239 protein-coding genes, 9 pseudogenes and 4 other annotated features (1 of these 252 only partly in view) are annotated in these 230,686 nt (G+C 45.1%); of the genes and pseudogenes, 177 read left to right on the forward strand and 71 right to left on the reverse strand.

Translation table 11 applies throughout. From position 1 onward, the window contains the following. Positions 1 to 100 precede the first annotated feature (100 nt). The 4 genes from licB to licH are packed head-to-tail and all read left to right on the forward strand — an operon-like array spanning position 101 to position 3,458. Complete coding sequence (licB, locus tag M1D69_RS01510) at positions 101 to 409, forward strand: PTS lichenan transporter subunit IIB (RefSeq protein WP_024123336.1); 309 nt, start codon at positions 101 to 103, stop codon at positions 407 to 409. 15 nt (positions 410 to 424) lie between these two features. Beyond that, entirely contained in the window at positions 425 to 1,783 is a 1,359-nt protein-coding gene (gene licC / locus M1D69_RS01515; RefSeq protein WP_458104797.1) for a PTS lichenan transporter subunit IIC, read from the forward strand. A 17-nt stretch (positions 1,784 to 1,800) separates the two neighbouring features. Next, a complete protein-coding gene (licA, locus tag M1D69_RS01520) occupies positions 1,801 to 2,133 on the forward strand; it encodes a PTS lichenan transporter subunit IIA (protein ID WP_458104796.1) in 333 nt (110 codons plus the stop codon). After that, a complete protein-coding gene (gene licH / locus M1D69_RS01525; RefSeq protein WP_044159985.1) occupies positions 2,130 to 3,458 on the forward strand; it encodes a 6-phospho-beta-glucosidase LicH in 1,329 nt (442 codons plus the stop codon). The genes licA and licH overlap by 4 nt, the downstream gene beginning before the upstream one ends. 29 nt (positions 3,459 to 3,487) lie before the next feature. Here the strand turns inward: licH and M1D69_RS01530 are convergent, their stop codons facing one another. The 7 genes from M1D69_RS01530 to M1D69_RS01560 all read right to left on the reverse strand — a co-directional run bounded on the left by M1D69_RS01530 (position 3,488) and on the right by M1D69_RS01560 (position 9,857). Beyond that, a complete protein-coding gene (locus M1D69_RS01530; protein ID WP_024123332.1) occupies positions 3,488 to 4,579 on the reverse strand; it encodes a branched-chain amino acid aminotransferase in 1,092 nt (363 codons plus the stop codon). Between the two features lie 140 nt (positions 4,580 to 4,719). Further along, complete coding sequence (locus tag M1D69_RS01535) at positions 4,720 to 5,478, reverse strand: SDR family oxidoreductase (protein WP_458104795.1); 759 nt, start codon at positions 5,476 to 5,478, stop codon at positions 4,720 to 4,722. An 88-nt stretch (positions 5,479 to 5,566) separates the two neighbouring features. After that, on the reverse strand, positions 5,567 to 6,745 hold the full coding sequence (dltD, locus tag M1D69_RS01540; RefSeq protein WP_458104794.1) for a D-alanyl-lipoteichoic acid biosynthesis protein DltD: 1,179 nt from the start codon (positions 6,743 to 6,745) through the stop codon (positions 5,567 to 5,569). Further along, a complete protein-coding gene (dltC, locus tag M1D69_RS01545) occupies positions 6,745 to 6,981 on the reverse strand; it encodes a D-alanine--poly(phosphoribitol) ligase subunit DltC (protein WP_458104793.1) in 237 nt (78 codons plus the stop codon). The genes dltD and dltC overlap by 1 nt, the downstream gene beginning before the upstream one ends. A 16-nt stretch (positions 6,982 to 6,997) precedes the next feature. Beyond that, on the reverse strand, positions 6,998 to 8,185 hold the full coding sequence (dltB, locus tag M1D69_RS01550; RefSeq protein WP_458104792.1) for a D-alanyl-lipoteichoic acid biosynthesis protein DltB: 1,188 nt from the start codon (positions 8,183 to 8,185) through the stop codon (positions 6,998 to 7,000). Next, positions 8,182 to 9,690, reverse strand: a complete 1,509-nt coding sequence (dltA, locus tag M1D69_RS01555) for a D-alanine--poly(phosphoribitol) ligase subunit DltA (protein WP_458104791.1) — start codon at positions 9,688 to 9,690, stop codon at positions 8,182 to 8,184. Before dltA ends, dltB begins: the two co-directional genes overlap by 4 nt. 17 nt (positions 9,691 to 9,707) lie before the next feature. Then, positions 9,708 to 9,857: a teichoic acid D-Ala incorporation-associated protein DltX gene (locus M1D69_RS01560; protein WP_010332387.1), complete on the reverse strand. Its 150-nt coding sequence runs from the start codon at positions 9,855 to 9,857 to the stop codon at positions 9,708 to 9,710. A 445-nt stretch (positions 9,858 to 10,302) separates the two neighbouring features. Here M1D69_RS01560 and M1D69_RS01565 point away from each other — a divergent pair, with 445 nt between their 5' ends. The 5 genes from M1D69_RS01565 (at position 10,303) to M1D69_RS01585 (ending at position 14,643) form a co-directional block, all read left to right on the forward strand. Then, positions 10,303 to 11,238 carry a 1,4-dihydroxy-2-naphthoate polyprenyltransferase gene (locus tag M1D69_RS01565; protein WP_458104790.1) on the forward strand — a complete coding sequence of 312 codons (936 nt, stop codon included), beginning with the start codon at positions 10,303 to 10,305 and terminating at the stop codon, positions 11,236 to 11,238. 141 nt (positions 11,239 to 11,379) lie between these two features. Further along, positions 11,380 to 12,012: a GTP pyrophosphokinase YwaC gene (gene ywaC, locus M1D69_RS01570; RefSeq protein WP_458104789.1), complete on the forward strand. Its 633-nt coding sequence runs from the start codon at positions 11,380 to 11,382 to the stop codon at positions 12,010 to 12,012. A gap of 138 nt (positions 12,013 to 12,150) precedes the next feature. Then, positions 12,151 to 13,365 (forward strand): MFS transporter, encoded by a 1,215-nt coding sequence (locus tag M1D69_RS01575; protein ID WP_458104788.1) that lies wholly within the window; start codon positions 12,151 to 12,153, stop codon positions 13,363 to 13,365. Then, complete coding sequence (locus tag M1D69_RS01580) at positions 13,352 to 13,735, forward strand: carboxymuconolactone decarboxylase family protein (protein ID WP_458104787.1); 384 nt, start codon at positions 13,352 to 13,354, stop codon at positions 13,733 to 13,735. The genes M1D69_RS01575 and M1D69_RS01580 overlap by 14 nt, the downstream gene beginning before the upstream one ends. Positions 13,736 to 13,803: 68 nt before the next feature. Then, on the forward strand, positions 13,804 to 14,643 hold the full coding sequence (locus tag M1D69_RS01585) for a helix-turn-helix transcriptional regulator (RefSeq protein ID WP_458104786.1): 840 nt from the start codon (positions 13,804 to 13,806) through the stop codon (positions 14,641 to 14,643). A gap of 45 nt (positions 14,644 to 14,688) precedes the next feature. On the opposite strand, the gene ywaD is transcribed toward M1D69_RS01585, so the two are convergent. The 3 genes from ywaD to M1D69_RS01600 all read right to left on the reverse strand — a co-directional run bounded on the left by ywaD (position 14,689) and on the right by M1D69_RS01600 (position 18,217). Further along, a complete protein-coding gene (ywaD, locus tag M1D69_RS01590; protein WP_458104785.1) occupies positions 14,689 to 16,056 on the reverse strand; it encodes an aminopeptidase YwaD in 1,368 nt (455 codons plus the stop codon). 155 nt (positions 16,057 to 16,211) lie between these two features. Next, positions 16,212 to 17,453, reverse strand: a complete 1,242-nt coding sequence (gene tyrS / locus M1D69_RS01595; protein ID WP_458104784.1) for a tyrosine--tRNA ligase — start codon at positions 17,451 to 17,453, stop codon at positions 16,212 to 16,214. Between the two features lie 41 nt (positions 17,454 to 17,494). After that, positions 17,495 to 17,707 (reverse strand) — a binding site (T-box leader). Further along, complete coding sequence (locus M1D69_RS01600) at positions 17,702 to 18,217, reverse strand: MarR family transcriptional regulator (RefSeq protein ID WP_458104783.1); 516 nt, start codon at positions 18,215 to 18,217, stop codon at positions 17,702 to 17,704. It overlaps the preceding feature by 6 nt. Positions 18,218 to 18,366: 149 nt before the next feature. On the opposite strand from M1D69_RS01600, the gene M1D69_RS01605 reads away from it, so the two are divergent. Together M1D69_RS01605 and M1D69_RS01610 are read left to right on the forward strand one after the other, a co-directional pair. Further along, entirely contained in the window at positions 18,367 to 19,080 is a 714-nt protein-coding gene (locus tag M1D69_RS01605; protein WP_458104782.1) for a YwaF family protein, read from the forward strand. Between the two features lie 110 nt (positions 19,081 to 19,190). Next, positions 19,191 to 20,051, forward strand: coding sequence for a glycosyltransferase family 8 protein (locus tag M1D69_RS01610; RefSeq protein WP_458104781.1), 861 nt, complete (start codon positions 19,191 to 19,193; stop codon positions 20,049 to 20,051). Positions 20,052 to 20,102: 51 nt separating this feature from the next. Here M1D69_RS01610 and M1D69_RS01615 read toward each other — a convergent pair whose 3' ends face one another. The 3 genes from M1D69_RS01615 to M1D69_RS01625 form a co-directional block, all read right to left on the reverse strand. Continuing rightward, positions 20,103 to 20,945: a PRD domain-containing protein gene (locus M1D69_RS01615; RefSeq protein WP_458104780.1), complete on the reverse strand. Its 843-nt coding sequence runs from the start codon at positions 20,943 to 20,945 to the stop codon at positions 20,103 to 20,105. A gap of 52 nt (positions 20,946 to 20,997) precedes the next feature. Next, positions 20,998 to 22,377 carry a sucrose-specific PTS transporter subunit IIBC gene (locus M1D69_RS01620; RefSeq protein WP_458104779.1) on the reverse strand — a complete coding sequence of 460 codons (1,380 nt, stop codon included), beginning with the start codon at positions 22,375 to 22,377 and terminating at the stop codon, positions 20,998 to 21,000. A gap of 443 nt (positions 22,378 to 22,820) precedes the next feature. Next, entirely contained in the window at positions 22,821 to 24,758 is a 1,938-nt protein-coding gene (locus M1D69_RS01625) for a S8 family serine peptidase (RefSeq protein WP_458104778.1), read from the reverse strand. Between the two features lie 225 nt (positions 24,759 to 24,983). On the opposite strand from M1D69_RS01625, the gene celB reads away from it, so the two are divergent. Next, positions 24,984 to 26,318: a PTS cellobiose transporter subunit IIC gene (celB, locus tag M1D69_RS01630; RefSeq protein WP_059292260.1), complete on the forward strand. Its 1,335-nt coding sequence runs from the start codon at positions 24,984 to 24,986 to the stop codon at positions 26,316 to 26,318. Positions 26,319 to 26,407: 89 nt separating this feature from the next. Continuing rightward, on the forward strand, positions 26,408 to 27,085 hold the full coding sequence (locus tag M1D69_RS01635) for a DUF2711 family protein (protein WP_458104777.1): 678 nt from the start codon (positions 26,408 to 26,410) through the stop codon (positions 27,083 to 27,085). Between the two features lie 40 nt (positions 27,086 to 27,125). Here the strand turns inward: M1D69_RS01635 and glxA are convergent, their stop codons facing one another. Further along, on the reverse strand, positions 27,126 to 27,506 hold the full coding sequence (gene glxA / locus M1D69_RS01640; RefSeq protein WP_458104776.1) for a glyoxalase GlxA: 381 nt from the start codon (positions 27,504 to 27,506) through the stop codon (positions 27,126 to 27,128). A gap of 121 nt (positions 27,507 to 27,627) precedes the next feature. Between glxA and M1D69_RS01645 the strand changes: the two genes are divergently transcribed. After that, the gene (locus tag M1D69_RS01645; RefSeq protein WP_458104775.1) at positions 27,628 to 28,815 is read left to right on the forward strand and encodes a class I SAM-dependent rRNA methyltransferase; all 1,188 of its coding nucleotides are present in this window, start codon (positions 27,628 to 27,630) and stop codon (positions 28,813 to 28,815) included. Positions 28,816 to 28,849: 34 nt separating this feature from the next. On the opposite strand, the gene M1D69_RS01650 is transcribed toward M1D69_RS01645, so the two are convergent. The 4 genes from M1D69_RS01650 to M1D69_RS01665 form a co-directional block, all read right to left on the reverse strand. Next, a complete protein-coding gene (locus M1D69_RS01650; protein ID WP_010332373.1) occupies positions 28,850 to 29,047 on the reverse strand; it encodes a YwbE family protein in 198 nt (65 codons plus the stop codon). A 34-nt stretch (positions 29,048 to 29,081) separates the two neighbouring features. Next, entirely contained in the window at positions 29,082 to 30,284 is a 1,203-nt protein-coding gene (locus M1D69_RS01655; protein ID WP_458104774.1) for an MFS transporter, read from the reverse strand. Between the two features lie 106 nt (positions 30,285 to 30,390). Next, entirely contained in the window at positions 30,391 to 31,068 is a 678-nt protein-coding gene (locus M1D69_RS01660) for a CidB/LrgB family autolysis modulator (RefSeq protein ID WP_445817043.1), read from the reverse strand. Continuing rightward, entirely contained in the window at positions 31,050 to 31,436 is a 387-nt protein-coding gene (locus M1D69_RS01665; RefSeq protein ID WP_003222205.1) for a CidA/LrgA family holin-like protein, read from the reverse strand. Before M1D69_RS01665 ends, M1D69_RS01660 begins: the two co-directional genes overlap by 19 nt. 105 nt (positions 31,437 to 31,541) lie before the next feature. Here M1D69_RS01665 and cidR point away from each other — a divergent pair, with 105 nt between their 5' ends. The 6 genes and pseudogenes from cidR (at position 31,542) to M1D69_RS01695 (ending at position 35,354) form a co-directional block, all read left to right on the forward strand. After that, complete coding sequence (cidR, locus tag M1D69_RS01670; protein WP_010332370.1) at positions 31,542 to 32,450, forward strand: cidABC operon transcriptional activator CidR; 909 nt, start codon at positions 31,542 to 31,544, stop codon at positions 32,448 to 32,450. Positions 32,451 to 32,457: 7 nt separating this feature from the next. Beyond that, positions 32,458 to 33,276 (forward strand): hydroxyethylthiazole kinase, encoded by an 819-nt coding sequence (gene thiM / locus M1D69_RS01675; protein WP_458104773.1) that lies wholly within the window; start codon positions 32,458 to 32,460, stop codon positions 33,274 to 33,276. Further along, complete coding sequence (gene thiE, locus M1D69_RS01680; protein ID WP_458104772.1) at positions 33,273 to 33,941, forward strand: thiamine phosphate synthase; 669 nt, start codon at positions 33,273 to 33,275, stop codon at positions 33,939 to 33,941. Before thiM ends, thiE begins: the two co-directional genes overlap by 4 nt. Before the next feature lie 55 nt (positions 33,942 to 33,996). Then, a pseudogene (locus M1D69_RS01685) lies at positions 33,997 to 34,339 on the forward strand (iron transporter); the annotation flags it as partial. After that, positions 34,300 to 34,664, forward strand: a pseudogene (locus tag M1D69_RS01690) (Dyp-type peroxidase); the annotation flags it as partial. The pseudogenes M1D69_RS01685 and M1D69_RS01690, both read left to right, overlap by 40 nt. Positions 34,665 to 34,751: 87 nt before the next feature. Then, positions 34,752 to 35,354 (forward strand): DsbA family oxidoreductase, encoded by a 603-nt coding sequence (locus M1D69_RS01695; RefSeq protein ID WP_044159935.1) that lies wholly within the window; start codon positions 34,752 to 34,754, stop codon positions 35,352 to 35,354. A gap of 44 nt (positions 35,355 to 35,398) precedes the next feature. Here M1D69_RS01695 and M1D69_RS01700 read toward each other — a convergent pair whose 3' ends face one another. The 3 genes from M1D69_RS01700 to slrA form a co-directional block, all read right to left on the reverse strand. After that, positions 35,399 to 36,940 carry a solute symporter family protein gene (locus tag M1D69_RS01700; protein ID WP_105954457.1) on the reverse strand — a complete coding sequence of 514 codons (1,542 nt, stop codon included), beginning with the start codon at positions 36,938 to 36,940 and terminating at the stop codon, positions 35,399 to 35,401. Continuing rightward, positions 36,937 to 37,251, reverse strand: a complete 315-nt coding sequence (locus M1D69_RS01705; protein ID WP_024123298.1) for a DUF485 domain-containing protein — start codon at positions 37,249 to 37,251, stop codon at positions 36,937 to 36,939. The genes M1D69_RS01700 and M1D69_RS01705 overlap by 4 nt, the downstream gene beginning before the upstream one ends. Positions 37,252 to 37,686: 435 nt before the next feature. Continuing rightward, positions 37,687 to 37,845, reverse strand: a complete 159-nt coding sequence (gene slrA, locus M1D69_RS01710) for a transcriptional regulator SlrA (RefSeq protein ID WP_458104771.1) — start codon at positions 37,843 to 37,845, stop codon at positions 37,687 to 37,689. 353 nt (positions 37,846 to 38,198) lie between these two features. On the opposite strand from slrA, the gene M1D69_RS01715 reads away from it, so the two are divergent. The 4 genes from M1D69_RS01715 (at position 38,199) to galT (ending at position 42,071) form a co-directional block, all read left to right on the forward strand. After that, positions 38,199 to 38,870, forward strand: coding sequence for a TetR/AcrR family transcriptional regulator (locus tag M1D69_RS01715; RefSeq protein ID WP_458104770.1), 672 nt, complete (start codon positions 38,199 to 38,201; stop codon positions 38,868 to 38,870). Positions 38,871 to 38,887: 17 nt separating this feature from the next. Next, complete coding sequence (locus M1D69_RS01720; protein ID WP_044159928.1) at positions 38,888 to 39,271, forward strand: GtrA family protein; 384 nt, start codon at positions 38,888 to 38,890, stop codon at positions 39,269 to 39,271. A gap of 82 nt (positions 39,272 to 39,353) precedes the next feature. Further along, positions 39,354 to 40,526 (forward strand): galactokinase, encoded by a 1,173-nt coding sequence (locus tag M1D69_RS01725; RefSeq protein ID WP_458104769.1) that lies wholly within the window; start codon positions 39,354 to 39,356, stop codon positions 40,524 to 40,526. A 3-nt stretch (positions 40,527 to 40,529) separates the two neighbouring features. Next, on the forward strand, positions 40,530 to 42,071 hold the full coding sequence (gene galT, locus M1D69_RS01730) for a UDP-glucose--hexose-1-phosphate uridylyltransferase (RefSeq protein ID WP_458104768.1): 1,542 nt from the start codon (positions 40,530 to 40,532) through the stop codon (positions 42,069 to 42,071). Positions 42,072 to 42,133: 62 nt separating this feature from the next. On the opposite strand, the gene M1D69_RS01735 is transcribed toward galT, so the two are convergent. Next, on the reverse strand, positions 42,134 to 42,379 hold the full coding sequence (locus M1D69_RS01735) for a GlsB/YeaQ/YmgE family stress response membrane protein (protein WP_010332356.1): 246 nt from the start codon (positions 42,377 to 42,379) through the stop codon (positions 42,134 to 42,136). Positions 42,380 to 42,896: 517 nt separating this feature from the next. Here M1D69_RS01735 and qoxA point away from each other — a divergent pair. Genes qoxA through qoxD form a run of 4 tightly spaced genes read left to right on the forward strand, consistent with a single transcriptional unit; the run spans position 42,897 to position 46,843 of the window. Continuing rightward, positions 42,897 to 43,862 (forward strand): cytochrome aa3 quinol oxidase subunit II, encoded by a 966-nt coding sequence (gene qoxA / locus M1D69_RS01740; RefSeq protein ID WP_458106224.1) that lies wholly within the window; start codon positions 42,897 to 42,899, stop codon positions 43,860 to 43,862. A gap of 27 nt (positions 43,863 to 43,889) precedes the next feature. Continuing rightward, positions 43,890 to 45,839, forward strand: a complete 1,950-nt coding sequence (gene qoxB, locus M1D69_RS01745) for a cytochrome aa3 quinol oxidase subunit I (RefSeq protein WP_010332354.1) — start codon at positions 43,890 to 43,892, stop codon at positions 45,837 to 45,839. A 13-nt stretch (positions 45,840 to 45,852) separates the two neighbouring features. Continuing rightward, positions 45,853 to 46,467 (forward strand): cytochrome aa3 quinol oxidase subunit III, encoded by a 615-nt coding sequence (qoxC, locus tag M1D69_RS01750; RefSeq protein ID WP_003236031.1) that lies wholly within the window; start codon positions 45,853 to 45,855, stop codon positions 46,465 to 46,467. Between the two features lies 1 nt (position 46,468). Further along, a complete protein-coding gene (qoxD, locus tag M1D69_RS01755; protein ID WP_003222169.1) occupies positions 46,469 to 46,843 on the forward strand; it encodes a cytochrome aa3 quinol oxidase subunit IV in 375 nt (124 codons plus the stop codon). A gap of 40 nt (positions 46,844 to 46,883) precedes the next feature. On the opposite strand, the gene ywcE is transcribed toward qoxD, so the two are convergent. Further along, the gene (gene ywcE / locus M1D69_RS01760; protein ID WP_081638379.1) at positions 46,884 to 47,150 is read right to left on the reverse strand and encodes a spore morphogenesis/germination protein YwcE; all 267 of its coding nucleotides are present in this window, start codon (positions 47,148 to 47,150) and stop codon (positions 46,884 to 46,886) included. A gap of 230 nt (positions 47,151 to 47,380) precedes the next feature. Here ywcE and M1D69_RS01765 point away from each other — a divergent pair, with 230 nt between their 5' ends. The 4 genes from M1D69_RS01765 (at position 47,381) to M1D69_RS01780 (ending at position 51,958) form a co-directional block, all read left to right on the forward strand. Further along, a complete protein-coding gene (locus tag M1D69_RS01765; protein WP_458104767.1) occupies positions 47,381 to 48,526 on the forward strand; it encodes a GNAT family N-acetyltransferase in 1,146 nt (381 codons plus the stop codon). 212 nt (positions 48,527 to 48,738) lie between these two features. Continuing rightward, positions 48,739 to 49,923, forward strand: coding sequence for an FtsW/RodA/SpoVE family cell cycle protein (locus M1D69_RS01770; protein WP_059292274.1), 1,185 nt, complete (start codon positions 48,739 to 48,741; stop codon positions 49,921 to 49,923). Positions 49,924 to 50,028: 105 nt separating this feature from the next. Further along, positions 50,029 to 50,778: an oxygen-insensitive NADPH nitroreductase gene (gene nfsA, locus M1D69_RS01775; protein ID WP_458104766.1), complete on the forward strand. Its 750-nt coding sequence runs from the start codon at positions 50,029 to 50,031 to the stop codon at positions 50,776 to 50,778. A 178-nt stretch (positions 50,779 to 50,956) separates the two neighbouring features. Next, positions 50,957 to 51,958: an LLM class flavin-dependent oxidoreductase gene (locus tag M1D69_RS01780; RefSeq protein WP_458104765.1), complete on the forward strand. Its 1,002-nt coding sequence runs from the start codon at positions 50,957 to 50,959 to the stop codon at positions 51,956 to 51,958. A 41-nt stretch (positions 51,959 to 51,999) separates the two neighbouring features. Here the strand turns inward: M1D69_RS01780 and M1D69_RS01785 are convergent, their stop codons facing one another. Continuing rightward, the gene (locus tag M1D69_RS01785) at positions 52,000 to 54,420 is read right to left on the reverse strand and encodes a S8 family peptidase (RefSeq protein ID WP_458104764.1); all 2,421 of its coding nucleotides are present in this window, start codon (positions 54,418 to 54,420) and stop codon (positions 52,000 to 52,002) included. 529 nt (positions 54,421 to 54,949) lie between these two features. On the opposite strand from M1D69_RS01785, the gene M1D69_RS01790 reads away from it, so the two are divergent. Further along, positions 54,950 to 55,252 carry a hypothetical protein gene (locus M1D69_RS01790; RefSeq protein WP_458104763.1) on the forward strand — a complete coding sequence of 101 codons (303 nt, stop codon included), beginning with the start codon at positions 54,950 to 54,952 and terminating at the stop codon, positions 55,250 to 55,252. Positions 55,253 to 55,293: 41 nt separating this feature from the next. Continuing rightward, the gene (gene sacT / locus M1D69_RS01795; protein ID WP_458104762.1) at positions 55,294 to 56,124 is read left to right on the forward strand and encodes a sac operon transcriptional antiterminator SacT; all 831 of its coding nucleotides are present in this window, start codon (positions 55,294 to 55,296) and stop codon (positions 56,122 to 56,124) included. A 38-nt stretch (positions 56,125 to 56,162) separates the two neighbouring features. Here sacT and M1D69_RS01800 read toward each other — a convergent pair whose 3' ends face one another. Continuing rightward, complete coding sequence (locus M1D69_RS01800) at positions 56,163 to 56,930, reverse strand: formate/nitrite transporter family protein (protein WP_458104761.1); 768 nt, start codon at positions 56,928 to 56,930, stop codon at positions 56,163 to 56,165. Between the two features lie 300 nt (positions 56,931 to 57,230). Between M1D69_RS01800 and scrA the strand changes: the two genes are divergently transcribed. The 3 genes from scrA (at position 57,231) to M1D69_RS01815 (ending at position 60,403) form a co-directional block, all read left to right on the forward strand. Beyond that, complete coding sequence (gene scrA / locus M1D69_RS01805; RefSeq protein ID WP_215510027.1) at positions 57,231 to 58,616, forward strand: PTS system sucrose transporter subunit IIBC; 1,386 nt, start codon at positions 57,231 to 57,233, stop codon at positions 58,614 to 58,616. Next, complete coding sequence (sacA, locus tag M1D69_RS01810; protein ID WP_458104760.1) at positions 58,613 to 60,061, forward strand: sucrose-6-phosphate hydrolase; 1,449 nt, start codon at positions 58,613 to 58,615, stop codon at positions 60,059 to 60,061. Before scrA ends, sacA begins: the two co-directional genes overlap by 4 nt. Before the next feature lie 93 nt (positions 60,062 to 60,154). Further along, entirely contained in the window at positions 60,155 to 60,403 is a 249-nt protein-coding gene (locus M1D69_RS01815) for a hypothetical protein (protein WP_044159914.1), read from the forward strand. A 214-nt stretch (positions 60,404 to 60,617) separates the two neighbouring features. On the opposite strand, the gene M1D69_RS01820 is transcribed toward M1D69_RS01815, so the two are convergent. Beyond that, positions 60,618 to 61,433, reverse strand: coding sequence for a bifunctional hydroxymethylpyrimidine kinase/phosphomethylpyrimidine kinase (locus M1D69_RS01820; RefSeq protein WP_458104759.1), 816 nt, complete (start codon positions 61,431 to 61,433; stop codon positions 60,618 to 60,620). 144 nt (positions 61,434 to 61,577) lie between these two features. Between M1D69_RS01820 and M1D69_RS01825 the strand changes: the two genes are divergently transcribed. The 5 genes from M1D69_RS01825 to M1D69_RS01845 are packed head-to-tail and all read left to right on the forward strand — an operon-like array spanning position 61,578 to position 64,713. Next, the gene (locus M1D69_RS01825; protein ID WP_458104758.1) at positions 61,578 to 61,916 is read left to right on the forward strand and encodes a PadR family transcriptional regulator; all 339 of its coding nucleotides are present in this window, start codon (positions 61,578 to 61,580) and stop codon (positions 61,914 to 61,916) included. Beyond that, positions 61,909 to 62,544, forward strand: coding sequence for a permease prefix domain 1-containing protein (locus tag M1D69_RS01830; protein ID WP_458104757.1), 636 nt, complete (start codon positions 61,909 to 61,911; stop codon positions 62,542 to 62,544). Before M1D69_RS01825 ends, M1D69_RS01830 begins: the two co-directional genes overlap by 8 nt. 48 nt (positions 62,545 to 62,592) lie before the next feature. Further along, positions 62,593 to 63,156, forward strand: coding sequence for a hypothetical protein (locus M1D69_RS01835; RefSeq protein WP_458104756.1), 564 nt, complete (start codon positions 62,593 to 62,595; stop codon positions 63,154 to 63,156). Between the two features lie 59 nt (positions 63,157 to 63,215). Continuing rightward, complete coding sequence (locus tag M1D69_RS01840; RefSeq protein WP_458104755.1) at positions 63,216 to 64,022, forward strand: glycosyltransferase family 2 protein; 807 nt, start codon at positions 63,216 to 63,218, stop codon at positions 64,020 to 64,022. Between the two features lie 13 nt (positions 64,023 to 64,035). After that, complete coding sequence (locus M1D69_RS01845) at positions 64,036 to 64,713, forward strand: uracil-DNA glycosylase (protein ID WP_458104754.1); 678 nt, start codon at positions 64,036 to 64,038, stop codon at positions 64,711 to 64,713. 24 nt (positions 64,714 to 64,737) lie between these two features. On the opposite strand, the gene M1D69_RS01850 is transcribed toward M1D69_RS01845, so the two are convergent. Next, positions 64,738 to 66,108, reverse strand: a complete 1,371-nt coding sequence (locus M1D69_RS01850) for an aldehyde dehydrogenase (RefSeq protein WP_458104753.1) — start codon at positions 66,106 to 66,108, stop codon at positions 64,738 to 64,740. A 166-nt stretch (positions 66,109 to 66,274) separates the two neighbouring features. Between M1D69_RS01850 and M1D69_RS01855 the strand changes: the two genes are divergently transcribed. The 3 genes from M1D69_RS01855 (at position 66,275) to M1D69_RS01865 (ending at position 68,370) form a co-directional block, all read left to right on the forward strand. After that, positions 66,275 to 66,592 carry a YwdI family protein gene (locus tag M1D69_RS01855; RefSeq protein WP_458104752.1) on the forward strand — a complete coding sequence of 106 codons (318 nt, stop codon included), beginning with the start codon at positions 66,275 to 66,277 and terminating at the stop codon, positions 66,590 to 66,592. Positions 66,593 to 66,611: 19 nt separating this feature from the next. Then, positions 66,612 to 67,934, forward strand: coding sequence for a purine/pyrimidine permease (locus tag M1D69_RS01860; RefSeq protein WP_458104751.1), 1,323 nt, complete (start codon positions 66,612 to 66,614; stop codon positions 67,932 to 67,934). 64 nt (positions 67,935 to 67,998) lie between these two features. Next, positions 67,999 to 68,370, forward strand: a complete 372-nt coding sequence (locus tag M1D69_RS01865) for a DUF423 domain-containing protein (protein ID WP_458104750.1) — start codon at positions 67,999 to 68,001, stop codon at positions 68,368 to 68,370. Positions 68,371 to 68,416: 46 nt separating this feature from the next. Here the strand turns inward: M1D69_RS01865 and gerQ are convergent, their stop codons facing one another. Then, the gene (gene gerQ / locus M1D69_RS01870) at positions 68,417 to 68,962 is read right to left on the reverse strand and encodes a spore coat protein GerQ (RefSeq protein WP_458104749.1); all 546 of its coding nucleotides are present in this window, start codon (positions 68,960 to 68,962) and stop codon (positions 68,417 to 68,419) included. Between the two features lie 320 nt (positions 68,963 to 69,282). On the opposite strand from gerQ, the gene spsA reads away from it, so the two are divergent. From spsA to M1D69_RS01950, 16 genes are all read left to right on the forward strand, one after another. Continuing rightward, positions 69,283 to 70,053: a spore coat dTDP-glycosyltransferase SpsA gene (gene spsA, locus M1D69_RS01875; protein WP_458104748.1), complete on the forward strand. Its 771-nt coding sequence runs from the start codon at positions 69,283 to 69,285 to the stop codon at positions 70,051 to 70,053. A 4-nt stretch (positions 70,054 to 70,057) separates the two neighbouring features. Then, positions 70,058 to 71,482, forward strand: coding sequence for a CDP-glycerol glycerophosphotransferase family protein (locus tag M1D69_RS01880; RefSeq protein WP_458104747.1), 1,425 nt, complete (start codon positions 70,058 to 70,060; stop codon positions 71,480 to 71,482). 20 nt (positions 71,483 to 71,502) lie between these two features. Further along, complete coding sequence (locus M1D69_RS01885; protein ID WP_458104746.1) at positions 71,503 to 72,672, forward strand: DegT/DnrJ/EryC1/StrS family aminotransferase; 1,170 nt, start codon at positions 71,503 to 71,505, stop codon at positions 72,670 to 72,672. Next, positions 72,673 to 73,542: a GNAT family N-acetyltransferase gene (locus M1D69_RS01890; RefSeq protein ID WP_458104745.1), complete on the forward strand. Its 870-nt coding sequence runs from the start codon at positions 72,673 to 72,675 to the stop codon at positions 73,540 to 73,542. Next, complete coding sequence (locus M1D69_RS01895; protein ID WP_458104744.1) at positions 73,542 to 74,663, forward strand: N-acetylneuraminate synthase family protein; 1,122 nt, start codon at positions 73,542 to 73,544, stop codon at positions 74,661 to 74,663. The genes M1D69_RS01890 and M1D69_RS01895 overlap by 1 nt, the downstream gene beginning before the upstream one ends. Then, entirely contained in the window at positions 74,656 to 75,396 is a 741-nt protein-coding gene (locus M1D69_RS01900; RefSeq protein WP_193659878.1) for a cytidylyltransferase domain-containing protein, read from the forward strand. The genes M1D69_RS01895 and M1D69_RS01900 overlap by 8 nt, the downstream gene beginning before the upstream one ends. Position 75,397: 1 nt before the next feature. Beyond that, positions 75,398 to 76,417 carry a PseG/SpsG family protein gene (locus M1D69_RS01905; protein WP_458104743.1) on the forward strand — a complete coding sequence of 340 codons (1,020 nt, stop codon included), beginning with the start codon at positions 75,398 to 75,400 and terminating at the stop codon, positions 76,415 to 76,417. A 24-nt stretch (positions 76,418 to 76,441) separates the two neighbouring features. After that, positions 76,442 to 77,179: a sugar phosphate nucleotidyltransferase gene (locus M1D69_RS01910; RefSeq protein WP_458104742.1), complete on the forward strand. Its 738-nt coding sequence runs from the start codon at positions 76,442 to 76,444 to the stop codon at positions 77,177 to 77,179. Between the two features lie 2 nt (positions 77,180 to 77,181). Then, a complete protein-coding gene (gene rfbB, locus M1D69_RS01915; protein WP_458104741.1) occupies positions 77,182 to 78,129 on the forward strand; it encodes a dTDP-glucose 4,6-dehydratase in 948 nt (315 codons plus the stop codon). 13 nt (positions 78,130 to 78,142) lie between these two features. Further along, positions 78,143 to 78,994: a dTDP-4-dehydrorhamnose reductase gene (gene rfbD, locus M1D69_RS01920; RefSeq protein WP_199397828.1), complete on the forward strand. Its 852-nt coding sequence runs from the start codon at positions 78,143 to 78,145 to the stop codon at positions 78,992 to 78,994. After that, on the forward strand, positions 78,987 to 79,442 hold the full coding sequence (locus tag M1D69_RS01925; RefSeq protein WP_010332322.1) for a dTDP-4-dehydrorhamnose 3,5-epimerase family protein: 456 nt from the start codon (positions 78,987 to 78,989) through the stop codon (positions 79,440 to 79,442). The genes rfbD and M1D69_RS01925 overlap by 8 nt, the downstream gene beginning before the upstream one ends. 327 nt (positions 79,443 to 79,769) lie before the next feature. Beyond that, on the forward strand, positions 79,770 to 80,234 hold the full coding sequence (gene bslB / locus M1D69_RS01930; protein ID WP_458104740.1) for a biofilm surface layer hydrophobin BslB: 465 nt from the start codon (positions 79,770 to 79,772) through the stop codon (positions 80,232 to 80,234). A gap of 182 nt (positions 80,235 to 80,416) precedes the next feature. After that, the gene (rocG, locus tag M1D69_RS01935; RefSeq protein ID WP_458104739.1) at positions 80,417 to 81,691 is read left to right on the forward strand and encodes a glutamate dehydrogenase; all 1,275 of its coding nucleotides are present in this window, start codon (positions 80,417 to 80,419) and stop codon (positions 81,689 to 81,691) included. A 229-nt stretch (positions 81,692 to 81,920) separates the two neighbouring features. Continuing rightward, a complete protein-coding gene (pruA, locus tag M1D69_RS01940; RefSeq protein WP_458104738.1) occupies positions 81,921 to 83,468 on the forward strand; it encodes an L-glutamate gamma-semialdehyde dehydrogenase in 1,548 nt (515 codons plus the stop codon). A gap of 71 nt (positions 83,469 to 83,539) precedes the next feature. Beyond that, positions 83,540 to 85,240, forward strand: coding sequence for a M20 family metallopeptidase (locus M1D69_RS01945; RefSeq protein ID WP_458104737.1), 1,701 nt, complete (start codon positions 83,540 to 83,542; stop codon positions 85,238 to 85,240). Next, positions 85,240 to 86,652 (forward strand): amino acid permease, encoded by a 1,413-nt coding sequence (locus M1D69_RS01950; RefSeq protein WP_458106223.1) that lies wholly within the window; start codon positions 85,240 to 85,242, stop codon positions 86,650 to 86,652. The genes M1D69_RS01945 and M1D69_RS01950 overlap by 1 nt, the downstream gene beginning before the upstream one ends. 80 nt (positions 86,653 to 86,732) lie before the next feature. Here the strand turns inward: M1D69_RS01950 and M1D69_RS01955 are convergent, their stop codons facing one another. Then, entirely contained in the window at positions 86,733 to 86,927 is a 195-nt protein-coding gene (locus M1D69_RS01955; RefSeq protein ID WP_458104736.1) for a hypothetical protein, read from the reverse strand. 372 nt (positions 86,928 to 87,299) lie between these two features. Here M1D69_RS01955 and M1D69_RS01960 point away from each other — a divergent pair, with 372 nt between their 5' ends. From M1D69_RS01960 to M1D69_RS01990, 7 genes are all read left to right on the forward strand, one after another. Next, on the forward strand, positions 87,300 to 88,538 hold the full coding sequence (locus M1D69_RS01960) for an MFS transporter (RefSeq protein ID WP_458104735.1): 1,239 nt from the start codon (positions 87,300 to 87,302) through the stop codon (positions 88,536 to 88,538). Positions 88,539 to 88,688: 150 nt separating this feature from the next. Then, a complete protein-coding gene (locus M1D69_RS01965; RefSeq protein ID WP_458104734.1) occupies positions 88,689 to 89,303 on the forward strand; it encodes a bacilysin biosynthesis protein BacA in 615 nt (204 codons plus the stop codon). After that, entirely contained in the window at positions 89,293 to 90,006 is a 714-nt protein-coding gene (locus M1D69_RS01970; RefSeq protein WP_458104733.1) for a cupin domain-containing protein, read from the forward strand. The genes M1D69_RS01965 and M1D69_RS01970 overlap by 11 nt, the downstream gene beginning before the upstream one ends. Then, positions 90,003 to 90,764 (forward strand): dihydroanticapsin 7-dehydrogenase, encoded by a 762-nt coding sequence (bacC, locus tag M1D69_RS01975; protein WP_458104732.1) that lies wholly within the window; start codon positions 90,003 to 90,005, stop codon positions 90,762 to 90,764. The genes M1D69_RS01970 and bacC overlap by 4 nt, the downstream gene beginning before the upstream one ends. A 20-nt stretch (positions 90,765 to 90,784) precedes the next feature. After that, the gene (locus M1D69_RS01980) at positions 90,785 to 92,203 is read left to right on the forward strand and encodes an ATP-grasp domain-containing protein (protein ID WP_458104731.1); all 1,419 of its coding nucleotides are present in this window, start codon (positions 90,785 to 90,787) and stop codon (positions 92,201 to 92,203) included. Then, a complete protein-coding gene (gene bacE, locus M1D69_RS01985) occupies positions 92,200 to 93,381 on the forward strand; it encodes a bacilysin exporter BacE (protein WP_458104730.1) in 1,182 nt (393 codons plus the stop codon). Before M1D69_RS01980 ends, bacE begins: the two co-directional genes overlap by 4 nt. A 12-nt stretch (positions 93,382 to 93,393) precedes the next feature. Beyond that, positions 93,394 to 94,593, forward strand: coding sequence for an aminotransferase class I/II-fold pyridoxal phosphate-dependent enzyme (locus tag M1D69_RS01990; protein ID WP_458104729.1), 1,200 nt, complete (start codon positions 93,394 to 93,396; stop codon positions 94,591 to 94,593). 14 nt (positions 94,594 to 94,607) lie between these two features. Here M1D69_RS01990 and M1D69_RS01995 read toward each other — a convergent pair whose 3' ends face one another. After that, a complete protein-coding gene (locus M1D69_RS01995) occupies positions 94,608 to 95,387 on the reverse strand; it encodes an SDR family oxidoreductase (RefSeq protein WP_458104728.1) in 780 nt (259 codons plus the stop codon). Between the two features lie 132 nt (positions 95,388 to 95,519). Beyond that, on the reverse strand, positions 95,520 to 96,284 hold the full coding sequence (gene hemQ, locus M1D69_RS02000) for a hydrogen peroxide-dependent heme synthase (protein WP_059292304.1): 765 nt from the start codon (positions 96,282 to 96,284) through the stop codon (positions 95,520 to 95,522). Between the two features lie 269 nt (positions 96,285 to 96,553). Between hemQ and pta the strand changes: the two genes are divergently transcribed. From pta to M1D69_RS02020, 4 genes are all read left to right on the forward strand, one after another. Continuing rightward, positions 96,554 to 97,525, forward strand: a complete 972-nt coding sequence (gene pta, locus M1D69_RS02005; protein WP_458104727.1) for a phosphate acetyltransferase — start codon at positions 96,554 to 96,556, stop codon at positions 97,523 to 97,525. A gap of 130 nt (positions 97,526 to 97,655) precedes the next feature. Continuing rightward, a complete protein-coding gene (cysL, locus tag M1D69_RS02010) occupies positions 97,656 to 98,555 on the forward strand; it encodes a cysJI operon transcriptional regulator CysL (RefSeq protein WP_458104726.1) in 900 nt (299 codons plus the stop codon). Between the two features lie 47 nt (positions 98,556 to 98,602). Further along, positions 98,603 to 99,448, forward strand: a complete 846-nt coding sequence (locus tag M1D69_RS02015; protein WP_458104725.1) for a lipoate--protein ligase family protein — start codon at positions 98,603 to 98,605, stop codon at positions 99,446 to 99,448. A gap of 150 nt (positions 99,449 to 99,598) precedes the next feature. Then, a complete protein-coding gene (locus tag M1D69_RS02020) occupies positions 99,599 to 100,489 on the forward strand; it encodes a carboxylate/amino acid/amine transporter (RefSeq protein ID WP_215510045.1) in 891 nt (296 codons plus the stop codon). A gap of 140 nt (positions 100,490 to 100,629) precedes the next feature. On the opposite strand, the gene zapB is transcribed toward M1D69_RS02020, so the two are convergent. Further along, positions 100,630 to 101,406 (reverse strand): cell division protein ZapB, encoded by a 777-nt coding sequence (gene zapB / locus M1D69_RS02025; protein WP_458104724.1) that lies wholly within the window; start codon positions 101,404 to 101,406, stop codon positions 100,630 to 100,632. Between the two features lie 215 nt (positions 101,407 to 101,621). On the opposite strand from zapB, the gene M1D69_RS02030 reads away from it, so the two are divergent. The 7 genes from M1D69_RS02030 to M1D69_RS02060 all read left to right on the forward strand — a co-directional run bounded on the left by M1D69_RS02030 (position 101,622) and on the right by M1D69_RS02060 (position 109,124). Continuing rightward, positions 101,622 to 101,846: a YuzB family protein gene (locus M1D69_RS02030; protein ID WP_024123235.1), complete on the forward strand. Its 225-nt coding sequence runs from the start codon at positions 101,622 to 101,624 to the stop codon at positions 101,844 to 101,846. Between the two features lie 161 nt (positions 101,847 to 102,007). Further along, on the forward strand, positions 102,008 to 103,309 hold the full coding sequence (locus tag M1D69_RS02035) for an HD domain-containing protein (RefSeq protein WP_458104723.1): 1,302 nt from the start codon (positions 102,008 to 102,010) through the stop codon (positions 103,307 to 103,309). A gap of 36 nt (positions 103,310 to 103,345) precedes the next feature. Further along, positions 103,346 to 103,846 (forward strand): YwgA family protein, encoded by a 501-nt coding sequence (locus M1D69_RS02040; RefSeq protein WP_024123233.1) that lies wholly within the window; start codon positions 103,346 to 103,348, stop codon positions 103,844 to 103,846. Between the two features lie 111 nt (positions 103,847 to 103,957). Then, positions 103,958 to 104,431, forward strand: coding sequence for an Rrf2 family transcriptional regulator (locus tag M1D69_RS02045; protein WP_215510046.1), 474 nt, complete (start codon positions 103,958 to 103,960; stop codon positions 104,429 to 104,431). Next, complete coding sequence (locus M1D69_RS02050) at positions 104,428 to 105,825, forward strand: MFS transporter (protein ID WP_458104722.1); 1,398 nt, start codon at positions 104,428 to 104,430, stop codon at positions 105,823 to 105,825. Before M1D69_RS02045 ends, M1D69_RS02050 begins: the two co-directional genes overlap by 4 nt. A gap of 52 nt (positions 105,826 to 105,877) precedes the next feature. After that, positions 105,878 to 106,102 (forward strand) — a binding site (T-box leader). A 31-nt stretch (positions 106,103 to 106,133) separates the two neighbouring features. Beyond that, positions 106,134 to 106,360, forward strand: a binding site (T-box leader). A 32-nt stretch (positions 106,361 to 106,392) separates the two neighbouring features. Then, positions 106,393 to 106,617: a binding site (T-box leader), on the forward strand. Between the two features lie 52 nt (positions 106,618 to 106,669). After that, positions 106,670 to 108,586, forward strand: coding sequence for a threonine--tRNA ligase (thrS, locus tag M1D69_RS02055; RefSeq protein WP_458104721.1), 1,917 nt, complete (start codon positions 106,670 to 106,672; stop codon positions 108,584 to 108,586). A gap of 118 nt (positions 108,587 to 108,704) precedes the next feature. After that, a complete protein-coding gene (locus M1D69_RS02060) occupies positions 108,705 to 109,124 on the forward strand; it encodes a MarR family transcriptional regulator (protein WP_060399745.1) in 420 nt (139 codons plus the stop codon). Between the two features lie 42 nt (positions 109,125 to 109,166). Here M1D69_RS02060 and M1D69_RS02065 read toward each other — a convergent pair whose 3' ends face one another. Beyond that, positions 109,167 to 109,355, reverse strand: a complete 189-nt coding sequence (locus tag M1D69_RS02065; protein WP_003222038.1) for a 2-hydroxymuconate tautomerase — start codon at positions 109,353 to 109,355, stop codon at positions 109,167 to 109,169. Positions 109,356 to 109,462: 107 nt separating this feature from the next. Between M1D69_RS02065 and M1D69_RS02070 the strand changes: the two genes are divergently transcribed. From M1D69_RS02070 to M1D69_RS02080, 3 genes are all read left to right on the forward strand, one after another. After that, complete coding sequence (locus tag M1D69_RS02070; RefSeq protein ID WP_458104720.1) at positions 109,463 to 110,122, forward strand: site-2 protease family protein; 660 nt, start codon at positions 109,463 to 109,465, stop codon at positions 110,120 to 110,122. Between the two features lie 12 nt (positions 110,123 to 110,134). Further along, positions 110,135 to 110,653 (forward strand): YwhD family protein, encoded by a 519-nt coding sequence (locus tag M1D69_RS02075; RefSeq protein WP_069486774.1) that lies wholly within the window; start codon positions 110,135 to 110,137, stop codon positions 110,651 to 110,653. A gap of 139 nt (positions 110,654 to 110,792) precedes the next feature. Next, positions 110,793 to 111,038 (forward strand): hypothetical protein, encoded by a 246-nt coding sequence (locus tag M1D69_RS02080; protein WP_458104719.1) that lies wholly within the window; start codon positions 110,793 to 110,795, stop codon positions 111,036 to 111,038. Here M1D69_RS02080 and M1D69_RS02085 read toward each other — a convergent pair. Then, a pseudogene (locus tag M1D69_RS02085) lies at positions 110,968 to 111,174 on the reverse strand (serine hydrolase). The gene M1D69_RS02080 and the pseudogene M1D69_RS02085 sit on opposite strands and share 71 nt — an antisense overlap. Before the next feature lie 220 nt (positions 111,175 to 111,394). Beyond that, positions 111,395 to 111,613 (reverse strand): hypothetical protein, encoded by a 219-nt coding sequence (locus M1D69_RS02090; RefSeq protein WP_458104718.1) that lies wholly within the window; start codon positions 111,611 to 111,613, stop codon positions 111,395 to 111,397. 246 nt (positions 111,614 to 111,859) lie between these two features. Between M1D69_RS02090 and bla the strand changes: the two genes are divergently transcribed. Beyond that, on the forward strand, positions 111,860 to 112,789 hold the full coding sequence (gene bla / locus M1D69_RS02095; protein ID WP_458104717.1) for a class A beta-lactamase: 930 nt from the start codon (positions 111,860 to 111,862) through the stop codon (positions 112,787 to 112,789). A 161-nt stretch (positions 112,790 to 112,950) separates the two neighbouring features. Here the strand turns inward: bla and M1D69_RS02100 are convergent. After that, positions 112,951 to 113,145, reverse strand: a pseudogene (locus M1D69_RS02100) (serine hydrolase); the annotation flags it as partial. A gap of 216 nt (positions 113,146 to 113,361) precedes the next feature. Between M1D69_RS02100 and M1D69_RS02105 the strand changes: the two are divergent. Both M1D69_RS02105 and M1D69_RS02110 read left to right on the forward strand, forming a co-directional pair. Further along, positions 113,362 to 113,952 (forward strand): sensor domain-containing protein, encoded by a 591-nt coding sequence (locus M1D69_RS02105; protein ID WP_095432274.1) that lies wholly within the window; start codon positions 113,362 to 113,364, stop codon positions 113,950 to 113,952. Between the two features lie 4 nt (positions 113,953 to 113,956). Further along, entirely contained in the window at positions 113,957 to 115,747 is a 1,791-nt protein-coding gene (locus M1D69_RS02110) for a response regulator (RefSeq protein ID WP_458104716.1), read from the forward strand. A gap of 178 nt (positions 115,748 to 115,925) precedes the next feature. On the opposite strand, the pseudogene M1D69_RS02115 reads toward M1D69_RS02110, so the two are convergent. Further along, a pseudogene (locus tag M1D69_RS02115) lies at positions 115,926 to 116,577 on the reverse strand (serine hydrolase domain-containing protein); the annotation flags it as partial. Between the two features lie 365 nt (positions 116,578 to 116,942). On the opposite strand from M1D69_RS02115, the gene M1D69_RS02120 reads away from it, so the two are divergent. Beyond that, the gene (locus M1D69_RS02120) at positions 116,943 to 118,973 is read left to right on the forward strand and encodes a serine hydrolase (RefSeq protein ID WP_458104715.1); all 2,031 of its coding nucleotides are present in this window, start codon (positions 116,943 to 116,945) and stop codon (positions 118,971 to 118,973) included. Between the two features lie 224 nt (positions 118,974 to 119,197). Here the strand turns inward: M1D69_RS02120 and M1D69_RS02125 are convergent. Further along, a pseudogene (locus M1D69_RS02125) lies at positions 119,198 to 119,476 on the reverse strand (DDE-type integrase/transposase/recombinase); the annotation flags it as partial. Between the two features lie 69 nt (positions 119,477 to 119,545). Here M1D69_RS02125 and M1D69_RS02130 point away from each other — a divergent pair. The 3 genes and pseudogenes from M1D69_RS02130 to M1D69_RS02140 all read left to right on the forward strand — a co-directional run bounded on the left by M1D69_RS02130 (position 119,546) and on the right by M1D69_RS02140 (position 121,396). Next, a pseudogene (locus M1D69_RS02130) lies at positions 119,546 to 120,493 on the forward strand (condensation domain-containing protein). Next, positions 120,490 to 120,978 carry an AMP-binding protein gene (locus M1D69_RS02135; RefSeq protein WP_458110421.1) on the forward strand — a complete coding sequence of 163 codons (489 nt, stop codon included), beginning with the start codon at positions 120,490 to 120,492 and terminating at the stop codon, positions 120,976 to 120,978. Before M1D69_RS02130 ends, M1D69_RS02135 begins: the two are co-directional and overlap by 4 nt. After that, positions 120,923 to 121,396, forward strand: a complete 474-nt coding sequence (locus M1D69_RS02140) for an AMP-binding protein (protein ID WP_458110422.1) — start codon at positions 120,923 to 120,925, stop codon at positions 121,394 to 121,396. Before M1D69_RS02135 ends, M1D69_RS02140 begins: the two co-directional genes overlap by 56 nt. A gap of 27 nt (positions 121,397 to 121,423) precedes the next feature. Here the strand turns inward: M1D69_RS02140 and M1D69_RS02145 are convergent, their stop codons facing one another. Then, positions 121,424 to 123,502 (reverse strand): transglycosylase domain-containing protein, encoded by a 2,079-nt coding sequence (locus M1D69_RS02145; RefSeq protein ID WP_458104714.1) that lies wholly within the window; start codon positions 123,500 to 123,502, stop codon positions 121,424 to 121,426. 200 nt (positions 123,503 to 123,702) lie between these two features. Here M1D69_RS02145 and speE point away from each other — a divergent pair, with 200 nt between their 5' ends. After that, positions 123,703 to 124,533, forward strand: coding sequence for a spermidine synthase (gene speE, locus M1D69_RS02150; protein WP_059335162.1), 831 nt, complete (start codon positions 123,703 to 123,705; stop codon positions 124,531 to 124,533). 60 nt (positions 124,534 to 124,593) lie between these two features. Then, positions 124,594 to 125,466: an agmatinase gene (gene speB / locus M1D69_RS02155; RefSeq protein WP_458104713.1), complete on the forward strand. Its 873-nt coding sequence runs from the start codon at positions 124,594 to 124,596 to the stop codon at positions 125,464 to 125,466. 106 nt (positions 125,467 to 125,572) lie between these two features. Here speB and M1D69_RS02160 read toward each other — a convergent pair whose 3' ends face one another. Both M1D69_RS02160 and M1D69_RS02165 read right to left on the reverse strand, forming a co-directional pair. Beyond that, positions 125,573 to 125,692 carry a PhrC/PhrF family phosphatase-inhibitory pheromone gene (locus tag M1D69_RS02160; protein WP_024123223.1) on the reverse strand — a complete coding sequence of 40 codons (120 nt, stop codon included), beginning with the start codon at positions 125,690 to 125,692 and terminating at the stop codon, positions 125,573 to 125,575. Then, the gene (locus M1D69_RS02165) at positions 125,676 to 126,821 is read right to left on the reverse strand and encodes a response regulator aspartate phosphatase (protein ID WP_458104712.1); all 1,146 of its coding nucleotides are present in this window, start codon (positions 126,819 to 126,821) and stop codon (positions 125,676 to 125,678) included. Before M1D69_RS02165 ends, M1D69_RS02160 begins: the two co-directional genes overlap by 17 nt. A 229-nt stretch (positions 126,822 to 127,050) precedes the next feature. Between M1D69_RS02165 and M1D69_RS02170 the strand changes: the two genes are divergently transcribed. The 3 genes and pseudogenes from M1D69_RS02170 to M1D69_RS02180 all read left to right on the forward strand — a co-directional run. Beyond that, the gene (locus M1D69_RS02170; RefSeq protein ID WP_458104710.1) at positions 127,051 to 128,409 is read left to right on the forward strand and encodes a YncE family protein; all 1,359 of its coding nucleotides are present in this window, start codon (positions 127,051 to 127,053) and stop codon (positions 128,407 to 128,409) included. Between the two features lie 30 nt (positions 128,410 to 128,439). Beyond that, positions 128,440 to 128,601: pseudogene (locus M1D69_RS02175) on the forward strand (YncE family protein); the annotation flags it as partial. After that, positions 128,602 to 128,949 (forward strand): annotated as a pseudogene (locus M1D69_RS02180) (YncE family protein); the annotation flags it as partial. Positions 128,950 to 128,955: 6 nt separating this feature from the next. Here the strand turns inward: M1D69_RS02180 and M1D69_RS02185 are convergent. The 9 genes from M1D69_RS02185 to sboA are packed head-to-tail and all read right to left on the reverse strand — an operon-like array spanning position 128,956 to position 135,897. Further along, the gene (locus M1D69_RS02185; protein ID WP_458104709.1) at positions 128,956 to 129,657 is read right to left on the reverse strand and encodes a bacteriocin biosynthesis protein AlbG; all 702 of its coding nucleotides are present in this window, start codon (positions 129,655 to 129,657) and stop codon (positions 128,956 to 128,958) included. Next, positions 129,654 to 130,931 (reverse strand): M16 family metallopeptidase, encoded by a 1,278-nt coding sequence (locus M1D69_RS02190; protein WP_458104708.1) that lies wholly within the window; start codon positions 130,929 to 130,931, stop codon positions 129,654 to 129,656. Before M1D69_RS02190 ends, M1D69_RS02185 begins: the two co-directional genes overlap by 4 nt. Positions 130,932 to 130,936: 5 nt before the next feature. Continuing rightward, positions 130,937 to 132,100, reverse strand: a complete 1,164-nt coding sequence (locus tag M1D69_RS02195) for an insulinase family protein (RefSeq protein WP_458106222.1) — start codon at positions 132,098 to 132,100, stop codon at positions 130,937 to 130,939. Beyond that, positions 132,090 to 133,403 carry a bacteriocin biosynthesis protein AlbD gene (locus M1D69_RS02200; protein ID WP_458104707.1) on the reverse strand — a complete coding sequence of 438 codons (1,314 nt, stop codon included), beginning with the start codon at positions 133,401 to 133,403 and terminating at the stop codon, positions 132,090 to 132,092. The genes M1D69_RS02195 and M1D69_RS02200 overlap by 11 nt, the downstream gene beginning before the upstream one ends. Next, positions 133,396 to 134,115, reverse strand: a complete 720-nt coding sequence (locus tag M1D69_RS02205) for an ATP-binding cassette domain-containing protein (RefSeq protein ID WP_024123214.1) — start codon at positions 134,113 to 134,115, stop codon at positions 133,396 to 133,398. Before M1D69_RS02205 ends, M1D69_RS02200 begins: the two co-directional genes overlap by 8 nt. After that, complete coding sequence (gene albB / locus M1D69_RS02210; RefSeq protein WP_458104706.1) at positions 134,112 to 134,273, reverse strand: antilisterial bacteriocin subtilosin biosynthesis protein AlbB; 162 nt, start codon at positions 134,271 to 134,273, stop codon at positions 134,112 to 134,114. The genes M1D69_RS02205 and albB overlap by 4 nt, the downstream gene beginning before the upstream one ends. A 12-nt stretch (positions 134,274 to 134,285) precedes the next feature. Beyond that, positions 134,286 to 135,632, reverse strand: coding sequence for a subtilosin maturase AlbA (gene albA / locus M1D69_RS02215; RefSeq protein ID WP_105954404.1), 1,347 nt, complete (start codon positions 135,630 to 135,632; stop codon positions 134,286 to 134,288). Between the two features lie 24 nt (positions 135,633 to 135,656). Then, complete coding sequence (gene sboX, locus M1D69_RS02220; RefSeq protein WP_010886632.1) at positions 135,657 to 135,809, reverse strand: bacteriocin-like protein SboX; 153 nt, start codon at positions 135,807 to 135,809, stop codon at positions 135,657 to 135,659. Further along, positions 135,766 to 135,897 (reverse strand): subtilosin A, encoded by a 132-nt coding sequence (gene sboA, locus M1D69_RS02225; protein ID WP_003222002.1) that lies wholly within the window; start codon positions 135,895 to 135,897, stop codon positions 135,766 to 135,768. Before sboA ends, sboX begins: the two co-directional genes overlap by 44 nt. A 311-nt stretch (positions 135,898 to 136,208) precedes the next feature. Between sboA and M1D69_RS02230 the strand changes: the two genes are divergently transcribed. From M1D69_RS02230 to M1D69_RS02245, 4 genes are all read left to right on the forward strand, one after another. Beyond that, a complete protein-coding gene (locus tag M1D69_RS02230) occupies positions 136,209 to 136,637 on the forward strand; it encodes a DUF1934 domain-containing protein (RefSeq protein WP_458104705.1) in 429 nt (142 codons plus the stop codon). Then, the gene (gene argS, locus M1D69_RS02235) at positions 136,634 to 138,304 is read left to right on the forward strand and encodes an arginine--tRNA ligase (RefSeq protein WP_059353713.1); all 1,671 of its coding nucleotides are present in this window, start codon (positions 136,634 to 136,636) and stop codon (positions 138,302 to 138,304) included. Before M1D69_RS02230 ends, argS begins: the two co-directional genes overlap by 4 nt. Before the next feature lie 136 nt (positions 138,305 to 138,440). Next, positions 138,441 to 139,628: a nitrate/nitrite transporter gene (locus M1D69_RS02240; RefSeq protein WP_069486785.1), complete on the forward strand. Its 1,188-nt coding sequence runs from the start codon at positions 138,441 to 138,443 to the stop codon at positions 139,626 to 139,628. A gap of 109 nt (positions 139,629 to 139,737) precedes the next feature. After that, positions 139,738 to 140,454 carry a Crp/Fnr family transcriptional regulator gene (locus M1D69_RS02245; RefSeq protein WP_458104704.1) on the forward strand — a complete coding sequence of 239 codons (717 nt, stop codon included), beginning with the start codon at positions 139,738 to 139,740 and terminating at the stop codon, positions 140,452 to 140,454. 32 nt (positions 140,455 to 140,486) lie between these two features. On the opposite strand, the gene M1D69_RS02250 is transcribed toward M1D69_RS02245, so the two are convergent. Further along, the gene (locus M1D69_RS02250; RefSeq protein ID WP_458104703.1) at positions 140,487 to 141,206 is read right to left on the reverse strand and encodes a YwiC-like family protein; all 720 of its coding nucleotides are present in this window, start codon (positions 141,204 to 141,206) and stop codon (positions 140,487 to 140,489) included. 143 nt (positions 141,207 to 141,349) lie between these two features. Here M1D69_RS02250 and M1D69_RS02255 point away from each other — a divergent pair, with 143 nt between their 5' ends. The 8 genes from M1D69_RS02255 to M1D69_RS02290 all read left to right on the forward strand — a co-directional run bounded on the left by M1D69_RS02255 (position 141,350) and on the right by M1D69_RS02290 (position 152,612). Next, positions 141,350 to 141,826: a Crp/Fnr family transcriptional regulator gene (locus tag M1D69_RS02255; RefSeq protein ID WP_458104702.1), complete on the forward strand. Its 477-nt coding sequence runs from the start codon at positions 141,350 to 141,352 to the stop codon at positions 141,824 to 141,826. 155 nt (positions 141,827 to 141,981) lie between these two features. Beyond that, entirely contained in the window at positions 141,982 to 145,668 is a 3,687-nt protein-coding gene (locus M1D69_RS02260) for a nitrate reductase subunit alpha (protein WP_458104701.1), read from the forward strand. Then, on the forward strand, positions 145,658 to 147,121 hold the full coding sequence (narH, locus tag M1D69_RS02265) for a nitrate reductase subunit beta (RefSeq protein WP_458104700.1): 1,464 nt from the start codon (positions 145,658 to 145,660) through the stop codon (positions 147,119 to 147,121). Before M1D69_RS02260 ends, narH begins: the two co-directional genes overlap by 11 nt. 25 nt (positions 147,122 to 147,146) lie before the next feature. Then, positions 147,147 to 147,701 (forward strand): nitrate reductase molybdenum cofactor assembly chaperone, encoded by a 555-nt coding sequence (gene narJ / locus M1D69_RS02270; RefSeq protein WP_095712798.1) that lies wholly within the window; start codon positions 147,147 to 147,149, stop codon positions 147,699 to 147,701. Beyond that, complete coding sequence (gene narI, locus M1D69_RS02275) at positions 147,698 to 148,390, forward strand: respiratory nitrate reductase subunit gamma (protein ID WP_059292339.1); 693 nt, start codon at positions 147,698 to 147,700, stop codon at positions 148,388 to 148,390. The genes narJ and narI overlap by 4 nt, the downstream gene beginning before the upstream one ends. Positions 148,391 to 148,556: 166 nt before the next feature. Continuing rightward, positions 148,557 to 149,147: a YitT family protein gene (locus M1D69_RS02280; RefSeq protein WP_458104699.1), complete on the forward strand. Its 591-nt coding sequence runs from the start codon at positions 148,557 to 148,559 to the stop codon at positions 149,145 to 149,147. 143 nt (positions 149,148 to 149,290) lie between these two features. Beyond that, positions 149,291 to 150,793 (forward strand): cardiolipin synthase, encoded by a 1,503-nt coding sequence (gene cls / locus M1D69_RS02285; protein ID WP_458104698.1) that lies wholly within the window; start codon positions 149,291 to 149,293, stop codon positions 150,791 to 150,793. Between the two features lie 88 nt (positions 150,794 to 150,881). Continuing rightward, complete coding sequence (locus tag M1D69_RS02290; RefSeq protein WP_458104697.1) at positions 150,882 to 152,612, forward strand: ABC transporter ATP-binding protein; 1,731 nt, start codon at positions 150,882 to 150,884, stop codon at positions 152,610 to 152,612. A gap of 50 nt (positions 152,613 to 152,662) precedes the next feature. Here the strand turns inward: M1D69_RS02290 and M1D69_RS02295 are convergent, their stop codons facing one another. The 5 genes from M1D69_RS02295 to cls (M1D69_RS02315) form a co-directional block, all read right to left on the reverse strand. Continuing rightward, positions 152,663 to 153,049: a DUF3796 domain-containing protein gene (locus M1D69_RS02295; protein ID WP_044159779.1), complete on the reverse strand. Its 387-nt coding sequence runs from the start codon at positions 153,047 to 153,049 to the stop codon at positions 152,663 to 152,665. A gap of 3 nt (positions 153,050 to 153,052) precedes the next feature. Then, positions 153,053 to 153,259 carry a helix-turn-helix transcriptional regulator gene (locus tag M1D69_RS02300; RefSeq protein WP_044159778.1) on the reverse strand — a complete coding sequence of 69 codons (207 nt, stop codon included), beginning with the start codon at positions 153,257 to 153,259 and terminating at the stop codon, positions 153,053 to 153,055. Between the two features lie 144 nt (positions 153,260 to 153,403). Then, on the reverse strand, positions 153,404 to 153,676 hold the full coding sequence (locus M1D69_RS02305) for a hypothetical protein (RefSeq protein ID WP_010332264.1): 273 nt from the start codon (positions 153,674 to 153,676) through the stop codon (positions 153,404 to 153,406). A gap of 80 nt (positions 153,677 to 153,756) precedes the next feature. Further along, entirely contained in the window at positions 153,757 to 154,719 is a 963-nt protein-coding gene (uvsE, locus tag M1D69_RS02310) for a UV DNA damage repair endonuclease UvsE (RefSeq protein WP_458104696.1), read from the reverse strand. 12 nt (positions 154,720 to 154,731) lie between these two features. Further along, the gene (gene cls / locus M1D69_RS02315; protein WP_458104695.1) at positions 154,732 to 155,931 is read right to left on the reverse strand and encodes a cardiolipin synthase; all 1,200 of its coding nucleotides are present in this window, start codon (positions 155,929 to 155,931) and stop codon (positions 154,732 to 154,734) included. A gap of 155 nt (positions 155,932 to 156,086) precedes the next feature. Between cls (M1D69_RS02315) and M1D69_RS02320 the strand changes: the two genes are divergently transcribed. The 4 genes from M1D69_RS02320 to pyrG all read left to right on the forward strand — a co-directional run bounded on the left by M1D69_RS02320 (position 156,087) and on the right by pyrG (position 161,904). Next, positions 156,087 to 158,204: a heterodisulfide reductase-related iron-sulfur binding cluster gene (locus tag M1D69_RS02320; protein ID WP_458104694.1), complete on the forward strand. Its 2,118-nt coding sequence runs from the start codon at positions 156,087 to 156,089 to the stop codon at positions 158,202 to 158,204. Continuing rightward, on the forward strand, positions 158,201 to 159,340 hold the full coding sequence (gene acdA / locus M1D69_RS02325; protein ID WP_059292344.1) for an acyl-CoA dehydrogenase AcdA: 1,140 nt from the start codon (positions 158,201 to 158,203) through the stop codon (positions 159,338 to 159,340). Before M1D69_RS02320 ends, acdA begins: the two co-directional genes overlap by 4 nt. A 182-nt stretch (positions 159,341 to 159,522) precedes the next feature. Continuing rightward, entirely contained in the window at positions 159,523 to 160,053 is a 531-nt protein-coding gene (rpoE, locus tag M1D69_RS02330; RefSeq protein ID WP_458104693.1) for a DNA-directed RNA polymerase subunit delta, read from the forward strand. A 243-nt stretch (positions 160,054 to 160,296) separates the two neighbouring features. Next, a complete protein-coding gene (gene pyrG, locus M1D69_RS02335; RefSeq protein ID WP_095712807.1) occupies positions 160,297 to 161,904 on the forward strand; it encodes a glutamine hydrolyzing CTP synthase in 1,608 nt (535 codons plus the stop codon). A gap of 82 nt (positions 161,905 to 161,986) precedes the next feature. On the opposite strand, the gene M1D69_RS02340 is transcribed toward pyrG, so the two are convergent. Next, complete coding sequence (locus M1D69_RS02340; RefSeq protein ID WP_341062443.1) at positions 161,987 to 162,508, reverse strand: DUF2529 domain-containing protein; 522 nt, start codon at positions 162,506 to 162,508, stop codon at positions 161,987 to 161,989. A gap of 165 nt (positions 162,509 to 162,673) precedes the next feature. Here M1D69_RS02340 and spo0F point away from each other — a divergent pair, with 165 nt between their 5' ends. From spo0F to M1D69_RS02395, 11 genes are all read left to right on the forward strand, one after another. Then, complete coding sequence (gene spo0F / locus M1D69_RS02345; protein ID WP_003227621.1) at positions 162,674 to 163,048, forward strand: sporulation initiation phosphotransferase Spo0F; 375 nt, start codon at positions 162,674 to 162,676, stop codon at positions 163,046 to 163,048. A gap of 180 nt (positions 163,049 to 163,228) precedes the next feature. After that, entirely contained in the window at positions 163,229 to 164,086 is an 858-nt protein-coding gene (locus tag M1D69_RS02350) for a class II fructose-bisphosphate aldolase (RefSeq protein ID WP_024123189.1), read from the forward strand. Positions 164,087 to 164,203: 117 nt separating this feature from the next. After that, on the forward strand, positions 164,204 to 164,842 hold the full coding sequence (fsa, locus tag M1D69_RS02355) for a fructose-6-phosphate aldolase (RefSeq protein ID WP_024123188.1): 639 nt from the start codon (positions 164,204 to 164,206) through the stop codon (positions 164,840 to 164,842). A gap of 376 nt (positions 164,843 to 165,218) precedes the next feature. Next, positions 165,219 to 166,508: a UDP-N-acetylglucosamine 1-carboxyvinyltransferase gene (locus M1D69_RS02360; protein ID WP_024123187.1), complete on the forward strand. Its 1,290-nt coding sequence runs from the start codon at positions 165,219 to 165,221 to the stop codon at positions 166,506 to 166,508. Positions 166,509 to 166,539: 31 nt separating this feature from the next. Continuing rightward, on the forward strand, positions 166,540 to 167,505 hold the full coding sequence (glpX, locus tag M1D69_RS02365; RefSeq protein WP_044159762.1) for a class II fructose-bisphosphatase: 966 nt from the start codon (positions 166,540 to 166,542) through the stop codon (positions 167,503 to 167,505). Positions 167,506 to 167,719: 214 nt separating this feature from the next. Then, positions 167,720 to 167,881 carry a hypothetical protein gene (locus M1D69_RS02370; RefSeq protein ID WP_032731180.1) on the forward strand — a complete coding sequence of 54 codons (162 nt, stop codon included), beginning with the start codon at positions 167,720 to 167,722 and terminating at the stop codon, positions 167,879 to 167,881. Between the two features lie 31 nt (positions 167,882 to 167,912). After that, positions 167,913 to 169,196, forward strand: a complete 1,284-nt coding sequence (gene rho / locus M1D69_RS02375) for a transcription termination factor Rho (protein WP_010332253.1) — start codon at positions 167,913 to 167,915, stop codon at positions 169,194 to 169,196. Positions 169,197 to 169,314: 118 nt separating this feature from the next. After that, positions 169,315 to 169,515, forward strand: a complete 201-nt coding sequence (rpmE, locus tag M1D69_RS02380; RefSeq protein WP_003151132.1) for a 50S ribosomal protein L31 — start codon at positions 169,315 to 169,317, stop codon at positions 169,513 to 169,515. 89 nt (positions 169,516 to 169,604) lie between these two features. Beyond that, positions 169,605 to 170,192 (forward strand): thymidine kinase, encoded by a 588-nt coding sequence (locus M1D69_RS02385; RefSeq protein ID WP_024123184.1) that lies wholly within the window; start codon positions 169,605 to 169,607, stop codon positions 170,190 to 170,192. A gap of 288 nt (positions 170,193 to 170,480) precedes the next feature. After that, positions 170,481 to 172,178, forward strand: coding sequence for an oxaloacetate-decarboxylating malate dehydrogenase (gene malS / locus M1D69_RS02390; protein WP_024123183.1), 1,698 nt, complete (start codon positions 170,481 to 170,483; stop codon positions 172,176 to 172,178). A gap of 81 nt (positions 172,179 to 172,259) precedes the next feature. Next, on the forward strand, positions 172,260 to 173,219 hold the full coding sequence (locus M1D69_RS02395; protein WP_458104692.1) for an AEC family transporter: 960 nt from the start codon (positions 172,260 to 172,262) through the stop codon (positions 173,217 to 173,219). A gap of 35 nt (positions 173,220 to 173,254) precedes the next feature. Here the strand turns inward: M1D69_RS02395 and racA are convergent, their stop codons facing one another. Together racA and gloA2 are read right to left on the reverse strand one after the other, a co-directional pair. After that, the gene (racA, locus tag M1D69_RS02400; RefSeq protein ID WP_458104691.1) at positions 173,255 to 173,809 is read right to left on the reverse strand and encodes a chromosome-anchoring protein RacA; all 555 of its coding nucleotides are present in this window, start codon (positions 173,807 to 173,809) and stop codon (positions 173,255 to 173,257) included. A gap of 121 nt (positions 173,810 to 173,930) precedes the next feature. After that, positions 173,931 to 174,320 carry an SMU1112c/YaeR family gloxylase I-like metalloprotein gene (gloA2, locus tag M1D69_RS02405; RefSeq protein ID WP_458106221.1) on the reverse strand — a complete coding sequence of 130 codons (390 nt, stop codon included), beginning with the start codon at positions 174,318 to 174,320 and terminating at the stop codon, positions 173,931 to 173,933. A 121-nt stretch (positions 174,321 to 174,441) separates the two neighbouring features. Here gloA2 and prfA point away from each other — a divergent pair, with 121 nt between their 5' ends. The 3 genes from prfA (at position 174,442) to M1D69_RS02420 (ending at position 176,741) form a co-directional block, all read left to right on the forward strand. Then, positions 174,442 to 175,512 (forward strand): peptide chain release factor 1, encoded by a 1,071-nt coding sequence (gene prfA, locus M1D69_RS02410; RefSeq protein ID WP_458106220.1) that lies wholly within the window; start codon positions 174,442 to 174,444, stop codon positions 175,510 to 175,512. Position 175,513: 1 nt separating this feature from the next. Beyond that, complete coding sequence (gene prmC / locus M1D69_RS02415; protein WP_458104690.1) at positions 175,514 to 176,380, forward strand: peptide chain release factor N(5)-glutamine methyltransferase; 867 nt, start codon at positions 175,514 to 175,516, stop codon at positions 176,378 to 176,380. 73 nt (positions 176,381 to 176,453) lie between these two features. Beyond that, entirely contained in the window at positions 176,454 to 176,741 is a 288-nt protein-coding gene (locus M1D69_RS02420; RefSeq protein ID WP_024123177.1) for a DUF5316 family protein, read from the forward strand. Positions 176,742 to 176,756: 15 nt separating this feature from the next. Here M1D69_RS02420 and M1D69_RS02425 read toward each other — a convergent pair whose 3' ends face one another. Then, positions 176,757 to 177,122, reverse strand: a complete 366-nt coding sequence (locus M1D69_RS02425) for a UPF0715 family protein (RefSeq protein WP_044159746.1) — start codon at positions 177,120 to 177,122, stop codon at positions 176,757 to 176,759. Positions 177,123 to 177,262: 140 nt separating this feature from the next. Between M1D69_RS02425 and spoIIR the strand changes: the two genes are divergently transcribed. The 18 genes from spoIIR to M1D69_RS02515 all read left to right on the forward strand — a co-directional run bounded on the left by spoIIR (position 177,263) and on the right by M1D69_RS02515 (position 191,541). Next, a complete protein-coding gene (gene spoIIR, locus M1D69_RS02430) occupies positions 177,263 to 177,937 on the forward strand; it encodes a stage II sporulation protein R (RefSeq protein WP_458104689.1) in 675 nt (224 codons plus the stop codon). A 67-nt stretch (positions 177,938 to 178,004) separates the two neighbouring features. Then, entirely contained in the window at positions 178,005 to 178,448 is a 444-nt protein-coding gene (locus M1D69_RS02435; RefSeq protein WP_458104688.1) for a GNAT family N-acetyltransferase, read from the forward strand. Positions 178,449 to 178,604: 156 nt separating this feature from the next. After that, entirely contained in the window at positions 178,605 to 179,645 is a 1,041-nt protein-coding gene (locus M1D69_RS02440; RefSeq protein WP_458104687.1) for an L-threonylcarbamoyladenylate synthase, read from the forward strand. Between the two features lie 77 nt (positions 179,646 to 179,722). Further along, positions 179,723 to 180,280 (forward strand): manganese efflux pump MntP, encoded by a 558-nt coding sequence (locus tag M1D69_RS02445; RefSeq protein WP_458106219.1) that lies wholly within the window; start codon positions 179,723 to 179,725, stop codon positions 180,278 to 180,280. A 74-nt stretch (positions 180,281 to 180,354) separates the two neighbouring features. Further along, positions 180,355 to 180,807 (forward strand): low molecular weight protein arginine phosphatase, encoded by a 453-nt coding sequence (locus M1D69_RS02450; RefSeq protein ID WP_458104686.1) that lies wholly within the window; start codon positions 180,355 to 180,357, stop codon positions 180,805 to 180,807. 157 nt (positions 180,808 to 180,964) lie between these two features. Beyond that, complete coding sequence (rpiB, locus tag M1D69_RS02455; protein WP_199397848.1) at positions 180,965 to 181,414, forward strand: ribose 5-phosphate isomerase B; 450 nt, start codon at positions 180,965 to 180,967, stop codon at positions 181,412 to 181,414. Positions 181,415 to 181,426: 12 nt separating this feature from the next. After that, positions 181,427 to 181,969, forward strand: a complete 543-nt coding sequence (locus M1D69_RS02460; protein ID WP_217827441.1) for a TIGR01440 family protein — start codon at positions 181,427 to 181,429, stop codon at positions 181,967 to 181,969. Between the two features lie 209 nt (positions 181,970 to 182,178). Next, positions 182,179 to 183,426 (forward strand): serine hydroxymethyltransferase, encoded by a 1,248-nt coding sequence (gene glyA, locus M1D69_RS02465; RefSeq protein ID WP_105954104.1) that lies wholly within the window; start codon positions 182,179 to 182,181, stop codon positions 183,424 to 183,426. 134 nt (positions 183,427 to 183,560) lie between these two features. Beyond that, the gene (gene upp, locus M1D69_RS02470) at positions 183,561 to 184,190 is read left to right on the forward strand and encodes a uracil phosphoribosyltransferase (RefSeq protein WP_003235778.1); all 630 of its coding nucleotides are present in this window, start codon (positions 183,561 to 183,563) and stop codon (positions 184,188 to 184,190) included. A gap of 419 nt (positions 184,191 to 184,609) precedes the next feature. Further along, positions 184,610 to 184,993, forward strand: a complete 384-nt coding sequence (atpI, locus tag M1D69_RS02475; protein ID WP_010332235.1) for an ATP synthase subunit I — start codon at positions 184,610 to 184,612, stop codon at positions 184,991 to 184,993. Between the two features lie 7 nt (positions 184,994 to 185,000). Then, the gene (atpB, locus tag M1D69_RS02480) at positions 185,001 to 185,735 is read left to right on the forward strand and encodes a F0F1 ATP synthase subunit A (RefSeq protein WP_024123167.1); all 735 of its coding nucleotides are present in this window, start codon (positions 185,001 to 185,003) and stop codon (positions 185,733 to 185,735) included. Positions 185,736 to 185,780: 45 nt separating this feature from the next. Next, complete coding sequence (gene atpE, locus M1D69_RS02485) at positions 185,781 to 185,993, forward strand: F0F1 ATP synthase subunit C (protein ID WP_044159733.1); 213 nt, start codon at positions 185,781 to 185,783, stop codon at positions 185,991 to 185,993. A 162-nt stretch (positions 185,994 to 186,155) separates the two neighbouring features. Next, entirely contained in the window at positions 186,156 to 186,668 is a 513-nt protein-coding gene (gene atpF, locus M1D69_RS02490; protein ID WP_024123166.1) for a F0F1 ATP synthase subunit B, read from the forward strand. Then, positions 186,665 to 187,210 (forward strand): F0F1 ATP synthase subunit delta, encoded by a 546-nt coding sequence (locus tag M1D69_RS02495; protein ID WP_458104685.1) that lies wholly within the window; start codon positions 186,665 to 186,667, stop codon positions 187,208 to 187,210. The genes atpF and M1D69_RS02495 overlap by 4 nt, the downstream gene beginning before the upstream one ends. Before the next feature lie 16 nt (positions 187,211 to 187,226). Then, entirely contained in the window at positions 187,227 to 188,735 is a 1,509-nt protein-coding gene (gene atpA / locus M1D69_RS02500; RefSeq protein ID WP_044159727.1) for a F0F1 ATP synthase subunit alpha, read from the forward strand. Between the two features lie 76 nt (positions 188,736 to 188,811). Continuing rightward, positions 188,812 to 189,672, forward strand: coding sequence for an ATP synthase F1 subunit gamma (gene atpG / locus M1D69_RS02505; RefSeq protein ID WP_010332230.1), 861 nt, complete (start codon positions 188,812 to 188,814; stop codon positions 189,670 to 189,672). A 25-nt stretch (positions 189,673 to 189,697) separates the two neighbouring features. Further along, positions 189,698 to 191,119 (forward strand): F0F1 ATP synthase subunit beta, encoded by a 1,422-nt coding sequence (atpD, locus tag M1D69_RS02510; RefSeq protein WP_105990811.1) that lies wholly within the window; start codon positions 189,698 to 189,700, stop codon positions 191,117 to 191,119. 23 nt (positions 191,120 to 191,142) lie between these two features. Beyond that, positions 191,143 to 191,541, forward strand: a complete 399-nt coding sequence (locus M1D69_RS02515; RefSeq protein WP_010332228.1) for a F0F1 ATP synthase subunit epsilon — start codon at positions 191,143 to 191,145, stop codon at positions 191,539 to 191,541. 34 nt (positions 191,542 to 191,575) lie between these two features. Here M1D69_RS02515 and M1D69_RS02520 read toward each other — a convergent pair whose 3' ends face one another. After that, complete coding sequence (locus tag M1D69_RS02520) at positions 191,576 to 192,049, reverse strand: hypothetical protein (RefSeq protein ID WP_044159725.1); 474 nt, start codon at positions 192,047 to 192,049, stop codon at positions 191,576 to 191,578. 177 nt (positions 192,050 to 192,226) lie between these two features. Between M1D69_RS02520 and M1D69_RS02525 the strand changes: the two genes are divergently transcribed. From M1D69_RS02525 to M1D69_RS02630, 22 genes are all read left to right on the forward strand, one after another. Continuing rightward, a complete protein-coding gene (locus tag M1D69_RS02525) occupies positions 192,227 to 192,457 on the forward strand; it encodes a DUF1146 family protein (RefSeq protein WP_458104684.1) in 231 nt (76 codons plus the stop codon). Positions 192,458 to 192,599: 142 nt separating this feature from the next. Next, positions 192,600 to 193,340, forward strand: coding sequence for a YwmB family TATA-box binding protein (locus M1D69_RS02530; protein WP_458104683.1), 741 nt, complete (start codon positions 192,600 to 192,602; stop codon positions 193,338 to 193,340). 33 nt (positions 193,341 to 193,373) lie between these two features. Next, complete coding sequence (murA, locus tag M1D69_RS02535) at positions 193,374 to 194,684, forward strand: UDP-N-acetylglucosamine 1-carboxyvinyltransferase (protein ID WP_024123156.1); 1,311 nt, start codon at positions 193,374 to 193,376, stop codon at positions 194,682 to 194,684. Between the two features lie 193 nt (positions 194,685 to 194,877). Then, positions 194,878 to 195,909, forward strand: coding sequence for a stage II sporulation protein D (spoIID, locus tag M1D69_RS02540; RefSeq protein ID WP_193659839.1), 1,032 nt, complete (start codon positions 194,878 to 194,880; stop codon positions 195,907 to 195,909). Between the two features lie 422 nt (positions 195,910 to 196,331). Further along, a complete protein-coding gene (locus M1D69_RS02545; protein WP_458104682.1) occupies positions 196,332 to 197,015 on the forward strand; it encodes a vWA domain-containing protein in 684 nt (227 codons plus the stop codon). Between the two features lie 322 nt (positions 197,016 to 197,337). Further along, a complete protein-coding gene (locus M1D69_RS02550) occupies positions 197,338 to 198,012 on the forward strand; it encodes a vWA domain-containing protein (protein WP_229044178.1) in 675 nt (224 codons plus the stop codon). Positions 198,013 to 198,102: 90 nt separating this feature from the next. Then, on the forward strand, positions 198,103 to 198,264 hold the full coding sequence (locus M1D69_RS02555; RefSeq protein ID WP_044159716.1) for a hypothetical protein: 162 nt from the start codon (positions 198,103 to 198,105) through the stop codon (positions 198,262 to 198,264). A gap of 100 nt (positions 198,265 to 198,364) precedes the next feature. Then, the gene (fdhD, locus tag M1D69_RS02560) at positions 198,365 to 199,171 is read left to right on the forward strand and encodes a formate dehydrogenase accessory sulfurtransferase FdhD (RefSeq protein WP_458104681.1); all 807 of its coding nucleotides are present in this window, start codon (positions 198,365 to 198,367) and stop codon (positions 199,169 to 199,171) included. Then, positions 199,168 to 200,193 carry a GTP 3',8-cyclase MoaA gene (moaA, locus tag M1D69_RS02565; protein WP_458104680.1) on the forward strand — a complete coding sequence of 342 codons (1,026 nt, stop codon included), beginning with the start codon at positions 199,168 to 199,170 and terminating at the stop codon, positions 200,191 to 200,193. Before fdhD ends, moaA begins: the two co-directional genes overlap by 4 nt. Before the next feature lie 202 nt (positions 200,194 to 200,395). Further along, the gene (locus M1D69_RS02570; protein ID WP_458104679.1) at positions 200,396 to 201,529 is read left to right on the forward strand and encodes a response regulator aspartate phosphatase; all 1,134 of its coding nucleotides are present in this window, start codon (positions 200,396 to 200,398) and stop codon (positions 201,527 to 201,529) included. A 197-nt stretch (positions 201,530 to 201,726) separates the two neighbouring features. Beyond that, positions 201,727 to 202,206: a hypothetical protein gene (locus tag M1D69_RS02575; protein WP_458104678.1), complete on the forward strand. Its 480-nt coding sequence runs from the start codon at positions 201,727 to 201,729 to the stop codon at positions 202,204 to 202,206. Between the two features lie 73 nt (positions 202,207 to 202,279). Continuing rightward, positions 202,280 to 202,468 carry a CsbD family protein gene (locus M1D69_RS02580; RefSeq protein WP_024123146.1) on the forward strand — a complete coding sequence of 63 codons (189 nt, stop codon included), beginning with the start codon at positions 202,280 to 202,282 and terminating at the stop codon, positions 202,466 to 202,468. Between the two features lie 198 nt (positions 202,469 to 202,666). Next, the gene (gene urtA / locus M1D69_RS02585) at positions 202,667 to 203,923 is read left to right on the forward strand and encodes an urea ABC transporter substrate-binding protein (protein ID WP_458104677.1); all 1,257 of its coding nucleotides are present in this window, start codon (positions 202,667 to 202,669) and stop codon (positions 203,921 to 203,923) included. A gap of 32 nt (positions 203,924 to 203,955) precedes the next feature. After that, positions 203,956 to 204,858 carry an urea ABC transporter permease subunit UrtB gene (gene urtB, locus M1D69_RS02590; RefSeq protein WP_024123144.1) on the forward strand — a complete coding sequence of 301 codons (903 nt, stop codon included), beginning with the start codon at positions 203,956 to 203,958 and terminating at the stop codon, positions 204,856 to 204,858. A gap of 11 nt (positions 204,859 to 204,869) precedes the next feature. Continuing rightward, on the forward strand, positions 204,870 to 205,940 hold the full coding sequence (gene urtC / locus M1D69_RS02595) for an urea ABC transporter permease subunit UrtC (RefSeq protein ID WP_458104676.1): 1,071 nt from the start codon (positions 204,870 to 204,872) through the stop codon (positions 205,938 to 205,940). After that, positions 205,915 to 206,664, forward strand: a complete 750-nt coding sequence (gene urtD / locus M1D69_RS02600; protein ID WP_458104675.1) for an urea ABC transporter ATP-binding protein UrtD — start codon at positions 205,915 to 205,917, stop codon at positions 206,662 to 206,664. Before urtC ends, urtD begins: the two co-directional genes overlap by 26 nt. After that, entirely contained in the window at positions 206,661 to 207,362 is a 702-nt protein-coding gene (urtE, locus tag M1D69_RS02605) for an urea ABC transporter ATP-binding subunit UrtE (RefSeq protein ID WP_458104674.1), read from the forward strand. Before urtD ends, urtE begins: the two co-directional genes overlap by 4 nt. Positions 207,363 to 207,461: 99 nt before the next feature. Further along, on the forward strand, positions 207,462 to 207,779 hold the full coding sequence (gene ureA / locus M1D69_RS02610) for an urease subunit gamma (RefSeq protein ID WP_024123140.1): 318 nt from the start codon (positions 207,462 to 207,464) through the stop codon (positions 207,777 to 207,779). Next, on the forward strand, positions 207,776 to 208,150 hold the full coding sequence (gene ureB, locus M1D69_RS02615) for an urease subunit beta (RefSeq protein ID WP_024123139.1): 375 nt from the start codon (positions 207,776 to 207,778) through the stop codon (positions 208,148 to 208,150). The genes ureA and ureB overlap by 4 nt, the downstream gene beginning before the upstream one ends. Continuing rightward, complete coding sequence (gene ureC, locus M1D69_RS02620) at positions 208,147 to 209,856, forward strand: urease subunit alpha (RefSeq protein ID WP_069486802.1); 1,710 nt, start codon at positions 208,147 to 208,149, stop codon at positions 209,854 to 209,856. The genes ureB and ureC overlap by 4 nt, the downstream gene beginning before the upstream one ends. Before the next feature lie 133 nt (positions 209,857 to 209,989). Then, positions 209,990 to 210,391 (forward strand): Rrf2 family transcriptional regulator, encoded by a 402-nt coding sequence (locus M1D69_RS02625; protein WP_024123137.1) that lies wholly within the window; start codon positions 209,990 to 209,992, stop codon positions 210,389 to 210,391. 67 nt (positions 210,392 to 210,458) lie between these two features. After that, positions 210,459 to 211,100, forward strand: coding sequence for an NAD(P)-dependent oxidoreductase (locus M1D69_RS02630; RefSeq protein ID WP_458104673.1), 642 nt, complete (start codon positions 210,459 to 210,461; stop codon positions 211,098 to 211,100). Positions 211,101 to 211,137: 37 nt separating this feature from the next. Here the strand turns inward: M1D69_RS02630 and M1D69_RS02635 are convergent, their stop codons facing one another. Further along, positions 211,138 to 211,527: a DUF5362 family protein gene (locus tag M1D69_RS02635; RefSeq protein ID WP_458104672.1), complete on the reverse strand. Its 390-nt coding sequence runs from the start codon at positions 211,525 to 211,527 to the stop codon at positions 211,138 to 211,140. A gap of 297 nt (positions 211,528 to 211,824) precedes the next feature. Then, positions 211,825 to 213,273, reverse strand: coding sequence for a cardiolipin synthase (gene cls / locus M1D69_RS02640; protein WP_024123134.1), 1,449 nt, complete (start codon positions 213,271 to 213,273; stop codon positions 211,825 to 211,827). A gap of 243 nt (positions 213,274 to 213,516) precedes the next feature. Here cls (M1D69_RS02640) and M1D69_RS02645 point away from each other — a divergent pair, with 243 nt between their 5' ends. Further along, complete coding sequence (locus M1D69_RS02645; RefSeq protein ID WP_024123133.1) at positions 213,517 to 213,954, forward strand: DUF5392 family protein; 438 nt, start codon at positions 213,517 to 213,519, stop codon at positions 213,952 to 213,954. A gap of 27 nt (positions 213,955 to 213,981) precedes the next feature. Here M1D69_RS02645 and M1D69_RS02650 read toward each other — a convergent pair whose 3' ends face one another. Continuing rightward, complete coding sequence (locus M1D69_RS02650; protein WP_458104671.1) at positions 213,982 to 214,500, reverse strand: DUF5362 family protein; 519 nt, start codon at positions 214,498 to 214,500, stop codon at positions 213,982 to 213,984. Further along, positions 214,497 to 214,994, reverse strand: coding sequence for an N-acetyltransferase family protein (locus tag M1D69_RS02655; RefSeq protein WP_458104670.1), 498 nt, complete (start codon positions 214,992 to 214,994; stop codon positions 214,497 to 214,499). Before M1D69_RS02655 ends, M1D69_RS02650 begins: the two co-directional genes overlap by 4 nt. Positions 214,995 to 215,130: 136 nt before the next feature. Here M1D69_RS02655 and M1D69_RS02660 point away from each other — a divergent pair, with 136 nt between their 5' ends. Both M1D69_RS02660 and M1D69_RS02665 read left to right on the forward strand, forming a co-directional pair. Then, entirely contained in the window at positions 215,131 to 216,003 is an 873-nt protein-coding gene (locus M1D69_RS02660; protein WP_458104669.1) for a peptidoglycan DD-metalloendopeptidase family protein, read from the forward strand. Between the two features lie 111 nt (positions 216,004 to 216,114). Next, the gene (locus tag M1D69_RS02665; protein WP_458104668.1) at positions 216,115 to 216,537 is read left to right on the forward strand and encodes a VanZ family protein; all 423 of its coding nucleotides are present in this window, start codon (positions 216,115 to 216,117) and stop codon (positions 216,535 to 216,537) included. Between the two features lie 36 nt (positions 216,538 to 216,573). On the opposite strand, the gene bcrC is transcribed toward M1D69_RS02665, so the two are convergent. The 3 genes from bcrC to amtB all read right to left on the reverse strand — a co-directional run bounded on the left by bcrC (position 216,574) and on the right by amtB (position 218,915). Beyond that, complete coding sequence (gene bcrC / locus M1D69_RS02670) at positions 216,574 to 217,155, reverse strand: undecaprenyl-diphosphate phosphatase BcrC (RefSeq protein WP_044159681.1); 582 nt, start codon at positions 217,153 to 217,155, stop codon at positions 216,574 to 216,576. Between the two features lie 183 nt (positions 217,156 to 217,338). Then, entirely contained in the window at positions 217,339 to 217,689 is a 351-nt protein-coding gene (locus M1D69_RS02675; protein WP_010332189.1) for a P-II family nitrogen regulator, read from the reverse strand. An 11-nt stretch (positions 217,690 to 217,700) separates the two neighbouring features. Beyond that, positions 217,701 to 218,915: an ammonium transporter AmtB gene (gene amtB / locus M1D69_RS02680; protein WP_059335124.1), complete on the reverse strand. Its 1,215-nt coding sequence runs from the start codon at positions 218,913 to 218,915 to the stop codon at positions 217,701 to 217,703. 273 nt (positions 218,916 to 219,188) lie between these two features. Between amtB and M1D69_RS02685 the strand changes: the two genes are divergently transcribed. From M1D69_RS02685 to M1D69_RS02705, 5 genes are all read left to right on the forward strand, one after another. Beyond that, positions 219,189 to 219,650, forward strand: coding sequence for a hypothetical protein (locus tag M1D69_RS02685; RefSeq protein WP_284559864.1), 462 nt, complete (start codon positions 219,189 to 219,191; stop codon positions 219,648 to 219,650). A gap of 187 nt (positions 219,651 to 219,837) precedes the next feature. Beyond that, a complete protein-coding gene (locus M1D69_RS02690; protein WP_458104667.1) occupies positions 219,838 to 220,404 on the forward strand; it encodes an isochorismatase family protein in 567 nt (188 codons plus the stop codon). After that, a complete protein-coding gene (locus M1D69_RS02695; protein WP_458104666.1) occupies positions 220,401 to 221,762 on the forward strand; it encodes an MFS transporter in 1,362 nt (453 codons plus the stop codon). Before M1D69_RS02690 ends, M1D69_RS02695 begins: the two co-directional genes overlap by 4 nt. 180 nt (positions 221,763 to 221,942) lie before the next feature. Continuing rightward, the gene (gene pucI / locus M1D69_RS02700; RefSeq protein WP_458104665.1) at positions 221,943 to 223,415 is read left to right on the forward strand and encodes an allantoin permease; all 1,473 of its coding nucleotides are present in this window, start codon (positions 221,943 to 221,945) and stop codon (positions 223,413 to 223,415) included. 95 nt (positions 223,416 to 223,510) lie between these two features. Continuing rightward, positions 223,511 to 224,920, forward strand: coding sequence for a DUF1565 domain-containing protein (locus M1D69_RS02705; RefSeq protein WP_458104664.1), 1,410 nt, complete (start codon positions 223,511 to 223,513; stop codon positions 224,918 to 224,920). A gap of 92 nt (positions 224,921 to 225,012) precedes the next feature. On the opposite strand, the gene M1D69_RS02710 is transcribed toward M1D69_RS02705, so the two are convergent. Further along, positions 225,013 to 226,209 carry an MFS transporter gene (locus M1D69_RS02710; RefSeq protein ID WP_059335120.1) on the reverse strand — a complete coding sequence of 399 codons (1,197 nt, stop codon included), beginning with the start codon at positions 226,207 to 226,209 and terminating at the stop codon, positions 225,013 to 225,015. A gap of 20 nt (positions 226,210 to 226,229) precedes the next feature. Next, a complete protein-coding gene (locus M1D69_RS02715; RefSeq protein WP_044159667.1) occupies positions 226,230 to 226,643 on the reverse strand; it encodes a MarR family winged helix-turn-helix transcriptional regulator in 414 nt (137 codons plus the stop codon). 224 nt (positions 226,644 to 226,867) lie between these two features. Between M1D69_RS02715 and M1D69_RS02720 the strand changes: the two genes are divergently transcribed. The 5 genes from M1D69_RS02720 to M1D69_RS02740 all read left to right on the forward strand — a co-directional run bounded on the left by M1D69_RS02720 (position 226,868) and on the right by M1D69_RS02740 (position 230,267). Further along, positions 226,868 to 226,978: a protein usd gene (locus M1D69_RS02720; RefSeq protein ID WP_082687840.1), complete on the forward strand. Its 111-nt coding sequence runs from the start codon at positions 226,868 to 226,870 to the stop codon at positions 226,976 to 226,978. 14 nt (positions 226,979 to 226,992) lie between these two features. Further along, the gene (gene spoIIID, locus M1D69_RS02725) at positions 226,993 to 227,274 is read left to right on the forward strand and encodes a sporulation transcriptional regulator SpoIIID (RefSeq protein WP_010332180.1); all 282 of its coding nucleotides are present in this window, start codon (positions 226,993 to 226,995) and stop codon (positions 227,272 to 227,274) included. A 177-nt stretch (positions 227,275 to 227,451) separates the two neighbouring features. Continuing rightward, entirely contained in the window at positions 227,452 to 228,453 is a 1,002-nt protein-coding gene (gene mbl / locus M1D69_RS02730) for a cell shape-determining protein Mbl (RefSeq protein ID WP_010332179.1), read from the forward strand. Between the two features lie 159 nt (positions 228,454 to 228,612). Then, positions 228,613 to 229,425, forward strand: coding sequence for a flagellar hook-basal body complex protein FlhO (gene flhO, locus M1D69_RS02735; RefSeq protein WP_024123119.1), 813 nt, complete (start codon positions 228,613 to 228,615; stop codon positions 229,423 to 229,425). Between the two features lie 32 nt (positions 229,426 to 229,457). Continuing rightward, positions 229,458 to 230,267: a flagellar hook-basal body protein gene (locus M1D69_RS02740; protein ID WP_458104663.1), complete on the forward strand. Its 810-nt coding sequence runs from the start codon at positions 229,458 to 229,460 to the stop codon at positions 230,265 to 230,267. 21 nt (positions 230,268 to 230,288) lie between these two features. Here M1D69_RS02740 and M1D69_RS02745 read toward each other — a convergent pair whose 3' ends face one another. Further along, positions 230,289 to 230,686: the final stretch of a response regulator aspartate phosphatase gene (locus M1D69_RS02745; RefSeq protein WP_458104662.1), read on the reverse strand. Its footprint extends 667 nt past the window's final position; 398 of the gene's 1,065 nt are visible here — the last part of the coding sequence; its start codon lies off the right edge, out of view — the gene reads right to left on this strand; its stop codon occupies positions 230,289 to 230,291.

Here is a 230,686-nt window from a genome sequence, read left to right on the forward strand (position 1 = left end):
CTGCGGAAAAACCTTGAGTGTTTATGAAAGCGATTTCATATTATGATGTTATCAACAGCAGGACATACAAATTCTATTAAACTCTTAGGGGGTCTTTTACATGAATATATTACTCGTTTGTGCAGCAGGCATGTCAACAAGCTTACTCGTCAGCAAGATGGAAAAAAGCGCGCAGGAACAAGGAAAAGACTATACCATTTGGGCAGTATCAGGTGATTCTGTACAAAATCATATCGATAAAGCGGATGTATTGCTCCTCGGCCCGCAAGTCCGTTACATGCTTCCTCAGCTGAAAAAACTAGGAGAATCAAAGGGTGTTCCGGTAGACGTCATTAACACAGTCCATTATGGGACGTGTAACGGAGCGGAAGTGCTGAAATCGGCTGAACAGCTTGGAAACGCGTCATAGAGAGGGGCGGGCTATGTGAATAAAGTCAATCAGTTGTTAGAAGAGAAGGTCATGCCTATAGCGGGAAGAATTGCGGGGCAGCGTCATTTGCAGGCGCTCCGTGACGGTATCATTTTAACAATGCCGCTTATTATCATCGGCTCCTTTTTCCTCATCATCGGCAACCTCCCGATTCCCGGATATGCCGATTTTATGGCAAAAACGTTCGGCAGCGCCTGGTCTGAGAAGCTCGCTTACCCGGTTGACGCCACCTTTGAAATTATGGGGCTTGTCGCCGCATTCGGCATCGCCTACAGGCTGGCGGAGAAATATGGGGTCGATGCCTTGTCGGCCGGTGCCATCTCCCTTGCGGCTTTCCTCTTAGCGACACCGTATCAAGTGCCGTTTACGCCGGATGGCTCGACGAAAGAGATGATGGTCAGCGGCGGTATTCCGCTTTCGCTGATGGGAAGTAAAGGCCTGTTTGTCGCCATGATTATCGCGATGGTGTCAACAGAGATTTACCGTCTCATTATCCAGCGCAATATGGTTTTTAAAATGCCGGATGGTGTTCCGCCGGCGGTCAGCAAGTCATTTGTCGCTTTAATCCCCGGCTTTGCCGTCATCTTCCTGATTTGGGCAGCCCGACTGATTGTTGAAGCGACGCCGTTTGAAAGCCTTCATAATATTGTAAGCGTTTTACTGGGAACGCCGCTCTCTATTCTTGGCGGAAGCCTCGGGGGCAGCCTTATCGCAGAAGCCGTCAAAATGCTTTTATGGGCCTGCGGTCTTCACGGCGCCAACATTGTCGGCGGCGTCATGGCACCGATTTGGTACGGCGCCATGGATGCCAACCGGATCGCGTTCCAAGCCGGTGAGGAGCTGCCTAAGATTTTCACCCAGCAGTTTTTCGATATCTGGGTCAATATCGGCGGAAGCGGTGCCACTCTTGCACTGGTTGTCACGATGTTCCTTCGCGCCCGAAGCAAACAAATGAAGCAGCTCGGAAAGCTTGCGGTCGGCCCGGCGGTCTTCAATATTAACGAACCAATCATTTTTGGAATGCCGATCGTCATGAACCCGATGCTCTTGATTCCGTTTATCGTCACGCCGCTTATCACACTGACACTCACATACATCGGAATGAGCACCGGACTTGTCGCCAAACCTGCGGGTATCGCAGTCCCGTGGACCATGCCGCCGATCTTTTCAGGCTACTTGGCGACAGGAGGCAAAGTATCAGGCGCAGTCATGCAAGCCATTAATATCGCCGTTTCCTTTGTTGTCTACTACCCATTCTTCAGAATGTGGGATAAACAGAAGCTGAAAGAAGAAAACGAATTAGAACTCGTTCAAACGCCTGCTGTTTCAGACGACAAAGAGGCGGCTTTGTAAAGAAAGGAGTGAGTCGCGTGAATGAGAAAATGGAGCACATTATTTTTCAAATCATTCTTCACGGAGGAAATGGAAGGAGCTCCGCAATGGAAGCGATCGCCGCCGCGAAAAACGGCGACAGCGAAGAGGCGCGGAATAAGCTTCAAGAAGCTGCGGATGAATTATCAAAAGCCCATCATTATCAGACAGAGCTGATCCAAAGTGAAGCGGGCGGAGAAAAAACAGAAATGACACTGCTGATGGTCCACGCACAGGATCATTTAATGAATGCCATGACAGTCAAGGATTTGGCGGCTGAATTCATTGATCTATATGAAAAAATCACCGTGCAAGGGGGAGCAAGCATATGACAAAAGGATTGAAAATTGTAACGATTGGCGGAGGTTCTAGCTATACACCGGAGCTTGTGGAAGGTTTAATCAAACGGTACAAAGAGCTGCCTGTACGTGAATTATGGCTCGTTGATATTCCTGAAGGCGAGGAAAAATTGAACATTGTCGGCACGCTCGCCAAGCGGATGGTTGAAAAAGCCGGTGTCCCAATCGACATTCACCTCACTTTGGACAGGAGGGAAGCGCTGAAAGATGCAGACTTTGTGACGACTCAATTCCGGGTCGGACTGCTGCAGGCGAGAGCCAAGGATGAGCGGATTCCATTAAAATATGGCGTCATCGGCCAGGAAACAAACGGCCCGGGAGGACTCTTTAAAGGATTGCGCACCATTCCGGTCATTCTAGAGATTGCGAAGGACATCGAGGAGCTTTGTCCGAACGCATGGCTCGTCAATTTCACAAATCCGGCAGGTATGGTGACGGAGGCCTTGCTTCGCTACTCCAACCTGAAGAAAGTCGTCGGTCTCTGCAATGTCCCGATCGGCATCAAAATGGGCGTAGCGAAAGCGCTCGATGTGGATGTCGACCGGGTAGAGGTTCAATTTGCCGGATTGAATCATATGGTGTTCGGAATGGACGTCTTCTTAGACGGCGTCAGCGTGAAGGATAAAGTCATTGAAGCGATGGGTGACCCGAAAAACGCAATGACAATGAAAAACATCTCCGGCGCTGAGTGGGAGCCAGAATTCTTAAAAGCACTCGATATGATCCCTTGCGGCTACCACCGCTACTATTTCAAAACAAAAGAAATGTTCGAGCACGAGCTTGAAGCATCACAAACGGAAGGCACCCGTGCTGAAGTGGTGCAAAAGGTAGAGCAAGAGCTGTTCGAGCTTTATAAAGATCCAAATTTGGCGATCAAGCCGCCGCAGCTTGAAAAACGCGGAGGTGCTTACTATAGCGATGCAGCGTGCAACCTCATCAGCTCCATTTACAATGATAAACACGACATTCAGCCGGTGAACACGGTCAATAACGGTGCGATTGCAAGCATTCCAGATGATTCCGCTGTTGAAGTAAACTGCGTGATGACGAAAAACGGCCCTAAGCCAATCGCCGTAGGCGATCTGCCAGTATCTGTCCGTGGTCTCGTCCAGCAAATCAAATCATTTGAGCGTGTCGCGGCGGAAGCGGCTGTCACAGGCGATTACCAAACAGCGTTGCTCGCCATGACGATTAACCCTCTCGTACCATCCGACACAGTGGCCAAACAGATCTTAGACGAAATGCTGGAGGCGCACAAAGCACATCTGCCGCAGTTCTTTAACAAAATTGAAGCATAAAAAACCGGCCCGTTTGGGCCGGTTTTTGTTTATTTGCTTTCAGTGAGCGTTGCGACTTCAGTCGTCCATCCAAATTCATCAGGAACTGTACCCTTTTGAATGCCTGTGATCGTGTCATACAGCTTTTTAGAGATTTCTCCCGTTTCACCGTTGTTGATCATCAGTGTTTCGTCATTCCAGATCAGTTCGCCGACTGGAGAAATAACAGCAGCCGTACCCGTTCCGAAGGCTTCTTCAAGAACGCCGTCTTTATGGGCTTGGATGACTTCATCAACGGCAATTCTTCGTTCTGATACCGGAAGCCCCCAATGCTTAAGCAAAGTAATGACGGAATTGCGTGTGATGCCTTCCAGAATGCTGCCGTTCAGCATCGGTGTCACAATTTCACCGTTGATTTTAAAGAAGATGTTCATGCTGCCGACTTCTTCGATGTATTTTTTCTCAATGCCGTCCAGCCAGAGAACCTGAGAAAACCCTTTCTCTTCTGCTACCTGCTGCGCTTTTAAGCTTGAAGCGTAGTTTCCTGCGGTTTTTGCATCTCCCGTTCCGCCTTTTACCGCACGGACAAATTCACTTTCCACAGCAATTTTGACAGGCTTAATGCCTTCTTTGTAATATGAGCCGACCGGAGAAAGGATGATAAAGAGCTTATACGTATGAGATGCCGCGACACCAAGGAAAGGTTCGGTTGCGATAATGAATGGACGGATGTAAAGGGACGTGCCCTCCGCATTCGGAATCCAGTCTTTATCAATAGCGATCAGCTGTTTTAAACCCTCAAGAACCTGTTCTTCATCAATTTGCGGAATACAGATGCGGTCATTTGATTTATTCAGGCGCTCCATATTTTTTTCCGGTCTGAAAAGCAGAACATGGTCATCCTCTGTGACGTAAGCCTTTAAGCCTTCAAACACCGTTTGGCCATAGTGATAGACCATTGCGGCCGGGTCCATTGAAACGGCTTGGTAAGGAATGATTCTCGGATCGTACCAGCCTTTATCAGATGCGTAGTCCATTACAAACATGTGGTCTGTAAACACTCTTCCGAAAGAAAGCTGATTTGGATCTGGTTTCGGTTTTTTGGCTGATGTTAATTCAACTCGAATCGTTTGTTTAGTCATGGTCAATCTCCCTGTTGTTAAATTGTTTATATTATCAAACTTATTTGAAAATATTTTATATTCTATTGTATACCTTCACCAAATAATCGCAATAGGTTTGCTCAAATTTGTAAAAAATTTATAAGAAAAAGCAGGAGAAATTAATTCTCCTGCGCATTCATTTGTTCAAATACTCTGTCGTAATCGGCACGAACCGCATTCCGCAGACCTTCGACACGTTCATTTGTAATCTCTTGTTTGCCTTCTTTTAAGCCGTCTAAGAAATATTGAACATATTCTTCAGGTGTCATACCGCGGTACGTCAGACCTTGCTTATCGCGTGATTTTTGATTTAATTCCGTGTCAACCATAGGCGGCGCCATCTCGATCACTTCAACGCTTGTATCGCGAAGCTGGTGTCTGAGCGTGAGTGAGAAGGAGTGGAGCGCCGCTTTTGTTGCACAGTACACCGGATAAACAGCTAACGGATTAAACGCGAGCCCGGACGTTACCTGAACAATTGCCGCTTCCGGCTGATTCATTAAGTGAGGCGTAAAAAGAGCTGATAAATGGACAGGCGCTTGAAAATTCAGCTCAATTTCATCCCCGTCCACAAAGAGCTCCTCAGTCCCTTTTTTAAAGTCGATTTCCTTTTGAATGCCCGCATTGTTAACGAGAACGTTCAGCTTTGGAAATTCCTTCTGGACCCATTCAAACAATGCCTCACGCTCCGTACGGTCTGCGACATCGCATTGTTTTGTATGGAGGGCTGGGAGCTGTTTTTTCGCTTCTTCAAGACGCGTTTCGCTGCGTCCGCAAATGATCACTTCATTCCCGAGCTCAAGCAGCCGTTTGGCCAGTTCAAGCCCGATGCCTGCTGAACCGCCTGTGATCAAAACCGTATTGTCTGTTATCTTCATTGATGTAACACCTCTTATCAAGCTGGCTGTGATTTCTTTACTATTTCAAATCTTAGCAGGAAATATGCAGCCGCGTCCTAATAGATGCTCACGATGAAGTAACCTTTCCGGTCTTATAGAATTCATCAATTGCCTTATCCACATATACCCAGCCTTTCCAGCCGATGTGGATGGTATCTTTCATAAAATAAGGGTCATATTCATGACCTGAAAAATCAACGACTTGGAAGCCCTTCGCTTTAATCTGTTTATTGACCTTTTCATAATAGTCAGTGCGCCCTTTTTTCGGGAAGCCTGTGTAGTCATACCATTTTCCGTTAACAGGGATGGTGACAAACATAGGCTCTGCGCCCGCGTCTTTCAGGATATTAAGCATCAGCTCAAAATCGCTGTATTCCGGTGACTTCGCATACGATCTGCCTTTGTTTTTCCCTTTCAGCTTAGGCACTTTCGGCTTCAGCTTTTTATAAACAGGATTGTCGATGTAAAAATCGTTAGACCCGGAGTGGCGTTTGCCTGATTCATCGGCCAGTTTATTTAATTCAGACCATGACTTATCCTTCACGGATTGTGAGATATAACGCTTTGGTCCCGTGGTTTCCGTCGTTGAATAATAAAGGTCTTTCTTTTCTAGCATCTTATAATATACTTTTGCCGCCGGCTTCAGCGCGTTCACTTTCCATGTCTGGCCATTCACCATCGCCTTATAAAGCTCGGAAAGTACAGCATCGTTTTGAACAGCTTTGAAGCGCAGCATACGCTTCATCATTTTCTTTTTCACATCAGGATCGATCTGTTCGTTAAAAGCCAAATCCAGCCCTTGAAGCGCGGAATAGTTCGGCGCAAAATGCTGTTCATCAGACCCGCGCTTAATAAACCATTGCGGAGACACGATGAATACGATTTTTTTGCCCTTCAGCTGATCCATATGGGCAGCGAAGTTTAAGGAATGAATCAATGACTGGGACCCGCCTTTGCCGACAAGGTATGGCGTGAACCCCTCATTGTTTACCTGAAAATAATTAGATGGGTGGAACTCGTCCAGCCGAGAAAGCTCAGAAGACCCGTAAATCGGAAGATATGCCGGATCTTTGAGCATTTGATCTTGTAAATATAGCCCTTGAAACATACTCGGGTTCAAGGCGGTTGCTGACTCTTTCACCTGCTTATCAGTGATGAAGCCTGTCAGCCATGAAGATGGAATTGCGATGGCGCCTGCGAATAGAATAAACGCCAAAATAATTGGACCGAAAAAACGCTTTTTCATTATTTCAACTCAGACAGCTGATTTACAATGTTGTTAGGCGTGTTCCAAACATCCCGATCAAACTCAGTGATCGGCACTAAAATATCAAAACGGTTTTCAATCGCAAGCAGCAATTCTACTGTTCCAAAAGAATCAAGCAAACCTTCTTCAAAAATGTCAATATCAGGGTTTTCCTTTACGATGTCATCCTGGCAAACCTCTGCTAAAACGTCTAATACCTCTTGTTTAAAATCCATAGTTTTCTAATCTCCTTTAATGATGGTGATGAAATAGCTTTCCTGAGAAAATATAAAACCCAAAGCAAACAAAATGGAACGTGATCACAATAGCGAGAATCGTTGTCCAGCGGTTGGACGGGAGCCATTTATATTTCTTATTCCACTTCTCGAAAAAGTTGTAACACGTCATCAGCACGGCGTGATAGAGGCCGTAGATGATATATTGCGGCGCAAGGCCGTGCCAAACCCCCATCAGCATAAACAGCAGGAAATACCCGATGTTTGAGACGGCCATACGGTTTTTGATCCACTTTTTCTTTGTCATCCAAAATACAAATCTCATAAATACATAGTCTCTGAACCAAAATGACAGAGACATATGCCAGCGGTTCCAGAAATCTTTAATATTTTTGCTGATAAACGGTTTATTAAAGTTTTCCGGTGATTTAATGCCCATAATATAGCTGACCCCGACGGCAAACATCGTGTAGCCGGCGAAATCAAAGAATAAATACATGCTGTAGCCGTACATGTACAGCAGGTTCCCAAGAATCTTATTGTGCGTGATCGCGGGAAGATTCATGATGAAGTACGTATTGATTGCATAGCCGATAATAAACTTGTACAGGAAACCGATAAAGATCTTATGAATCCCTGTATACAATAGGTCGGCGTATTCTTCTTTCGTCCAAGCTTTCTGTTCATCCTTGACGAATCGGCGGTATCTGTCGATCGGACCGGAGGAAATCGTCGGGAAAAACAGGATGAAATACAGCAGGCGGTGCAGCGGCAGCTGTTCTTTCAGCAGGCCGTCTCTCGCTTCCATAATCAGCTGAACGCCTTTAAAGGTTAAATACGAAATCCCTAAAAAGCTGATCAGGTTATGCGGCAGATGATGCGGCTGCGGATGAGAAAGAAACGGCCATATTTTCGACAAGAATAAAGGCAGAATAGACGCGATAACAGCTGAGCAAAAGACAAATCCGCTGTTCGCTTTCTGCCGGTACGCCAGGTAGCCGCTGATCAGGAGCACCTGCCATATGGTAAACAGACACAGGGCGATGACGCCGTGTAAGTCATGCGAGAAAATCAGAGCCAATATAAGAATGGATATAAACATGTTGTATGCCTGGAATCTTTTTCCGTTCAAGCCGAGAATGATGGTCGGCAGAAGAAGAATGCCAAGCAATATAAAGAATAAAAACGAGCTGTAAGGCGTCATACAAGAACCTCTTCGCGGATGCGTTTCCGGTCAATTTTGCCGTTAGCCGTCATTTGAATGTGATCCTGAAAAATGAACTTTCTCGGAATCATATAAGCCGGCAGGAAAGCGGCAAGCTCTTTTTTAATCGCACTCGTCAGGTGGAACTCCTTCTGGAATTCGTGCTCTTCAGGCACAATTGCAGCTATCAGATATTCAACTGTTCCGTTTGGCTGATACGGAATCACAACAGCTGAGCGCACGTACTGAGACTGTCTCACATGAAACTCAATTTCCTCCAGCTCCATCCGGTAACCGTGAAGTTTAATCTGGAAATCCAAGCGGCCTTGGCAGAAAATCTGACCATCTTGTATATAACCAGCATCGCCAGTTCGGTATGCCCATTGGCCTTCATAAGAGAAGAACGCTTTATCTGTCAGCTCAGGCTCACCGAGATAGCCGCGGCTTACACTAGGGCCTGCAATAACGATTTCGCCTTTTTCTCCATCCGGGAGCTGGTTCCCCTGTTCATCCATAATCAAAATGTTCATATCCGGTTTAGCGAAGCCGACTGGCAGAGATTCGTGCCGGCTGATGATGTCACTTGTAATTTCAACGGACGTAACAGCGACTGTCGCCTCAGTCGGACCGTATGTATTAAAGATTTTCGCTTTCGGGAAACGCTCAAACAGCGCTTCGGCTACAGAAACCGGGAGAACCTCACCGCAAAACATAAATGTGTCCGCCTCAGGAAGCAGATCTTGTGAAAATCCAGGATCCATCAGGCACATTTGCACAAAGGATGGCGTCGATGTCCATATATTCAGCCCGGACTTTTTGAGCTCTTCGAATAAGATCTTCGGCTTATTCACGGCGTCCTTCGTTACGCAGTGTAAAGTACCGCCTGACTGAAGGCACGGATAAAGATCCATGACGGATAAATCAAATGAAAACGGCGCTTGGTTTAAAAACGTTTTGCCTCCGTTGATCGGGAAGTCCGCGCAAATCCAGTCTGTGAAGCTTTGAAGGTTTGTGGCAGAAATCTGCACGCCTTTCGGATTGCCCGTGCTTCCGGAAGTGTAAATGATATAAAACGTTTCGTGTCCCGCCACCCATTGATCACGGCTGACAGTGCCTTCGTTTTCCAGCAGTTCTTCCGCTGATACTGTCTGAATCAGCCCGCTGTCAATATCAACAGGAAGCCCAGATACGTGAATCAGCAATTCGGCGCCCGAGCTTTCAATGATTTTCGCAATCCGCTCGGACGGAATGGACAAGTCAACCGGGATATAAGGATGTCCCGCCTTGACGCTTCCTAAAAAGGAGACAATCATGTGCGGTTCCATATGTCCGTACACCAGAACAGGAGAACCCTTTTCTCCAGAAACGCGTTTTTTAATCGCGGCAGCCGCACGGTCAGACAGCGCCCAAAGTTCCTGATATGTGAGCGACTGGCCTTGAGAGCGGAAGGCTTCGGTTTGCGGATAAGTTTCCGCATGTGTTTGAATAGCATCTAAAAGTTTCATTGTTATTCTCTCTCCAATTAGAAATCGTTATAAATATAAGAACCGGTATTCGCGGTGTGAAAACCATACATAAAAAACAAAACAAGCAGTATCAACAAATAAAAGCCTGTATGACATGTCCACTTGACAGCGGGTTTTTCATACAGCTGTTTCATCAATTGCAGCATATTCAAATTCCCTTCCCGTTTTTTCGACAATTACATGAGTATATGACGAGCGGATGCGCAAAAAGTTTCATATTTTCCCTAATATCCCTCAAATTTATATATCGGCTTCTGTCTTCAGAAGTGAATTTTTATCTCTGAAAGAGGATGAATGAAGTTTCTCTGACTGATTCATTATAAAGGAAAGAATAAATGTAATGAAGAGAACTTTTTAACTTTTAAAAAGCGTAAATGATTTTTAAAAAATTTTCCGCTCCTGTTTGTAAAGGCGCAGGCAGAACTCTAATGAAATCAGGGCAGAAAGCGTATAATAAGAAGGAAAACGCCCGCTTAAGGTATCTTGTGAAATGGTGGAGAAGTCATTATGATAGATAAGGAAGCAAAACGCAAGTTTCATCAAGTGGACGGCTGAAAAAAAGTAAGCCTTTTAATAGAAAGGAAGAGGAAGATGAACCAAACAAATAAGGGTGAGGGTCAGACAGCGCCGGAAAAAGAAAGTATGGGGCAGATCCTGTGGCAATTAACGCGTCCGCATACATTAACGGCGTCGTTTGTTCCTGTGCTTCTCGGAACCGTTTTGGCGATGTTTTATGTGAAGGTTGATCTGCTGCTGTTTCTGGCTATGCTGTTTTCTTGCTTATGGATCCAGATCGCGACGAACTTATTCAATGAATACTACGATTTTAAACGCGGGTTAGATACAGCTGAATCTGTCGGAATCGGCGGCGCAATTGTCAGACATGGTATGAAGCCCAAAACGATTCTGCAATTAGCGCTCGCTTCATACGGCATTGCCATTTTACTCGGTGTTTATATTTGTATGAGCAGCAGCTGGTGGCTGGCTGCCATCGGCCTCGTCGGAATGGCGATCGGCTACCTGTATACAGGCGGGCCTCTGCCGATTGCATATACACCGTTCGGTGAGTTATTCTCAGGCATTTGCATGGGTTCGGTGTTTGTGCTGATTTCATTTTTTATTCAGACAGATAAGATCAACATGCAAAGCATTTTGATTTCGATTCCGATTGCGATTCTTGTCGGCGCGATCAACCTGTCGAACAATATTCGCGATATCGAAGAGGATAAAAAAGGCGGACGCAAAACATTGGCGATCCTGATGGGGCATAAAGGAGCCGTCACTCTCTTAGCTGCATCGTTTGCTGTCGCTTATATTTGGGTTGTCGGCTTGGTTATTACCGGTGCCGCAAGCCCATGGCTGTTTGTCGTCTTTTTGAGCGTGCCTAAGCCGGTTCAGGCGGTGAAGGGCTTTGTCCAAAAAGAATTGCCGATGAATATGATTGTCGCAATGAAATCAACAGCCCAAACGAATACATTTTTCGGATTCCTGCTGTCAATTGGATTATTGATCAGCTATTTCCGGTAAGAAAGAAGACCGCTTTTTCGTGCGGTCTTTTTTTTGTTACATTCGACAGAATTTTGTAAAAAAATTCATAGAACCTAGCAGCAGGCAGGCACGTCTAGTACATGGACAGCGGATAAAGATCCGTTAAAGGAGATGACGAAAATGGATTTATCTGTAACACATATGGACGATTTAAAAACTGTCATGGAAGACTGGAAAAACGAACTGTTAGTTTATAAATTTGCGCTAGATGCACTTGATACAAAGTTTTCGATTATCAGTCAGGAATATAATTTAATTCACGGCCACAATCCGATTGAGCATACAAAATCACGTGTGAAAAGCTTTGAAAGCATCGTAAATAAACTCATGAGAAAGGGCTGTGAGATTACGACACAGGAAATGAAGGAAAATATCCACGATATTGCCGGTGTGCGTATCATTTGTTCCTTTATTTCTGATATTTATAATGTCGTGAACGTCCTGAAGCAGCATGAGGATTTGCGGATCGTAAAGGTAAAGGATTATATTCAGAATCCGAAACCGAACGGCTACCGAAGCCTGCATTTGATTATTGAAATGCCTGTGAACTTAACGAACAGGGTGGAATACGTCAAAGCTGAAATTCAAATCCGCACCATCGCCATGGATTTCTGGGCGAGCTTGGAGCATAAAATCTACTATAAACTGAACAACGACGTTCCTAAACATTTAACCGATGAGCTGAAGGAAGCGGCGGAGATTGCCCACTATTTAGATGAAAAAATGCAGGGGATTAAGAAAGAAGTGGATTGATGAACGTTATATTTTACAAAAGCGAAGCCTGACAAGGTTTCGCTTTTTTGCTTTGCTAGTACTTTCTATACCAGTATAAACTCACTTCTGTTTCTATGATTGCACCTGCTTTATCATGCATGAAGAAAGGAGGCAAACATGAAACATTCCATTTCATTATCGAGAGGTTTGATCTTTCTGATGGCGGTGACTAGCGGGTTTACTGTCGCTAATGTCTATATCAATCAAACATTGCTTGTCAGCATGGCAGGTACGTTTCGTGTGACAGCGGCACAAGCTGGGATGATTGCTACATTAGCGCAGATCGGCTATGCGGCGGGGAATCTGCTGCTTGTTCCATTGGGAGATCTATTTGAACGCCGCCGCTTCATTGTGAGCCTGCTGTTCTTAGTGGGGGTTTGCTCAGCCGCTTCAGCGTTAGCTGTAAGCTTTTCATGGCTGGTCATCACAAATTTATTGCTGGGGTTCTTCACGATTATTCCTCAAATCCTTGTGCCATTTGCGGCAGGTTTAGCAAATGACAAGAACAGAGGAAAAGTACTCGGAAACGTAGCCATCGGGTTGGTTTGCGGAATATTAGGCGCGAGAGTGGTCAGCGGGGCGATAGATGCCCAATATGGCTGGCGTGTGATGTATTGGATTGCCTGTGCAGCAGCCGTCATCATTATGCTGATCATTCGCTTCTGCTTTCCGAAAAGCAAAGGGACACATGCCGTTGGTTATGGAAAACTCATTTCTTCATTATTTCCGCTTTTGATCAAGGAGAAGGCGTTAAGAAAAGCATGTGTAAACCAAGGCTTCATGTTCGGCGCCTTTAGTTTATTTTGGACGACGTTAGTGTTTATGGTGAGTGAACCGCCATTCTCGTTAGGCAGTCAGACTGCCGGAACAATCGGTTTGGTGGGGATTGGCGGGGCTTTTGCGACACCGCTGATCGGCCGGATTATTGATCAAAAAGGAGCGGTTTTTGCCAACAAGCTTTGTATGTCTTTTACCTTATTGTCATTTGTATTGTTAATGGCGGGCCAATTCTCAATGATTGTAATTGTGCTGGGCGCTTTATTCATCACTATGGGCATCCAGGCGAACCAGGTGGCATGTCAGGCGGAGATTTTCCAATTGTCCGCTGATATGAGAAGCAGATTGAATGGCATCTTTATGGTCAGCACGTTTTTAGGCGGCGCCTTGGGGTCGTATGCAGGCGGTGCAGTTTGGATGCTGTTTCATTGGAACGGCGTTTGTATTCTGGGGATGATCATGATTGGTATTGCCTTCAGTTCAAGGATTACCAAAAATCGAGCTGCGAAACAAAGCGATATCGGAAGGGAGATCGAAGCTGGTGCAAACAAGTGAACATTATAAAAAAGGGCTAGATATTCTGAAGCAAATAGATGAGGAGAACGTCGAAGCGATCGTTGACAGTTTTAAACAATCCATCGCTCCGGACCTTGGTGTGCTCGCCGTGGCGTTTAATTACGGACAGATTTTTTCAAGACCGGGCCTTGATCTGAAATCCAGATTATTAGCAACGGTTGCCGGATTAACTGCATTGGGCAATACACAGCAGTTAAAATTCTATATTAACGGAGCCCTGAATGTCGGATGGACACAAGAAGAACTCATAGAAGTGATGATGCAGATGATCATTTACTCAGGATTCCCGAATGCGCTGAATACCATTTTGCCTGTGGCTGCGGAAGTATTTGCAGAACGAAACAAATAATATAAAAATCTTCTCCTTTTTTATGTAGAATACAAATAGGAAATTCTATGCAGGAGGAGAGTGTGTATGTGGACGGTATGGCAGAAAAACGGAAAGAACTTGGTGAGTTTTTAAAATTAAAAAGAGCGCAGCTTTCTCCGCAAGAATTTGGATTGCCTTTAGGCACCAGAAGGAAAACGACAGGCTTGAGAAGAGAGGAAATGGCCCAGCTGTCCGGTATCGGTGTCACATGGTACACATGGCTGGAGCAGGGAAGGGATATTCGGGTATCGACACAGGTACTGGAAAGCATATCAAGAGTGCTCAAATTGAATTACGAGGAAAAACGCCATGTCTTTCTGTTGGCGGGCCACCATGTTCCTTTAGATGATCAGGATGAAGAAAATAAAAGCCTTCCTCCGGCTGTGCGGCACTTTATTGATCATTTAACCAATTGCCCTGTTTATGTGACTGACGAAAAGTGGGACGTTATTGCTTGGAACACGGCGGCGTGTGCTGTGTTCGGCGATTTTGGCCAAATGGGCAGAAAGGAAAGGAACGCCATATGGCGATGTTTCACGTCGAAAGAGTACCGGAATCTGCTGGATGACTGGGAAAGCCACGCCAAAAAACTCATCGCGCAATTTCGATCGACTGCCAGCCGGTTTCTCGGGGAAGCGTGGATAAAAGAGCTGATCGGTGAGTTAACTGAAGTAAGCCCAGAATTTAAAAAATGGTGGAACCACCACGAAGTGTTAGGCACACACGCAGGAGAAAAAGTGCTTCATCACCCGGCAGCGGGCACAATGGTAATGGAGCATATGACATTACAAATATATGACTCTCCTGATTTGAAACTGACCATTTATCGGCCGTTAGAGAAAGAAAATACGGCAGATAAACTGAGAGCTTTACTTATAGACGGCTAAATAGCTGATTATTATAAAAAGACGGCTGCAATGTGCCGTCTTTTTTTATTTGATATCTTCATAAATATCAGAGGCTTTTGCCTTGATATGTGCCCTCTTGCCGGTTGGTTTTTTCTCTTTTTTCACAGCTTCATAGACAGAGGCTGTCACAAGGTCGCCAGCCTGCTGAAGGCGTTCTTTGCTGATATGTTCGATCGAGTCTTCGGGGGTATGATACCACGGCTCAACTTCTTCTGTTTCCGGGTCTCCCCAAATAAAGTTGGCGGAATCAATGCCGGCTTCGTGGAATGGCACATGATCAGATGATCCTCCCTGTGTCAGAGACAGGCTGTCAAACCCAATTTTTTCAGCAGCCGTATGGCTGGATTCCCAAACATCGTTAGATTGTCCGTCCAATGTGTTGACATACAGCTCAGACGCATTCTCCCAGCTTGTACCCACCATGTCTAAGTTGAAGTTTACTTCGCTTCGTTTCAACTCTTTTTCTGATAGATGATCTACATAATGAGAGGAGCCGAGCAGGCCGAGCTCTTCAGCGCCAAAGGCGATAAAGCGGATTTCCTTGTCAGAAGGAATGCTTTTCAAGACGCGTGCCATTTCCAGCATGACAGATGTGCCTGATCCGTTGTCATTTGCGCCGGGCGAGAAAGGAACACTGTCATAATGGGCTGTAACGTACACAATATCAGGGTTTTTGATGTTCTTTGGCTTTTTGATACCGATGATGTTCTGGGAGGTTTGGTTTGCGAATGCGTTTAGTTGTAAGGTTGCTTCTTTTTGCTGGATAAGAGTTTCACCGTCTTCTTTCTTAATTCCGACGACAGGAATGCCGGCTTTATTTCCCGACAGGTTTGGCGTCATAGGCACGAGGCTTTCTTTGTTGTTATAAATGATGACAGCTTTCGCTCCGGCGGCTTCGGCATTTTTGGCTTTCTCGTAATAAGTCAGGTCTCCTCTGGAAATTAAGGCGATTTTGCCCTTGGCGTCAGCGGTAAAGTCCTTTTGATAGCCCAAGCCTGCATTGTAAAGCGGAGCCGTTAGTCCTTGTTCCTCAGTCGGAGCCGAGCCGGACGCCGCTTGGAGAAGAATATCGCGTCCTTCTGAAGACAGCGTTCCCTCAAGGCGGTCAGGGATACTGAATCGTTGAACCTTCACATCAAGCTTTAATTTTCTCAAGGTTGAGGCGATCAATAAGGCACTCTTTTTTTCAGCGGCAGTTCCGGCTATTCTGGGGCCGATTGCTTCACTTAGCTGAGAAATGGTAGAGTACGCACGCTTTGCTTTGAATGGAAGCTCGCGCTCGCTATCTGATAGTTGTACAGCGTGCGCGGCAGGGGTGACACTCTGTGCCGGCAAGAGCAGTGTGCCGGCAGTTAAAACAGCCATCGTCATGACAGTCAAAAGCTTTTTCATCAAAAATAAACCTCCCCTAAATGTATGGTTGGGGAATATTTCGGGATGCTAAAGGAGTTTCCTGCAAGATGAAGAGCGTTTTTGAAAAGACAGTGCTTTATACCTGCAAAAAAACGCTTATGAATGAAGGGTCATAAGCGTTTCGGAATATCAAACTATTGGAGCTTTAAAAACTTGCGTTTGCCGACTTGGATGATCATATTCTCTCTTATCTCTGCTTTGGCGTGAACATCTGTTATTTTCTCTCCGTCGATGCGTACACCGCCGTTTTGAATCATGCGGCGCGCCTCGCTCTTCGAAGAGAGGAGTTTTAGCTTGACGAGCAGATCAATCATCGCTATCGTTTTTTCGCCTTTCCAGTTTACGGCTGGTATATCTTCCGGCAGGCTGTTTTCCTGAAAGACTGTTTTAAACGAGTGTTCGGCAGCTTCTGCTGCTTTCTCTCCGTGATACATTCGGACGATTGTTTTGGCTAAAAGCATTTTGGCATCACGCGGATGAACGGCGCCGGTTTCTAAGTCCTTCACGATCTGTTTTTTCTCTTCAAGCTCCAAGTCCGTTGCCAAATGAATGTATTTTTTCATCAGGCTGTCGGGCAGTGACATCGTTTTTCCGTACATGTCGTTTGGATGTTCGTTAATGCCAATGTAGTTGTGTTTCGACTTCGACATTTTCTCGACGCCATCCAAGCCTTCCAAAAGCGGCATAAGGATGACGACTTGTTTTTCTTTGTTGTATCGTTCTTGGAAATGCCGTCCCATGAGGACATTGAAATGCTGATCCGTTCCGCCTAATTCAATATCACTTTCGAGAACGACAGAATCATATCCCTGCATCAATGGGTAAAAGAATTCATGCAGTGAGATTGGTTTTTGCATGGCGATGCGTTCTTCAAAGTCGTCGCGCTCCATCAGGCGGGCTACCGTTATTTTCCCTGCTAATTCAATGACATCTTCCAGATTCAATGTTTTCAGCCATTTTGAGTTATAGTGAAGCTCGACTTTTTCTGGATCGAGCACTTTTCCGAATTGCTCAAAGTAGGTTTTGGCATTGTGCTGAACTTCTTCATCAGTCAGTTGCTTTCTGGCTGCCGATTTTCCGGTCGGATCACCAATTTTTCCTGTGAAATCCCCAATTAACAGCTGGACAATGTGGCCGTTTTCTTGAAATTGGCGAAGCTTATTTAACACAACCGTATGGCCCAAATGTACATCCGGTGCAGACGGATCTAATCCGAGCTTAATTTTAAGCGGCGTGCCCGTGGAAATTGATTTCACGAGCTTTGCCTTTAATTCCTCCGGCGGTATGACTTCGTGGGCGCCTGTCATGTATAGCTGTAGCTGTCTTTCTACCTCTTTTTGCTGTGCTGCTGTGAGCTGCTCAAATGTTCTCATCATTTTTCCTCCTTTTTTACAAACACAAAAAAGAGCCCATCCCGATAAGGGACGTGGCTCAATGCACGCGGTACCACCCTGGTTGAAGACATTGTCTTCCGCTCATTCGAATAACGGTTTCCCGTCCTTTGCTACTAACGTTCACAAAGAAAGCTCGGGGAGGTAATTCGCGTTTGCCTGTGTGCCGGCTCGCACCTTCCGCCGGCTCTCTGAAACAGGGAAACAAACCGCTACTGGATTCCCGTCAAAGCTTATGATGTATGAAGATTGTCCGCTACTTTTCTAAGCAGTCCTGTCAGGGTTTTTTGCTCCTCTTTTGTCATGCCCGTAATCAATTCCGTTTCCCCTTTGTGAAACTCGGGGTAGAGGTCTTCGATCGCTTGTTTGCCGGATGCAGTGATTGTGACAAAAACAAGTCGCCGATCTCTGGTATCGATGCTTTTGGAGCAAAAACCCTTTTTTTCGAGCGTTTTGATCACGTTGCTTGCTGTTGCTGTTGAAATGCCTGACAGCTCAGCGATTTTTTTCGTTTCGAGTTTGCCCCATACCCATAGATCGTAAAGAATGGAGAAAGCGGTCCAAGATAATTTGTAAGAAGAAAGAACCTCAGTCTCCATTTTGACACGGAGCCTTTGCGCAGACCGATACAGGTTCGTCGCGATCGAAATGGCTTCCAGGTTGAGTGACTCAACGGGCATTTGTTTAAGCTTGCTGAGTGTGTCATGCTCTTCTTTGCGAAGCTGCTGCTGTTTATCTAAACGTTCCATTTGTCGCCGCCTTAAATTATCAGAATCATTAGCTATGAAATGAATTGTAGCAAAGACGATGGTGAACTTCAAGCCTATATTTTTCGGTTGCATAAAAAAAGCCAAAAGAACACCACAATAAAGAAAAACCCGCAGACGGGGGTGCAGTTGTGCAAAAATATGTTCAAGGCGTGTATAAACACGATCCGTTTCATCTGTTTTCGACAGAGCATGCACTGACATTAAGCTTGATCGGCATGCTTGCCATTCTTTTGTTTTTGTTCCGCCGGCCAATCAGCCGGCCGGCATTCAGTACATTTCTGCGCTATTTGTTTGTGTTTCTTTTGCTTGCTTCACAAATTGGTTACCAAATATGGATGATCGCCGCGGGCAGGTGGTCGGTGCGGACTTCTCTGCCTCTTCAGCTGAGTGACTTGTCTGTGTATTTATCAGCGATCATGCTGGTGACAAAGAGCAGAAAGCTGTTTGTGTTTTTGTATTTTGTCGGCATCGGAAGCTCGCTTCAGGCGCTTCTGACCCCAGACCTTGGTATGTTCTCATTTCCGCATGTGCGGTATATACTCTTTTTTATTTCGCACGGGTCCGTGTTTCTGTCCTGTCTGCTTATGGCGGTGATTGGCACGTACAGACTCAGACAGCGCTCTTTATGGGTGACTGTTTTGATTGTCAATCTGTACGGAGGGATCATTTATCTGGTTGACCGCTGGCTGAATGCGAATTATATGTATTTAACGAAAAAGCCGGGCGGCTCTTCGCTATTGGATGTTCTCGGGCCTTGGCCATGGTATATCGCCTCAGCTGAAGCCATTACGATCGCGAGCTTTTTCATCCTTTATTGGCTTTATCGGATGTTCAAAAAATAACACCTTTTTTGTTGTATAGCACATTCTGTTTTAAAAAATATTGGAGATTGGTGTTTAATTTTCTGAAAAAGGGAATGTAACTTGTACAACACAAAGGGAGATGAATACCATTGAAGAAAGATGAAATTATGCATATCGTATCATGCGCAGATGATAATTATGCTCGTCATTTAGGTGGGATGTTCGTTTCTTTATTGACAAACATGGACCAGAACAGAAAAGTAAAGCTATATGTGATTGATGGGGGAATTGAGCCTGATAACAAAAAAAGGCTGGAAGAAACCACATTGAAGTTCGGTGTGCCGATTGAGTTTTTAGAAGTGGATACCAATATGTATGAACATGCGGTGGAGAGCAGCCATATTACAAAAGCGGCGTATTACCGCATTTCGATTCCTGACTTAATTAAGGATGAGAGCATTAAGCGGATGATTTATGTCGATTGTGATGCACTTGTCCTTGAGGATATTTCGAAACTATGGGACTTGGACATCGCTCCATACACCGTTGCTGCTGTGGAAGATGCGGGGCAGCATGAACGTTTGAAAGAAATGAATATCACTGACACGGGAAAATATTTTAACTCAGGTATTATGGTTATTGATATGGAACCTTGGAGAAAGCAAAACATCACAGAAAAAGTTCTCAACTTTATCAATGAAAACGGTTCTGAAGATTTTCTTGTGTTACATGACCAAGATGCGCTGAACGCGATCTTATATGATAAGTGGTATGAGCTTCATCCGCGCTGGAACGCTCAAACATACATCATGTTAAAACTGAAAACACCTCCGACACTGTTAGGACGGAAGCAATATAATGAAACGAGAGAAAACCCGGCAATCGTCCACTTCTGCGGCGGAGAAAAGCCTTGGAACTCCAATACAAAACATCCGTATCGCGATGAGTATTTCCATTACATGTCCTATACAAAGTGGAATACGATCGGAAACCCGGCTATCAATCAATAATCTATATATGAAAAAACGCTTTTGAGATGATCAAAAGCGTTTTTTGGTTTGTCAGCGGGCCACTGACCGATGATAGAAGCGCTGAATATGCATGGCGATATAGCACAATTCTTTTTCAGGAAACTCAAAGCCGTATTCCTTCTGCACAAATGTGCCGATGCTTTTGGCGCATAGGAAAGCATCCTTGAATCTTTCTTTAATGATGGCGATCATTTCTGAATCCAGCTCGTAAATGGTTTCACCTGCTTTGATATGCTGAATGGCAAAGCGCAAATGGGTCACGAGCCTTTCGTAAGAAATGGTATCCTCCACAATGTTGATCGACAGCTGGGTTTCAATAATGCCGATAATATCACGGATCATCGTTGTAATATCAAGTGTCTGTGTCATGTCGCCGGCGTTGTTTCTCGCTGTGTGAATGTGCATGGCGATATTGCCGATTTCATCCTCAGGAATCTCAATGCCCAGTTTCTCTTTAATCAGCGCTCTAGCCCACATGCCGATTTGGAATTCCTTCGGATAAAGAACTTTGATCTCATTCAGCAGCGGATTTTTGATGACCATTCCGTTGCTCAGGCGTTCGATCGCAAATGAGAGGTGGTCTGAAAACGCAACGTGAATCCGTTCGTTGATTTTGATGTTCAGTTCTTGTTCAGCATGGGAAATAATTTGCTCGGAGATTTGAATATGGTCTTCCGGCAATGTTTCTAAAATCTCTTCGAATTGTTTATAGTCAGGTGTATCTTTTCTGACGAATGTTTTTTCGATTTTAGACGGATCGACAATATCATTTTTTCTTTTGTCGAACGCAATTCCTGCACCCAAGAGAATCTTCTCTTCATTTTGATCCTTTACGACGATTGCATTATGATTTAAGATTCTTTTAATTTTCATAGCTTTTTGTCCTTTCATCCCCCGTTTTATGAATGAAATCGAATAAATCCAGTTATTCTGTCTCTTCTTTAAACCCAAGAAACAATGTAGCTATAAAAGCAGAGACGGCCGCGATCAAAAAACCGATCATATAATGAACAAAATTCGCAATGCCAAACGGCAGCACGATTGAAATCATCGGGATGCCGGTCAGTCCGTAGGAATTCGAAACGACGTGTGCCCCAACTACATATGCCCCGCCGAGAGCGCCTCCAATAGCGGCTCCAATAAAGGGGCGGATCAGCTTCACATTTACTCCGAAAACAATTGGCTCCACAATGCCTAAAAACGCGGTAAGGGAAGCGGGGAGCGCGATTTTCTTCAGGCTTGACTGCTTCGTTTTGAAGAAAACCGCCAGTCCCGCTCCGCCTTGCGCCACATTCGCCATTGACCATATCGGCACCAAAAAGTTCACACCCACATAAGGGTCAGCAAGCAAAGTCGCTTCAATCGCATAAAAGCTATGGTGCAAGCCTGATAGAACGATAGTGGAATAGATACCCCCGAAAAGAGCTCCGGCAGCAATGCCCGCGTGGTGATAAGTGTATTCAATCGATTGTGATATGACCTGGCCGATGATAGCTGCGGCGGGGTTCATCACAATCAGCGCGAGACACCCTGTCACCATCACAGTGATAAAGGGAATGATCACGACATCAAGTGACTTGGGCACAATCTTTTTTAAAAGCTTCTCAATTTTGCTCATGATATAAATGGAGAGAAGAATCGGTATAATGGCGCCCTGATAGCCCATCAATGGAATGTGCAGCCCCCATATGTCCAAGGAAGCGGGGGTTTTGCTGCCGAGCATGGATGGATCAAGCAAATCAGGATGAGTCAGAAGCCCTCCTATCAATGCCCCTAAAAATGGGTTGCTGCCAAATTGTCTGGCGGCACTGAAGCCAACCAAAATCGGCAGGAGAATAAAGGCGGTGCTGGACACGAGATCCAGCATTTTGATCCACGGGCTGTCGGCAGAGAACCAGTGAAAGACCTGAATCATGCCGATCAGCCCCATGAGCAAACCGTTTGCTGTTATCGCCGGAATAATCGGCATGAAAATATCGGACAGCGTTTTAGCAAATGTTGTGACGGGGTTCAGCTTGCGTCTGGTGTGTTTCTCTTGAACAGCCTCTTCAGAAGGCGCTGCCTCCCACACACAAACGACTTCTTTATAAATTTTGTTGACGATACCTGCCCCAAAAATAATCTGGAACAGGCCATATCTGAAAAAGGTGCCCTGCACACCTTGCAGATTCTCAATAGCACGTATGTCGATTCTCGTTTCATCCTTTACTTCAAAACGAAGACGAGTTGTACAGTGGCTGATGCTGATAATGTTGCTTTTTCCTCCTGCGAGGAGCAATAATTCTTTCGCAATTTCTTTTTGCAAACAATAAAAACCTCCTCTGCTGAAGAAAAGTCGGCTTGTTCATCGTATCAAATGAAAAGTTGACAATCAAAATGAAAAAAGTGAGAAAAATGTAAAGCGTGCAGAGCCGTCAAAAAATGCCCTCGTCGGGTGACGGGGCATACGGAACATATGAAGCAGAAATGTCATTGGCGCCGTTACGAGCCCAACACGAAAAGAAGAGTTAAAATGCCTTTCTTTTTCTAGGCACTAATACTCCCTTTGCATCGTTGGGTCTTGCCTGCTTGCCAGTCACAATCCCGCAATATGCAGTTGATATCTGTAATAACGTTCATTTTATGCTGTTCACAGCAGGATAGCAATAGTATGAAAAGCCTGTGAAAAAAATGGGAAAAAGGTTGCGTACACAGTTTAACAGATGAAAAAACCTTTAAGACGAGCGTTACGTCTTAAAGGTTTTTCAATTACTTCTTAGGCTTAACGGCGTTCAGCCGTTTTTGCAGCTTTGTTTTTTCATGGGATGCTTTTAATTGATTGACTGCGGACTGAGCGGCTGTTTTTGATTTTTTTGTCTTGTCTTTTTCCGCTTTTTTCACTTTGGCCTTGGCCGTTTCGACTTTTTTGGCTTCAGCTGCCGCCACTTTTTTCTTCACTTTATCTAACCGTTTTTGCAATGACGTTTTGTCTTTTCCGGACTGAAGTTCATTGACGGCCTTTTGGGCTTTCGCCGCGTTTGCGTCAGTTGATTTCTTTTCCGCTGCGGCGACGGATTGCTGCGCCTTTTTTACATTGCTGCTTTTCACTTTGTTGAGACGCTTCTGCAGGGACGTTTTTTCTGAGCCTGCCGGAAGCTTGCTGACTGCCGATTGAGCGCTGCTGACATCTGTTTTCTTTTTGCTTTTTTCCGCTTTGGCGACTTTGTCCTTCGCTTGCTTTGATGCGATATAGCGCTTGACCTGGTCTAACCGTTTTTGCAGGTTCTTTTTATCCGTGCCGTTCGGCAGTTTGTTGATCGCGGCTTGTGCTGTATCAACGGTTTGCTGGGTTTTATACTTTTCTGCCTTTGCCGCTTTGTCCTTCGCGTCTTTTACATTTCTGGATGCCTGAACGTTATCCAGTCTTTTTTGCAAAGCTTTCTTGGCGCTGGAATTCGGCAGCTTGCTGACGAGCTTTTTCGCTTTGTCGATATCGGCTTGTGTTTTTGTCTGTTCGGCTTTTTTGACCGCTTGCTCAGCCGCCGCGTACGCTTGATCTGCCTGCTGGGCTTTATACCGGATCAGGCCATAGCCGAATTGCTGATCGCGGCCCGTAATTCCGAGATCAACGATGTTTTTCCGCATGAGGGCGCGAAGCTGCACGTTCGTGTTGCCAGGATCACGCTGTTTTAATAACGCAAACATGGCAGCGGCGTGCGGTGTCGCTTGAGATGTGCCGCTTCCCGTCGCGTAATATTGATGTAAATACGTGCTCGTGATGTCTGTTCCCGGTGCTGAAAATTCAACTTGATTTCCTGTCGTTGAAAAGGCTGCGAGCCGATTGTGTTGATCTGTCGCTGACACTGCAACGACACTGCTGTATGCCGCCGGGTAATTGACTGGCTTACCGTTTCCTTCATTTCCGCTTGCGGCAACGAGCAGTACGCCTTTTTCATATGCTTTGTCCATGGCGTCATGAAGAATCTGGCTGTCTGAAGACGTGCCAAGGCTCATATTGACGATATCCATTCCATTCGCTATCGACCAGTCGATCCCTTTGAGAAGACCTTGAAGATCTCCCGAGCCGTTCTGATCAAGCGCTTTAACCGCATATATTTGTGCTTCCGGTGCGATGCCGTCAATTCCGTAGCGGTTATGCTTAGCGCCGATAATCCCGGCGACATGTGTTCCGTGGCCGTTATCGTCTTTGTAAGAAGAAGTGTAACTGACAGCTGAGTACCCGCCGGAAATCGACAGGTCGTCGTGGGGGGAGATCCCGCTGTCAATGACAGCGATTTTGACGTTTTTGCCTGTCAGCCCCTCCTTCCAAGCCTGTTTGACCTGAATCGGTTCAAGATTCCATTGTTCGAAGTTGTCAGAGGTGTCGGCGTTCTCTGACAGTACTTTGAGGTCTGTATTGTCCGCTGCGGTGAACGTGACATTGTTTTCGACATACAAAATATCAGGATCCTGTTTGAATTCTTTTACTGTCTCTGGATCTGCTGTGACAGCTACCGCCGGAAGATGCTGATAATGCTGTTCAACCTCAGCATCACTGTCCAGAACGGTTTCTTTGCCGTCTTTGTTTTTATAGACCACAATGACCTCTTTCTCGCTGCTGGTTTCTGCATGTGCAAGAGGCCCTAGGGCGAGAAAACTGAAAAACAGAGTGACTGATACAACAAGTTTGCAAAACGTGTTTTTCATGGTTCTTCTCCTTTTTCTATGATGTTTGATATATATATCGGAGGAAAATGTGATTTTGATAATAAGAGGAAAGATTTTTTCATTGAGAGGGTTGTTCAGAAGAATGCAGATTTTTTCCGCAGAAAGAGGAAAAAATCTGCATGAATTTGTAAACGTTTTCAAAATAAGATAAAGAAAACATTGCAAAGGTTGTTTACAGAGCAGTGAAAAAAGGGGGCTTTTCAGATGAGCGCATTCACTCGGGTGATGGAAGAAAAAATCATGCCTGTCGCTGGGAAAATTGCCGGGCAGCGGCATCTCAGCGCTTTGCGTGACGGCATTGTTTTGACCATGCCGCTGATTATTATCGGTTCTGTCTTTTTGATTTTAACCAGCCTGCCGATTCCCGGTTATGCTGATTTTATGGCGAGTGTGTTTGGGGAACAGTGGGCGGATAAGCTTGGCTATCCTGTCAATGCTTCATTCGATATTATGGCAATGATTGCGGCTTTCGGGATCGCCTATCGGCTGGCGGAAAGCTACGGTGTTGATGCCCTGTCTGCCGGAGCGATTTCAATTGCAGCCTTCTTATTGGCAACGCCGTTCGAGGTGCCTTTTACACCGGATGGCTCAACAGAATCAATCATGGTCGGAGGCGGAATTCCCATTACATTGCTCGGCAGCAAGGGACTGTTTGTCGCCATGATCATCGCCTTGTTTTCGACTGAAGTCTACCGGTACATCATTCAAAAAAATATTGTGTTTAACATGCCTGACGGCGTGCCGCCGGCGGTAAGCAAATCATTTGTCGCGCTGATTCCCGGCTTTATTATCGTATTTCTTATATGGCTGGCGCGTCTTCTGATTGAAATGACGCCTTTTGAAAGCCTGCACAATGTCGTCGGAGACCTGCTCGGCACGCCGCTTTCCATCCTTGGCGGCAGCCTCGGAGGGAGTCTGATCGCTGAATTCGTGCAAATGCTGCTTTGGGCGTGCGGCATTCACGGCGCTTCGATCATCGGCGGTATTATGGCGCCGATTTGGTATGGCGCGATGGATGCAAACCGTCTCGCGTTTCAAGCGGGCGAGGCGCTGCCGAGTATTTTTACGACTCAGTTTTTTCAAATTTGGATCAATGTCGGCGGAAGCGGAGCAACGCTGGCGCTTGTACTCACAATGCTTGTGCGGTCCCGGAGCAAACAGATGAAGCAGCTCGGCCGATTAGGGATTGGTCCAGCGCTATTTAACATCAACGAGCCGATCATTTTCGGCATGCCGATTGTGATGAACCCGCTCCTTATCGTTCCGTTCATCATAGCCCCGCTCCTCACCATTACCGCCACTTATATCGGCATGAGCACCGGGCTGGTGGCAAGGCCCGCCGGAATCGCCGTGCCATGGACCATGCCGCCGCTCATATCAGGGTACCTGGCGACAGGCGGAAAAGTATCGGGAGCGGTCATGCAGCTGGTGAACCTGCTCATTACATGTGCTCTCTACTACCCGTTTTTCAGAATATGGGATCATCAAAAATGGAAGGAAGAGAGTGCGGTTGAATCCGGGGATAAAAATGTGACGTGATGTAAGCTGTAATAGATCATCAGCTGTTAAAGGGCTGATGATCTTCTATCAACTATGAGTAAATGTTAGAATATGTAAAGGGGGTGCGCATGCTAGAATACATATGGTTAGATGACGAATCACCAATCTTAAAACAAATACCAGTTGAATATACATCAGCTGCTATTTTATTTTCTCCTTTTATTCAAATGCCTGAAGGGTGGGAAAAAGCTAAGAGAAAAAATGAGTATGAGCATATTTATCCAAATGATCAAGAAGTAAGGGAAAAAGGAAAAGCAGTTACATGGAAAGAGATCATGTCTTCATGCGGATTCCAAACACATGCAGAGCTGGCGCTGGCTTTGAAGACATCGATATTTGCTTTAAGGGATGAGTACGCGAGAGAGGATTTGGCTGAACTTTTACATGCGAACTTAAAAGGAGATCTCTTTTATCCTAGTGAGGACCATATTTCAAATTTTCATATTCCCGGTTTGGTAAAAGTGCTTCGTTACAAGGGCTCCAATCGGTTTTATTACTCAGAACCAATTGTGGAAAACAGCGGCTTTCTGGACACAACTGAGGCTAACTTGCGGACGGTTCTTGATGAAGCCGCCGCAGAACTCATTTTGACTGATGAGAAAATGAATTTTGTGTTTATGAGTGTATACGACTCATTCATGAATGTTTTTCTTGCGAAAGATGAAAACATTCATGACATGGTTCAGCGTATGGGCTGGGAGGCCATGTTTTGCGATGAAACTACGTATATGAATTGGTATAGGTAAGAAAAGAACGTACCCCTAAACAGAGATACGTTCTTTTTTCTTACCGCTGAAAGAACTCAATCCACTCGCCGTCAGGACCTTCGATATAAAAATACCGATACCCGTTTGGAAGTGTTGTGATCTCTTCGTCGATAAATGTCGCATTCATTCTTTCCGCTTTTGTATATTCGGCCGCGATGTCATCAGTCAGCAGGGCAATGTGATGCACTTTACCTTCGGCGGGAAGCTCGCTGCTGTAGCCTTGAATCAGTTCGATTTCTGTTTCCGAACCATCTTCAAAGCCTAGAAAAGCAAGCTCGATAATACCGTTCGTATGAGTGATGCGGTCCTTCAATTTCATGCCGAGAACCTCTTCATAAAATGAAATGGACGCGTTCATATCTCTTACCATAATGCCTGTATGGTCAATTCGTTTTGCCATGCTGTTCCTCCTAGAAACTCTTTTTGTCTATCGTAGAAAAACCTTTCCTTTCTGTCAATGAAGACATCTTGGCGTTTTGTGGTACGATAAGAAAAAGCAAACAGAAAGAGGACGAACATATATGAAGCTACTCACCCTAAAGCAAGCACATGCTGCAAAAATCAAAAAAGGCTATCCGCTTATCGAAAAGGAAGCTCTCACCGGCAGTGCGGGGCACGTCAAAGAAGGCGACCTCGTTGATGTCGTGTCTGAAAGCGGCGAGTTTCTCGCAAGGGGCTACTACGGCCTGCAAAACAAAGGGGTCGGCTGGACGCTTACCCGCAATAAAAATGAGCAAATCGACCAAGCATTTTTCCTCAGTAAATTAACAAAAGCGGTACAAACGCGTGCAAATCTTTTTGCGGCGCCTGATACAACGGCTTTCCGCCTCTTCAACGGTGAGGGCGACGGCATTGGCGGCGTCACCGTTGATTATTATGACGGGTACCTGCTGCTCCAATGGTACAGCAAAGGCATTTACACTTTTAAAGAAACGCTGATTGCCGCTCTGGATGAACTGGATATTGAATATAAAGCGATTTACGAAAAGAAACGCTTCGATACGGCTGGACAGTATGTCGAGGATGATGATTTCGTGAAGGGAGAAAGAGGCGAGTTCCCGATCATCATTCAAGAAAACGGGATACAATACGCGGTTGATTTAAACGAAGGCGCCATGACAGGCATCTTTTTAGATCAAAGACATGTGCGCAAAGCGATAAGAGACCGCTATGCCAGTGGGAAAAATGTCTTAAATACGTTTTCTTATACGGGTGCGTTCTCAGTGGCGGCAGCGTTAGGCGGAGCGGAGAAAACAACGAGCGTGGACGTGGCAAATCGAAGCCTCGCCAAAACGATCGAGCAATTCAGCGTGAACAAGCTGGATTACGAGGCGCACGATATTAAAGTGATGGATGTTTTTAAATACTTCTCATATGCGGCGAAAAAGGATCTGCGCTTTGATCTGATTGTTCTTGACCCGCCATCCTTTGCCCGCACAAAAAAACGCACCTTCAGCGCGGCCAAGGATTATAAAAATCTGCTGAAGGAAACGATCGCCATTACAGCCGACAAGGGCATCATTGTCGCCTCTACAAACAGCAGCGCCTTCGGAATGAAGAAATTCAAAGGCTTTATCGATGCCGCGTTCAAAGAAACAAATGAACGCTATACGATCATAGAGGAATTTACATTGCCGGAGGACTTTAAAACGATGTCAGCATATCCGGAAGGCAATTACTTAAAAGTTGTCTTTCTGCAGAAAAAATAAAAAGAAAAAATCTGCCCGGTTCAGGGCAGATTTTTTATGTAGAAATGATTTGCTGGACGCGTCCGATACGGCCATCTTCCAGACGGACTTTAATGCCGTGCGGGTGATAGCTTGATTTCGTCAAAATATCCTTCACTGTGCCTCGCGTCAGTTTTCCTGTTTTTTGATCCGCTTTCAAGACAATATCAACCTGTAATCCTTTAGAAATGCTGCTCCGCTCTTGCCCGTTCATAGCACACTTCCTTTCTTTTTATTCATTATAGTCGTTATGGTTTAAAAGTAACAGCCGGCTGATGAAGCGTATGTTTATTTTTTTCTGCTTTTATTAAATATAATGTCAGCCCTGCGCCCGCTATGCTGAGAATGGCGAAGAGCAGATAGACCGCGAAGATGGAAATGTAGTCAAAAATGTATCCGCCAACAAACGTACAGAACCAGTTGCCGAATCCGTTGCCGATGGCGGCGTACATGGTTAGCGCTGTTGCCTCCACATGGCTCGGGGTAATCTTTTTGACGTATTGCAGCGCCGCCGGAATAAATAAACCAATAGAAACGCCTTGGAGACATACCGTTGCATAAATGATCCATAACGAAGGCTCTGTGAAGTAAAGCGTCCATCTGAATAATGAAACCCCGCCGGACAGTATGATGACATTGAGCAATCCCATTTTATCTATGAATTTCTGCGCAAACCTCATAAACGGAATTTCTGAGATCACTCCGATAAAAAATAAAAGGCCAATGGCGGAAAGAGACGCGCCGCTTTTGTCGAGAAACAGACTGAAGTATGTATTGTTCGCTAAATTTGGTGCAAATGTCGTAAAGGTGATGATCATAAAGATGAGGAAAGTTTTGTTGCTGATCAGCTCCCGGAACCCTTTGCGGATATTGATCTTTGTTTTTGTTTTCTGCTGGCCCGGCATCTGTGAGGCCAATATGGCTGCCATGCACAGAAAGGCGCAGCCAAAAATAAAGATGACGTGAATGGGGTACAGCTGATTCGTCACCTGTCCCATGACAAACACCGCAATGCCGAAGCCGAGAGAACCAAACAGGCGGATTCCGCCGTAGTTTCCGTTTGTTTGTTGTGTGTACCTTAGTGAAATGCTGTCCGAAAGTGGAATAATCGTGCTTTGAAAGGCTGCAAAACAGGCCGCGATCAAAATAAACAGAGGAAAGCTGTCAAATGCAATATAGCCTAATCCAATGATGCCTGTGATTGATGTGCAAACCGCCAGCAGGCTTTTTGTTTTTTGCGTATAGTCGCTCAGCATGCCCCAAAACGGCTGAAAGAAAATCATCACAATCGGGCCGAGTGACATAATCAAGCCGATCTGTGATCCGCTTACATGCTGTTCTTTCGTTAAATACATACTGAGTAAGGGGATAATGCTGCCCGTGCCGAGAAAAGCAAACAAATAAAATCCTTTTAACGCGGCGTAATGCCGTCTCACCTGCAAGTTGTGCATAGGGTGCCTCCTTTGGTATCCACAAATTACATTATATTGGAATTCGCCAGCTTTTCAATAAGGGGAAGCGCATAAAAAAAACTGCCCTTGAGAGGACAGTTTTTTCTTACATAAATGAAAGTAAAAACGGCGCCGCGCAAAGCGTCATAATCGCCGCAAGAATCATTGACACACTGGAAATCGTGCCGGACACAGAGCTAAGTTCAAATGCTTTTGACGTTCCCGCTCCGTGTGCGCTTGTGCCAAGCAGCACGCCCCGCGCGATTTCATTATCAATGCGGAAATAGCGGATGACCATCGGGCCAATCACTGTGCCTAACAAAGCGGTCAAAATCACAAACACGGCTGTGACCGCAGGCATTCCGCCGATCATTTCAGATACGTTCATGGCGATCGGCGTTGTCACTGATCTTGGAACAAGGCTGTCAATCAAACCAGTTCCGAGGTGAAGCCATTTCGCAATAAGAGCTGTAGAAATAATCGCGATGCATGAGCCGAAGGCGACGTTTAAAATAATTTCCACTGCGTATTTCTTTAAAACAGGGAAATATTTATAAAGCGGGATCGCAAACGCCACGGTAGCCGGCTGAAGCATATCGGTCAGCACTTCACCGCCGAGATTATATGTCTCGTACGGGACATTCACCAGCAGCAGCAGACCGACTAACACAGCGGGCGTCACCAATAGCGGCGACGTATAGACTCGCGGAAAACGCGAATATACTTTTTTTGCTCCTAAATACACCAAAACCGTTAATAACAAACTTACAATTCCGATGAACACGTATGTTTTTTCTCCTTTCTTTTCGCAATGATTTGTGTAAGCGTTCCTGTGGACACCATCACGACAAACGTGCTGATGATGACAACAAGCAAAATGCTGACACCGAATTTTGACATAATGTCTCCGTATTCAATCACTCCGACGGCAGACGGGATAAAAAATAAAAGCAGCTCCCCAAGAAGCCACGCCGCGCCAAGCTCTATCCATTCAAGCTTGATGATTTTAAAGTGTAATAATGTGAAAAGAATCACAATCCCAATTATACTGCCGGGAATATTTATATGAAGAAGGGCTGTCACCCAATTAATCAGCCGAGCAAATATAAATAACAGAGCGATTTGAATAACGGTTAGCAACAGTTTTTTCATATTGATGCCTCCCTTATATTCATATTGTACATGAGGTTACGCTATAGGTAAAATATATATTAAGCATAATAAGTATTCCTTTTGTCTATAGAGAGGGTGAAGTACATGGATATCCGCCATTTAACATATTTTCTGGAGGTCGCCCGTCTGAAAAGTTTTACGAAGGCGTCCCAATCACTTTATGTTTCCCAGCCGACGATATCGAAAATGATCAAAAATTTAGAAGCGGAGCTTGGGATCGAGCTTTTTTACCGAAACGGCAGACAGGTGGAGTTGACGGACGCCGGCCATAGCATGTATGTGCAGGCGCAGGAAATCATTAAATCATTTCAAAACCTGACATCCGAGTTAAATGATATTATGGAGGTCAAGAAAGGGCATGTGCGAATCGGGCTGCCGCCGATGATCGGCTCAGGTTTTTTCCCGCGAGTGCTCGGCGATTTTCGGGAAAATTATCCGAATGTGACCTTTCAGCTCGTTGAGGACGGCTCTATCAAAGTCCAAGAAGGCGTTGGGGACGGTTCTCTTGACATCGGTGTTGTTGTTCTCCCCGCAAACGAAGACATTTTTCATTCATTTACGATCGTAAAAGAAACATTAATGCTTGTCGTACACCCTTCCCACCGGCTGGCGGGTGAGAAAGAGAGCCGATTACAGGATTTGAAGGAAGAGCCTTTTATTTTCTTCAGGGAGGATTTTGTTCTCCACAATCGAATTATGATGGAATGTATCAAGGCCGGATTCCGACCCCATATCATTTACGAAACCTCGCAATGGGATTTTATCAGTGAGATGGTGTCAGCCAACCTGGGGATCGGACTTTTGCCGGAACGCATATGCCGCGGCCTTGACCCGGAAAAGGTCAAAGTCATTCCGCTTGTCGATCCGGTCATCCCTTGGCATCTTGCGATTATATGGAGAAAGGACCGCTATTTGTCCTTTGCGGCAAGAGCTTGGCTTGAACATACGAAATCGTATTTATGGGATCCGAAAAAAAGAGAGAGTAAAGGATGATGCTAATATGGATGCACAATCAGCAGCAAAACGTCTAACAGCCGTCCGGAAACATAGCCCTCTGGTGCACAGTATAACAAACAATGTTGTGACAAATTTTACAGCGAACGGCCTGCTCGCCCTCGGTGCCTCACCCGTAATGGCTTATGCGAAGGAAGAGGTCGCCGACATGGCGAAAATCGCGGGTGCGCTCGTTTTAAACATCGGAACGCTAAGCAAAGAAACCGTCGAAGCTATGATCATTGCGGGTAAATCAGCGAATGAACATGGCGTACCCGTCATTCTTGATCCCGTCGGTGCTGGAGCGACACCATTTCGCACTGAATCGGCACGTGAGATGATTCGTGAGGTGCGCCTCTCTGTAATCAGGGGAAATGCCGCGGAAATTGCACATACCGTCGGTGTTTCGGATTGGATGATCAAAGGAGTCGATGCCGGTGAAGGCGGAGGCGACACCATCCGTCTGGCTCAACAGGCGGCGCAAAAACTGAACACGGTCATTGCGATTACTGGGGAAGTCGACGTAATTGCCGACGCATCTGACGTATACACTCTTCATAACGGCCACAAGCTGCTGACGAAGGTGACAGGCGCCGGATGTCTTCTGACTTCAGTTGTCGGCGCGTTTTGTGCAGTGGAAAAAAATCCGTTATACGCTGCCATCGCTGCGATTTCCTCATATGGTGTTGCGGCTCAGGTTGCAGCGCAGCAGACAGCTGACAAAGGTCCGGGGAGTTTTCAGATTGAATTGCTGAACAAGCTGTCTTCTGTCTCTGAACAGGATGTATTAGAGCTAGCGACAATAGAAAGGGTGACAGTCTCATGACACGTATTTCTCGGGAAATGATGAAAGAGCTATTATCTGTTTACTTCATTATGGGTTCAAACAATACGAAAGCCGATCCTGTGGCAGTCGTGCAAAACGCATTAAAAGGCGGTGCCACTCTGTACCAGTTTCGTGAAAAGGGCGGCGATGCGCTGACAGGAGAGGCGCGGCTTGAATTCGCTAAAAGTGTGCAGGAAGCCTGTCGTGAAGCCGGAGTCCCTTTTATTGTCAATGATGATGTGGAGCTGGCACTGAAGCTGAAGGCAGACGGTGTGCACATCGGCCAAGAGGATGCGAAAGCAAAAGAGGTCCGTGACGCCATTGGCGATATGATTCTAGGTGTGTCCGCCCATACGGTGTCTGAGGTGAAGCAAGCCGAGGAAGATGGAGCAGATTATGTCGGTCTCGGGCCGATCTATCCGACGGAAACGAAAAAGGATACAAGAGCTGTGCAGGGTGTGTCTCTGATTGAAGCGGTGAGACGTCAAGGCATCAGCATCCCCATTGTCGGCATCGGCGGCATCACAATAGAAAATGCCGCTCCCGTCATCGAAGCGGGGGCTGACGGTGTCAGTATGATCAGCGCTATCAGTCTGACGGAGGATCCGGAAGAAGCCGCACGCAAATTTTACGATGTTATTCACACATATAAGACCGGCAGATAACCCGATTTGCCTTCAAAAGGCTGTCCTGTAAAGGGCAGCCTTTTTGCTGTTCTGCCAAGGTTTTCAGACCTTCAAATCGGCGTGGAAAAAGGAAGAACCATCTATTGAGAAGGAAAACCTTTCATCCCACAGCAAAATGGACTCGAATATCGCTATGATTTCTCTTTCTTTCATTAATCAAGACGCGAAAACTCGAAACACAGCTTGAAGAGCTTTCTTCTCACTTAGAAACCTACCAGCAGGCTGTTGTACTGAAGAAGGCATCCTCGGGTCAAACAAGGACATCCTTAACAGCCTATATTCAAAGCTTAAAAGACACAAAACAATTGATAGAAAAAAACAGATGGGTGAAACGTCAGCTTTCGGCCGCAGAAAAAGCTCCGGGGCGCCTTTTGTCCAAAAAAAGGAAACAGACCCCGTCAAGCTGAATCAAATCCCGTCAAATTCGCACTCAGCCTTGCGAAATCTACGGGGAAACAAATTTTGCGAAGAGCTTTTTCTTACACGGAAGGCATTGACTCCAAAACCGGTTATATGGATGCAGGTCTCCTGTTTATCAGCTTTCAAAAAAATCCCGACAATCAGTTCATTCCCATGCTGAAGGCACTTTCGGCAAAGGATGCGTTAAATGAATATACGCAAACGATTGGTTCTGCTTTATATGCAATTCCCGGCGGGTGTAAAAAAGGAGAATATATTGCCCAGCGGTTGCTTGAATCGTAAAAGAAGCCATGCAGGCTTCTTTTAAAAAAAACAGTTGTAACTTTTATTGTTACAGTTTAAAATCAACCTATACGAAAGGAGACAATCATGACAGTACAGATAAAAGTTTATTCAGATTACGTCTGCCCATTTTGTTTCATTGGAAAAGCCGCTTTTGAAGAGGCGATAAAAGGAAAGGATGTTGAAGTCGAGTGGATGCCGTTTGAATTGCGTCCAAGTCCTTCACCGCAGCTTGATCCTGTAAACGACCCTTCCAAGAAGTATATGTGGCAAACCTCGATCAGACCGATGGCGGAGAAATTGGGAGTTGATATCAAATTTCCAAACGTCTCGCCTCACCCATATACAGACTTGGCTTTTGAAGGCTTTCACTTTGCCAAAGAATACAACAAAGGACATGAGTATAATACCCGTGTATTTGCAGCATTTTTCCAAGAGGGTCAAAACATCGGGGAGATTGATATCTTGACGAAGCTGGCGGAGGAAGTTGGCTTAGACGGAACATTATTCAAAGCTGCGCTGGAAGCAAGAACATATCAGGACGTGCAGCGGCAAGCTCTGAAGCACGCCTATGAAGAAGCTGACATTACAGCCGTACCAACCTTTGTCATCGGCGACACGGTGATTCCGGGAGCAGCCGGCAAGGAAGTATTTGAAAATGCGATATCTCAGGAACAACAGAAAACGTAACCTAAGAAAGCTCTCTAAACAAAAATCTGTTTAGAGAGCCTTTTTTAATCCTGATCCATATGAATTCCCGTATGCGCCTTCACCTGTATTTCCGCAAATGTATCTTCGTTAGCCGTTTTATCAGAAGACAGAAGCGTTCCAAGCCACGCACCGAGGAAACCGAGCGGAATCGAAATGATGCCCGGATTAGACAGCGGGATGAGCGGCTCGCCTACAAAAATAGCACCTCCGGCCGGGTCCCACACACTCGGGCTCATCGACACGAGGACAAGAGCACTGATCAGCCCAGTCAGGCTGCCCCATAATGCGCCTGAGGCATTGAATCTTTTCCAAAACACAGTAAACACAATCAGCGGAAGATTTGCGCTGGCGGCAACGGCAAATGCCAATGCGACAAGAAAGGCGACATTTAAGGATTGAGCAAAAATCGCAAGAATGATAGACAGCACTGACACGGCGACAGATGCCCATCTGGCCGCTTTCATCTGCTCTTTCTCAGTTGCTTCTCCTTTTCTGATAATCTGGCTGTAGATATCATGGGCAAACGCTGAAGCGGCAGACAGCACCAAGCCTGTCACCACTGCCAAAATCGTGGCGAAGGCGATGGCTGATACAAACGCGAACAGGAAATCTCCCCCAAGTGCTTTTGCCAGAAGCGGCGCCGCCATGTTTCCCGCTGGATCGGCCGCTGTAATCGCGTCAAAACCGACAAACGCGGCTGCGCCAAATCCGAGAAATACTGTCATAATGTAAAACACACCGATGATCCATGTTGCTGAAACGACTGATGCCCGGGCAGTTTTGGCATCCTTAACTGTATAAAAGCGAATTAAGATATGCGGAAGGCCGGCGGTCCCCAGCACAAGTGCCAAATTCAATGACAGGGTTTCAAGCGGGACCTTGTATTTGTTCCCTGGATTTAAAAAATCAGCGCCAAGCGGGGTAGCGGTTTTCATTTGCTCAAACATTGTATTAAGGTTAAAACCGAATTTAGAAAAAACGATAATGGAGATGACGAGGGTGCCGGCCATCAGCAAAACGGCTTTGATAATCTGAACCCAGCTCGTCGCGATCATTCCGCCGAACACGACATAAATGGTCATGAGCACTCCGACAATCAGAACGGCCGCGGTATAATCGAGCCCAAGCAGCAGTTTAATCAGCGCCCCTGCCCCCACGAGCTGAGCGATCATATAAAAGGTAGAGATGGCGATGGTATTGAGAGCGGCGACACCGCGGATCTTCTTTTCTTTAAAACGCGCCGCAATCATGTCCGCCATCGTATACTTTCCGAGATTCCGAAGCGGCTCCGCGACGATATAGAGGACAACCAGATAAGCGACAAGAAAACCGATGCTGTAAAAAAATCCGTCGAACCCATATAACGCAATCATTCCGGCAATGCCGAGGAACGACGCGGCAGACATGTAGTCGCCGGCAATTGCCAGTCCATTCTGAACACCGGTGAGCCCGCCGCCGGCCGTATAAAACTCACTCGTCGTTTTCGTTTGTTTCGCGGCAAAATACGTAATCACAAGCGTCAGTCCGACAATCGCTACAAATAACAGAAACGCTGTCAGGTTCATGTCTGTTCACCCTTCAGCTCTTCTTTTAAAGCGTTTACAAATTGGTCGTAACGAGCTGCCTTTCGGGAATACACCGTACAGAGTGTCCACGTCATAGCGAATTGAGCGATGGCAAACAGCCAAGCCCATGAAACAGCACCAACTGCCGGAGTATTCAAAAAGGTGAAATAAGACGTTAAAACAGGGAGTGAAAAATAAAAGACAAAAAAGAAAATCGCAGTTGGAACAATAAAGGCCCGTTTCTGCTTCAAAAAGGCTTGAAAAGATGGAGACCCAGCAATCTTTTGGTAATCAGCTTGCGATCTGTACATGGCTTTCCTCCTTTTATTCTGCTGAAAAATAAGCATAAAGGTACACCAATAGGTATGTACAGAACGTCTGATTTATTCTTCAGGATCATAAAGTGGACGAAAAAAGCAGGAAACGTGAAGATAAGACGCGGGGGTATAAAACGGGCGAAGGTTTTCCAGCTGCCGCGTATTAACAAGTTTGCTTTCAAAACCTCACCAAATGCAGCCTATGCAAAGCTGCCCTTTTTCTAAAGTCCGGTTCCATGTTCGCATCACCTCTTTATGGCAATGCATGTGCCAAGAGGTGACCGCATCACCAGCTGTCTGTCATATTTTAGGCTGAAACACCGTTTGTCCTCAAAATCGGCGCAGTAAATAAGCTATCGAATAGAGGAAATGGTGAAAACTCAGATCAGATGATAGAAAAGCCAGAGGTAAAAGATCCGCCTGTCCGGATTAGTCTTGGCGGACGGTTTTTTTGTGATTGGGTTTTCTCATCGCTGTTTCAGATTCTAAAAACTGCCTCACATCATGAATGCCTAACCCAATGGATCTAGCTTCTTGAATCAACATATGCCAATCTTTGTCCAAATCTTTTTTAACTTGAGTTTTCATAGTAACCTCCAATTGTATAAAATGTTTTCCTGCAACATCCTGGCAATAAAAGACAAGCCGGTGCGATGATGAGGCGAGTACAACAAATTTCACACATAGTTGCTCGGTGTTCACAAACTGAAGGAAAAATCACCTACCTATTCCCTAAAAAAATGACTAATATAACCAATGGACCTTATTTATAATAATAAACAATTAAATACTGACTGGATAGTATGTAAATAAAAATAAATCCTATTGCCTATTAAATATGACCCCTTAACAACCGAATAGCATACCTCTGGAAAGAAATAAATACCGCAAAAGATTGATCCGGTGTAAGATAAGGGTAATCATACCGGCTGGAGAAAAATATGAAAAAAAACAAATTTCAAATTAAAAGAGAGCAAACATTTGAAAAATTTATAGAGGCTGGCCTGAATTTATTGATTGACCGAGCGTATGACTCTGTGTCTGTGGAAGAAATCAGCAGAGCTGCCGGATACAGTAAAGGCGCATTTTATGTTCATTTTGACAACATGGAAGACTTCCTGCAGCATATCTTCGAAAATCATCAAATGAAAAAACAGATTATCATCGGCTACCTGGATGAAATCGAACGGACATCTGTGAAGCCGCTGACGCTGCATGAGGCTGCAAAACATGCCGCAGAGCTGCTGTTTTCTTACTACAAAAACAAACCATCATGGGACATCACCTCGTTTGCGATGAATATGCCGACCTTTAAAGCTGTCCAAAAATGCAAGACTTATGTGGGGCTATACGAATTGTGGGTGGAAGAAAATACGTCATATATTCATTGGCTGAAGGAGAGAAAGCTGGTTGACGACAGTATTGATCCCGAATATACGGCTAAAATAATATGTGCGGTGCTAGACGGAATCATCAAACAATCGCGTGTATTGGGCCATCCGGCCACATTCCGCAGCTTTTTTGACGCGCTTTCCGTTTTTGTTACTTTTAACCGCGAATATGCAACGCTAAGAAATTTGAAAAGTTTTTCAGAAAGCGAGGAACATCAGTGAAGTATAGAGAAATGATTATGTATATCATTATGGGGGTTTTCACGACAATCGTGAATATCGCCAGTTTTTATATATTGGTAGAGATCATGAATGTGGATTATAAAGCTGCAACAGTTGCCGCTTGGATTTTGTCTGTTCTGTTTGCTTACATAACAAATAAAGTATACGTGTTTCAGCAGAAGACAGATGACCTGCAAAGCCTGCTGAAAGAGCTCACTGCCTTTTTCAGCGTTCGGGTGCTGTCTCTCGGCATAGACCTTGGCATGATGATCATCCTTGTCGGACAGTTCCATACAAATGAAACGCTGGCCAAAATACTCGACAATGCGGTGATTGTTGTCGTCAACTATGCCGCAAGCAAATGGCTCGTCTTTAAAAAGACAAAAGAAGAAGGGGTATGACAAGGGCGGCAGCATATGATCTTCCGTTTTCGTTACAGAAAGACCGGGAAACAAAAAATAAAAACCATGAAAGGTGATGCACATGCGGGAAGAATTGAAGGGGATATTTGCAAGTGTATTCGGAGAGAAAGAGGGATTACGGTTTTTTTTCGCACCGGGAAGAGTGAATCTGATTGGAGAACATACGGATTATAACGGCGGGCACGTGTTTCCGTGCGCGCTGACCATGGGTACATATGCTGCTGTTGCAGAAAGAAAAGACGGGCTGGTTAGGATGTATTCGGACAACTTTCAGGAAGCCGGCATAAAGGAATGCAGTCTTGACGGCATCCGTTATCAAAAAGAAGATGACTGGGCCAATTATCCGAAAGGCGTCATATATGAATTTCAGCAACGGGGTTATTCGATTCCGCATGGCTTTGACATCGTGTTTTCAGGGAATATTCCAAACGGGGCAGGGCTTTCATCTTCCGCTTCCATTGAGCTGCTGATGGCGGTCGTGCTCCAAAGCTATTTTCATCCTCAACTCGATGCGCTGGAGCTTGTCAAAATGGCACAACATGCGGAAAACACATTTATCGGGGTCAATTGCGGAATTATGGATCAATTCGCAATCGGAATGGGGAAAGAACATCATGCGATGCTACTGAACTGCGATACGCTGGACTATGAATATAGCAAACTCGATGTCTCCGGGCTTGCCCTGGTTATTGCGAACACGAACAGAAAAAGGACATTGGCGGACTCAAGCTATAATGCGAGACGCCAAGAGTGCAGCGACGCATTGCTGGATCTGCAAAAGGAGCTCGACATTACATCACTTGGCGACATCAAGCCTTCTGACTTCGACGCCCACTCCGGCCTGATCCAAAATGAAACGAACAGACGCCGCGCAAAGCACGCCGTATATGAAAACCACCGCGCCATCAAAACAGCCGACATGTTTAAAGAAAACAATATTCACGAAATCGGGCGGTTAATGAAGGAATCCCACCTTTCATTGAAGGATGATTACGAGGTGACATGCCCGGAACTTGATGAGCTCGTATTTGCAGCGTGGGAGCAAGAAGGAGTGATCGGCTCAAGAATGACGGGAGCGGGTTTCGGCGGCTGCACGATCAGTATTGTAAAGGATGAATTTGTTGATGACTTTATCCAAAAGGTGGGAGACAAATATCAAGAAAAAACAGGACTGAAAGCGGATTTTTATGTCGCTGATATTGGTGAAGGAGCGAGAGAACTAAAGGGGGAGTGACACATGAGCATTTTTGAACATCTGGAACAGCTGATAGAGTATGGGCTGGAACGAAAACTGATATCGATTTGGGATCAGGAATACACGAGAAACCGACTTTATGAAGCGCTGGACATCAAACATCCCCAGCCAGTCTCAAGCACACTCATTAAGCAGGGCCATCGTCTTCCTGACTTGCTTTCTCCCATTTACAAGTGGGCGGCAGAAACCGGCCGTATAGAAGCCAATACAGACACCTATCGAGATTTGCTCAGTGCAAAGCTGATGGGCTGTTTTGTCCCGCCTCCGTCTGAGGTCATCCGCAAGTTTGAAGAGACAAAGGCGTTATACGGACCGAAACAGGCGACAAAAGAGTTTTATCAGTATGCAGAGGATGTCTATTATATCAGGTCTGACAGAATCGCCAAAAACGTTCATTGGACGGTGCCAACCGAATATGGCGAGCTGGAAATGACAATTAACCTGTCAAAGCCCGAAAAGGACCCGAAGGCGATTGCGGCTGCCAAAGAACAGACGCAGACGAATTATCCGCCGTGTGTGCTTTGTAAGGAAAATGTCGGCTTTGAGGGAAGTGTGAACCATCCGGCCCGGCAGAATCACAGAATGATTCCTGTTATTCTCAGAGACGAGCAATGGTATTTGCAGTTCTCGCCATACGTGTATTATCGGGAGCATTGCATCGTTTTAAAGGGTGAGCATGAACCGATGGAGATCAGCAAAAAGACGTTTGAAAGACTGCTCTCATTCCTCGGGCAATATCCGCATTATTTTATTGGATCAAACGCAGACCTGCCGATTGTCGGCGGCAGCATTCTAAGCCACGACCACTTTCAAGGCGGGGCGCACGATTTTCCGATGGCGCGTGCAGAAGCGGAAGATGTATATGAATTAAATGATCATCCAGGCGTGTCGCTGGGCTTAGTGAAGTGGCCGATGTCTGTGCTCAGGCTTCAGGGAGACGATCCGCATATTGTCGCTGACGCAGCGGACTATATTTTCCGTGCATGGCAGCAATATTCAGATGAAAAAGCCGGCATAGCCGCCTTCACAGGGGATACGCCGCATAATACGGTCACACCGATTGCAAGACGCAAGGGAGGCTCATATGAACTCGACATCGTGCTGAGAAACAATCGGACGGATGAGGAGCATCCATTAGGAATCTTCCATCCTCATCAGGAGGTTCATCATATTAAAAAAGAAAATATCGGCCTGATTGAGGTTATGGGCTTAGCGATATTGCCGGGCCGTTTACAGGAAGAAATGAAAGCAACGGCAGCGTCCCTGTGCTCTGCTGATCCGAAAACAGCATTAGAAGAAAATGAGCTGACGGCTAAACATAAGGATTGGGCTCTTCGTCTGATGGAAAGAAGAACCATAACAAAAGGGAATGCGGAACAGGTTATAAAAGAAGAGCTTGGCCGTGTATTCGCACGCATTCTTGAACATGCCGGCGTATTTAAACAGACACCCGAAGGAAAACAGGCCTTCAACAGGTTTATCCATTGTTTAGGCGTCAAACAAGTAAAAAGCCTCAACCGTTAAGGGAGAGGCTTTTTGCTATTGAAAAAAGAGCCCAAAACGTGACGCTTTGGGCTCTGTCGCTCTTATCCTCTTTTTCTTGCTAAGAGGCTTACTAGAAATACAACAATGGCTGAACCGATAATCGCCGGGATAATGGCAAATCCGGCAAGGTGCGGTCCCCATGTTCCAAGCAGCCCGTGGCCGATCCAGGCACCGATAAGACCAGCGATCATCGACCCGATAATTCCTCCGGGCATATCTCCTTTTACAAACAGGCTGCCAACCCATCCGATAATAATAGCGACGATAAGTGAAATTATGAAACTCATCATGCAACACATCCTATTTTAAATTTATTTGCTTATATCATTCCTCCTTTTTGTATAAGATAAACAATTGAATGTGCTAATAAAAAAGCGGGATCAGTTCAGAGCATATCGCCGCTCTATTCAGCCTTTTCTTTCAATATTGGTTGCGTTAAAATGGTAATCGTGTGAAAAGATGCTAGGCAAGGAAAAATTAATTCTCTTGTAGAAAGTTTAACAAAATGAAATTTTTGATTGACCTTGGTTTTTTATTGTGGTAAACCTTTATTTGTCAGTAGAATTAGTTCTTCATCATCTTTCTTTACTTATATGCGGAAATAACTAGAAACTTTTCATCTTAAGCGATAGATATGAATAAAGTTGGAGCAATTTTTGTCGATTTTATGACATTTAAGCGAAAATGGGCTGAAGTTTATAAAAAAATAAAGCTAATAAGTGAAGTTTTTGATAGCATAACAAAGTAGAGAAAAGATTTTGAGGAAGTATGCACTTCAGATTTATTACATCAATAGGAAGGATGGTGATCTTCTTGTTCAGAGCAATAAAACCGTTACTTGTATTAGCGCTGTTAACTGTGGTTTTCGTCCTTGGGGGATGCAGCAATGCCTCAGTACTAGATCCGAAAGGGCCTGTGGCTGATCAGCAAAGTGATTTAATCCTGTTATCTATCGGATTTATGCTGTTTATCGTCGGGGTCGTCTTTGTTCTATTTACCATTATTTTAGTAAAATACCGCGACCGTAAAGGCAAAGATAATGGATCTTATAACCCAGAAATTCACGGTAACACGTTCTTAGAAGTAGTCTGGACAGTGATCCCAATTTTAATCGTCATCGCACTTTCTGTGCCAACCGTACAGACGATATATTCGTTAGAAAAAGCTCCTGAAGCAACAAAGGATAAAGAGCCTCTTGTTGTTTACGCTACTTCGGTAGACTGGAAATGGGTATTCAGCTACCCTGAACAGGATATTGAAACGGTCAACTACTTAAACATTCCTGTCGACCGCCCGATCTTGTTTAAAATCTCATCTGCAGATTCAATGGCATCGCTATGGATTCCTCAGCTTGGAGGACAAAAATACGCGATGGCAGGAATGCTGATGGATCAATACTTACAGGCTGATGAAGTGGGAACTTATGAAGGCCGCAACGCGAACTTCACAGGTGAACATTTTGCCGACCAAGAGTTTGATGTGAATGCTGTAACAGAAAAAGACTTTAACAGCTGGGTGAAAAAGACTCAAAATGAGGCTCCTAAGCTGACAAAAGCGAAGTATGATCAATTGATGCTTCCTGAAAATGTGGACGAATTAACGTTCTCTTCTACTCACTTAAAATACGTTGATCACGGACAGGACGCAGAATACGCGATGAAGGCCCGCAAACGCCTTGGCTATCAAGCCGTTTCACCGCACTCTAAAACAGATCCGTTTGAAAACGTAAAGGAAAATGAATTTAAGAAGTCTGATGATACAGAAGAATGATATTGATCAGGAAAGGAGGAAGCCCGCATGAAATTTAAATGGGATGAATTTTTTGTAACAGGTGACCCATTAATTCTGGGCGCACAAGTTTCCATTGCACTATCTACCATCGCCATCATTGTTGTACTTACCTACTTCAAGAAATGGAAATGGCTCTGGTCTGAATGGATAACAACTGTTGACCACAAAAAACTCGGAATCATGTATATTATCTCTGCTGTAATTATGTTATTCCGCGGCGGTGTCGACGGTTTGATGATGCGTGCCCAGCTAGCGCTTCCGAATAACAGTTTTTTAGACTCAAACCACTATAATGAAATTTTTACGACTCACGGTACGATCATGATTATATTCATGGCGATGCCGTTTTTAATCGGTCTTATTAACGTTGTTGTACCTCTTCAAATCGGTGCTCGCGACGTTGCATTTCCTTACTTGAACAACCTGAGCTTCTGGACGTTCTTCGTAGGGGCTATGCTTTTCAATATTTCTTTCGTTATCGGAGGTTCTCCGAACGCAGGCTGGACAAGTTATATGCCGCTTGCAAGTAACGACATGAGCCCTGGGCCGGGTGAGAACTACTACCTCCTCGGACTTCAGATTGCCGGTATCGGTACCCTGATGACAGGGATCAACTTTATGGTCACAATCTTAAAAATGAGAACAAAAGGCATGACACTGATGCGTATGCCAATGTTCACATGGACAACACTGATCACAATGGTTATTATCGTGTTTGCTTTCCCTGTGCTTACAGTAGCTTTAGCACTATTATCATTTGATCGTTTGTTCGGCGCTCACTTTTTCACACTGGAAGCAGGCGGTATGCCGATGCTTTGGGCCAACCTTTTCTGGATTTGGGGACATCCTGAAGTATATATCGTTATTCTTCCGGCGTTCGGTATTTTCTCAGAAATTATCTCAAGCTTTGCAAGAAAACAACTGTTTGGTTACAAAGCGATGGTCGGTTCTATTATCGCCATCTCCGTATTGAGTTTCTTAGTTTGGACTCACCACTTCTTCACAATGGGGAACAGTGCGTCCGTTAACTCATTCTTCTCAATTACGACAATGGCAATCTCGATTCCGACCGGGGTTAAAATCTTTAACTGGCTCTTTACCATGTATAAAGGCCGAATCAGCTTTACAACGCCTATGCTGTGGGCGCTTGCGTTCATTCCTAACTTCGTTATCGGCGGGGTTACAGGGGTTATGCTTGCGATGGCAGCAGCGGATTATCAATACCATAATACGTACTTCCTGGTATCTCACTTCCACTACGTGCTGATCGCGGGTACTGTATTTGCTTGTTTCGCAGGATTTATTTTCTGGTATCCAAAAATGTTCGGCCACAAACTGAACGAAAAAATCGGAAAATGGTTCTTCTGGATCTTTATGATCGGGTTCAATATTTGTTTCTTCCCGCAATATTTCTTGGGGCTTCAAGGCATGCCTCGCCGTATTTACACATACGGACCGAATGACGGCTGGACAACATTGAACTTTATCTCAACAGTCGGAGCTTTCATGATGGGTGTAGGATTCTTAATTCTTTGCTATAACATCTACTACAGCTTCCGTTACTCTACTCGTGAAATCAGCGGAGATTCATGGGGTGTGGGACGTACGCTTGATTGGGCGACTTCATCTGCGATTCCGCCGCACTACAACTTTGCGGTGCTTCCTGAAGTCAAATCTCAAGATGCATTCCTGCATATGAAAGAAGAAAAAACTGAATTATACCCTGAAAGCAAATTCAAGAAAATCCATATGCCAAGCAACTCAGGCAGACCGTTCTTTATGTCTGTTGCCTTCGGTATCGCCGGCTTTGGACTTGTCTTTGAATGGTACTGGATGGGCGTAGTCGGATTGATCGGAGTCCTGCTCTGCATGGTTCTGCGTTCATTCGAATACGACAATGGCTACTACGTTAGTGTTGATGAAATAAAAGAGACGGAAAGAAAGATTTCCGAATAAGGAGGCGTGAGTTATGGAACATGCAGAACACGGCAATTCTAACGCGCCTATGGAATATCAATCTGAAACCGGCAGACTTAATATTCTCGGGTTTTGGATCTTTTTAGGGGCAGAAATTGTGTTGTTCTCAACACTATTTGCAACCTTCTTCGTTCTTCAAAACAGAACAGCAGGAGGTGTCTTACCGGACGAACTGTTTGAAGTGAATCTGGTAATGATTATGACGTTCTTGCTGCTAATCAGCAGCTTTACCTGCGGGATCGCTGTTCATGAAATGCGCCGCGGAAGTTTAAAAGGCGTAGTCATTTGGACAATTATTACTCTTCTTCTCGGCGCCGGATTCGTCGGTTGTGAGATCAACGAGTTTGTCCACTATGTACATGAAGGAGCATCTCTCGGTACAAGTGCGTTCTGGTCTGGATTCTTTGTTTTACTTGGAACTCACGGAACTCACGTAACAATCGGTATTTTCTGGATCACAGGAATTCTGATTCAGTTGAAGAAACGCGGCTTAACTCCGCAAACTTCATCTAAAATCTTTATCTCAAGCTTGTACTGGCACTTCTTAGATGTTGTATGGATTTTCATCTTTACAGGTGTCTATCTCATGGGATTGGGGGGTCTGTAAAATGGCAAACAAATCTGCTGAACACAGTCACTTTCCATGGAAGCACATTGTAGGTTTTGCACTGTCTATTGTTTTGACCCTGCTGGCTCTATGGGTTGCAGTGTATACTGACCTGAGCTCATCAGCAAAACTTTGGATCATTTTCGGCTTCGCCTTCATCCAGGCGGCGCTCCAGCTTCTCATGTTCATGCACATGACGGAGAGCGAAAACGGCGGTATCCAAGTCGGAAACACGCTGTTCGGATTCTTCGGCGCGATCGTTATCGTGCTTGGATCTATCTGGATTTTCGCGGCTCACTATCATCACGGTGACCACATGGACGGAAATCCTCCTGGAGGCGCTGAACACTCAGAGCACTCAGGCCACAACGAATAAGCAAAAACCCTCTTCGTTAGAAGAGGGTTTTTTTGCTGTTTCAGCTGCTGCTTCGCTTTCTGCGAAGATAAGGAAGGCCATAAATGATAAAGGCCGCGATATGAGCGACAATGACGTTGACGGCAAACAGGATAATCATGAGAGTGTGTCCGAGTGGAGAAAGGCTTTCTGTTGCGTAAAAGAAGAAGAATACCCACATTAAAATAATTGGCGGAATAGCAGAGAGTGCGACTTTTTTGTTATCGAGCCAAATAAAGAGGGGAGTAGCGCTGGCAACCAATAAATAAGCAAAAAACATGTCCATCATACCCGTCTCCTTTCATTTTGTGACAGCGTTTACAAAAATGAAGTAGAGGAAATGAATTGTGTCTGTTTTGTGGTTGTTTTGTGAACATTTTGTTACAATTATTATACCATGTTTTCCAGAAATTGATACGTGATTTCGTAAAAATGTGTTAGAACTATCGTCTTATTTTTAAAGATTCGTATGATAGGAGAATGTACGGAGCTTTCTTTTTAAAACAGGGGGGGATGTAGATGTATCATGTAATAAAGCTTGAAAGAGAAGACTGGAGAGAAGTGATTCGTATGTCTGAATATGCTTTTCAGAAAGAACTCAGTGATGAGGAACGAGAAGAGAAAGTAAAAGCTTTAGAGAACCATTACATCATCGGAATCAAAGAACAAGAGAAGCTCCTCTCTAAGCTTCACATGGTTCCCTTTTCTGTCATGCTGGAGGAGCAGGAGATAAAGATGGGCGGTATTGCCGGGGTGGCAACCTGGCCTGAAGACAGAAGAAAAGGAACCGTAAAGGAGCTAATCCTAAACGCTTTATCGATCATGAAAAAAGAAAACCAAACTATCAGTTTTTTGCATCCATTCTTGATCTCTTTTTATCGCAAGTTTGGCTGGGAGCTCTGTTTCTATCAAAAACGTCTGACCTATCTTAAAGGACAGCTGCAAAAGCTAGACGACGCCCCAGGGTACATGAGAAGGATTCAAAAAGATGAAACAAATACAGTGAATGCCATCTACAATCAATACAGAAAAACGCACAATGGGTTGTTGAAGCGTTCAAAGGAGCATTGGAAAGAGAAGATCCATGGAATGAAGGCTGTGTATATCTCCGGAGAAGGAGTGCCTTGTGGATATCTTGTGTATGACATCAAAAACAAAGCGATGCGAGTAGTGGAATTTGTCTATTTGAACAGAGAAGCACAGAGAGGTTTGTGGAATTTTATTTGCCAGCATGATTCAATGCTGAATGAAGTGGAATTGACTGTACGAATGGAAGAAGAGCTTGATTTTCTAACTGCCGAGCCACGGGTCAAACAAGAGATATATCCTTACAGTATGGCGCGCATTGTTGATGTTGAGGGTTTTTTGCGGGAGTATCCAAAATCTCGGTTAACCGCGCCCTTTGACTTTAAGGTAACGGATCAATGGGCCCCATGGAATCAACAGACTTTCCGCATTGACTCTCAGCGGGTGCAGAATATCCCCGAAGATTCGTCTGGCCATCTAATAGAATGCAACATATCTTCTTTAACCGCTTTCTTCCTCGGCGCACGTAGTGCTCGTTTCCTTTACGAAACAGGCATGATAAAAGGACCACTGTCGGAAATTAAAAGGCTTGATGACGTCTTACAGCCAAAGTCTCCATTTCTAATGGATTTCTTTTAATCCCTTTTTACAAAGGGGTTTTTTTCATTTGAAAAGTTTTGTGTCAATCGAAACATTTCGGTTTATGATACGTCATATTTCGTGTAGCTGAAAAAGCGCCGCAAATGCGCGCAAAAAACAAAAAAGGAAACGAGCTTCACGTGTCATCTTGAACGTGGTTCATGTATAATAAACATTAGTGATTTTCCGATGAAAATGTAAGGCGGGATAGAATGAGTCGATATAAGAAACAGCAAAGCCCCTTTTATCAGGGGGATTTGATTTTTATATTAGGTGTGTTTTTTATCATAAGCGTAGTATCAATTTATGCTGCCGGTCAGTTTGGGCAGTATGGAGACGGTGCTTGGAAGAAACAAATCGTCTATTATGTATTGGGCATTGTTGCAATAACGGCACTGCTTTATTTCGATTTAGAGCAGCTAGAAAAACTTAGTTTATATGTGTTTATATTTGGAATCTTATTGCTGTTGATATTAAGAATCAGCCCTGAGTCTATCGCCCCTGTGAAAAATGGTGCAAAGAGCTGGTTCCAATTTGGACCTGTTACGTTGCAGCCTTCTGAATTTATGAAGATAGGGCTCATGATGATGGTGGCCTCGGTTATATCTAAGGCGAATCCTAAAAAAGTTCGTTCACTTAGAGATGATGTCTATCTTTTGTTGAAGATAGCAGGCGTTGCAGTAGTGCCAATCGGACTTATCCTTCTGCAGGACGCTGGTACAGCTGGGATCTGTATGTTCATTGTGATTGTCATGGTCTTTATGTCAGGAGTAAACTGGAAGCTGATCGCGATCATTGGCGGTTCAGGTATCTTACTTATTTCTCTTGCGTTGTTAGTCATGATTAATTTTCCTGATGTCGCTAAGTCAGTGGGGATTCAAGAGTATCAAATTAACAGGGTTACATCTTGGGTTTCTGATTCAAATGGAACAACTCAGGAAGATGCAAATAGCGGCTGGCAGGTTGATCAGGCCGTCATGGCTATCGGCTCAGGCGGTATTATCGGAAATGGTGTTCATAACTTGAAGGTTTATGTACCAGAGGGACAAACTGACTTTATTTTTGCTATTTTAGGAGAAAGCTTCGGATTTTTAGGCTGTGCCATTGTTGTTATCATGTTCTTCTTCTTAATCTATAGACTTGTTGTTTTGATTGACAAGATCCATCCATTCAACCGTTTTGCTTCTTTCTTTTGCGTAGGTTATACGGCGTTAATTGTTATCCACACATTCCAGAATATCGGAATGAATATCGGTATTATGCCTGTTACCGGGATTCCGCTGCTGTTTGTCAGCTATGGGGGGAGCTCGACGCTTGCCACGTTAATCGGTTTCGGCATTGTGTATAATGCGAGTGTTCAGTTGACGAGATACAGAAGTTATTTGTTTAATTCATAAAATGCAGACAGCCTTTACAGAGGCTGTCTTTTTTGTTGCAGAGCATTTCGCTTTTGAGTTCACATTTTTTCGGATATGATAAAGACAGATAAGGAGGTTCTTGTGATGAATAACACAATCGAAACCATTTTGAATCATCGGTCAATTCGGTCTTTTACTGATCAGCTTTTGACAGCTGAAGAAATTGATACATTAGTGAAAAGTGCGCAGGCTGCATCAACGTCCAGCTATGTGCAGGCATATTCGATAATCGGTGTTTCCGATCCTGAGAAAAAACGTGAGCTGTCTGTACTCGCCGGAAATCAGCCTTACGTTCAGAATAACGGGCACTTTTTCGTATTTTGTGCGGACTTGTACCGCCACCAAAAACTAGCTGAGGAAAAAGGCGAAAATATTTCTGAGCTACTCGAGAATACGGAAATGTTTATGGTCAGCTTGATTGATGCGGCGCTGGCAGCGCAAAATATGAGCATTGCTGCTGAATCAATGGGGCTTGGCATTTGCTATATCGGCGGCATTCGGAATGAACTGGACAAGGTGACAGAGGTGCTGCAAACGCCTGGCCATGTGCTTCCGCTTTTTGGCCTGGCTGTAGGACATCCTGCTAACCTATCCGGTAAAAAACCGAGATTGCCGAAGCAGGCTGTCTATCATGAAAATACCTATAACGTGAATGACGATGATTTTCGTGAACATATGAGTGCATATGACAAAACCATTTCTGATTATTATAGAGAAAGAACAAACGGTCAGCGGGTAGAAACGTGGTCTGACCAAATTCTGAACTTTATGAAGCAGAAACCGCGTACGTACTTAAATGAATATGTGAAGAAAAAAGGCTTTAATCAGAACTAAATGTGAAACCTCTCCGCTGGCGGAGGGGTTTTTATGTTTCACGTGTAACATATTCCGACAAATAGAGACAAGCTGACACAAATAAATGGCGAATGATCGGGAGACACTGATAAGCAGTATGAGCGGCTTTGGCGAAAAAATAAGGGATCAGTGATACGATGAGGATGAGGTGGTAGGGATGATTTCATTAAGTATATTAGATCAATCTCCAGTATCAGAGGGCAGCAGTGCAGAAACAGCCTTACAGCAAACCGTTGCGCTTGCGCAAGCTGCTGAGGACCTTGGATATAAGAGATTTTGGGTGTCTGAACACCATTTTTCAAAGCGGCTGGCAGGATCAAGCCCAGAAGTGCTGATCAGTCATATAGCGGCGAAAACGGATCGAATCCGTGTTGGGTCAGGCGGCGTCATGCTGCCGCATTACAGCGCTTATAAAGTAGCTGAGAATTTCCGTGTGCTGGAGGGGCTGACACCGGGAAGAATTGATCTTGGGCTTGGCAGAGCACCGGGGGGAATGCCGATTGCATCATGGGCGCTGAATGATGGCGGAAAGCGCAATGCCGATCAGTACCCGCAGCAAATCGAGGAGCTGACGATGTATTTGCATGATTTAGCGGATGAAAAACACCGTTTTCCGAATCTGACGGCAGCGCCGCATATTTCAACTGCGCCTGATGTGTGGCTGCTCGGTTCATCTGGAGAAAGCGCGCTGCTCGCCGCTGAATCGGGTGCCGGCTATATGTTTGCCCATTTTATCAATGGCGAGGGCGGGGAGGATACGGTCAGACAATATATGAGACGATTTAAGCCGTCTGTGTTAGGAGAAACACCTCGGGCGGCAGTTGCTGTTTTTGTTCTATGTGCGGATACAGAAGAGAAAGCGGAGCAGCTGGGGGCAGTGCTTGATTTTACTCTGTTGGCGGGTGAGCAGGGCATTCCTTTAGAAGGCGTTCCTGATTATGAAGCTGTCCGGCAAAATACGTACTCTCCTTATGAACAAAGACGAATAGCTGATAACAGAAACCGAATGATTGTCGGTACGAAAGAACAGGTGAAGGAGCAACTGCTGGCTTTGAGCAAAGCGTATGGAGCAGAAGAAATCATGGCGGTGACAATCACACATCATTTTGAAGATAAACTCCATTCATACCGCTTGTTGAAGGAGGCATTTGCGAATTAATCTGAAAAAGCCCCGCCGATGTTTCTCGGCAGGGCTGCTTTTTATTCAACAGTAAACGGCTCTTCGGTCAGGACTTGGCTTGATTTTCCTTTGTTCGCTGCATAGGCGAGCATATAATATTCACCGGCTGGGAGCTTTGTGCCCCCATTGATCGTGCCGTCCCAGTCGAAGTACTGATAGCCTTTATCTTGATGTTTATAAATACCTGCTTGGCCTGCAAAGTCAAGGTTGCTGTCATAGACGAGGAATGCCAGCTCCTCCGCTCCCGCAGGAAGGTAGGTTTCAATTTCATAGGTGCCTTGTTCAGAGCCCTCATTAACTGAGACAGACGTTACCCTCGGATAATCCGGCTCTTTTACGATCAGCAATGTAGGAACCTTGACGACGGTTTTTCCGCCTTCTCTAACGATGACTGTTCCTTCATAGGTGCCTGCTTTTGTTTTCTTTGTGTCGACCTTTACTTTTGCAGTGGCTTTTCCGGTTTTATGAGCCGGAATCACAACACGGCTTGTGCCGGATGTGGAAATGCCGCTTCCGTTAAATGAGTATTCTAGCGTGTATGATTTTCTAATGGAAGATTGGTTTTCAATTGTAAAGGTTTCTTTTTTCGTTTCGGTTCCTTTTTCCTTCAAAAATGTGCCGTACGAGTAGCTTCCTGGTGAGACGAAGGAGTCGGCTTTGATCGCGTTCATAATTCTTGCGCTGCCCGCGCCTTGAGCGTTATGCGGATATACTTCTCCGTCGCCATCCTTTAAGGTGACGGCGGTATTCATGATGGCAGCCTTGATCTGTTCCACGCTCCATTTCGGTTTAGCTTGTTTGATGACGGCAACCGCTCCGGCAATATGAGGTGATGCCATGCTTGTTCCTTGTTTTGACCCGTAGCCATATGGATTGTCAGGATCATGTGTCGGAATGGTGCTGACGATATTGACGCCTGGCGCGGAAATATCCGGCTTAATCATCCACGTGTCCATCACAGGGCCGCGGGATGAGAAATCGGCAACCTGTTCACCGAGCGCTTTTGAGACCGTCAACTTGAATGTTGCTTTTGTCTCGCCTGCTTTCACGGCACTGACGAGTTTTTCACCGTCTTCTAATGAAAGCTTAATCGTTGGCACAGACATCCCTGGCACATTGGATTCAATTTCTCCAGAGAGGTTGTTATACACAACCATGCCGATGGCGCCTGCTTTTTTGGCGTTTTCCGCTTTATCCACAAAAGCAATGCTGCCCCGTTTGACAAGTGCCACTTTGCCCTTCAGATCTTTTCCTTCAAAGTCCTTTTCTTCGCCGAGGCCAGCGTCGACAAGCTCAACCTCTTTATTGTGAAGCGCCTTGACGTCCTCTTCTTTGTCATAGCCCATGACCTTTGCTGAAGAGTAAGAGCCGAATGAGACGGCGTATTCATTGAGCGGAAGCTGCGTTGCGCCGACAGAAATCGCTTCTCTGGATGTGCCTGGCGATCCGACTGTCCAGCCGTTTGGTCCGCTGTTGCCATTTGATGTAACGGCGACAACGCCTTCTGACATGGCCCAGTCAAGCGCTGTGCTCGTCGCCCAATCCGGGTTGTTTAACGAGTTTCCGAGAGACAGGTTCATCACATCTGCTCCGTCCTGAACAGCACGTTCTACACCGGCGATGACGTTTTCTGTTGTGCCGCTTCCTCCCGGTCCGAGAACGCGGTAAGCGAGAAGTGTTGCATCAGGCGCTACGCCTTTAATCGTACCGTTTGCAGCGACAGTTCCGGCCACGTGTGTTCCATGGTCAGTGGCTCCGCCTCTTGGATCGCCTGTCGGTGTTTCTTTCGGATCGTAATCATTGTCTACAAAATCGTATCCTTTATATTGTCCGAAGTTTTTCTTCAGATCAGGGTGTTTGTACTCAACCCCTGTATCAATAACAGCCACTTTGACGCCTTTCCCTGTGTAGCCTAAATCCCATGCATCGTTTGCACCGATATATGGCGCGCTGTCATCCATTTGCGGAGAGACAGCGTCCTCGGAGATGGTGATGTCTTTCTCCTTGATATTGTCTGTTTTGTAAGTGACGTTCGGGTACACAGCTTTAACGTCATCTACTGCTAGAAGTTTTGGAATTTCATTAGCTGGAAGCTTCATAGAAAATCCGGAGAATACCTGCTCATATTCTCGTTTTACTTTTCCGTTTTTCACCGCTTTCACGGCTTTATTTTTTGCTTTTGAGCGGGCGTTTTTGAGCTTGCTTTTCGTTTGGTTTACTCCCGCTTCTTTCGCCTCTGCTAAGGATTTTTCTTTTAATTCCACAATCACCGTTGTTTGTTTGCTTGTTGTCATGTCGATATCACCGAATACCTCGGCCTTTTCCAGGTCCGCCGATCCTTTTGAAGAAACCGGTGCTGCCTGTACACCTGTACTGCCTGTGGATAACGTAAAGAATAAAACCAAACCTAGAAGCAGAAAACGAATACTCCCGTTTTTCAATGTGTTTCCCCCTTTGTGTTTAGCAAAAATGTTTAAGATCTAGTATATATTTCTTGAAAATTCAAAAAAATCCTTGTGTCATTTGGACCATTTATTGGATTTTGGTTGTGTATAAGGAAGGAGTTATACACAGAACCCTGTGTATAAGTGAATAAAGCTGTGTATATATATAGTTGGGAATGTATGTTCCTATACAAAATATAGAAAAGGTTTGTGGACATGTGGATATCTCTTGTGATTAAGTTGTTCTTATCTTTGGGATAACTTGTGTATAAACTTTTTAAAGCGGTTCTCCAATTTTCATTTCATTTCTTTCAGCTTTCAACAAAACTTCTTAAAACTAGTTTGTTTTTTCACTCATATTGTGACAAAGAATTCTCTTTCCACGGTCTATCATAGAGTCATGAGTTTTGCTAGAGCTGCTAGTTTGCGAGAAAAGAAATCGGCCGTCTTTTCCTGTGAGCTGCGGCTGAAAAAACGGGCTGCTAAAAAGGCTGCCTGCCAAAAAGAAGCGGAGGGATGTTTTTTTATGAAACGTTTGCTTGTATCTTTACGGGTGTGGATGGTCTTTTTGATGAACTGGGTGGCGCCGGACCGAAAACATGCGGCTGCCGCTATTTATTCGGCTCAGCGTACATATCAAAGAAAAGCGGCGGTGCAAGCCGCAGGACTGGTTTCGTTTTATGAATGGCGGATGGCTGTGAATGACGAAGAAAAACAGGAAGCGAAAGCCGCCGCTCTCTATAAAAGAAGATGTCTGCAAGCCTTCAAGGAATCGCCAAAGCAGGAGAGGGCCGGCCCGCATCTTTACATGGCGGTCAAAAGGAGGTAAAATCCCAGTCATAAAAGCTAATTGGCGGGAGAGAGAGCCTCTTGAAAATCTATAAGGTATTAAACAACAATGCGGCTTTAATCAAAGAGGATGATCAGGAAAAAATCGTCATGGGTCCGGGCATCGCTTTTCAAAAAAAGAAAAATGATCTCATCCCTATGAATAAAGTAGAAAAGATTTTTGTCGTGCACGACGAGAATGAAAAATTCAAGCAAATCCTGCAAACACTGCCTGAGGAGCATATTGACATAGCTGAGGATATCATCAGCTATGCGGAAGGGGAGCTCGCGGCGCCGCTGAGCGACCATATTCATATCGCGCTTTCTGACCATTTGTCCTTTGCGCTCGAAAGGATTCAAAATGGGCTGCTTGTGCAAAATAAATTATTGCATGAGATAAAGGCGCTCTATAAAAAAGAATACGAGATCGGCCTGTGGGCGATCGGACATGTAAAAGAGACATTGGGCGTGTCTCTGCCTGAAGATGAAGCGGGTTATATTGCCCTTCACATCCATACGGCAAAGATGGATGCAGAGAGTATGTATTCAGCGCTGAAGCATACGACGATGATCAAAGAAATGATAGAGAAAATAGAAAACTATTTTAATCGAAAGGTGGATGAAAACAGCATTTCCTATCAACGCCTTGTCACGCATTTGCGATACGCGGTCAGCCGGTTGGAATCAAATGAAGCGTTTCATGTCATGGACGAAGAGATGCTTTATTTCATCCAAAAAAAGTATTCATTTGCCTATCAATGTGCGCTGGAGCTGGCGGAGTTTCTGAAAAATGAATATCAATTACATTTGCCGGAGTCCGAGGCCGGCTATATCACGCTGCATGTCCAGCGTCTTCAAGATCTCTCGGAATAACCGCTTTGACTTGCAGGGAGTGATCTCTGGAAGTTTTTTTATTGATCGGCATTCAGCGTGTGATACATCCAGCCCATCATCACAATTCCTGCGGCCAGATTGCCGAGTGTAACAGGAATTAAGTTTCTCACTGCTCCCGCCAGTGTGACTGTATCAGGATGATCGATCAAAAGTGAGATCGCAAATGTGCACATATTGGCAATGCTGTGCTCAAAACCGGAAATAAAAAAGCAGAAAACGAAAAGCATCATGGCAAACAGCTTTGCCCCTTCTCCTTTGAGGGACATCGGAATGAAAAAAGCGAGACATACAAGCCAATTGCACAGCATTCCTCGGAAAAACAGCTCTGAGGCAGGCGGCTCCATCTTGTGCTCTGCCAGATGAATCAAAAAGGAATGGGATGCCCCCTCGAAAAGCCCGGTGGCGCTGATAAGAATCGCAAACAAAACAGCTCCGATCAAATTGCCGGTATAGCTGAAAACCCACAGGTACAGGGTGTCGCGCCAGCGGATTTTTTTCCGGAGTGCGGTATAAGTGAAATAAAAGGTGTTGCCGGTGAATAAATCCCCGCCACCGTAGGCAATTAATACAATAGCAGCTCCGAATGTCACAGCTGCAGCCGGAAAGGCAAACGGTGAGTCGGCAATAGAGAAATAGCTGCCTGTTTTGCTTGCGGCTGTAATGCCAAAACCGATAAACATGCTGGCCAAAATGGATCTGAGCAAATAACTGATTTTGCTTGAAACGAATATGTTTTGTTTTCTTAAAGCATACTGTTCAACCTTTTGCAGTGCTTGAGTTTCCATTGTCTTTTCCTGCTTTCTTTGAGAGATGAGCATAGTATAGCATGATATTGTGAAATGTTTCACAATTAATATTTACGACTTTTTGTCTAAATGTTTTACATCACTTTTTATCTAAAAAAACAGTTGACGAAAACGCTGTCATCAATTATGATGAAAGCGTATTCTTCATTCGAATAAGCGGGATTGTGACTGGTAAAGCAGGCAAGACCTAAAATTTGCGTAAATGAAAAAGGATCGCTGTGTCCTTTCTTCGTTGGCGAATTTTAGGTCTTTTTTGTTTAAATAAAGGGGGAAAAACAGATGGATTACAAAGAGACTGCAAAACGCCTCATCGAGCTTCTCGGAGGAAAAGAAAACATCATCAGCGCGGCTCATTGTGCGACAAGACTGCGTTTAGTGATCAGGGATGAATCAAAGATTGACCAATCACAAGTGGAAGAGCTTGAAGGCGTCAAAGGCGCTTTCAGCAGTTCAGGCCAATACCAGATTATTTTTGGAACAGGCCTTGTCAATAAAGTGTATGACGCTTTTTCTAAGGAAGCCGATGTAGAGCGTGAAGAACATGTGAATCACCAGGATGCTGCTAAAGAGAAACTGAACCCTGCGGCGAGATTTGCGAAAACGCTTTCGAATATTTTTGTTCCAATCATTCCAGCCATCGTAGCCAGCGGTCTGTTAATGGGGTTATTGGGAATGATCAATGCCTTTCATTGGATGAGTAAGGACTCTGCGCTGCTGCAGCTCCTCGATATGTTTTCAAGCGCGGCATTTATCTTTCTGCCGATTTTGATCGGGGTCAGCGCTTCAAAAGAGTTTGGAAGCAATCCGTATTTAGGAGCGGTCATCGGGGGAATCATGATACACCCCACTCTGTTGAATCCATGGGGTCTGGCGGAAGCGTCACCTGATTATATGCATCTTTTCGGGTTTGATATCGCGCTTCTCGGTTATCAGGGAACCGTCATCCCTGTTCTGCTGGCTGTTTATGTCATGAGCAAGGTAGAGAAATGGACAAGAAAAGTGGTTCCGCATGCGGTCGATTTGCTTGTTACGCCTTTTGTTACTGTCATTGTCACCGGTTTTGTCGCATTTATTGCCATCGGTCCTCTAGGAAGAGCGCTTGGCTCCGGTATTACTGTTGCTTTAACATATGTGTACGATCATGCCGGTTTTGTCGCAGGCCTTCTTTTCGGCGGCACCTATTCACTGATCGTCCTGACAGGTGTTCATCACAGCTTCCATGCGATTGAGGCGGGGCTTATTTCAGATCTTGGCAGGAACTATTTATTGCCGATTTGGTCTATGGCGAATGTCGCCCAAGGCGGGGCAGGCCTTGCCGTCTTCTTTTTAGCGAAAAAGGCAAAAACGAAGGAAATCGCTCTTCCGGCGGCATTTTCTGCTTTTCTTGGTATTACTGAGCCCGTCATTTTCGGGGTGAACCTTCGATACCGGAAGCCGTTTATCGCCGCGATGATCGGGGGCGCGTTGGGCGGCGCGTATGTCGTATTTACACATGTTGCTGCAAACGCTTACGGGTTAACAGGCATTCCGATGATCGCCATTGCAGCACCGTTTGGCTTTGGAAATCTAGTAAACTATATGATTGGAATGGTTATTGCAGCAGTATCAGCATTCATTGCGGCGTTTGTCATGAAAATTAACGAAGATGAGGAGAGAAAAAAATGACGGCATATGATCAGGAGCTGCGTCGCCGGGCTTATGAAGAAGTTGAGAAAAAAGAACATATCGCTGACAGCGATCCGCACCGCCAGCACTTTCACATCATGCCTCCGGTTGGTTTGCTGAATGATCCAAATGGCGTTGTGTATTGGAAAGGAGTCTATCATTTGTTTTTTCAGTGGCAGCCGTTTCAGACGGAGCACGGCGCAAAGTTTTGGGGGCATTATACGACAGGCGATTTTGTGAATTGGAAGCGGGAAGAGATTGCGCTGGCTCCGAGTGATTGGTTTGATAAAAACGGCTGCTACTCGGGCAGCGCTGTTGTCAAAGATGACCGGCTCTATCTGTTTTACACAGGAAATGTCAGGGATCAGGATGGGAATCGGGAAACGTATCAGTGCCTTGCTGTATCGGATGATGGGCTGACCTTTGAGAAAAAAGGGGTTGTCGCCCGCCTTCCTGAAGGCTATACAGCTCATTTTCGCGATCCGAAGGTGTGGGAGCATGAAGGAAAATGGTATATGGTGATCGGTGCACAAACGGAGAACTTGAAAGGCCAAGCTGTTTTGTTTACTTCCGATAACCTGACAGAATGGGCGTTTCTTGGCCCGATAACAGGTGCCGGGCTCAACGGACTGAACGGACTGAACGGTTTCGGGTATATGTGGGAGTGTCCTGACCTGTTTTCTCTTCAAGGCTCCGAAGTGCTGATTGTCTCGCCCCAAGGACTTGAAGCTGACGGCTACCATTATCAAAATGTGTATCAATCTGGATATTTTGTAGGCCGGCTTGATTATGAAAAAACGGGGCTGATGCATGCTGCGTTTACGGAGATTGATCAAGGCTTTGATTTTTACGCGCCGCAAACACTTGAAGACGATCAGGGACGCCGGATACTGTTTGCGTGGATGGCTGTACCTGATCAGGATGAGAAGGATCATCCGACGAAAGATTATCACTGGATTCACTGCATGACGCTGCCGAGACAGCTGACGCTATCAGGGGAGAAGCTGATTCAGCAGCCGCTTCCTGAGCTGAAAGCGATGCGGAAAAATGGGCAGGAAGTTCAAATCAACATGTATGGATCGTCTGGTACGCTGCCAGTTGAAAATCCTGAAAGAGCTGAGATTTTGATTGAAGACATTAATACGGAGTCTGGTTTTGAAATCGATATCCGCGCCACTGCCACATTCTCTTTCCAGAAGGAAGAAGGGCTTATCACGCTAACGCGCACAAGCTTTGACGGTACAAGAACAGAAGCGAGACATTGCCGCATCAGCAATCTGCACACAGTGCACATGTTTATCGACGCGTCATCTGTGGAAGTCTTTATCAATCATGGGGAAGAGGTATTCAGTGCGAGATATTTTCCTTTCCCGGGAAATGATGAAGTGACAGCGAGGTCAAATGGAAAATCTGAAATGAAGGTCGGAATTTGGACACTTATGTAGAAAATCCTCCTATTTTCTTATGTGAAATCTGTGCCATCTGTGCTATTCTTCAACGATAACCTACTATTTTTTTCTGTAAAAGGAGTTGTTTTCTTGAATATACATGAACAGAAGATAACACCGGAATGTTTAGAACAGGCTGCGGATCATGTTGAGGATAAGCGGGAAGAATATAAGGATGTGCTTCTTCAGCTGAAAAAAATGCTACGGGGAACATCGCCGCATAGTGAAGCGGCAGAAACCCTTTCACGGGCATATGAACAAATGAAGGAATATGCGCTTTTTGTTCAGTCGATAGAAACATTTTTGAGGTCATCTGCGAACAATTTAAAAACCAAATAAACAGGCTGCCGATGTGATCGGCAGTTTTTTCTGTTGTAAAAGAGGACTACTTTCAAGTATGGAAGCGGCAGGTGAAACGCACGAAGACTCTTGTGATATAGACATTTTTGAGGCGGACGGTTACGAAGATGTGAAATGGAATGCGACAGAACGTCCCAATATGTAAGTTTGAACATAAAAACAGGCTGCCTCTTTATAAGGCAGCCTGTTACGCTTATGATTGTTTATTCAGGCGCAATGCAGAATGCTTCGTAGGTCCGACATACTGATTCAGCGGGAAGGACTCTTTAATCGCAGCAGTAATAAATGCTTTCGCCGCGTAAATCGCTTCTTTGACTTCCGCGCCTTTCGCGAGTTCTGCTGTTACCGCTGCGGAGAACGTACAGCCGGCGCCATGTGTATAAGGCGTATCAATCATATCACTTTCAAGGACTTCCGCTGTTTCTCCGTCATACAGAACGTCTACAGCTTTTTCGTGCTTCAGCTTGCCTCCGCCTGTAATCACAACATACTGAGCACCGAGGGCGTTGATTTTTTTCGCCGCTTCTTTCATGTCTTCAATCGTTTTTAATTCGCCCATGCCGCTGAGCTGGCTGGCTTCGAACAGATTTGGTGTAATCACGGTAGCGAGCGGTGCCAATTGTTCACGCAGGGCTTGCGCGTGCTCTGGATAAAGGACCTCATTTGCCCCTTTGCAAACCATAACCGGATCAATCACGACGTTTTGCAGTTGTTTTTCCTTGATCGTTTTCGCCGCAAGCTCAATAATGTCAACGGTTGGCAGCATTCCTGTTTTCATGGCGTCCACACCGATGCCGTCTACAATCGTTGCGAGCTGGGCGCGAATCGTGTCAGGATCGATCGGAAAGACTTGATGGTCCCAGCTGTTGTTTGGGTCCATCGCGACAATCACCGTTAAGGCGGTCATCCCGTATACGTTTTTTTCTTGAAATGTTTTTAAATCTGCTTGAATTCCCGCGCCGCCGCTGGAATCTGAGCCGGCAATGGTGAGTGCTTTATGCATAGACATGTGTTGAACCTCCATCAATGTTTTATATCTCATTATAGTTAGATTTTCTGCTTATCACAATATGAAAGGTTTATAGGAATCAATTGACAATATCAAGGTGATTTCGTAAAATGCTACATAAGAAAACTAGGTAGGGGTTTTGTCATGTTAAATCGTGAGCTGATTAAAGGCAGCACCGTGATATTGGTTTTAACGCTCCTGAGTGAGAGGCCGATGTATGGCTATGAGCTTGTAAAAGAGATGGGAAGCCGCAGCGATCATGAACTGCAGATGAAAGAGGGAACATTGTATCCTTCCCTTCATAAACTTGAACGGCAAGGATATATTTCTTCCTATTGGGAGAAGCAGGAGAAAGGGCCGGATCGTAAGTATTATCGGATTACAGAAGACGGCAGAGAGATTCTTGCAGAGCGCACAAAGGAATGGAGCGTGTTTTCAGCTATGATGGACCGAATGCTGAAGCGGGGCGGACAGAATGGATAAAGAGAATTATATATATAAAGTGAAAAACGGGCTTAAAGGGGTTTCTGATTGTGAAGCGATGATCGAAGAGATCGAAAACCATATTGAACACCACTTGTTTCACTCCATTCAAGAGGGGAAGAGTGAGGCGGAAGCCATGGAATGTTTGCTTCGGGAGTTTGGCACACCGGATGAGATTGTATCTTCCTTTCAGAAAGAACAGCCTGTATCCGCCCGTACGTTTTTATTATTCCATCTTTTCTGCAATAGTGCTTTATTTGCAGCAGGTATTACCATTACGGCATTGCATGCATGGTTAGAATCTTCCTTTGTTCATGCAGTGTGGAAAGGCATTTCTGTTTCAGTGTGGCTGATTTTAGCTGCTTATATTCTCTATTGGGTGCTGATTGGGTACCAAGGTGTCAGGGAGTTCGGGCAACGGGGTGAACGGCTTGTTTTACATACGATTCTTATTACCATGGTGCCGAACGTTATTTTTATGTTTGTTTTTCTGTTTGATCTCGTTCCTGCTGCGCTGTTTCAATCCTTGCTGACACCTTGGTTTATAGGGGCGTGTGCTTGTGCTACGCTGTTATTTCCGGCGTGCGGGCGAATAGGCTGTTATTTTGGCAGGCGCCAGCTTGCCTGATTTTTTAGGTGTATACATAGAAATTCTATGTAAGAAGGAGGGATTGTCATGAGACTCGGCTCTTGTTTATATGGTTTTGTTATTCATGTGGCTGTATTTTTGTTTGTGGGTGCCTCCATGCTTTTGGTTATGGCTGTGTCCGTACCGCTTGTTTTTTTGCTCGATAGGCTGCCAGATGTTGTTTTTACTGCTGGTGCAATCATTTTTCTATTATTCTTCTATTCTCTAGGCTGGTTTTTGGCACTCAGGCTTGCTTGCCACCAACGCATGCGTCTGTTTGATGTTCAATTGGGGTCCTTTGTTCTGCTGGCTTTGCTGATTGGTTTGTTTTTGTCAGATGGAACGAGTGTTTCTGAAATTGTGAGGGATTGGGACGATGCAGGCTGTGCTTTTGTTCCGCCGGCATTCACTTTTTTGTGCCTTTCTTACGCATTGGTGCTGCTGCCGGTCTATCAATCGAAGCTGTGGCATCTCGTCCTGCCGAATGACGTCCGCCTGAAAGTTGTCGTTCGTGTATGCGCAGATCTGATGCTGATTATGGTGCTTCTGGTTGGCGTCACTTTGCTGTTTCTGTATTTCCCATTTCACAGTTCGGTAGGATCTTCCCACTGATCTCCGGTCCAATATATGTTTTAATAGTACATGACTATGAAAATGAGAAGGAGAGCATCATGAAGATTTCTATCGTAATTGTAACCTATAATCGGATTCCGGCTTTGTGCGAACTGCTGGAGTCGATTTCGCAGCAGACTATGAAGCCGTATGAAGTCATTATTGTCAATGATGCCGGGGAATCGGTTGAACGGGCCAAAGCACTGTATCCGGAGCTGCCGATTGTTGTGATTGATTTAGAGAAGAACTCAGGCCATGTGGCCGCGAGAAATGCGGGTGTCAAAGAGGTGTCAGGCGACTGTATCATGCTTTGTGATGATGATGATTTCTTCACGCCGGGCCATCTGGAAAGAATGACGAAAGAAATGGAAACGGCAGATTTCGTTCATTCTGATGCCGAAATTGTGTCGTTTGAAGAGAGAGAAGGGACAAGATATCCGATTTCACGGAAATTATTTGCGTATACCGCTGATTATGAGGATATGAGAGTGTTCTCGACCTACGTGCCGTCGGGCAGCATGTACAGACGTTTCCTGCACGATGAGATCGGGTATTTCGATGCTGATGTGCATAATTATTGGGACTGGGATTTTTACTTGCGTGCAGCGAAGGATTACCGGGTCAAGCGTGTGCCTTGTGCCAGTGTGATATATGCATTCAGTGACGCGGGAGACAATCAGTCAGCAGACCTTGGCGCCAAGCGGAAGCAATATTTGGATCGTTTAAGCGAGAAGCACGGACTAGGGGAACTGCCGACGAAAAACTTTGCCGTCCTGCTTGAAGAGCCTGACATGAAGAGACGGGAAGCACACAGTGAGATCGTTTGGGATGGCAAACCTGTCTATTCCAGACTTCATCGTTCGTAAGGAGGTTTGCATCTTGAAACAGCTTTTACAGGACAGCTGGTGGGAACATCTGAAGGAAGAGTTTGAAAAACCGTATTATCTGGAGCTCAGAGAAATGCTGAAGCGGGAATACGCGGAGCAAACGATCTATCCGGACAGCCGCGATATCTTTAATGCGCTTCACTATACGCCGTACGATGATGTCAAGGTGGTCATTCTCGGCCAAGATCCGTATCACGGGCCTGGACAGGCGCAAGGCTTAAGCTTCTCCGTAAAGCCGGGCGTGAAGCAGCCGCCTTCATTAAAAAATATTTTTCTCGAGCTTCAGGATGATCTCGGCTGCAGCATACCGAATCACGGGTCGCTCGTCAGCTGGGCGAAGCAAGGGGTTCTTTTGCTGAATACCGTGCTCACGGTGCGGCGCGGACAGGCGAATTCCCATAAGGGAAAAGGTTGGGAGCGGCTGACTGACCGGATGATTGACGTGCTGAATGAAAGAGAGCGGCCGATCATCTTTATATTGTGGGGACGCCATGCCCAAATGAAAAAAGAACGGATCGATACGTCCAAGCATTTTATTATTGAATCGACGCATCCAAGCCCGTTCTCAGCAAGAAACGGATTTTTTGGCAGCCGGCCATTTTCCCGGGCGAATGCCTTCTTGGAGAAAATGGGTGAGGCTCCGATTGATTGGTGTATAAAGGATTTATAAAAAGCGCAGATGGCCTGCGCTTTTTTATTTGAGTATTTTTCGAATCAAACGCAAGCCATTTTTGGAGGATGGATAACGGAAAGCGAAGTCGAAGCGGTTCGTTTGCTTGACGACGCTTTTTTTATGCGTAAATGTATTAAAACTGTCGAATCCGTGATAGCTGCCGATTCCGCTTTCTCCCACGCCGCCAAATGGCAAATACGGTGTCGCGACATGCATTAACGTATCGTTGACGCAGCCGCCGCCAAACGACAGGTTTTCTAATACCTCTCGTTCAATTGTTTGGTTTGTCGTAAACACATACAGGGCGAGCGGCTTGGGACGCGACTTGATTTTCTCAATGACTTCATCGATGCCGCGATATGTAAACAGCGGAAGAATGGGCCCGAAAATTTCCTCTTGCATCACAGGGGAATCATCTGTGACTTGATCGAGGATGGTCGGCGCTATTTTGTGGTGCCTGTGATCGGCTTGGCCGCCGCTTAGCGCGACACCGTCTTTCAGAAAGCTCAGCAGCCGCTGATAGTGGCGTTCACTGACGATTTTGCCATAAGCCGGATTCAGTTCGGGCTGCGGTCCGTAAAACTCGCCAATGACACGCTTCATTTCTTCCGCAAGCGCTGTTTTGATGTCTTCGTGAACGAGCAAATAATCCGGTGCGATGCAGGTTTGACCCGCATTCGTAAATTTCCCGAAGACGATGCGTTTGGCGGCAAGCTTGATGTCAGCATCTTTATGCACGATGCAGGGGCTTTTGCCTCCGAGCTCTAAGGTGACAGGGATTAATTGTTTGGCCGCCGCTTCCATGACAACTTTTCCTATGGCGACGCTTCCCGTAAAAAATATGTAGTCGAACGGCTGCTGTAATAAAGCTGTGCTGATGTCCGGCCCGCCTTCCGCCAAAGCGACATAATGATCCGGAAAAACGTCGCGGATGAGATCGGAAAGAACAGCCGAAACAGCTGGCGTATATTCTGAGGGTTTGAGAACGACCGTGTTTCCGGCCGCAATGGCTCCGATCAATGGAGAAAGCGCCAGCTGCAAGGGATAGTTCCATGGCGCAATCACCAAGACGGTGCCATACGGCTCGGGGATAATGAGACTTTTGGAACCGATATGGGTCAATGGCGTTTTGACTCTTTTCGGCTTGGCCCATTTTTTCAGCCGTTTCATCACAAAGCTGATTTCCTCCAGAACGATGCCGATTTCCGTTGAGTATGCTTCTTGTTCAGATTTGTGAAGATCCTGATAGAGAGCGGCTGTGATGTCTGCTTCATACGCTTTGATGGTGTGTTTCAATTTCTTTAAGACGTCCAGTCTTGAGTCAATTGATTTTGTATGCCCTGCCGCGAAAAATGCTTGATGTCTGCTGACAATCGAGGGGATGCTGTTCATATTCTCTCTCCTTCCTGCGAATCATGGTGATTCATTATGTGAAAATTAGATTCTGTTTGTCAATTGCGGGGCGCTTGTCAGAAAAAATAGCAAACTCTTGTCTGCGTTTGCGACGGGAATTTGATAAAATGCAGGGAGACTACATTTTATTTTTGGAGGATTTTTTATGAACATTCATATATCCGCTTTGATACAGAAGATGGAAGAGGAATTGAAGAAAGCAAAGACGGCTGAAGGTGATGAGGAGCTGAAGCGTCACGTTGCGGTCGTCCGTTCTTTGTGCGACGTCGTACTGGATCAGCCGGAGACGGGGAGCGCGCCGCGCATTCAGCCGAGTGTCACGGCAAGTCCTTCGGCGCCGCCTTCGACAGACCAGCTGCTGATGGAAAAAATGATGGGCAGCGCGGGATTAAACAAATATCGGAAGCAGGAAAAAGATAAGCAAGAAGAGGAGGGAAACGGAGAGTCTTTATTTGATTTTTAATCAGAAAGGTTGAGCTTACGTGAAATTGGTTCTTGGCGCTCTGCAATGGACAGCGTTTATGATTGCCGCGGCGATTGTTGTTCCGGTGGCGGTTGCCCAGTCGTTTCATCTGGATCATTCAGATTCTGCACGGCTGATTCAAAGCACTTTTTTTGTATTGGGAATTGCCGCAGTTATTCAGTGTTTGAAAGGACACCGGCTGCCTATAAATGAAAGCCCTGCCGGCTTGTGGTGGGGAGTGTACACGATCTACGGCGGCCTGACCGGAACGGTGTTTGCGACATATGGCGAAACATTGCGCGGCTTGCAGGGGGCGCTTCTTGTAAGCGCTGTATGTTTCTTTTTGTTAAGTGTCTTCAAGGTCATTGACCGGCTTGCTGCCTTGTTTACTCCGGTTGTGACAGGGGTCTATTTGCTGCTGCTCGTCATGCAGCTGAGCCAGCCGATAATAAAAGGGCTTCTCGGCATCGGCTATTTAAAAGACAGCGTGGACGGTCTTGTATTTGTCCTCGCACTGGTTGTCGTCGCCGCAGCTTTTATCATGTCAAATTCTCATATTGTTTTTTTAAAGCAATATTCTATTTTATTGGCCCTTTTCGGCGGATGGGTGCTGTTTGCGGCTGCGGGCGTTGCGAAACCGATCGAAATGCCGGATCGGCTGTTTCAGCTGCCGTCTTTGTTTCCATTCGGTGCCCCGTTATTTAACAGCGGCCTAGCCATCACCTCGGTTTTTATTACGATCCTGCTGATCGTTAACATGCTGGCAAGTATGAAGGTTGTGGACATTGCGGTGAAAAAATTCGGCAAACAGACAGATGGAAAGCGTCATGAGCGCCCTGCCGGTTTTGCGGCTGCATTCAGCCATTTGCTGAGCGGTTTGTCTGGAGCCATTGCACCGGTTCCGATTTCGGGAGCCGCGGGTTTTATCGAAACGACAAAGATGCCTTCTAAAAAGCCGTTTGTTCTCGGCAGTATGCTGGTCGTTTTCATCAGCGTGATGCCGTTTTTTATGAATGCGTTTGCGAGCCTGCCGTCACCCGTTGGATTCGCGGTAAACTTTGTTGTGTTCTCGGCAATGGTTGGTTTGGCGTTTGCTGAATTTGATTCCTATGAGAAATCAGAGCTGAAAAGAGTGCGGGCTGTGATCGGCATTTCACTGCTTACAGGTGTCGGCATTATGTTTGTGCCAGAAAGTGCATTAAAGGATATGCATCCGGTGTTTATTTCTCTGTTAAGCAACGGGCTTGTCTTAGGGACACTTGCTGCAATAGCGATGGATCAGTTTCAGCTTTGGCGCAGGAGAAAATCCGACAATCTCGTGTCATCAGAGAACAAACATTGAATTTTCATACAGGTGCGATATGATAATTGATATGAGTTTTTAACGAAAAGGCGGGAGAGAATAGATGAAAATATTTATTATATTAGGCGCTATTAATGCCATGCTTGCCGTGGGCCTCGGGGCATTTGGCGCACACGGATTAGAAGGGAAAATTCCTGATAAATATCTTCAGGTGTGGCACACAGGCGTGCAGTATCATATGTATCACGCGCTGGGGCTTTTTGTTGTCGCGTTTCTTGCGGATAAACTGTCTGGCATTGGCAGCGTCACAACAGCCGGCTGGCTGATGTTTGCGGGGATTTTGCTGTTTTCCGGAAGCTTATACATCCTCAGTGTGACGCAAATTTCCATTCTCGGGGCAATCACGCCGCTTGGCGGTGTGGCGTTCATTATTTCTTGGATCATGATCGTTGTCGCAGCCGTCAAATATCTATAAATAAAAAAGCCAATCCTCATGATGATGAGTGATTGGCTTTTTTTCTTTATCTTGGCGAATAGGATGACATCGAGTATGGGTACGTATATGCAATTTCTTCGTCAAAGGTGACGTAATCAAGATAGATCGTCAGCAGAAGATAGCGGGTTCCTGTCTTTGGATCGCTGATAATAATGTGATCCCGGCCCGCAGCCTCGATGACGCCGCGAAAAATCTTTGATCCCCACTCTTTGCTGTTTTCAAATGTCATATAGATGGTAGCCGTTTTTCCCCTGTTCAGGCGCAGTATATTCTCGATATATGATTCCTCGACAGGCAGCATGCCGGGAATGTTTTGGCCGCCCGATGGCGTCGGCCCCGATGGAATTTGAAACCCGCCGCCCTGGCCCTGCTGCTGAGTGGGGAATCCGAAGCCTTGCTGCCCCTGCTGCATGGGCATTTGCTGCATTTGTCCCATAGTCTGCATTTGTGGGCCTTGCATTTGCGGGCCTTGCCCTTGCGGCTGCGGGTACGGATTTGGACCGAATTGAGGCGAATACCCCTGCATATCAAATCCCTGCATTTGCTGATATTGATTTTTTTTCGGTTTCATATCGTTCCTCCTTTTTATGAAAACCATTCAGAACATGTTCCGGATGTATAAATAAACGATCCGAGATGACTCACCTCCGATGACAAACGATCTTAGTCGCTAGTGCGATTTTTATCTCTTTCACCTTATGTGGCCAAAGCTTGGAATATGCTGAAAAAAAGAACAGTGAGCGTGCCGATTTCTCTGGCCGATCACTGTTTTTTCAATGGACGTACACAATCTTTTCGCATATTGGTCTGAATTCCTAGCGCAACTTGCGCTTAAGCAACATAAGATAACGTTAGTTTCAGGTGTGGAAATTCAAGAAGGAGGTGTAGGATTTGCCGAAAGTTTCAGTGATTATGACGAGTTATAACAAAAGCGATTATGTGGCAAAGTCCATTTCAAGCATACTCTCACAAACTTTTTCTGATTTTGAATTGTTTATTATGGATGACAACTCAAATGAAGAGACGCTGAATGAAATCCGTCCCTTTTTGAATGATAACCGTGTGCATTTCTATCAAAGCGATGTATCTGGAGTGAAGGAAAGAACGGAAAAAACGAGATACGCGGCCCTGATCAATCAAGCGATTGAGATGGCAGAGGGTGAATATATCACCTATGCGACGGATGACAACATCTATATGCCGGATCGGCTGTTAAAGATGGTGCGTGAACTCGATGGTCACCCGGAAAAGGCTGTGATCTACTCAAGCTCGAAAACCTATCATTTAAACCAGAATCGAGACATTATAAAAGAAACTGTCAGGCCCGCCAGTCAAGTAACGTGGAACGCTCCGTGCGCAATTGACCATTGCTCGGTGATGCACAGGTATTCGGTGCTCGAGAAGGTAAAGGAGGCGTTTGGCTCTTATTGGGATGAAAGCCCGGCGTTTTACCGGATCGGTGATGCCCGGTTCTTTTGGAGAGTCAATCATTTTTATCCGTTTTACCCGCTGGCCGAGGAGCTTGATCTGAACTATATTACAGACCAATCCATTCATTTTCAGCTGTTTGAGTCAGAAAAAAACGAGTTCGTTCGGAATCTTCCTCCGCAGCGCAACTGCCGCGAACTGCGTGAATCATTAAAAAAGCTTGGAATGGGGTGAGAGTGTGTCGGCCTATTTAAGCAATTATTGGGTGCTGTACCGGAAGTATGCGGAGCTTTTTGACAGGCTTCGCTACAAGGGGATTCCGCTCGGGCTTATCAGTAATTTTTACCAATACATCAGCCCTGAGCTGAGAGTGATGATGGAAGAAGAACCGGAATTATTCGGGTCTGCGGATCAGCATATCGATGAAGGTCAGATTCAGACGTTTTTTGAAGAGAAAAAACAGAGCATTGCCAAAACAAATGACGCGCCTGTTAAGGGAAAAGTGATCTTGCACTTTGATCACCTTCGTTTTGTAAACGAAAATTACTACCAATTTGATCCTGAGAAAACAGCTGTTTTGGCAAGATGGAGTATGCCAAATTATTGCGATTTGCCTGTGATCAGCAAGCCAGAAGTGGCTGCTTCATGTGAAAAAGGCGACCCGAAGCCATATCTTGAAAAGGCTTTTTCGATTCTTTCGGCTTATGATGACCACCCGGCATTCGGTGATCAAGCATTTCGTGAACGGCTTTTCAAGGATATTCCTTTGTTCATGGAAGCCATTGACACAGTAGATGCTTTATTCACGAAAGAGAACATTTCTGCCGTTGTTGTAGGAACGACAGAAGACATTTACAGCAGGGTGCTCGCTCTTATGTGCGAAAGGAGAGGGGCCGTGAGCATCTGCCTTCAGCATGGAGCGCTGATGGGTGATGAAGCTTTCTTGCCCGTTTTTACAACCTATCAGGCTGTTTTTGGCGCATATGAAGCTGGTTGGTATCAGCAAAAAGGCTGCAAACCGGAACAGATTCTCATAACAGGTCATCCCCGCTTTGACGGAATTTTTAACAGGACACCTATGGACATGTCAGTATTTTATCGAAAGCTGGCCTTTCACCCGTCTAAAAAAATCGTTTTGATCGCGACACAGCCTTTCTCCGAGGAATTTTATTCAAGTGTGTTAGATGAGCTTTCCACGCAAAAACAGCTGCAAATCATCATTAAACCTCACCCATGGGAAATCGGAAAAAACAAGCTGGATCTGTATCATGCGGCGGCAAAAAAACATAAAGCATGCAGAGTCATCAAAAAAGAGATGGATCTGTACGATATTCTGATGTATGCTAACGCCGCTGTAACACAAACCTCAACGGTGGGCCTTGAGGCCATGCTGTTTCAAAAGCCCGCACTGATCGGGAAATCGACCGGAAACCGCACGTATCCGTATTACGAGTCTCTTGGCGATTTTTTATTTGAAAAACCGGAGGAATTAGCGCGCACCCTGATTGAGGTTCTTCAAAATCCCGCCATGTATCAGAAGGCAGAAGCGGCGCGTCTGTCATTTACGGCTTCTAATTACCCGGTTACTGAGTCGACGCTCGCCTTGTTTTCGGAACTGAAAGCAAAAACAGGGGTTGATTACAGGCGGGATCATTCTGAATAAAACGATAGGAGCGCAAAGAAATGGTGCAAAAGAGAAATCATTTTCTTCCTTATTCCTTGCCGTTGATCGGAAAGGAAGAAATTCAGGAGGTCACAGAAACGCTTGAATCCGGATGGCTTTCCAAAGGCCCGAAGGTTCAGCAGTTTGAAAAGGAGTTTGCCGCGTTTGTCGGAGCTAAGCACGCCGTGGCGCTGAATTCATGTACCGCTGCTTTATTTTTGGCTTTAAAAGCAAAAGGGGTCGGACCGGGTGATGAAGTCATCACCTCTCCACTGACGTTCAGCTCAACCGCCAATACGATTATTCATACCGGAGCAACGCCGGTGTTTGCGGATATAGATGAAAAGACGCTTAACATTGATCCGGAAAAGCTTGAGGCGGCGATCACACCGCGGACGAAAGCCGTTGTACCCGTCCACTTTGGCGGGCAGTCCTGTGACATGGACGCGATTTTAGCCATTGCTCAAACACCCGGTCTATTTGTGCTCGAGGATGCGGCGCACGCAGTATACACCACTTATAAGCAGAGAATGATCGGCTCCATCGGGGATGCGACAGCATTCAGCTTCTACGCGACCAAAAACCTGGCGACAGGGGAAGGCGGCATGCTGACAACGGATGATGAGGAGCTTGCCGACAAAATCAGGGTTCTTAGCCTTCACGGCATGAGCAAAGGTGCGTGGAACCGTTATTCTTCAAATGGCAGCTGGTACTATGAGGTCGAGTCGCCCGGCTACAAAATGAACATGTTTGATCTGCAGGCGGCGCTCGGGCTTCATCAGCTGAAACGGCTGGATGACATGCAAAAACGGAGAGAAGAGATCGCGGGTCAGTATCAAGCCGCTTTTCAGCAAATCCCGGGGCTGATCACGCCGTTTGTTCATAACGAAGGACGGCACGCCTGGCATTTATATGTCCTGCAAGTTGATGAAAAACAGGCCGGCGTCACTCGGGATGAAATGATTACGGCTCTAAAGGATGAATACAACATCGGGACCAGTGTTCATTTTATCCCAGTGCATATTCATCCGTATTATCAAAAGGAATTCGGATTTAAGGAAACAGACTACCCGCTCGCCATGAAGTATTACAAACGCACCCTCTCACTCCCGCTGTATCCATCAATGTCTGACGAAGATGTCAACGATGTGATAGAGGCCGTGCGGGACATCGCAAAAGGGGCTGGTTAGGTGTATACGATAAAAGAGAATGTTTCCAAAGAGGCGGTCGTGGAATTTCTCCAAAGCAAACAGATGACACTTGACGGGTCGTATCAATTTTCGATCGGCCTATTTGAAAACAGCCAGCTTCAAGGCGTGATGCTGTATGAAGACGCCCTTTGGGAGAGCAAAATGCTTCAGAAAAAAGTCATGAACGTAAAGCTTCTCGCGGCTAACAGCACAGGACAGCTGAAACGGCTATTTCAGGCCTTTTATTCTGTTCGGCAAACGGATGAAACGGATTTTGTGTTTGTGCGTGTACCGGCAGAGGATATCGGAGCAGTACATGTCATTCAGCAGCAGCCGTCCTCTTATTTTGTCGGCAGTTTGCTTAAACTGGCGAAGACCCCGTCTATATATGAAAAAACGCCCCCATTTTTTGAACTGGTTCAGCCTGAGCCTGGAGACACCGAAGAGATTTGCCAGTTAGCCAGCGACGCATTTATGAAAAGCAGATATTTTCACGATCCTTATCTCAGCCGTGAGGCGGCGAACAAAATTTTTCAAGAGTGGACACGAAACAATCTGATGGGGAGAGCGGATATCAATATTGCCGCTAAATATAATGGGGAAATAATCGGCTACCTGCAAGGTTTATCAAAAGGTGATGAGTATGTGCTTGATTTGATGGCTGTGAAGCCGGGGTATGAAGGCAAGCGTATCGCGTTTTATTTATTGGCGAATCTCATAGAACAACCGGAGACGCTGAAGCATAAAACGGTAACAGCGGGGACGCAGCTTCATAATGTCAGAGCGATCCGCCTATATGAAAGAATGGGCTTCACCGCTGTTCAATCATATTACTATTATCACATTTGGCCGGGCAAGGAGGCGAAATAATGGCGGGTTTTCAGATTGCAAACAAAACTGTCGGCAAAGATGCTCCCGTTTTTATCATTGCCGAGGCAGGAATTAATCATGACGGAAAATTGGATCAGGCCTTTGAACTGATTGATGCCGCGGCGGAAGCGGGTGCAGATGCCGTAAAATTTCAAATGTTCCAGGCTGATAAGATGTATCAGAAGGATCCTGGATTATACAAAACGGCTGCGGGCAATGATGTATCAATTTTTTCTCTCGTTCAGTCCATGGAATTGCCCGCGGAGTGGATTGATCCGCTTTTGGACTACTGTCGTAAGAAACAGGTGATCTTTTTAAGCACGGTGTGTGATGAAGGATCAGCTGATCTGCTGCTTTCCACTTCTCCAAGTGCTTTTAAAATCGCGTCCTATGAAATTAACCATCTCCCGCTGCTCAAGTACGTCGCCCGCATGAACAGGCCGATGATTTTTTCGACAGCCGGAGCGGAAATTGCTGATATTCATGAGGCTTGGCGCACCATCAGAGCAGAGGGCAACTGCGAAATTGCCATTATGCATTGTGTGGCGAAATACCCTGCACCGCCTGAATACAGCAACCTCAGTGTGATTCCGATGCTTGCCGCCGCTTTTCCGGATGCGCCCATCGGTTTTTCAGATCATAGCGAGCACCCGACAGAAGCGCCATGTGCCGCGGTCCGGCTCGGCGCCAGACTGATAGAAAAGCATTTTACTATCGATAAAAACCTGCCGGGGGCTGATCATTCATTTGCATTAAATCCGGATGAATTAAAGGAAATGGTCAAGGCCATCAGGGAAACAGAAGCCCAGCTGAAACAAGGCATTAGGAAGCCAGTTTCTGAAAAGCTGCTGGGCAGTTCATACAAAACAACAACTGCCATTGAGGGTGAAATCAGAAAATTTGCATACAGGGGAATTTTCACAACGGCTCCGATTCAAAAAGGGGATGCCTTCAGCGAAGACAATATTGCCGTGCTCCGCCCCGGACAAAAGCCTCAGGGGCTGCACCCGAGATTTTTTGAGCTATTGACCGGCGGTGTGCGTGCGGTAAGGGACATCCCGGCAGACACAGGCATTACATGGGAAGATATTTTAACGAAGGACAGCCCGTCCCATGGTTGACATACTTTTTATCGTGCAGGCGAGAATGGGATCGGAACGCCTTCCTGGAAAAGTACTGCGTCCGCTTGGCTCGGAGCATTTACTCGATATTCTCGTTCAGCGCGTACGGCAAAGCGCGTTCTATCAAAAGGAGCGCGATAATCTTGTCATCGCTACATCTGACAAAAAAGCCGACGATGTATTAGAGGCACACTGCATCAAGAACGGCATTCGCGTTTTCCGCGGCAGTGAGGAACGGGTTCTCGACAGATTTGCGCGAGTCATAAAGGCAGCGAAACCGGAAGTCGTCATCCGCTTAACGGGGGATAATCCGTTTGTCGATCCAGAGTTGCTCGATATGATGATTTCGGCTCATCTTGATCAAGGTGCGGATTATACGTATATCCTGAACACACCGTTAGGCATTTGCGGTGAAGCGGTGAGCGCCAAGCTTTTGCTCGATATCAGCGGCATCAAAATGCTGGAGGATAAATACCAAGAGCATGTCACCTTGTATGTCCGGAAACATCCCCATCTTTATCGTTTGCAGTTTTTAGAGGCTCCGGAACAGCTCTGCGCTCCTCAATATCGGCTGACCGTCGATACGGAGGAAGACTATCAATTGGTCTCAGCCCTCTATCAAAAAGCAGGCGAGCGCCCTGATGTCTCGGCTGCAGAGTTAATCAGCCTGCTGAACCAGCACCCTGATCTGGCGGCGATGAACGGTATGACAAAGCAAAAAGAGGTTGAGTAGCATGCATATCGGGATATTCGCAGACGGCGGGTTCGAGAAAGGAATGGGGCACGCCGTTCGAATGAAAAGGCTTGCGGAAGAACTCAAACACCGCTGTTCCATTACGTTTTACACAAATGACGAGTCTGAACAATTTCTTCAAGAAAAGTACTGGCAGGTCATCGTAAAACCGGAGCTTCAGCAAAATGAATGTATTCTCCGGGAAATAAACGATAAAAAGCTCGATCTGCTTTTATTCGATATCCTTGGTGCGCCTGTCGATGTATTAACAAAAATAAAAGCAGGCACAGATGCCAAAATCGTTCTGTTCGAAGAAAAGAATGAGAGAGCGATAGGTCAAAGTGATGCGGTCATTAACGGGATTTACGGCGATGTCAGAAGCAAGGTTTACGATCAGGGAAACGCCCGTGTCTATGAAGGCCCGGATTATCTTATTCTCCACCCTGCCTTTCAAGCCGCAAGAGCTGATTACGCACTTAAGGAAGACTGCCGCAATATCCTTGTTGCATTAGGAGGAAGCGATCCAAAGCAGCTCGTTTTTAAAGTGATAGCAGCGGCCGATCAGCTCCCGGACAGGAAACACAAGAAAATGATTTTTATCATGGGCAGCGCTTCACCGCATCAAGAGGCGGTCCGTAAATTGATTCAAAACAAACCCCAATACGCACTAATCGAGCAGACAAATGACATGGCTGTGTTTATGAAGCAAGCAGATGCAGCCATTGTCGCCGGCGGCATCTCGCTTTATGAAGCGATCTGTATCGGCGTGCCGTGCCTCGTGCTTTCTCAGGTTGCCCATCAAACCGCAACCGCTGCAAAATTTGCGGAACATGGCGCCGTTCTTGATCTCGGCCTGGGAGAGAATGTATCCGTCGAAAAGCTTGCTTATCATATGTCACAAATATTCAGCAGCTATCCTCTCCGTCTTTCTCTGCACGAGGGAGGAAGGCTGCTCGTAGATGGAAAAGGAATGAAACGGGTATCAGCCATTCTTTATGATTTGCTTGATGATAAGATATAAAAATGCACGTAAGGAAGTGTTAATGTGAAAGGTGTCATTTTAGCCGGAGGAAACGGCTCACGCCTTATGCCCTTAACCAAAGCCGTCAACAAGCATTTGCTCCCTGTAGGCCCTTATCCGATGATTTACTGGTCGATAATGAAGCTTGAGGAAGCCGGAATTAAAGAGATTTTACTCATCAGCCAAAAAGAGCACATGCCGCAGTTTTATAAGCTGCTGGGAAGCGGGGAGGAGCTTGGCGTCTCCGTCACTTATCAAGTGCAGCCCGCCGCATCGGGAATTTCAGATGGGTTATCATATGCAAAACGCTTTACCGGAAAGGAGCCTTTCATTTTATTATTAGGTGATAATATATTCGAAGATTCATTAAAGTCTTATACGGAGCGATTTCAACAGCAGGGAAAAGGGGCGAAAGTGCTTCTGAAAGAAGTGGAAGATCCAGAACGTTTTGGGATTGCTGAGATTGATGAGAAAAACAAACACATTCGATCCATTATTGAAAAACCTGCACATCCGCCGACCAACCTTTGTGTAACCGGCATTTATATGTATGATGCAGAGGTGTTTTCGTATATTGAACAAATATCACCATCCAAGCGCGGCGAGCTGGAAATCACTGATGTAAATAATTTATACATTGAAAACAGCAAGCTTACGTATGATGTGTTATCGGGCTGGTGGGTCGATGCAGGAACACACGAATCGCTTTATCTCGCCTCCCGGCTGGTACATCAGGCTTTACAGAAAGGACAGGACGAATAGCTATGGCAAAATCATATATCATTACAGGCGGGGCCGGATTCATAGGGCTCACATTTACAAAGCTCATGCTGAAGGAAACGGATGCGCGCATTACCGTTCTAGATAAATTAACGTATGCCAGCCACCCGCAGGAAATCGAAAAACTAAAGGGAAACAGCCGGTTTCGGTTTGTAAAAGGGGATATCAGCATTCAGGAGGATATCGACCGGGCGTTTGACGAGACCTATGACGCCGTGATTCATTTCGCCGCGGAATCGCATGTAGACAGAAGCATCTCCCAAGCGGAGCCGTTTATCACAACGAATGTCATGGGCACATACCGTCTGGCTGAGGCAGTCTTACAAGGAAAAGCCAAAAAGCTGATTCATATTTCAACAGACGAGGTGTACGGGGATTTAGAAGCGAATGATCCCGCATTTACGGAAACAACGCCGCTTTCTCCTAACAACCCTTATTCCGCGAGCAAAGCGAGCTCTGACCTTCTTGTTCTATCGTATGTGAAAACACACAAACTGCCGGCTATTATTACACGCTGCAGCAACAATTACGGACCATATCAGCATAGTGAAAAAATGATCCCAACGATTATCCGCCACGCAAAACAAGGCTTGCCGGTTCCGCTCTACGGCGACGGGCTTCAGATCAGAGACTGGCTTTTTGCAGAGGATCATTGCCGCGCCATCAAGCTGATTTTAGAAAAAGGAACCGACGGTGAGGTGTATAACATCGGCGGCGGAAATGAACGCACGAATAAAGAGCTGGCGGGTATCATCATGAAACATTTGGGCTGTGAGGAATTGTTTGCTCACGTCGAAGACCGAAAAGGGCATGACAGGCGCTACGCGATCAATGCGTCAAAGCTGAAAAATGAGCTTGGCTGGCGGCAGGAAGTGCCGTTTGAAGAAGGCATTGCGCGCACGATTCGCTGGTATACAGACAATGACCGATGAGAAGGTGATCCGATTGACAAAGGTATTGGTAACCGGTGCGGGCGGACAGCTTGGCTTGGAGCTGTGCCGCCAGCTGAAGCAAGCCGGATATGAGGTCATTGCGTTAACAAAGCAGATGATGAACATCGCCGATCAGCGTTCAGTACGGCATTCGTTCGGGCATTATCAGCCGGATATCGTGGTCAATACCGCCGCGTTTACCTCCGTCGACAAATGCGAGACGGAGCTGGATAAAGCATACTTGATCAACGGAGTTGGCGCTTATTACACAGCGCTGGAGTCATCCCGTATCGGAGCGCAATATGTTCATATCAGCACGGATTATGTATTTGACGGGAAGGGGACCCAGCCATACAGGGAAGACGGCCACCTTGACCCGAACACCATCTACGGCAAAAGTAAAAAACTCGGAGAAGAGCTGATCCAGTTAGCAAGAACCGACAGCACGATCATCAGAACATCGTGGGTGTATGGAAAAAGCGGCAGCAATTTTGTTCATACGATGCTGAAGCTCGCAGAAACAAAACAAGAGCTGCGGGTTGTGAACGATCAAATCGGCTCGCCGACCTATACCAAGGATTTGGCGGAAGCGGTCATCAAGCTGTTCAGCCATCCGCCGGGCATCTACCATGTCAGCAATTCAGGCATATGCAGCTGGTATGAGTTCGCAAAGGCCATTATGGAAGAAAGCGGGCTGAACACAACGATTACGCCCGTGACGACAGAGGAATACGGGAATCTGACACCCCGGCCGGCTTACTCTGTGCTGAGCCACAGGGCCATTGAAGAAGCCGGCATACGCCCGCGCCACTGGCGGGAAGCTTTACGGGAATTTTTGCAGGAAAGGAGCAGTGCGCGTGATTGAAGGAGTCAAGGTTAAGAAACTGACAAAGCATTGTGATGACAGAGGTTTTTTTGCCGAACTGGTTCGCGATGATGAGAACCTTCTTGAGCATTTTGGGCAGGCGTCTTGGTCCAAAAGCTATCCGGGTGTGATTAAAGCGTTTCATTATCACGAGAAGCAGGACGATCTCTGGTTCTTCCCGACCGGCCACGCTCAGGTTGTCCTTTACGACCTGCGGGAGGATTCAGAAACAAAGGGAGAAACCGATGTCTATTATATGGGAGAAGACAACCCGATGCTGTTATTGATTCCAAAAGGCGTCGCTCACGGATACAGAGTGCTGGGCGAAACGCCGCTGACAATTATCTATTTTACGACAACCTCGTATAACCCTGATCAGCCCGATGAAAAAAGAATCCCATGGAATGATGAGACAATCGGTTTTAACTGGAATACCGAATTTAAATAAATTATAGAGCAGTTATTCATCGAAGATCATGAGGCATCTTCGACTTTTTTTGTCCTGTTTTGATATCAGGACAAAAGACAGGAATAACAGGCGAATATTTTACTAGATACGGATCAGAAACAGTCTATTAGCATCTTGTGTATATAGGTTGAATTTATTACATCATGCCAAGTGTTAATATTCGCAAAAAAACATTTACTTCCATGGAAAATGGTGATAGATTAACTTTTAAGAAAAAGAAATGGTAATTCGCGAGTTACGGTAAAACGCTTTTTCTGCAGAGGACGCTCTGGCCAAATTCCAACCGTGATTTGAGGAGGAAATGTCATGTTAAAAAGAACTTCATTCGTATCTTCATTTTTCATCAGTTCAGCTGTCCTGCTATCAATCTTGCTTCCTTCAGGCCAAGCGCATGCACAGTCTGCATCAATTGAGGCAAAAACCGTAAACAGTACAAAAGAATGGACGACTTCAGATATTGAAGTGACTTATAAACCAAACGCAGTGCTTTCTCTGGGAGCAGTCGAGTTTCAATTTCCTGACGGATTCCACGCGACAACAAGAGATTCTGTGAATGGAAGAACACTGAAAGAAACACAGATTTTAAACGATGGAAAAACGGTCAGGCTCCCGCTTACTCTTGATTTGTTAGGGGCGTCTGAATTCGATCTTGTCATGGTGCGCAAAACGCTTCCGCGTGCAGGCACATACACGATTAAAGGCAATGTGGTAAACGGTCTGGGAATCGGCAGTTTTTATGCTGAAACACAGCTGGTTATCGACCCTCGTTAATATCAATAGAAATGATCAGGGGCTGGTGTGATATCAGCCTCTTTTTTTGTATGGTTAAAAAACTGGTACGAATCTTGCATGTAGATAAGGGTGAACCCAATTAAGAAAGGAATTGATCGATTACAGTTTTTTAAAAGCGCTTACATTTTTCTGGAGATAAAAATATGATGAGGTGAAAAAACATGTCAGAAAAACAAATCACAAAGGATGAAGAAAAAGAAGCTCTCAATTTATTTCTGTCTACGCAAGCGATCATAAAGGAAGCCCTGCGGAAATTGGGCTATCCGAGCGGAATGTATGAATTAATGAAAGAACCGATGAGAATGCTCACTGTACGAATTCCGGTGAAAATGGATAATGGCAGTGTGAAAGTGTTTACAGGCTATCGTTCACAGCACAATGACGCGGTCGGCCCGACAAAAGGGGGCGTGCGTTTTCATCCCGAGGTGAATGAAGAGGAAGTGAAGGCGTTATCGATTTGGATGACGCTCAAATGCGGGCTCACGAATTTGCCGTACGGCGGCGGAAAGGGCGGCATTATTTGTGATCCGCGGACGATGTCGTTTGGAGAATTGGAACGGCTGAGCCGGGGGTATGTCCGCGCCATCAGCCAGTTAGTCGGCCCGACAAAGGATATTCCCGCTCCCGATGTATACACCAATTCGCAAATTATGGCGTGGATGATGGACGAATACAGCCGGCTTCGGGAATTCGATTCTCCGGGTTTTATCACAGGAAAACCGCTCGTTTTAGGCGGCTCACAGGGCCGGGAAACAGCAACCGCTCAAGGCGTAACCATTTGTATAGAAGAAGCGGTTAAGAAAAAAGGAATCAAGCTGCAAAACGCGCGCATCATCATACAGGGCTTTGGAAACGCCGGCAGTTTTCTGGCTAAATTTATGCATGATGCCGGCGCCAAGGTTATCGGGATTTCGGATGCCCACGGCGGGCTGTACAACCCGGATGGCCTCGATATTCCTTATTTGCTCGATAAGCGGGACAGTTTCGGAATGGTCACCAATTTATTTACAGATGTCATCACAAATGAAGAGCTGCTCGAACAAGAATGCGATATTTTAGTGCCAGCGGCTATTTCAAATCAAATCACAGCCAAAAACGCCAATAACATTAAGGCCTCAATTGTGGTCGAAGCGGCTAACGGGCCGACGACGATCGACGCGACAAAGATTTTGAATGAAAAAGGCGTGCTCCTGGTGCCGGATATACTGGCGAGTGCAGGCGGCGTAACGGTTTCTTACTTTGAATGGGTTCAAAACAACCAAGGATATTATTGGGCAGAAGAAGAGGTTGCTGAAAAGCTGCGAAACGTGATGGTCAATTCATTTGAAACGATTTATCAGACCGCGGCCGCACACAAAGTCGATATGCGCTTGGCGGCTTACATGACGGGCATCAGAAAATCTGCAGAGGCGTCTCAATTCCGCGGATGGGTTTAGGGGGGATAATCCCCCTTTCTCCCGCAAAATCATTTTGCATTTTTGTTTGCGTTTGGCGTAAAAATCGCAAAGTGATTTTGCGATTTATATTCATAAAAAGGAAAATGTTTAGATTTCTGACAAAGTTCTCTGCGATTCTACAAGTTTTTTTGTGAAAAGACGAAATATTGGTACGAATCTTGCTTTTATATACGTATGAAGACATATTACATAACGAGGGGGATTACATATGACCGTTTCATATGCGCACGAACCATTCACTAATTTTAAGGAAGCAAAGAATAAAACAGCCTTTCAAGAATCACTGGCCTTTGTAAATACTCAGCTTGGCAAGCATTATCCGCTTGTCATTAATGGAGAAAAGATCGAAACGGATCGTAAAATTGTTTCGATTAATCCGGCCAATAAGGAAGAAGTGATCGGCTACGCCTCAACGGCTAATCAAGAGCTTGCTGAAAAAGCGATGCAATCGGCGTTACAGGCATTTGAATCGTGGAAAAAACAAAGACCGGAGCACCGCGCGAATATCCTTTTTAAAGCTGCGGCTATTTTGCGCAGAAGAAAGCACGAATTTTCAAGCTATCTTGTAAAGGAAGCGGGAAAACCGTGGAAGGAAGCAGATGCTGACACAGCGGAAGCAATAGACTTTTTAGAGTACTACGCGCGCCAAATCTTAAAGCTGAAGGAGGGGGCTCCGGTAAAGAGCCGGGCAGGCGAGTACAATCAATATCATTATGAAGCGCTTGGCGTCGGTATTGTCATTTCGCCATTTAATTTCCCGCTCGCCATTATGGCAGGGACTGCTGCGGCTGCGATTGTCACGGGGAATACGATCTTGCTGAAGCCGGCAGATGCTGCGCCAGTAGTGGCCGCTAAATTTGTCGAGGTGATGGAGGAAGCGGGTTTGCCAAACGGCGTTCTCAATTACATTCCGGGAGACGGAGCGGAAATTGGTGATTTCTTAGTAGAACACCCTAAAACAAGATTTGTATCATTTACAGGTTCCCGTGCGGTCGGCTGCCGGATTTACGAGCGTGCCGCAAAAGTGCAGCCGGGCCAAAAATGGCTGAAACGCGTGATTGCTGAAATGGGCGGGAAAGATACAGTGCTTGTCGACAAAGATGCTGATTTGGATCTTGCTGCTTCTTCTATTGTTTACTCCGCATTCGGGTACTCAGGGCAAAAATGTTCAGCGGGTTCCCGTGCAGTGATTCATCAGGATGTCTATGATGAAGTCGTAGAAAAAGCAGTTGCGCTGACCAAAACGCTGACAGTCGGAAGTCCGGAAGATCCTGATACGTATATGGGACCCGTGATTCATGAAGCATCCTACAACAAAGTGATGAAATACATTGAAATCGGCAAATCTGAAGGCAAGCTATTGGCCGGCGGAGAAGGCGATGATTCAAAAGGCTACTTTATTCAGCCGACGATCTTTGCAGATGTTGATGAAAACGCGCGCTTAATGCAGGAAGAAATTTTCGGCCCGGTTGTTGCGATTTGCAAAGCGCGTGATTTCGACCATATGCTTGAGGTTGCAAATAACACAGAATACGGACTGACAGGCGCTCTGCTGACGAAAAACCGTGCGCACATTGAACGGGCTCGCGAGGATTTTCATGTCGGAAACTTATACTTTAACAGAGGCTGTACCGGAGCTATTGTCGGCTATCAGCCATTCGGCGGGTTTAATATGTCCGGAACAGACTCAAAAGCAGGAGGTCCAGATTATTTAATTCTTCATATGCAGGCGAAAACAACGTCCGAAGCGTATTAATTGAGAAAACCGAAATAGTGCGATTGTTTTTAGATCGCACTATTTACATGTTTGGATGAGGGGGATGATCTATGCTCTATACAAAAATCAGTCACATGCCGCCGGCAGAACGGGTTGAGACACTGACAAAATCTTTGGTCAGCTTCAGCAGTGTAAACGGCACTATCGGCGAAGGGACGAAAGCAGATTTTATCAAAGAAGTCATCATGAGCTATCCTTACTTTCAGGAACATCCTTGCCATGTATGGGAACAGGCTATTCCTAATGACCCGTACAACCGGAAAAATATTTTTGCGTTTGTGGAAGGCAGCGGGGAAAGCCGGAATACTGTCATTTATCACGCCCACTTGGATACGGTGGGAATTGAAGATTTCGGCCCGCTTAAGGATATCGCTTTTGATTCTGGAAAATTGGCTGAGTATTTCTCCAACTACGACTTTGATGAAGACGTTCAGCGGGACGCCAAGTCGGGTGAGTGGATGTTCGGCAGAGGCTCTGTCGACATGCAAAGCGGCATCGCGGTGCATTTGTCCAATCTCCTGCACTTTTCAGAGAACCCCAAAGCATTGCCGGGAAATCTATTATTTATGGCAAACCCGGATGAAGAAAGTCAGCATGCCGGTATTCTCGCCAGTATTTCTGAGCTGAACCGATTAAAAAAGGAAAAACAGATTCAGTATCTGGCTGCCATTAATACCGATTTTATTACGCCGCTGTACGATGGTGATGCAACAAGATATATCTATACCGGAGCCGCGGGAAAGCTGCTGCCTTGCTTTTATATATCCGGCCGGGAAGTGCATGTCGGAGACACGCTTGCTGGCATCGATCCAAATCTCATTTCTTCAGAAATCACAAGACGCATCCACAACAATATTCATTTAGCAGAAAAAATTGAAGGCGAATTGGTTCTGCCCCCATCCTGCTTGTACCAGCGTGATAACAAGGAATCCTATAACGTTCAAACCGCCGTGAGCAGCTATTTGTATTTCAATTATTTTATCTATGAAAAAACAGCAAAGGAAGTCATGGACCAGCTTACCCAAGTCGCTGAGAAAGCGTGCCGGGACACAGAACAAAAATTATCAGATTATTATGAAGAATATCTGAAGCGAACAAATCTTCCGAAGAGACATTTGTCTTGGTATATTCAAGTCTTCAGTCTGGATCAATACATGGAAAAGCTAAGAAGCCGCGGCGTCGATCCTGAGCAGTGTATAGAGCAAGCATTCAAAGCCAATGAGCATCTTGAACTGCGCATGAGATGTTTTCATGCAATTGAAGAACTCCAAAAGCTTGATCCCGATCAGGGCGCAAAAGTCATTCTGTTTTATGCTCCTCCTTATTTACCGCATAACTATTTAAAAGAAGAAAGCACAAGAGACCAGCTATTGCAGCATGTGATCAAAGAAGCGGTGGACAAAACCGCCGAAACGACAGGCGAAACCTTTGTTTTCAAAAAGTTTTTCCCTTACTTGGCAGACGGCAGCTTTTTATCGCTGCATGAAACCGATGACGAAATTGATTCCTTTATCAGAAACTTCCCGGGGTGGGAGATGATTGGAACCATTCCGTTCAAAGACATACGGAAACTGAACATTCCTTCCATTAACATGGGTGTATACGGGAAAGACGGACATAAATGGACTGAAAGAGTATACAAGCCGTACACATTTCATGTATTGCCGGATCTGATACAACAGACCACTGTTCACCTTTTGCAAAGCTATCGGATGAATATCAGCACAAAAGAGCCGAAGGGAGAAGGATGATGCAGGATCACAAAAACGAATTGCAGCGCAGTATGAAAAGCCGGCATTTGTTTATGATTGCCTTGGGCGGCGTCATCGGCACCGGTCTGTTTTTAGGTTCCGGCTTTACGATCAGCCAGGCGGGTCCTCTCGGAGCCATTGCCGCCTATATGATTGGCGGATTTTTAATGTATCTGGTCATGCTTTGTTTAGGGGAGCTGGCTGTCGCCATGCCAGTGGCCGGGTCGTTTCAAGCCTACGCCACAAAGTTTTTGGGACCGTCGACAGGTTTTATGATCGGCTGGCTGTATTGGTTCAGCTGGGCGAATACAGTCGGCTTGGAGCTAACGTCAGCGGGCATTTTGATGCAAAGGTGGCTGCCCTCCGTGCCGATCTGGATATGGTGTCTCGTTTTCGGCGTTATCATCTTTTTGATTAATGTGCTGTCTGTCCGAAGCTTTGCGGAAATGGAATTTTGGTTTTCGAGCATCAAAGTGACAGCGATCATATTATTTATCGTGATCGGCGGGTGCGCCGTGTTTGGCTTGATTGATTTTAAAGGCGGCCAGGAAACGCCTTTTCTGTCTCATTTCATGACTGATAAAGGACTGTTTCCAAATGGCGTGCTGGCTGTTATGTTTACGCTGGTTATGGTCAATTTCTCATTTCAGGGGACAGAGCTGGTCGGAATTGCGGCAGGGGAGAGTGAAAGTCCGGAAAAGACACTGCCAAAGTCCATTCGAAATGTCATCTGGCGAACGCTGTTTTTCTTTGTGCTGGCTATGTTCGTCTTGGTTGCCATTCTGCCGTATGAAACGGCTGGGGTGATTGAGAGTCCGTTTGTAGCGGTGCTTGATCAGATCGGCATCCCATTTGCAGCTGATATGATGAACTTTATCATATTAACGGCGATTTTATCTGTTGCCAATTCTGGTTTATATGCAGCCTCGCGTATGATGTGGTCGCTTTCAACAAACAAAATGGGCCCGGCCCTTTTAACGAGACTGACCAAAAAAGGGGTGCCGATCAATGCCCTGCTGATTACGATTGGGATTTCCGGCTGTTCGCTGCTGACTAGCGTCATGGCTGCAGAAACCGTGTATTTGTGGTGTATATCAATCTCTGGCATGGTGACAGTTGTCGCGTGGATGTCCATTTGCGCCTCGCAATTTTTCTTTCGCAGGCGGTTCCTCGCTGAAGGCGGAAACGTGAACGACCTGGAATTCAGAACCCCTCTTTATCCGTTGGTGCCGATTCTTGGGTTTGTATTATACGGATGCGTATTGATAAGCCTTATATTCATCCCAGATCAAAGAATCGGCTTGTACTGCGGTGTACCACTCATTATTTTCTGCTATGCGTACTATCATCTGAGCATCAAGAAGCGCTTACAAAATGAACCGCTGAAAAAAGAGCAAACAGAAGCGCAATAGAAGAAGCTCTCCGGGAGACCGGAGAGCTTTTTTACGCGTTACGTCTGACAAGAAACACATAGAACAATATCGCGAGCACATCAAATCCGAATATACTCAACGCCATCGGCCACGCGTTTTCTTCCCCGGCAACACCGGCGAGCGCCGTTGATGGCAAACAGCATGCTGAATATCTGAGCCGACACACCGTATATGTTTTGCAGGATAAACGGCGAACCGGAAATATACGCAAACATGCCGATCCCGATAAAGGCCTGGCTGAAAGCAAAACCCATAAACGCCCGGCCGCCAAGCAAGTGCCGAAATGCGGTCAGAATCGTGACAAAAATAAAAACACCCGATCCCGGCCAGCACAATAAACACAGTTGACCAGTAAGTAAATGGAAAAATGAATCCTTCCGAAATCGGGCTAACTGTTGAATAACCTTGATTCATCACCTGACCCGCCTTAACAAATGCATTACTATAGCATATCCCAGGATATGTTTTTGTTTTATTTTAAATTTGAAACAAGAAATCCCTTATTCGTAATTGAATGAAAATAATAAAAAGAAAATTATTTTCATTCGAATTGTAAATTGCAAATAAAGGATGCTAAACTATAATTCAACTTTATTTTAAGATTCCGGAAGAGGTGTTAAGGGAGAATGAACAGTAAACAAAACAATCACATCAAATCAAAACATCATTTTCCGCTATTTCTTGCGCTGGCTTTAACAATGGGCGTATTTGCGGCTGGATCTGAAGAGCTTGTCATTTCACCGCTGCTGCCTGATTTAGCAGATGCCTTCAACTCAGATGTCAGCGTGCTTGCGCTATCGATCAGTATATATGGGATCATGATCTTTATCGGTGCCCCGCTGCTGGTGCCTTTAGGGGATAAATACTCGAGAGAACTGAGTTTAATGCTGGGACTCGTGATCTTTATTATAGGAACCGTGATATGCGCTTTGGCGCAAAATATCTTTTTCTTCTTTTTAGGCCGTGCGCTTTCAGGGTTGGCGGCAGGTGCGTTTGTCCCGACCGCTTACGCAGTTGTCGGGGATCGTGTTCCGTATACCTATCGGGGAAAAGTGATGGGGCTGATCGTCTCAAGCTGGTCGCTTGCACTGATTTTCGGTGTGCCGATCGGATCATTTATAGGCGGCGTCTTACATTGGAGATGGACATTCTGGATTTTCGCCTTGATGGGTGCACTTGTTGTTTTGCTTGTCCTATTTGAAATGCGCCGCCATAACGATAATAAAAGCACCGTCCAGGAGGAAAAAGACGAGCCGGCGGGGACATTTCGAGACGCGCTTAAAGTGCCGCGTGTTCCCGTTTATATCATAATCACTTTGTGCAATATGATTGGTTTTTACGGTATGTATTCGTTTTTAGGCTCTTACCTACAGGACGTTTTTACCGGAGGCAATACGGCTGCCGGCTTATTTATTATGATTTATGGCATCGGGTTTTCCATGAGTGTCATTACAGGTAAGATTGCCGACCGCATTGGAAAAATGCGCTCTCTGATCATTGCGCTGGCGGTCATCAGCGTTCTGCTGGCTTGTATCGCGTATGCGCCCGCATCAATGCCTCTGCTAATCATCAGTCTATTCATCTGGGGGTTAATGCAAAGCTTGACGGTGACGCTGCTCAGCACCATTTTGAGTGATTGCTCAGAGCGTCATCGCGGGAAAATTATGGCGTTTTACAGCCTTGCCTCAAATTTGGCTGTGACATTAGGTTCTGCTTTGATGGGACCTGTATATGTGGAATACGGGTATGCAGCTGTCGGATTGATTTGCGCCATCATCACAGTGCTCGGTTTTGTGCTCAGTGTATTCGCATATAAAAAGTACGGCAAGCATGAGCAGAAAGCAGATCATTCCTTATCCCAATAAACAAAGTTTCTAAATTCCTATAACAAAAAACCCTTTCTTAAGGGTTTTTTTGTTTGTATGGGAATTATTATCAGTATTTTCAAAAAATGTTGACAGTTCGATTGACGCTGGATAAAATTTACTTAAAATTTAAAAGATTGGTTGGTGCTCATGATTATATTGGATAATAGCATTCAAACAAAAAACAAAGCTTATTCAATATCAAAACTGATTACAGTCAACACGCTCGGACCAGAAGGGACAAGCAGTGAGTACGCAGCAAAACATTTCATCTCTAATTTTACTCTTCTCCAAGGGCTAAACAGTAAATTATCTTTGCATGATACATTTGAATCATGCATCGAAAGGACTCTTCAAAGCCCGCTGGAATACACCATCGTTCCACATGCTTACGACGGCATTAAACATTTCTACATGAGGCCGGATTTGCAGCTTTTGCAAATCTTCAGGTGCGATACACCGATGTACGGCCTGGCTGTCCGTCCTGATTTCACATTCAGCGACGACATGCTCGACACATCTGTTATTGTTTCACATCCATCACCTATCAATTTAATTAAATATTTTACCCGCAAAGACGTCAGGTTCGAGCTGGTCAACTCAACCAGCGCCGCAGCAAAAAAAGTAAAAGAAGGTCTTTCTGACATTGCTTTAACCAATGAACTGGCAAGACAAAAATACGGGCTCAAATTTGTTAAGACATTTAAAAGCATTCCTATGAGCTGGTCATTATTCGGAAAAGGAGACATTGATTATGAAAACTGAACAAGATGTGAAGGAGATTTATTTCCCGACACCAAAATTAATAGAGTGGGAGAACGGAGTGAGACAGTATTCCACCGTCCGCGGCGATACAGAAGTGCTAATGTCTTACGTTCCGCCGCATACTAACGTTGAACCGCATCAGCACAAGGAAGTCCAAATCGGCATGGTCGTTTCTGGCGAGCTGATGATGACTGTCGGAGATGTGACGAGAAAGATGACTTCTTTGGAATCTGCGTATATCGCGCCGCCGCATGTGCCTCACGGGGCAAGAAACGACACAGACCAAGAAGTCATTGCCATTGATATTAAACGGTATAAAGCTGATGAAAACTATACAAGTCCTGAAGACTATTTTTTGAATATTTTCAAAACGAGAGATTTATTGCCCGGGATGGAAGTCACGTTCTTTGTTGAGGATTGGATAGAAATTATGCTGGCCAAGATTCCTGGAAACGGCGGCGAAATGCCTTTCCATAAACATCGCAATGAACAAATCGGCATCTGCATCGGCGGCGGATATGATATGACCGTTGAAGGCTGCACAGTGGATATGACATTCGGCACCGCCTATTTCTGTGAGCCGCGGGAAGATCACGGCGCCATCAACCGTTCTGAAAAAGAATCTCAATCCATTAACATCTTCTTTCCGCCGCGCTACAACAGAGCAAAAACGAAAAAGATAAAGGCGGATGAATCATCATGAACCTCACCGATAAAACCGTCCTCATAACAGGAGGCGCGTCAGGCATCGGCTATGCCGCGGTTCAAGCTTTTTTGAACCAGCAGGCAAATGTGGTTGTGGCGGATATTGATGCAGCACAGGGAGAAATAATGGTCAGGCAAGAAAATAATGACCGGCTGCACTTTGTGCAAACAGATATAACAGACGAAGCTGCCTGCCAGCACGCTGTTCAATCGGCAATCAATACATTCGGAGGATTAGATATTTTAATTAATAATGCGGGGATCGAAATCGTGGCGCCTATTCATGAGATGGAGCTGAGCGATTGGAATAAGGTGCTCCAAGTCAATCTGACGGGCATGTTTTTAATGAGCAAGCACGCACTCAAGCATATGCTAGCTGCCGGCAAGGGCAATATCATTAATACGTGCTCTGTCGGCGGAGTCGTGGCATGGCCTGATATCCCGGCATATAACGCCAGCAAAGGCGGCGTGTTGCAGCTGACAAGGTCAATGGCTGTTGATTACGCCAAATATCAAATCCGCGTTAATTGTGTGTGTCCGGGGATTATTGATACGCCGTTAAATGAGAAATCCTTTATGGAAAATAATGAAGGCACACTAGAAGAAATCAAGAAAGAAAAGGCGAAGGTGAATCCGATGCTAAAACTCGGAAAACCTGAAGAAATAGCAAACGTTATGCTGTTTTTAGCCTCTGATTTATCAAGCTACATGACCGGAAGCGCCATCACCGCAGACGGAGGATATACCGCACAATAGAGAGAAGGAGTGTTTTACATATGGAGAGAAAAACAGTTTTGGTTATCGCTGATCTTGGAGGCTGCCCGCCGCATATGTTTTATCAAAGCGCAGCTGAAAAATATAACCTGGTCAGCTTTATTCCGAGACCATTTGCCATTACAGCTTCCCATGCGGCACTTATTGAAAAATACTCGGTCGCGGTCATAAAGGATAAAGATTATTTTCAGAGTATCACAGATTTCGAGCATCCCGATTCCATTTATTGGGCGCATGAGGATCATGACAAACCCGAAGAAGAGGTAGTCGAGCAAATCGTCAAGGTTGCCGAAATGTTTGGAGCGGAAGCCATCACAACAAATAATGAATTATTCATCGCTCCGATGGCGAAAGCCTGTAAGCGTCTCGGCTTAAGAGGAGCGGGTGTACAAGCTGCCGAAAATGCCAGAGATAAAAATAAAATGAGGGCAGCGTTTAATAAAGCCGGGGTCAAAACAATCAAAAACAAACGGGTCACAACCCTTGAAGATTTCCGCTCCGCGCTGAAAGAGATCGGCACGCCGCTCATCTTAAAACCGACATATTTGGCGAGTTCAATCGGCGTGACGCTGATTACGGACACCAAAACAGCAGAAAACGAGTTTAACAGAGTGAATGACTACCTGAAATCCATTAATGTGCCGAAGGCGGTAACGTTTGAAGCCCCGTTTATTGCGGAGGAATTTTTACAGGGAGAATACCCGGACTGGTATCAAACTGAGGGATACTCCGACTATATCAGCATAGAAGGGATCATGGCGGACGGAGAATATTTTCCAGTCGCGATTCATGACAAAACACCGCAAATCGGATTTACGGAAACATCGCATATCACGCCGTCCATCTTGGATGATGAAGCGAAAAAGATCATTATTGAAGCGGCCAAAAAAGCAAATGAAGGGCTTGGGCTGGAAAACTGCGCGACACATACAGAAATCAAGTTAATGAAAAATAGAGAAGCCGGTTTAATAGAGTCTGCGGCCAGGTTCGCCGGATGGAATATGATCCCGAATATTAAAAAGGTCTTCGGCGTCGACATGGCGCAATTATTGCTGGATGTTCTCTGTTTCGGAAAAGACGCCGATCTTCCGGATGGATTGCTGGAGCAAGAACCTTGCTATATCGCCGACTGTCATTTGTACCCGGAGCATTTCAAACAAAACGGGCAGCTTCCTGAAGCGGCGGAGGATATGATCATTGAATCCATCAACATTCCGGACGGGCTGCTGAAGGGAGATACGGAACTTGTTTCTTTCTCGGCTGCGGCACCAGGTACGTCTGTGGATTTGCGCCTGTTTGAAGCCTTCAATTCCATTGCCGCATTTGAACTGAAAGGAAGCAATTCCCAGGATGTAGCCGATTCAATTAAACACATCCAGCAGCATGCGAAGCTGACTGCGAAGTATGTGCTGCCGGTATGAAACAGTTAAAGCCAAATTCTAAATACTTGCTTTACGGGCAGGCGCTTTCGTTTATGGGAGACTATTGTGTTCTCCCGGCCCTGCTCATTTTGTCTACATATTATCACGATTATTGGGTGACGTCGGGAGTCATTGCGGTCAGAAGCATTCCGATGGTGTTTCAGCCGTTTTTAGGAGTGCTCGTTGACCGATTGGACAGAATTAAAATTATGCTGTGGACGGATGTCATCAGGGGCATCATCTTTTTGGGGCTCACCTTTCTTCCAAAAGGCGAGTATCCGTTAATTTTTCTGGCCCTGCTGTTTGTCTCTTACGGGAGCGGCGTATTTTTTAATCCGGCGCGTCTCGCGGTCATGTCTTCTCTGGAATCAGATATTAAAAACATCAATACCTTATTCGCTAAAGCCACGACCATTTCTATCATTGTCGGGGCGGCCGCCGGAGGGTTGTTCCTGTTAGCCGGGTCTGTAGAGATGGCTGTTGCCTTTAACGGTGTGACTTACCTGGTTTCAGCGTTTTTTATCAGGCGAATTAAGCTGCAATTTGTCCCGATTCAGTCTGAAAATATAAAAGAAGCCTTTCAGTCTTTTAAAGAAGGACTAAAGGAAATCAAAACCAATTCATTCGTGTTAAACGCCATGTTTACGATGATTACGATGGCACTGCTTTGGGGGATCGTGTACAGCTATTTTCCGGTTGTCAGCCGCTTTTTGGGTGACGGGGAGATCGGCAACTTTATCCTTACCTTCTGCATCGGCTTCGGCGGTTTCATCGGAGCGGCGCTTGTCAGCAAGTGGGGATTTAACAACAATAAAGGCTTGATGTACTTTACCATTTTATCAATCGTCTCGCTTGCGCTGTTTTTATTCACGCCCATTTTCGCTGTATCTGTCATTGCTGCCATTCTCTTTTTCATCGCCATGGAATATGGGGAAGTGCTTGCAAAGGTTAAAGTTCAGGAAAACGCGGCGAACCAGATTCAAGGGCGTATTTTTTCGGTGGCTGAAGCGTCCATTGGCTTGTGCATTTCGATTGGTTCCATGCTTATCAACGTATTAGAGGCTCCTGTCATCATGGGGCTGATTGTTATCATGGTAAGCGGTTTGTTTTTGCATACGAAGCTGGTGAACAAATCTTTTTTGGAACGGGATAAAAAAACTGAGCAAATTCACTTATAAGGAGTCTTTCAGATGGAAATAACACCGTCCGACGTCATCAAGACACTTCCAAGGCAAGAATTTTCTCTCGTTTTTCAAAAGGTGAAAGAAATGGAAAAAACGGGGGCGCAAGTCATTAATCTTGGACAGGGGAACCCTGACCTTCCTACTCCGCCGCATATCGTGCAGGCATTGCAGGAGGCGGCTGTGAACCCTTCTTTCCACGGGTACGGGCCATTCAGAGGCTACCCCTTTCTGAAGGAAGCGATTGCCGCTTTCTATGAAAGAGAATACGGAGTGACAATCAATCCTGAAACAGAAGTGGCGCTCTTTGGCGGGGGAAAAGCAGGCTTGTATGTTTTGACACAATGCCTGCTCAATCCGGGAGATATCGCTTTGGTCCCGAACCCGGGCTATCCTGAATATCTTTCGGGTATTACAATGGCAAGAGCAGAGCTGCACGAAATGCCGCTGCACGCGGAAAACGGCTATCTGCCTGACTTTGAGAAAATAGATCCCGCTGTGTTACAAAAAGCGAAACTGATGTTTTTGAACTATCCGAATAACCCGACGGGAGCTGTGGCGGATGCGGCTTTTTATGCGAAAGCGGCCGCATTTGCAAAAGAGCACCAGATTCATTTGATCCATGACTTTGCGTACGGCGCATTTGAGTTTGATAAAAAACCGGCCAGCTTCCTGCAGGCGGTGGACTCAAAAACTGTGGGCGCGGAGCTTTATTCATTTTCAAAAACATTTAACATGGCCGGCTGGAGAATGGCGTTTGCCGTCGGAAATGAAAAGATCATTCAAGCGGTCAATGAATTTCAGGATCACGTCTTTGTCGGCATGTTCGGCGGACTGCAGCAGGCGGCCAGTGCGGCGCTGTCAGGAGATCCGGAACAAACAGATCGCTTGAAACGCATCTATGCGGAACGGATTGACTTTTTTACGGAGCTATGTGAAAAAGAACTGGGCTGGAAGATAGAAAAACCAAAAGGAACATTTTATGTATGGGCTGAAATTCCAAAAATGTTTGAGTCTTCTCATCAATTCTCTGACTACCTGCTGGAGCAGGCCCATGTTGTCGTAACTCCGGGCGAGATTTTCGGCAGCAACGGAAAACGTCATGTCAGAATATCAATGGTATCGAAGCAGGAGGATCTGCGGGAATTTGTCATGCGGATTCAAAAGCTGAACCTGCCGTTTGCCTCATTAGAAGAAGTATCCCGCTAAAAAGCGGGATTTTTTTATATGCTTTTCATGCTGCCGCCATCAGCGGAAATTTGCTGCCCGGTGATATAGGAGGCTTCCTCGGAAACGAGAAACGCGGCGAGTGCTGCGGTTTCTTCAGCTGACCCAACCCGTTTCATCGGGATGCCAGAAGCAATCTGTTCTTCGGCTTCTTGTTTGGATATGCTGTTCTTTTCCATTACATTCTTCACAAATTGATGGTAACGGTCTGTAGCGATAAAACCAGGATTCAGGCAGTTGACAGTAATATTGTGAGGAGCAAGCTGGATGGAAATATTTTTACTGGCGTTAATTAAAGCGGCATTCATCATGCTGTTTGTAAACATATTGGCGCCGGGTTCTTTCCACAGATTTCCGACAATGTTGATGATTCTGCCAAACTCGTTTTGTTTCATCAAAGAGGCGGCACGCTTGATAGCGTCAATATAGGCAACGGTTTTCTGTGTGAACGTGGCTGTCATATCCTCTATATTACAGTTATCAAATGTGTCAGGCGCGCCGCCCGGGATATTATTAATCAGAACATCAAGCCGTCCGCATTGAGATTCGATTTCTTTAAAAATCTCCTCTCTCGTTTGCTGGTCAGACATATCACCCGCAAGGACAATGACACTCGCTTCAGGATGCTTGGCCAAAATGTCTTCTTTGACAGGTCCAATATTGTCCAAGACTCGCGAATTGATGACGACGGTAAAATGCTGGTCTGCTAATTTCAGAGCAATTGCTTTTCCGATCCCTTGACTGGCGCCCATAATAAATGCGGTTCGTTTTGACAAATAACTGCACCCCTTTGAAAAAATTGGATTAATATCTACATCGTAAAAAAAAACGGAGAAAATAGCAAATTTTATTTAAATTCTGACAAAGAGGAATCGAAAAACTCCCGCCAGCTGCGGCGGGAGGAGAAATTATACATATAGGAATTGAGGAAGTGTATCAAGCGAAAGGCGGTTGCCCACAAAGAACGAGCCAAATTCGCCGTACCGCGCGCTGACTTCGTCAAAACGCATTTCATATACAAGCTTTTTGAATTGAAGCACATCATCACTGAACAGCGTAACGCCCCATTCGTAATCGTCAAAGCCGACTGAACCTGTGATGATCTGTTTCACTTTGCCAGCATAGCTGCGTCCGATTAAGCCGTGGCTTCTCATCAAGTTTCTTCGTTCTTCCATAGAAAGCATGTACCAGTTGTCATTGCCGGATCTTCTTTTATCCATTGGATAGAAGCATACATATTTTGATTCCGGCAGTTCAGGGTAAAGGCGCGCACGTACATGCGGATTTTCATACGGGTCGCCGTCGCCGCTCGCCAAATAGTTGCTCAGTTCAACAACTGACACGTAGGAGTAAGCCGGAATGGTGAACTCAGCAAGTCTTGATTTGTTGAATTCAAGCTCGATTTCATTTAATTCTTCCATAGTAGGGCGAAGAATCATCAGCATAAAATCAGCTTTTTGGCCAACGATGCTGTAAAGGGTTTGCGAACCTTTCCCTTCTTTTTGGGCGACTCCCCATTTTTCAAGCAATCCTGTAAATTCATGAATGATAGACTGGCGCTCATCACTGGACAGCATCTTCCAGGAAGTCCAGTCCATTGTGCGGAAATCATGAAGCGCATACCAGCCGTCCAGCGTTTTTGCCGCTTCATTTGTCATTTGCTGTTCACTCATTTATCTTCACTCCTATTATCTTTTCGTTAATGCCTTCACTATATCATAGTTTATCCGATTCTACTGTGGAGAAACCTTGAATACCCGATTCGTATATCTCCTCAAAAATAAGAGAACATATAAGGAAAGAATCAGTTGCTTAAATTAGTTAGAAAAATAAGATTTTTTGATGAAAGCGCTATAATAAAAGTTGGCTGTTTGAATTTGACTGGAAGAAGAGTATGCTAGTAAAAGAAAGCGTTTTTGTAACTTTTTGAGGAGGGTTTATTGTGGCAGATTTATTTTCAACAGTGCAAGAAAAAGTAGCTGGAAAAGGCGTTAAAATTGTATTTCCTGAAGGCTTAGACGAGCGTATTTTAGAAGCGGTCAGCAAGCTTGCAGACAATAAAGTGCTGAATCCGATTGTGATCGGCAATGAAAATGAGATCCAAGCAAAAGCAAAAGAACTGAATGTGACGCTTGACGGCGTTGATATTTATGATCCTCATACATATGAAGGCATGGAAGATCTTGTACAGGCATTCGTGGAACGCCGCAAAGGCAAAGCAACAGAAGAACAGGCTCGAAAAGCGCTCTTAGACGAGAACTACTTCGGCACAATGCTTGTGTACAAAGGCCTTGCAGAGGGTCTTGTGAGCGGAGCGGCTCATTCAACTGCCGACACTGTCCGTCCGGCTCTTCAAATCATCAAAACAAAAGAAGGCGTGAAAAAGACTTCAGGCGTCTTCATCATGGCACGCGGCGATGAGCAATACGTATTCGCAGATTGCGCGATCAACATTGCGCCAGACAGCCAAGATCTTGCGGAAATCGCGATCGAAAGCGCCAATACGGCAAAAATGTTCGACATTGATCCTCGCGTGGCAATGCTCAGCTTCTCTACAAAAGGCTCAGCAAAATCTGATGAAACAGAAAAAGTAGCGGATGCTGTGAAAATCGCGAAAGAAAAAGCGCCTGAATTAACGCTTGACGGCGAATTCCAATTTGACGCTGCATTCGTTCCATCTGTAGCTGAGAAAAAAGCGCCGGATTCCGAGATCAAAGGAGACGCGAACGTATTCGTATTCCCAAGCCTTGAAGCAGGAAACATCGGCTATAAAATCGCTCAGCGTTTGGGCAACTTTGAAGCTGTAGGACCAATCCTGCAAGGCTTAAATATGCCTGTTAACGATCTTTCAAGAGGTTGTAACGCTGAAGATGTTTACAATCTCGCATTAATTACAGCGGCACAAGCACTGTAAGAAAAGCGATGGCAGCTCTCTCGCAGAGGGCTGCTTTTTTTTGCGCCTTCTTTACCAGAACAGATGATATGAGTAAAATAAAGAAAACTGATCATCATTATAAATCTTATTCATGACAGGGGTGGGGTCTTTGTATTACGACGTGCTGAAAACCTTTATCGCAGTGGTGGAAGAAAAAAATTTCACAAAAGCAGCAGAAAAGCTGATGATTTCCCAGCCCAGCGTCAGTCTGCATATTAAAAATCTTGAAAAAGAATTTCAAACGGCTCTGCTGAATCGGTCGCCGAAGCATTTTACGACAACACCGACAGGGGACATTTTGTATCAAAGGGCAAAGCAAATGGTATTTCTCTACGAGCAGGCCAAGTCTGAAATTTACGCGCACCATCATTATGTAAAGGGTGAATTGAAAATAGCCGCCAGTTTTACAATCGGAGAGTATATTCTTCCGCCGCTTCTTGCCCAGCTGCAAAAGCTGTATCCTGAGCTGAATCTGGACGTCATGATTGGCAATACAAAAGAGGTAAGCGAACGTGTCCGAATGCTTCAGGCTGATATCGGGCTGATTGAAGGACATACGGACGAAAATGAACTGGAAATTGAACCATTCATGGAGGATGAAATGTGCATCGCAGCGCCGAACCAGCATCCGCTTGCCGGAAAAAGAGACATTTCAATCAGCGATTTGCAAAATGAAGCGTGGGTGACAAGGGAAAAAGGCTCCGGCACAAGGGAATATCTCGATCATGTGCTCAGCTCGAACGGACTGAGGCCGAAGTCGATGTTCACCATCAGCAGCAATCAAGGTGTAAAAGAAGCGGTGATCAGCGGCATGGGTTTATCGGTCTTATCAAGAAGCGTGCTGCATAAGGATTTGATCCACCGTGACATTTCAATTCTCCACATTAAAGATTTCTCATTAAAGCGCAAGCTGTCTTATATTCATTCTCCTCTCATGGAGAATACAAAAAATAAAGAAATTTTCATTACGATGCTGAAAAGCAATTTTCAATCATCACGGCTGAAATGATATAATAGTTTTCGTTCATAAGCCTAACATGAAAGGGTTTTACATAGATGGCAAACCAACCGATTGATTTACTGATGCAGCCGACATGGAGAGTCATTGACCAATCCAGTCTCGGCCCTTTATTTGACGCGAAGCAATCCTTCGCTATGGACGATACGCTGTGCGCCTCTGTAGGAAAAGGCGTGTCGCCGGCGACAGCACGCTCTTGGGTGCACCACGACACGATTGTCCTCGGTATTCAGGATACGCGGCTCCCGTTTTTGCAGGACGGCATTGACCTGCTGGAAAATGAGGGATACCGCGTCATCGTCCGCAATTCCGGCGGTCTGGCTGTTGTTCTGGATGAAGGCGTTTTAAATATTTCTCTCATATTCGAGGACCAAAAGAAGGGCATCGATATAGACAGAGGATACGAAGCAATGGTGGAACTGATGAAACGGATGCTTAAGCCGTACGGGGCAAAGATTGAAGCCTATGAAATTGAGGGCTCCTATTGTCCAGGCAGCTATGATCTCAGCATTGACGGCAAAAAGTTCGCCGGCATTTCTCAAAGACGTCTTCGTGGCGGAGCAGCCGTTCAAATTTATCTCTGTGCAGATAAAAGCGGCAGCGAGAGGGCAGATCTGATCAGACGATTCTATCAAGCCGCCCTGAAGGATAAACAAAACGACAAAAAAGGCGTCTACCCGGATATACGTCCGGAAACCATGGCATCGTTGAGTGAGCTTCTGCATACCGATATCTCCGTACAGGATTTAATGCTTGCTTTGCTTACGGAATTAAAAGCGTTAAGCACCCGCCTCTACTCAGCCGGACTGTCCATTGACGAGGAATTGGAATTTGAGAAAAATCTTGTCCGGATGACAGAACGGAATGAAAAGGTGTTTGGATGAACGCCGTTTGCATGTCAGCCGATATAGCTGGCATGCTTTTTTTTGACTATCATCTTGTTTTCAGATAAATCTTTCTTATAAACAGAAAACAATTGCAGCAAAAAAAGCGATAAAATAACAGCAGCATCTGCATACAAAGGGGAGAGGCAAATGAAAGGGAATGTGTACAGCCTGTTTGTGCTGATCGCGGCTTTTTTCTGGGGAACAACCGGCACTGTTCAGGCGCTGGCTCCAGAAAGCGCCACTCCGCTGGCATTCGGAGCGGTCAGATTATTGGTAGGCGGCAGCGCCATGCTTCTTGTGGTCTGGATCAGCCGAGAGCTTCACGTGAAAAATTGGTCATGGCCTCCCGTGTTTTTAGCAGCGATTTGTATGGCCTGTTATCAGCCGCTTTTTTTCACCGCCGTAAAAGAAACAGGGATTGCGGTTGGGACAGTGATTGCCATCGGCAGTGCGCCTATTATTGCCGGGAGCTTAGAGTGGGCCGTTTTGAAAAAACGTCCGCGAAATTCCTGGTGGATTGCAACTGTATTGGCTTTGGCGGGATGCTGGCTCCTGTTTTCAGACGGCTCCAATGTTCGGATTGATGTGTCAGGGGCTCTCATGGCGATTGGAGCAGGTGCTTCTTTTGCGGGTTATACTTTGATCAGTAAATCAATGATGAAAACACAGCCGCCGAGAGCTACCTCAGCTGTTGTCTTTATGCTCAGCGCCATATTGCTGATGCCGCTATTGTGGCAGTCGGATCTCTCTTGGATGCTGACACCAAAAGGATGGGGAACGAGCCTTTACATCGGGGTAATTGCGACATGCGCGGCCTACTTTTTGTTTGCAAAAGGGCTCACCGGCGTTCCGGCTTCGGCAGCGGTTACACTGTCCTTGGCTGAGCCGCTGACCGCCTCATTGCTGGGTGTGTTTTTCATAGGTGAAATACTTTCTCTTTCCTCATGGCTCGGCATCGTGCTGATGATGTTAGGGCTTCTGGTCATTTCAGGGGCGCCTCGCAAGCAAAAGCCAGCTGAAGCGGCTCATGTGTCCTAATAGATTAGCATAAGCTTGGGCTCATTTTACAAGACTAACGTAGGCGCCGCAAAAACAGAAAATCCCCTTTTCTAAAAGGAAAAGGGGATTTTTTAATGGCAAAACCCCAAAACAGGACATCGTTTTAGGGTTTTTAAAAGCTATTCCGCCATTTTTTCTAAATTTCCGTTCCGGTCCATTTTGAAGGACGGAGAGGCATGTTCATCATCTTCAAATAAAACTAGTTTTCTGGCTCTATTCATGATTTTTACCAAGGTTTCATAATCTTCCTGGATCGTTTTTTGATCTTTTTCAAGTTTTTGAACTTCTGCTTCCAGCTGTTCTGTTTTGCTTTGTAATTCTTGATTTTCTTTCTTTAAACGCTCATTTTCCATTTTTAAAGCTGAGGATTGCTCATGATTGCCTTCGTAATTTTGCAGGAATCTGATGACATCACTCATCGTCATCTCAGGCGCAGACGTTTGAGGAGACAATAAGTGTGATAGACTAGCTAACTCTTCCTTAAAGCTGTCATCCACAAAAGGCATGTGCTCGCCTGACATCAAAGCCTGCTTCTCATTTTCGGCAGTCGGGGTTTCAGGTTTCACCTGCTCCTCCTGCACTGCAGTTTCTTGAATTGTATCGGGATCAACCGCAGGAGGCTGATATAGCAGTCTTTTCTTCGCAGGCTGCCCGTTTCCGAGGGCTCTCATGCGCTGTTTTCGCTGTTTTTTTGCAAGCTGAAGCGCTTTTTCATATTGATGGCGCACCACCGCGTTCCATCTGAATCCGCAGGCTGCGGACGTCCGATTTAATTTATCGCCGACCTCTTCAAAGGCATTCAGCTGAGTGCTGCCTTCTCTTACATGCCGAAGCACAGTTTCGGCTAAAAGCAAATCATTTTCTTCTGACCAAGCGTCCTGGCGCTGTTTTGTCATTTATCTCAACTCCCATTTTTCTTTTCATGATATTAGAATGTCCAGATTGGAAAATATTTATACAAATTGGCTGGAAGAATAGGAGATACGGAGGCTGAAGCGGCTTGCAGGAACAGTCGAATCCTTGTACAATGAGGAGTGATGTGATTTTTTTCAATAAAGCGATTTTAAGTTTAAAACATAGATGAACATAGAAATGAAGGGAAGCGTACGTCATGGCTAATGAATTTCGAGTGTGTGATGATTGCCAAGCCACTAATATCAAAACATTGCTGCCGCGTTTAAAAGAAGTAGACCCGGACGCAAAGGTTGAGGTAGGGTGCCAATCTTATTGCGGGCCCGGACGGAAAAAATCGTTTGCTTTTGTAAACAATCGCCCGCTGTCAGCTCCGACAGAGGATGAGCTGATCGACAAAGTGAAAAAGAAATTAAAAAAGTAAAAACATATTTTTTCATAGCCTCGGCCCTCTGGTCAGGCTTTTTTGCTTCACATCATGTGATTTTCGGAAAGATGGAACAAATCGCCGGACAAATTCAAGGATGTTTTCAAAGAATAGAGTCGATATAATAGAAACACGGCTAAAAAAAAGAGGGAATGACGATGGCGTATCCAAATGGAAAATTATCAGAAGAAAAAGTGTTTAAAGATCCGGTGCACCGCTATGTTCATGTACGGGACAAGCTGATATGGGATCTGATCGGAACCCGCGAATTTCAGCGTCTCCGCAGAATCAAGCAGCTCGGCACGACGTATTTGACGTTCCATGGCGCTGAGCACAGCCGGTTCAACCATTCTCTCGGTGTCTACGAAATTGTCAGGAGAATGGTTGATGATGTCTTTAAAGGCCGTCCTGAATGGGATGACAGTGAGCGCGAACTCTGTTTGTCCGCGGCGCTGCTTCATGATCTCGGGCACGGGCCGTTCTCGCATTCATTTGAAAAAGTCTTTCATCTTGACCACGAAGATTTTACAAGAGATATCATTTTGGGAGACACAGAGGTTAATCAGGTGCTCAGAAAGGTTAGCCCGCGTTTCCCTCAGGATGTTGCTGAAGTCATTGCCAAAACATATAAAAACAAACAAGTGGTCAGCCTGATTTCGAGTCAGATTGACGCGGACCGCATGGATTATCTGCAGCGCGACGCTTATTATACGGGCGTCAGCTACGGCCATTTTGACATGGAGCGGATTCTCCGGGTGATGCGCCCGCGTGAGGATCAAATCGTCATTAAACAAAGCGGAATGCACGCTGTAGAAGACTATATTATGAGCCGCTACCAAATGTACTGGCAGGTCTATTTCCACCCTGTGACGAGAAGCGCGGAGGTTATTTTAACGAAGATTCTCCACAGAGCGAAGCAGCTCCATGATGAAGGTTATGTGTTCACTCATGCTCCGGTTCATTTCTATTCTATTTTTGAAGGGAAACTGACGCTGGAGGATTATTTGAGGCTGGATGAATCTATTATTTTGTATTATTTCCAGGCCTGGGAGGATGAAGAAGACCCGATTTTATCCGATTTGTGCCGCAGATTCATTAACCGCCAGCTGTTCCAATACGTTGAATTTAATCCGAATGAAGAGATGTCGGCCTTTTTTGAGCTGACCTCATTATTCAAAGAGGCTGGAATCGATCCGAGCTATTATTTAGTCGTGGATTCTTCTTCAGATCTGCCATACGATTTTTACCGTCCAGGAGAGGAAGAGGAGCGTTTGCCGATCCATCTCTTGACGCAAAACGGTCAAATTAAAGAGCTGTCCAGACAGTCGGCCATTGTGGAATCCATCTCCGGAAAGCGGCGGACGGACCACAAGCTGTACTATCCGAAGGACCTGATTTGTGACGGCTCTGAACACCCGGAAGCGAAAATGAAAATCCGGCAGCTGCTGGGACTGACATAGAAATTGGTAAAGAAGGAAAAAGGAGATGTCGGGAATTTGTTGAAAGAACATGCAAAACTGATGAAGGTGTTCTCGGATTCTGGAGAAATCATCGGGCGAAAGAAGCTGCAAAAAATGATTTATATTGCGAAGAAAATGCAGTTTCCTTTCTATGAGAAATATGATTTTCACTTTTACGGGCCGTATTCGGAGGAACTGACGCTCCAAATTGAAGAGCTGTGCAACCTTGGATTCCTGCATGAGGTAAAGGAAAAAAAGGGCGGCTACTTTCAATACCGTTATTCGCTGACAGAGACGGGCTCCGCGTTTTTAGACCACGCCGATCTTGATATGCCTGATATCAAGCACTATATTGACAGTGTAAACAACCGTTCATCACGGTTTTTAGAGCTGGTTTCCACGATTCTTTACTTTGACGGGCTTGAGGCTGAGGAAAAGAAAGAGAAAGTATTTACAATCAAAAGCAAGCAAAAGTATACCAATGAAGAATATGACGAAGCGCTTCAATACATAGAAGAGCTGAAGCAGATTTGTTAACCATACCAAGCAAAAGAAATGAATCGTTTCTTTTGCTTTTTTTATTGACAAAACCTGCTAATGGATCTATTGTGGATAATAGTTATCCATAATGAACCAGGAGGGAACATAATGAAAATGAAATCGGGAATGGAGCAGGGAATTTCTGTACTGCTGTTACTATCACGGCTGCCCGTGCAGGCTTCTTTAACATCAGAGGCGATCAGCCAGCGTTTGCACATGTCTCCGTCTTATCTGAAAAAGCTGATGAGAACTTTGGTGCAGGCTGGTTTGGCTGAGTCCATACCAGGAACGAAGGGAGGCTTTACGATTACGAAGCCTTTGACGGATATTACCCTCTATGATGTCTATCAAGCTGTTGAAGGAAGAGGTTCCATGTATCAAGGAAAAGGCCTTTTGCCATCTGTATTTGAGAGCGGAAATCCCTGTGTGCTGGAGACGGTAATGGGTGATATTGAGGATAAATGGTCTTCGCTCATGAAAGAAGAAACCTTGCAGGGTGTCATGAACAGAATCGGGAAACTTTATGACCTCGAAAAAATCGATGATTGGGTACATCATCAGCTGAAAGGGCAATGGCAATGAAAAACAGCGGGCCTTTACATCAATCAGGATCAACAGGCATCTCAGTGTTAATCGTGCTCGCTCTCGGTTTTCTGATGGCTACGCTTGATGTGACCGTGGTGAATGTTGCAATTGCTGATATGAAAAACGTTCTTTCTCTTTCACTTTCAGGTGTGACGTGGGTTGTAGACGGGTACATGCTTACATTTGCTTCGCTTCTGCTGGCCGGCGGTGCGCTGGCTGACCGTTACGGCTCAAAGACCATTTATATGCTGGGTTTGGCCGTTTTTGTTCTTGCCTCATGTCTATGCGCTGTATCAGCAAATGGCCAAATGCTGATCGCAGGCCGGCTGTTGCAGGGACTTGGCGCGGCTTTGTTTATGCCGAGTTCACTCAGCCTTTTGACTGCCTCTTATCCCGATGAACGGGTGCGGGCCAAAATGTTTGGCTTGTGGGCCGCTCTCGTCTCCGCCGCCTCCGGGCTGGGGCCTTTTATCGGCGGTGTTCTGGTGAATGCGGCAGGGTGGCAGAGTATTTTTCTGATCAATGTGCCATTAGGGATTGCGGCGCTTATTTGCGCCTATCGAACGCTCAGCAGTTTCCCGGGAAAAGGCAGCCGGGTGAATATCACAGGGCATCTGCTTGGAATGGCGGCTCTCGGATTTCTTTCATTTGCGCTGATACAGGGTGCTTCAATAGGCTGGAGTTCGCTCTCCATTCTCGGTGCTTTCGCGGCGGCGGTTTTGGCGTTTGTGCTTTTTATTCTGAGAGAAATTTTTTCGGCAACATCTATTCTTCCTGCGTCATTATATAAAAACGGACGTTTCTCGGCAGCGCAGTTCGTTGGGTTTTTACTGAATTTTGCTCTTTTCGGCGGTATGTTTATGCTGAGTCTATTTTTGCAGGAAGCAAGAGGCGCAAGTTCCTTTTTAGCGGGCGTCGAACTATTGCCGATGATGGCTGTCTTTGTGGTAGGAAATCTGCTGTTTGCCCGGCTGGCGAACCGTTTTGAAGCGGGGCTTCTTATGTTTGTTTCAATGGCTGTCAGCTGCATCATGGCATTGCTGTTATTTGTCATGGTTTCTCCGGATTTGCCTTACTGGCAGCTTGCGGTTCTGACTTCTGTCATGAATCTTGGTGTCGGCATTACGGTTCCTGCCATGACGGCTGTGATGATGAAGACAGCGGGACAGGAGCATGCCAATATCGCAGGAGCAGCTTTAAATGCCAACCGGCAAATCGGGGCATTGGTTGGCGTAGCGGTTTCCGGAGTGGTCATTCATCTGTCCGCCACTTGGTACGCCGGAGCTGGGTTTACGTTTTTGATGATGGGCGCGGCATACAGTCTTGCCGCATTCTTTGTGTGGCGGTTTCTGACTTTTCATAAAGAAACGTCCGCTTCTGCATCATCTTAAAATCGTCCATTGTTTTTTCAAGAAACATATAGTAAGATATATGAAATTATTCAAACAGGCACTGATAAGGACACGAGATGCTTTTTACGGTTTCCAGAGAGGGAAGGATCAGCTGAAACCTTCCTAACGCAGAGAAAGCAGCTTACCGCCTTTGAGCCGTATCGGGGAAATTAAGTATCTGATACCGTCATGCTGCGTTACAGCACCGAGCCGACGAACATGTATGTTTGTTGGGAATTTGGGTGGAACCACGAATTTTAACACATTCGTCCCTTGCGAGGGATGGATGTGTTTTTTTATATGAGTCAATAAATGCGATGAAAAGGACATGAATGATATTTACGGTTTTCAGAGAGGGAAGGAAAGGTGCGAGCTTCCCAGCTTAGGAATATCATTTACCGCCTTGGAGCAGCGTTGGGGAACAATCAGTATCCAATGCCGTTTATGCTGCGTTACAGCACCGAGCCGATGAACATGAAAGTTCGTTGGGAACTTGGGTGGAACCACGGGTTAATCACACACACTCGTCCCTTATAGAGGGACGGGTGTGTCTTTTTATATACATATAGAAATGCGATGAAAAGGACATGAATGATATTTACGGTTTTCAGAGAGGGAAGGAAAGGTGCGAGCTTCCCAGCTTAGGAATATCATTTACCGCCTTGGAGCAGCATTGGGGAACAATCAGTATCCAATGCCGTTTATGCTGCGTTACAGCACCGAGCCGATGAACATGAAAGTTCGTTGGGAACTTGGGTGGAACCACGGGTTAATCACACACTCGTCCCTTACAGAGGGACGGGTGTGTTTTTTTATATACCACAATGAATAAGGAGTGTTTGAAATGAGTAAACATGTAAGTATTCAGCTTCCGGACGGACAGGTAAAGGAATATCCGAAAGGCACTACAGTCAAAGAGGCGGCTGCGTCCATCAGCTCCAGTTTGGAAAAGAAAGCAGCAGCGGGACAGGTTAATGGCCGGCTCGTTGATGTCAGCTTCAAGCTGGAGGAAGATGCTGAGCTTTCAATTATCACACTGGATTCTCCAGAAGGCTTGCAGGTGCTTCGCCATACATCAGCGCATGTGCTGGCTCAGGCAGTGAAACGGCTGTACGGCGAAGCGTCCTTGGGAATAGGGCCTGTCATTGAAGACGGATTTTATTATGATATGAAGCTTGATCGGAGTCTGACTTCCGGAGATTTAGAGGCCATCGAAAAAGAGATGAAGCATATTATAAACGAAAATATGGATATCAAGCGAATAGAGGTTTCTTACGAGGAGGCTGAAGCGCTTTTTGCAGAAAAAGGCGAGCCGTTTAAGCTGGAAATTTTGAAAGACATTCCGCGCGGGGAAAGCATGACGCTGTATCAGCAGGGAGAATTTGTTGACCTGTGCCGCGGGTCGCATCTTCCTTCAACAGGAATGATCAAGGCGTTCAAATTAACACGGGTGTCGGGTGCTTATTGGCGAGGAGACAGCCAAAATGAAGTCCTTCAGCGGGTGTACGGTGTTTCGTTTCAAAAGAAAAAAGATTTGGATGCGCACCTGCATATGCTGGAAGAAGCAGCGAAACGGGATCACCGCAAGCTGGGAAAACAATTAGAGCTGTTTATGTTCTCGGAAGAAGCCCCGGGAATGCCGTTTTATTTGCCAAAAGGGCAGATTGTCCGCAATGAGCTGGAACGCTTTTCGCGTGAGCTGCAAACAAATGCCGGCTACGCTGAAGTCCGTACGCCGTTTATGATGAATCAGCGGTTATGGGAGCAGTCGGGGCACTGGGACCATTATCGCGACAATATGTATTTTTCGGAAGTAGATCATACTGCATTTGCAATGAAGCCGATGAATTGTCCCGGCCATATGCTCATCTTTAAAAACAGCCTGTATTCTTACCGGGATCTGCCGATTCGTATGGCGGAGTTCGGCCAGGTGCACCGCCATGAATACAGCGGTGCTCTGAACGGAATGCTCCGCGTCCAGACGTTCTGCCAGGATGACGCGCATATCTTTGTTCGGGAGGATCAAATCGAGAGTGAAATCAAAGAAGCCATTCGGCTGATTGACGAGGTATACCGCACATTCGGTTTCGAGTATACGGTTGAGCTTTCCACTCGTCCGGAGGATTCATCAGGTGAAGACAGCGTGTGGGAAATGTCTGAAAACGCCTTGAAACACGTCCTTGAGGATCTGGATCTTCCTTATGAAGTAAACGCAGGGGATGGAGCGTTTTACGGAGCGAAAATCGATTTTCATATTAAAGACGCTCTGAAGCGGAGCCACCAATGCGCCACAATCCAGCTTGATTTTCAAATGCCGGAAAAATTTGATTTAACATATATTAATGAGCACAATGAAAAGGTTCGTCCCGTCGTCATTCACAGAGCGGTATTCGGCTCAATTGACCGTTTCTTCGGCATTCTGATCGAGCATTTTGGCGGAGCTTTTCCAGTCTGGCTTGCGCCGGTGCAGGTCCAAATTATACCGGTTTCTCACGTTCATATGGACTACTGCGAAAAGGTGCAGTCTGAGCTAAAGCGGCTCGGGATAAGAGTCAATATTGATGAACGCAATGAAAAGCTTGGCTACAAAATCAGAGAATCACAAATGCAGAAAATCCCGTACATGCTGGTGCTAGGGGATCAGGAAGTGAATGAAAAGGCCGTAAACGTCCGTCAATTCGGACATCAGAAGAGTGAACAAGTTCCTTTTCAGGTATTTAAAGAGAATATTGTCAAACAGGTGAAAAATCGAAGCATGTAGGAGAAAAGTTGCGAATTCGCTGTTTGCTTTTTTGACTTTCCCTATCTGGTATCAGTAAAATAATAAGTAATCATATCGTTCGTATGTTATGAATGCATCTCGAAATGGGGAAATCTACATGGATCATGACAAACTGGAAGCAAATTTGCTGGATCACGCACTTACAAAATATTTGAAAAGCACGAAGCAATTAGATGAAGCCACCGTTCCGAAACACGTAAATAATGTAAGAGGATTTATTCTGCGGATCATATACAGGCATGGGAGCTGCACCATAAAGGATATTCTGAAGGAGGTCACACTGTCTCCCTCTGCTACGACCACTGCTCTTAATCATTTAGAGCAGGAGGGATTCATTGAGAGATCCAGAAATAACAATGACCGCCGCACTGTATGGATTACGCTTTCTGAATCGGGCAGGGCGGCGGCTGAGCAAATGATCGAAAACCGTCAGGGACTGATTGACGGCATGTTTGAGCGTTTGACAGCCGAAGAGAAAAAGGCGTTATTAGCGATTATTGCGAAGCTGACCCAATAGGGATGGAAAAAGCCGGCTTGCGAAGCGCCGGCTTTATAGAGATTATTCCATATCGCTGAGGCGTTTGCCTGCGACCGCGTAATGGTCTTTTCTCATTTCTTCTATAAAGACAACAATTTTTTCTTCAGAAGCACCGGTGGTTTCCTTTACGGCTTCTGTTACTTTCTCGACAAGATTGCGTTTTTGCTCGTCTGTACGGCCTTCAAGCATTTTGACGGTTACGTATGGCATAGGTGTGAATCCTCCTTTATATCGTTTCCTCTCTTTAGGAAAAGAGGCTTCTTATAGTATACTGAATAAAGTAAATTCTTGCATTTTTAGAAAGAGGGATATCTCACTTGGACCGTTTTTTATATTATCCGTTATCGTTAATGCCATACCTCGTCATCACGTTAATTGTTTCGTTTACAATGCATGAACTCGCTCACGCCTATGTCGCATACAAATTTGGTGACAATACGGCGAAAAAAGAAGGAAGACTGACGCTTAATCCTATCAAACACCTTGATCCGTTCGGAACCATTTTGATCCTGGTGGCCGGCTTTGGATGGGCTCGCCCTGTTCCCGTCAATCGCCGTTTCTTTAAGAAACCTCGTCTGGCCGGCGTACTCGTATCCATTGCCGGGCCAATCAGTAACCTGATTCTTGCGTTTATCGGTTTCTCTTTGTTAGTGTTGATGCATGCTTACGGAATGGAACTGCTTACGGCATTCAGTACAGGACTGGACCAGTTCTTTTCAATCTGGATACAGCTGAACCTCGTTCTGTTTTTATTTAATCTGCTGCCGCTGCCGCCGCTCGACGGCTATCGTATTATTGAAGATCTCGTCCCGCCGGGGGCGCGTGCCAAGATGACGCAAGCGGAAAGCTACGGCTTTATCGTCTTTTTGGTACTGTTTGTGACACCGCTCGGATCTTACGTGCTTTGGCCATTGCTCAACGCCGGAAGGGATTCGATTTTACATTTGTTTTCAGCGATATTTCAACCGCTTTTGTAGGAGGTAGAACTCATGGAAGAAAAAAAGAAAAAATCAATCGGGTTTAATATTATCAAAAGTGATCCGACAGACGGACACGGCGGCTTCGGTGCAGGGGCACTCAGCCTGGATAATATTTCTCCTGTATTCGTCGATGTAGAGGAAAAAGAAGCGTTCGTTGACATCGGCGCGATGCACGCCCGCAGCGTCGTTGAAAAAGGCATTAAATTTCTGCCTAATAAAGAAGATGTTCCAAACGGCAAACCATACTGGCTTGTGTGGGTGACGATTGACAGAAGAGAAGAGGGCCCTTATTACGCAGGGGTAACAGCCTGTGAACTGACGGTCGACAGAAGCATCAGAAGAGGCTACAAATCGCTCCCGGAGCATGTGAATCTGATGGATAAATCGATGAAACGGAACATTATCATTGATAAGATGGATGACAGCTCGAAGCAAGTGCTTGGCGAATTTCTGAAAAACCATGACCAAGGCCTGTGGGAACGCTCTTCTGATGAATTGAAAAAAGGCCTGCTTCAAGAAGAAAATTAATTTGTGAACTTTATGTGAACTCTTAGAATATTTGAACTATTTTTCGTAAACATTGAGTAAACTGGTGATACAGAAACTAGGACATGGAAAATCCCGAGCCGAACCAAGACTCGGGGTTTTTCATTTTTTAGGGGTTATCATGTACGAAACCATTCGAGTGGGTGACTGGGTGATGAAAGCTGACGTGGAAGAAACGAGAAAGCAGTATGATAAAGATACAGGGGATATGTGTGAATGCGGTAACTGTCTTAACTACTATGAGGCAGTGAATGAACTGCCGGTTCAAAAGGATCAAGTATTAGAGAGTCTAGGTCTCATTCCGTCATATCCAAATCTGTATAGGATGCAATCCCGCTTGTATGATTCAATAACTGCCGAATGGTAATTTTGTAACCGTCATACCCATTACCCTGTATGATCCCCGGTAACCATTTTTCAACCGATCATCAAGGTTTAATTCCTTTCTCCTCAGCCAACTGCAGTATAACGGACGCTGTGAACGTCTTCGTGATGCTTCCAATACGAAACGAAAAGTTCGGTTCTGCTGCGCGCGATACCTCGTAACTCGCTGTCCCTTAGCATAAGACCAGCGTTTACCGTTCTTTAATCCGCCTGCTATGACACTTGGGATTTTTTTATTGGTTACTACTTGATCGATTACGTATTTGGCTTCTCCTCGATGGTTCCTTTTCTTTTCTTTATCGATAACTTTCTTTTTGGTTTTCCCTGCAAACTCTGAGACTAAATATTCTTGATATGTTTTTCTGCTCCTAGTACATTGATGTTTATCGAAATGACATGTTGACCATCTTCCGTTCCACCTGCAAAGTTAGTAAATCCGGGAATACCACCACCATGCCCCCATACTTCGGTACCGTCCGGCAATTTTGTTGCATGTATGCTAAGCCCATACTTTCCTAACGGGGAATCAGCTGTACTAGTCATCATTTCCTTTTGCATGCCTATTTCTGTATCTGATGAATTACAACTATTTGCTCAAAAAATTCAAAGCTTCTTGTATGTAACATAAAACCCTTCTCTATGTCGGTTCTATTTTATCTTAAGGTTAAATTATTTTTTTAAAAGTTATGGAACAATATTGTTATTTAGAGTGTCTATTAAGTGTAATTTTAAAAACAGATGTTCAAATTCAATACAATTGTATCTAATTTAACATCTGTTTTAAGTATTAAAAGTCTGAAGGGAATGATTATTTTGAAAAGTACAAGGATGCTAAAAATAGGGGTGTGTGTTGGCATACTAAGTTTAAGCCTTGCAAGCGTAAAATTCTTTATAGGTCAACCATTGCAAGTTAAAGCAAAAGAAAAAACAGAGCAAACCAATCATACAAACCATGCGACTCATCGAGAGTTCGCTCAACTTGAGAAAAAGTTTGACGCTCGACTAGGTGTCTATGCTATCGACACTGGTACAAACCAGACAGTAACTTATCGACCTAATGAACGGTTTGCTTACGCATCTACCTACAAAGCTTTGGCGGCAGGAGCTGTATTACAGCAAAACTCAATTGACAAATTAAACGAGGTCATTACCTATACCAAAAATGACTTAGTTACGTATTCACCAGTCACAGAGAAACATGTGGACACTGGGATGACCCTTGGGGAAATTTGCGAGGCTGCTATTCGTTATAGTGATAACACTGCGGGGAACCTTTTATTCAAGAAACTAGACGGACCTAAAGGCTTTGAAGAAGCGCTTAGACAGATTGGTGATAAAGTTACCGTGGCTGATCGTTTTGAGACGGATTTGAACGAAGCTATTCCGGGAGACATTCGTGATACAAGTACAGCAAAAACACTTGCTACCGATCTTAAGGCTTTCACAGTCGGAAATGCGCTCCCAGCTGACAAACGTAAAATTCTTACAGATTGGATGCGTGGAAATGCTACAGGAGACAAACTCATCCGAGCTGGCGTACCAAAAGACTGGGAAGTCGGTGATAAATCTGGAGCCGGAAGCTACGGAACACGAAATGATATCGCCATCATTTGGCCACCGAATAGATCACCTATTATCATCGCAATTTTGTCCAGCCGAGATAAGAAAGATGCTACCTATGATAATGAACTGATTGCGCAGGCTGCCAAGGTTACAATTAATGCTCTCAAGTGATAATATCTCAGTTTCCTCATTCCTTTATCCAATGTTATCTAGAGGATAAAACTAGAAACCGATTCTTTTAGTGTAAAGAGAATCGGTTTTTTGCATGCTTATCATTTCCATTATAAAAATAATAATCCACTATATTAGACGGAAGAAATCTGTTTTATATTTGGATCGCCGATGGGACCATAAGGTGTAGACAGTCTTTTGAGAGGATCAGACGTAAAGCTCATACTTGTAGATTCATATCTAATGGTTTAAAAATATTCTTTTCCATATATTTCGAGAAATTTCTCTACTGTTAACCCTGTGAGCGCAAATGAGACGTTGTCATACGTATAAGCTTCTCCTGATGGCCGTACCACGTATGAACAGAGTGTAGCAAGCGCGGCGAGTCATAGCCGATAGTGAACTTTTGTCATTTTTATAAAGGGTAACAAAAATTGAGTGGGCTGCGGCTGTCTAGGTAGTTATGTCATACAAACCATGACACTTTGACACTACCGTATGTGACAGAAAAATACTTAGAATTAAAAAGTAGCTTTTACCGCATTGAAAATGAATGAGGAGGAGAGATTTTAATGACGAAAGCATCAGCTCAAAAAACTTTGCAAGATTTCTATTTCTTGTTATTTACCTTTGCATCCGGATTCTTTTACTTTTGTTTCTATCTGGTCAGCATTACATTTGCATTAGTAATGACGGTTATCTTTTTTGGTATTCCCTTGTTAGCTTGGGTGCTACAAACAACTCACACGTTTGTTCAGTATGAACGCATTCAGACAAAGGTTTATACGGATATATCGATAGAGTTATTCGAATCAAGGAGAAGAAAGGAGGGAGATAAATGGATTAAAGCGAGCGATACAATCTTTAATAATAGCAACTGGAGGGCTATTTTTTGGCTGATGCAGAAGTTCTTTATCGGAATAATGAGTCTTATATGCGCTATTTTACTGTATGTAACGCCGCTAGTATTTATCGTTACGCCCTTACTTTTTCGATATTTTAATATATACTTGTTGGGGATTTCTGTGAATTCGTGGACGGAAGCTTTTTTTGTCATGATTGTTGGATGTATTCTCATCTGGATACGTATATGTATTGGAAACTGTTTAGTTCGAATAATTGGAATGTATACACGTACTATGTTTAAAGCTATAAAGGAGTGATAATTTGTTTAAGACTTTGAAAATATGGTTCTGGTATGATTGGGCCTTACTTTGTATACGTTTTATTATTTGGCTATCGTTGATATCAGTGACTATCCAAGAACAAGATTATTTGACTGTACCACTTTGGATCATTATTCTTTGGGAAGTCGTTTCATTTTCAGTACCTTGGATTTTTTTAATGTTCAGTTATCGCTATTATTTGTTTACTGAAATAATATTATTTGGCGGAGTGTGTTTCTATTTAACTTTATTATTTCCGTCAGCGTATCTTGCTTTTTTAATGCCAACTTTTATGATTGCGGCAAATAGTGCTCATAAATCTTACCGCTGGTCAGGTCCTATCACAATTATTTTGTTCCCGTTGCTCATTGGAATTTTTTCCAATGTAACAGATTTATGGGTAATTATTCTGCAAATCAGTTTAGCTTTTGCTATGGGCTCTTTCTTTCGTTTACTGGCTACTAATTACCGTCAAAGTGAAACTATTCGGAACCAGAAACATGTATTGGAACAATACATATCTCAAGTTGAGCGGATTACTTTACTAGAGGAACGTGACAGGCTCTCAAAGGATTTACATGATACGATGGGGCATTCCTATACCTCAATTATTATGGGGATGGAAACATTACGTACGGAATTAAAAACTAAGGAAGGGGAGCAACAGCTCGATTCATTATTACAATTGGCCCGTAACAGTATGGAAGAAGTAAGACTGTATTTACATCAATTGGATTTTTCACAAGAATCGCTTCCCTTAGCTGTCACATTACAACAATTGACAGAGGAATTTAAGAAACATGCAAAAGTAAATGTACGTACTCGAATAATAGGGGAAGAGTATATGGCCTCCAAACAATCAAAAATGACACTATATCGGAGCTTGCAGGAATCACTAACAAATGCTGTTCGCCATGGGCATTCCACAGAGATCATTGTGTCACTTCACTTTGAACCACAACAGATAAGATTGGATGTACAAGATAATGGATGTGGGGTAGAAGAGTGGAAGGATGGCTTTGGATTAACTGCAATGAAAGAGCGTGTAAGTCAGTCACAAGGAAGAGTCATTGTTTATTCCAAAAAGGGGGAAGGGACGCTAATTTCATGTGTTTTACCGAAACAAGTACAACTGTCTAATGAACAAATCCGCCTGTGTATTGTCGATGATCATTCTTTCATCCGAGAAAGTCTTCATACAATTTTGGAGGGACAGGAGGATTTACAAGTAGTGGGAATGGCTGAAGATGGAGAACGGGCTTTGGAATTGTGTGAGAGACTAAAACCAGATGTAGTATTAATGGATTTAGAGATGCCAAATCTGGATGGGATTCATGCGACTAAAATGATTAAGGGAAAATGGCCGGACATTCGTGTACTCATTTTGTCAACCTTTCAGAATACAGAAAGGGCAAAAGAAATCATACGAAATGGCGCGGATGGATATTTATTGAAATCCATAGATTCGCGTGAACTGGCTGAATCAATTCGTCTGGTCTATCGAGGAGGCACGATGATTAATCATGACTTGTTCCATAGAATATGGGAAGAAAATGAAGAAACAGGATCATTTGAATCAAAATCAGATGGAAAAGAGTATGGATTAACGAAACGAGAATTAGAGATTTTGGAACTATTATCACAAGGAAGCCGTTATAAAACAATAGCTTCGAAACTTTACTTGTCAAACGGAACGGTAAGAAATTACGCCTCCAAACTCTATGAGAAGCTAGGAGTTAAAAATCGAGAAGAAGCCGTACAAAAGGCAAAAGATACAGGATTACTTTCTTGACACTCTCACTTGAACTAGTTAGCTGTCAATGGGGAACTTACAGATCATGCAGGGCAACACTACCCATTACCATATTTGAAACTACAATGAAGAATAAAGAGTTGAAAAGTTGTTTAAACCACATCCACTTAACTTAAGAAATTGCTTTACCTCCAAATGTAAAAAACGCTATCCTTTCCTATGATTCTAGAGAAAGAATAACGTTTTTTTTCATGTTACCGATTTGCCTACTTGATAAATTCAGCAAGTAAATATTTTTAAAAGGATCAAGACTATTATCTTTAAGGCTGATTGACGGCCAATGTATGCTTGCCTCCAAGTGTGCCTCAGCAAGTGTAGAAAACCTAGAATGCCACCTGTGTGTCCCCATATCGATATACCGTTTGGAAACTTAGTTACATAGATTCCAAGTCCATATCATCCATTCCTTCTATTCCTGTAGGAACTGTAGTAAGCATTTGTTTTAGTTGCTGTTCCTTCAGTAAATTGCCACTAAGTAAGAGAAAAATTTGTTTAAATCGTCAGCAGTAGAAATCATATCTCCATCCGAGCTACCTGGTTAGAATAAGTAACGTCTTTTAGCTCATTTTCTCCGTCGTATCTTTCATATCCACGGCATGCTTGGTGCCTGGAATAACCGTTGAATTGCCAGGTAGGAATGTATTCGACAATTCCAGCGGTTCAATAATCCGATTTTCAACCTCTTCCACATAGCTGTTTCCAGTTACTTTTTCAGTAAGGGCGTATCTTGTGTTTGAGTAGGACCAGCCCTTTCCTGGGGCAAAGTCTGGGGGCAGAGAAATCCCCATCTTTACTAATTCTTCAGCTGTTTCTTGAAACACTCTTGTTACTGGTTTGTTTTTACATAAATAGGTGATACCTGTTTCTCCTTTCACGCTTCTTTATATTTTTATCATGCACAATGAAAATCTCCCCTCCTCATTTATTGTTAATACTTTAAAAACTGCTCCTTGATTCTAAGTGTTTTTCTGTCACATACGGTAGTGTCAAAATGTCATGATTTTTATGACATAACTATCAATACAGCCTTATCCACTCAATTTTTGTTGTCCTTATGACAAAAGTTCACTATCGACTATGACTTACCCCTTGCTACACTCTGTTCATATGCTAACCAGCCGCTAACTCGTTGCGTTAACAAAAAAATCCCAATCAAATAAAGGAGCGTATAAAAATGAAACAAGCAATTAACAAACTGGGGATCGTTGCAATTCTTCTTTCTTCTTCAACTATGATTTCTGCTTGTTCCCAACAATCATTAGAAGCAGGAAAATCAAAACCATCGGCTTCCACGACTAATATCCAAATTGCGAAAGGACCTAATAATAAAAAAGAAATAGAATCTTTTGCTGATCCGTTATTTGAAGAAAAAATGAAGAAGTACAATGTGAACGGTTCTAGTTTTGTCGTCGTTCACGATGGAAAGGTCGTGGTCAATAAAGGGTATGGATATGCTGATAAAGAAAAGAAAATCCCCGTTACTAAGGACACGGTTTTTCAAATCGCTTCAGTTTCAAAAACTTTTACTGCTTTGGCTGTGATGCAGCAAGTTGATAAAGGAAAGCTTAAACTAGATCAAGATGTACAAAAATACCTTGGTGGATTAAAAATACCTAATCAAACAGGGAAACCTCTTACCCTGTTTGATATGCTCACTTATACTAGCGGGGTAGATTTTCCCGATCTCACAAATATAACCGGACCTGAATATATTAATAATAATATACCAATGAAAGAATTTTTCTCTAAACATATGCCAACAGTGATACGGCCACCAGGAGAAGCTTATACGTATGACAACGTCTCATTTGCGCTCGCCGGGTTAGCAGTAGAGAATGTTACTAGCACCTCTTTCTCAAAATATATGGAAAAGAATATTTTTAAACCATTAAATATGAAATCTACAAGTATGAGCTTTACACCTGATCTTCTCGAAAGAATGGCTACACATTATGGTCCCACTGGCGATCCGATTCCAACAAGTGGGAGCGGTTTAAGGGATACGCCACAAGGAGGCATTTTATCTACTGCGGAAGACATGTCAAAATACATGATTATGCAACTACAGAAAGGAAAGTTTAAAGACAAAGAAATTGTAAGTGAAAAAAGCATAGATATGATGCATGCCTATCAAATTTTTGATGATAAGACGATTCCTGTTGCAACAATTGGGTTTGAAACGCCTTTTAATGAATTTGCTAACGGTCAACACGTTGTAATAAAAGGGGGAAGCATGCCTGGACATCAATCATTGCTGATTTTAGTGCCTGAACAAAAAACAGCATTCTTCATGTCTTACAATAATGATTCAATGATGAGTGTAGACATATATGAAACTCTCATGGATCACTATTTCCCTGCTAAGAAGAATGAAGGAAAAACAAGTTATCTCCCGTTAGAGGAAAAAGAAGCTCATAAATACTTGGGCTTATTCCAAAATACGCGTTTCGCTGCAATTCGCACTCATTTCACTTATGAAAATGGGAATTTGGTCATGGAGGGTGGAACACCTGGAAAACAAGTTCTCAAAATGATTCATCCGTTATTATTTGAAGATTCGGAAGGTAACAAAGTTGCCTTCAAAAAGAATTCAGCTGGAGAAATCGCATATTTTCACTACAACTCTCCTAAAAGCCTTGATTTTGTAGCAGATGCCCAGAGAATTAACAACAAACCACCTTTTGATGACGTTCCACAAAAGAGTAACTATAGAAGTCACATTGATAATCTTCATGCTCTAAATATTATGGGTGCTAAAACAGGTAATCTATTCAATCCGATGGACATCATGACACAAGGAGAGTTTGCGGATACGTTGTTACTTGCTTATGGATGGAACGGTTTTCCAGACGACTCCAAGGAGGCAAGGGAAAAAGTTATGAAAGGAATTCCAGGGTATGACCATGCTACTCCGATTACCCGACAGGTCGCAGCAACCATGATTCAAAACTTAAAGCAAATTCATGACATGAAACCGATTCAACCTGACAAAGCTATTAAAGTTAAATTACTTGATGCTGCGGATGACTGGGCAATTCAATCGATTCAGGCACTTGCCTCCCAAGGAATTCTAGACCCTGATACTTCCATCAATGCTGACGGATCCTTTATGTTCCGTCCGAAAGATCTGTTACTGCGTCAAGAAGCAAGTGCCTTGCTGGATTTAGCTTTTGGCTATTATGCATTGCCTATTAAACGACAGTAGATATTTATCCTTATTTGAATAATGGAAAAATTGCATTCTAGTATCTTATCAGCATCAAGCTAAAATAAAACAAGAAATTTAACTTTATAAGAGCTTTATGGAAACGGAAACGATTCTAAAGATAATGCGATACATCTTAAGTTATTGCATTTAAAGAAGGGGTTCTGGTGCAAATACTTAGGAAAGATATAAAGGGGCAAAAAGTTTCCTAGTGGAATCTAGTCTTAAGCAGGAATTCCAAATAGTTGATGGATGAAATTCACTTGAGTTTGGACAGACTTATCCAGTAAAACAAGTTGCCTTTTTTACCATATGAATAGCTTCTATTCCAGAAATAATGTTGTAGCTGTGCGAAAGGATTTCAATCCTAACATCGAGCGAACTCGCTTTTTAATAAACCGATGATCTGGTTCCACTATGTTATTGAGATATTTCACTTGCCTTAGTTGGATGCCTAATGGCATCTTTTTTTCTTTTCTCAATTCTTCAACTGCTATAGGATAACGTATTTCCTACGGGAAAAACTCAAGGAGTTAAGACAGCAAGAAGGATCCACCTTATTTATGACCTTGATGGCGGCGTATCAAAGCTTCCTTGCTCGTTATACGGGACAAGACGACATCTTGGTTGGAAGCCCGATTGCGAGCCGGAATGTTAGAGAGATTGAAGGAGTAATTGGTTTCTTTGTAAATACGTTGGTTTATCGAGCTGATCTCAGTGGAAATCCGACGTTCCAAGGACTTCTGTCGCAGATACGAAAAACAGCACTAAAAGCATACGAATGTCAGGACATTCCGTTTGAAAAAGTGGTAGAAGCCGTAAAACCTGAACGGAATACCAGTCATTCACCGATTTTCCAAACCATGTTTACCTTACAGAATACAAAACAAGAGTTACCTCAGCTATCTGCAGGAGATGATGGAAAGTCATACTTCGGTTGCCAAATTTGATTTGAGTTTGTTTGCATCGGAGACGGAAGAAGGGTTATTGCTAACTTTTGAATATAATACCGATTTGTTTAATGCTGCAACCATTGAGCGAATGGCAGGCCATTTTGAATATTGGTTATATGAAATTGTATCTAATCCAAAAGATTCTCTATCAAAACTGAATATGCTACCGAAAGCAGAATATAAGCGGTTACTAGATGAATGGAATGACACAGGTGTCGTGGACCTACGTGAAAGCACGATTCATACATTGTTTGAGGAACAAGTGGAGAAAACGCCAGAAGCGATCGCGGTAGTGTGCGAAGATGAGAAGCTAACGTATCGAAAACTGAACGAACGTTCCAATCAGTTGGCCCATTATCTTCAGAAGAGGGTGTGGGATGCGAATCATTGGTTGGGATCAGCGTTACACGTTCATCCGAGATGATTGTTGGTCTCCTAGGAATCATGAAAGCAGGAGGAGCGTATGTTCCGATTGATCCTGCGTATCCGGAGAGTCGACTACGGTATATTTTAGCGGATGCTCATATCGAAGTACTGGTGACACAGGAAAAGTTGCAGCCAAAATGACGTTACCTGAATCCATTGACATGATTTGTATCGATCGTGATCGAGCAGCGATCGAACAGGAAGTAACGACGGCATGTACGAGTGAAGTGACAAACGATAACTTAGCTTATATTATCTATACCTCAGGATCCACTGGCAATCCCAAGGGTGTGATGATTGAGCATCGGAGTACGTTGACGATGATTCATTGGGCACATCAAACCTATTCCCGACAGGAATTAACGGGAGTGCTGGCTTCAACTTCACTTTCCTTTGATCTATCGGTTTTTGAAGTGTTTGTTCCTTTGACGATGGGTGGTAAGGTGATTGTCGCTGAAAGTGCCCTTCATCTGGACAAGTTGTCTACGAAGGATGTGACTTTGGTCAATACTTGTACCATCAGCAGCGAAGGAACTGGTTCGAGCAAAGACGATCCCTTCTTCGGTAAAGGTGATGAATTTGGCTGGAGAACCGTTGCCGGAGTCACTGGTCCAGCACTTGTATGAGAGAAGTCCGATTGAAAAGGTGTATAACCTATACGGTCCATCCGAAGATACTACTTATTCCACGTATATGAAGCTAGAAAAGGGTGTCATGCACAAGGTACCACCGATTGGTAGGCCTATCTCTAACACAGAAGTATATGTACTCAGTGCAAACCAGCAAATGGTACCCAAATGCACAGATATAAATTACCATGGGATAAAAGATCATTTGCACTTTTATATAGCCAGTTATTTTATAGTAGGCCGTATTGTAGAAGGAAAACAAGAATTGAACCCGGAAAGGATTGATTTGTCGTGGTATATTTCATTTTCAGAGCCTCGGCACCAAATTTACATTCCTAAGGGTTTCCCAAAACCAATTATTCAGCTCGATTGTGTTACGCTTCTTCCGTGGGTAATTGACGAACCATACGAATAACCCGGCCTCCGAGGAGCCGGGTTATTTTTAATGATTCCGCCCCAGCCATTTGTCCCACCACTTTTTTGGGGAAGCGGGCTTCTCATTGACTGGATAACGGTCTTTTGTTTGTTTTCCGGGTTCTTCTGCCCCGTAGCACACATTCGATGGCTCTGTGCCTTTCACAAAATACGTGTAATGCTTGGCTGCGCATCCGGGGCCGGAGGAGTAGCCTGTTTCTGGATCAATGTACACGCCGGTCACGCCTTTTGGCGGTTTAAAAGCTGTTTCTGGTTCTCCTTTGAGCGCATCCTCCATAAACTCCGCCCAAATGGTTTTGGCATAGTTTTTTTCTGCGACTGAGTCGATGGTGCTGTTTTTGTCATAGCCCGTCCATACACCCGCAGCCAACTTCGGGTTGAAACCGATCATCCAGCTGTCTGCGCTTGTTGTGCCTGATTTTCCCGCATAGGTTCTAGTCAGGCGGTCCGCGATTGTCCGTCCTGTCACGGATGTATAGCCGTTTAAATCTGTATCAAACATGCCTGTCATCATATTAGCGGTCACAAAGGCAGCTTTTTCATCCAGCACTTGTTTATGCTGATTCGGGCTTTCGTACAGTACATGTCCGGCCGCATCAGTCACTCTCGTGATAAAGGTCGGTTCGATTTTCTTCCCGCCATTTGCCAGCATGGCGTAAGCGTTGACCATCTCAATCGGGCGTACGGGTTCAGTGCCGAGCGCAAGGGAAGGCAATGCTTGAAGCTTTGCAGTAATTCCGAATTCCTTTGATGCCTGTACGAGCTTGTTCATGCCGAGAAAGAGATGTGTTTTCACCGCGTATATGTTGTCGGAAAGCGCCAGCGCCTGCAGAAGCGTAATCGGCTTGTTGGCGTAGTAACCGTTATAGTTGCTTGGAGAATAGGTTTCTCCTTTTGCGTCGATTTGAAACTCGGTTTCTTCGCTTTTCATCAGTGTCACTGGCGTAAACCCGCTCTGGATCGCTTTATAATACAGTAACGGTTTGATTGTCGAAGCGGGCTGGCGTTTCGCCTGTGTCGTCCGGTCAAACGGGCTTTTTTGATAATCCCTGCCGCCGACAAGAGCGAGAACGTTTCCTGTGCGTGGATCAATGGCTGAAAATCCGACTTGAATGTCAGAACCGGCGTTAACCGTTTCGGTAATGGTTTCCTCGGCAATGCGCTGAAGCCGTTTATTCACGGTTGTATACACATTTAACCCGCTTGTTTCAATTTGCTCCCGCGTCATGCCGAGTTTTTTTTCCAGATCTCTCATCGCATTATCATAGAAATAAGGCGCTTTTCTGCTGATGGCGTGCTTATTCAACGGCTGATAGGAAAGGGGCTCTTTGATCAGCTCGTCCGCTTTTTTGCGGCTGATCATCCGCTGTTTTTCCATCATCCGCACAATTGTTTTTTGGCGATCCTTGGCCTTTGTTTCATTGACATAAGGCGAATAGCCGGAAGGGCCTTTCGGAATACCGGCCAAAAGCGCCGCTTCCGCATCTGTCAGGTTTTTGGCATGCTTGCCGAAATAGAGGCGGGATGCGGCTTCGATGCCATAGGCGCCGTGGCCGTAGTATATCGTATTTAAATAGCCTTCTAATATCTCGTCCTTAGAATAGTTTTGTTCCAGACGAATTGTATAGAATGCCTCATTCCATTTGCGTTTCCACGTTTTGTCGTGTTCAAGATACAGGTTTCTCGCATATTGCTGGGTGATGGTGCTTGCGCCCTGCACCTTGGCCAGCGCTTTTAAGTCGGCCAGCGCCGCACCGGCCATGCGTTTATAATCAAAGCCATGGTGATCATAGAAGTTCTGGTCTTCAATCGCCACCGTCGCTTTTACAATCGTCGGATTCATGTCTTTTAAGGGGACCCAATAGCGTTTTTCGCCATAGTTCGTCTCCCCGAGTTTTGAGCCGTCGCTCGCAAACAAAATCGTGGATTGCGGCACTTGAACCGAGGGAGCGCCCTGGTATTTGGCTATCAAAATGACAGTCATAAACACAGCAGCTGCCGCTAAGCACGCGAAAGCCCCAAGAAAGATAAAGGCGCGAACGGTTTTGAGCGTCAGTCTCAGCCGTTTATTTGTCATTGCATCCACAATGGTTCCCCCTTTTTTTATGTTTCTACTATTATGAGAAAAAAAGATTGTTTTTAAACATCGTGTGACAGGACGCATCTTTACTTTTTCCCCGCCATCCTCTATACTTTTTCCTTAGGTGAAAATGAGATTTCAACCGAGAATAAAAGCAGAAAAGACGCTTACAATAAATGAATACAGCCTTGAAAGGGAGATGACAATTGAGCGAACTTTGGTACACAGAGAAGCAGACGAAAAACTTTGGCATTACATTGAAGGTTAATAAAACATTACATACAGAACAAACGGAGTTTCAGCATTTAGAAATGGTTGAAACAGAAGAGTTCGGCAACATGCTGTTTTTGGACGGCATGGTGATGACATCTGAAAAAGATGAATTCGTTTATCACGAAATGGTGGCGCATGTGCCATTGTTTACGCACCCGAATCCGGAGCATGTGCTTGTAGTCGGCGGCGGTGACGGCGGCGTCATCAGAGAAATTCTGAAGCACCCGAGCGTGAAAAAAGCGACACTTGTTGATATTGACGGCAAGGTCATCGAATACTCTAAAAAGTTTCTTCCTTCTATCGCGGGAAAACTTGACGATCCGCGTGTTGACGTGCAGGTGGATGACGGATTTATGCACATTGCGAAATCTGAAAATCAATACGACGTCATTATGGTAGATTCAACTGAACCAGTCGGGCCTGCGGTAAACCTGTTTACAAAAGGGTTCTATGCCGGAATCGCGAAGGCGCTGAAAGAAGACGGCATTTTTGTCGCTCAGACGGACAACCCATGGTTCACACCGGAATTAATTACAAATGTACAGCGTGACGTAAAGGAAATCTTCCCGATTACGAAGCTGTATACGGCGAACATTCCGACATACCCAAGCGGTTTGTGGACATTTACAATCGGTTCGAAAACATATGATCCGCTTGCAGTGGAAGACAGCCGTTTCTTTGATATTGACACGAAATATTACACAAAAGATATTCATAAAGCGGCGTTTGTTCTGCCGAAATTTGTGAGTGACCTGATTAAATAATGAATGTATGGCGCAGGAGCGAATCTTGCGCTTTTTTAAAGGAAAGCGAGGGTTTTATAGATGAGATTTGATGAAGCTTATTCAGGAAAAGTATTTATCGCGAGCCGTCCAGAGTGGGAAGAGGCGGACGCCATCCTTTACGGCATGCCGATGGACTGGACAGTCAGCTATCGCCCGGGCTCACGCTTTGGTCCAAGCAGAATCCGTGAGGTGTCAATCGGCCTTGAGGAATACAGCCCATATTTAGACCGCGATCTGGCTGACTTGAACTTCTTTGACGCCGGCGACATTCCGCTGCCGTTCGGAAATCCGCAGCGAAGCCTGGATATGATTGAAGAGTACGTGGACAGCATTTTAGAAAAAGGAAAATTCCCGATGGGTATGGGCGGGGAGCATCTCGTGTCATGGCCTGTCATGAAAGCGATGTACAAGAAATTTCCTGACCTGGCGATTATTCATTTTGACGCACATACGGATCTTCGCGTCGACTATGAGGGAGAACCGCTTTCTCACTCAACGCCGATCCGTAAAGCGGCGGAATTAATCGGCCCGGAAAATGTGTATTCATTCGGAATCCGTTCCGGTATGAAAGAAGAGTTTGAATGGGCAAAGGAAAACGGCATGCACATCTCTAAGTTTGAAGTGCTTGAGCCGCTGAAAGAGGTTCTTCCGAAGCTAGCGGGCCGTCCGGTATATGTCACAATCGACATTGACGTATTAGACCCTGCACACGCACCGGGTACAGGAACGGTTGACGCCGGCGGCATCACGTCTAAAGAACTGCTTGCATCCGTGCATGAAATCGCGCGCTCAGAAGTAAACGTAAAGGGCGCTGATTTAGTAGAAGTAGCTCCGATTTACGACCACTCAGAGCAAACGGCAAACACAGCCAGCAAAATCATTCGTGAAATGCTGCTTGGGTTTGTGAAATAAGAGAAACATCCAGACTCTTGTCTGGATGTTTTTTGTTCCCATGCTTTGCAAACATCTTATTCAAGGTGGAAAGAGGGGACGAAAAAAACCGCCGATAAAGGCGGTCTTAGATCATAGCGCGTTGTGCAACATCAAAATGTTCTGTAGATGAATTTGATACTTCTACTGTGACAAATACAGCACTCACAGCTAAACAAGCGAGTAATAATTTATACTTCCATTTCATATAAATTCACCCCCCCTTGAATGTGCTGTCTTGCTTCTTCAACCTTTAAAAAATAAGTAGATGCTTTTTTGTAATTTTCCTGCTGATGATAATACTTAGCAACATCGAGTGCAAAGTCTTCAATATCAGCATACATCATTTTACTTTCAAGGAAAACAAAACATTTTTCTATTGCTTCTTCATCAGGTCCAGATAAGTATAAAGATTCCAAAAATTCAAACTCCGTTAAGTACACGGTGTCTCCGGCATCTATTGAATATTCTCTTCCTTTTTTATGATATTCACAAGCGTTATCAATCTTGCCTAATTTAAAATAAATTTGTGTAATTAGGAAAAAAGCTTGTGGCAGTGAAGGAAGCATTTTCGATTCTTCAAATACATGAATAGATTTTTTTACATACTCTATCGCTGATTCAAGACTGTGTTGGTTTTGCTTGCAAAGTGCAATATTATAAAGCGTTCTTCCCATTAGCTGCGGCTGCTGTGCCGCCTCAGCGAGTGTATAAGCTTTTTGGAAATGGGCAATTGCTTTATCATACTGTTTCAGATCCAAAAAGTTAGCTCCAAACAGGGATTGGCATTGAATCATTCTGATATCATATGTAGTTTGTTCATTGTATATTTCAAAGGCTTGACGTGCATAGTCCATGGACACATAAGTTTGCTTCATATAGTAATAAACTTCTGACATTTTGAAAAAGAACTCAGCTTTATCAATTTTATCTGTCACAAAAGTCAGTTTGCTCTCTGCTTTTTTAAAAAATTGAATGGCTAATATATATTCCCGGCGATCCAGTTCGTACATACCTCTGAAGAAATTAAAGTAGTATTCAAGCAGTCCGGTTAAACGAGCCTGTTTTTTATCAATCTCAAGCAGCAAATCGGACAGTCGCGGCTGTTCCTCTATCCGCATGTTTTCCAACGGTTCAAGATACTCAAGCATCAGATTGTGCCGGAATTCCATCAGTGAATAATACAAATGAAGATCCTGGTCTTCTTCCATTTGATCCAGCTCTTGTTTGATTTCTCTTCGTAAATATTCCGCATCCGGTATGCTGAATCGGCGTATGTACATATACCATTCATTAATCTTTTCTCCAACGGAAGAAGAAGATATGACACTTGTCACGTTTGAAAATCCCTCCCTTCATCATTCTATATATGTCATATTTTATCATTTTTCATTCAGGTCATAAGCGCAAAAAAACCGCAATTTTTTCTTTCGTTACACCGCATGATGACCGGAATTTCTTCAAAAACAGCTTTTGCCCCCGGCTGTTTGTACAAGCAAACACATTCACCTTCCATATTCTGTTGTATCTGCGTGAGCAGTGTATGTCTGAAAAGGGAGTGATGAAATGAGGAAAAACAAGCTTTCCTTTAAAGAAAATGCAGGAGCCGCACAAGATTGTTTATGTTTTTGTGAGGAAGAAACCAGCCGTGAAGCCATGTTTCAAGCGCCGATAGAAGTGCCCGAGGGATTTGTTGTTGATCCGGCTGAAGCTGTTGCAAACGTTGCGTGGAATGCAGACAGCCTTTCTTGTGTCAGTGAACGTTGCTTAATTGAGACGGGGCCTGAGCCTGATGAAATCGGTGTTCAATTTGCAGTCCGCCTGCAGGGAACCGTCACGCTTCTTGTCAGTGTCTCACCTGTGCGAAACCAATATGGACAAGGGGAAGGGGCTATTTCTGTCATTCACAATGTGGAGATCGATCAAGTTGTCTATTATTCTGATGAACCGGATGATTGCCCGGATGTCAGTGACATTACGATCGAGAACCTTGTTGTCGTTCCGCCGTTTTACGGCAGTCCTTTATCGGTGACGGGAACGATTGTGCTTGTACCCGCGCCGGAGCCCGAACCCGTTTATGCGTTCACAGCGAATCCAGATGATCAGTCGGTTTCTGTAATTGATACCAACACTCATACTGTTGTGACGACGATTTCTCTTCCATACCAACCTACAAGGATAGAAAAGGCGCCAGATAACACCTCTGTGTTTGTTTTGCATTATTATGATCGTGTCATTTCTGTCATCAATCAAGACACATTGAGTGTTACAGCTTCTATTTTGCTGGATCAGCCGCCGGAATCCATATCTTTTATACCTGGACACGAATTTTTTTATGTTGTCGCCGGTGGTGCCATAGATGTGATAGGAATTGAAACCTTAACTGTTGAAAGGTCTATTCCTTTTGAAGGCTTTGATGTTGCAATTGATCCAAATGGATTGTTCGCGTATCTGCTTGGTTTCGGTTCAGTGCAAAGATTGGACTTAAACACAGGTGAAGTGACAGGAATCATTGAGCGGGATCTTATCGTAAATGCCCTAGAAACGGGTTGGCCGGAACGTTACCTTTATGTATTAGAACAAGAATTCTTTTTCAATTATTTGACGGTGATTGATTTAAATACATTTACGATCAGCAGCACCCAAGAGCTGGAGTATGAAGGTGAATATGCAATGTTCAAGAGCGGATCAGGGGTGTATTTGTTTGATGATTTCACTCACAATCTATATTCCGTCAGTCCAAGTGGTGCAGGCGTAATAGGAAATCTTCCGCAATTGGCAAGAGACCTTGCGTTTACCCCGAATGGCGAATTTCTGTATGCAACAAATTTTATAGAGCAAAGCATCACTGTTTACAACACGGATGATTATTCTGTGAAAACTGTCATATCGCTTGGCGTTTCACCGAGTGACATTACGATTTAACCAACTATGCATTTCTAAAAGGGATGTGAAATCAGAAAAAAGAATGATTTTTCTGTTTTACAGGAAAATTGTTTCTGCTTTTGTGATGAAGATGCCAGCCGTGAAGCGCTATTTCAAGTGTCCATTGAAGTGCCGGAGGGGTTTGTCGTTGATCCTGCGGAGGCAGTCGCTGCGGTAACATTGAGTATAGACGTGATGAATGGTGAACTGTGCCGAAGGGTGTAACAGAGATCAGTTTGTCACCCTTGAGCAGGGGAGGTGGCTTTGACCGTCTATTTGAAACTTTGAGGACAATTGTATTTTCCTGGATAGTACTAGGGCTTATTTCCAGAGTCTTATAGTGAACCGTTTCTCATTAACAATGTATATGTCGTTCATACTGCCGCACAAAGGATCATCGCAAACGTGTCTCTTCCTATGACCTTACAGTAACATCCGACAAAGCCCGGCGACAATGCAGTGACCGTGTACCGCAAGAGTGATGATTCAGCCGTGACGGTCATTCCGGTTGGCGCCGGTCCGTCCGCGATTGCGATGTAGCTTATTTCACAGATCGAGAGAAGCGGAACTGCGATAAGAGAATCGTTTATAAATAAAAGATCCGATCTGCTGGATGGCAGCTAAGATGATCAGAAACAGCAGTTCACTTATAGTAAAACTGAGCATCCACCAAATCCCGGCTCCTGTCAGCACTCCCACAAGCACTTTTCGGAACAGGTTTCCATGCTGAAAAAGCTGCAGCAAGTACGTTCGCATATAAAACAATAAATACAAAATCAGTAACACCGCAAGCCCCATTGTAACGGCAGGGGACGTATGAAAGCTGAAGGGAACGGCCTTGACGATTTCAAACATGCAGCCGAAAACGATGACCTGATACAATACAGCAGCCATCACATATGATTGGCGAATGCCCTTATAGCTGTCGCGCAGCAATTTTACATCGTCGGCATAACGGCTGCACAGCTTGCGATGCTGAAAGTCACAGCAGCTTTGATGAGACAGTGTGAGTTTCTGAAAAGCTGCTGTCATGTTTTTGACAGATTGTGTCACGTAGTGAAGATAGAGAAAGGCGGGCAGCATCAGTATGGAAGCTGCACAAGCCAACAGCCCAAGGCGGGCAGCGTCATTTTTGATCAGCTGTACATATTGGCCTGCGGCTTCGGCACCTGAGTGAAACCAGCCAAAGGAATAAGCCGCCATGGCCGCAAGCAGCAATAATAAAGTAAAGACAGTGCTTTTTTTCATTGTCTCATCACTTCTTTCTGGGGTACATGAATGACTGCTTTGTTAGAAGAAACCATTGCTTCAATGAGAGCCAAGAAATCATGAGAATTCATCTGCTGAATGGTACGGTAAAGGCCGAGAAACGAGCAATCGTACTGTTCACACTCTGCCGCCCATTCAAAGCATTTACGCGCGTAATCACTGTCATAGATGATCGCGTTGACTAAAGAATCCTTGCCGTACTCAAGCCAGGCTTCGGTACGGTTTTTCTGCTGCGTGATATAGTAAGATGCCACATCGATGTATGCGGAAGAATGCGCCCCTTTACTGTGAAGGATCAAAAAGCCGCCATCCTCTGATAAGTGAACATCCGCTGACAGGCTTTGGATATTCAAGCGGTACGTTTGCCGGATCTCTTGAAAAAACGGCGAATCCATGTGAAACAGGATGCGAGAGGCAATGTCCCAGTACAGCTTCAAGGTCAAAAGTTCGTTTTCTCCTGGGAGCGCCCCGATTTGTATTCCGGTCCAATTGTCTTCCGACCGCTCCAGATCACCCTTTACCTCTTTTGATGAGAGGAGAGGGCACGCAGGGACGATCTTTCTGTCAGAGCGGCTGCCAGAGCGCTTTTCCAGCCTGAGCTGAGAAGGCAAAAGAGTTTCCGCATCTTCTGGGCCGCCAATCAGAAACAGCGTCATCCGATGGGGCTGGTAGGCGGCAGCATAGGCTTCCTGCAGATCACAGATCGTCAGAGCCTCAATGTCTTTTTTTCTGCCTGCGGGGAAGACTGCGGCTGGTGAGGCAGGAGACAGCATCTGGATCAGCTGATAATGGTAATGAAGCTGGTGGTTGAGAAGCGCCGTTTCTATTTCGCTTGTAATCACGGCTTTTTCCTGAGCAATGATCTGCTCGTCAAACGAGTGGTTCCATAAAGCGTCAAGCAGGATTGGAATAGTTTGTCTGAGCCGATCCGGCAATGAGGTAAACATGAAATTTGTATCAGTGTAAGCGGTGAACGCATTCAACAACGCGCCGTGTTCAAAAAAATCACTATACAGGTTCCGGCCGTTATGCCAAAAGAGGAGATGTTCTAAAAAGTGCGCTGTGCCATATGGCAGCATCCGGCCGCCGGTTTCTGACTGTAAGCGGACATCCCGGCTTCCAAAGCCGGTTTTGACATTGCACAATCTTAAGTGGGCGCGGGGAAATTGTAACCTGAATATTTTCATTCCCTTGTCTGTGTATCTGATATCGGTTCGTTCATCCAGCTGTTGAAAAAAGGCTTCCTTTTCCATATCTCTCATCCCCTTACTACATGAGCTCCGATATATGTAAGATTTTTGATGAATTGCAGCAAATCGCGGCACGTGACCGCTGAGATGCTGTCCAGCAAGTCTTCTTTTTTGCAAGAGAAACGGCGCAGGATTCCCATATAGGCTAAGAGTCCTTCAGGAGAATCAAATTGCAGCAGGATTTCATTGATTAAAAATTGTTGTGCCTTTTTTAATTCCGGTTCATCCGCGTGGAAACGCGATACAGCTTCCAAAACTCTTGGAGGAATCTCGTTTTCATGAAGCTGGTCGGTGCATACGGAAACAAGCAGCATATTGCTCATGATGTCATAGCGGGTGATCACATGATAAACGGCCAGATCTTTTTCGCGAAAATGCCGAAATAAAGCGGAATGTCCGTATTTGCCGAGCAATCCGTCTATCAGCTGGATGGCTAAATAATCGCGGACATCTTTCATGTCCCCGCAGTCAAAGCCAAGTGTCATAACGGACGGACCTGCTGTGCTGCGTGTCTCTGTTTCGAAAATATCCTGATTCACGGGTTTTCTTACAGCAGACACGGCGGAGGCCTGTGGGGCATGTCCCTGAACATCACATGACTGTATGTTTCCTAATATGTTCAGCTGTTTCTGCTGAGAAAATAAATCAGCGATAAATTCCGACGCATCCAGAAAACGTTTGGGATGCACAGCCATAAGCTTGTCTTTTCGGCCAAACATGGCAGTGCCGTACATCTGGTTTCCAAAGGCTTCCTCCGCCAGACGGGCTGCTGAATAGGAGAACGGGTCAGCGAATGTCTTTTCCATTTTCAGCAGCAGTTCGGCTTTTGCCTTTTCCGCTGCGCTGTCAGAAAGAGAAGCCGGAAAGGAGGACATGTCAACAAAGGTGTTCAGAACGGCATCTGTATGAAACCCCTCAGCATATAACGGATGAATCATGCGGGTCCCGTACGTTTTCAGCTGCCGGTCAAAAAAGAGATTTGCTGAATACATGAAGCGGCGGCCGGCGGCATAGCCGAAAGTGTTGATGATGTTTTGCTTCTGGTGTGCGGCCGCGCCATAAAAATAGATCGTTTCTTCTTCAGGTTCCGCCGCGCTTTCGATCGGTTTCAGAAAGCTCGCGGCGATCGAGATGGTTGAAAATTGATCAGTCGTCAGCAGGTTAACTTCCAAGCCGTTCTCTTTTTCCGTTTGTATCAAAGAAACCACCATCCTGTTTTTGCAGTAAATAGACAATGATCAGCCCGGCAATCGGAATGACTGCCAAAGAAATAACAGTGCCTGTTAAAGTAGCTAAAAAAAGAGGAATACAAAATACATAGGAACGGTATTTAGAGAAACCGCTCCAGAGCTGCTGCTCCGTCTGCCAGCTGAAGGACGGCTTTTTTTCATCTGAAATTAACCGAATATAAGCCCCTGCCAGCAGCAATTCCATACACTGCAAAAAAGTCAAAAGTGAAATCGGCCGGCCGCTGATCAAGCCCATTATCATGGCAATCAAAATAAACCCGCCGGCCAATAAACCGGAATAAAAGCGATATTTCGCCCAAAGCATCGTTCCGCGTTTAATCGGAAGCGTGATCAGCAGCATACGGTCATTTTTTTCAAGAGAATACAATAAAGCAATCGGTGAGCAGATCAGCAGGAGAGCGCTAATCACGATATAGACGACATGCTGATCGGCAATGCCGGTGTTCATCATCTGAAACGAAAAGAAGCCGCTGAATGCCCCCATCACAATATAATTTAACAGCATCGCTTTGGAGGAAATAAATCGGTTCCATTCTCTTTTATAAAACGAAAATTCTGATGTCCGCATAAAAGAATGCATTTTGCTCTGCTGCTGAGGCGCCTGCAAAAATGAAGGGAAGTCAATCACAATAGCCCAGAGCATATGAATCGCACATAGCGGGATCGTTACGGCAGGCATCAAAGCCGCACTGAAGCACACGCAGGTGAATGCCGCCGCATGCAGCAGGAGTGCCGTTCTCCTTTTTTTGACGAGAAGATTGCTTAACAAAACGCCGAAAATAATCGAATAGACAGTAAAAAACGAAAATCTGCCGAGCCAATACAGGGTTTGTGCTCCTGACAGCGTTCCGTTTCCGAATAAGAACAGCGGTAATATGAAAAAGAAGAGCGTCCTTCTCAAGCAAGTATCAACAAACAAAACCGCACTCTGAGCGAGCCAGAAGCTCCGGGAAGAGATCGGCAATAGACAGCTCAGCTTCATGTAAGATTCCTTCCATTGGGATGTAACAGAGAGAAACACCATGTACGCATTCATAAACAGAAGCGCGAGCGTAATGTATGTTTTTCCTAAGGTTGATTCATCAAGGCCTGCCTGGCGGATCAGCCCGATTTCAAACAAGGCCAGAACGGCAAGCCCTGCGGTGATGCGAATGGCGTCTTTTTTTCCTTGGCGGCCGTAAAGCTGTTTGAACAGCAATGACAGAATCGGAAACAGGTTATTCATGGCCGATCACCTCAAAAAATTCACGCCGAAGATCAGTCTCCTCTCCAATCGGAATGACCTTACGGATCTGTTTGTGATGAAGGATGGCCGCATAATCACAAAATCTCTGCACCACATCGAGCAAATGGGAAGAAAACAAAATCGTTCCGCCTGCCTTGCAATACTCCTGCATTTTCTGATAAAAGACCTCTATTGACTCCACATCCAAGCCGACAAGCGGCTCATCCAAAATAAACAGGGGAGCCCCGAGCAATAGCCCGGTCATCAACACAACCTTTTGCCTGTTGCCAAGGGACAGCTCGGAAATTCTCCGGTTTGTGTATTGGGAAAAGTGAAATTCCTCTGCCAAACTGTTAAATTGCTGCTCTGAGAAATCTTTCTGATACAAAGAATGAACGAAAGAAACATAGTCCTTCGCCGTAATTTCTGTAAATAGAAGCGGATAATCGGCAGCAAAGTAGCGGCGGATCTTCAGCTCATCTGATGTTTTCTGCGGCATGCCGGCGTCCGCTTCAATGCCGCACAGCGTAAAGTGTCCGCTGAAATTGCGGTTTACCCCTGTCAGCGTATTGATCAGCGTTGTTTTTCCGGCGCCGTTTACCCCAAGCAGTCCGTAAACGGCGCCTTTTTCTAAATGTAAATCTACGTTTTCTAAGATGACGTTGTCTTGCTCATACCACACGGATACATCGTGTATATCCAAAATGCTCATCGCGAGTCAGTCTTCCTCGCGCGCATACCGAAAATAATGGCGATGGCGATAGAAATCAGCGTAAACACATAATCGCTTTTTACGAAGTAGACGACCGCGCCGATGACAAAAATAAATGAAAGGATATACAGTAACATTTTTCTTTGTGCTGGTGACAAATTGTTTCCCTCCTAAATAAGCTGGACCACATCTTCTAATTGTTCATTTTTCGCCCAGGAGCAGATGTTTTTTCTGTGGTATTTGTTGGAGTTCAGCCCTTTTAAGTAACAGCCTCCGCAATAGCCGCTGAACGGGCATTTGTCTTTCATGCAATGCTCGCTGAACCGCGGCGCCTGCGCTTTCCACAATTTATGGACAAGAGGGGAGTCAAAGATGCTTTCATATGAATCATGAAATATATTTCCCAATGAAAATTCCTTCGGGAAGAGTGCGCACGGGCGTACTTCTCCGAACGGGCTGATCACAATTGATTTCCAGCCGGCGCCGCAATTCGCCGCACGTTTTCTTTCATACGGAATGATCGGGATCAAATCTTTAAATTCATCAATGACATTTTGCTCGTACTCCATAAATTTGCGGTGCTGTTCGGCATCTTTCGTCGGATGGACAATATCTCTGCCTCTTCCGAAATCATCAACCCAATTGTAAGAGAACGCTTTGGCACCGAGATCGCGCACCTTTTGGGCCATATCGTGGATTTCCCACATGTTTTTTTCGAAAACCGACATGGCGACTCTGACAAAAATACCATGATCACTCAACAATTTTATCGTTTTACAGGTTTGGGCAAAAGAGCCTTTTCTCCCTCTAAATGAATCATGCACTTCGGACTGTACGCTATCCAGTGATATGCCGACGATGATTTTTTGCTTATAGGCTTTTAACATCTCCAGGCTTTCTTTTCGCATCAGCGTTCCGTTGGTTAAGACGGCGACTTTTTTGAATTTCTTTAACACATATTCAAGAATCTCATTGGCGTTTGGATGGACGAAAATTTCGCCGCCTGTGATTTCGCACGTTAAAACGCCGTTATCATACAGCATATCAGCCGTTTTCTTAAATTGATCAATGGATACGGTGCCGAGCGCTTCCGGCGAGCTTTCTAAATAGCAGTGGGCGCACTTTAAATTGCAGCGGTGCGTCAGCTCAAAGGTGGCATGCAGCGGCATCGGAAATTCATTGCTTCCGCTGGTGGCGATTTTGTGAAAGCGGGGCCGGTTTTCAAGCTGAATGACCTGCTTGTTCAAAAGCATGCTGAGCATGTCATAGTACCAGTCCTTATGGTCTTCCGGCGACTCATCATACTTTGCGCATTGCTCTTCTAAAATCTGTTCAGCCGTTCTTTGACCGTCCATCAGCATACAAAGCTCGTAAGCCGTTTTGTTGAGATCTAAGTATTCAAAATCAGAGATCGAGACGTTATCACGCAAGTAGTCAATTTCCAGCACACCGCCCTCAGGCAACTGGTGGACTCTTACACTTTCATTAATAAATGGAAACATCTGCTCTATAAACAAAATACCATCCCCTATACATATGATTCAAATGAAAAACGGTTGTGTATGTATATCCAAGAGGTAGATTTTAGTTAAAAATTGTAATTTACTTAAAAAGGGCATAGTAGAATGACTATGCCCTTTTGGGAGATCCTTACCCCCATAGACCGAATAGACCTGTTGCACCGGCAATTTCAAAATCAGGGATAGGACCGTCCACTAGACAAGCGGCTCCGATCGAGCATGTTGCACAACCTTTGTTTTCTACAATGACAGCTTTTTTCATAATTGAATCCTCCCTTTTTTTGTTTTTCTAGCAGATCTTTGATGTACTTTTATATTAAAACTATCAAATTACCATTTCAATACATATATTTTGAAGAAAATGTGAATTACAAACGATAGAATTCGGAAAAATGTAATATTTCCTAAAGGTAATCAGTGGTATGATTTTCTCTTCTATAAAGGAATTGCTTTTTCTGAGGTTTATCTTCAAATCTGATGAGCAATGATGGTAAGATAGAAGCAGTTGAAGTTTACAAACCGAATGATTATACTATTCAAGTCAAAGTGGAAAGATGAAAAGGACGTGTCAGAATGAAGCAAGAGACACCGATAACAATCCATGTGAAATCTGTGATCGAGGATGACGGAAACGAAGAAGTGATCGAATTCCGCACCACCGGATTTTACTATGTGAAACAGAATAAAGTGTATCTATCTTATTATGAAGAACACGACTTAGGCAAAGTGAAAACGATTGTAAAAGTAAGCGAAGGCGAAGTGCTTGTCATGAGATCAGGCGCTGTCAAAATGAACCAGCGTTTCGTAACGGGAGCTTCCACAATCGCCAAATATAAAATGTCATTTGGTGAGCTTGAGCTGAAAACGAGCACAAAATCGATTCAATCTGATTTCGGCGAGGAACAAGGCCGTATCAGTATCGCATATGATATGCATGTCGGAGACGAGCAGCAGCATTTACATAATATGACGATCACGTATGAGGGAGGAACTCACGCATGAACATTGCGGAACAGATGAAGGACGTGCTGAAAGAAGAAATCAAAGCAGCCGTTCTGAAAGCGGGACTGGCTGAAGAAAGTCAGATTCCAAATGTCATTTTAGAAACACCGAAGGATAAAACACACGGCGATTATTCAACAAATATGGCGATGCAGCTCGCGAGAATCGCGAAAAAAGCGCCGCGCCAAATCGCTGAGGAGATTGTCGCTTCTTTTGATAAAGGAAAGGCTTCTATTGAAAAGCTTGATATCGCCGGTCCTGGTTTTATCAATTTCTATATGAACAATCAATATTTAACGAAGCTGATCCCGTCTGTATTGGAAGCGGGAGACGCGTATGGAGAAACAAACATCGGAAACGGCGAACGCGTTCAAGTGGAATTCGTATCTGCAAATCCGACGGGGGACCTTCACTTAGGCCACGCGCGCGGTGCGGCTGTCGGCGATTCCTTGTGCAATGTGCTTGCAAAAGCGGGTTACGATGTGAGCCGCGAATACTACATTAACGATGCCGGAAACCAGATTAACAACCTGGCGCTTTCTGTGGAAGTCCGTTACTTTGAAGCGCTTGGACTGGAAAAACCGATGCCGGAGGACGGCTACCGCGGCGAGGATATCATTTCAATCGGAAAGCGTCTCGCTGAGGAATACGGCGACCGTTTCGTGAACGAAGAAGAAAGCGAACGCCTCGCATTTTTCCGTGAGTACGGTTTGAAATACGAGCTGGAGAAGCTTCGCGTAGACTTGGAAAACTTCCGCGTGCCGTTTGACGTGTGGTATTCTGAAACATCACTGTACCAAAACGGAAAAATCGATAAGGCGCTGGACGCGCTGCGTGAGAAAGGCCATGTCTATGAGGAAGACGGTGCGACCTGGTTCCGTTCCACAACGTTCGGAGATGACAAAGACCGCGTACTGATCAAAAAGGACGGCACATACACATACCTGCTTCCTGATATCGCCTACCATAAGGACAAGCTTGACCGCGGCTTTGATAAGCTGGTCAACGTATGGGGCGCCGACCACCACGGCTACATCCCGCGTATGAAAGCGGCAATCGAAGCGCTTGGCTATGAAAAAGGAACGTTGGAAGTAGAAATCATTCAGCTCGTGCACCTTTACAAAAACGGCGAGAAAATGAAAATGAGCAAACGGACGGGGAAAGCGGTAACGATGCGCGACCTGATTGACGAAGTCGGCCTTGATGCCGTGCGTTATTTCTTCGCGATGCGCAGTGCTGATACGCATATGGATTTTGACTTAGATCTTGCGGTATCAACATCTAACGAAAACCCTGTGTATTATGCGCAATACGCACATGCCCGCATTTGCAGCATGCTTCGCCAAGGGGAAGAGCAAGGACTTAAGCCGGCGGCAGATCTTGATTTCAGCCCTATTCAATCAGAAAAAGAATATGACCTGCTGAAAACAATCGGCGGTTTCCCAGAGGCAGTGGCGGAAGCGGCGGAAAAACGAATTCCTCACCGTGTGACGAATTATATTTATGACTTGGCTTCAGCTCTGCACAGCTTCTATAATGCGGAGAAAGTCATCGACCCTGAAAACGAAGAGAAAAGCCGTGCGCGCTTAGCTTTAATGAAAGCAACACAAATCACGCTGAACAACGCGCTTCAGCTGATTGGCGTATCGGCTCCGGAAAAAATGTAATGATGATGTAAGGACAAAGTCTTCGGGCTTTGTCCTTTTTTTTTATGAGGAAAACGTGTGATGTATTTCACAATCCTGTTTGCCGAGTTTTTGTATGATAAGGCTGATTATTGAATCAGTGAAAGGGGCAAGCCGAATGATTAACCGTCAACACTTTCAATTATCGCTGCAGTCATTAAGCTTGGTGGCAGGGTTTATGGTTTGGGTGCTGATTTCGTCACTTATTTCCCAAATCACATTAGATATTCATTTGAGCAAAGGCGAAATCTCCCTGGTAACGGCCATACCCGTTATATTAGGATCGCTTCTCCGCATTCCGCTGGGGTATTTGACCAACAGGTTTGGCGCGCGGATCATTTTTATGATTAGCTTTATATTGCTTTTATTCCCTGTATTTTGGATCAGTATGGCAGATTCCCTGTTTGATTTAATCGCGGGCGGTTTTTTCTTAGGGATTGGGGGAGCCGTTTTTTCCATTGGGGTTACATCTCTTCCGAAGTACTATCCTAAAGAAAAACATGGCGTTGTAAACGGTATTTACGGTGCCGGGAATATCGGAACCGCGATCACTACATTTGCAGCTCCCGTGATTGCTCAAGCGGCGGGGTGGAAAAGTACGGTGCAAATGTATATGGTTCTGCTGGCTTTATTTGCTTTGCTGCACTTTTTCTTCGGTGACCGGCATGAGAAGAAAGTGAAGGTGTCCGTAAAGACTCAGATCAAAGCCGTTTACCGAAATCATGTGCTGTGGTTTCTGAGTCTCTTTTATTTTATTACGTTTGGCGCCTTTGTCGCTTTTACAATCTATCTGCCAAACTTTCTTGTTGAGCAGTTTGATCTAAGTCCTGCGGATGCCGGGCTGCGGACGGCAGGTTTTATTGCTGTATCCACGCTGCTCAGGCCGGCGGGCGGGTGGCTGGCTGATAAAGTGAGTCCGCTCCGCATCCTGATGTTTGTCTTTGCAGGCCTGACATTATCGGGCGTCATCCTGTCGTTTTCGCCGACGATCGGCATTTACGCCTTTGGGGCGTTAACGGTTGCGGTGTGCTCCGGGATTGGAAACGGGACGGTTTTTAAACTGGTTCCTTTCTATTTTTCTAAGCAGGCGGGAATCGCCAACGGAGTTGTGTCTGCCATGGGCGGATTAGGCGGCTTTTTCCCTCCGCTGATCCTGGCGAGTGTATTTCAGGCGACGGGACAATACGCCATCGGATTTATGGCGCTTTCGGAAGTAGCGTTAGCAAGCTTTGTCATTGTCATATGGATGTATTGGCAGGAAAGAATGAAAACACACACAGAGAGAAGCGGGCACAGCGTAAACTGACGGGCCGCCGGCGATGGGGAATTCACGAGATTGTAAGTTTTTTCTGAAAAGCGCAAATGATTTCACGTTACAATAGATACACAACGTGACTTTTCTTCGAGGTGAGCTCATGAACTTTCTCTCTGTTCGAACATCTGATAAGGATCTTATTTCCAGTGATCTTCATCAATTGCTGGAATCCATCAGCACAAAAAGAAAAATCGAAAAACACACATACCTGTTTCGAGAAGGAATGGATGCAGAAGAGCTTTATCTGATTCAGTCAGGACTCATTGAAATCGGGAAGCTGACGTCTGACGGCAAAGACCTGACGCTTAGAATCTGCCAAAAAAATGATATTGTCGGTGAATTAACACTTTTCACAGAAGAACCGAGATATATGCTCAGTGCAAAAGTGCTGGAGGATGGCGAAGTGCTCGTCATCAATAAAAGCAGACTTGAAAAGGAACTTATCCACAACGGTGCTTTGACATTTGAATTTATGAAATGGATGAGCACCCATTTGCGCAAAATTCAATCCAAAATCAGAGACCTTCTTCTTCATGGCAAAAAAGGGGCGCTCTACTCCACCCTCATACGCTTGTCAAACAGCTATGGGGTGAACCGGAGTGACGGCATTCTCATTAACATTGCCCTGACAAACCAGGATTTGGCGAAATTTTGCGCGGCTGCAAGAGAGAGCGTCAACCGCATGCTGAGTGATCTCCGCAAACAAGGGGTTATTTCAATAGAGGATTCCGGAAAGATTGTACTGCATCAGCGGGACTATTTACGGTGTGAGATTGAGTGCGAAAATTGCCCGTTAGAGATTTGCAATATTGATTAAGAGGAAACAAGGACAGCAATATGTCCTTGTTTTTATCTTGTTAGCCAAATACACATGATGGCGAAAAAGAAGCTCGCATTGACGATTTCAAGAATGCCGATCGTTTGAACAGGCCACTTCTTTCCATGAAAAAACCATGCACGCAAACTGCTGGGGATAAAGGCGAGAACGGCCCATCCACCTCCGAGAGCTGCGGAAAGTAAGGGGAGGATCAGGTGATAGCCCCACGACCAGTAAGCAAATACTCTATTATTCTTCTCCCGGATCACCGACTTCACATAAAATGAACTTCCGATAAAAAACAAAGCAGATTGTGCGAAAATAAACCATGCCCAGCCGTCAAGAGTCTCCGTCCCCAGCCAGCAGCTGGCGAGTCCGCCTGTACAAAAGAATAAGACGCCCGCAAAATCATTCAGCAGCGCTCGTTCATTTTTTTGCCGGGCATAATACACATGAATGAGAAACAGCGGCAGCAAAGAAAAGGCAAGCCAGATAAAAGACGGCTTATGGATGACGGCGGCAAGCAAAAAGCTGCAGGCTGGAAAACTGTAAGAAAATATCCACTTTTGATAGGGTTTGATTTGTTTCTTTTTTAATGCCAGCGTAATAGGATAAACAGCCAAATAAAGAAAAAGCCAGCCTAAAAATAGGGGGATATGCCAAAGAACCGCTCCTCCCTTCACCATACCGAGGCAAAACGGAATCAGCAGCATGGCCCAAGCGCCGTGCTGCTTCGGAATAAGCGCCTTCATCGAAACACTCCTTTCTTGTTTCATTATAAAAGCAAAAATACCGCCAATAAGTGACATTCATCATATCATCTGTGAAATACATCACTGCTGTCATGGATCGGCCGGGCTACACTAAAGCTATCCTTAGCACAGGAGGCTTCCCTATGAATCAGTGTGACTATTTATTTTTTTTGAAACAACTTCCTATGTTTAATGAAGTGCCTCTATCCATTGTCGAAACATTGTTGAATAACGGGACGTTTATCCGCGGTTCATGTGATCAGGATCCATCTTTTCTCCATTCTCAATCCATTTATATTGTATTAAAAGGCAGTATTCGTTTTATTGACAGCAGGCTGCCTGAAGGGTCGCAAACCGTGGCGCTGTGGGAAAAAGGCGATGTGTTTCCGATTGATGAAAAAGGCGGGATGTTCTTATCTCCATTCATTTCAGTCCGAACATCCGAAGACATTCTTATGCTCAATATCCCTTTTTACATATTAAAGAAAATCATGTCCTATTATCCGCAGCTGCAAATGAATTTTCTGGTGATGCTCCAGCAAAATGTCTTTTTCTCTTATGAGCTGTTTTTGCGATATATGCATAGATCTCAGGACGAAAACGCTGAGCCCGATTCCTAAAAGGAACCGGGTTTTTTGTTCGATATTTCAATTCCTTCTTCCTCATGTGAACTTTCTGTGAAAAAAGGGGAGTGTGTGACATAGTTCACAAGGAAACATCCTGCCTCTGTATATAGTGAACTTAGAATACCTGACTCGGAAGGAGTGAAATATTCATGAAAAAAAAGAAAATGAGTCCGTTGTTTAGGAGATTAAACTATTTCTCTCCTATTGAGCATCAATCAAATAAACATAGCCAAACAACCTATGAAGATCGTGATTGGGAGAATGTATACAGAAACAGATGGCAGTACGATAAGGTCGTCCGCTCCACCCATGGTGTCAACTGCACAGGGTCCTGCAGCTGGAATATATACGTGAAAAACGGCATCGTCACGTGGGAAGGACAAAACTTGAATTACCCATCAACCGGACCGGATATGCCTGATTTCGAACCGAGAGGCTGTCCGCGAGGGGCCAGTTTTTCATGGTATATCTACAGCCCGCTGCGTGTGAAATACCCATACGTGCGCGGTGTCCTGATCAATTTGTGGCGGGAAGCATTGCAGGCTCATCAAAATCCTTTGGAAGCATGGAAATCGATCGTTGAAAATCCGGATAAAGCGAAGTCCTATAAACAGGCGCGGGGAAAGGGCGGCTTTGTGCGCGCTGAATGGCCGGAGGTGCTGAAGCTGATTTCTGCTTCTCTGCTGTATACGGTTATAACATACGGCCCTGACCGGAATATCGGGTTTTCTCCGATTCCGGCTATGTCCATGATCAGCCATGCGTCAGGCTCGCGGTTTATGTCTTTGATTGGCGGCCCTATGCTCAGTTTCTATGATTGGTATGCGGATCTTCCCCCGGCATCGCCGCAAATCTGGGGCGACCAGACAGACGTCCCGGAAAGCAGTGATTGGTACAACTCAGGCTATATCATCACATGGGGCTCCAATGTGCCGTTAACGAGGACGCCGGATGCGCATTTTTTGGCAGAAGCCCGCTACAAAGGCGCTAAGGTCATCTCAATCAGCCCCGATTTCGCGGAATCCTCTAAATTTTCGGATGACTGGCTGAGCATCCGCCAAGGAACAGACGGCGCGCTTGCGATGGCGATGGGGCATGTGATCCTGCAGGAGTTTTACGTTAATCAGAAGACAGAGCGTTTCATAGAGTACGCAAAGCAATATACGGATTTCCCATTCTTTGTCACTCTAACTAAAGAGGATGGCGTGTATACGGCCGGGCGTTTTCTTCACGCGAAGGACATCGGGCGGCAGACGGGGCATGATCAGTGGAAGCCTGCGGTGTGGAATGAACGTACAAGCGCATTCGCGATCCCGCAAGGAACAATGGGCTCCCGCTGGGACGCCCAAAAGAAATGGAACCTGCACATGATAGATGAAGAAACAGGCGAATCGATTGAACCCCGGCTTTCGGTGCTCGGCATAGAGGACGAAATCGGCACGGTTCGAATCCCTTATTTCTCAAATGAGGGAAACAGAGTGCTTGAGCGAGACCTGCCTATTAAAAAACTGGTCCTGGACAATGAAGATGTCTATGTCACAACCGTATTTGACTTGATTTTGGCTAACTACGGCGTGAATCGGGGGATCGGGGCAAAATCAGCCTGCTCGTATGACGATCCTGAGCCGTTTACGCCAGCCTGGCAGGAGCAGGTGACAGGGATCAAAAAAGAGATGGTCATTAACATTGCCAGGGAATTTGCCCAAAATGCGATCGATACAGAGGGCCGTTCGATGATTATTGTAGGAGCGGGCATTAATCACTGGTTCAATTCCGATACGATATACCGCGCTGTGTTAAATCTTGTGTTATTGGTAGGCGCCCAAGGTGTTAATGGCGGAGGCTGGGCTCATTATGTGGGACAGGAAAAACTCCGCCCTGCTGAAGGCTGGCAGACGATCGCCAACGCTAAGGATTGGGAGGGGGCGCCAAAGCTGCAAAACGGCACTTCCTTTTTCTATTTTGCGACTGACCAGTGGCGCTACGAGGATCAGCCGGTCAGTGACTTAGCATCTCCGATCGCGGCATCCTCCCGCTACAAGCATCACGCCGACTACAATGTGCTGGCGGCAAGACTCGGGTGGCTTCCGTCTTATCCGACATTTGATAAAAACGGAATTGATCTGTACAAAGAAGCTGAAAAAGCGGGGGCGAAGACAACAAAAGACGTTGCTGACTATGTGGCCCGCCAGCTTCAAGAGAAAAAACTGAAATTTTCCATTGAAGATCCTGACAATGAAGCGAATTTTCCGAGAAACCTGTTCGTGTGGAGAGCGAATCTGATCTCCAGTTCGGGAAAAGGGCATGAATATTTTCTCAAGCATCTCTTGGGAACGACGAACGGCTTGATGAATGACGACAGCGACAGCATCCGTCCTGAAGAAATCAAGTGGCGCGAGCAGGCACCGGAAGGAAAGCTCGATTTGTTAATCAATCTCGATTTTCGAATGGCCGGTACCGCCTTGTATTCCGATATCGTGCTTCCAGCGGCGACATGGTATGAAAAACACGATCTCAGCAGCACTGATATGCATCCGTTTATCCACCCCTTTGCCCCGGCTATTTCGGCTCCTTGGGAATCGAAGTCGGACTGGGATATTTTCAAGGCTTTATCAAAAGCCGTCTCCGATCTCGCGGACGAAGTTGATATGAAGCCGGTAAAAGAAGCTGTCGCCGCACCGCTCCTTCATGACACCATGCAGGAAATGGCCCAGCCTCTCGGAAAAATTAAGGACTGGAGCAAAGGCGAATGCGAAGCCGTCCCGGGGAAAACGATGCCGAACATTCAAGTTGTTGAAAGGGACTACAAGCAAATCTTTCATAAAATGACTGCGCTCGGCCCAAACGCCGCCTTAAAACCAAGCGGAACAAAAGGCATGAGCTGGTCGATTGCCGATGAATACGAATCACTCAAAAAAAGGCTGGGAGAAGTCACCTCAGACAGTGTCGCAAAGGGATGTCCGAATATAAGCGAGGCCAAGCAGGCGGCAGAAGCCGTTTTAACCCTCTCGTCCACGTCGAATGGAAAAGTTGCCGTAAAAGCATGGGAATCGCTTGAAGACATCACGAATCTGAAGCTGAAAGATCTGGCTGAAGAGCGGGAGGAAGAATGCTTTACGTTCGAACAAATCACGGCTCAGCCCAAAACGGTCATCACGTCTCCGGCATTTACAGGCTCGGAAAAAGGCGGGCGCAGGTATTCGCCGTTTACGACAAATGTGGAAAAATTAATCCCTTGGCGTACGCTGACAGGCAGACAATCCTATTATGTCGATCATGAGCTAATGATGGAGTTCGGGGAAACGATGGCGACCTTTAAACCGATCCTCCAGCATCGCCCTTTCTTAAGCAAACGGCCTGATCAAGAGGGCAAAGAAATCGTTCTCAATTATTTAACGCCGCATAATAAATGGTCTGTCCACAGCATGTATTTTGATTCCCTGCCAATGCTGACGTTGTTCCGCGGCGGGCCGACGGTGTGGATGAATAAAGATGATGCAGAGGACACGGATATAAAAGATAACGATTGGATTGAATGCTTTAACCGAAACGGTGTTGTCGTCGCGAGAGCGGTTTTGTCTCACCGGATTCCTAAAGGAATGGCGTTTATGCACCATGCCCAGGATCGCCACATCAATGTGCCCGGCACGAAACTGACAAATAACCGCGGAGGCACCCATAACAGCCCGACAAGGATACACGTCAAGCCGACGCAGATGATCGGGGGCTATGCCCAGCTCAGCTACGGCTTTAATTATTACGGTCCAACAGGGAATCAGCGCGACCTGAATGTCGTCATCCGCAAGCTGAAGGAGGTCGATTGGCTTGAAGATTAAAGCGCAAATCGGTATGGTCATGAACTTGGATAAATGCATCGGCTGCCACACGTGCAGCGTGACCTGCAAAAACACATGGACAAACCGTTCCGGTGCCGAATATATGTATTTCAATAATGTAGAAACAAAACCAGGTATCGGCTATCCGAAGCAATGGGAGGATCAGGACAAATATAAAGGCGGCTGGACCTTAAAAAAAGGAAAGCTCGAGCTGAAATCAGGCCCGAAAACCAACCGTCTTGCAAATCTTTTCTATAATCCGAATCAGCCAACCATTGATGATTACTACGAGCCTTGGAACTATGATTATGAAACACTGACTAACAGTCCGCAGAAAAAACATCAGCCCGTAGCGAGGCCAAAATCGTCGCTGACAGGAGATTTCATGAATATCGAATGGGGTCCGAACTGGGAGGATGATCTGGCGGGCGGACATATTACGGGACTTGAAGATCCGAACGTTCAAAAGATGGAGGAGTCTATCAAAACAGAATTCGATGAAGTCTTTATGATGTATCTTCCGCGTATCTGCGAGCACTGCATCAATCCGGCGTGCGTTTCCTCCTGCCCGTCCGGCGCCATGTACAAACGCGAGGAAGACGGCATTGTGCTTGTGGATCAAAACGCGTGCCGTTCATGGAGGTATTGCGTTTCCTCCTGTCCGTATAAAAAAGTTTATTTTAATTGGCAAACGAACAAAGCGGAAAAATGCACACTCTGCTTTCCGCGTTTGGAGGCGGGACTGCCGACCATCTGCTCCGAAACGTGTGTGGGCAGAATCCGCTATCTCGGCGTCATGCTGTACGACGCGGACAAAGTGGAGGAAGCGGCCTCCGTTGAAAATGAAAAGGATCTCTACCATTCCCAATTAGACGTTTTTCTTGATCCGAATGATCCTGAAGTTGCCAAACTAGCAAAAGAACAAGGCATCCCGGCTGAATGGATAGAGGCCGCGCAGCGATCGCCAATCTATAAAATGATCATTGATTGGAAGATTGCGCTGCCGCTTCATCCTGAGTACCGCACACTGCCGATGGTTTGGTACATTCCGCCGCTCAGCCCGATTATGAATCTCTTTGAAGGAAAAGGCAGCCGGCAAACGCCGGAAGATATTTTCCCGGCTATCGACCAAATGAGGATTCCGATTGACTATTTGGCACAGCTATTAACGGCCGGTGATACAAATCATATTCGGTCGACATTAAAGAAAATGTCTGTCATGCGCCAGTATATGAGAGCGATCCAGACGAATAAATCCATCGACCCGGCACTGATCTCCAGTGTCGGCTTAACAGAACAGCAAATTGAAGACATGTATCGGCTGCTTGCGATCGCCAAATACGATGACCGATTTGTGATTCCGAGCAGCCACCGTGAAGACATTTCTGATTTATACGCTGAACAAGGGAGCTGCGGCTTATCATTTTCAGGCGGTCCCGGCTCTTGTATATAACCAAAGAAAAATGAGGTGTAACACGATGAACACCACAGACCGGCAAATCACATTCTCGGCTCTTTCCTATCTTCTTTCGTATCCGGATGAAGAGTGGAGAGCGGAACATCCCGAATGGGAAGATCTGATCAATGAAATCGAAAATCAGCATATCCGGGAGAAACTGCTTCATTTTGTAAAGTCATCAGCATGTTTTTCCCCGCAGGCCCTGATTGAACACTATGTATACACGTTTGACTTCGGGAAAAAAACGAATATGTATGTCACCTACTTTAACTCAGGCGAGCAAAGGGAACGCGGCATTGAATTGCTGCAGTTAAAGAACACTTATGAGCAATCCGGCTTCCTCCCGACAGACAAAGAGCTTCCCGATTACCTGCCGCTTATGCTGGAATTCGCCGCCATTGCGGAGATGAAGGAAGCCAAGAGCATATTTGAGAAGTATCTGTCTAATTTGCGGGAGCTGACATCCCGTTTAGATCAAAACCAAAGTTTATATGCCGTACTGCTGGATGCACTGCTTACCGCGCTTGAGGAAATCGGCTTGTGTGAAAGCAGCGAAGGAGCTGTTCGGACATGAGCGGGCAGATCCTGTGGGTTATCATGCCGTATATGGTATTGACGATATTTATCGGCGGGCATATTTACCGCTATCAGCACGACCAGTTTGGCTGGACCGCCAAATCAAGCGAACTGTTAGAAAAGAAAAAGCTTGCGGCGGGCAGCACGCTCTTTCATTGGGGGATGCTGTTTGTTATCGGCGGACACGTTATGGGCATTCTCATCCCCGAAGGTGTGTATCGTGCAATCGGTATCACAGAACACGTGTATCACAAAATGGCGATTGGCGTCGGCTTGCCGGCGGGAATTGCTGCAGTAATTGGACTTTTCATCCTGACATACAGAAGGCTGTTTGACAAAAGGATCCGCAAAACCAGCTCGCCCTCCGATTTTCTCACGCTGTTTTTGCTGCTGTTTGTGATGGTCTCGGGCGTTGCAGCCACATTTCTCAACGTTGATTCGAAAGGATTCGATTACCGGACAACCGTCGGGCCGTGGTTCAGGCAGATCTTTTTGTTGAGGCCGGACGCTTCTTTAATGGAGAGTGTTCCGCTATGGTTTAAGCTTCATATTCTCATGGGATACGTCATTTTTATCATGTGGCCATTTACGAGATTGGTTCACGTGTTCAGCTTGCCGCTCAAATACCTGACCCGCAGCTATGTCGTGTATCGCAAGCGTTCGAAACAACACATACAGCATCCGTAAAAACATCCCCCTTTGCCAAAAAGGGGGATTTCTCATCTTCTCTTCACATTATAGGAAAAAATAAAAAACCTAAGATATTTTCTTACAAGACAATTGCTTGGCGGCAAGGAATACTGATATTTTTGTATTTGGAAATAACAATATGTTCGAAAAAGGAGAGTGAAGAATGAAACGGATGTTCTTCATTTTAACTGCCTGCCTCATCACTAGCGCCGGGGTTCTGACTCTCAGACATTCTCATGTATTAACCGGCGGCACAGCCGGCCTTTCTCTAAGCCTGACGTACGTGTTTCATTCCTCGTTTGCTATGATCTTCTTTCTGATTAATATCCCGTTTTATGTTTTTTCTTTTATCAGAATGGGTGCCCGCTTCACGTTATCCACCATATTTGCAGTAACAGCACTGACTCTTTTTACAAGCGCTGATCACTGGCTTCCGCCCGTCTCTTTTTCCCCGTTTGCCGGCGCGATTTGCGGCGGAGCATTGATCGGGTTCGGCCTGTCGCTCATGTTTTATCACCAGGCATCCCTTGGCGGCGCCAATATTCTCGCTTTATTTATGCAAAAGCGATACGGGTGGAATCCGGGGACGGTTAATTTCGCCTTCGATTTCGCCGTTGTGCTGGCCGGCATTTTTTCCGTCGGTTTGCAAAAAGGCCTCTGCTCCATCCTGTCCATTGCCATCACGGGATTGGCTGTCAGCTTCTTTAAACATAAAATCAAAAGCAGCTACTCGCTGAAGCCAGGTTTGCTCTAGAACTTTACTTCCGGCCAATCACAGGAAGCCTCCTCGTAAGCCTTTCCGCCCCGTGCGCGGAGAGGCTTTTTTCATAGAAAGGTTTAAAGGTTAGAAATAAGAGGAAATACGAAGGTAATCGGATTGGAATGGAGAGGGGACAAATGCTGAAAAGGAGACTGGAGTTTTTCTTTTTATATATCATGCTCATCGGGGCATACGTCATATGGGTATTTCCGGTTTCCAGGCTTGAGTTTTACGGAGGATTGCTTTGCTATGCCGGCATTATTTTGTTCAGCATTTATTCGTTAATCCTTGAAAATCGAACGTCACAGCACACGCTGTTATGGATACATATTCTAGTCTTTTTTCCGATCGCGGGCTACATGTTTTATCTGTTTTCCGGACAGCTGTATGTAAAAGGAAAGTTGTTTAAAACAAAACGAATGTATAACAGGGAAAAGCTTCGAAAGCAGTTTGACATGGAAGAAACGCCTGAAGTGACCGGATTGAAGGACAATCAAGAAAGATTTTTTACCTATTCTATCAGGGCTTCACATATGAATATCAACACGAAAAGCAAGGTGAAGGTTTTGAAAAACGGGGAACAAACCTTTCCTGATATTTTCAAAGCAATGCGGAAAGCGGAATCTTATCTGCATATCGAATACTACATGTTCAAATCGGACATGCTTGGCCGCGGCATGATGGAGATTATGATGGAAAAGGCGCGTCAGGGTGTCGAGGTGCGGTTTTTATATGACGCCGCAGGGAGCATCAAGCTGACAAGCAGAGATATCATGAAAATGAAACAAGCGGGCGTGGACATCGTTCCGTTTTCTCCCCTGAAATACGGGTTCTTCAATCAGAAATTGAATTTTCGTAATCACCGTAAAATTGTGATCATAGACGGGAAAATCGGCTTTGTCGGCGGATTGAATGTCGGGAAGGAATATATCAGCAGAGACCCGATTATCGGTTTTTGGAGAGACACTCATCTGCGGCTGGAAGGAGAAATTGTGCAAACGCTTCACGCCATCTTTATGCTGGATTGGGAATATGTCTCTAATGAAGTGTTAATTGATCAAAAAGAATACAATACGCCAGTCCCCGTGGAGGGCGGAGGCATTTATCAAATTGTCGCGACAGGGCCTGACATGAAGGAAAGCATGAGTGACCTCTACTATGAAATGATTTCTACAGCGCAGAAATCTGTGTGGATCGCCACGCCTTATTTTGTCCCGAATGAATCCATCCGCACGGCTTTGAAAGCCGCGGCGACAAAAGGGGTCCAGGTGCGGATTATGGTGCCGGAGACGAATGACAGCTTTTTAACGCAATACGCGTCGAGATCGTATTTCCCTGAGCTGCTTCTAGAAGGGATTGAGGTGTATTCCTATCAAAAAGGCTTCATGCATCAAAAAGTGATAATCATTGACGGCGATCTCGCCTCAGTCGGAACCGCAAACATGGATATGCGCAGCTTTCAGCTCAATTTTGAAGTGAACGTTTTCTTCACGGATGCCGAAGCGATCCGCACCCTTGAAGCCCATTTCGAAGAGGATATGGTAGATAGTGAAAAACTAAGCCCTGTCGGCTTTTATAAAAGAGGAATGGCCGACCGAACAAAAGAATCCTTTGCCCGTCTGTTTTCAGGTGTTCTGTAAGAAAAAAGAAATCTGATCTTTCAAAACAGCCGGTGTATAGTATAATTGAGAAATATTATCAGTTATTTATACATTGGGGGAAGATAGGGTGCTGCGGCAATTTTTTTCTTATTATAAACCATATAAAACGTTGTTCTTTCTCGACTTTTTCTCGGCGATCGCGGGAGGCTTGATGGAGCTGAGTTTTCCTTTGATCGTCAATTATTTTATTGATACCTTGCTTCCGGGCAGGGACTGGGGCCTGATCATCGCGACCTCAATCGGATTGTTCGCGGTTTACGCGCTCAGTTCGGCTCTTCAATATGTCGTCACGTATTGGGGGCATATGCTCGGAATCAATATTGAAACCGATATGAGAAAGTCGCTATTTGACCATCTGCAAAAGCTGTCCTTCAAATTTTACGACAACAACAAGACGGGAACGTTAATGTCGAAGCTGACGAACGACTTAATGTACATCGGCGAAGTCGCCCATCACGGTCCAGAAGATTTGTTCATCGCCATTATGACGATTCTTGGGGCGTTCGGGGTTATGCTGTTTATCAACTGGCAGCTGGCATTGCTGACGTTTATGATCATGCCGATTGTCATTTGGCTTGCGCTTTACTTCAATAAAAAAATGACCAAAGCGTTTACGACGCTGAACAAGGATATCGGGGACTTCAGTGCGCGGGTAGAAAATAATATCGGCGGCATCCGGCTCGTTCAGGCGTTCGGCAATGAATCGTTTGAAAAAGAGCGCTTCGCTGTTAACAATCAGCGATTTCGCAGCACTAAGCTGTCATCATATAAAATCATGGCGAAAAACGGCTCCATCAGCTATATGCTGACACGGTTTGTCACGCTGTTTGTCCTCTTGTGCGGTACGTGGTTTGTCATCCGGGGCTCCTTGTCATACGGAGAATTTGTGGCGTTTGTGCTATTAACGAATGTCCTGTTTCGGCCGATTGACAAAATTAATGCCATTATTGAAATGTATCCGCGGGGAATTGCCGGCTTTAAAAGCTACATGGAACTGATGGAGACAGAGCCGGATATTCAGGATTCTCCTGAGGCGAGAGACGTTTCCGGGCTGAAAGGCGATATCCGCTATCAGCATGTTTCGTTTGGCTATGATGAGAATCAACATGTCCTTCATGACATTAACCTGACCATTCGGGCGGGGGAAACGGTAGCGTTTGTCGGTCCGTCCGGAGCGGGGAAATCAACACTTTGCAGTCTGCTTCCGCGCTTTTATGAAGCGTCAGAAGGCGACATTGCTATTGACGGCATCAGCACTACAGACATGACGCTGTCTTCCTTGCGCGGGCAGATTGGCGTTGTGCAGCAGGACGTTTTCTTATTCTCGGGCACACTGAGAGAGAATATTGCATATGGCCGTTTGGACGCATCGGAAGAGGAAATCTGGCAGGCTGTGAAGCAGGCTCACTTAGAAGAACTCGTCAATCACATGCCGGATGGATTGGACACTGTCATCGGAGAACGCGGCGTAAAACTTTCCGGCGGGCAAAAGCAGCGCCTTTCCATTGCGAGGATGTTCTTGAAAAACCCATCTATCCTGATTCTGGACGAGGCAACTTCCGCCCTTGATACAGAAACAGAAACGGCGATCCAAAAGGCGCTTCAAGCATTGTCGGAGGGGCGCACGACGCTGGTGATCGCCCACAGACTGGCGACGATCAAACACGCAGACAGAATTGTCGTCGTGACAAAAAACGGTATCGAGGAACAAGGGCGGCATCAGGAACTGATCGAAGCCGGCGGTATTTACAGCAGACTGCATCATGCACAGTTCGGGGATTTGATGACACAATCGTAAAAAAGAGAGAGCATGTTCTGTGCAGGAACATGCTCTTAATGTATAAACTTTTATACCTGTTTTTTCATCAGCACAAACTGAATAACGGGATACGTGATATACGCAATGCACAATGCAATAAATAAAGTATAGTTTTTACCGTTGTTGATAAAAAAGAAATCGATGATCCAAAGAATAAATAAAGTGATAATCACGATATTATAACTCATATGAGCACTGTTTTTTATGATTTGTTTGCCCATTTCATCCTTCTTTACCTCATTTCTCGTTCTCCATGTAAAGAACTGGCCCCACGCTACCAGTAGACTAATCATTAAAAACCATTCAGTAACGCCTATGGTGGCGCCTTCAATTTTCATATAGCTCAGTAAAGTTCCGCCGAAGTATAGGGTGACAATGAGTAAAAATAAAAAACTAAACAGTTCCATTCGTTTCATTTCCTATGTCTCCTCTCCCGTTTCGAATCGAAATAAATGATCGACTGTTACGCCTAAACAATAGGCCAATTGAAAAGCAAGGGATAAACTCGGATCATATTTATTATTTTCAATGGCATTAATGGTTTGCCGAGAAACACCGCATGCCTTGGCCAATTCCTCTTGAGAAAACCCTTTTTCCTTTCTGGCTTGTTTAATAACGTTTTCCATAAATACTCCTTTGTGTAAAAGATATTTTACATTTTTATCGTAAGTGATGGTAAGTGAAATGTCAAATGTATTTTACATTTTTCAAAAAAAGAAAAAAGGATAGACAAACCTCAAGGTTGTCTACCCTTTTATATGTAAGATGAATTAGAGCGCTTCTCTCTCAGCGGGCTCAATCATATTCTGAAACTTCTCAACCAGCTGAGACGCTTTTGTTCCTTCAACCACAATCAGATATTCTTTTTCATTATGAGCCATACGGAACGTTTCCAGCTCGATTAAGCTTTTGATTTTGCACATCGTTTTCTTTGAGTAAATATAAACCTCGTGGCTTCCGGAATGGCACATTTTATATAGGTGAATCAAATTTCTTAAAGTAAATGCCTGTGCGGCTACTTTTAGAGACTTGATGTTTTTCATGTTCTTTCTCCTCCATTGATTCTTGTCTTATATAGCGTATGTTCCCAATGTGTACAAACTGTAAACCTGTTTTTGCACACTTATGATTTCCATTGCAGAGTGCCGCCGCCAATCCGTTTCACGCCGCGGATTGAGCTCAATTCATCCATCAGCCGGAGAAGCGCCTTGTCCTTCTGTTTCGCCTCGATCATAAAATCAATATTGGTTCCCCATTGTCTGAAGCGCTCCAAAAGCGGCAGCAAAAAGTTGGCGTCAACATAATCCGCGTGGCTGCGCACCGCTTGCTCCGATTTTGGAGAGGAAAGATGGACCTTCGGCTGCAATCCGATCCGCTGCCATGTGTTGATCATCCGGGGCAGTGCTTCATTCAGGTCTGCATGATCATCCGAGTTTGCGTAAAAATGATGAAAATCAAAGACAAACGGAACATTCTCTTGTTCACAGACCTGAAGCGTCTCTTCCGTGGTGTACGTTTTATCGTCATTTTCCAGCGTCATCCGCTGTTTGATCTCTTGCGGAAGCATTTTCATGTTTTGATGAAATTGTTTCAGAGCGTTTTCTTTGTTTCCGTAAGCGCCGCCGATATGGATGTTGATAACTGAGCGGTCTGCAATCCCCATCGCTTCAAGCATGCGATAGTGATAAGCCATATCGGTTACTGCATTTGCTGTAATAGATTCCTTAGGGCTCGTAAACAGGGTAAACTGGTTAGGATGAAAGCTTGTGCGCAGATTGTATTTTTTCACGAGCTCTCCAATCTCACGGAACTCCTTGCGAAACGGCGTCACGAAGTCCCACATCACGTCAGGATGAGTGGCCAGCGGCACAATTGAGCTGGAAAAACGGTACAATGGAATATCGTGGCCGATGATATAGTGAAGGGTTCTCATGGTATTGCGCAAGTTGGCTTTCGTCACAGCCAAAAGGGCTTCTTTTCTCTCATTCTCGGGCAGCTTTGAATAACGAGCGAATGTCAGTGTTTTAGCGGGAGACGCATCCCAAAGGCTCATCGCATTTGAGACGAACCCGAATCTGAAAATCATAGGAACTCTCCTTTATAAAAAATAAGATAATGCTTTACCGAGCCATTCCGCCGGGCGCTGCCTGAACGTGCGCTGTTTGAAATTTTCTTTTGTCAGCAGCTCCGACTTTTTAATATCCTCTTCAATCGTGGCATAGACTTCTTTTGTAAATGCAACATCATCTATTTCAACGTTTACCTCTTCATTTAAAAACAGGCTGCGCTGATCAAAATTGGCTGTGCCGATCATGCTGAAGTGATCGTCAATGATCAAGGCTTTCACATGATAAAACCCTTGGTAAAAACGGTAGATGAGACAGCCGGCATCCAGCAAATCCGAATAATATGTAAAAGCAGCTTCTCTGACCAGCGGGTGATCTGATTTCATCGGCACAATCAACGTAACGTCTACACCGTTTTTTCTTGCTTTGACCAAGGCCTGCTGAAGCGGTTTAGCCGGAATATAATAAGGTGTGCAAATCGTAATGCGCTCTTTGGCCTGTGCGATATTTGCCAAATACGTTTTTTCAAGAGAATAACCGTCAGTCGCATAAATCTTATGAGGGATATTCCCTTGCGGAAGCTCGGGCCAAACATCCGGACCCAGTTCGGCTGATCCGGTGTTTCGTTTCAGGTCGGCTGTAAAAAGGGTTTGAAGATCGCGGACACCTTCTCCCGTCATACGCAGATGATAATCCTCCCAATTGCCGAACTTCGCCTTTTTTCCAAGGTATTCCTCACCAATGTTAAATCCGCCGACATAGCCGACTTTTCCATCCATCACAGCAATTTTCCGGTGATTTCGTTTTTGTATATGAAAAAAGAAATAAGGGAAACGGGGCCGGTTCAGAAAATGAACGTGAACGCCGGCGTTTTTCATTGTCTCCAGCGCCGGTTTTTTAATTTTTTGGCTGCCTGACCAATCCAGAAGCAAATAAACCGATACGCCGGCCTGGGCTTTTGTTTTCAGCAGTGTAAACATATTGTGGCTGACCTCATCGTTTTTCATAATGAAAAACATCACGTGAACGGACGAGACGGCATCGCGTATATCCTCCATCATCCGCTCAACAAGATCAGCGCCGCAGTGAATCAATTCGATATCACTTTTCTTTTTTGAAAAAACAGGCTCGTACGCTTTCTTTTTGTATGCGGCGCGGCCCATAAAGATATCCAGCACGATTAAAGCCAATAGTATGATGACAACGATGAGAATCACGAAAAATACCTTCATCCCGGCACTCCTTTCCGTAGTTGTAGGTAGTGTGCCCGAACAGCAGGAATTTAATTATTGACTGAACACTCATTCATTATTTATCATAAAGATAATCTAATACAGATTTTGGGTCAGGGGATCACGGTCTTCATCAGTAAAAAGGGGGAATTGGAATGAGCGGCTTTCTCATTGTCAATGCATTATTATTTCTGATTGTAACCGCTTACGCTGTTTATTTGTTTGTCTATTTGGTCAAAACAAGGCTTGCTTACATCGGGCTCGGCCAAAAGGAACAGTTCGATAAACGGATTAAGGAACGGCTTCAGGCCATATGGGTGAATGTATTCGGACAGAAAAAACTGCTCAAGGATAAGAAAAGCGGCATCATTCACGTCATGTTTTTCTACGGCTTTATATTGGTCCAGTTCGGAGCGATTGACTTTATTATCAAAGGGCTGGTCCCGGATCGAAATCTGCCGCTTGGCCCGATCTATCCCGCCTTCACTTTTTTTCAGGAAATCGTTACGTTTCTGATCTTAATTGCGGTTGGCTGGGCATTTTACAGACGCTATATCGAAAAGCTCGTCAGGCTGAAGCGAGGCTTTAAATCTGGACTTGTTCTCATTTTTATCGGCGGTTTAATGCTGACCGTTTTATTGGGGAACGCAATGAATCTAATCTGGCATAATCACGGGCTTTCTTGGAGCGAACCGATCGCTTCAGGCATCGCGTTTTTGCTTGGCGGCGTCGGGGAGACGGGCGCCGCGGTGATTTTCTATATCGCATGGTGGGTGCACCTGCTGTTTTTACTGAGCTTTTTAGTGTATGTGCCGCAGTCAAAGCACGCTCATTTAATTGCCGGTCCCGCCAACGTCTTTTTCAACAGGCTTGAAGCGTCCGGAAAGCTCGAAAAAATTGATTTCACAGACGAAACGAAAGAAAGCTACGGAGCGGGAAAAATTGAGGATTTCAGGCAGTCCCAGTTGATTGATTTGTATGCGTGTGTCGAGTGCGGCCGCTGCACCAATATGTGCCCTGCGACAGGCACCGGAAAAATGCTGTCGCCGATGGATTTAATTTTACGCCTCAGGGACCACCTCACAGAAAAAGGCGCTGCCGTCACTTCGCGCTCGCCATGGGTGCCGGCTGCGGCATTCCGGCATACGAAAGGGAACCAGCTGGCTGCGGCAGCTTCAGGGAGCGGATCACAGGAAGCCGCCGCCGCGCTAGATTACAGTCCGAGCTTAATCGGCGATGTCATTACCGAAGAAGAAATTTGGGCCTGCACCACTTGCCGGAACTGTGAAGATCAGTGCCCCGTCATGAACGAGCATGTTGATAAAATCATTGACCTTCGCCGCTATCTCGTGCTGACTGAAGGAAAAATGGACAGTGACGCGCAGCGGGCGATGACGAGTATTGAGCGGCAGGGAAATCCGTGGGGCCTCAACCGCAAGGAACGTGAAAATTGGCGCGACGCAGCCCCAGATGCCGATATTCCGACAGTAAAAGAATTAAAAAAAGAGGAAAAAGAATTCGAATATCTTTTCTGGGTCGGTTCCATGGGTTCATACGACAACAGAAGCCAAAAGATCGCCATCTCCTTTGCAAGACTGCTGAACCAAGCAGGTGTGACCTTTGCGATCCTCGGCAACAAAGAAAAGAATTCAGGGGACACCCCGCGCCGCCTCGGAAATGAATTTTTATTTCAGGAACTGGCCGAAAAGAATATCTCGGAATTTGAAAAAAATAATGTGAAAAAAATCGTTACGATTGATCCGCACGCATACAATTTATTTAAAAACGAATATCCTGATTTCGGCTTTGAAGGCGAAGTGTATCATCATACGGAAGTGCTGGCCGATCTTGTGAAGAGCGGGAAATTAAAACCGCAGCACCCAGTTTATGAAACGATCACCTTCCACGACTCGTGCTACTTGGGACGGTACAACGAAGTCTATGATCCGCCGAGAGAGATTTTAAAAGCCATTCCGGGTGTGCGGCTTATTGAAATGGAGAGAAACCGGGAAACCGGCATGTGCTGCGGAGCTGGCGGAGGCTTGATGTGGATGGAGGAAGAGTCAGGCAACAGGATGAATGTCGCCAGAACAGAGCAAGCGCTGGCAGTCAATCCGTCGGTAATCAGCTCCGGCTGTCCGTACTGCCTCACAATGCTTGGGGACGGCACAAAGGCAAAAGAAGCGGAAGATCGTGTCAAAACGTATGACGTCGCGGAGCTTCTGGCTCAATCTGTCTTGGGCGCTGATATGACAATGGGGGAAAAGCGATGAATTTTTCATTAACAGAAGAACACGAAATGATTCGGAAGTTGGTTCGTGATTTTGCGAAGCATGAGGTTGCACCGACAGCGGCAGAACGTGACGAACAAGAACGCTTCGATCGTGACCTGTTTCGGGAAATGGCGGATTTAGGATTAACGGGGATTCCGTGGCCTGAAGCTTACGGCGGAATCGGAAGTGACTACCTGGCTTATGTCATAGCGGTGGAGGAACTGTCAAAAGTCTGCGCCTCCACCGGCGTGACGCTTTCAGCCCATATCTCGCTTTGCGGCTGGCCGCTGTTTGCATTTGGCACAGAAGAACAAAAGGCAGCGTACTTAACACAGCTGGCCCTTGGGCAGAAAATCGGGGCTTTCGCTTTGACTGAAGCAGGCTCCGGTTCAGACGCCGGCGGGATGAAAACAACCGCTGAGCGAATCGGTGATGACTATGTATTAAACGGATCAAAAGTGTTTATTACAAACGGCGGCGCTGCTGATATTTATATTGTGTTTGCAGTCACTGACGCTGAGAAAAAGAAAAAAGGCATTTCCGCTTTTATTGTAGAAAAGGATTTTGAAGGATTTTTGACAGGCAAGAAAGAAAAGAAACTAGGCATCCGTTCTTCTCCGACAACAGAGATCATCTTCGAAGACTGTGTCGTTCCCGCAGAAAATCGTCTCGGTGAAGAAGGAGAAGGCTTCAAAATCGCGATGAAGACGCTTGACGGAGGAAGAAACGGCATTGCGGCGCAGGCTGTTGGCATCGCCCAGGGAGCGCTTGATGCGGCGCTTCAATACGCAAAAGAAAGAAAACAGTTCGGCAAATCGATCGCCGAGCAGCAGGGCATTGCTTTTAAACTTGCAGATATGGCGACAATGATAGAAGCTTCAAGGCTACTGACCTATCAGGCGGCATGGCTGGAATCGTCAGGCCTTCCGTATGGAAAAGCCTCCGCTATGTCCAAACTGCTGGCGGGGGATACGGCGATGAAGGTGACGACCGAAGCTGTGCAGATTTTCGGCGGCTACGGCTATACGAAGGATTATCCGGTTGAACGCTATATGCGCGACGCGAAAATTACGCAAATCTACGAAGGCACCCAAGAAATTCAAAGGCTGGTTATCTCCAGAATGCTCGCAGAATAAGACAAAACATCTATCAGTCGGATCACTCTTGTAAAATTATTTAAATTAACGCTGTTAAGGGTAGCATATTCTGTTTTATTTTGTTTATAATGAGAGGTATGGTTTGTATAAGAACGATACAATATCGCTTTCATTATTGATAAAACAGATACATATAAGTAATAGAAAGGGAGTGTCCGACCTTGGGTATCAAACAATATTCACAGGAACAGCTAAAGGAAATGGCTTTAGTTGAAATCGCTCACGAATTATTTGAAGATCATAAAAAACCAGTTCCTTTTCAGGAGCTTTTAAATGAAATTGCATCATTGCTAGGCGTAAAAAAAGAAGAGCTTGGAGACCGCGTCGCACAATTTTATACAGATTTAAACATTGACGGCCGCTTCTTGGCGCTCTCTGACCAGACTTGGGGCCTTCGCAGCTGGTATCCGTACGATCAGCTTGATGAAGAAACACAGCCGACAGTTAAGGCGAAAAAGAAAAAAGCGAAAAAAGCTGTTGAAGAAGATCTTGATCTTGATGAATTTGAAGAGGTTGACGAAGACGACCTCGATTTGGCTGAGGTTGAGGAAGAACTTGATCTCGATGCTGATGAGTTTGACGATATCGATGAAGACGACGAAGACGAAGACGAGCTCGAAATTGATGATGATCTCATTGATGACGATGAAGAAGATGATGATTATGATGAAGGCGATGAGGATAAAAAATAGTAAAAGAATTTCATCCTCAAATCGATCTTGACTTTCATAGTCGAACTATGTAGTATGTATTTTGGGCTCTTCAAAAACGAAGAGAGAACATAGAACGTTATGCTCCCTTTCAAGAAATTGAAAGGGAGCTTTCTTATTTTCACCCCTCATTTTTCTTATAAATCATTTAAAAGGCTAAATGATTTCCTATAAAACGGTACATTTTAAGAAATGTAGCTTAGAGCGAAGAGAGGAGCAAACGAAATGACGAAATATATTTTTGTAACCGGGGGAGTCGTATCCTCACTTGGAAAGGGTATTGTAGCAGCTTCATTAGGGCGTTTGCTGAAAAACCGCGGACTGAACGTCACCATTCAAAAATTCGATCCATACATCAACGTCGATCCGGGAACAATGAGCCCGTACCAGCACGGTGAAGTATTCGTAACAGATGACGGCGCTGAAACAGACTTAGACCTGGGCCACTATGAGCGTTTTATCGACATCAACCTGAATAAATTCAGCAACGTAACAACAGGTAAAATCTATTCAACAGTTCTTAAAAAAGAACGCCGCGGCGATTACCTCGGCGGAACAGTGCAGGTTATTCCGCACATCACAAATGAATTGAAAGACCGCGTATACCGCGCGGGTAAAGAAACAAACGCGGATGTCGTGATTACAGAAATCGGCGGTACTGTCGGCGACATCGAATCCCTGCCATTCCTTGAAGCGATCCGCCAAATGAAGAGTGACATCGGCCGTGAAAACGTGATGTACATCCACTGTACACTTGTGCCTTACATTAAAGCTGCCGGCGAACTGAAAACAAAACCGACACAGCACAGCGTAAAAGAATTAAGAAGCCTGGGCATTCAGCCAAACATTATCGTTGTTCGTACAGAAATGCCGATTTCTCAAGATATGAAGGACAAAATCGCATTATTCTGCGACATTGATACAAAAGCGGTTATTGAATGTGAAGATGCGGACAACCTTTATTCCATTCCGCTTGAGCTTCAAAAACAAGGACTTGATAAGCTTGTTTGCCAGCACATGCAGCTGGAATGCAAAGAAGCGGAAATGTCCGAGTGGAAAGAGCTTGTAAACAAAGTCAGCAACCTGTCTCAAACGACCACAATCGGACTTGTCGGAAAATATGTTGAGCTGCCTGACGCTTACATCTCTGTCGTTGAATCACTTCGCCACGCGGGCTACGCGTTTGACACAGATGTAAAAGTGAAATGGATTAACGCTGAGGAAGTAACAGAAAGCAACATCGGAGAGCTTACTAGCGGCACAGACGGTATTATCGTACCGGGCGGCTTCGGTGACCGCGGTGTTGAAGGGAAAATCATTGCGACAAAACATGCGCGCGAAAACAAGATTCCGTTCTTGGGCATTTGCTTAGGCATGCAGGTTGCATCTATTGAGTATGCCCGAAACGTATTAGGCTTAAAAGGCGCTCACTCTGCGGAAATTGATCCGTCAACTCAATACCCGATCATCGACCTTCTTCCTGAACAGAAAGATGTTGAAGATCTTGGAGGAACACTTCGTCTCGGCCTTTACCCTTGTAAGCTTGAAGAGGGCACGAAAGCATTTGAAGTGTATCAGGATGAAGTGGTGTACGAGCGTCACCGCCACCGTTATGAATTCAACAACGAATTCAGACAGCAAATGGAAGACCAAGGCTTCGTATTCTCAGGCACCAGCCCGGACGGACGCCTTGTTGAAATTATCGAGCTGAAAGACCATCCTTGGTTCGTGGCTTCTCAGTTCCACCCAGAGTTCAAGTCAAGACCGACAAGACCTCAGCCGTTATTCAAAGGCTTTATCGGAGCGTCTGTTGAAGCTGCAAATCAGAAGTAATAAAAAAAGACTTGCCGTTTGTCAAAAGCGGACAAGTCTTTTTTATTTGTTTCCGGCAAGATAAAGCATGTACAATAAGTGATTATGCATACTCTTGCAAAATTTCTTTTAATGTAAATGATAGAGCATGGTAGACATACAATGCTGTCATTAATGAAGGGAAGCCGTAACGGGTGCCGTCTTCATCGGGAACGAGCGGCATTTTCAGCTTCGAATCAATATGCACATCGCAATATTGTTCGATTCCGGCGCTGTCTTTGGCTGCCGGCGATACGCAAACGACTCCCGCGCCTTTTTCATAAAGCTCTTTCGCGAGCGCCTGTTCTTCATCTGTGCCTGTCCCTGAGCAAAACATCAGCACTCTGTCGCTTTCTGTCACTTCATCCGCGTTGGCGGGAAACGCTTTGACGGAAGGAAACGGTTCTTTGCTTTCGGTAGCCTCATATAAGACGCCCTGAAGCTCATTTGCCCCGTATATATATATGGAATGCCCGCTGACCACCGCTTGAGCAAGCAATCGCGCCCCATCTTCAATCGCGTCAGATTCCTTATCCTGAATGCGGGAAAAAATACCTGTTAACTGTGTCGTAAATATTTTCAACATCAGTGAATCCTCCTTTATAACGTACAATAACAGTATACAACAAAAGAGAAAATGCTCAGAAAATGTCGTAAAGTAGACTATTATAATTAAAGGAAATAGGAAAATCAAACAGAATACATAAACTACTGCTTACTTTTGACGAAAATCATAATATTGGGGTGTAAAATGATGAATGAAAAAATTTTAATCGTTGATGATCAATACGGAATACGTATTTTGCTTAACGAAGTGTTCAATAAAGAGGGCTATCAGACATTTCAGGCTGCGAACGGCCTTCAAGCGCTTGATATTGTGACAAAAGAACGTCCGGACCTTGTCCTTCTGGATATGAAAATTCCCGGCATGGACGGAATCGAAATCTTAAAACGGATGAAAGTCATTGACGAAAACATCCGCGTGATCATCATGACGGCTTACGGAGAACTCGATATGATCCAGGAATCAAAGGAATTGGGCGCATTGACGCACTTTGCGAAGCCGTTTGACATCGACGAAATCAGAGACGCCGTCAAAAAATATCTGCCCCTGAAGTCTAACTGACAAAAAGAAGAAACAATTGAATGAGCTCATTGTGTTGCCGATTTGTCGAAAAGTTGGTATTCTAGTTATGGAGAAAAAGCGATCTGAGTATTTACATATGACAGCAAATTATGGGTCATGCTAGGGTGGAAAGCTTTTTTCGCTAGAAGACAATCAGGCTACATAAGGAGGACATTCGACATGCCTTTAGTTTCAATGACGGAAATGTTGAATACAGCTAAAGAAAAAGGTTATGCTGTAGGACAATTTAACTTAAACAACCTTGAGTTTACTCAAGCGATTTTACAAGCAGCTGAAGAAGAAAAATCTCCAGTGATCCTTGGTGTTTCCGAAGGTGCGGGACGCTACATGGGCGGCTTCAAAACAGTCGTAGCTATGGTAAAAGCACTAATGGAAGAGTACAAAGTGACAGTTCCTGTTGCGATCCACTTAGACCACGGTTCAAGCTTTGAATCTTGTGCGAAAGCGATTCATGCAGGTTTCACATCTGTTATGATCGACGCTTCTCACCATCCATTTGAAGAAAACGTAGCAACAACTTCTAAAGTTGTTGAGCTTGCTCATTTCCACGGTGTATCTGTAGAAGCTGAGCTAGGAACAGTCGGCGGACAAGAGGACGACGTTATCGCTGAAGGCGTAATCTACGCTGATCCTAAAGAGTGCCAAGAGCTTGTTGAGCGCACTGGCATCGACTGCCTTGCACCTGCATTAGGTTCTGTTCACGGCCCTTACAAAGGTGAGCCAAACCTTGGGTTCAAAGAAATGGAAGAGATCGGAAATTCAACTGGTCTTCCGCTCGTTCTTCACGGCGGTACTGGAATTCCGACTGCTGACATCAAAAAATCAATCTCACTTGGTACAGCTAAAATCAACGTAAATACTGAAAACCAAATTTCTTCTGCAAAAGCTGTTCGTGAAACGCTGGCAGCTAAGCCTGACGAGTACGATCCTCGTAAATACCTTGGACCTGCTCGCGAAGCGATTAAAGAAACTGTTATCGGTAAAATGCGTGAATTTGGTTCTTCAAACCAAGCTTAATTCAATTGGACCTTTTTATAACCGCCTGACAGCTTGACAGGCGGTTTTCCGTCTATCTTTAGAAAGCGCAATCATATTCACAGTTCTGAAAATTCTTACTCAGGGAGGCTTTTGTAAATGTTGTTTTTTATTGATACAGCCAATATCGATGAGATTAAAGAAGCGTATGAATTGGGAGTTCTTGCCGGTGTAACAACGAATCCTAGTTTAGTAGCAAAAGAAGCTAACGTATCATTCCATGACCGCCTTCGTGAAATCACAGAAGTCGTACCGGGCTCTGTAAGCGCGGAGGTTATTTCTCTGAAAGCTGAGGAAATGATCGAGGAAGGAAAAGAACTGGCGAAAATCGCTCCGAACATCACGGTGAAAATCCCGATGACGGCTGACGGATTAAAAGCCGTAAAAGCACTTACTGACTTAAACATCAAAACAAATGTCACATTGATCTTCAATGCAAACCAAGCTCTTCTTGCTGCAAGAGCGGGCGCTACATATGTATCTCCATTCTTAGGCCGCTTAGATGATATCGGCCATAACGGGCTTGACCTGATTTCAGAAGTCAAGCAGATTTTTGATATCCACGGGCTTGATACGCAAATCATCGCGGCGTCAATCCGCCATCCTCAGCATGTAACTGAAGCTGCATTAAGAGGGGCTCATATCGGCACAATGCCGCTTAAAGTCATTTATCAGCTGACAAAGCACCCGTTAACAGACAAAGGAATCGAACAATTCCTGGCAGACTGGAACAAGTAATTCAAGCGGCGGCAAACAGCGTGTAGTGTCTGTTTGCCGCGGCCTTTGCTTTTCACCGTCCTGATCCAGCGGACCTTCAGATGCACGCCGCTTACAGAGAAGGAATCATTGGGCTGCAGAAGCTGATATCGGAATGAGGGTTGCGTGCTGCTTTTGCCGGATGACGAAGAAGTCTCTTTAGCCGGCGGGTCTCTGTCGATTTTTTGAAACCTATGCCCCCGCAAAGCTTCGCTATTTTCTTCCTGATATTTTACAATGTGTTGTATTCTTTCCCTTCGAATTGGCTAGATTTTGGACATGAGCTTTATTTGCAGAGACAGAATAAAATGCCATTTTATTTAGCTCCGCAGCTATCTTCTTATGGAAGGAGACTATCATGGAAAAGTTGAATATTGCCGGCGGTGACTCGTTAAACGGTACAGTACACATCAGCGGCGCTAAAAACAGTGCTGTTGCATTAATACCAGCAACCATTTTGGCAAATTCCGAGGTGACAATAGAAGGGCTTCCTGAGATTTCAGATATTGAAACGCTGCGTGACCTGTTACAGGAAATCGGCGGCAATGTGCATTTTGAGAATGGGGATATGATTGTAGACCCCACATCAATGATCAGCATGCCGCTTCCTAACGGAAAAGTGAAAAAACTGCGCGCGTCGTATTATTTAATGGGGGCGATGCTCGGCCGCTTTAAACAGGCCGTCATCGGATTGCCTGGCGGCTGCCACCTGGGCCCCCGTCCGATTGACCAGCACATCAAGGGCTTCGAAGCGCTCGGAGCTGAAGTGACCAATGAACAGGGTGCGATTTATTTGCGCGCTGAAAGGCTGAGAGGCGCACGTATATATTTAGATGTCGTAAGCGTCGGGGCAACGATTAACATTATGCTTGCGGCTGTTTTGGCAGAAGGGAAAACCATCATCGAAAACGCTGCGAAAGAGCCGGAAATTATTGATGTCGCGACACTGCTCACCAGCATGGGCGCGAAAATCAAAGGCGCTGGAACCAACGTCATCCGAATCGATGGCGTAAAGGAACTGCACGGCTGCAAACATACGATCATCCCGGACAGAATTGAGGCCGGAACATTTATGATTGCCGGTGCTGCGATGGGCAAAGAGGTCATCATTGATAATGTCATCCCGACACACCTTGAGTCCTTAACAGCAAAGCTGAGAGAAATGGGCTTTCACATCGAGACTAGCGACGACCAGCTGCTTATTGTCGGCGGGCAGAAAAATTTAAAGCCGGTTGATGTGAAAACCCTGGTATACCCGGGCTTTCCGACTGATTTGCAGCAGCCGATGACAGCGCTTTTGACGAGAGCAAAAGGGACAAGCGTCGTGACTGACACCATCTATTCGGCGAGATTCAAGCATATTGATGAGCTGAGACGAATGGGCGCTAATATGAAGGTAGAGGGCAGATCCGCAATCATAACGGGACCTGTCGACCTCCAAGGCGCGAAGGTCAAGGCGAGCGATCTGCGGGCCGGAGCCTGTTTAGTGGTTGCCGGGCTGATGGCCGACGGCGTCACGGAAATTACAGGTCTGGAACATATTGATCGCGGATACAGCAGCCTTGAGAAAAAACTCGAGGGTCTGGGAGCCACAATCTGGCGCGAGAGAATGACTGATGAAGAGATAGAACAGCTGCAAAATTCTTAATTGGTTATTTGCGAGAGGGGATCGTGTTGAGATGGAAAGAAGTTTATCAATGGAATTGGTTCGTGTGACTGAAGCTGCGGCATTAGCATCTGCAAGATGGATGGGCCGGGGAAAAAAAGACGAGGCTGATGAAGCAGCAACAAGCGCAATGAGAGACGTTTTTGATACAGTTCCGATGAAAGGAACTGTTGTGATCGGAGAAGGGGAAATGGACGAAGCGCCGATGCTTTATATTGGGGAAAAACTCGGAAACGGGTACGGTCCGCGTGTCGATGTCGCAGTTGATCCTCTCGAAGGCACAAACATTTTGGCAAGCGGCGGCTGGAATGCGCTGACGGTTATTGCAGTTGCGGACCACGGCACGCTATTAAACGCTCCAGATATGTATATGCAGAAAATCGCAGTCGGTCCGGAAGCAGTGGGCTGCATTGATATTGAAGCTCCAGTCATTGATAACCTTAAAGCGGTAGCAAAAGCGAAAAACAAAGACGTCGAGGACGTCGTTGCCACCATTTTAAACCGTGATAGACACGAAAAAATCATTTCCGAACTTCGCGAGGCCGGCGCCAGGATCAAACTGATCAATGACGGGGATGTCGCAGGCGCCATCAACACAGCTTTCGACCACACAGGCGTAGACATCCTGTTCGGATCAGGGGGAGCTCCTGAAGGCGTCCTATCTGCTGTAGCGTTAAAAGCGCTGGGCGGAGAAATTATCGGTAAACTTCTTCCGCAAAGCGAGGAAGAAATCATACGCTGCAACAAAATGGGCCTTGATCTAAGCAAAGTGCTGCGTATGGAAGACCTTGTGAGAGGTGATGACGCGATTTTTGCGGCTACCGGCGTAACTGACGGCGAGCTGTTAAAAGGCGTTCAATTCAAAGGGTCTGTCGGCACGACTGAAAGCTTGGTCATCCGTGCGAAGTCAGGAACTGTCCGTTTCGTTGACGGCAGACACAGCCTGAAGAAAAAACCAAATCTCGTAATCCGTCCATAACAAAGAGAAAAAGCGGGTGTTGACCCGTTTTTCTTTTGCAAAAAAGAGTCAACCCTATCAATTGCGTGTCAAAACCTTATTTCAGTTGAATAATTGTTTAAAATAAGGTAAAAATAAAGAGTGCTGCGATTTTTAACTGCGTAATTCCTTCTTTTAAGCACTAGGAAAGTTTCAATTTCTACCGCATACAGACGATATAAGTATTGATCTTCTCATGTTTTTGTCCTCGCTTCCTTCAAAACTCATTAAGACAATCCTTTTAACAAAAGCGCCGATCATGGGTGGAAGTGTTACCGATAGAAGTTCCTTTATGTTAAAAAAAGAATGTGCTTTGGCGGATGTTGTGCAAAAGCAGCAGATTACATGTGTAAAGTAAGATATTGACTATGAAAAGCGTGGTGTTTTTTATGAAAGACGTATCTATTTCCTCTTTGGAAAATATGAAATTGAAAGAGCTATATGAACTTGCAAGACATTATAAAATCTCCTACTACAGCAAACTGACAAAAAAAGAGCTGATTTTCGCCATTCTGAAAGCGAATGCAGAGCAGGAAGATCTTCTGTTTATGGAAGGTGTTCTTGAGATCATCCAATCAGAGGGATTTGGCTTCCTGAGACCGATCAACTATTCTCCAAGCTCTGAAGACATTTACATCTCAGCTTCACAAATCCGCCGTTTCGATTTACGGAACGGAGACAAAGTATCAGGCAAGGTTCGCCCGCCAAAAGAAAATGAGCGCTATTATGGACTTTTGCACGTTGAAGCGGTAAATGGAGATGATCCGGAATCGGCAAAAGAGCGTGTTCACTTCCCAGCCCTTACTCCGCTTTATCCAGACCGCCATATGGTGCTCGAAACAAAACCGAATTTCTTGTCTACAAGAATTATGGACATGATGGCGCCGGTAGGCTTTGGCCAGCGCGGTTTGATTGTTGCGCCGCCGAAAGCCGGGAAAACGATGCTGCTGAAGGAAATCGCCAACAGCATTACAGCGAACCAGCCTGAAGCAGAGCTGATTGTGCTGTTGATCGACGAAAGACCGGAAGAGGTTACAGACATTGAGCGTTCTGTTGCTGGGGATGTCGTCAGCTCAACGTTTGATGAAGTGCCGGAAAACCATATCAAAGTAGCCGAGCTTGTGCTTGAACGCGCTATGCGCCTCGTTGAACACAAGAAAGACGTCATTATCCTGATGGACAGTATCACACGTCTGGCCCGCGCCTACAACTTAGTGATTCCGCCGAGCGGAAGAACACTTTCCGGAGGGATTGACCCGGCAGCGTTCCACCGTCCGAAGCGTTTCTTCGGGGCGGCGAGAAATATCGAAGAGGGCGGAAGCTTAACGATCCTCGCCACTGCTCTTGTTGATACAGGATCCCGTATGGATGATGTAATCTATGAAGAGTTCAAGGGAACGGGCAACATGGAGCTTCATCTTGACCGCTCTCTGGCAGAACGCCGCATCTTCCCTGCCATCGATATTCGCCGTTCTGGAACGCGTAAGGAAGAGCTGCTTGTGCCTAAAGAGCATCTTGACCGTTTATGGTCTATCCGCAAAACGATGTCCGATTCGCCTGATTTCGCGGAAAAATTCATGAGAAAAATGAAAAAGACGAAAACAAACCAGGAATTTTTCGATATTCTCAATCAAGAATGGAAACAGGCAAATCTATCATCAGCCAGACGATAAAATCTATTTGCAAAAGAAGTAAATCACTGATATAATTTTCTCATATGCGTTTCGGACAATGCTCCGAAATAATAACTCTGTTTCCACACGGGATTCAGGGCGGAAGGAGATGGATACAATGAAAGCAGGAATTCATCCTAATTTCAAAAAAGCAACAGTTAAATGCGCTTGCGGAAATGAATTTGAAACAGGCTCAGTAAAAGAAGAGGTACGCGTTGAGATTTGCTCTGAATGCCACCCATTCTACACTGGCCGTCAAAAATTCGCTTCTGCTGATGGTCGTGTTGATCGCTTTAATAAAAAATACGGTCTTAAGTAATAATAGATTTTTCAACAGGCAAGAAGCACTTCTTGCCTGTTTTTTATATTGTCAAAAACACAGCTGGCAGAGAGAGGGGAGCAGAGCCAATGTACATAATGAAGCAAAGCGGGTGGCTGGAGCTGATTTGCGGCAGCATGTTCTCGGGAAAATCTGAAGAGCTGATCAGAAGAGTGAAGAGAGCAACTTATGCCAAGCAGGAGGTCAGGGTCTTTAAACCTGTGATTGACAATCGATACAGCGAGGATGCTGTCGTTTCCCATAATGGAACATCTATGACGAGCTATGCCATTTCTTCGGCTGAGGACATTTGGAATCATATCAGTGAGAGCACGGATGTGATTGCAGTGGACGAGGTTCAATTCTTCGATCGGTCAATCATTGGTGTTTTATCGTCTCTTGCCGATAAAGGCTACCGTGTGATCGCAGCGGGCCTTGATATGGATTTCAGAGGAGAGCCGTTCGGCGTTGTGCCGGATATTATGGCCATCGCTGAAAGTGTGACGAAGCTGCAGGCCGTCTGTTCCGTCTGCGGATCACCGGCAAGCAGAACACAGCGGCTCATTGACGGAAAGCCGGCTTCTTATGATGATCCGGTCATTCTGGTGGGTGCGTCCGAATCCTATGAAGCAAGATGCAGACATCATCACGAAGTCCCGGGAAAATCTAAAAACTAATACAAAACATGGGTAAAAAGATAGAAAGCACCGGCCGAAAAGCTGGTGTTTTTTTATATATTCTGATAACAATCAATTAAAAAATTTAATTAAGTGTATTAAAAAATTAAGTAATTTTCTTCCCTTGAATTTTGATTTTGACAGGCATAAAATAACTAACGTAATGTAAATAGTTTTGAGACATTGTTCGAATAATTGTCACAAAGTCGTATAAAGATCATGATCAGTTATTTTTAGATGAGTTATTACTTAACTTGGTTAACTATTTCAAGAAAGAAGGAGATTTGCTTGAATAACATTAAAAAAACTAAGGAAGGCCATTTAGAAACAACATTAAGAGGAAAAGAAGTTCTATCTATTCCTACTTTAAATAAAGGTGTTGCTTTTACATTAGAAGAAAGACAAGAACTTGGCTTAGAAGGACTTCTTCCGCCAACTGTACTTTCTCTTGATCAACAAGCAAAACGCGCATACGAGCAATTTAAAGCTCAGCCAGACCGCCTTCGTCAAAATGTTTACTTAAATGATCTTGCTAACCGCAATGAAGTTCTTTTCTATAAATTGCTGCAAAATCACCTTCGTGAAATGCTCCCTGTTGTGTACACACCAACAGTTGGTGAAGCAATTCAAGAATACAGCCATGAATACAGAAGACCTCAAGGTATTTACTTGTCAATCGACAACATTGACGGTATTGAAAAGGCTTTTGAAAACCTTCATGCGACAGCAGGCGATATTGATCTTATCGTTGCAACTGACTCTGAAAGTATCCTTGGTATCGGTGACTGGGGTGTAGGCGGTATTAACATCGCTATCGGTAAATTGGCTGTTTACACTGCTGCAGCTGGTATTGACCCTAGCCGTGTTATCCCTGTAGTGCTTGATGTCGGTACAAACAACGAAAAACTTTTAAATGATCCTTTATACATTGGTAACCATCATGAACGTATTTCTGATGAACGTTATGAAGAATTCGTTGATGCGTATGTAAAAGCTGCGCTTAAATTCTTCCCTAAAGCGCTTCTTCACTGGGAAGACTTTGGCAACAAAAACGCGCGCAATATCATGAAAAAATACAACAACGAAATCCTGACATTCAACGATGATATTCAAGGTACAGGCGCAATTACACTTGCTGGTGTGCTTGCTGCTATGAAGAAAACAGGCGCATCTATTAAAGATCAGCGTGTAGTTGTCTTCGGTGCAGGTTCAGCTGGTATCGGTATTGCTGACCAAATCCGTGACACAATGGTGCTTGCTGGATTATCTGAAGAAGAAGCAAACAAAGCGTTCTTCACACTTGATTACAGAGGCCTGTTAACAGACGATATGGAAGGCATCCTTGATTTCCAAAAACCTTACCTTCGCAGCGCAGCAGAAGTGAAAGACTGGAAACGTGATGAAAAAGGCCAAATTTCATTCGATGAAGTGGTTCGCCAAGCGAAACCAACAATCTTAATCGGTACTTCAGGGGTTTCAGGAGCGTTCACAGAGGAAATTGTGAAAGAGATGGCATCTCACGTAGACCGTCCGGTGATCATGCCGATGTCTAACCCGACTCACCTTGCAGAAGCTGTTCCGGAAGATCTGTTCAAATGGACTGACGGAAAAGTGCTTGTAGCAACAGGAAGCCCATTTGACAATGTCGAGTACAATGGCGTTTCTTATGAAATCGGACAATCTAACAACGCATTCGCATTCCCTGGTCTTGGCCTTGGTTCAATCGTAGCTGAAGCGCGTGTTATTACGCCTGCTATGTTTGCTGCAACAGCTGATGCGATTGCTGAAATGGTTGATTTTGAAACACCTGGAGCTGGATTGCTTCCAAGCATCGACAAGCTTCAAGAAGTATCTATTCAAGTTGCCATTGCTGTAGCTGAAGCAGCGATCAAAGACGGCGTAGCAAATCGTCAGCCTGAAGATGTAAAACAAGCTGTTCTTGATGCAATGTGGACACCTGAATACAAAAAAGTCATCGCAAAATAATTGAGCGTGTAATTTTTCTGTCCGAGGGAAAGCTTTGAATAAAGCTAAAGTATACGGACATAGGATTTGGAGGAGAATATTTTGAGCATCTTAGATATCTTAATCCTCCTGGCACCGATCTTCTTTGTTATCGTGCTGGGTTGGTTTGCAGGACATTTCGGAAGTTATGATGCCAAGTCGGCAAAAGGGGTAAGTACGTTAGTAACGAAATACGCACTTCCAGCTCACTTTATCGCTGGTATTTTGACAACTTCCAGAAGTGAATTTTTATCACAAGTTCCGTTAATGGTTTCTTTAATTATTGGTATCGTTGGATTTTATATCGTTATTCTATTGATTTGCAGATTTGTGTTTAAATATGATTTAACGAATTCATCTGTATTTTCTTTGAACTCTGCACAGCCGACATTCGCATTTATGGGTATTCCTGTATTGGGAAGCTTGTTCGGTGCGCAAGAGGTTGCGATTCCGATCGCTGTAACAGGTATCGTTGTTAACGCGATTCTTGATCCGCTTGCGATCATTATTGCTACAGTGGGTGAGTCTTCTAAGAAAAACGAAGAGAGCGGGGACAGCTTCTGGAAGATGACAGGAAAATCAATCCTGCATGGCCTTTGTGAGCCGCTTGCAGCTGCTCCGTTAATCAGTATGATCTTAGTGCTGGTTTTCAATTTCACTCTTCCTGAGCTGGGTGTTAAAATGCTTGATCAGCTTGGAAGCACAACATCTGGTGTTGCTCTCTTTGCTGTCGGTGTTACAGTTGGTATTCGTAAAATCAAACTCAGCATTCCTGCTTTCGGTATTGCGTTACTCAAAGTTGCGGTTCAGCCTGCGTTAATGTTCCTGATTGCTCTTGCAGTCGGACTTCCAGCTGACCAAACAACAAAAGCGATCCTTCTTGTTGCATTCCCTGGTTCTGCCGTTGCAGCCATGATTGCGACTCGTTTTGAGAAACAAGAGGAAGAAACAGCGTCTGCGTTTGTGATCAGTGCGATTCTGTCATTGATTTCACTTCCAATTATTATTGCGCTTACTGCGTAATCAAAAAAGCTCCCTTTAAGGGGAGCTTTTTTACTTTACGTTTGAAATTTAAACAGTGACAGCAGCGGTTTTTTTCTTGTTTTTATGTTTTCGGAAGAAGCAGCAGTCTCAGGGGTCGGCTGAGCGGTGAATTCTTTCATTTGTGAGGTCAGTGATTGCAGATCAGCAAGAATGTCATCAATTTCTCTTCTGTGCTGCAGAAGCTGGTAGGATACGCCTTCATCGGCTTTTTGTTTCAGCTGGCGTTCCAGTTCCTCAATTCTTGCCAGCAGCTCGTTTTCGTCCTGTTTTTGCTGTAATAAGGTGTCAAGCTTTTGTTCGAGCTGTTCGATTCTTTTCTCTGTGTCACTGTTTGTTTTTTGGACAAGGAAGCCTGTGCGCTTCTTATTGCTTTGCGGCACATTGATATCCTGAAGCGCCGTGCCTTCAGAAATTTGTTTTTTAACAGATTTCAGGACTTGCACATCGTCAGCCGTAAACGAATAGTGTCCGAGCTCGTTCCGTTCAGCCGGAAGGTTCAGCTGCTTCACCCACCGCTGCACTGTTTTTGCGGAGACGCCGAGTTCACTTGCTACCATATTTGTATTCATGATCCCATACCTCCTTTTTAGCTAGGTATTCGACCAGGGGGAGCGGTTCCCTTCCTATTAGACAAAACAAGAAAAGATTCGGCAAAGAAAGTGGGCATCTCCCTTTTTTCTTCAAAAACCGTTATTGCTCATACAGCTCTAACGGAAGCTGATCGGGATCAAAAAAGAAGGTGAACCGCTTGCCTGTCAGCGGATCTGTCCTGATCGGCTCTGTCTCGATTCCTTTTTCGTGAAGCTCCTGAACAGCCTGTTCTAAGCTGCTGACCGTAAAGGCAAGATGACGGAGCCCTGCACCTTCAGGACGGGTTTGACGTGCGGGCGGATCAGGGAACGAAAACAGCTCAATGATGTACGAGCCGTTAAGCGACAAATCCAGCTTGTAGGAGTCGCGCTCTTCTCGGTATGTTTCTTGTATCACCTGAAAACCGAGCTTATGTACGTAGAAAGCTTTCGACTTTTCATAATCTGAGCATATGATTGCAATATGATGTATGGATGTAAGCAATACGATCCCTCCTCTTTTTCAGTATAGCAGAGGCGGCTTTTTTAACTGGGATTGAAATGCTTTTGACTGGCGATAGTCCCTATACTATAATGAGAATGTTACGCACAGGAAAACAGAGGTGAAGACCGTGTTAGACCGTTTAAAGTCAATCGAAGAACGATATGAAAAATTAAATGAGCTTTTAAGCGATCCAGAAGTTGTTAACGATCCGAAAAAGCTTAGAGAATATTCGAAAGAGCAATCTGATATACAAGAAACAGTTGACGTATATAGACAATACAGAGATGCGTCAGAACAGCTGGCTGATGCAAAAGCGATGCTTGAGGATAAGCTTGATGCTGAGATGCGCGACATGGTGAAGGAAGAGATTTCTGAACTCCAGAAAGAAACGGAAACACTGTCAGAACGTCTGAAGGTGCTCCTGATCCCGAAAGATCCTAATGATGATAAAAACGTTATCATGGAGATCCGCGGAGCTGCAGGCGGAGATGAAGCCGCTTTATTTGCAGGCAACCTGTACAGAATGTATTCCCGCTATGCCGAGCTTCAAGGCTGGAAAACCGAGGTTATGGAAGCAAGTGTAACCGGAACGGGCGGCTACAAAGAGATCATCTTTATGATTACGGGCAGCGGCGCATATTCTAAACTCAAATATGAAAACGGCGCTCACCGTGTTCAGCGTGTTCCGGAAACAGAATCAGGCGGCCGTATCCATACTTCTACTGCTACAGTAGCATGTCTTCCTGAGGCCGAAGAGGTAGAGGTTGACATTCATGAGAAGGATATCCGTGTTGATACATTTGCTTCAAGCGGACCGGGCGGACAAAGCGTGAACACGACAATGTCTGCCGTTCGTCTGACGCATTTGCCGACAGGCGTTGTCGTATCATGCCAGGATGAAAAATCTCAAATCAAAAACAAAGAAAAAGCAATGAAGGTTCTCCGTGCCAGAATCTACGATAAATTTCAGCAGGAAGCACAGGCTGAATATGATCAAACACGGAAATCGGCTGTCGGATCAGGTGACCGCTCTGAGCGTATCCGCACATACAACTTCCCGCAAAACCGTGTGACGGATCACAGAATCGGCCTGACCATTCAAAAGCTTGATCAGATTCTTGAAGGAAAACTTGACGAAGTGGTTGAAACACTGATTGTAGAAGATCAGGCAAGCAAGCTTCAGCAGGCGGATCGTTAAGATGAAGACAATATTTGAAGCCCTGAAATGGGCTTCTTCTTATTTAACGGAAGCGGGAAGAGAAGAAAATGCGGCTGAACTGCTTTTGCTTTATGATACCGGGATGGATAGAAGCAAGCTGCTCGCCAGCCTGCAGGAACCGATCGGCGAAGATGAGCTGTATCGCTTTAAACGCCACGTCGATATGCACAAAGAAGGCGTACCGGTTCAGTACATTATCGGAATAGAGTTTTTTTACGGACGGGAATTTATGGTGAATGATGATGTGCTGATCCCGCGTCCGGAAACGGAAGAGGTTGTCTGCCATCTTCTTGAGAAATATAGAAGTGTCTTTTCTGAAGAAGAGCAGCTCGAAGTGGTAGATGTCGGCACCGGCAGCGGCGCAATAGCCGTCACGCTTGCACTGGAAAACAACAACTTTTCTGTTTCAGCGATTGATATCTCCAAAGAGGCGCTGGACGTTGCTTCAGCCAATGCGGAAAAGCTCGGAGCGGAGGTGCATTTTCTTCAAGGCGACTTGCTTGAGCCCTTTATTAAGGCAGGAAAAAAAGCGGATATTATCGTCTCAAACCCTCCTTATATTTCTGAAGAAGAAATGGCCGATTTATCTGAGATTGTCCGTTTCCATGAACCTTTGCATGCCCTCACTGACGGCGGAGACGGGCTGAAATTTTATAAGCGGTTTATGGAAGCCATTCCGCTGGTCATGAAGAATACCGCGCTTGTCGTCTTTGAAATCGGGTGGAAGCAGGGCGCAGCAGTAAAAGAGCTGATTCTGCATGCGTTTAAGGATGCGGAAGTTGAAGTCCTGAAGGATATTAACGGAAAAGACAGAACCATATGCGCGGTAATTCATAAGAATAAATAAGCAGCTTGCTGGTGAGTTGAGATAAGAACGGGACCAGCAAGCTGTTTTAACACCAGCAAAGGGGATGTAAAAGATGAAAAAGGCCCTGACAGCAGGAATATTACTTATTGCCATTGAAAGTATGGTAGGTTCCATTTTTGCGCAAGCCATTTCTTATGAATTCATTTTCGGCATTGCGTCTCTTGTTTTGATTGGGCTTGCCATTGTGACATCGGGTTTAGCTGTAAGCGGAAGCGACCAGCGGGCGAATTATCATTCAGAAACCAAAGAAGGCCGGACAGCTCGTTTGAAAATATCAGCTGCTTTCTTTGTTGCTGCCATACCTTCTATTCTATGTTATCTATTGACCGTTTTGATCTAATGAAAAAGGAAGCCCTTAGGAGGCTTCCTTTTTTTGCAGCAAAACAGAATCCCATATCCAGTAGACAACAGCTGTTAATACAGCGAAGATGTAAAAGGCTGTATTTTGAAGCAGGGATTGCCCGGAAGGCTGCAGCACGCCAAAGATGATCGCGTTGGCGATAAACGCCGCGGCAAGATAATACAGCAAGTACAAAGGGCTGAACCGTTTCGGCTTTTTATTCATCATGATCTGAAGCGGCAGCGCGAATAGTAAATAAGGAAATAAGAAATAAAAGGCCATCGTTACGAGAGCAGCTATAATAAAGGAATGAATGTAAATAATCGAATAAAGAACTGACATCGTGAACGCTGACAGCAGCACTGTGTAATTATATTTCATTTTAAACCTCCTAAAACACTATCGTACCATAAATTAGATTAAAAGCTTGCTAGATTTTTTTGCCGCTGCAGGTTTACTCCATACGTTCCTTGTCCATAATAGGGCTAGATACAAAGCACGGAGAGGAACGGTGGGGACCGATGAAAAAAACAGTTATCATTTGTATATATATGTTTCTTTTATTATCTGGGGCAATCGTAGGATTGGCGAAAGAAGAGACGGCGCAGCAATCTGAAAATGAGCCGGTTGTCATTCCGGACGAGGCGATTCGCCTGAGAATATTGGCAAACAGCGATCGTGACGAGGACCAAGAATTAAAGCGTCATATCAGAGACGCCGTCAATAAAGAAATCACAACATGGGTCAAGGATATTACTTCTATTGAAGAAGCGCGGCGTTTGATCCGCTCAAAGCTGCCTGAGATCAAGGAAATTGCAAAAGAAACCATGGAAAAAGAAGGCGCCAGTCAATCAATATCTGTTGATTTTGACAAAATCTCATTTCCGACAAAACTTTACGGCAGCATGGTATATCCTGCTGGAGAATACGAAGCCATTCTGATTACGCTTGGAAACGGTGAAGGCGCCAATTGGTGGTGCGTATTATTCCCGCCGCTCTGCTTTCTTGATTTTTCGAATGGGGAAGCCGTAAAAGAACAAGAAGATCAAGAAGCATCAAAAAAACAAACGGAAAAAGCGCTTGAGGACTTAACAGCCAAAGCGGAGAAAGCTGAAAAAGAAGATAAGAAAGAGAAAGAAGACAATACAGAAGTGAAATTCTTCGTCGTAGAATGGTTTTCCGATCTTTTTTCTTAATCATCAGGTCTAAAAATAGATTTGCCTCATAGATTGGAAGAAAGAACGCTGAAAACGGGGTGAACGAATGTTTTATCAACTGCGGGTGGCAAGGGAAAAGGACGGAGACATACTTGAGGAATTTTTAAAACAGGCCAAAACGAATCATGAGGGTGTAAAGGAAGGGTTCACCCAGTTTCTGATGCTGGAGGACAGCGAGAAAAACATAGCCGGCTGTCTGGGGATCGAAAAAATCAGCTGCGATCAAGCCCTGCTTCGCTCACTTGTGATATCGGACAAGCTTCACCAAGGTCATATTGTATCGCTCTTTCAAAGCATGGAGGTGCTTTGTGAAAAGCATGAGATTAAAACGGTATACTTGGTAGCCAATCAGCATTCTTCGGCTGATTTCCTGGAGGCCATGGGCTTTGAACGGGCGGAGAGTGTGCCGGAAGAGCTGTTTGCTTCGGATCACTTCTGTGAATCAAAGCAAGCGGAGGGGGCCGTCTTAATGAAAAAAGCATCCGGATAAGTGAGATTTATACACAAACTTATCCACTTCTTTATATGCGTTGTCCACAATTTGTGGATAACGCTTGTTTTATTACAGGACATCTTTTATACTTTCAAAAGGATTACACGCGTAAAACGATCGTTTTATTGTTGTGAATAAGGAGTTTGGTCAGAAATGAAAACGAAAAGATGGTTTGTGGATGTAATGGACGAGTTATCCACAAATGATCCACAAATTGCACAAGCAGCCGCTTTGCTCCGGGAAAATGAGGTTGTCGCGTTTCCGACAGAAACTGTATATGGTCTCGGCGCAAATGCGAAAAGCACAGATGCTGTCAAAAAAATATATGAGGCGAAAGGGCGGCCGAGTGATAATCCACTGATTGTCCACATTGCGGATATCAGCCAGCTTGACGGTTTAACAGGCCCGGCGCCAGACAAGGCGAAAATATTAATGAAGCGCTTTTGGCCGGGGGCGCTTACACTGATTTTGCCTTGTAAACCTGGTGCTCTGTCACCCCGTGTAACGGCAGGGTTGGATACAGTGGCCGTCAGAATGCCTGATCATCCGCTGGCTCTGGCACTCATCCGTGCCGCGGGTCTCCCGATTGCAGCGCCGAGTGCTAATTTATCGGGCAAACCAAGTCCGACAAAGGCTGAACACGTGGCGCACGACTTGGATGGCCGCATAGCTGGAATGATGGATGGGGGATCTACGGGAATCGGTGTCGAATCAACCGTACTTTCATGTGCAGGAGAAACCCCTGTGCTTCTTCGTCCGGGCGGCATTACAAAAGAACAAATAGAAGCCGAAATCGGACCGATTCTTGTGGATAAAGGGCTTGCCGATCAAAATGAGAAGCCGATTTCTCCGGGAATGAAATATACACATTACGCGCCGTCAGCGCCGCTTGTTATTTCTGAAGGAAGCCCTGAGCGCATTCAAACGCTGATTCAAGAATATCAGCAGGGCGGAAAACGGGTCGGCGTCCTGACGACAGAAGAAAATGCGGATTTTTATTCGGCTGACTATGTGAAGAGCTGCGGCAGAAGAGATCAGCTTGAAACGGTAGCGGCAGCCCTTTATGATGCATTGCGCAGTTTTGATGAAGAAAAGGTTGATTTTATTATTGCAGAATCGTTTCCTGACACAGGCGTCGGACTTGCTATTATGAACAGGCTGATGAAAGCAGCCGGAGGAAGAGTGGTTCGCTGACACAGTCAGAAGTTCTAACCCCTTTTGGACACGCATAGGCTAAAAAAGCGGGCGTGTCCAAGGGGGTTATGCATGTGATGTCGGATATGTTTATAGGCGAACTGATTACCTTAAGCATCATGGCGTTTGCTTTAGGTATGGATGCTTTTTCTGTCGGTCTCGGAATGGGCATGGTCAAACTCAGAAAAAAGCAGATCATCTATATTGGATTCATTATCGGTCTCTTTCACGTCATCATGCCTCTCGGAGGGATGGCGGCGGGAAATATGCTGTCAGGGCTCCTCGGCATGGTAGCCGTATATATCGGGGGTTCGCTGCTGTTTGTTCTCGGTGTTCAAATGGTGATCGCATCTTTTAAACAGTCAGAAGAACGTTTGATGTCACCGGCTGGGCCTGGCTTATTGTTATTTGCAGTCGGCGTCAGCCTCGATAGTTTCTCCGTCGGTTTGAGCCTTGGAATATACGGCTCGCATCCGGTTCTCACCGTTACCCTGTTTGGGCTTTTCAGCATGATGCTGACTTGGCTGGGCCTGCTGATCGGAAAGCAAGTGCAGTCCTGGCTCGGCTCATACAGTGAGGCGCTCGGGGGGACTATATTAATCGTATTTGGCCTTAAGCTGCTTTTGCCAATTTAATATACCAATAAAAGAAACGCTGTCGCCGTTTCTTTTTTCTTCATATATAATAGAAAAAATAAGGGGTGACTGACATGAACATCATTTTTGTCTGTACTGGAAATACGTGCCGCAGTCCAATGGCTGAGGCGCTTTTTAAATCAATTGCAGAAGCGGAAGGGCTGGATGTCAGCGTCCGCTCGGCAGGCGTATTTGCCTCACCTAACGGGAAAGCGTCGCCTCACGCGGTTGAAGCGCTTTTTGAAAAGCGCATTGCCCTTAATCATGTTTCTTCGCCATTAACTGAAGAACATATGGAATCGGCAGATTTGGTTCTGACAATGACCCACCAGCACAAACAGGTTATCGTCAGCCAATTCGAACGTTATCGTGATAAAGTGTTTACGCTAAAAGAATATGTGACAGGCAGCCGGGGCGATATTATAGACCCGTTTGGCGGCTCTGTTGAAATTTACAAAAAAACGAGAGATGAGCTTGAAGAGCTTCTTCAGCAACTGGCAGAACGATTGAAAAATGACGGCGAATAACTTGTCAGAAAATCTGCAGACAGGTCATTTGCAAATCCTGCGTGAAGGAGTAGAATATAGTGAAAAGCACATCGATATGGTGTGAATCAATGAGCGGACAGGCTGCGCGGTCAACAAAGCGGGCGGGCCGCATCACACACGCTGGGAGGATAAGCTGATGAAAGTAGCCATAGCATCGGATCATGGCGGCGTTCACATTCGAAACGAAATCAAAGATCTAATGGACGAATTGCAAGTTGAATATATTGATATGGGCTGTGACTGCGGCGGCGGATCTGTCGATTATCCGGACTATGCTTTTCCGGTGGCCGAGAAAGTAGTAAACGGTGAAGTGGACAGAGGCATTTTAATTTGCGGGACAGGCATTGGCATGAGCATTTCCGCCAATAAAGTCAAAGGCATCCGCTGTGCGCTGGCACATGATACATTCAGTGCAAAGGCGACGAGAGAACATAACGATACTAATATCCTCGCAATGGGCGAACGGGTGATTGGACCCGGTTTGGCACGTGAAATTGCGAAAATCTGGCTGACCACTGAATTTACTGGCGGTAGACATCAAACCCGCATCGGAAAAATCTCGGACTATGAAGAGAAAAACCTGTAGGGGTGCTGCTCAATGAGTGAGATCACACAAACGTGGAAGACGATGCTGTCAGAGTTTCAGGACAAAGCGGGATTGAAAGAAAATCAGCTCTTTGTCCTTGGCTGCAGCACAAGCGAAGTGGCCGGCAGCCATATCGGCACATCAGGCAGTACAGACATAGCGGAAAGCATCTACAGCGGACTTGCAGAGCTGAAGGGAAAAACGGGAATCCATCTGGCGTTTCAATGCTGCGAGCATTTAAACAGAGCGCTTGTAGTGGAGGAAGAAACGGCCGAGCTGTTCAGGCTTCCGGCCGTTTCCGCTGTACCTGTTCCAAAAGCGGGCGGGGCGATGGCTTCTTATGCGTTTAAGCAAATGAAGTCTCCTGTTTTGGTAGAAACCATACAGGCAGATGCCGGAATAGATATAGGCGACACGTTTATCGGCATGCACTTAAAGCCGGTTGCTGTCCCTGTACGCATTTCTCAGAACAGTCTCGGTGATGCCCATGTGACATTGGCGCGCACACGCCCAAAGCTGATCGGCGGAATGCGGGCAGTTTATGAGTGTGAATGAGAAAGGACTGCATGGGCCAGTCTTTTCTTTAATTTTTGCAGCTGAAATAAAATTCCGAACTTTAAATTAAATTCAAGTGATCAATATTCGTTTTTACCAATAAAAATTTTGATTTTTTAAAAATAATCTTTTACATCGGCCTAAAAAACCATGTACAATAGTGGTGGTAAAAACAAAGAACAGGATACGGATAGGAGAGGATCTCGCTGATGAAACATTTACCTGCGCAAGACGAACAAGTGTTTAACGCCATTAAAAATGAGCGTGAACGCCAACAGACTAAGATCGAATTGATTGCTTCTGAGAACTTTGTAAGTGAAGCGGTCATGGAAGCACAAGGTTCTGTTTTAACAAACAAATATGCTGAAGGATATCCTGGCAAACGCTATTATGGCGGATGTGAGCATGTCGATGTCGTTGAAGATATCGCTCGTGACCGCGCGAAGGAAATCTTTGGAGCGGAGCATGTAAACGTTCAGCCGCATTCAGGCGCGCAAGCAAACATGGCTGTCTATTTCACAATTTTGGAACAAGGCGATACTGTACTTGGGATGAACCTCTCCCACGGCGGTCATTTAACACACGGAAGTCCAGTTAATTTCAGCGGTGTTCAATATAACTTTGTTGAGTACGGCGTAGATAAAGAAACTCAACATATTGATTACGATGACGTGCGTGAAAAAGCCCTCGCTCACAAGCCTAAGCTGATCGTGGCAGGAGCAAGTGCGTATCCTCGTACAATCGACTTTAAGAAGTTCCGTGAAATTGCTGATGAAGTCGGCGCTTACTTTATGGTGGATATGGCGCATATCGCAGGACTTGTTGCGGCAGGCCTTCATCCAAACCCGGTTCCTTACGCTGATTTCGTTACAACAACGACACATAAAACACTTCGCGGACCTCGCGGCGGTATGATCCTTTGCCGTGAAGAGTTCGGCAAGAAAATTGATAAGTCCATCTTCCCTGGCATTCAAGGCGGACCGCTGATGCACGTAATTGCCGCAAAAGCTGTTTCATTCGGGGAAGTATTGCGCGATGATTTCAAAACATACGCACAAAACGTGATTTCAAACGCGAAGCGTCTTGCGGAATCATTAACAAAAGAGGGCGTTCAGCTCGTTTCCGGCGGAACTGACAACCACCTCATCCTGGTTGATCTTCGTTCTCTCGGATTAACAGGTAAGGTTGCAGAGCATGTGCTTGATGAAATCGGGATTACATCAAACAAAAACGCGATTCCATACGATCCTGAAAAACCGTTCGTAACAAGCGGTATCCGTCTCGGAACAGCTGCTGTGACAAGCCGCGGTTTTGACGGAGAGGCATTGGATGAAGTCGGTGCCATCATTGCGCTTGCGTTGAAAAACCATGAAGATGAAGGAAAACTTGAAGAAGCAAGACAGCGCGTAGCTGCTCTGACTGGCAAGTTCCCTCTATATAAAGAATTAGATTACTAAGATTGAAAAACCCGCTCGGGCTTATGCCCGGCGGGTTTTTTGACGATGTCCTTGAAACTCAATGTCTTTTTTTGTAGAATCAATAGAAGTGTGAAATTGTCGATGGGACAATAAAAAAGGAGCTGAAACACAGTATGGGAAAGGTTTATGTATTTGATCATCCTTTAATTCAGCACAAGCTGACATATATTCGGAATGTAGAGACAGGCACAAAGGATTTTAGAGAGCTTGTAGACGAAGTAGCCACGCTTATGGCGTTTGAAATTACCCGTGATCTCCCTCTAGAGGAAGTGGATATCAACACACCGGTTCAGACTGCGAAATCAAAAGTCATCTCAGGGAAAAAACTCGGGGTTGTTCCTATTCTCAGAGCAGGTTTAGGAATGGTTGAAGGCATCTTGAAACTGATCCCTGCGGCTAAAGTGGGACATGTCGGTCTGTACCGTGATCCTGAAACCTTAAAACCCGTTGAATACTATGTGAAGCTTCCTTCTGATGTGGAAGAGCGTGAATTCATCGTGGTTGACCCGATGCTGGCCACAGGCGGTTCCGCGGTTGAAGCGATTAACAGCCTGAAAAAACGCGGTGCGAAAAACATCCGTTTCATGTGTCTCGTAGCTGCGCCTGAAGGTGTGGAAGAATTGCAGAAGCATCATTCTGACGTGGATATTTACATAGCGGCGCTTGATGAAAAATTAAATGAAAAAGGTTATATCGTTCCGGGTCTCGGAGACGCAGGAGACCGTATGTTCGGAACAAAATAAAAAAGAAAATCCGCCAACGGGTTTTCTTTTTTGTTATCCAGTTATTTGCTATTCGGTGAATCTCTATACAATTATAGGTGAAAATGTGAACATTCTGTGGAGGCTTACAGTATAAAAAGTTTTTTAACTTTAAACAGATTGACACATGTTAGGGGCTATTGTATGCTAAACGAGGGTATTATGAGAAGGTTTTCATAGCTTTCATTATAGTCCTCATCCCCAATGTAAATCCTCCCAGAAAACCCGTTTTATGAGGATTTATTCAAGCGAATGAAACAGCATCCCTGCAAGGCTTGCGGATGAATGATTTTTTCGAACAGGCCCGTTTTGCCGGACAAAAAAGGTCTTCTACTAGGGTTAACCGCTGATTTTGCCGTATCCAAGAAATATATTATTTTTCATCAGGAGACAGATAGTTGATGGACGATCCCAAGCTACAATTTAGCAGACAACGAAAATATCTATTGTTCATTTTGGCAGCGTATGTACTGGGTTATGGTTTAACAGCGTATAAAACCGTTTTTTTAGGCCTTATTCTGGGAACTGTTTTCAGTTTGTTTAATTTTTTACTGCTCGTCAGAAGAATGAATGCTTTTGACAGGGCCGTTGCGAAAGGCAAGTCCATACGATCCCTTGGGAGCGCAGCGCGGTGGTGCAATGCGATTCTTGCTGCGGCTGTCGCCTATAAATATCCCGAGCATTTTCATATGGCAAGTACAGTTATTGGATTAATGACAATTTATCCTGTCATTATGATAGATTCCTTTATCCAGCTTAAACGTTCATCAATGGAAGAGAGGTGAAAACCCTTTGAATCATGAATACAGAACTATTGAATTTCTAGGACTTACTTTTAATCTGACAAACATTCTGATGATTACTGTGGCGAGTGTGATCGTGTTATTGATTGCCATCCTTACCACAAGAACGCTTTCGATCCGTCCCGGAAAAGCCCAGAACTTTATGGAATGGATTGTTGATTTTGTCCGCAATATTATCGGCAGTACAATGGATTTGAAAACAGGGGCTAACTTCTTGGCACTTGGTGTCACATTGCTGATGTACATATTTGTGTCGAATATGCTGGGGCTGCCGTTCTCTGTCACAATCGGACATGAGCTCTGGTGGAAATCTCCGACAGCCGACCCTGCCATTACATTAACGCTTGCCGTAATGGTCGTCGCTTTAACCCATTATTATGGTGTAAAGATGAAAGGGCTCAAGGAATATTCCAAGGAGTATTTAAGACCTGTTCCGTTCATGCTCCCGATGAAAATCATAGAAGAGTTTGCGAATACGCTGACTCTCGGTTTGCGGCTTTACGGTAACATCTTCGCCGGTGAGATTCTTCTCGGCCTGCTTGCGGGATTAGCGACAAGCTTCTATTCGCAAAGCGTGGTTCTCGGACTTGTCGGTACAATCGGTGCCATTCTGCCGATGCTGGCATGGCAGGCATTCAGTTTATTTATAGGTGCCATCCAGGCGTTTATCTTTACGATGCTGACGATGGTGTACATGTCTCATAAAATCAGTAATGATCATTAAAACATTATATCCAAACGGATAACATTTTAAAGGAGGAACTTTTTCATGAATTTAATAGCAGCTGCGATTGCAATTGGTTTAGGCGCACTTGGTGCAGGTATTGGTAACGGTTTGATTGTTTCACGTACGGTAGAGGGGATCGCCCGTCAGCCGGAGGCAGGTAAAGAACTTAGAACGCTTATGTTTATGGGTATCGCATTAGTTGAGGCCCTTCCTATTATCGCTGTCGTTATCGCATTCTTAGCGTTCTTTAGATAAGCATAAAAGCCTTATATGAACTAAAAATGGCGAAGATCATTCCAAGAGAACCTTCGCCATTGCTTTATGTCTGATAAGCATCCCGCCTTGCCGGCTGAAAAGAGACAAGTGCGGCTGCTGGATCAGCAAAGAAAAACCTGCAGAAGGGAGTTGCCGTAGTAGATGTCTCAATTACCACTTGAACTAGGACTGTCGTTTAACGGCGGAGATATCCTGTTCCAACTGTTAGCTATGTTAATTTTATTAGCGCTTCTGAAGAAATACGCTTTAGGGCCGCTATTAAACATAATGAAACAGCGTGAAGATCATATCGCTGGAGAAATTACGTCTGCTGAAGAAAAAAATAAAGAAGCGCAGCAGCTTATTGATGAGCAGCGCGCTATGTTAAAAGAAGCAAGACAGGAATCCCAAACGCTTATCGAAAACGCGAAGAAACTGGGAGAGAACCAAAAAGAAGAGATTATTCAGGCTGCGCGTGCAGAATCTGAACGTCTGAAAGAAGCAGCCAGAACTGAAATCGTGAAGGAAAAAGAACAGGCGGTTTCTGCTCTCCGTGAGCAAGTAGCGTCTCTTTCTGTCATGATTGCGTCGAAAGTGATCGAAAAAGAACTGGATGAACAGGCTCAAGAGAAATTGATCCAGGACTATCTTAAAGAGGTAGGAGAAAGCCGATGAGTGGATCAGCTGTCTCTAAACGATATGCATCAGCTCTTTTCGATATTGCCAATGAGTCCTCTCAGCTCAATCAGGTGGAAGAAGAGCTAAAAGTTGTAAAAGAAGTATTTCAAAATGAAAAAGCGCTAAATGATGTGTTAAACCATCCGAAGGTGCCGGGCGCAAAGAAAAAAGAACTCATCCAAAACGCTTTTGGATCTTTATCACAGTCCGTGCTCCATACGATTTTTCTTTTGATTGACCGTCATCGGGCATCAATTGTGCCTGATCTCACAGATGAGTTTGTGAAACTCGCAAACGAGGCCCGTCAAACAGAAGACGCGATTGTATATTCAGTTAAACAGCTGACGGATGCGGAAATTTCATCATTATCACAAGTGTTTGCAAAAAAAGCCGGAGTCGCTTCACTGAGAATCAGAAATGAAGTGCAGACGGATTTAATAGGCGGCATTAAAGTCCGCATTGGAAACCGGATTTTTGACGGCAGCGTAAGCGGAAAGCTTCAGCGCATTGAACGTCAACTTGCCGGGGAAAATCGATAGAAGGGGTGAAACCTAAGTGAGCATCAAAGCTGAAGAGATTAGCACGCTGATAAAACAGCAAATACAAAATTATCAATCTGAAATTGAAGTTCATGACGTAGGTACAGTCATCCAAGTCGGTGACGGTATCGCTCGTGTACACGGTCTTGACAACTGTATGGCCGGTGAACTTGTTGAATTTTCAAACGGCGTTTTGGGTATGGCTCAAAACCTTGAAGAATCAAACGTAGGTATCGTTATCTTAGGACCTTACACAGAGATCCGTGAAGGGGACGAAGTAAAAAGAACAGGCCGCATCATGGAGGTTCCTGTCGGTGAAGAATTAATCGGCCGTATTGTGAACCCGTTAGGTCAGCCGGTAGACGGTCTTGGCCCGATCCTCACAAGCAAAACACGTCCGATCGAAAGCCAGGCACCAGGTGTTATGGACCGTAAATCCGTTCATGAACCGCTTCAAACTGGTATAAAAGCAATTGATGCACTGATTCCGATCGGCCGCGGCCAGCGTGAGTTGATCATCGGTGACCGTCAAACAGGTAAAACATCTGTTGCGATCGATTCGATCTTAAACCAAAAAGACCAAGACATGATCTGCGTATATGTAGCGATCGGTCAAAAAGAATCTACAGTCCGCGGCGTAGTAGAAACATTGCGTAAGCACGGCGCGCTTGATTATACAATTGTTGTAACGGCGTCTGCGTCACAGCCGGCACCGCTTCTGTACCTTGCTCCGTATGCAGGGGTTACAATGGCAGAAGAATTTATGTACAATGGCAAGCACGTTCTTGTTGTATACGATGATCTTTCTAAACAAGCGGCTGCTTACCGTGAGCTGTCCTTGCTTCTTCGCCGTCCGCCAGGCCGTGAAGCGTTCCCGGGGGATGTATTCTATCTACATTCCCGTCTGCTTGAGCGTGCAGCAAAGCTTAGCGACGCGAAAGGCGCAGGATCAATTACAGCTCTGCCGTTCGTAGAAACTCAAGCCGGAGATATCTCAGCGTATATCCCGACAAACGTTATTTCCATCACCGACGGACAGATCTTCCTGCAATCTGATTTGTTCTTCTCAGGCGTACGCCCGGCGATCAACGCCGGATTGTCTGTATCACGTGTCGGCGGTTCCGCGCAAATCAAAGCGATGAAAAAAGTATCAGGAACATTGCGTCTTGATCTTGCATCATACCGTGAGCTGGAAGCATTCGCTCAATTCGGATCTGACCTCGACCAAGCGACTCAGGCGAAACTGAACCGCGGTGCGCGCACAGTTGAAGTGCTGAAGCAGGATCTGAACAAGCCGCTTCCGGTTGAAAAACAGGTAGCCATTCTTTATGCGCTGACAAAAGGATATCTTGATGATATTCCTGTAGCGGACATCAGACGTTTTGAAGAAGAGTACTACATGTACCTTGACCAAAACCATAAAGAGCTGCTTGACGGAATTGCGAAAACAGGGAACCTTCCTGCTGATGAAGACTTCGCTGCTGCAATCGAAGGCTTCAAACGCACATTTGCACCAAGCAACTAACTCGAATGCTGATGAGAGAAAAAGGTTCTCTTTTTCTCTCTTTTTACGCAAATGAAGAGAAAAGGTGGTGAAATCTTTGGCCTCATTACGCGATATTAAGTCAAGGATCACGTCAACGAAAAAAACGAGCCAGATTACAAAAGCCATGCAGATGGTATCTGCGGCTAAGCTGAATCGTGCTGAAAACAATGCAAAATCATTTGTGCCATATATGGATAAGATCCAAGAGGTTGTATCAAATGTCGGAAAAGTATCCGGCAGCGCGAAACATCCGATGCTTCTCAGCAGAGAAGTGAAAAAGACGGCATACCTCGTTATTACATCTGACCGCGGTCTTGCTGGCGCTTTTAACAGTTCGGTTTTACGAAGTGCTTATCAGGCCATTCAAGAACGTCATCAGTCTAAGGATGAGTATGCAGTGATCGTTATCGGACGAGTGGGCCGTGATTTCTTTAAAAAACGCGACATTCCGATCATTTCCGAGTTAACAGGACTTGGAGACGAAGTGTCGTTTTCAGAAATTAAGGACCTTGCCCGTCAAACGATTCAAATGTTTATAGACGGTGCATTTGATGAATTGCACCTTGTATATAACCATTATGTCAGCGCCATTTCTCAAGAAGTGACGGAGAAAAAACTTCTGCCGCTATCTGATTTGGGCGGAGGCGGAAAAAGAACGGCGTCTTATGAATTTGAACCGTCTGAAGAGGAGGTTCTGGAGGTTTTGCTTCCTCAATACGCAGAAAGCTTAATCTTCGGTGCGCTTCTTGACAGTAAAGCAAGTGAACATGCTGCGAGAATGACGGCGATGAAAAACGCGACAGACAATGCGAAGGATCTTATCGATTCACTTTCGCTTTCTTACAACCGCGCTCGCCAAGCAGCGATCACACAAGAAATTACGGAAATTGTCGGCGGAGCAGCCGCTTTAGAATAGAAAGATTTTGTCAGGAGGGATAGCGATGAAGAAAGGACGCGTTAGCCAGGTATTAGGACCAGTTGTCGACGTACGTTTTGAAGACGGTCACTTACCTGAAATATATAATGCGATTAAAATTTCACAGCCGGCTGGAAGTGAAAACGAAGTAGGTATTGATTTGACGCTTGAGGTCGCTCTTCATTTAGGCGATGACACAGTCCGTACAATCGCAATGGCATCTACGGATGGTGTTCAGCGCGGAATGGAAGCTGTCGATACGGGAGCGCCGATTTCAGTTCCGGTTGGTAATGTGACACTCGGCCGTGTATTTAACGTACTCGGAGAAAATATTGATTTAAATGAGCCGGTTTCTGCGGATGCGAAGAAGGACCCGATTCACAGACAGGCTCCTTCATTTGATCAGCTTTCAACAGAAGTTGAAATCCTTGAAACAGGAATTAAAGTTGTTGACTTGCTTGCTCCATACATCAAGGGCGGTAAAATCGGATTGTTCGGCGGTGCCGGTGTAGGTAAAACCGTATTAATCCAGGAATTGATCAACAACATCGCGCAAGAGCATGGCGGTATCTCTGTATTCGCCGGCGTAGGAGAGCGTACTCGTGAAGGGAACGACCTTTTCTACGAGATGAGCGACTCTGGCGTAATCAACAAAACAGCCATGGTATTCGGACAAATGAACGAGCCGCCGGGCGCACGTATGCGTGTTGCGCTGACAGGTCTTACAATGGCTGAGCATTTCCGTGATGAGCAGGGACAGGACGTACTGTTCTTCATCGATAACATCTTCCGTTTCACACAAGCGGGTTCAGAGGTTTCTGCCCTTCTCGGCCGTATGCCTTCTGCGGTTGGTTATCAGCCGACGCTTGCTACTGAAATGGGTCAGCTTCAAGAGCGTATCACGTCTACAAACGTTGGATCCGTTACATCTATCCAGGCGATCTACGTGCCTGCCGATGACTACACTGACCCGGCGCCGGCAACGACGTTCGCTCACTTGGATGCGACTACAAACCTTGAGCGTAAGTTAACGGAGATGGGTATCTACCCTGCGGTTGATCCGTTGGCTTCTACATCACGCGCCCTTGCTCCAGAAATTGTCGGAGAAGAGCATTATGCGGTAGCCCGTGAAGTTCAATCAACGCTTCAGCGATACAAAGAGCTTCAAGATATCATTGCGATTCTCGGTATGGATGAATTGAGTGACGAAGATAAACTTGTCGTTCAACGCGCACGCCGCATTCAGTTCTTCCTTTCTCAAAACTTCCACGTGGCTGAACAGTTCACTGGACAAAAAGGTTCTTACGTGCCTGTAAAAGAAACGGTTCAAGGTTTCAAAGAAATCTTAGCCGGCAAATACGACCATCTTCCTGAAGATGCGTTCCGTCTTGTAGGCCGTATCGAAGAAGTTATTGAGAAAGCAAAAGAAATGGGTGTAGAAGTTTAAACTGGTCCTAGGAGGGTAAAAGCATGAAGACCGTTCAAGTCAATATCGTTACTCCCGACGGCCCAGTATACGATGCGAATATCGAAATGGTGAGTGTGAGAGCCGAAAGCGGCGATCTCGGTATTTTGCCAGGTCATATTCCAACCGTGGCTCCTCTTAAAATCGGCGCTGTTCGTCTGAAAAAAGACGGACAGACTGAATTGGTTGCCGTCAGTGGCGGATTTATAGAAGTCCGTCCTGATCAGGTGACCATCCTTGCCCAAACTGCTGAGACAGCGGAAGGCATCGATAAAGAGCGCGCTGAAGCTGCACGTCAGCGGGCGCAGGAGCGTTTGAATTCTCAATCAGATGATACTGACATTCGTCGGGCTGAGCTTGCATTACAGCGGGCTTTGAACAGATTGGATGTAGCAGGGAAATAATAAAAAAATCCTTCTCATTAAGAGAAGGATTTTTTTATGACTGCACAAGAGAATCAAACAGTGACAGCAGCGGCTGACTCTCTTTTTGACGCAAGTATAGACGGTCGCAGCAATTCACGGTATGCCATGATTTACGGTGTCTTCTAAAGCCCATTGTATAAGCCCCGTCTGTATACGGATAAGGCTTTACGATCCATTCGGCATCTTCGTGATGGGCAATCACACAATCTATAAGATAAACACTGATCATCTTCTCAAATTCTTCAATAGGAAGATTCCAATCAGCAAGCAAAAGCTCTTGTATGCTTTGAAAATAAAGATGTTCAAGCTCTTCGAGGCTTTCTCTCGTTTGGGTGAGAGAAATGTTATAAAACTGACACAATTCATTCAGTTCTTCAATCTGTGACTGTCTATAATCATAATAGAATGCAATTGCTTCCCATTCCTGCTCAAATACAGGCAAGTCCTCACCATATTGCTTTTCAGGCTGAAAAAATGAATGATTCATAATTGCCAGCTCCTTTCCAAAAAAGTATACCATGCAAAAGAGCCGCTATTTAAGCGGGGATTAGCCCTAGTTTTGGATGAATATTCCGTTCTGTATAAAATGTATCATCTTTATCTCTTCTTCTTATATAATAAGAAAGGGTATAAAGCGGAGAATGGATGAAAGGAGTGCGTATAGATGAGTGTATTGGGACAGCAGGCTGCAATTGGCATTATCGTTCACTTGATGTTTATCGCGGTTACTTGGTGGGCGCTGCAAGCCGTCAATATTGATCCGTTAATCAGAAAAGGCAAAGTTCTGCAGGCAAGACTTCTAATGATTTTGCTGACCATTGCAATCGGAACGACTGTCGGAAACTTCTTTTTGGATTACCTTAATTATTCACAGCAGCTTCCCTATTTATTTTGATAGGTTTTGATTGCCGAAAACATGGGAATGGCTGGGGAAGCGGGTTAAATCGCTTCCTGTCATCACGCGAGTTTTGACGAAGAATTCCACGTATGGCACCCCTTGCCTCCGGTAAAACTGGAGATTAGGGGGAGAGATCATAATGAAGAAAAAACAAGTAAGCTATGCTATTATTGTATCTGTTGTGTTAAGTTTCGTCATTGCTGTTTTCCATACGATTCATGCGAGTGAGTTAACGCCATTAGCACAAATTGCAGAGGGAATGGAACGCCAGAATGTGTCAATTGATAAGTGGACTTTGCATGCAAAACAAAATATGTCTCTGACCGAAAAAGAATTTTATCAAAAAGTGCAACGTTTAAAATCAGAGTATCGTCAATATAATTGGGCACTTGCACAGGAAGACCAAGTAGTAAAGGCCATTGGCACGTATACTGACAAAAAAAATCATACTTCTTTTAAACTGCAGCTTGTCACAACCCTCAAAAAACACAACCCAACTTCGTATTTATTATATGAGCAAATGAGTCTTGAGACACCGATTAGCTGGAATGATACATATGAACAGTTTGAACGGCAGGCACTCGGGATATTCCAAGAAAAAGTAGTTATTTTTACTTGTCTAAATGGTCATTTAGATGATAATATGGATATTGTTTTGCAAAAAAAAGCAAATCAGTTATTAAATGAATTTCAAGCAAGATCTGTTGAACATGTAGTTGAGCCAAGTTTCGTTTCTATTTCTGCGTATACTGATGAGTGGAAAGAGTCTATCATGACCTCAGAACATAAAATGAATTTGCAAATTGCACTTAGAAGTGCAGGAATGGGCGGAAAACATATCGTTACGGTTGGCACACCAATCGTTACGACTGAATATTAATATAGAGAATTTAGGGACGCGGAGGGGAATACCTTGGAAAAAATCATCGTCCGCGGCGGTCAAAAGTTAAACGGCACAGTCAAAGTTGAAGGCGCTAAAAATGCCGTTTTACCAGTTATCGCTGCATCTTTATTAGCAAGTGAAGAAAAAAGCGTAATTTGTGATGTACCTACGCTCTCCGATGTATATACAATTAATGAAGTGTTGCGTCATTTAGGAGCAGATGTGCATTTTGAGAATAATGAAGTCACTGTAAATGCTTCATACGCTTTGCAAACTGAAGCACCTTTTGAATATGTGCGTAAAATGCGTGCGTCTGTGCTTGTCATGGGGCCGCTTCTGGCGCGTACAGGTCATGCAAGAGTAGCGCTTCCAGGCGGATGCGCAATTGGATCTAGACCAATAGACCAGCATTTAAAAGGTTTTGAAGCAATGGGTGCAGAAATTAAAGTCGGCAATGGCTTCATTGAAGCTGAAGTAAAAGGCCGTCTGCAAGGCGCAAAAATCTATCTGGATTTCCCAAGTGTGGGAGCAACAGAAAACCTGATTATGGCAGCTGCTTTAGCTGAAGGAACAACAACGCTTGAGAACGTGGCGAAAGAGCCTGAAATCGTTGATTTAGCAAACTATATCAACGGCATGGGCGGAAAAATCCGCGGAGCGGGCACCGGCACCATTAAAATTGAAGGAGTCGACAAGCTTCACGGCGTAAGACACCATATTATACCTGACCGTATTGAAGCGGGCACATTCATGGTTGCCGCTGCAATCACTGAAGGAAATGTTTTAGTTAAAGGAGCGGTTCCTGAACACCTCACTTCTTTAATCGCAAAAATGGAAGAGATGGGTGTTACGATTAAGGATGAAGGAGAAGGCCTTCGTGTGATCGGTCCGAAAGAACTGAAGCCGATCGACATTAAAACAATGCCTCACCCTGGATTCCCGACTGATATGCAGTCACAAATGATGGCGCTTCTGCTTCGTGCAAGCGGCACAAGCATGATTACGGAAACTGTTTTTGAAAACCGTTTTATGCATGCGGAAGAATTCCGCCGTATGAATGGTGATATCAAGATTGAAGGTCGTTCTGTGATTATTAACGGCCCTGTACAGCTTCAAGGAGCTGAAGTTGCAGCTACTGACTTGCGTGCAGGCGCAGCATTGATTCTTGCGGGGTTAGTGGCTGAAGGTCATACACGTGTTACTGAACTGAAACACTTAGATCGCGGTTATGTTGATTTCCATCAGAAGCTTGCCGGTCTTGGCGCAGACATCGAACGTGTAAACGATGAGTCTGCTTCTGAGCAAGAAAGCAAAGAAGTTGTCTCAGACTTAAACGCATAAAGGATTGAAAATCAGTATGTCATTCTGGCATACTGGTTTTTTATTTTTAGTGTATTATCATCATTATGCGCAAAATAGCAAAAAAGAATACGTAAATGACAAATAAAGTTTCTGTCCAAAAGGAGAGTCATATTAGCTTGTCCCTGCCCATAGACTAGACTAGAGTCGAATCCCGAGCAGGAGGCAGCTGAATATGAAACAATTCGCAATCACACTATCCGTACTATGTGCATTGATTCTCTTGGTCCCCACACTCTTAGTGATCCCGTTTCAGCATAATAAAGAAGCCGGGGCCAGAGGAGAATCAGGAAAGACAGCAGTCAACACGATACAAGAATCAAAAGGAGCGGAAACATTGAAAGCATCGCCTGTTTCTATTCCAGTCTATCGAACCGCCAATCAATCCGTAGAAGATATTCCGCTTGAAGAGTATGTCATCGGAGTCGTCGCCTCCGAAATGCCGGCTACCTTTGAACCTGAAGCGCTGAAGGCTCAGGCTCTCGCCGCAAGAACGTTTATTGTCAGACTGATGGTCTCAAATTCTGCAGTAGAGGCCCCTAAAGGCTCGCTGGTGGATGATACTCAGATGTTCCAGGTGTACAAAAGCAAAGCGGAGCTGAAGAAACAGTGGGGCGCAGATTATGAAGCAAATCTGAAAAAAATCACAGATGCGGTTGCCAGTACGCAAGGCAAAATCTTAACGTACAACAACCAGCCGATTGAAGCCTCCTTTTTCTCTACAAGCAACGGCTATACAGAAAATGCGGAAGCATATTGGACAAGTGCCATTCCGTATTTAAAAAGCGTCAAAAGCTCTTGGGATAAAAAGTCTCCGAAGTATAAGGCCACCAGAACCTTTACAGTGGCGCAATTTGAACAAAAGCTTGGCGTCCAGCTGAATGGATCAAATACAGTCGGAAAAATTACCGGAGAGACACCGGGCCATCAGGTGGCAACAGCCGTCATTAACGGCAAGACGCTGAAAGGAAGGGACATACGTGAAAAGCTTGGCCTCAATTCAGCTGATTTTGAATGGAAACGAAACGGAGACACCATTACCATTACCACAAAAGGCTTTGGCCACGGTGTGGGAATGAGCCAGTATGGAGCCAATTTTATGGCGAAAGAGGGCAAAACAGTTGATGAGATTGTGAAGTACTATTATCAAGGAACACAGGTTTCAACCGCGGATTCGTTTTTGAATAAATATATGGCGAAGAAATAAAAAGACGCTTCATAAAGCGTCTTTTTTGCCGTTTTTAAGCGTATATTCTGTTCCTTAGTCTATTTTTATGTAAGAGCGGTTAAAGACCTTCTAAAGGCCCCCTGCGTATTTTACAGCCTATATGATGATGAGGGAATCTTCCTTTTTCATATTTGCTGGCACTGAGATTGTGGTAAAGTAACCCACATTGATCGACAGACTTCGACAGACTCATATAACGAAAGGCGAAAGGCGGACAATCATGATTTTTCATCCTGCTGTTAGGCGGAAATCACTAATAAAAACAAAGGTTTCTATGCAAAAGTAAACAGCGGCAATGGGGAAGCCCGCCCTATTTATTTCTCTGTTTTTGTCGATTACGATTAGTTATGTTCAGCGTTGAACATCTGCACGCAGAAACAAACTTGAAAAGGGGCACGAACATGAAGAAAAGATTTTCACTGATCATGATGACAGGATTGCTATTTGGACTGACATCACCTGCTTTTGCTGCTGAAAAAACAGAACCGAAGGCTGAAGCTCCGGCAAACGTGGCGGTTTTGCTAGATGCTAGCGGAAGCATGGCGAAAAGAATAGACGGTTTATCTAAATTTAATTCAGCCAAAAAAGAAATTTCAAAGTTTGCAAGCTCACTGCCTGCGGACACTCAAGTGAAAATGAGTGTGTTTGGTTCAGAAGGAAACAATAAGAATTCCGGAAAAGTTCAATCATGCGAAGCCATTCGTAACGTATACGGCTTCCAAAGCTTTAACGAACAGAGCTTCCTCAATTCTCTTAACACAATCGGGCCGACTGGCTGGACACCGATCGCAAAAGCGCTGAACGAGGCAAAATCTTCTTTCGATCAGCTTGATGCAAAAGGAGAAAAAGTCGTTTACCTGCTAACAGACGGTGAGGAAACATGCGGCGGCAACCCGATCAAAACAGCAAAAGAACTTCATAAAGACAACATCACAGTAAATGTCATTGGATTTGACTATAAAGAAGGGTATAAAGGCCAGCTGAACGCAATTGCTAAAGTGGGCGGCGGAGAATATTTCCCTGCTTATACGCAAAAAGATGTTGAGAAAATTTTCACTCAGCAATCACTGATGTTATCTAAATAAGAAAAAAAGAGGCTGAAAGGTCAGCCTCTTTTTTGTTTTTAACAAAACGTTCAAAAGTAAGCAGCTGCCCGCCTGTAGCATAGTAGCAGATTTCAGCTTTTCTCTCCTGATCACGGAGAAGAAAGAATGAATAGTGTCACATTCTTTCTATATTTTTTGGGCGGAAATGGCTAAAAAATATTGAGGTTTCCAGCGATTTTGAATAGAGAGTGAAAGGGAGATAAAAGGCAGCTTGCCCTATATCATTTTGTGGTTTCATATTCTAGCATATAGAAGTATCCAACAAATGGTTGGAAAATATGATAAAGAAAGGAAGTTGAACATGAAAAAATTACTGACTGCCGGTATTATTGGACTGTTGACTGTCTCCATTGCGTCACCGTCTTTTGCCGCTGAGAAAAAAGCCGACACAAATGTAGCTGTCCTGTTTGATGGAAGCGGAAGTATGGTTCAAAAAACAGGAGGAGAACGAAAAATAGACATTGCCAAAAAATCTGTAAAGTCTTTTGCCGAGCTGCTTCCTGAGGATACAAATCTGATGCTTCGCGTCTTTGGACATGCGGGAAACAATAAACTTTCCGGAAAGGCTCTTTCATGCAGCACAACAGAAACGATTTACGGCCTCCATCCATATGAAGGAACGCTCTTTGACCATTCATTAAGCGGCGTCAAACCGACCGGCTGGACGCCAATTGCCAAAGCGCTTTCAGATACAAGAAAAGAATTTGAAGCGTTTGATGCAGACGGGAAAAACGTGGTGTATTTAATCACTGACGGTGAAGAAACATGCGGCGGAAATCCTGCTGATGAAATTGAAAAGCTTCGTGAAGCGAATGTAGATACGATTGTAAATATCATCGGCTTCAACTTTGATGTGAAAGGGAACGCGGAAATGAAACAGGCGGCTGTTGCTGGCGGCGGAGAATATATTTCAGCTGACAGCGCGGAAGAATTTGAACAGGCCTGGGAAAAAGAAGCACAAAAATTTACTGAGTAACCGAATGAAAAGGCGCTCCCCCAGGCGCCTTTTTCTATTGGTTTAAAAACAGGGCCGGCGGGAATGATACCCGTAAAAGGGGTGGAAAACATGAGATTGTTAGGACTGATATTTCTTATAGCCGCCGTGGCCTTTATATTGCTCGGTGTTTTTCTGAAACTGGCAGCCTTCTTTTTTGTCAGCATGCTCACTTTGATCGCAGCTCTTGTGCTGTTTATGATCCTGAAAAAGAATCAGCATAACCAAACGTAGAGTCCTTTAGAATGGGCTCTTTTTTTTATAACAGGATTCGACAAAATCTGAGGAGTGTGAAAAAATATAAAGGCAGGAACATTGCGGAGGGGAAGAGACATTGAACGATAAAGTAACTGCGGTCAGGGATGTATGGCGCTATGAACAAGGGGAAATGAGCAGACAAACCGACCGGATGGTGACAGAATATCCGTTGACGGTGATGGTGAACGGCAGTGAGTTTGTCACGCTCGTTTGCACGCCGGAGCATATCAAAGAGCTCGTTATCGGGTTTCTCGCATCTGAGGGCGTTATTCGATTTCAAAAAGAGATTAAAAGGTTTACAATAGATGAAAGTCTCGGTTTTGTGTATGTCGATCTCATTCATCCTGAGACATTGGATCAACAGGAATATACAAAACGGGTAATCGGCTCGTGCTGCGGAAAGGGCCGCCATTTTTATTTTCAGCAGGATGTCAAAACCGCCAAGACGGCTGTCAGCCAAATGAAGATTTCGCCTGAATCTTGTCTGGCGCTCATGAAAGACATGCAAAAAGGGAGCGGGACATTTCAGGAGACGGGAGGCGTACATAATGCGGCGCTTTGCGATACGGAGAAAGTTCTGTTGATGCGCACCGATATCGGCCGGCACAACGCGCTTGATAAATTATACGGACATTGTCTGCTGAATGGGATGTCCGTCCGCAATAAACTGATTGTCTTCAGCGGGAGGATCTCATCAGAAGTGCTGTTAAAAGCGGCAAAAATCGGCGTGTCGATTGTGATTTCAAAATCGGCCCCGACAGAGCTTGCGATTCAAATGGCAGAAGAATTAAATATCACAGCGATCGGTTTTGTGAGAAACGGATCTTTTAATGTATATACACATCCCGAGAGAATTGGGGGACAGGAGGGGCTGCAGCAATGAATACAGAATCTCGCCAGATGTTAGATAAAAGGAACAGACCGCTCAGAGACCTTCGCATTTCTGTTACAGACCGCTGCAACTTCCGATGCACGTACTGTATGCCAGCCGAGTTATTCGGCCCGGATTATCCTTTTTTAAAGAAAGAGGAGCTGCTTTCATTTGAGGAATTGGAACGGCTTGCTACGCTGTTTGTCACCAGGTTCGGAGTGGAGAAAATCCGCTTGACCGGCGGAGAGCCGCTCATGAGAAAGGACATACCCGAATTAATCAAAAAACTGGCCCGCATTCCGGGTCTCTGTGATATTGCGATGACGACAAACGGGTCGCTGCTGCCTGTTTATGCCGAGAAGCTCAAAGAAGCCGGCTTGAAACGGGTGACCATCAGCCTTGATTCATTAGAAGACGAGCGCTTTAAAATGATCAACGGGCGAGGGGTTTCTGTCAGCAAGGTGCTTGAAGGCATTGAAGCGGCGAAACAAGCAGGGCTCGGCGTTAAAATCAACATGGTCGTCCAAAGGGGCGTCAATGAAAAAGATATCCTGCCCATGGCGCGGTATTTTAAAGAAAAAGGGCATATCTTGAGATTCATCGAATTTATGGACGTCGGCAACACCAACCAATGGGAAAAGAAAGACGTCATGACAAAGGCGGAAATCATTGATGTAATCAATGAACGCATGCCTGTTGAGCCGATCGCGCCTAATTATAAAGGGGAAGTTGCTTCAAGGTTTCGCTACTTGGACGGATCTGGCGAAATCGGCGTGATTTCTTCTGTATCTGATGCGTTCTGCGGCTCGTGTAACAGGGCCCGCCTGTCTGCGCGCGGTGAGTTGTTTACTTGCCTGTTTGCTTCAAGCGGATATGACCTCAGAGCGCCGGTTCGGCAGGGATTAAGTGATGGCGAGCTGACAGCGATGATCGGCACAGTGTGGAAGAATCGGATAGACCAATATTCAGTTGACCGGACTCTATCAAAAACAGCGGGCAAAAAGAAAGTGGAAATGTCATATATTGGCGGTTAATATGATAAAAGCTTATCGGCTAAGTCCGGTAAGCTTTTTTGTGTCAAAAACTGTAATGCGTCAAAAAGTGCAAAAAATCCAATCAGAAACCGAAAAATATAAGGATAGGCAAAAAGAAGGAATCACTGGAAGAAATTTTAATTCCAAAGCCATACTATATGATAAAATATAACCACTAGTTCATAGAAAGGGTTGGAGAGGCATGGCCGCTTACGAGATCCCGTCATCTCAAGTAGGAGTAAAAATCAATCAGTGGTATAAGCACATTTTAGCATTTCAAGTGGCTGATGCCGTTCAGCTGAAGGAAGAGATTGATCATGATATAGAACATATGGAAGAGGATCAGCTGCTTCTGTTGTACTATCAGCTGATCAGCTACCGTCATCAAATTATGCTTGATTATGTAAAGCCCGACCTGCACGAGGAATCTCAGCTCCAATATCGTGAATTGATCGAGAGGCTGGAAAGCAGCAAGGACAGCATCTCGGGATTATCTGAATATTATTTTCATTTGTTCAGAGGGATGTATGAATTTGAACAGAACAATTATATCTCAGCCATATCTTTCTATCGAAAAGCTGAGAAAATGCTTGCGTTTGTAGAGGATGATATTGAAAGAGCGGAATTTCATTTTAAAGTAGCGGAAGTATTTTATATGATGAAGCAAACCCACTTTTCCATGAATCATGCGATACAGGCGCTTGAGACCTACAAGGCTCATGATTTTTACAGGGTCAGAAGAATTCAATGCCATTTTGTCATATCAGGAAACTATATAGACTACAGAAATTATGAAAAAGCGCTCGAGCATCTCGATGACGCTTATCGTTTGGCTTTACTGGAAGGACAGCCCCGCTTGATCGGATCAGCCCTCTACAACATGGGGAACTGTTATGATGAAAAAGGAGAACTGGACCAGGCGGCTGCGTATTTTGAAAAAGCGCTTCCTGTCTTTGAGGAACACCAGCTGGAGCAGCTCCCGAAAGCGCTGTTCAGCTTAACGCGTGTACTCTTCAAAAAACAGGCTGAACAGGCGGCTATGCATTATTATGAAAAAGGGATTGCCATCGCCCGAAAACGAAACGACAGCTTCAGTCTGGAAAAATATAAATTTCTGCAGGCTCTATATGTGGAATCCGTTAATATGGATATGATTCAAGAGGTATTTGATTATATGGAAGCCAAGTCCCTGTATGTGTATATTGAAGAATTTGCTCTGGATGCGGCTGCATATTCCAGCCTTCATGAACACTATAAAGATGCGGTGTTTTTCTATGAAAAAGCGGTCAGCATGAGAGCGCTGATCCTGAAAGAAGACTGTTTATATCAAGTGTAAGACGAAACCATCTGATGCCGGATGGTTTTTTTATACAAAAAAAGGGGAGCATCGGGACGTTTATTTCCGTGGAGAACAGGAAAAAGCGCTACATACTGTTTTTGAACACAAACGAATGGAAAGCCGCGATTTTGTGAAACAGAGAATGGCGGAGTGCATATGTGCTGTTGTTTATGACAAGCGTGAGGGGGAATTCAATGTTTGGATTTGATGATATGGTGAAGTTTCTATGGTCTTTCCTCATCGTTCTGCCGCTTGTATCTATTATACATGTTGCCGGGCACAGCTTTATGGCTTTTGTTTTTGGCGGGAAGGGTTCATTGGATATCGGGATGGGCAAAAAACTGTTCAAGATCGGGCCGATACAGGTCAGAACCATTTATTTTATGGATTCATTTTGCCGGTACGGTGAGCTGAAAATCGACAACCGATTCTCACACGCACTTGTTTATGCCGGAGGCTGCCTGTTTAACTTAATCACCATTTTCGCAGTGAATGTGCTCATTATACACAGTGTATTGAAGCCAAATGTGTTTTTCTATCAGTTTGTCTACTTTTCTACGTATTATGTGTTTTTTGCCCTGCTGCCGGTCCGTTACTCAGAAAATAAATCATCTGACGGGCTGGCGCTCTACAAGGTGCTCCGTTACGGAGAGCGTTATGAAATCGATAAATAATATTCAAATGTTTACCGCTGCTCAGATCGGGAAGGTAACAAGTACACACTTAAATGAAGGGAGAGAATGACACATGGGTAACGATAGTGTAAAAGATAAAATGAAAGGCGGCTTAAATAAAGCCAAGGGAGAAGTGAAGGATAAAGTCGGAGATATGACCGACAAAACGGACATGCAGGCTGAAGGCAAAAAAGATAAGGCAAAAGGCGAGGTCCAAAAGGGCATCGGTGAAGCGAAGGATAAATTCACAGATAAAGATTAATGAGCTCGGCAAGGCAAGAAACATTGTTTCTTGCCTTTTTTATGTGAATAAATATAACAAAAAAGACAATCGATTTGGTTAAAATATCTAAATTTTTTAAATATTCTTTAAAAAAATGCGCCTGTTCTATATAATAAATGACATAAGTTGTTAACTTTTATAACATCAGTTGGCTGAATCAGAAAAAGGAGGTTCTGAATGAAAAGCAAAGGGGTTAGAATACAGGCTGTCTTTCTGATGTTTCTTATCACGATTCTGATCACGGGATGTACGGCGCCGAAGAAAGTGTCGGAAGCCAGCGGAGATGCGAAAAAAACAGTTGAAATTGACACAAGCGGGGATTCAGTGAAGGTTGGGATTCTTCACTCATTAAGCGGGACAATGGCAATCAGCGAGGTATCCGTCCATGATGCAGAGCTGCTGGCTATTCACGAAATCAACCAAAAAGGCGGCGTTCTCGGGAAAAAGCTTGAACCCGTCGTGGAGGACGGGGCATCTGACTGGCCTACCTATGCCGAAAAAATGAGAAAGCTGCTTCAGCAGGACAAAGCGGCGGCTGTATTCGGAGGGTGGACATCAGCGAGCCGCAAGGCGATGCTCCCGGTTGTGGAGCAAAATAACGGGCTGCTGTTCTATCCGGTGCAATACGAAGGCATGGAGTCATCACCTCATATTTTTTATACCGGAGCAACGACGAATCAGCAAATCGTGCCGGCTGTCGATTGGCTGCTGAAGAATAAAGGCAAGACATTCTTTCTGATCGGCTCGGATTATGTGTTCCCGAGAACAGCCAATGAAATCATTAAAGCGCAAGTAAAAGCTGCTGGGGGAGAAGTTGCCGGTGAAGAGTATACGCCGCTCGGCCACACGAATTACAGTACGCTGGTCAGCAAAATCAAAGAAAAGCGGCCGGATGTGATTTTTAACACATTAAACGGCGACAGCAACGTGGCATTTTTCAAACAGCTGAAAGATGCGGGCGTGACAGCTGATGATATTCCTGTCATGTCGGCGAGTGTCGCAGAGGAAGAAATTCGGGGGATCGGGACAGATGCGCTAAAAGGGCATTATGCGGTGTGGAATTACTTCCAAACAACAAATACAGCAGAAAATCAGACATTCGTGAAGAATTATAAAAAGCAGAACGGAGATAAGAGGGTGACCAGTGATCCGATTGAAGCCGGCTATAATGCGGTGTATCTCTGGGCGGCAGCCGTTGAAAAAGCCAAGTCCTTTGAGATCGATAAAGTGAAGAAAGCCGCTGACGGGATTGCATTCAAGGCCCCGGGCGGCACAGTGAAAATCGATGGGGATACACAGCATCTTTACAAAACAGTTAGAATCGGGAAAATCACGGGGGATGGACAGTTTAAAGAAGTATGGAACTCAGGTGATCCGGTAAAACCTGATCCGTATTTAAAAACGTACGACTGGGCAAAGGGGTTATCTAAATAAATCAAAGCCGTTTGCGGGAGAGGAGGCGGAACATGTCTGTTGTCGTGACTCAATTATTTAACGGGATCAGTCTCGGTTCTATTTTGATTCTCATTGCGATTGGATTGGCCGTTACATTCGGTTTGATGAACATTATGAATATGGCGCACGGTGAGTTGATGATGGCGGGAGCCTACACGACATATGTCATTCAGCAGCTGTTTTTAAGCTATTTGCCGGCTTCTCTCTTTTCCTATTACTTTTTTATTGCGGTCATCATGTCGTTTACAGTTGCGGCACTGCTTGGCATTGTCATTGAAAAAGTGATTGTCAGGCGATTATATGACCGTCCGCTCGACAGCCTGTTGGCAACATGGGGGGTAAGCTTGATCCTTCAGCAGGCGGCCAGATCAATTTTTGGCGCGCCGAATGTCGCTGTTCAGTCTCCTGAGTGGCTGTCGGGAGGAGTGACACTGTTTTCGGTCACCTTTCCATATAAAAGGCTGTTTATTTTGGCGCTTGTTCTTTTTACGCTTGCGCTGCTGGGATTCTATTTGTTTAAAACTCCGGCGGGGCGGAGGATGCAGGCTGTTACGCTGAACCGGAGTATGGCATCCTGTCTTGGTGTATCTGTGAGAAAAACAGATACATTGGCTTTTGCGCTCGGAAGCGGGCTGGCCGGTATTGCGGGGAGCTCACTCACATTGCTCGGGTCAATCGGGCCTACTCTCGGTTCGTCTTATCTGGTCGATGCTTTTATGATCGTCATTTTAGGCGGGATCGGAAAATTAAAAGGAACGATTATCGGGGCTGTGATGGTGGGATTGCTCAGTACATTTGTAGAGTATTCGACAAGCGCCACCATAGCCAAGGTTGTGGTGTTTGCGTTTATTATTCTCTTTCTGCAATGGCGGCCTTCGGGTCTCGCAAGCGTCAGAACGAGATTACTTGATTAGGGGGGTGCCGGATGAAGCGGTTTTCGCAATTCAGTCCGTATGTTGTGATGTTTGCCCTTTTTATCGCCGCTCCGTTCTTTCTTCAGGAGTTTCGATTGGGGCTGTTGGCGAAGTTTTTATGCTTTGCGATTGTGGCGGTCGGCATTTGCCTGATTTGGGGATATACAGGCATTTTGAGCTTGGGGCACGGTGTCTTTTTCGGATTGGGCGCCTACTGCATGGCGATGTATTTAAAAATAGAAGCCTCACCGTCCGGCATTCCTGATTTTATGGAGTGGACGGGTGTCAGCGAACTGCCGTGGAACTGGGCTTTGTTCAGGCACCCTTTCGCTGCATTTGCGGCGGCTGTCGCTGTGCCTGTGCTACTGGCGTTTCTGCTCGGCTATTTTACGTTTCGCAACAATATAAAGGGAGTTTATTTTTCATTGATATCACAGGCTGTCGTCGTTGTGGTGGTCACACTGTTCATCGGCAGCCAGGAAATCACCGGCGGCACTAATGGACTTACCAACTTCTATACGATTTTTCAATATTCTCTGGCTGATCCTGCCTTGAAGCAAATCCTGTATTTTGCCACACTCTTTTTTCTCGGCCTTACTGTTGTGTTCGCTTTGTTTCTTACGAGAAGCCGCTTTGGCCGGCTTTTGCAGGCGGTTCGCGACGGAGAGAACAGGGTGCGTTTTTTCGGTTATCATTCCACCGTTTTTAAAGTGTTTATTTACTGTGTGTCCGCTGCGATGGCGGGAATTGCCGGGATGCTGTTTGTGCTTCAGGACGGGATGATCTCGCCGGAAATGATGGGCATTATCCCTTCAGTGGAAATGGTGCTGTGGGTGGCGATCGGCGGAAGGCACTCCATTTTCGGAGCTGTGCTGGGCGCGCTGTTAACGAACGGCATGAAAAGCTATTTAAGCGAATATTATCCTGACATTTGGCTGTATTTCCTCGGTGCGCTGTTTATGATCGTCGTGCTTTACTTGCCAAGAGGGATTGTCGGACTGTTTGAAAAGCTTGGAACCCAGCTTTCCTTCTCTAAAAAGAAAGGAGCGGCTGCATATGAAACCGATACTTATCTGCCGTGATGTGAAGGTTCAGTTTGACGGATTTTGGGCGCTGCAGGGGGCAGATATCAGTGTGCAGGAACGAGATATTCACTTTTTGATTGGGCCGAATGGCGCCGGGAAAACAACCATGCTGGATATCATTTGCGGGAAAACAAAGCCGCATTCGGGCGAGGTTGTGTTTCAGGAAACGGCTAAACTGACAAAGGTTCCGGAATATCAGATCGCCAAAATGGGCGTCGCCAGGAAGTTTCAGGCTCCGAGTGTCTTTTCGCAGCTGACCGTGTTTGAAAATATCGAGCTTGCCATGAAGCAGAAAAAAACGATTCTCTCTCTGCTGATGGCGCGTATGACCAGAGAGCAGCGTGGCAGGGTGATAGACATCCTGAAGCTGATCGGGTTAGAAGAGAAGCGGGATGCAGAAGCCGGCAGCCTGTCACACGGGCAGAAACAATGGCTCGAAATCGGCATGCAGCTCGCCATGGAGCCGAAGCTTTTGCTGCTGGATGAACCGATCGCCGGTATGACGGGAAATGAGCGTGATAAAACCGGGGCTCTCCTTGAGGAGATTGCCAAAACGTGTTCCGTTTTAATTGTGGAGCACGATATGGAATTTGTCCGCTCGTTTTCCAGAAAAGTCACGGTGATGCATGAAGGGAGAGTGCTTTGTGAAGGATCGATGGATGAGATTACAAGCAATGAAGAGGTGGCAGCGGTGTATTTAGGAAGGAGCGGAGCGTCATGATAGCGGTCAGTAATGTGACATCCGGTTACGATCAATCCATGATTTTGCATAACCTCAGTATGGAGGTACGCCCCGGGCAGATCGTCGCTGTATTAGGCCGAAACGGAGTCGGCAAATCCACTTTGCTGAAAACGATCATCGGCCTAATTCCAGCCAAACAGGGACAGATCCGTTTTCATCAAACGTTTGTTCAAAACGAAAAGACGGAAAAACGGGCAAGAGCTGGAATTGCGTACGTGCCCCAGGGGAGAGACATCTTCCCCGCTTTAACCGTTCGCGACAATCTTTTGCTCGGAGAAGAACCGCTTCCTAAGAAGGAGCGGAGAGGGCGGATCAAGGAAGAGATTTTTCAGTGGTTTCCTGTTTTGAAGGACATGCTCGACCGGAAAGGCGGCGATTTAAGCGGAGGACAGCAGCAGCAGCTTGCGATTGCCAGAGCGCTGATGGGAAATCCGAAAATTATTTTACTTGATGAACCAATGGAAGGAATTCAGCCCTCAATTATCGAACTAATCAGACAAGTTATCGTAGAAATTTCCAGAAAAAAAGACATTTCCGTTGTTTTAGTCGAGCACAGTCTGGAAAACGCGTTAACATGTGCTGACTACCTTTATGTGATCGACAGGGGAACGGTTGTCGACCATGGAAAGGCCGATGAAGAAACGGCACGGCGCTTTGAAAGGCATCTTACCGTATGACCCGGTACTTGAAGAAAGGGAGGTGATGTCCCGCCTGCATGTTCCACAAATTCGCAGTAACCGCATCCGCTTTATACGACAAAAGAAGGAGGACTACAGATGAAACTGACACCGGTTGAACAAGAGAAATTGCTCATTTTTGCAGCGGGAGAATTAGCCAAACAGCGAAAGGCGCGCGGCGTTCTGCTGAACTATCCCGAGGCTGCCGCTTATCTCACCTGTTTTATCATGGAAGGCGCGCGTGATGGAAAGGGAGTGGCGGAGCTGATGGAAGCCGGCCGCCATGTATTGACTGAAAAAGATGTCATGGAGGGCGTGCCTGAGATGCTGGACAGCATTCAGGTGGAAGCTACATTCCCTGACGGAGTGAAGCTTGTCACAGTACACCAGCCGATTTCTGCGGAGGTGAAGTCATGAAGCCGGGAGCATTTCAGATTGCTGAGGGGACCATTACGATTAACGAAGGCCGCCAGACACGGGAGATAGCGGTGAAAAACACCGGATCACGTTCCATTCAGGTCGGTTCACATTTTCATTTTGCGGAAGCCAATGGCGCGCTATCGTTTGACCGCGAACAAGCCATCGGCATGCGTATCGACATTCCGTCAGGCACATCGGTCCGTTTTGAGCCAGGTGAGGAGAAAACGGTCACGCTTGTTGAATTCAGCGGACGAAAAACAGTAAGAGGACTGAACGGAATGGCCGATACGTATATCGATGAACGCGGCAAAGAAAAAACGTTAGCCAACTTAAAGAAAGCCGGCTGGATGGAGGGTGTGATTCGATGAAAATGTCACGGGAGCAATACGCGGAGCTGTTTGGTCCGACAACGGGCGATAAAATCAGATTGGGCGATACGGACTTATGGATCGAAGTCGAAAAGGACTTCACTGTTTATGGTGAAGAAATGATCTTTGGAGGCGGAAAAACGATCCGTGACGGCATGGGCCAAAACGGCAGCATCACAGGAAAAGACGGCGCTTTGGATTTGGTTATCACCAACGTCGTGCTATTGGATTACACAGGCATTGTCAAAGCGGATGTCGGTGTAAAGGACGGCCGGATCGTGGGTGTCGGAAAAAGCGGCAACCCCGATATCATGGATGGAGTCGATCCGCATATGGTCATCGGTGCGGGTACAGAGGTGATTTCCGGTGAAGGCAAAATTTTAACGGCTGGAGGAGTGGATACGCACATTCACTTTATTTGTCCTCAGCAGATGGAAGTTGCGCTTTCTTCAGGAGTGACGACTCTTCTTGGAGGCGGAACGGGACCTGCTACAGGAAGCAAAGCGACAACATGTACGTCAGGTGCATGGTATATGGCAAGGATGCTGGAAGCGGCTGAGGAATTTCCGATCAATGTCGGCTTCTTAGGAAAAGGGAACGCATCTGATAAAGCGCCGCTGATCGAACAGGTGGAAGCCGGCGCCATCGGCCTGAAGCTTCATGAAGACTGGGGCACGACGCCAAGCGCTATCAAAACGTGTATGGAAGTTGTGGATGAAGCCGATATTCAAGTCGCAATCCATACGGATACGATCAATGAAGCGGGCTTCCTGGAAAACACGCTTGACGCAATCGGAGACCGGGTGATTCATACATATCACATTGAAGGAGCAGGCGGGGGCCACGCTCCGGATATTATGAAGCTCGCCTCTTACGCGAACATTCTGCCGTCATCCACAACGCCGACAATTCCTTACACTGTCAATACGATGGATGAGCACCTTGACATGATGATGGTTTGTCACCATTTAGATGCGAAGGTGCCCGAGGACGTGGCGTTCAGCCATTCCAGAATCAGGGCTGCGACGATTGCGGCAGAGGACATTCTCCATGATATCGGCGCGATCAGCATGACATCATCGGATTCCCAAGCGATGGGACGTGTTGGCGAAGTCATTATCCGCACTTGGCAGGTGGCTGACAAAATGAAAAAACAGCGCGGCGCTCTCATTGGAGAAAACGGAAACGATAACGTACGTGCGAAACGCTACATTGCCAAATATACGATTAATCCGGCAATTACTCACGGCCTCAGCCATGAAGTCGGTTCTGTAGAAAAAGGAAAGCTCGCTGACCTTGTCCTGTGGGATCCTGTATTTTTCGGCGTTAAACCGGAATTGGTCTTAAAGGGCGGCATGATAGCACGCGCGCAAATGGGGGATCCAAACGCGTCTATCCCGACTCCGGAACCGGTGTTCATGCGCCAAATGTATGCTTCCTATGGTAAAGCCAACCGCTCAACTTCCATCACATTTATGTCCCAGGCGGGCATTGAAAGCGGTGTGGCGGAAAGGTTAGGGCTGGAAAAAAGAATTTCTCCTGTGAAAAACATCCGCAAGTTGAGCAAGCTGGATATGAAATTAAACGCTGCTTTGCCGAAGATTGAAGTCGATCCGAAAACGTATCAGGTCTTTGCTGACGGAGAAGAATTGTCCTGTCAGCCTGTCGATTATGTTCCGCTGGGACAGCGATATTTCTTATTCTGACAAGACACGGCCGGAGTGCATCCGGCCGTTTTATTGACTAAACGGATGCGCAAGAAGCGCAAATTTAGTGTATATTATATGTTGACAAATGAATTAAATGTAACTATTATAGTTACAACGGTGGTGAAAAAACATGATTAACAGCCGTCTTGCTGTCGCCATTCATATTTTATCTCTCATTTCGATGGATGAAAAAGCGTCTTCGGAAATCATCGCTGACAGTGTCAACACCAACCCGGTTGTTGTAAGAAGGATGATCAGCCTGCTGAAAAAGGGCGATATTCTCACATCACGCGCCGGGGTGCCGGGCGCGAGTCTCAAAAAAGATCCGGCTGATATTTCTCTTTTAGAAGTATATCGGGCTGTTCAAAACCAAGAGGAACTATTTGCGGTTCATGAAAACCCGAACCCGAAGTGTCCGGTAGGCAAAAAAATTCAGTGCGCGCTGGATGAGACATTTGAAAGTGTGCAAAAAGCGATGGAAAATGAGCTGGCAAGCAAGTCATTAAAAGATGTAATGAATCATCTCTTTTGATCAAAAGGGATGACTTCTCACCACTAACATGTAACTAAAATTGTTACAAATAAGGAGGAAATCAAAAATGAAAATAGGAATTATCGGTGCAAGCGGAAAAGCGGGAAGTCTGATTTTGAAAGAAGCGAAGGAAAGAGGTCACGAGGTAACTGCCATTGTCCGAAATGCATCTAAAGTGCAGGATCAAGATACAGCGATTTTGGAGAAAGATGTTTTTGAACTGACGGCGGAAGAGCTCAAGCCTTTCGATGCACTCGTTAACGCTTTTGGAGCTGCGCCTGGCCAGGAACATCTTCATGTTGAAGCAGGCAGAACATTAATCAGCCTGCTAAAGGATGCAAAACATACAAGATTGTTTGTCGTCGGCGGAGCGGGAAGCCTGTTTGTTGATGAAGCCAAAACAACACGTTTAATGGATACACCGGAATTCCCGAAAGAATATCTTCCGACTGCATCCAATCAAGGAGAGAACCTGAAAGATCTGCAAAAGGCAGACTCTATTTCCTGGACGTTCCTCAGCCCGGCGGCGTTTTTTGATCCGGCAGGAAAGCGGACGGGATCTTACCAAAAAGGAAAAGACAATGTGATCGTAAACGCAAAAGGCGACAGTTATATCAGCTATGCCGATTATGCGATTGCTGTTTTGGATGAGCTTGAACATCCGTCACACAAAAATGAACGCTTTACAGTAGTAAGCGAAGCGGAATAACAAGAAAAAACCCGGAGGATGCTCCGGGTTTTTCTAATTAATAGGTGCTGTACGTATCATAATCGCTGAATATGCCGTCGGCAATTCCAAGCATTAGAAAGATGAAGAATGCGATGATCGCCAAAATCGATACAGCGATGCTCACGATTAAATAAATCCCTTGCATCTTTACAAATTTCGCATAGTTCTCCAGCATTAAATCCTCAGATTGCCCGCTATGCTTTTCAGCCATTAAGCCTGCTTCTTTTGCTGACCGCATCAAAAAGATGCCTGCAATGATTTGCAGTACGCCCGGCACTGCGCCGATAAGAAAAAAGAACGCGCCTGAAAGCGCAGTAAAAGCGCCCATAATAATAAATAAGATGCCTGTTGCTTTTCCCCATTTTGAAATACTGATGAGGGTTTTGTTAATCGTTTCCGGATTCATTGACACGGGTCCCCTTTACAAAAAATACTCACTTTTCTTTTATACACTATTTGTGAGAAGTTTTGTATAAAGAAATAAAAATAGTGAATTGATTTTGCCGCACAGTGAATGGGCTTTGGCCTGACGATCTGGAGGCGCAAGCCGCTGTTGATAAATACCGTGATCATATTCGTGATTTTTTATTACGGTTGCACGCTATATGGGAAAGGTCATGCGCGTTTTTACGGGGTGCGTGATGATAGATTATGACCATGCTGAAAAACCCCGGCCATAAAGGCCGGGGGGGATTGGCACATCTTATAAAATCGGCGACAATAGCCGTGAGACGGATTCCTTGATGCGGATCCATAATGACCGCTGCTGATATTCCTCGTAGGTGTATTTTCTGGATACGAGCAAATCTTCTTTAAATGTAGAAACCAGTTTTTTGGCAATGTTGATATCATAAATAAATGCATTCACCTCAAAATTCAGCCTGAAGCTTCGGACGTCGATATTCGCTGTACCGACCGACGCAATTTCGTCATCCACAACAATTGTTTTCGCATGGATAAAGCCATTATCGTAAATATAGACGGTGGCTCCGGCTTTTAAAAGATCCCCGATATACGAAAGCGTGGCCCAGTATACAAAAGCATGATCAGGCTTGTTCGGTATCATAATGTTGACATCAATGCCTGATAGGCACGCGATTCTCAATGCATCCAGCAGGCTTGCGTCCGGAATAAAATAAGGTGTTTGTATCAAAATGTTCCGCTTGGCGTTTGAAATCATTTTGATGTAGCCGTTTTTAATTTGTTCCCATTCGGAATCGGGCCCGCTCGTAACAATCTGCATCCCGACGTTTCCCTTTGGGCTGCAATCGGGAAAGTGGTTCGGGATATAGGTGAGCGTATGATGATGTGAAGCTTGGTTCCAGTCAAGGATGAATCGTGTCTGAATGGCGTGAACGGCCGTTCCCTGCAATCGAATATGGGTATCGCGCCAATAGCCGAACTTCGGATTGAGGCCAAGATATTCATCTCCGACATTAAACCCTCCGACATAACCGGTTATGCCGTCTATGATAACAAGCTTTCGGTGGTTGCGGTAATTCAGCCGAAGGTTAATCGGCCTGAGCTTTGAAGGGAAAAAGACCTCCACATGCCCGCCGGCCTCACGCAGTTCTTTAAAAAACTTTTTGCGCAGCGTTCTGGACCCGAGTTCATCATACAAAACCCTGACCTGAACACCTTCTTTCGCTTTTTGAATGAGGGCGTCCCGCAATTTTTTTCCTAATTCATCACCTTTGTAAATATAATATTGTAGATGGATATGATCCTTTGCCTTTGATATGTCATGTAAAAGCCGCTGGAACTTATCACGTCCGTCAGTTATGACATCAACTGAATTATCCTCTGTAAAGACAGCGTGATTATTCATGATGAGCATATATATTAAATCCTTATTATCAAAGGTTGCCCGGTTGTTGAACTGAAATTGCCTGTTTTCTAATTCTTCAAGCTGATGCTGCAGCAGCTTTTCGATTCCGATTTTCTTTCGATCCTCCCATTGAAACAAATGCTTGCGCCTGAGATTATGACCGAATAACAGGTATAAAATAAAGCCTAAAACGGGAATAAAGAAAAGAACAAGCAGCCAAGCCCATGATGCACTGGCATCGCGCCGTTCTTTGAATATGACAATGATGGCCAAAAGAATATTCAAAATGAAAAAAAGTGATAAAAGGATGGAAGAAATACTCACTTTGTAACCCCGCTCATTCATATTTATCAAGAAGATTGCCATTAGTATTCCATGAATAACAGCAATCTGATTCCCATTACAAATTATAACACTGACTTTTTAAAAGAATAAAGTGTGTTGACCCAGATTCTTCGCGAAAAACACGGGCAGATTTCTTTAAAACCAGCTTGCACCTGCGTTAAAATAAACTCATATGATAACGTTCGTGAAGCCTTGCAAAATCAAATAAAGGGGGAGAATTACATGAACTTTTACAGAATTGAACAAATGCCGGGGTTCATTAAAACAGAAATGCAAAAAATTCAAAAGGCTGTACAGCCTTTAATGAAGAAAACTGTCATCTACCGTTTTCTTGCTGTTCCGCTTGCTGCATTCTCTCTCTTTAATTTGGCTGCTTTCCTTTTTCATGCTTCAGCAGACAGAGAGTCTCTGATCAGCGCCGGACTTTTTGCGCTTCTTGCTGCACTTGGATTAGCATTTTTTAAAGAAGCGGGCTATCAGCATAAGCAAATTCAAAAGACCGTTCATATTTATATGCTGAACAGAATCAAAAAGAGCGAAATTCTTTCAGAAGAGCGCAAAAACACGTATACGCGGCAGATCAAGGAAGAACCGTTTGCGATGCGGAGCTTTGTTGAGTTTTTGACTGAAGAAGACAGACGCAAGAAAATGCTGTACTAAAAAAGAGCTGACATGGGTCAGCTCTTTTTATTCAAATACGGGCTCATCTTCATAATAATAGGAATCCGGGTCTTCATACGTATCCATATCCTCAAAAGCGGCGATGCCGACAAATACGAGGAAGAAAATGAGCAAAATGATTCCGATAAGGCCTGCGGCGATACTTGATGCAGCGTAGAATAATTGCATTTTAATAAATTTTCCGTAGTTCTCCAGCATGCTTTCACCCGCACTGCCGGTCAGATTTCCGCTCGCCTCTTTTGCTGATTTTGCTGACCGCATCAGAAATACGCCTGAAATAATGAGCAGAACGCCTGGAATAGCGCCTATGACTGTCATTAAAGCCGACAGGGCAGCCAGCGCGCCCATGACAATCAAAAGAATTCCTGTTATTTTGCCCCACTTTGCAATGTCTGAAAGCGATTTGACAGCAGCAGCGCTCAGCTCCCGTTTTTCGCTCTCTGTGCTGTTGTTCTCCTGCTCGATCACGCTGTTTTCTTCGTGGTGATTTTCAATATGGTTTTCATCTTTATCAAGACTAATCATGATAGCTCTCTCCCTAATATTTTTAAGTCATATCGCTTGCCGTCCATTTCGGCAATGCTGGGGAATAACCCCCATTCCTTGAAACCGTGCTTTTCAAACAGCTTCAGGCTAGGCTTGTTATGTCCGAAAATGAAGGCCATAAGCGAGCGGATGCCAAGCTCCGGCGCGATGCGGAGCGCTTCCTGAAGCAAATGTGTTCCGGCGCCTTTGCCGCGGCATGATTCATGAATGTATATGCTGATCTCGGCTGTTTTATTATAAGCAGGCCTGCCGTAAAATCTTTCGAAGCTGATCCAGGCAGCCACGTCCCCGTTTTCATCCTCAGCAACATACAGCGGCCGTTCGTCTGTATGTCCCAAAAACCATGCCATCCGGTCTTCCGGAGTTACCGGTTCAGTATCGGCTGTTACCATTCGTGAGGCAATCGTAGAGTTATAAATCGCTACAACCGCTTCTATATCCTTTTTTTCAGCAAGACGTAATGTGAAGTTCATACGTATTTGGTTCTCCTCTCAAAAAAAAAATGACATACTTTCTTATCAGCCTGCACAAACTATATCTAAAAAAGTTTTTTATATCCGTGTATATATTTTCAGAAAAGTGTTCAGAATGTTGCTGAGGTGATAAACAATGAGAGAGGAAGAAAAGAAAACTTCTCAAGTCAAAAAACTTCAGCAGTTTTTTCGTAAACGCTGGGTGTTCCCTGCAATTTACTTAGTCAGTGCGGCCGTCATTTTAACAGCTGTCCTTTGGTATCAATCTGTATCAAATGATGAGGTAAAGGATCAGTTAGCTGATAACGGCGGAAGCTCCGCGTATGACAACAACGACGATGCAGTTGAAGTAGGAAAGTCTATGGAAAATGTCGCAATGCCGGTTGTTGATTCTGAAAACGTTTCTGTTGTGAAAAAGTTCTATGAAACTGATGCCGCAAAAGAAGAAAAAGAAGCAGCACTCGTTACCTATAATAACACGTACAGCCTAAGCAAAGGAATTGACTTAGCTGAGAAAGACGGAAAAGATTTCGATGTTTCTGCTTCTCTAAGCGGTACGGTTGTGAAATCTGAAAAGGATCCAGTGCTGGGATATGTTGTGGAAATCGAACATGCTGATGGGTTATCTACTGTGTATCAATCACTTTCTGAAGCAGGTGTTGAGCAAGGCGACAAGGTGAAGCAAAACCAAGTCATCGGAAAGTCTGGCAAGAACCTTTACAGCGAAGAAAGCGGCAACCACGTACACTTTGAAATCCGTAAAGACGGAATTGCTATGAACCCGCTGAACTTTATGGACAAGCCGGTTTCTTCTATTGAAAAAGCGGCAGCTGCAGAAGAAAAAGCTGCAACTGAGAAAACAGAAGAATCCATTCAGCAATCATCAGAAAAAAAGGATGGTTCGACTGAAAAAGGAACTGACGAAAAATCCGAGGACAAAACGGATGATTCAACTGACAAATCAGGTTCCAAAGAAAGCAGCACAACAGAAGGCACTGAACAGTCCTAATGAAGAAAACGTCTATCGGTGTGATAGGCGTTTTTTTTTGTTACTTTTTGTTTCACTGTGCCGTCTATGTATTGACATGCACAAGATGCCGCTGGAAAGGAGGCTGTTTTTATGCATCGTTTATTACTCGCAGGCTGGATCTTCTTCATTTTACTCTCTGTCTGTACAGAAAGCTTCAGTGATATGGTGGTGTCGCAGACAGTGGCATTTCACTTTCATCCGCATCCTGATCTAAACCAATTTTTAGACATGGATTTTACTCAGCTGACCACGCCTGAAGCTGTGATTCAAAAAATCGGGCACACGTTTTCTTTTTTCGTGCTGACATATTTGCTCTGGAAGCAATGGAGCCGTATAAAATGGGCCTCGGGCGGAGCATTCGTGTTTGCCGTTTTTACGGAAATCATTCAGCTTTTCTTCAGCAGAAACGGCTGCATCCGGGATGTGCTCATTGACAGTGTTGGGATTGCCCTGTTTCTTGGATTATTTGTTATCGCAAAGCGGAAAAAACATGAGATGTATGAAAAATATTAAAGCCGGCGCTCTGCATTCAGAGGCCGGCTTTTTTGCTTAGAAATTTTGATCGGTTGGTTTTTTCGTAATCTTGTTGATAATCGCTTCATAGATTCGAACGATGAAATCAACGAACGGGCGAAGAAGATCTGAAAATCTAAAGAACAGGAACCCGATAATGATCGCGACAACAAGGCTGCCCAACACATCTATCGGATAGTGATGTCCCACCCAAATTCGTGAAAAACCGGTCAAAAGCCCGAAGATGACGAGCGGCCAGCCGATTTTACGGTTTCTGAAAAGCATTGCGATCGAAATGGCTAGCGCTCCCGTTGTGTGGTCACTCGGAAAAGAAGCATCCGCATCGTGCGGGATCAGCGTATGAACCGTGTGAGCGACGAAAGGGCGCGGTTCAACATAAACTTGTGTAATCAAGTAATTGATCACAAGACCCGCAATTCCCGTAATTCCTGCGTAAAGCACGTTCTTTCTGCTTTGTGTGTTCCCGAACAGCCACATCACCAATAAGATAAGCGCATAGGCAACGATCGCGTATTCCGTTATGAAAACCATAATGGAATCGAGAACAGAATTGTGATGAGATAATCCATGGATAGCTTTAAATATTTCGTAATTCAAATAATCACCTTTTACATTTTTATATTAAGTAGACTCATCTTACTCAGAAAAAGTTTCAAATAAAAATAGAGATTGTCTGAAATCATGGCGCTTGAAGAGGATTCGAATGGGCATCACGGTTTCTGGGGGTTTTTTCTCCGCACGAAAAAAAGAGATCCGGAGTGTCCGAATCTCTTAACGATATTACAGCGCTTCAGGTCCTTCTTCGCCGGTGCGGATATTAATCGTATTGCCGATTTCATAGACGAAGATTTTACCGTCACCCGGTGATCCCGTTTTCAGAACCCTCTTAGCGGTCTCAGTTACTTGATCAACAGGAACCTTGCTGACCACGATTTCGATTTTTAAACGTTCATATACATTGCTTTCTATTTTTACCCCTCGATAAAGCTCCGTATGTGCTTTTTGAAGCCCACAGCCGTGAACATTGGAGAAGGTCAGAGAGGTGACTCCGATTTTTCCGAGTTCCTGCTTCAGCTTTTCAAAATTTGCCGGACGCGTTACAATTTCTACCTTGAACATTTGACCGCTCATAACGTCACTCCTCACATAGAATCTTGATATGCTTTTTCCCCGTGCATTGTTAAGTCAAGCCCAAGGGATTCTTCTTCTTCGGTTGCGCGAAGGGGAAGGAAGAGGCCTACTATTTTAATAATAACGAAAGTGACAATAAATACAAAAACATAAGTGGCAGCGATCGCTACGATTTGTTTCCAGATTAAACTTGCATCCCCGTAGAATAAACCGTCTGCACCAGCGGAGTTGACTGAAGTTGTTGCGAACAATCCTGTCGCGATGCCGCCCCATGTGCCGCCGATGCCATGCAGGCCAAAGGCGTCAAGCGCGTCATCATACCCGAATTTCTGTTTAAGCGAGAAGACACCCCAGAAGCAAACCGCTCCGCCGATGATGCCAATGATAATAGAAGAAAACGGTGTGACAAACCCGGCCGCCGGCGTGATGGCCACAAGCCCTGCGATCGCTCCTGATACCGCGCCGAGCATCGTCGGTTTTTTGTTGATGATCCATTCAACCAAAATCCAGCCGGCAATCCCCGCTGCGGCTGCCGTGTTTGTATTTATAAAGGCGTACATGGCGACATCGTTTAATGTCAGGGCGCTGCCTACGTTAAAACCGAACCAGCCGAACCAAATCAGGGCGCCTCCTAAGAAGGTGTAAATGAGGTTATGCGGAGAAGACGCTGTGCCGTCTTTCCGTTTGCCGAGCACGATAGCCAGAACAAGGCCGGCCACCCCGGAAGAAATATGAACAACGTTTCCGCCCGCGAAATCAAGTGCGCCAAGCTGACCGATCCAGCCGCCGCCCCATACCCAGTGAGCAACCGGTGTGTAAACCAATGAAGCCCATAAAACCGAGAATAAAAGAAAAGCGCCGAATCGCATCCGTTCTGCGAAAGCCCCGGAAATGATGGCGGTTGTCAGAACCGCGAACGTCATTTGAAACATCATAAATAATGAATGGGGAATCGTGTCGCTGTAATCACCCGGATCAAATCCGACCCCCTTCAGTCCTGCCCACTCCAGGCCGCCAATGATTGAATTGCCTGGTGCGAAGGCGAGTGTATATCCGAACAGCACCCAAACGATGGAAACGATGGCAATGGAGGAGAAACTGTGCATTGCTGTACTCAGCACATTTTTGCTTTTTACCATTCCTCCATAAAATAACGCTAACCCCGGGGTCATCAGCCACACGAGTAAAGCGCAAAAGAACATAAATACTGTATCGCCCATTTGCATGTCTCATTCCTCCGTATCTTTCAGAAAATTATTATATTTCTTCATTATAGAGAAAAAAGAATGATAAAACATTTTCATGTAAGATTTCCTGACATGTTTTTTAGTATGTGTTATCAATGCGGGCGAAGAAAGAAAAACGGTATGTGCCATACAAGACTTTATGTCTATAAAATAATTCTGTTTTTATGAGAAAAAAGGGAATTGACAATAAATAGAATTATATATAGTGTATTAAGTGTACTAGTTAATATAATACACTAAGGGGGATGCGAGATGAATAAAGGCAACAGGCTGCTGAGAGCGTTAAGAAAGTCCATTCCGGCGACATTCCGGTTGTTTTTGGCCTTTAATTTTTTTGTGTACGGCCTGGCGAAAGTGGTCATAGGCCAGTTTGGGGAAGTAACACCTGAAATTGCTGCTGCAGCGGGAAAGGGATTTACAATTGCGTGGACATTTTTCGGTTATTCCCATGTCTATGAAGTATTTATAGGCTTTGGGGAAATCATTGCTGCGGTTTTGCTGTTGATTCCAAGAACATCTGCGTTAGGCGCGGTTGTATTTATGCCGATTATTGTGAACGTCGTCATGATTAACTATTGTTTTGATATTGGCGTGCAGGATCTCAGTACGATATTAATGATCATGTGTTTGATTCTGCTTTGGATTGACCGCCGCAAATTCATGGGCATGTTTAATCAGCAGCCGATTAACGGCAGGCAGGTGACGAAGCTATGACAACTTTTATGATCGCGGTGCTTGCCGGTATGTTTGTATGCACCACCTTTTATTTTTATATAAAAGAAAAATCGTGAGATAAGCGCTTCTCCTGAGAATTTCACAAGCGTCATGCAAGAATTCATGTGAAGTTGAAGAGTAAAATATGGAATGTGAGAAACACTAACAGCATCAGGAGGAAGCGCAAATGAACACACTTAACATTGATTTTCAAAACACAGCATTGGTTATCATTGATCTGCAAAAAGGAATCGTGCCAATAGATAAAAGCGGACAGGTTGTCCCGAATGCGAAAAAACTTATTGATGAATTCCGGAAACATAACGGCTTTATCAGCTTTGTGAATGTAGCCTTCCATGACGGAGCGGATACGCTAAAGCCGGAAACGGATGAACAGGCGCAGGGAGGTTCAGGTGAAATGCCGGCGGATTGGGCGGAATTTGTTCCGGAAATCGGTGTGCAGGACGGAGATTACACAGTGACCAAACGCCAGTGGGGCGCGTTTTTCGGCACGGACTTAGATTTGCAGCTGAGACGCCGCGGTATTGATACCATTGTACTGTGCGGCATTGCCACAAATATCGGAGTGGAAAGTACGGCTCGCGAGGCCTTTCAGCTTGGCTATCAGCAGATTTTTATTACAGATGCCATGTCCACGTTCAGCCAGGAAGAGCATGAAGCCACACTGCGCTTTATTTTTCCGAGAATCGGTAAATCGCGGACAACGGAAGAATTTTTATCACAAGTGAAATGAAAATATCAAAAAAGAGCCGTGCTGTCTTTTTAACGGCGGTAGCTTCAGGAACGATGCTGAATCCGCTGAACTCGTCTATGATTTCTCTGGCGCTCCACAGCATCCAGCATGAGTTTCGCCTGGCGTTTACAACGGTTTCCTGGCTGATCTCCTCGTTCTATTTGGCGAGTGCTATGGCCCAGCCCGTGACGGGGAAGCTTGGCGATTTGATTGGGCGCAAAAGTTTGTTTTTATTCGGGCTTATTCTTGTGGCGGTGTCCGCTATCGGGGCGCCGTTTGCGCCAACCTTTATGACATTATTGGTCATGCGGCTGTTTCAATCGGTGGGGAGCAGTGCGATTTATCCGTCGGGAGTCGGGCTGATACGAAGTCACATACATGAGCGTCAGGCTTCAGCCTTGGCGGTGCTGTCTATATTTGCGTCTGCAATGACGGCGCTGGGGCCTACAGTCGGCGGCTTTTTGATTGTGTGGGGCGGCTGGCCGGCGATTTTTATCGTCAATCTGCCGTTTATTATAATCAGCTTCCTATTGGGGATGTACATGTTCCCGAAGGATCAGAAAAAAGGGGTGGGGATCAGAACAGTTATCCGGCAGCTTGATGTTCCGGGAATCCTTTTGTTTGCCGGCGGGATCATTTTGCTTTTGTCCTTTTTGCTTTCATTCAGCACATCCCCGCATGCGTCAGAAGGTGTGATTGGTGTCATTCTGCTTGCCGCATTTGTCTGGCGTGAGCTGAAAACGGAGAAGCCGTTTATTGATGTCCGTTTGTTTAAAACGCAGCGAAGCCTGTCAGCGGTATACGTTCAGTTTATTTTACTCAATGTATTCTTCTACTGTTTATTTTTCGGCCTGCCGAGTTATTTTCAGGATGAAATGCATCTTTCTGTCCAAACGAGCGGTCTGTTTATGCTGTTCATGTCAGGAATGAGCATCGCTGTATCGCCCATTACAGGCAAGTGGATTGACCGATCGGGAGTCATCAAGCCGATTTTGGCGGGGGCGCTTCTGATGACGGCCGGCGCTGTACTCTTAACGGTCTTTTTTATCAGCGTTCCGGTCATCGGGAAAGGCTTGATCCTGTCGCTGCTCGGCATCGGTTACGGACTTGGAAACGTGGCGCTTCAGGCGGCGATGCTGAAAACGAGCCCTTCAGACATGGTGGGAACGACCTCGGGCCTGTTCCAAACGTGCCGTTACCTCGGCTCGATTTTATCCTCTGTGATTCTGGGCCTTCTGTTCGGTAAAGAGATTACAGCGGCTCATTTTGATATCATGGGAATGATCCTTATTGCTGTAGGCGCATTGAGTCTTTTCATGGCTTTGAGATTCACCGCCTTAATGAAAACAAGATCATGAGAAAAGAGACAGATATGCGAGTCTGTCTCTTTTCTTGTTTAGGATGCTCAAAAATGAATAAAAGGATTGTGTATCATAGCCAATGTATTTGTCTGACTTTTCAGTTATATTACGTAACATATGATGTTAGAAAACAATACATATAACGGAAGATAGACAATGCTGAAAGGGGAGCCGGCTATGGAATTAAAAGAGAGTCAGCAGCAATCAAACAGGCTGAGCAATGAGGATCTGCTGCCTTTAGGGCAGGAAAAACGCACTTGGAAAGCAATGAACTTTGCCTCGATTTGGATGGGGTGCATACATAATATACCGACCTACGCGACAGTGGGCGGATTAATTGCGATCGGGCTTTCACCGTGGCAGGTGATGGCGATCATTATTACGGCCTCGCTTATTTTGTTTGGCGCACTCGCCTTAAACGGGCATGCAGGGACCAAATACGGGCTGCCGTTTCCTGTGATTATCCGGGCTTCATATGGAATTTACGGCGCAAACATTCCGGCGCTTCTGAGGGCTTTTACAGCCATTATGTGGCTTGGCATTCAAACCTTTGCCGGAAGCACGGCGCTGAACATTTTGCTGTTAAATATGTGGCCCGGCTGGGGAGAGATTGGCGGGGAGTGGAATATTCTAGGCATTCACTTGTCTGGTTTCCTCTCTTTCGTATTCTTTTGGGCTGTGCATTTACTCGTATTGCACCACGGCATGGAATCGATTAAGCGTTTCGAGGTATGGGCAGGTCCTTTAGTATATGTGGTGTTTGGCGGCATGGTATGGTGGGCGGTCGATATAGCCGGAGGACTGGGGCCGATCTATTCGCAGCCTGGAAAATTTCATACGTTTTCAGAAACGTTTTGGCCGTTTGCTGCCGGAGTCACCGGCATTATCGGCATTTGGGCGACGTTAATTTTAAACATACCTGATTTTACACGGTTTGCTGAAACGCAAAAAGAGCAGATTAAAGGCCAGTTTTACGGCTTGCCGGGAACCTTCGCATTATTTGCGTTTGCCAGTATTACGGTGACCTCCGGTTCGCAGGTTGCTTTCGGCGAGCCGATTTGGGACGTGGTTGATATTTTGGCGAGGTTTGATAATCCTTATGTCATCGTATTATCTGTTATTACGCTCTGTATTGCCACCATTTCAGTAAATGTCGCAGCAAACATCGTCTCTCCGGCCTATGATATTGCGAATGCGTTGCCGAAATATATTAATTTTAAACGAGGCAGCTTTATTACAGCCCTGCTCGCTTTATTTACGGTTCCGTGGAAGCTCATGGAGAGCGCAACCAGCGTTTATGCGTTTCTCGGTTTAATCGGCGGCATGCTCGGTCCGGTGGCGGGCGTCATGATGGCTGATTACTTTATTATTCGCAAGCGGGTGCTATCGGTTGATGACCTTTATTCCGAAACCGGACGGTATGTGTATTTTAAAGGGTATAACTACCGGGCATTCGCAGCCACGCTTTTAGGCGCGCTGATCTCATTAATCGGAATGTATGTCCCCGCATTAAAAGGCTTATATGACATCTCATGGTTTGTAGGTGTGCTGACATCATTTCTTGTCTATATTGCTCTGATGCGGATTCACCCGCCGGTATCATCGGCTGTGGGAAAGTATGATTCTGGGCAGGTGCGTCGAGCTGAATAAGAACTTATGCAGGTGAAATTTGAGATGGTTTTCCATAAATGGATAACTTATAATGATATAAGAAAATCCATTCTAAATAGAAATGAGAATCCAATATGAAAATATCATTTTTTATTTCTGCGGCAGCCGTTTTAACTGCTGTGATCATCGCTTTGAATTATGATAAGACAGCAGCAAATGAACAAGACTCAGTGAACTGCTTATATGTTTCTCCTGACGGCAATGATCAAAATGAAGGGACGAAAACAAAGCCATTTCGTACACTGGCGCATGCCGCTAAGGAAGCTGTTGCCGGAACAACCGTAATCATCCGGGAAGGCACGTATGATGAACCGCTTGATGTGAAGCATAGCGGCGCGGATGGAAAGCCTATCACGTTTCGAAACTATCAGGACGAGAAAGCAGTCATTACCGGGAAATCGATGACGAGCGCAGAATATGAAACGCCGTTAATCCGCATAGACAATAAACATTACATCACAATCAGCGGTTTAACGATTGAGAATCTCTCTGTCTCATCTGAAGAAGCAACCGCCATGGGAATTTATGTGACTGGGTCCAGCAGCCATATCACGATAAAGGATAATCATGTTCGGCATATAAAAACAACGGCGGATGAGGGCAATGCCCACGGAATTGCGGTTTATGGGACGGGAAGCATGAAAGACATTAAGATTACGGATAATACCGTTGAAAAGCTGACACTCGGAGCGAGTGAAGCGGTTGTGCTGAACGGAAACATTAACGGCTTTACGATTGCAGGCAATCTGGTCCGTGATAATAACAATATTGGCATCGATCTTATCGGATATGAAGGAACGGCAGATCAAAACGATTATGTTCGAAACGGCGTCGTAGAAAACAATACTGTCTATCATCATTCAACTTTCGGAAATCCCGCTTATGGAGATGAGTACTCAGCGGGCGGAATATATGTCGATGGAGGGCGCAATATTGACATAAGGAAAAACACGGTTTACAGAAACGATATCGGTATTGAAGCAACCTCTGAGCACAAAGGAAAATATGCTGAGGATATAAAGATTACCGACAACAAAGTGTACCAAAATGCGTACACGGGTATTTCAATCGGCGGATATGACAAAGAGCGTGGCGGCACCATCGGTTCTGTGATCGCTCACAACATTATTTTCCGCAACGATACAAAAGAGCTGTATGGCGGACAGCTATTGCTGCAGCACGATACAAAAAACAACGTAATAGAAAAGAACATCATGACGGCAAGTGATTCAAGGCTGTTTATCGCCAACGATTGGAAAACCAATGAAGGAAATAGAGTCAATCATAACGTTTACCATAAGGAAGCAGGTAAGGACGGCTTATGGATGTGGAAAAAGACTGAATACGACTCGTTTTCATCCTATCAAAAAGCAACGAAAAATGATGTCGGCTCTATTTATGCGGATCCGATGTATCGTGACGAAGAGTCTTTTGATTTTACATTAGATCCGGATTCACCTGCGCGTCCGATTATTGAATCATGAAAGAAGCGGCATTCTATTCCGTTCAACGGAGCAGAATGCCGTTTTTTTTTATGCGAAAAAAGACTGCCGGCAAACTCCGGCAGTCTGACAAGCTATTCTGCAATCGACACTTTTCCTTCAGGTTCGGCGACAGCCGTTTTTTTCTGGCTCCATGCATAGAGGAGAAGAGAAATCAGAACGAATAGACCCGCTGATAAGTAAATAGATGAGAAGCCTGCGGAAGCAACGAATAATCCGAACACATACGATCCAGCGGCAATTCCGCTGTCAAAGAACGTAAAGAACGTCGCTGTCGCAAATCCTGAACGGTGTGCCGGTGAATTTTGTATCGCCAGCGTTTGCATGCACGGCACGATTGAGCCGTATCCGAGCCCGATCACCGCTCCGGATAATAACAGCATCCAGCTGCTGTGCGTAAAGGCAAGCATGCAAAGTCCGACAGAGAAAATCAGGATTGAAGGGTAAATCACAATCCCCGGTCCGACTTTGTCGAACAGTTTGCCTGTAAACGGACGCGCGACCATCATCGTAACGGCAAAGCATACAAAGAAGTAGCCGCTGACATTTAATAGATCAATAGACTTAGCAAAAACGGACAAAAATGCCGTAACTGTTGAATAACAGAATGATATAAACAATCCTACAATCGCAATCTTAAGCGCGCCTTTTTCAAACATATCCGACAGAGAGAAGCGGAATACAGTCGTTCCGCTGCTAATGCTGTTTGGCACTTTAATGAGTAATGTAACAAACAGCCCGACAATCATAAACACCGCAAAAATTGTAAAGAAGACAGAGAAAGGCACAATTTTCACCAGGCTCAATCCGAGAAACGGACCGATAGCCATTGCGAGGTTCATAGACATGGCAAAGTATCCAAGCCCTTCGCCGCGGCGTTTAACCGGAATGATATCAGCTGCGATCGCGCCGGTTACAGTGGTTAAAATACTGAACCAGATCCCTTGGAAGAACCGCAATCCGAGCAGCAGATAGAAGTTATGGATTGGCAGGTAAAGAAAAGACGAAAGGGCAAAAATCGCCATCGATACAATCGCCATTCTCTTTTTCCCAAACCGTTCTATAATAGCTCCTGAAAAAGGACGTGTGAAAATGGCGGATAACAGGAACAGACTGATCAACAGCCCTCCCTGAGATTCAGTACCTCCCAGCTCCTGCATCATATAGATAGGCAGAACAGTTAAAAATGTATAAAAGAACACAAAAACAAACAAGTTCACGAGAACGACCATAATAAAATCTTTGGTCCAAATCGGTTCAGACTTTTTCAAATGTATGTCACTTCCTTAATTCATTGTTGTAAAAACAAACGAAATAAATGAGAAAACGCTTCTTTATCTTCATCACGGAAATCTGCAAGCAGTTCTTCCTCGAATTTCAGCATTTTCACATTGATTTCCTCGTATTTTTTCTCTGCTTCTTTTGTGAGGACAACGAGTTTTTCCCGTTTGTCTTCACCTTGCCGTCTCTGTACCCATCCGTTTTCTTCAAGGCGTTTGATCGTCCGGGTCACCGTTGGGGCTTCCACATTTAAATAGGACCAAATCTCCTTTTGAGTCATTGGTCCGATCGTACGCAAACAATATAAAATTGACCATTGAGATGAGTAAAGGCCGAATGGCTCCAGTTGTTCATTGGCTTTTTTGGCAATCAGGCGGGCGCTTTGGTTGATTTGATGAATGAGGTGTCTGTTGACGTAGGTCATTTCGGTCTCCTTCTAAAAAAACTTACCTAAGTAACTAATTGCTTTTTTCATTTTACAGGAGCGATGAAAGGATGTAAAGGTATAAATTTAGTGACGCGAAATAATTAGCGGAAGTCGAAAAGTTCGTTTCACCCCTTGTCCTTATTGAGTTTTTAGCATATTCCCACAAGAATGCTAATACACTGTTACAAACCTAACAAAGAGAGTGTTTGAGGTGAGGGATCGTGGGCATATTTCACAAACTTACTTTTAAAACCATACAACAAAGAAGCTGCATAATGAATGACTCTTTACAGAATACGGATCTCATTTCACACTTCTCACATCCATTTTAGGGAGGTCGAGTGGTGTGCACGATTACATCAAAGAGCGAACAATCAAGATAGGAAAGTACATCGTGGAGACAAAGAAAACCGTTCGTGTCATTGCGAAGGAATTTGGTGTTTCCAAAAGTACAGTACACAAGGATTTAACAGAGCGTCTGCCTGAAATCAATCCTGACTTGGCAAACGAAGTGAAAGAAATACTCGATTATCATAAATCCATCAGGCATTTAAGAGGAGGAGAAGCGACAAAACTCAAGTATAAAAAGGATGAAATTCTTGAAGGAGAGCCCGTTCGCCAGCCATAATCACTTAGGACAAATGAACTGCATTGTCTTCCGGAAATCGTTTGTAGATCATCCGCAAAAATTTGTAAAGAACTTAATGTGCTTCCAACTTTTTTTCTATATTTTATGATAATATATATAATTAGGGCACAATGTGGATATTTACTGTGAAACAGATTTTCAAGGAGGATATAATAGATGTTTGCAAGGGATATTGGTATTGACCTCGGTACTGCAAATGTACTGATCCATGTTAAAGGTAAAGGAATTGTTCTGAATGAACCTTCCGTAGTTGCACTTGATAAAAACAGCGGCAAAGTGCTGGCGGTTGGCGAAGAGGCAAGACGAATGGTTGGACGTACACCTGGGAATATTGTTGCGATTCGCCCGCTGAAAGACGGAGTTATTGCTGACTTTGAAGTAACAGAAGCAATGCTGAAACATTTTATTAACAAGCTGAACGTAAAAGGCCTGTTCTCAAAACCGCGCATGCTTATTTGCTGCCCGACGAATATTACATCAGTTGAGCAAAAAGCAATCAAAGAAGCTGCTGAAAAAAGCGGCGGTAAACATGTGTACCTTGAAGAAGAACCGAAAGTTGCCGCTATTGGCGCGGGTATGGAAATATTCCAGCCGAGCGGTAACATGGTTGTAGACATCGGAGGCGGGACGACGGATATCGCAGTTATCTCAATGGGCGATATTGTCACCTCCTCTTCTATTAAAATGGCTGGGGACAAGTTTGACATGGAAATCTTAAATTACATCAAACGCGAGTACAAGCTGCTGATCGGCGAACGTACTGCGGAAGATATTAAGATTAAAGTCGCAACAGTTTTCCCAGACGCACGTCACGAAGAAATTTCCATTCGCGGACGGGACATGGTTTCCGGTCTTCCAAGAACAATTACAGTAAACAGCAAAGAAGTAGAAGAAGCCCTTCGTGAATCTGTAGCTGTTATTGTGCAGGCAGCGAAACAAGTGCTTGAAAGAACACCGCCTGAACTGTCCGCTGATATCATTGACCGCGGCGTTATCATTACCGGCGGAGGCGCGCTTTTAAACGGCCTCGACCAGCTGCTCGCTGAAGAGCTGAAGGTTCCGGTGCTTGTCGCTGAAAATCCAATGGATTGTGTGGCGGTCGGCACAGGTGTTATGCTTGATAATATGGACAAGCTTCCTAAACGCAAACTAAGCTGATCACTCAAACCTCATTCTGAAAAAGAATGGGGTTTTTTTATGAAAACTCTTCACGAATTGATGAGAAATGCCGATAATAGGATAAAATACTTATTTGTATTATAGAACGAATGTTCCTGTATGACAACTGGAAAAAATGCCATTTTAGAGGTGGAAAACTTGTTAAAAGGATTATATACCGCAACATCCGCAATGATTGCCCAGCAGCGCAGAACGGAAATGCTTTCAAATAATATCGCAAACGCAAATACATCCGGATATAAAGCAGAACAAGGCTCGATGCGTGCGTTCCCTGAGATGCTTCTGAGCAGAATTGAGGCAAAATCTCCAGCCGGCACATCGAAAACAGAAATCGGTTCCGTTAACACCGGTGTATATATGCAGGAACTTAAGCCTCTTTTCACACAGGGAAGCCTTAAGTCGACGGATCAGCCTACAGACATCACATTGATTGAAAATCAAGTTCCGGTAAATGCAGAAACAAATGAAAATGCGGCCCTTTTTTATCCGGTTCAAACGGCGAATGGTGTCCGTTATTCCAAAAGCAGCACGTTTTCTTTAAATGAGAACAATCAGCTGACAATCAACGGAAATACCATTTTATCCACGACAGGACAGCCGATTACGGTCGATAATGAAAATTTCACTGTGTCTGAAAACGGTACTGTTACTGCGAACGGACGGACAGCCGGACAGATTGATGTCAGAATGGCAGAGGACGTCAGAAATCTGAAAAAAGATGGCAATGATTTGTACAGCACGGCTGACGGAAATGACCTGCCGAGTGCGGCCGGCAATAACCAAGTATCCTATTCATTAAAACAAGGCGTTTCCGAGCTTTCGAATGTTGATGTGACGAGCGCCTATACAGAAATGACTGAAGCGTACAGATCGTTTGAAGCAAACCAGAAGGTCATTCAAGCGTATGACAAAAGTATGGACAAAGCAGCCAATGAAATCGGAAAAATATAAGATAACGGAAGAAAAAACGGGGGACATCAACTATGCTCAGGTCAATGCTAACGGCATCAACAACCTTAAACCAGCTGCAGCAGCAGATTGACACAATCAGCAGCAACCTTTCCAACAGCAACACAACCGGCTATAAGGCTAAGGATACGAATTTCTCTGAGCTCGTCAGACAGCAATTCGATCAGGTTGATGAAAAAAATGAAGAAGTGGCACAATCCCGAAAAACGCCGCCCGGCTTGCGCCTTGGCGTCGGAGCGATGATGAATTCACGGCTCGTATCCGATCAGGGAAGCATTAAGAAGACGGAGCGCGATCTGGACATCGCTTTTACGTCTCCTTACCAATACCTCCAGGTGAACGTGAATGGCAATCGCCAATATACGAGGGACGGAGCGCTTTATTTATCGCCTTCCGCTGATAATGCCAACCAGCTTCAGCTCGTGACAGGCAATGGTCATCCCGTGCTTGATGAAAACGGCAATGCAGTAAACATAGATAGTTCAATGAAAAAAATCACGATCAATGAAAACGGGACCTTAACCGCATCTAACGGGAATACGGTGCAGCGGTTTAATCTCGGGGTTGTCCAAGTGAACAATCCTCAAGAGCTGAAATCCGAAGGAAATAATCTTTTCTCCATTGATAATGCGGCAGCCTTTGAAGAGCTGAATGGCGCAAACAGACAAAACATCGGCATGCAGCAGGGTGCACTTGAGACGTCAAATGTGGATATTTCTAAGCAAATGACTGATTTGATTGCGTCTCAGCGTTCTTATCAGCTGAACAGCAGAACGATCACAATGGGTGATCAGATGCTCGGTTTGATTAATTCTGTCAGATAATAGAAAGATGGGCGTTTTCAATCAGCCGCGCATAATAAAAAAGGCGGCTTTTTCGAAATCGTCCTTTTTTTTGTAGTATTCCGCGATGTCCTCCAAAAGCACCTCTAAATCCACCCAAGCTTCGATTTTTTCTAGTTCAAGCACATATTCAAGCAAGGTATCATAAGGATCTTCAGCCGACGTATAGAGCGCTTCAAGTGTTTTTAGTTTCAATTGAATTGTTTGAATGTTTACCTTTTCAGATAATTCTTTCCCTTTTTGCAAAACCGCTTTTCCCTCTGAGATCTTTTCTGTTTTAAAAAGAGCTCTGACGGATTCATACACGCAGTGCAGATAGGATACTGGGGAATTGGTTTCAAATGCATGATTCTTCAATACCTTTTTAAAATAGAGAAGCGCTTCATGGTCCTTCTTTTCGG

This window comes from Bacillus sp. PK3-037, assembly GCF_054161355.1.

Coding starts and splice junctions, on each gene's coding strand:
- licB (WP_024123336.1), top strand. CDS start 101: ATGAATATATTACTCGTTTGTGCAGCAGGCATGTCAACAAGCTTACTC.
- licH (WP_044159985.1), top strand. CDS start 2,130: ATGACAAAAGGATTGAAAATTGTAACGATTGGCGGAGGTTCTAGCTAT.
- M1D69_RS01530 (WP_024123332.1), bottom strand. CDS start 4,579: ATGACTAAACAAACGATTCGAGTTGAATTAACATCAGCCAAAAAACCG.
- M1D69_RS01535 (WP_458104795.1), bottom strand. CDS start 5,478: ATGAAGATAACAGACAATACGGTTTTGATCACAGGCGGTTCAGCAGGC.
- dltD (WP_458104794.1), bottom strand. CDS start 6,745: ATGAAAAAGCGTTTTTTCGGTCCAATTATTTTGGCGTTTATTCTATTC.
- dltC (WP_458104793.1), bottom strand. CDS start 6,981: ATGGATTTTAAACAAGAGGTATTAGACGTTTTAGCAGAGGTTTGCCAG.
- dltB (WP_458104792.1), bottom strand. CDS start 8,185: ATGACGCCTTACAGCTCGTTTTTATTCTTTATATTGCTTGGCATTCTT.
- dltA (WP_458104791.1), bottom strand. CDS start 9,690: ATGAAACTTTTAGATGCTATTCAAACACATGCGGAAACTTATCCGCAA.
- M1D69_RS01560 (WP_010332387.1), bottom strand. CDS start 9,857: ATGCTGCAATTGATGAAACAGCTGTATGAAAAACCCGCTGTCAAGTGG.
- M1D69_RS01565 (WP_458104790.1), top strand. CDS start 10,303: ATGAACCAAACAAATAAGGGTGAGGGTCAGACAGCGCCGGAAAAAGAA.
- ywaC (WP_458104789.1), top strand. CDS start 11,380: ATGGATTTATCTGTAACACATATGGACGATTTAAAAACTGTCATGGAA.
- M1D69_RS01575 (WP_458104788.1), top strand. CDS start 12,151: ATGAAACATTCCATTTCATTATCGAGAGGTTTGATCTTTCTGATGGCG.
- ywaD (WP_458104785.1), bottom strand. CDS start 16,056: ATGAAAAAGCTTTTGACTGTCATGACGATGGCTGTTTTAACTGCCGGC.
- tyrS (WP_458104784.1), bottom strand. CDS start 17,453: ATGATGAGAACATTTGAGCAGCTCACAGCAGCACAGCAAAAAGAGGTA.
- M1D69_RS01600 (WP_458104783.1), bottom strand. CDS start 18,217: ATGGAACGTTTAGATAAACAGCAGCAGCTTCGCAAAGAAGAGCATGAC.
- M1D69_RS01615 (WP_458104780.1), bottom strand. CDS start 20,945: ATGAAAATTAAAAGAATCTTAAATCATAATGCAATCGTCGTAAAGGAT.
- M1D69_RS01625 (WP_458104778.1), bottom strand. CDS start 24,758: ATGAAAAACACGTTTTGCAAACTTGTTGTATCAGTCACTCTGTTTTTC.
- celB (WP_059292260.1), top strand. CDS start 24,984: ATGAGCGCATTCACTCGGGTGATGGAAGAAAAAATCATGCCTGTCGCT.
- M1D69_RS01635 (WP_458104777.1), top strand. CDS start 26,408: ATGCTAGAATACATATGGTTAGATGACGAATCACCAATCTTAAAACAA.
- glxA (WP_458104776.1), bottom strand. CDS start 27,506: ATGGCAAAACGAATTGACCATACAGGCATTATGGTAAGAGATATGAAC.
- M1D69_RS01645 (WP_458104775.1), top strand. CDS start 27,628: ATGAAGCTACTCACCCTAAAGCAAGCACATGCTGCAAAAATCAAAAAA.
- M1D69_RS01650 (WP_010332373.1), bottom strand. CDS start 29,047: ATGAACGGGCAAGAGCGGAGCAGCATTTCTAAAGGATTACAGGTTGAT.
- M1D69_RS01655 (WP_458104774.1), bottom strand. CDS start 30,284: ATGCACAACTTGCAGGTGAGACGGCATTACGCCGCGTTAAAAGGATTT.
- M1D69_RS01665 (WP_003222205.1), bottom strand. CDS start 31,436: ATGAAAAAACTGTTGCTAACCGTTATTCAAATCGCTCTGTTATTTATA.
- cidR (WP_010332370.1), top strand. CDS start 31,542: ATGGATATCCGCCATTTAACATATTTTCTGGAGGTCGCCCGTCTGAAA.
- thiM (WP_458104773.1), top strand. CDS start 32,458: ATGGATGCACAATCAGCAGCAAAACGTCTAACAGCCGTCCGGAAACAT.
- thiE (WP_458104772.1), top strand. CDS start 33,273: ATGACACGTATTTCTCGGGAAATGATGAAAGAGCTATTATCTGTTTAC.
- M1D69_RS01695 (WP_044159935.1), top strand. CDS start 34,752: ATGACAGTACAGATAAAAGTTTATTCAGATTACGTCTGCCCATTTTGT.
- M1D69_RS01700 (WP_105954457.1), bottom strand. CDS start 36,940: ATGAACCTGACAGCGTTTCTGTTATTTGTAGCGATTGTCGGACTGACG.
- M1D69_RS01705 (WP_024123298.1), bottom strand. CDS start 37,251: ATGTACAGATCGCAAGCTGATTACCAAAAGATTGCTGGGTCTCCATCT.
- slrA (WP_458104771.1), bottom strand. CDS start 37,845: ATGAAAACTCAAGTTAAAAAAGATTTGGACAAAGATTGGCATATGTTG.
- M1D69_RS01715 (WP_458104770.1), top strand. CDS start 38,199: ATGAAAAAAAACAAATTTCAAATTAAAAGAGAGCAAACATTTGAAAAA.
- M1D69_RS01720 (WP_044159928.1), top strand. CDS start 38,888: ATGTATATCATTATGGGGGTTTTCACGACAATCGTGAATATCGCCAGT.
- M1D69_RS01725 (WP_458104769.1), top strand. CDS start 39,354: ATGCGGGAAGAATTGAAGGGGATATTTGCAAGTGTATTCGGAGAGAAA.
- galT (WP_458104768.1), top strand. CDS start 40,530: ATGAGCATTTTTGAACATCTGGAACAGCTGATAGAGTATGGGCTGGAA.
- M1D69_RS01735 (WP_010332356.1), bottom strand. CDS start 42,379: ATGAGTTTCATAATTTCACTTATCGTCGCTATTATTATCGGATGGGTT.
- qoxB (WP_010332354.1), top strand. CDS start 43,890: ATGAAATTTAAATGGGATGAATTTTTTGTAACAGGTGACCCATTAATT.
- qoxC (WP_003236031.1), top strand. CDS start 45,853: ATGGAACATGCAGAACACGGCAATTCTAACGCGCCTATGGAATATCAA.
- qoxD (WP_003222169.1), top strand. CDS start 46,469: ATGGCAAACAAATCTGCTGAACACAGTCACTTTCCATGGAAGCACATT.
- ywcE (WP_081638379.1), bottom strand. CDS start 47,150: ATGATGGACATGTTTTTTGCTTATTTATTGGTTGCCAGCGCTACTCCC.
- M1D69_RS01765 (WP_458104767.1), top strand. CDS start 47,381: ATGTATCATGTAATAAAGCTTGAAAGAGAAGACTGGAGAGAAGTGATT.
- M1D69_RS01770 (WP_059292274.1), top strand. CDS start 48,739: ATGAGTCGATATAAGAAACAGCAAAGCCCCTTTTATCAGGGGGATTTG.
- nfsA (WP_458104766.1), top strand. CDS start 50,029: ATGAATAACACAATCGAAACCATTTTGAATCATCGGTCAATTCGGTCT.
- M1D69_RS01780 (WP_458104765.1), top strand. CDS start 50,957: ATGATTTCATTAAGTATATTAGATCAATCTCCAGTATCAGAGGGCAGC.
- M1D69_RS01790 (WP_458104763.1), top strand. CDS start 54,950: ATGAAACGTTTGCTTGTATCTTTACGGGTGTGGATGGTCTTTTTGATG.
- M1D69_RS01800 (WP_458104761.1), bottom strand. CDS start 56,930: ATGGAAACTCAAGCACTGCAAAAGGTTGAACAGTATGCTTTAAGAAAA.
- scrA (WP_215510027.1), top strand. CDS start 57,231: ATGGATTACAAAGAGACTGCAAAACGCCTCATCGAGCTTCTCGGAGGA.
- sacA (WP_458104760.1), top strand. CDS start 58,613: ATGACGGCATATGATCAGGAGCTGCGTCGCCGGGCTTATGAAGAAGTT.
- M1D69_RS01820 (WP_458104759.1), bottom strand. CDS start 61,433: ATGTCTATGCATAAAGCACTCACCATTGCCGGCTCAGATTCCAGCGGC.
- M1D69_RS01825 (WP_458104758.1), top strand. CDS start 61,578: ATGTTAAATCGTGAGCTGATTAAAGGCAGCACCGTGATATTGGTTTTA.
- M1D69_RS01830 (WP_458104757.1), top strand. CDS start 61,909: ATGGATAAAGAGAATTATATATATAAAGTGAAAAACGGGCTTAAAGGG.
- M1D69_RS01835 (WP_458104756.1), top strand. CDS start 62,593: ATGAGACTCGGCTCTTGTTTATATGGTTTTGTTATTCATGTGGCTGTA.
- M1D69_RS01840 (WP_458104755.1), top strand. CDS start 63,216: ATGAAGATTTCTATCGTAATTGTAACCTATAATCGGATTCCGGCTTTG.
- M1D69_RS01850 (WP_458104753.1), bottom strand. CDS start 66,108: ATGAACAGCATCCCCTCGATTGTCAGCAGACATCAAGCATTTTTCGCG.
- M1D69_RS01855 (WP_458104752.1), top strand. CDS start 66,275: ATGAACATTCATATATCCGCTTTGATACAGAAGATGGAAGAGGAATTG.
- M1D69_RS01865 (WP_458104750.1), top strand. CDS start 67,999: ATGAAAATATTTATTATATTAGGCGCTATTAATGCCATGCTTGCCGTG.
- gerQ (WP_458104749.1), bottom strand. CDS start 68,962: ATGAAACCGAAAAAAAATCAATATCAGCAAATGCAGGGATTTGATATG.
- M1D69_RS01885 (WP_458104746.1), top strand. CDS start 71,503: ATGGTGCAAAAGAGAAATCATTTTCTTCCTTATTCCTTGCCGTTGATC.
- M1D69_RS01895 (WP_458104744.1), top strand. CDS start 73,542: ATGGCGGGTTTTCAGATTGCAAACAAAACTGTCGGCAAAGATGCTCCC.
- M1D69_RS01900 (WP_193659878.1), top strand. CDS start 74,656: ATGGTTGACATACTTTTTATCGTGCAGGCGAGAATGGGATCGGAACGC.
- M1D69_RS01905 (WP_458104743.1), top strand. CDS start 75,398: ATGCATATCGGGATATTCGCAGACGGCGGGTTCGAGAAAGGAATGGGG.
- rfbB (WP_458104741.1), top strand. CDS start 77,182: ATGGCAAAATCATATATCATTACAGGCGGGGCCGGATTCATAGGGCTC.
- bslB (WP_458104740.1), top strand. CDS start 79,770: ATGTTAAAAAGAACTTCATTCGTATCTTCATTTTTCATCAGTTCAGCT.
- rocG (WP_458104739.1), top strand. CDS start 80,417: ATGTCAGAAAAACAAATCACAAAGGATGAAGAAAAAGAAGCTCTCAAT.
- pruA (WP_458104738.1), top strand. CDS start 81,921: ATGACCGTTTCATATGCGCACGAACCATTCACTAATTTTAAGGAAGCA.
- M1D69_RS01945 (WP_458104737.1), top strand. CDS start 83,540: ATGCTCTATACAAAAATCAGTCACATGCCGCCGGCAGAACGGGTTGAG.
- M1D69_RS01950 (WP_458106223.1), top strand. CDS start 85,240: ATGCAGGATCACAAAAACGAATTGCAGCGCAGTATGAAAAGCCGGCAT.
- M1D69_RS01955 (WP_458104736.1), bottom strand. CDS start 86,927: ATGGGTTTTGCTTTCAGCCAGGCCTTTATCGGGATCGGCATGTTTGCG.
- M1D69_RS01960 (WP_458104735.1), top strand. CDS start 87,300: ATGAACAGTAAACAAAACAATCACATCAAATCAAAACATCATTTTCCG.
- M1D69_RS01965 (WP_458104734.1), top strand. CDS start 88,689: ATGATTATATTGGATAATAGCATTCAAACAAAAAACAAAGCTTATTCA.
- M1D69_RS01970 (WP_458104733.1), top strand. CDS start 89,293: ATGAAAACTGAACAAGATGTGAAGGAGATTTATTTCCCGACACCAAAA.
- bacC (WP_458104732.1), top strand. CDS start 90,003: ATGAACCTCACCGATAAAACCGTCCTCATAACAGGAGGCGCGTCAGGC.
- M1D69_RS01980 (WP_458104731.1), top strand. CDS start 90,785: ATGGAGAGAAAAACAGTTTTGGTTATCGCTGATCTTGGAGGCTGCCCG.
- bacE (WP_458104730.1), top strand. CDS start 92,200: ATGAAACAGTTAAAGCCAAATTCTAAATACTTGCTTTACGGGCAGGCG.
- M1D69_RS01990 (WP_458104729.1), top strand. CDS start 93,394: ATGGAAATAACACCGTCCGACGTCATCAAGACACTTCCAAGGCAAGAA.
- hemQ (WP_059292304.1), bottom strand. CDS start 96,284: ATGAGTGAACAGCAAATGACAAATGAAGCGGCAAAAACGCTGGACGGC.
- M1D69_RS02015 (WP_458104725.1), top strand. CDS start 98,603: ATGGCAAACCAACCGATTGATTTACTGATGCAGCCGACATGGAGAGTC.
- M1D69_RS02020 (WP_215510045.1), top strand. CDS start 99,599: ATGAAAGGGAATGTGTACAGCCTGTTTGTGCTGATCGCGGCTTTTTTC.
- zapB (WP_458104724.1), bottom strand. CDS start 101,406: ATGACAAAACAGCGCCAGGACGCTTGGTCAGAAGAAAATGATTTGCTT.
- M1D69_RS02030 (WP_024123235.1), top strand. CDS start 101,622: ATGGCTAATGAATTTCGAGTGTGTGATGATTGCCAAGCCACTAATATC.
- M1D69_RS02035 (WP_458104723.1), top strand. CDS start 102,008: ATGGCGTATCCAAATGGAAAATTATCAGAAGAAAAAGTGTTTAAAGAT.
- M1D69_RS02045 (WP_215510046.1), top strand. CDS start 103,958: ATGAAAATGAAATCGGGAATGGAGCAGGGAATTTCTGTACTGCTGTTA.
- M1D69_RS02050 (WP_458104722.1), top strand. CDS start 104,428: ATGAAAAACAGCGGGCCTTTACATCAATCAGGATCAACAGGCATCTCA.
- thrS (WP_458104721.1), top strand. CDS start 106,670: ATGAGTAAACATGTAAGTATTCAGCTTCCGGACGGACAGGTAAAGGAA.
- M1D69_RS02060 (WP_060399745.1), top strand. CDS start 108,705: ATGGATCATGACAAACTGGAAGCAAATTTGCTGGATCACGCACTTACA.
- M1D69_RS02065 (WP_003222038.1), bottom strand. CDS start 109,355: ATGCCATACGTAACCGTCAAAATGCTTGAAGGCCGTACAGACGAGCAA.
- M1D69_RS02075 (WP_069486774.1), top strand. CDS start 110,135: ATGGAAGAAAAAAAGAAAAAATCAATCGGGTTTAATATTATCAAAAGT.
- M1D69_RS02080 (WP_458104719.1), top strand. CDS start 110,793: ATGTACGAAACCATTCGAGTGGGTGACTGGGTGATGAAAGCTGACGTG.
- M1D69_RS02090 (WP_458104718.1), bottom strand. CDS start 111,613: ATGCAAAAGGAAATGATGACTAGTACAGCTGATTCCCCGTTAGGAAAG.
- bla (WP_458104717.1), top strand. CDS start 111,860: ATGATTATTTTGAAAAGTACAAGGATGCTAAAAATAGGGGTGTGTGTT.
- M1D69_RS02105 (WP_095432274.1), top strand. CDS start 113,362: ATGACGAAAGCATCAGCTCAAAAAACTTTGCAAGATTTCTATTTCTTG.
- M1D69_RS02120 (WP_458104715.1), top strand. CDS start 116,943: ATGAAACAAGCAATTAACAAACTGGGGATCGTTGCAATTCTTCTTTCT.
- M1D69_RS02135 (WP_458110421.1), top strand. CDS start 120,490: ATGACGTTACCTGAATCCATTGACATGATTTGTATCGATCGTGATCGA.
- speB (WP_458104713.1), top strand. CDS start 124,594: ATGAGATTTGATGAAGCTTATTCAGGAAAAGTATTTATCGCGAGCCGT.
- M1D69_RS02160 (WP_024123223.1), bottom strand. CDS start 125,692: ATGAAATGGAAGTATAAATTATTACTCGCTTGTTTAGCTGTGAGTGCT.
- M1D69_RS02170 (WP_458104710.1), top strand. CDS start 127,051: ATGAGGAAAAACAAGCTTTCCTTTAAAGAAAATGCAGGAGCCGCACAA.
- M1D69_RS02185 (WP_458104709.1), bottom strand. CDS start 129,657: ATGAAAAAAAGCACTGTCTTTACTTTATTATTGCTGCTTGCGGCCATG.
- M1D69_RS02190 (WP_458104708.1), bottom strand. CDS start 130,931: ATGGAAAAGGAAGCCTTTTTTCAACAGCTGGATGAACGAACCGATATC.
- M1D69_RS02200 (WP_458104707.1), bottom strand. CDS start 133,403: ATGAATAACCTGTTTCCGATTCTGTCATTGCTGTTCAAACAGCTTTAC.
- M1D69_RS02205 (WP_024123214.1), bottom strand. CDS start 134,115: ATGAGCATTTTGGATATACACGATGTATCCGTGTGGTATGAGCAAGAC.
- sboA (WP_003222002.1), bottom strand. CDS start 135,897: ATGAAAAAAGCTGTCATTGTAGAAAACAAAGGTTGTGCAACATGCTCG.
- M1D69_RS02230 (WP_458104705.1), top strand. CDS start 136,209: ATGAAGCAAGAGACACCGATAACAATCCATGTGAAATCTGTGATCGAG.
- argS (WP_059353713.1), top strand. CDS start 136,634: ATGAACATTGCGGAACAGATGAAGGACGTGCTGAAAGAAGAAATCAAA.
- M1D69_RS02240 (WP_069486785.1), top strand. CDS start 138,441: ATGATTAACCGTCAACACTTTCAATTATCGCTGCAGTCATTAAGCTTG.
- M1D69_RS02245 (WP_458104704.1), top strand. CDS start 139,738: ATGAACTTTCTCTCTGTTCGAACATCTGATAAGGATCTTATTTCCAGT.
- M1D69_RS02250 (WP_458104703.1), bottom strand. CDS start 141,206: ATGAAGGCGCTTATTCCGAAGCAGCACGGCGCTTGGGCCATGCTGCTG.
- M1D69_RS02255 (WP_458104702.1), top strand. CDS start 141,350: ATGAATCAGTGTGACTATTTATTTTTTTTGAAACAACTTCCTATGTTT.
- M1D69_RS02260 (WP_458104701.1), top strand. CDS start 141,982: ATGAAAAAAAAGAAAATGAGTCCGTTGTTTAGGAGATTAAACTATTTC.
- narJ (WP_095712798.1), top strand. CDS start 147,147: ATGAACACCACAGACCGGCAAATCACATTCTCGGCTCTTTCCTATCTT.
- narI (WP_059292339.1), top strand. CDS start 147,698: ATGAGCGGGCAGATCCTGTGGGTTATCATGCCGTATATGGTATTGACG.
- M1D69_RS02280 (WP_458104699.1), top strand. CDS start 148,557: ATGAAACGGATGTTCTTCATTTTAACTGCCTGCCTCATCACTAGCGCC.
- cls (WP_458104698.1), top strand. CDS start 149,291: ATGCTGAAAAGGAGACTGGAGTTTTTCTTTTTATATATCATGCTCATC.
- M1D69_RS02295 (WP_044159779.1), bottom strand. CDS start 153,049: ATGAAACGAATGGAACTGTTTAGTTTTTTATTTTTACTCATTGTCACC.
- M1D69_RS02300 (WP_044159778.1), bottom strand. CDS start 153,259: ATGGAAAACGTTATTAAACAAGCCAGAAAGGAAAAAGGGTTTTCTCAA.
- M1D69_RS02305 (WP_010332264.1), bottom strand. CDS start 153,676: ATGAAAAACATCAAGTCTCTAAAAGTAGCCGCACAGGCATTTACTTTA.
- uvsE (WP_458104696.1), bottom strand. CDS start 154,719: ATGATTTTCAGATTCGGGTTCGTCTCAAATGCGATGAGCCTTTGGGAT.
- cls (WP_458104695.1), bottom strand. CDS start 155,931: ATGAAGGTATTTTTCGTGATTCTCATCGTTGTCATCATACTATTGGCT.
- M1D69_RS02320 (WP_458104694.1), top strand. CDS start 156,087: ATGAGCGGCTTTCTCATTGTCAATGCATTATTATTTCTGATTGTAACC.
- acdA (WP_059292344.1), top strand. CDS start 158,201: ATGAATTTTTCATTAACAGAAGAACACGAAATGATTCGGAAGTTGGTT.
- pyrG (WP_095712807.1), top strand. CDS start 160,297: ATGACGAAATATATTTTTGTAACCGGGGGAGTCGTATCCTCACTTGGA.
- M1D69_RS02340 (WP_341062443.1), bottom strand. CDS start 162,508: ATGTTGAAAATATTTACGACACAGTTAACAGGTATTTTTTCCCGCATT.
- spo0F (WP_003227621.1), top strand. CDS start 162,674: ATGATGAATGAAAAAATTTTAATCGTTGATGATCAATACGGAATACGT.
- M1D69_RS02350 (WP_024123189.1), top strand. CDS start 163,229: ATGCCTTTAGTTTCAATGACGGAAATGTTGAATACAGCTAAAGAAAAA.
- fsa (WP_024123188.1), top strand. CDS start 164,204: ATGTTGTTTTTTATTGATACAGCCAATATCGATGAGATTAAAGAAGCG.
- M1D69_RS02360 (WP_024123187.1), top strand. CDS start 165,219: ATGGAAAAGTTGAATATTGCCGGCGGTGACTCGTTAAACGGTACAGTA.
- glpX (WP_044159762.1), top strand. CDS start 166,540: ATGGAAAGAAGTTTATCAATGGAATTGGTTCGTGTGACTGAAGCTGCG.
- M1D69_RS02370 (WP_032731180.1), top strand. CDS start 167,720: ATGTTTTTGTCCTCGCTTCCTTCAAAACTCATTAAGACAATCCTTTTA.
- rho (WP_010332253.1), top strand. CDS start 167,913: ATGAAAGACGTATCTATTTCCTCTTTGGAAAATATGAAATTGAAAGAG.
- rpmE (WP_003151132.1), top strand. CDS start 169,315: ATGAAAGCAGGAATTCATCCTAATTTCAAAAAAGCAACAGTTAAATGC.
- M1D69_RS02385 (WP_024123184.1), top strand. CDS start 169,605: ATGTACATAATGAAGCAAAGCGGGTGGCTGGAGCTGATTTGCGGCAGC.
- racA (WP_458104691.1), bottom strand. CDS start 173,809: ATGAATACAAATATGGTAGCAAGTGAACTCGGCGTCTCCGCAAAAACA.
- prmC (WP_458104690.1), top strand. CDS start 175,514: ATGAAGACAATATTTGAAGCCCTGAAATGGGCTTCTTCTTATTTAACG.
- M1D69_RS02420 (WP_024123177.1), top strand. CDS start 176,454: ATGAAAAAGGCCCTGACAGCAGGAATATTACTTATTGCCATTGAAAGT.
- M1D69_RS02425 (WP_044159746.1), bottom strand. CDS start 177,122: ATGAAATATAATTACACAGTGCTGCTGTCAGCGTTCACGATGTCAGTT.
- spoIIR (WP_458104689.1), top strand. CDS start 177,263: ATGAAAAAAACAGTTATCATTTGTATATATATGTTTCTTTTATTATCT.
- M1D69_RS02435 (WP_458104688.1), top strand. CDS start 178,005: ATGTTTTATCAACTGCGGGTGGCAAGGGAAAAGGACGGAGACATACTT.
- M1D69_RS02440 (WP_458104687.1), top strand. CDS start 178,605: ATGAAAACGAAAAGATGGTTTGTGGATGTAATGGACGAGTTATCCACA.
- M1D69_RS02445 (WP_458106219.1), top strand. CDS start 179,723: ATGTCGGATATGTTTATAGGCGAACTGATTACCTTAAGCATCATGGCG.
- M1D69_RS02450 (WP_458104686.1), top strand. CDS start 180,355: ATGAACATCATTTTTGTCTGTACTGGAAATACGTGCCGCAGTCCAATG.
- rpiB (WP_199397848.1), top strand. CDS start 180,965: ATGAAAGTAGCCATAGCATCGGATCATGGCGGCGTTCACATTCGAAAC.
- M1D69_RS02460 (WP_217827441.1), top strand. CDS start 181,427: ATGAGTGAGATCACACAAACGTGGAAGACGATGCTGTCAGAGTTTCAG.
- glyA (WP_105954104.1), top strand. CDS start 182,179: ATGAAACATTTACCTGCGCAAGACGAACAAGTGTTTAACGCCATTAAA.
- upp (WP_003235778.1), top strand. CDS start 183,561: ATGGGAAAGGTTTATGTATTTGATCATCCTTTAATTCAGCACAAGCTG.
- atpI (WP_010332235.1), top strand. CDS start 184,610: ATGGACGATCCCAAGCTACAATTTAGCAGACAACGAAAATATCTATTG.
- atpE (WP_044159733.1), top strand. CDS start 185,781: ATGAATTTAATAGCAGCTGCGATTGCAATTGGTTTAGGCGCACTTGGT.
- atpF (WP_024123166.1), top strand. CDS start 186,156: ATGTCTCAATTACCACTTGAACTAGGACTGTCGTTTAACGGCGGAGAT.
- M1D69_RS02495 (WP_458104685.1), top strand. CDS start 186,665: ATGAGTGGATCAGCTGTCTCTAAACGATATGCATCAGCTCTTTTCGAT.
- atpD (WP_105990811.1), top strand. CDS start 189,698: ATGAAGAAAGGACGCGTTAGCCAGGTATTAGGACCAGTTGTCGACGTA.
- M1D69_RS02515 (WP_010332228.1), top strand. CDS start 191,143: ATGAAGACCGTTCAAGTCAATATCGTTACTCCCGACGGCCCAGTATAC.
- M1D69_RS02520 (WP_044159725.1), bottom strand. CDS start 192,049: ATGAATCATTCATTTTTTCAGCCTGAAAAGCAATATGGTGAGGACTTG.
- M1D69_RS02525 (WP_458104684.1), top strand. CDS start 192,227: ATGAGTGTATTGGGACAGCAGGCTGCAATTGGCATTATCGTTCACTTG.
- M1D69_RS02530 (WP_458104683.1), top strand. CDS start 192,600: ATGAAGAAAAAACAAGTAAGCTATGCTATTATTGTATCTGTTGTGTTA.
- spoIID (WP_193659839.1), top strand. CDS start 194,878: ATGAAACAATTCGCAATCACACTATCCGTACTATGTGCATTGATTCTC.
- M1D69_RS02545 (WP_458104682.1), top strand. CDS start 196,332: ATGAAGAAAAGATTTTCACTGATCATGATGACAGGATTGCTATTTGGA.
- M1D69_RS02550 (WP_229044178.1), top strand. CDS start 197,338: ATGAAAAAATTACTGACTGCCGGTATTATTGGACTGTTGACTGTCTCC.
- M1D69_RS02555 (WP_044159716.1), top strand. CDS start 198,103: ATGAGATTGTTAGGACTGATATTTCTTATAGCCGCCGTGGCCTTTATA.
- moaA (WP_458104680.1), top strand. CDS start 199,168: ATGAATACAGAATCTCGCCAGATGTTAGATAAAAGGAACAGACCGCTC.
- M1D69_RS02570 (WP_458104679.1), top strand. CDS start 200,396: ATGGCCGCTTACGAGATCCCGTCATCTCAAGTAGGAGTAAAAATCAAT.
- M1D69_RS02575 (WP_458104678.1), top strand. CDS start 201,727: ATGTTTGGATTTGATGATATGGTGAAGTTTCTATGGTCTTTCCTCATC.
- M1D69_RS02580 (WP_024123146.1), top strand. CDS start 202,280: ATGGGTAACGATAGTGTAAAAGATAAAATGAAAGGCGGCTTAAATAAA.
- urtA (WP_458104677.1), top strand. CDS start 202,667: ATGAAAAGCAAAGGGGTTAGAATACAGGCTGTCTTTCTGATGTTTCTT.
- urtB (WP_024123144.1), top strand. CDS start 203,956: ATGTCTGTTGTCGTGACTCAATTATTTAACGGGATCAGTCTCGGTTCT.
- urtC (WP_458104676.1), top strand. CDS start 204,870: ATGAAGCGGTTTTCGCAATTCAGTCCGTATGTTGTGATGTTTGCCCTT.
- urtD (WP_458104675.1), top strand. CDS start 205,915: ATGAAACCGATACTTATCTGCCGTGATGTGAAGGTTCAGTTTGACGGA.
- urtE (WP_458104674.1), top strand. CDS start 206,661: ATGATAGCGGTCAGTAATGTGACATCCGGTTACGATCAATCCATGATT.
- ureA (WP_024123140.1), top strand. CDS start 207,462: ATGAAACTGACACCGGTTGAACAAGAGAAATTGCTCATTTTTGCAGCG.
- ureB (WP_024123139.1), top strand. CDS start 207,776: ATGAAGCCGGGAGCATTTCAGATTGCTGAGGGGACCATTACGATTAAC.
- ureC (WP_069486802.1), top strand. CDS start 208,147: ATGAAAATGTCACGGGAGCAATACGCGGAGCTGTTTGGTCCGACAACG.
- M1D69_RS02625 (WP_024123137.1), top strand. CDS start 209,990: ATGATTAACAGCCGTCTTGCTGTCGCCATTCATATTTTATCTCTCATT.
- M1D69_RS02630 (WP_458104673.1), top strand. CDS start 210,459: ATGAAAATAGGAATTATCGGTGCAAGCGGAAAAGCGGGAAGTCTGATT.
- M1D69_RS02635 (WP_458104672.1), bottom strand. CDS start 211,527: ATGAATCCGGAAACGATTAACAAAACCCTCATCAGTATTTCAAAATGG.
- M1D69_RS02645 (WP_024123133.1), top strand. CDS start 213,517: ATGAACTTTTACAGAATTGAACAAATGCCGGGGTTCATTAAAACAGAA.
- M1D69_RS02650 (WP_458104671.1), bottom strand. CDS start 214,500: ATGATTAGTCTTGATAAAGATGAAAACCATATTGAAAATCACCACGAA.
- M1D69_RS02655 (WP_458104670.1), bottom strand. CDS start 214,994: ATGAACTTCACATTACGTCTTGCTGAAAAAAAGGATATAGAAGCGGTT.
- M1D69_RS02660 (WP_458104669.1), top strand. CDS start 215,131: ATGAGAGAGGAAGAAAAGAAAACTTCTCAAGTCAAAAAACTTCAGCAG.
- M1D69_RS02665 (WP_458104668.1), top strand. CDS start 216,115: ATGCATCGTTTATTACTCGCAGGCTGGATCTTCTTCATTTTACTCTCT.
- M1D69_RS02675 (WP_010332189.1), bottom strand. CDS start 217,689: ATGAGCGGTCAAATGTTCAAGGTAGAAATTGTAACGCGTCCGGCAAAT.
- amtB (WP_059335124.1), bottom strand. CDS start 218,915: ATGCAAATGGGCGATACAGTATTTATGTTCTTTTGCGCTTTACTCGTG.
- M1D69_RS02685 (WP_284559864.1), top strand. CDS start 219,189: ATGAATAAAGGCAACAGGCTGCTGAGAGCGTTAAGAAAGTCCATTCCG.
- M1D69_RS02690 (WP_458104667.1), top strand. CDS start 219,838: ATGAACACACTTAACATTGATTTTCAAAACACAGCATTGGTTATCATT.
- M1D69_RS02695 (WP_458104666.1), top strand. CDS start 220,401: ATGAAAATATCAAAAAAGAGCCGTGCTGTCTTTTTAACGGCGGTAGCT.
- pucI (WP_458104665.1), top strand. CDS start 221,943: ATGGAATTAAAAGAGAGTCAGCAGCAATCAAACAGGCTGAGCAATGAG.
- M1D69_RS02705 (WP_458104664.1), top strand. CDS start 223,511: ATGAAAATATCATTTTTTATTTCTGCGGCAGCCGTTTTAACTGCTGTG.
- M1D69_RS02715 (WP_044159667.1), bottom strand. CDS start 226,643: ATGACCTACGTCAACAGACACCTCATTCATCAAATCAACCAAAGCGCC.
- mbl (WP_010332179.1), top strand. CDS start 227,452: ATGTTTGCAAGGGATATTGGTATTGACCTCGGTACTGCAAATGTACTG.
- M1D69_RS02740 (WP_458104663.1), top strand. CDS start 229,458: ATGCTCAGGTCAATGCTAACGGCATCAACAACCTTAAACCAGCTGCAG.